Origin of the sequence: Amycolatopsis plumensis (assembly GCF_042652605.1) — a bacterium.
GTDB lineage: Bacteria > Actinomycetota > Actinomycetes > Mycobacteriales > Pseudonocardiaceae > Amycolatopsis > Amycolatopsis plumensis.
Map to the genome: position 1 here is coordinate 9441287 of NZ_JBHSJY010000001.1, position 221211 is coordinate 9662497.

General features: G+C 68.7%; 229 protein-coding genes, 1 tRNA gene and 9 pseudogenes (2 of these 239 only partly in view). 124 read left to right on the forward strand and 115 right to left on the reverse strand.

What is annotated here, in order from left to right; genetic code table 11:
• The 5 genes in view from ACFPLC_RS45545 to ACFPLC_RS45565 are tightly spaced (at most 12 nt apart) and all read left to right on the forward strand, a layout consistent with a single transcriptional unit that may run on beyond the window.
• Positions 1-483: the 3' portion of a CaiB/BaiF CoA transferase family protein gene (locus tag ACFPLC_RS45545; protein ID WP_378201737.1), read on the forward strand. Its footprint begins 654 nt before the window's first position; only the last 483 of its 1137 coding nucleotides appear in the window; the start codon falls outside the window, past its left edge; it ends in the stop codon at positions 481-483.
• Between the two features lie 12 nt (positions 484-495).
• Complete coding sequence (locus ACFPLC_RS45550) at positions 496-1239, forward strand: crotonase/enoyl-CoA hydratase family protein (protein ID WP_378201736.1); 744 nt, start codon at positions 496-498, stop codon at positions 1237-1239.
• Positions 1236-1982: an acetoacetate decarboxylase gene (locus ACFPLC_RS45555; RefSeq protein ID WP_378201733.1), complete on the forward strand. Its 747-nt coding sequence runs from the start codon at positions 1236-1238 to the stop codon at positions 1980-1982. Before ACFPLC_RS45550 ends, ACFPLC_RS45555 begins: the two co-directional genes overlap by 4 nt.
• A complete protein-coding gene (locus ACFPLC_RS45560) occupies positions 1979-2884 on the forward strand; it encodes a 3-hydroxyacyl-CoA dehydrogenase NAD-binding domain-containing protein (RefSeq protein ID WP_378201730.1) in 906 nt (301 codons plus the stop codon). Before ACFPLC_RS45555 ends, ACFPLC_RS45560 begins: the two co-directional genes overlap by 4 nt.
• Position 2885: 1 nt before the next feature.
• Positions 2886-4082, forward strand: a complete 1197-nt coding sequence (locus ACFPLC_RS45565; protein ID WP_378201727.1) for an acyl-CoA dehydrogenase family protein — start codon at positions 2886-2888, stop codon at positions 4080-4082.
• A 4-nt stretch (positions 4083-4086) separates the two neighbouring features.
• On the opposite strand, the gene ACFPLC_RS45570 is transcribed toward ACFPLC_RS45565, so the two are convergent.
• Together ACFPLC_RS45570 and ACFPLC_RS45575 are read right to left on the reverse strand one after the other, a co-directional pair.
• On the reverse strand, positions 4087-5310 hold the full coding sequence (locus ACFPLC_RS45570) for an LCP family protein (protein WP_378201724.1): 1224 nt from the start codon (positions 5308-5310) through the stop codon (positions 4087-4089).
• A gap of 208 nt (positions 5311-5518) precedes the next feature.
• On the reverse strand, positions 5519-6262 hold the full coding sequence (locus ACFPLC_RS45575; RefSeq protein ID WP_378201721.1) for an SDR family NAD(P)-dependent oxidoreductase: 744 nt from the start codon (positions 6260-6262) through the stop codon (positions 5519-5521).
• A 39-nt stretch (positions 6263-6301) separates the two neighbouring features.
• Between ACFPLC_RS45575 and ACFPLC_RS45580 the strand changes: the two genes are divergently transcribed.
• A complete protein-coding gene (locus tag ACFPLC_RS45580; RefSeq protein ID WP_378201718.1) occupies positions 6302-7306 on the forward strand; it encodes an RNA polymerase subunit sigma-70 in 1005 nt (334 codons plus the stop codon).
• Between the two features lie 138 nt (positions 7307-7444).
• Here the strand turns inward: ACFPLC_RS45580 and ACFPLC_RS45585 are convergent, their stop codons facing one another.
• Both ACFPLC_RS45585 and ACFPLC_RS45590 read right to left on the reverse strand, forming a co-directional pair.
• Positions 7445-7708 (reverse strand): WhiB family transcriptional regulator, encoded by a 264-nt coding sequence (locus ACFPLC_RS45585; RefSeq protein WP_310972536.1) that lies wholly within the window; start codon positions 7706-7708, stop codon positions 7445-7447.
• Positions 7709-7903: 195 nt separating this feature from the next.
• Complete coding sequence (locus ACFPLC_RS45590) at positions 7904-8122, reverse strand: hypothetical protein (RefSeq protein WP_378236212.1); 219 nt, start codon at positions 8120-8122, stop codon at positions 7904-7906.
• A gap of 91 nt (positions 8123-8213) precedes the next feature.
• On the opposite strand from ACFPLC_RS45590, the gene ACFPLC_RS45595 reads away from it, so the two are divergent.
• Both ACFPLC_RS45595 and shbA read left to right on the forward strand, forming a co-directional pair.
• Complete coding sequence (locus tag ACFPLC_RS45595) at positions 8214-8702, forward strand: RNA polymerase sigma factor (protein ID WP_378201715.1); 489 nt, start codon at positions 8214-8216, stop codon at positions 8700-8702.
• A 146-nt stretch (positions 8703-8848) separates the two neighbouring features.
• A complete protein-coding gene (shbA, locus tag ACFPLC_RS45600) occupies positions 8849-9445 on the forward strand; it encodes an RNA polymerase sigma factor ShbA (protein WP_378201751.1) in 597 nt (198 codons plus the stop codon).
• Here the strand turns inward: shbA and ACFPLC_RS45605 are convergent.
• On the reverse strand, positions 9442-10275 hold the full coding sequence (locus ACFPLC_RS45605) for a LysR family transcriptional regulator (RefSeq protein ID WP_378201712.1): 834 nt from the start codon (positions 10273-10275) through the stop codon (positions 9442-9444). The two genes, shbA and ACFPLC_RS45605, sit on opposite strands and share 4 nt — an antisense overlap.
• Positions 10276-10371: 96 nt before the next feature.
• On the opposite strand from ACFPLC_RS45605, the gene ACFPLC_RS45610 reads away from it, so the two are divergent.
• Entirely contained in the window at positions 10372-11346 is a 975-nt protein-coding gene (locus ACFPLC_RS45610) for a bile acid:sodium symporter family protein (protein WP_378201709.1), read from the forward strand.
• A 110-nt stretch (positions 11347-11456) separates the two neighbouring features.
• Here ACFPLC_RS45610 and ACFPLC_RS45615 read toward each other — a convergent pair whose 3' ends face one another.
• Complete coding sequence (locus ACFPLC_RS45615; protein ID WP_378201706.1) at positions 11457-11726, reverse strand: hypothetical protein; 270 nt, start codon at positions 11724-11726, stop codon at positions 11457-11459.
• 183 nt (positions 11727-11909) lie between these two features.
• Between ACFPLC_RS45615 and ACFPLC_RS45620 the strand changes: the two genes are divergently transcribed.
• Positions 11910-11983: transfer RNA gene (locus ACFPLC_RS45620), tRNA-Ile, on the forward strand.
• A 91-nt stretch (positions 11984-12074) separates the two neighbouring features.
• On the opposite strand, the gene ACFPLC_RS45625 is transcribed toward ACFPLC_RS45620, so the two are convergent.
• From ACFPLC_RS45625 to ACFPLC_RS45635, 3 genes are read right to left on the reverse strand one after another with little or no spacing between them, the layout of a single operon-like run.
• A complete protein-coding gene (locus ACFPLC_RS45625; RefSeq protein ID WP_378201703.1) occupies positions 12075-12674 on the reverse strand; it encodes a dihydrofolate reductase family protein in 600 nt (199 codons plus the stop codon).
• A 4-nt stretch (positions 12675-12678) separates the two neighbouring features.
• Complete coding sequence (locus ACFPLC_RS45630) at positions 12679-13470, reverse strand: metalloregulator ArsR/SmtB family transcription factor (protein ID WP_378201700.1); 792 nt, start codon at positions 13468-13470, stop codon at positions 12679-12681.
• 32 nt (positions 13471-13502) lie between these two features.
• Positions 13503-14471: a hypothetical protein gene (locus ACFPLC_RS45635; RefSeq protein WP_378201697.1), complete on the reverse strand. Its 969-nt coding sequence runs from the start codon at positions 14469-14471 to the stop codon at positions 13503-13505.
• A 184-nt stretch (positions 14472-14655) separates the two neighbouring features.
• Here ACFPLC_RS45635 and ACFPLC_RS45640 point away from each other — a divergent pair, with 184 nt between their 5' ends.
• Positions 14656-15615, forward strand: coding sequence for a hypothetical protein (locus tag ACFPLC_RS45640; RefSeq protein WP_378201694.1), 960 nt, complete (start codon positions 14656-14658; stop codon positions 15613-15615).
• A 22-nt stretch (positions 15616-15637) separates the two neighbouring features.
• Here ACFPLC_RS45640 and ACFPLC_RS45645 read toward each other — a convergent pair whose 3' ends face one another.
• Complete coding sequence (locus tag ACFPLC_RS45645; RefSeq protein WP_378236213.1) at positions 15638-18649, reverse strand: AfsR/SARP family transcriptional regulator; 3012 nt, start codon at positions 18647-18649, stop codon at positions 15638-15640.
• Positions 18650-18860: 211 nt separating this feature from the next.
• Here ACFPLC_RS45645 and ACFPLC_RS45650 point away from each other — a divergent pair, with 211 nt between their 5' ends.
• Complete coding sequence (locus tag ACFPLC_RS45650; protein WP_378201689.1) at positions 18861-19661, forward strand: SdrD B-like domain-containing protein; 801 nt, start codon at positions 18861-18863, stop codon at positions 19659-19661.
• An 84-nt stretch (positions 19662-19745) separates the two neighbouring features.
• On the opposite strand, the gene ACFPLC_RS45655 is transcribed toward ACFPLC_RS45650, so the two are convergent.
• The gene (locus tag ACFPLC_RS45655; protein ID WP_378201686.1) at positions 19746-19913 is read right to left on the reverse strand and encodes a hypothetical protein; all 168 of its coding nucleotides are present in this window, start codon (positions 19911-19913) and stop codon (positions 19746-19748) included.
• Between the two features lie 51 nt (positions 19914-19964).
• The gene (locus ACFPLC_RS45660; protein WP_378201684.1) at positions 19965-20480 is read right to left on the reverse strand and encodes a hypothetical protein; all 516 of its coding nucleotides are present in this window, start codon (positions 20478-20480) and stop codon (positions 19965-19967) included.
• A 205-nt stretch (positions 20481-20685) separates the two neighbouring features.
• Here ACFPLC_RS45660 and ACFPLC_RS45665 point away from each other — a divergent pair, with 205 nt between their 5' ends.
• On the forward strand, positions 20686-20967 hold the full coding sequence (locus ACFPLC_RS45665) for an early set domain-containing protein (protein ID WP_191314649.1): 282 nt from the start codon (positions 20686-20688) through the stop codon (positions 20965-20967).
• Positions 20968-20971: 4 nt separating this feature from the next.
• Here ACFPLC_RS45665 and ACFPLC_RS45670 read toward each other — a convergent pair whose 3' ends face one another.
• On the reverse strand, positions 20972-21664 hold the full coding sequence (locus ACFPLC_RS45670) for a LysR substrate-binding domain-containing protein (RefSeq protein ID WP_378201680.1): 693 nt from the start codon (positions 21662-21664) through the stop codon (positions 20972-20974).
• Positions 21665-21706: 42 nt separating this feature from the next.
• Here ACFPLC_RS45670 and ACFPLC_RS45675 point away from each other — a divergent pair, with 42 nt between their 5' ends.
• The 4 genes from ACFPLC_RS45675 (at position 21707) to ACFPLC_RS45690 (ending at position 24626) form a co-directional block, all read left to right on the forward strand.
• Entirely contained in the window at positions 21707-22078 is a 372-nt protein-coding gene (locus tag ACFPLC_RS45675) for a DUF5997 family protein (RefSeq protein WP_378201748.1), read from the forward strand.
• Positions 22075-23277 (forward strand): kynureninase, encoded by a 1203-nt coding sequence (locus ACFPLC_RS45680; protein ID WP_378201745.1) that lies wholly within the window; start codon positions 22075-22077, stop codon positions 23275-23277. Before ACFPLC_RS45675 ends, ACFPLC_RS45680 begins: the two co-directional genes overlap by 4 nt.
• A gap of 76 nt (positions 23278-23353) precedes the next feature.
• A complete protein-coding gene (locus tag ACFPLC_RS45685; protein WP_378201677.1) occupies positions 23354-23791 on the forward strand; it encodes a MarR family winged helix-turn-helix transcriptional regulator in 438 nt (145 codons plus the stop codon).
• Positions 23792-23795: 4 nt separating this feature from the next.
• Entirely contained in the window at positions 23796-24626 is an 831-nt protein-coding gene (locus ACFPLC_RS45690; protein ID WP_378201674.1) for a haloalkane dehalogenase, read from the forward strand.
• A gap of 132 nt (positions 24627-24758) precedes the next feature.
• Here ACFPLC_RS45690 and ACFPLC_RS45695 read toward each other — a convergent pair whose 3' ends face one another.
• The 3 genes from ACFPLC_RS45695 to ACFPLC_RS45705 form a co-directional block, all read right to left on the reverse strand.
• Positions 24759-25991, reverse strand: coding sequence for an HNH endonuclease signature motif containing protein (locus tag ACFPLC_RS45695; protein WP_378201671.1), 1233 nt, complete (start codon positions 25989-25991; stop codon positions 24759-24761).
• 111 nt (positions 25992-26102) lie between these two features.
• Positions 26103-26729, reverse strand: coding sequence for a TetR/AcrR family transcriptional regulator (locus ACFPLC_RS45700; protein WP_378201668.1), 627 nt, complete (start codon positions 26727-26729; stop codon positions 26103-26105).
• Position 26730: 1 nt separating this feature from the next.
• Positions 26731-28134 carry a fatty acid desaturase gene (locus ACFPLC_RS45705; protein WP_378201665.1) on the reverse strand — a complete coding sequence of 468 codons (1404 nt, stop codon included), beginning with the start codon at positions 28132-28134 and terminating at the stop codon, positions 26731-26733.
• A 512-nt stretch (positions 28135-28646) separates the two neighbouring features.
• Between ACFPLC_RS45705 and ACFPLC_RS45710 the strand changes: the two genes are divergently transcribed.
• The 7 genes from ACFPLC_RS45710 to ACFPLC_RS45740 all read left to right on the forward strand — a co-directional run bounded on the left by ACFPLC_RS45710 (position 28647) and on the right by ACFPLC_RS45740 (position 35178).
• A complete protein-coding gene (locus ACFPLC_RS45710) occupies positions 28647-31034 on the forward strand; it encodes a sensor histidine kinase (RefSeq protein WP_378201662.1) in 2388 nt (795 codons plus the stop codon).
• 53 nt (positions 31035-31087) lie between these two features.
• Entirely contained in the window at positions 31088-31513 is a 426-nt protein-coding gene (locus tag ACFPLC_RS45715; RefSeq protein WP_013228184.1) for a roadblock/LC7 domain-containing protein, read from the forward strand.
• Entirely contained in the window at positions 31510-31881 is a 372-nt protein-coding gene (locus ACFPLC_RS45720; RefSeq protein WP_191314658.1) for a DUF742 domain-containing protein, read from the forward strand. The genes ACFPLC_RS45715 and ACFPLC_RS45720 overlap by 4 nt, the downstream gene beginning before the upstream one ends.
• A gap of 16 nt (positions 31882-31897) precedes the next feature.
• Positions 31898-32452, forward strand: coding sequence for a GTP-binding protein (locus ACFPLC_RS45725; protein WP_103348102.1), 555 nt, complete (start codon positions 31898-31900; stop codon positions 32450-32452).
• A gap of 162 nt (positions 32453-32614) precedes the next feature.
• Complete coding sequence (locus ACFPLC_RS45730) at positions 32615-33715, forward strand: hypothetical protein (protein ID WP_378201657.1); 1101 nt, start codon at positions 32615-32617, stop codon at positions 33713-33715.
• A gap of 21 nt (positions 33716-33736) precedes the next feature.
• A complete protein-coding gene (locus tag ACFPLC_RS45735; protein ID WP_191314659.1) occupies positions 33737-34366 on the forward strand; it encodes a hypothetical protein in 630 nt (209 codons plus the stop codon).
• Positions 34363-35178: a hypothetical protein gene (locus tag ACFPLC_RS45740; RefSeq protein ID WP_378201654.1), complete on the forward strand. Its 816-nt coding sequence runs from the start codon at positions 34363-34365 to the stop codon at positions 35176-35178. Before ACFPLC_RS45735 ends, ACFPLC_RS45740 begins: the two co-directional genes overlap by 4 nt.
• Before the next feature lie 58 nt (positions 35179-35236).
• Here the strand turns inward: ACFPLC_RS45740 and ACFPLC_RS45745 are convergent, their stop codons facing one another.
• Both ACFPLC_RS45745 and ACFPLC_RS45750 read right to left on the reverse strand, forming a co-directional pair.
• On the reverse strand, positions 35237-36109 hold the full coding sequence (locus tag ACFPLC_RS45745; protein ID WP_191314661.1) for an RNA polymerase sigma-70 factor: 873 nt from the start codon (positions 36107-36109) through the stop codon (positions 35237-35239).
• A gap of 14 nt (positions 36110-36123) precedes the next feature.
• Complete coding sequence (locus ACFPLC_RS45750) at positions 36124-36492, reverse strand: DoxX family protein (protein WP_378201651.1); 369 nt, start codon at positions 36490-36492, stop codon at positions 36124-36126.
• A 99-nt stretch (positions 36493-36591) separates the two neighbouring features.
• Between ACFPLC_RS45750 and ACFPLC_RS45755 the strand changes: the two genes are divergently transcribed.
• The 5 genes from ACFPLC_RS45755 to ACFPLC_RS45775 all read left to right on the forward strand — a co-directional run bounded on the left by ACFPLC_RS45755 (position 36592) and on the right by ACFPLC_RS45775 (position 42583).
• Positions 36592-37149, forward strand: a complete 558-nt coding sequence (locus tag ACFPLC_RS45755; protein ID WP_378201648.1) for a TetR/AcrR family transcriptional regulator — start codon at positions 36592-36594, stop codon at positions 37147-37149.
• A gap of 16 nt (positions 37150-37165) precedes the next feature.
• Positions 37166-37894 (forward strand): cupin domain-containing protein, encoded by a 729-nt coding sequence (locus tag ACFPLC_RS45760; RefSeq protein ID WP_378201645.1) that lies wholly within the window; start codon positions 37166-37168, stop codon positions 37892-37894.
• A gap of 265 nt (positions 37895-38159) precedes the next feature.
• On the forward strand, positions 38160-39929 hold the full coding sequence (locus tag ACFPLC_RS45765) for a DUF1996 domain-containing protein (RefSeq protein ID WP_378201642.1): 1770 nt from the start codon (positions 38160-38162) through the stop codon (positions 39927-39929).
• Positions 39930-39981: 52 nt separating this feature from the next.
• Positions 39982-41433, forward strand: coding sequence for a glycoside hydrolase family 43 protein (locus tag ACFPLC_RS45770; RefSeq protein ID WP_378201639.1), 1452 nt, complete (start codon positions 39982-39984; stop codon positions 41431-41433).
• A 412-nt stretch (positions 41434-41845) separates the two neighbouring features.
• Complete coding sequence (locus tag ACFPLC_RS45775) at positions 41846-42583, forward strand: ANTAR domain-containing protein (protein ID WP_378201636.1); 738 nt, start codon at positions 41846-41848, stop codon at positions 42581-42583.
• On the opposite strand, the gene ACFPLC_RS45780 is transcribed toward ACFPLC_RS45775, so the two are convergent.
• Positions 42561-43508: an alpha/beta hydrolase family protein gene (locus ACFPLC_RS45780; protein ID WP_378201633.1), complete on the reverse strand. Its 948-nt coding sequence runs from the start codon at positions 43506-43508 to the stop codon at positions 42561-42563. The two genes, ACFPLC_RS45775 and ACFPLC_RS45780, sit on opposite strands and share 23 nt — an antisense overlap.
• A 72-nt stretch (positions 43509-43580) precedes the next feature.
• Between ACFPLC_RS45780 and ACFPLC_RS45785 the strand changes: the two genes are divergently transcribed.
• The 3 genes from ACFPLC_RS45785 to ACFPLC_RS45795 all read left to right on the forward strand — a co-directional run bounded on the left by ACFPLC_RS45785 (position 43581) and on the right by ACFPLC_RS45795 (position 45088).
• On the forward strand, positions 43581-43964 hold the full coding sequence (locus ACFPLC_RS45785) for a VOC family protein (RefSeq protein WP_378201630.1): 384 nt from the start codon (positions 43581-43583) through the stop codon (positions 43962-43964).
• Between the two features lie 50 nt (positions 43965-44014).
• Positions 44015-44488 (forward strand): hypothetical protein, encoded by a 474-nt coding sequence (locus tag ACFPLC_RS45790; protein WP_378201627.1) that lies wholly within the window; start codon positions 44015-44017, stop codon positions 44486-44488.
• 216 nt (positions 44489-44704) lie between these two features.
• Positions 44705-45088, forward strand: coding sequence for a DUF3885 domain-containing protein (locus tag ACFPLC_RS45795; RefSeq protein ID WP_446681649.1), 384 nt, complete (start codon positions 44705-44707; stop codon positions 45086-45088).
• A 19-nt stretch (positions 45089-45107) separates the two neighbouring features.
• Here the strand turns inward: ACFPLC_RS45795 and ACFPLC_RS45800 are convergent, their stop codons facing one another.
• On the reverse strand, positions 45108-45989 hold the full coding sequence (locus ACFPLC_RS45800; RefSeq protein WP_378201621.1) for an aldo/keto reductase family oxidoreductase: 882 nt from the start codon (positions 45987-45989) through the stop codon (positions 45108-45110).
• Between the two features lie 94 nt (positions 45990-46083).
• Here ACFPLC_RS45800 and ACFPLC_RS45805 point away from each other — a divergent pair, with 94 nt between their 5' ends.
• A complete protein-coding gene (locus ACFPLC_RS45805; protein WP_378201618.1) occupies positions 46084-46938 on the forward strand; it encodes a LysR family transcriptional regulator in 855 nt (284 codons plus the stop codon).
• A gap of 230 nt (positions 46939-47168) precedes the next feature.
• On the opposite strand, the gene ACFPLC_RS45810 is transcribed toward ACFPLC_RS45805, so the two are convergent.
• Complete coding sequence (locus ACFPLC_RS45810; protein ID WP_378201615.1) at positions 47169-47654, reverse strand: MerR family transcriptional regulator; 486 nt, start codon at positions 47652-47654, stop codon at positions 47169-47171.
• Between the two features lie 10 nt (positions 47655-47664).
• The gene (locus ACFPLC_RS45815) at positions 47665-48531 is read right to left on the reverse strand and encodes an SDR family NAD(P)-dependent oxidoreductase (protein WP_378201612.1); all 867 of its coding nucleotides are present in this window, start codon (positions 48529-48531) and stop codon (positions 47665-47667) included.
• A 187-nt stretch (positions 48532-48718) separates the two neighbouring features.
• On the opposite strand from ACFPLC_RS45815, the gene ACFPLC_RS45820 reads away from it, so the two are divergent.
• Complete coding sequence (locus tag ACFPLC_RS45820) at positions 48719-48970, forward strand: hypothetical protein (RefSeq protein WP_378201609.1); 252 nt, start codon at positions 48719-48721, stop codon at positions 48968-48970.
• Between the two features lie 39 nt (positions 48971-49009).
• Here the strand turns inward: ACFPLC_RS45820 and ACFPLC_RS45825 are convergent, their stop codons facing one another.
• The gene (locus ACFPLC_RS45825; protein WP_378201607.1) at positions 49010-49390 is read right to left on the reverse strand and encodes a DUF1304 family protein; all 381 of its coding nucleotides are present in this window, start codon (positions 49388-49390) and stop codon (positions 49010-49012) included.
• On the reverse strand, positions 49387-49872 hold the full coding sequence (locus tag ACFPLC_RS45830) for an SRPBCC family protein (protein ID WP_378201604.1): 486 nt from the start codon (positions 49870-49872) through the stop codon (positions 49387-49389). The genes ACFPLC_RS45825 and ACFPLC_RS45830 overlap by 4 nt, the downstream gene beginning before the upstream one ends.
• A 75-nt stretch (positions 49873-49947) precedes the next feature.
• Between ACFPLC_RS45830 and ACFPLC_RS45835 the strand changes: the two genes are divergently transcribed.
• Complete coding sequence (locus ACFPLC_RS45835; protein ID WP_378201601.1) at positions 49948-50628, forward strand: TetR family transcriptional regulator; 681 nt, start codon at positions 49948-49950, stop codon at positions 50626-50628.
• A 26-nt stretch (positions 50629-50654) separates the two neighbouring features.
• Here ACFPLC_RS45835 and ACFPLC_RS45840 read toward each other — a convergent pair whose 3' ends face one another.
• The gene (locus tag ACFPLC_RS45840) at positions 50655-51530 is read right to left on the reverse strand and encodes an amidohydrolase family protein (RefSeq protein WP_378201598.1); all 876 of its coding nucleotides are present in this window, start codon (positions 51528-51530) and stop codon (positions 50655-50657) included.
• Here ACFPLC_RS45840 and ACFPLC_RS45845 point away from each other — a divergent pair.
• Entirely contained in the window at positions 51449-51631 is a 183-nt protein-coding gene (locus ACFPLC_RS45845; protein ID WP_378201754.1) for a hypothetical protein, read from the forward strand. The two genes, ACFPLC_RS45840 and ACFPLC_RS45845, sit on opposite strands and share 82 nt — an antisense overlap.
• A 4-nt stretch (positions 51632-51635) precedes the next feature.
• Here the strand turns inward: ACFPLC_RS45845 and ACFPLC_RS45850 are convergent, their stop codons facing one another.
• Positions 51636-52187: an NADPH-dependent FMN reductase gene (locus tag ACFPLC_RS45850; protein WP_378201596.1), complete on the reverse strand. Its 552-nt coding sequence runs from the start codon at positions 52185-52187 to the stop codon at positions 51636-51638.
• 78 nt (positions 52188-52265) lie between these two features.
• Between ACFPLC_RS45850 and ACFPLC_RS45855 the strand changes: the two genes are divergently transcribed.
• A complete protein-coding gene (locus ACFPLC_RS45855) occupies positions 52266-52736 on the forward strand; it encodes a MarR family winged helix-turn-helix transcriptional regulator (RefSeq protein ID WP_378201593.1) in 471 nt (156 codons plus the stop codon).
• A gap of 57 nt (positions 52737-52793) precedes the next feature.
• On the opposite strand, the gene ACFPLC_RS45860 is transcribed toward ACFPLC_RS45855, so the two are convergent.
• Both ACFPLC_RS45860 and ACFPLC_RS45865 read right to left on the reverse strand, forming a co-directional pair.
• Positions 52794-53843, reverse strand: a complete 1050-nt coding sequence (locus tag ACFPLC_RS45860; protein WP_378201591.1) for a hypothetical protein — start codon at positions 53841-53843, stop codon at positions 52794-52796.
• The gene (locus ACFPLC_RS45865; RefSeq protein ID WP_378201589.1) at positions 53843-54340 is read right to left on the reverse strand and encodes a SigE family RNA polymerase sigma factor; all 498 of its coding nucleotides are present in this window, start codon (positions 54338-54340) and stop codon (positions 53843-53845) included. Before ACFPLC_RS45865 ends, ACFPLC_RS45860 begins: the two co-directional genes overlap by 1 nt.
• Positions 54341-54476: 136 nt before the next feature.
• Here ACFPLC_RS45865 and ACFPLC_RS45870 point away from each other — a divergent pair, with 136 nt between their 5' ends.
• Together ACFPLC_RS45870 and ACFPLC_RS45875 are read left to right on the forward strand one after the other, a co-directional pair.
• Positions 54477-54902, forward strand: a complete 426-nt coding sequence (locus ACFPLC_RS45870; protein ID WP_378201586.1) for a MerR family DNA-binding transcriptional regulator — start codon at positions 54477-54479, stop codon at positions 54900-54902.
• Between the two features lie 117 nt (positions 54903-55019).
• A complete protein-coding gene (locus ACFPLC_RS45875) occupies positions 55020-55307 on the forward strand; it encodes a hypothetical protein (protein WP_378201583.1) in 288 nt (95 codons plus the stop codon).
• 110 nt (positions 55308-55417) lie between these two features.
• Here ACFPLC_RS45875 and ACFPLC_RS45880 read toward each other — a convergent pair whose 3' ends face one another.
• Both ACFPLC_RS45880 and ACFPLC_RS45885 read right to left on the reverse strand, forming a co-directional pair.
• A complete protein-coding gene (locus tag ACFPLC_RS45880; RefSeq protein ID WP_378236214.1) occupies positions 55418-55717 on the reverse strand; it encodes a hypothetical protein in 300 nt (99 codons plus the stop codon).
• Positions 55714-61974 (reverse strand): PA14 domain-containing protein, encoded by a 6261-nt coding sequence (locus ACFPLC_RS45885; RefSeq protein WP_378201578.1) that lies wholly within the window; start codon positions 61972-61974, stop codon positions 55714-55716. Before ACFPLC_RS45885 ends, ACFPLC_RS45880 begins: the two co-directional genes overlap by 4 nt.
• 240 nt (positions 61975-62214) lie before the next feature.
• Between ACFPLC_RS45885 and ACFPLC_RS45890 the strand changes: the two genes are divergently transcribed.
• Positions 62215-62466, forward strand: coding sequence for a hypothetical protein (locus ACFPLC_RS45890; protein WP_378236215.1), 252 nt, complete (start codon positions 62215-62217; stop codon positions 62464-62466).
• Complete coding sequence (locus tag ACFPLC_RS45895; protein WP_378201575.1) at positions 62463-63455, forward strand: aldo/keto reductase; 993 nt, start codon at positions 62463-62465, stop codon at positions 63453-63455. The genes ACFPLC_RS45890 and ACFPLC_RS45895 overlap by 4 nt, the downstream gene beginning before the upstream one ends.
• A gap of 69 nt (positions 63456-63524) precedes the next feature.
• On the opposite strand, the gene ACFPLC_RS45900 is transcribed toward ACFPLC_RS45895, so the two are convergent.
• Positions 63525-64460: a LysR family transcriptional regulator gene (locus ACFPLC_RS45900; protein WP_378201572.1), complete on the reverse strand. Its 936-nt coding sequence runs from the start codon at positions 64458-64460 to the stop codon at positions 63525-63527.
• A gap of 82 nt (positions 64461-64542) precedes the next feature.
• Here ACFPLC_RS45900 and ACFPLC_RS45905 point away from each other — a divergent pair, with 82 nt between their 5' ends.
• Together ACFPLC_RS45905 and ACFPLC_RS45910 are read left to right on the forward strand one after the other, a co-directional pair.
• Positions 64543-65304 (forward strand): sulfite exporter TauE/SafE family protein, encoded by a 762-nt coding sequence (locus tag ACFPLC_RS45905; RefSeq protein WP_378201569.1) that lies wholly within the window; start codon positions 64543-64545, stop codon positions 65302-65304.
• 16 nt (positions 65305-65320) lie between these two features.
• A complete protein-coding gene (locus ACFPLC_RS45910) occupies positions 65321-65830 on the forward strand; it encodes a hypothetical protein (RefSeq protein ID WP_378201566.1) in 510 nt (169 codons plus the stop codon).
• A 116-nt stretch (positions 65831-65946) separates the two neighbouring features.
• On the opposite strand, the gene ACFPLC_RS45915 is transcribed toward ACFPLC_RS45910, so the two are convergent.
• Positions 65947-66897 (reverse strand): hypothetical protein, encoded by a 951-nt coding sequence (locus ACFPLC_RS45915; protein WP_378236216.1) that lies wholly within the window; start codon positions 66895-66897, stop codon positions 65947-65949.
• 354 nt (positions 66898-67251) lie between these two features.
• A complete protein-coding gene (locus tag ACFPLC_RS45920) occupies positions 67252-68217 on the reverse strand; it encodes a hypothetical protein (protein ID WP_378236217.1) in 966 nt (321 codons plus the stop codon).
• On the opposite strand from ACFPLC_RS45920, the gene ACFPLC_RS45925 reads away from it, so the two are divergent.
• Positions 68216-68515 carry a hypothetical protein gene (locus tag ACFPLC_RS45925; RefSeq protein ID WP_378236218.1) on the forward strand — a complete coding sequence of 100 codons (300 nt, stop codon included), beginning with the start codon at positions 68216-68218 and terminating at the stop codon, positions 68513-68515. The two genes, ACFPLC_RS45920 and ACFPLC_RS45925, sit on opposite strands and share 2 nt — an antisense overlap.
• Before the next feature lie 274 nt (positions 68516-68789).
• On the opposite strand, the gene ACFPLC_RS45930 is transcribed toward ACFPLC_RS45925, so the two are convergent.
• Positions 68790-69635: a hypothetical protein gene (locus tag ACFPLC_RS45930; protein WP_378201557.1), complete on the reverse strand. Its 846-nt coding sequence runs from the start codon at positions 69633-69635 to the stop codon at positions 68790-68792.
• Positions 69636-69707: 72 nt separating this feature from the next.
• Positions 69708-70586, reverse strand: a complete 879-nt coding sequence (locus tag ACFPLC_RS45935; protein WP_378201554.1) for an AraC family transcriptional regulator — start codon at positions 70584-70586, stop codon at positions 69708-69710.
• An 87-nt stretch (positions 70587-70673) separates the two neighbouring features.
• Between ACFPLC_RS45935 and ACFPLC_RS45940 the strand changes: the two genes are divergently transcribed.
• Positions 70674-71591: an MBL fold metallo-hydrolase gene (locus ACFPLC_RS45940; protein WP_378201551.1), complete on the forward strand. Its 918-nt coding sequence runs from the start codon at positions 70674-70676 to the stop codon at positions 71589-71591.
• Here the strand turns inward: ACFPLC_RS45940 and ACFPLC_RS45945 are convergent.
• The 3 genes from ACFPLC_RS45945 to ACFPLC_RS45955 all read right to left on the reverse strand — a co-directional run bounded on the left by ACFPLC_RS45945 (position 71585) and on the right by ACFPLC_RS45955 (position 73703).
• Positions 71585-72034 carry a hypothetical protein gene (locus tag ACFPLC_RS45945; protein ID WP_378236219.1) on the reverse strand — a complete coding sequence of 150 codons (450 nt, stop codon included), beginning with the start codon at positions 72032-72034 and terminating at the stop codon, positions 71585-71587. The genes ACFPLC_RS45940 and ACFPLC_RS45945 overlap by 7 nt on opposite strands.
• A 150-nt stretch (positions 72035-72184) precedes the next feature.
• Positions 72185-73174: a hypothetical protein gene (locus ACFPLC_RS45950; protein ID WP_378201545.1), complete on the reverse strand. Its 990-nt coding sequence runs from the start codon at positions 73172-73174 to the stop codon at positions 72185-72187.
• Between the two features lie 79 nt (positions 73175-73253).
• The gene (locus ACFPLC_RS45955) at positions 73254-73703 is read right to left on the reverse strand and encodes a MarR family winged helix-turn-helix transcriptional regulator (protein ID WP_378201542.1); all 450 of its coding nucleotides are present in this window, start codon (positions 73701-73703) and stop codon (positions 73254-73256) included.
• Between the two features lie 75 nt (positions 73704-73778).
• On the opposite strand from ACFPLC_RS45955, the gene ACFPLC_RS45960 reads away from it, so the two are divergent.
• Together ACFPLC_RS45960 and ACFPLC_RS45965 are read left to right on the forward strand one after the other, a co-directional pair.
• Positions 73779-74312 (forward strand): hypothetical protein, encoded by a 534-nt coding sequence (locus tag ACFPLC_RS45960; protein ID WP_378201539.1) that lies wholly within the window; start codon positions 73779-73781, stop codon positions 74310-74312.
• A 100-nt stretch (positions 74313-74412) separates the two neighbouring features.
• The gene (locus ACFPLC_RS45965) at positions 74413-75537 is read left to right on the forward strand and encodes a M48 family metalloprotease (protein ID WP_378201536.1); all 1125 of its coding nucleotides are present in this window, start codon (positions 74413-74415) and stop codon (positions 75535-75537) included.
• 72 nt (positions 75538-75609) lie between these two features.
• On the opposite strand, the gene ACFPLC_RS45970 is transcribed toward ACFPLC_RS45965, so the two are convergent.
• The 5 genes from ACFPLC_RS45970 to ACFPLC_RS45990 form a co-directional block, all read right to left on the reverse strand.
• On the reverse strand, positions 75610-76638 hold the full coding sequence (locus ACFPLC_RS45970; protein WP_378201533.1) for a hypothetical protein: 1029 nt from the start codon (positions 76636-76638) through the stop codon (positions 75610-75612).
• Positions 76639-76648: 10 nt separating this feature from the next.
• A complete protein-coding gene (locus ACFPLC_RS45975; RefSeq protein ID WP_378201530.1) occupies positions 76649-77203 on the reverse strand; it encodes an RNA polymerase sigma factor in 555 nt (184 codons plus the stop codon).
• Between the two features lie 96 nt (positions 77204-77299).
• On the reverse strand, positions 77300-78100 hold the full coding sequence (locus tag ACFPLC_RS45980; protein ID WP_378201527.1) for a hypothetical protein: 801 nt from the start codon (positions 78098-78100) through the stop codon (positions 77300-77302).
• Between the two features lie 126 nt (positions 78101-78226).
• Positions 78227-79090, reverse strand: coding sequence for a DUF1963 domain-containing protein (locus tag ACFPLC_RS45985; RefSeq protein ID WP_378201524.1), 864 nt, complete (start codon positions 79088-79090; stop codon positions 78227-78229).
• Between the two features lie 7 nt (positions 79091-79097).
• Positions 79098-80069, reverse strand: coding sequence for an Lrp/AsnC family transcriptional regulator (locus ACFPLC_RS45990; protein ID WP_378201521.1), 972 nt, complete (start codon positions 80067-80069; stop codon positions 79098-79100).
• A 114-nt stretch (positions 80070-80183) separates the two neighbouring features.
• Between ACFPLC_RS45990 and ACFPLC_RS45995 the strand changes: the two genes are divergently transcribed.
• Complete coding sequence (locus ACFPLC_RS45995) at positions 80184-81623, forward strand: FAD-dependent monooxygenase (RefSeq protein ID WP_378201518.1); 1440 nt, start codon at positions 80184-80186, stop codon at positions 81621-81623.
• Between the two features lie 53 nt (positions 81624-81676).
• Positions 81677-82378, forward strand: a complete 702-nt coding sequence (locus tag ACFPLC_RS46000) for a VOC family protein (protein WP_378201515.1) — start codon at positions 81677-81679, stop codon at positions 82376-82378.
• A gap of 91 nt (positions 82379-82469) precedes the next feature.
• On the opposite strand, the gene ACFPLC_RS46005 is transcribed toward ACFPLC_RS46000, so the two are convergent.
• The 4 genes from ACFPLC_RS46005 to ACFPLC_RS46020 form a co-directional block, all read right to left on the reverse strand.
• Positions 82470-83234 (reverse strand): SdrD B-like domain-containing protein, encoded by a 765-nt coding sequence (locus tag ACFPLC_RS46005; protein WP_378201512.1) that lies wholly within the window; start codon positions 83232-83234, stop codon positions 82470-82472.
• A 94-nt stretch (positions 83235-83328) separates the two neighbouring features.
• Positions 83329-84747: an alpha/beta hydrolase gene (locus ACFPLC_RS46010; protein WP_378201509.1), complete on the reverse strand. Its 1419-nt coding sequence runs from the start codon at positions 84745-84747 to the stop codon at positions 83329-83331.
• A 26-nt stretch (positions 84748-84773) separates the two neighbouring features.
• Positions 84774-85493 carry an ABC transporter permease gene (locus ACFPLC_RS46015; RefSeq protein WP_378201507.1) on the reverse strand — a complete coding sequence of 240 codons (720 nt, stop codon included), beginning with the start codon at positions 85491-85493 and terminating at the stop codon, positions 84774-84776.
• Between the two features lie 13 nt (positions 85494-85506).
• Complete coding sequence (locus ACFPLC_RS46020; protein WP_378201504.1) at positions 85507-86391, reverse strand: ABC transporter ATP-binding protein; 885 nt, start codon at positions 86389-86391, stop codon at positions 85507-85509.
• A gap of 155 nt (positions 86392-86546) precedes the next feature.
• Between ACFPLC_RS46020 and ACFPLC_RS46025 the strand changes: the two genes are divergently transcribed.
• From ACFPLC_RS46025 to ACFPLC_RS46040, 4 genes are all read left to right on the forward strand, one after another.
• Positions 86547-87662 (forward strand): sensor histidine kinase, encoded by a 1116-nt coding sequence (locus tag ACFPLC_RS46025; protein ID WP_378201501.1) that lies wholly within the window; start codon positions 86547-86549, stop codon positions 87660-87662.
• On the forward strand, positions 87659-88261 hold the full coding sequence (locus ACFPLC_RS46030; protein WP_378201498.1) for a response regulator: 603 nt from the start codon (positions 87659-87661) through the stop codon (positions 88259-88261). The genes ACFPLC_RS46025 and ACFPLC_RS46030 overlap by 4 nt, the downstream gene beginning before the upstream one ends.
• A gap of 144 nt (positions 88262-88405) precedes the next feature.
• Complete coding sequence (locus ACFPLC_RS46035) at positions 88406-90070, forward strand: glycoside hydrolase family 99 protein (protein ID WP_378201495.1); 1665 nt, start codon at positions 88406-88408, stop codon at positions 90068-90070.
• 559 nt (positions 90071-90629) lie between these two features.
• On the forward strand, positions 90630-90968 hold the full coding sequence (locus tag ACFPLC_RS46040; protein ID WP_378201492.1) for a DUF1801 domain-containing protein: 339 nt from the start codon (positions 90630-90632) through the stop codon (positions 90966-90968).
• Between the two features lie 119 nt (positions 90969-91087).
• On the opposite strand, the gene ACFPLC_RS46045 is transcribed toward ACFPLC_RS46040, so the two are convergent.
• The 6 genes from ACFPLC_RS46045 to ACFPLC_RS46070 form a co-directional block, all read right to left on the reverse strand.
• Positions 91088-91537 carry a hypothetical protein gene (locus ACFPLC_RS46045; protein ID WP_378236220.1) on the reverse strand — a complete coding sequence of 150 codons (450 nt, stop codon included), beginning with the start codon at positions 91535-91537 and terminating at the stop codon, positions 91088-91090.
• Positions 91538-91896: 359 nt separating this feature from the next.
• Positions 91897-92295, reverse strand: coding sequence for a hypothetical protein (locus tag ACFPLC_RS46050; protein WP_378236221.1), 399 nt, complete (start codon positions 92293-92295; stop codon positions 91897-91899).
• Positions 92296-92588: 293 nt separating this feature from the next.
• On the reverse strand, positions 92589-92741 hold the full coding sequence (locus tag ACFPLC_RS46055) for a hypothetical protein (protein ID WP_378236222.1): 153 nt from the start codon (positions 92739-92741) through the stop codon (positions 92589-92591).
• Between the two features lie 64 nt (positions 92742-92805).
• On the reverse strand, positions 92806-93054 hold the full coding sequence (locus ACFPLC_RS46060) for a hypothetical protein (RefSeq protein ID WP_378236223.1): 249 nt from the start codon (positions 93052-93054) through the stop codon (positions 92806-92808).
• Positions 93038-93499, reverse strand: coding sequence for a hypothetical protein (locus ACFPLC_RS46065; RefSeq protein ID WP_378201483.1), 462 nt, complete (start codon positions 93497-93499; stop codon positions 93038-93040). The genes ACFPLC_RS46060 and ACFPLC_RS46065 overlap by 17 nt, the downstream gene beginning before the upstream one ends.
• A gap of 366 nt (positions 93500-93865) precedes the next feature.
• Positions 93866-94282: a hypothetical protein gene (locus ACFPLC_RS46070; protein WP_378201480.1), complete on the reverse strand. Its 417-nt coding sequence runs from the start codon at positions 94280-94282 to the stop codon at positions 93866-93868.
• A 219-nt stretch (positions 94283-94501) separates the two neighbouring features.
• Between ACFPLC_RS46070 and ACFPLC_RS46075 the strand changes: the two genes are divergently transcribed.
• Entirely contained in the window at positions 94502-94786 is a 285-nt protein-coding gene (locus tag ACFPLC_RS46075) for a hypothetical protein (RefSeq protein WP_378201477.1), read from the forward strand.
• A 19-nt stretch (positions 94787-94805) separates the two neighbouring features.
• Here the strand turns inward: ACFPLC_RS46075 and ACFPLC_RS46080 are convergent, their stop codons facing one another.
• Positions 94806-95459, reverse strand: coding sequence for a type 1 periplasmic-binding domain-containing protein (locus ACFPLC_RS46080; RefSeq protein ID WP_378201474.1), 654 nt, complete (start codon positions 95457-95459; stop codon positions 94806-94808).
• A gap of 158 nt (positions 95460-95617) precedes the next feature.
• Between ACFPLC_RS46080 and ACFPLC_RS46085 the strand changes: the two genes are divergently transcribed.
• The 3 genes from ACFPLC_RS46085 (at position 95618) to ACFPLC_RS46095 (ending at position 99538) form a co-directional block, all read left to right on the forward strand.
• Positions 95618-96808: a HupE/UreJ family protein gene (locus tag ACFPLC_RS46085; protein ID WP_378201472.1), complete on the forward strand. Its 1191-nt coding sequence runs from the start codon at positions 95618-95620 to the stop codon at positions 96806-96808.
• 124 nt (positions 96809-96932) lie between these two features.
• Entirely contained in the window at positions 96933-98474 is a 1542-nt protein-coding gene (locus tag ACFPLC_RS46090; RefSeq protein ID WP_378201470.1) for a purple acid phosphatase family protein, read from the forward strand.
• Positions 98475-98533: 59 nt separating this feature from the next.
• On the forward strand, positions 98534-99538 hold the full coding sequence (locus tag ACFPLC_RS46095; protein ID WP_378201467.1) for a WxL protein peptidoglycan domain-containing protein: 1005 nt from the start codon (positions 98534-98536) through the stop codon (positions 99536-99538).
• A gap of 12 nt (positions 99539-99550) precedes the next feature.
• Here the strand turns inward: ACFPLC_RS46095 and ACFPLC_RS46100 are convergent, their stop codons facing one another.
• The gene (locus tag ACFPLC_RS46100) at positions 99551-99694 is read right to left on the reverse strand and encodes a hypothetical protein (RefSeq protein ID WP_378201464.1); all 144 of its coding nucleotides are present in this window, start codon (positions 99692-99694) and stop codon (positions 99551-99553) included.
• A 128-nt stretch (positions 99695-99822) separates the two neighbouring features.
• Entirely contained in the window at positions 99823-99954 is a 132-nt protein-coding gene (locus ACFPLC_RS46105) for a hypothetical protein (RefSeq protein ID WP_378236225.1), read from the reverse strand.
• Positions 99955-100008: 54 nt separating this feature from the next.
• Here ACFPLC_RS46105 and ACFPLC_RS46110 point away from each other — a divergent pair, with 54 nt between their 5' ends.
• Together ACFPLC_RS46110 and ACFPLC_RS46115 are read left to right on the forward strand one after the other, a co-directional pair.
• On the forward strand, positions 100009-100491 hold the full coding sequence (locus ACFPLC_RS46110; RefSeq protein WP_378201461.1) for a Chromate resistance protein ChrB: 483 nt from the start codon (positions 100009-100011) through the stop codon (positions 100489-100491).
• Entirely contained in the window at positions 100488-100910 is a 423-nt protein-coding gene (locus ACFPLC_RS46115; protein ID WP_378201458.1) for a chromate resistance protein ChrB domain-containing protein, read from the forward strand. Before ACFPLC_RS46110 ends, ACFPLC_RS46115 begins: the two co-directional genes overlap by 4 nt.
• Here the strand turns inward: ACFPLC_RS46115 and ACFPLC_RS46120 are convergent.
• Positions 100871-102079, reverse strand: a complete 1209-nt coding sequence (locus tag ACFPLC_RS46120) for an MFS transporter (protein WP_378201455.1) — start codon at positions 102077-102079, stop codon at positions 100871-100873. The genes ACFPLC_RS46115 and ACFPLC_RS46120 overlap by 40 nt on opposite strands.
• 106 nt (positions 102080-102185) lie before the next feature.
• On the opposite strand from ACFPLC_RS46120, the gene ACFPLC_RS46125 reads away from it, so the two are divergent.
• The 5 genes and pseudogenes from ACFPLC_RS46125 to ACFPLC_RS46145 form a co-directional block, all read left to right on the forward strand.
• A protein-coding gene (locus tag ACFPLC_RS46125; RefSeq protein ID WP_378235683.1) for an IS5 family transposase occupies positions 102186-103015 on the forward strand; the annotation gives its coding sequence in 2 pieces (ribosomal slippage) (positions 102186-102540 and positions 102540-103015; 831 coding nt in all).
• A gap of 209 nt (positions 103016-103224) precedes the next feature.
• Positions 103225-104547, forward strand: coding sequence for a hemolysin family protein (locus ACFPLC_RS46130; RefSeq protein WP_378236226.1), 1323 nt, complete (start codon positions 103225-103227; stop codon positions 104545-104547).
• A gap of 73 nt (positions 104548-104620) precedes the next feature.
• Entirely contained in the window at positions 104621-105631 is a 1011-nt protein-coding gene (locus ACFPLC_RS46135) for a hemolysin family protein (RefSeq protein ID WP_378207849.1), read from the forward strand.
• A 17-nt stretch (positions 105632-105648) separates the two neighbouring features.
• Entirely contained in the window at positions 105649-105819 is a 171-nt protein-coding gene (locus ACFPLC_RS46140) for a hypothetical protein (RefSeq protein WP_378207852.1), read from the forward strand.
• Between the two features lie 194 nt (positions 105820-106013).
• Positions 106014-106130: pseudogene (locus ACFPLC_RS46145) on the forward strand (cation diffusion facilitator family transporter); the annotation flags it as partial.
• Between the two features lie 239 nt (positions 106131-106369).
• Here the strand turns inward: ACFPLC_RS46145 and ACFPLC_RS46150 are convergent.
• Positions 106370-106642: a GlsB/YeaQ/YmgE family stress response membrane protein gene (locus ACFPLC_RS46150; protein ID WP_378207854.1), complete on the reverse strand. Its 273-nt coding sequence runs from the start codon at positions 106640-106642 to the stop codon at positions 106370-106372.
• Positions 106643-107007: 365 nt separating this feature from the next.
• On the opposite strand from ACFPLC_RS46150, the gene ACFPLC_RS46155 reads away from it, so the two are divergent.
• Positions 107008-107967 carry a sporulation protein gene (locus tag ACFPLC_RS46155; RefSeq protein WP_378207857.1) on the forward strand — a complete coding sequence of 320 codons (960 nt, stop codon included), beginning with the start codon at positions 107008-107010 and terminating at the stop codon, positions 107965-107967.
• Between the two features lie 264 nt (positions 107968-108231).
• Here ACFPLC_RS46155 and ACFPLC_RS46160 read toward each other — a convergent pair whose 3' ends face one another.
• From ACFPLC_RS46160 to ACFPLC_RS46175, 4 genes are all read right to left on the reverse strand, one after another.
• Positions 108232-109287 carry a HupE/UreJ family protein gene (locus ACFPLC_RS46160; protein WP_378207860.1) on the reverse strand — a complete coding sequence of 352 codons (1056 nt, stop codon included), beginning with the start codon at positions 109285-109287 and terminating at the stop codon, positions 108232-108234.
• 2 nt (positions 109288-109289) lie between these two features.
• Complete coding sequence (locus ACFPLC_RS46165; protein ID WP_378207863.1) at positions 109290-109877, reverse strand: copper resistance CopC family protein; 588 nt, start codon at positions 109875-109877, stop codon at positions 109290-109292.
• A gap of 305 nt (positions 109878-110182) precedes the next feature.
• Positions 110183-112597, reverse strand: a complete 2415-nt coding sequence (locus ACFPLC_RS46170) for a heavy metal translocating P-type ATPase (protein WP_465251645.1) — start codon at positions 112595-112597, stop codon at positions 110183-110185.
• Positions 112594-112800 (reverse strand): heavy-metal-associated domain-containing protein, encoded by a 207-nt coding sequence (locus ACFPLC_RS46175; protein ID WP_378207869.1) that lies wholly within the window; start codon positions 112798-112800, stop codon positions 112594-112596. Before ACFPLC_RS46175 ends, ACFPLC_RS46170 begins: the two co-directional genes overlap by 4 nt.
• A 145-nt stretch (positions 112801-112945) precedes the next feature.
• On the opposite strand from ACFPLC_RS46175, the gene ACFPLC_RS46180 reads away from it, so the two are divergent.
• Complete coding sequence (locus ACFPLC_RS46180; protein WP_378207872.1) at positions 112946-113521, forward strand: sigma-70 family RNA polymerase sigma factor; 576 nt, start codon at positions 112946-112948, stop codon at positions 113519-113521.
• Positions 113522-113548: 27 nt separating this feature from the next.
• Here ACFPLC_RS46180 and sigC read toward each other — a convergent pair whose 3' ends face one another.
• Positions 113549-114115: an RNA polymerase sigma factor SigC gene (gene sigC / locus ACFPLC_RS46185; RefSeq protein ID WP_378207875.1), complete on the reverse strand. Its 567-nt coding sequence runs from the start codon at positions 114113-114115 to the stop codon at positions 113549-113551.
• Between the two features lie 62 nt (positions 114116-114177).
• Here sigC and ACFPLC_RS46190 point away from each other — a divergent pair, with 62 nt between their 5' ends.
• The gene (locus ACFPLC_RS46190) at positions 114178-114909 is read left to right on the forward strand and encodes a zf-HC2 domain-containing protein (protein ID WP_378207878.1); all 732 of its coding nucleotides are present in this window, start codon (positions 114178-114180) and stop codon (positions 114907-114909) included.
• A 16-nt stretch (positions 114910-114925) separates the two neighbouring features.
• On the opposite strand, the gene ACFPLC_RS46195 is transcribed toward ACFPLC_RS46190, so the two are convergent.
• On the reverse strand, positions 114926-117205 hold the full coding sequence (locus ACFPLC_RS46195) for a heavy metal translocating P-type ATPase (RefSeq protein ID WP_378207881.1): 2280 nt from the start codon (positions 117203-117205) through the stop codon (positions 114926-114928).
• A 205-nt stretch (positions 117206-117410) separates the two neighbouring features.
• On the opposite strand from ACFPLC_RS46195, the gene ACFPLC_RS46200 reads away from it, so the two are divergent.
• A complete protein-coding gene (locus ACFPLC_RS46200) occupies positions 117411-117629 on the forward strand; it encodes a hypothetical protein (RefSeq protein WP_378207883.1) in 219 nt (72 codons plus the stop codon).
• 1 nt (position 117630) lies between these two features.
• Here ACFPLC_RS46200 and ACFPLC_RS46205 read toward each other — a convergent pair whose 3' ends face one another.
• The 5 genes from ACFPLC_RS46205 to ACFPLC_RS46225 form a co-directional block, all read right to left on the reverse strand.
• Positions 117631-118230 (reverse strand): DUF5134 domain-containing protein, encoded by a 600-nt coding sequence (locus ACFPLC_RS46205; protein WP_378207886.1) that lies wholly within the window; start codon positions 118228-118230, stop codon positions 117631-117633.
• Complete coding sequence (locus tag ACFPLC_RS46210; protein ID WP_378207889.1) at positions 118227-119555, reverse strand: PepSY-associated TM helix domain-containing protein; 1329 nt, start codon at positions 119553-119555, stop codon at positions 118227-118229. The genes ACFPLC_RS46205 and ACFPLC_RS46210 overlap by 4 nt, the downstream gene beginning before the upstream one ends.
• A 78-nt stretch (positions 119556-119633) precedes the next feature.
• Positions 119634-120431, reverse strand: coding sequence for an ABC transporter ATP-binding protein (locus tag ACFPLC_RS46215; protein WP_378207892.1), 798 nt, complete (start codon positions 120429-120431; stop codon positions 119634-119636).
• A complete protein-coding gene (locus tag ACFPLC_RS46220; protein WP_378207895.1) occupies positions 120422-121477 on the reverse strand; it encodes a FecCD family ABC transporter permease in 1056 nt (351 codons plus the stop codon). The genes ACFPLC_RS46215 and ACFPLC_RS46220 overlap by 10 nt, the downstream gene beginning before the upstream one ends.
• On the reverse strand, positions 121455-122546 hold the full coding sequence (locus ACFPLC_RS46225) for an ABC transporter substrate-binding protein (RefSeq protein ID WP_378207898.1): 1092 nt from the start codon (positions 122544-122546) through the stop codon (positions 121455-121457). Before ACFPLC_RS46225 ends, ACFPLC_RS46220 begins: the two co-directional genes overlap by 23 nt.
• 111 nt (positions 122547-122657) lie before the next feature.
• Here ACFPLC_RS46225 and ACFPLC_RS46230 point away from each other — a divergent pair, with 111 nt between their 5' ends.
• The gene (locus ACFPLC_RS46230) at positions 122658-123185 is read left to right on the forward strand and encodes a GNAT family N-acetyltransferase (protein WP_378207900.1); all 528 of its coding nucleotides are present in this window, start codon (positions 122658-122660) and stop codon (positions 123183-123185) included.
• A gap of 13 nt (positions 123186-123198) precedes the next feature.
• On the opposite strand, the gene ACFPLC_RS46235 is transcribed toward ACFPLC_RS46230, so the two are convergent.
• Positions 123199-123912: a TIGR03943 family putative permease subunit gene (locus tag ACFPLC_RS46235; protein WP_378208241.1), complete on the reverse strand. Its 714-nt coding sequence runs from the start codon at positions 123910-123912 to the stop codon at positions 123199-123201.
• Positions 123913-123933: 21 nt separating this feature from the next.
• Entirely contained in the window at positions 123934-125271 is a 1338-nt protein-coding gene (locus ACFPLC_RS46240) for an MFS transporter (protein ID WP_378236268.1), read from the reverse strand.
• 52 nt (positions 125272-125323) lie between these two features.
• On the opposite strand from ACFPLC_RS46240, the gene ACFPLC_RS46245 reads away from it, so the two are divergent.
• Complete coding sequence (locus ACFPLC_RS46245; protein ID WP_378208235.1) at positions 125324-125674, forward strand: ArsR/SmtB family transcription factor; 351 nt, start codon at positions 125324-125326, stop codon at positions 125672-125674.
• Positions 125675-125683: 9 nt separating this feature from the next.
• On the opposite strand, the gene ACFPLC_RS46250 is transcribed toward ACFPLC_RS46245, so the two are convergent.
• A complete protein-coding gene (locus ACFPLC_RS46250; RefSeq protein WP_378236227.1) occupies positions 125684-126331 on the reverse strand; it encodes a DUF305 domain-containing protein in 648 nt (215 codons plus the stop codon).
• A 179-nt stretch (positions 126332-126510) separates the two neighbouring features.
• On the opposite strand from ACFPLC_RS46250, the gene ACFPLC_RS46255 reads away from it, so the two are divergent.
• The 5 genes from ACFPLC_RS46255 to ACFPLC_RS46275 all read left to right on the forward strand — a co-directional run bounded on the left by ACFPLC_RS46255 (position 126511) and on the right by ACFPLC_RS46275 (position 131849).
• Positions 126511-127065: a hypothetical protein gene (locus ACFPLC_RS46255; protein ID WP_378208229.1), complete on the forward strand. Its 555-nt coding sequence runs from the start codon at positions 126511-126513 to the stop codon at positions 127063-127065.
• A 49-nt stretch (positions 127066-127114) separates the two neighbouring features.
• Complete coding sequence (locus tag ACFPLC_RS46260) at positions 127115-127939, forward strand: class I SAM-dependent methyltransferase (RefSeq protein ID WP_378208226.1); 825 nt, start codon at positions 127115-127117, stop codon at positions 127937-127939.
• Between the two features lie 238 nt (positions 127940-128177).
• Complete coding sequence (locus ACFPLC_RS46265; RefSeq protein ID WP_378208221.1) at positions 128178-129617, forward strand: DUF1996 domain-containing protein; 1440 nt, start codon at positions 128178-128180, stop codon at positions 129615-129617.
• Positions 129618-129985: 368 nt separating this feature from the next.
• Entirely contained in the window at positions 129986-130414 is a 429-nt protein-coding gene (locus ACFPLC_RS46270; protein WP_378208218.1) for an ArsR/SmtB family transcription factor, read from the forward strand.
• Between the two features lie 268 nt (positions 130415-130682).
• On the forward strand, positions 130683-131849 hold the full coding sequence (locus ACFPLC_RS46275) for a S8/S53 family peptidase (protein WP_378236228.1): 1167 nt from the start codon (positions 130683-130685) through the stop codon (positions 131847-131849).
• 56 nt (positions 131850-131905) lie between these two features.
• Here ACFPLC_RS46275 and ACFPLC_RS46280 read toward each other — a convergent pair.
• Positions 131906-132214: pseudogene (locus ACFPLC_RS46280) on the reverse strand (helix-turn-helix domain-containing protein); the annotation flags it as partial.
• 184 nt (positions 132215-132398) lie between these two features.
• Positions 132399-132545, reverse strand: coding sequence for a hypothetical protein (locus ACFPLC_RS46285; RefSeq protein ID WP_378236229.1), 147 nt, complete (start codon positions 132543-132545; stop codon positions 132399-132401).
• Between ACFPLC_RS46285 and ACFPLC_RS46290 the strand changes: the two genes are divergently transcribed.
• The 6 genes and pseudogenes from ACFPLC_RS46290 (at position 132544) to ACFPLC_RS46315 (ending at position 138050) form a co-directional block, all read left to right on the forward strand.
• Entirely contained in the window at positions 132544-133122 is a 579-nt protein-coding gene (locus ACFPLC_RS46290) for a hypothetical protein (protein WP_378236230.1), read from the forward strand. The two genes, ACFPLC_RS46285 and ACFPLC_RS46290, sit on opposite strands and share 2 nt — an antisense overlap.
• A complete protein-coding gene (locus tag ACFPLC_RS46295; protein ID WP_378236231.1) occupies positions 133088-134383 on the forward strand; it encodes an IS256 family transposase in 1296 nt (431 codons plus the stop codon). The genes ACFPLC_RS46290 and ACFPLC_RS46295 overlap by 35 nt, the downstream gene beginning before the upstream one ends.
• A gap of 174 nt (positions 134384-134557) precedes the next feature.
• The gene (locus ACFPLC_RS46300; protein ID WP_378236232.1) at positions 134558-135169 is read left to right on the forward strand and encodes a dTDP-4-dehydrorhamnose 3,5-epimerase family protein; all 612 of its coding nucleotides are present in this window, start codon (positions 134558-134560) and stop codon (positions 135167-135169) included.
• Between the two features lie 52 nt (positions 135170-135221).
• Positions 135222-136231, forward strand: a pseudogene (locus ACFPLC_RS46305) (dTDP-glucose 4,6-dehydratase).
• Entirely contained in the window at positions 136219-137406 is a 1188-nt protein-coding gene (locus ACFPLC_RS46310) for a DegT/DnrJ/EryC1/StrS family aminotransferase (protein WP_378208205.1), read from the forward strand. The pseudogene ACFPLC_RS46305 and the gene ACFPLC_RS46310 overlap by 13 nt, the downstream one beginning before the upstream one ends.
• Positions 137403-138050, forward strand: a complete 648-nt coding sequence (locus ACFPLC_RS46315) for a formyl transferase (RefSeq protein WP_378236233.1) — start codon at positions 137403-137405, stop codon at positions 138048-138050. Before ACFPLC_RS46310 ends, ACFPLC_RS46315 begins: the two co-directional genes overlap by 4 nt.
• Before the next feature lie 11 nt (positions 138051-138061).
• Here the strand turns inward: ACFPLC_RS46315 and ACFPLC_RS46320 are convergent, their stop codons facing one another.
• Positions 138062-139264 carry a UDP-N-acetylglucosamine--N-acetylmuramyl-(pentapeptide) pyrophosphoryl-undecaprenol N-acetylglucosamine transferase gene (locus tag ACFPLC_RS46320; protein WP_378208199.1) on the reverse strand — a complete coding sequence of 401 codons (1203 nt, stop codon included), beginning with the start codon at positions 139262-139264 and terminating at the stop codon, positions 138062-138064.
• A 260-nt stretch (positions 139265-139524) separates the two neighbouring features.
• Positions 139525-140004, reverse strand: a complete 480-nt coding sequence (locus ACFPLC_RS46325) for a helix-turn-helix domain-containing protein (protein ID WP_378208197.1) — start codon at positions 140002-140004, stop codon at positions 139525-139527.
• 392 nt (positions 140005-140396) lie between these two features.
• Here ACFPLC_RS46325 and ACFPLC_RS46330 point away from each other — a divergent pair.
• A protein-coding gene (locus tag ACFPLC_RS46330) for an IS3 family transposase (protein WP_378208302.1) occupies positions 140397-141556 on the forward strand; the annotation gives its coding sequence in 2 pieces (ribosomal slippage) (positions 140397-140675 and positions 140678-141556; 1158 coding nt in all).
• An 85-nt stretch (positions 141557-141641) separates the two neighbouring features.
• Here the strand turns inward: ACFPLC_RS46330 and ACFPLC_RS46335 are convergent.
• The 4 genes from ACFPLC_RS46335 to ACFPLC_RS46350 all read right to left on the reverse strand — a co-directional run bounded on the left by ACFPLC_RS46335 (position 141642) and on the right by ACFPLC_RS46350 (position 143486).
• A complete protein-coding gene (locus ACFPLC_RS46335; protein ID WP_378236234.1) occupies positions 141642-142109 on the reverse strand; it encodes a hypothetical protein in 468 nt (155 codons plus the stop codon).
• 91 nt (positions 142110-142200) lie between these two features.
• Positions 142201-142338 (reverse strand): hypothetical protein, encoded by a 138-nt coding sequence (locus tag ACFPLC_RS46340; protein WP_378207442.1) that lies wholly within the window; start codon positions 142336-142338, stop codon positions 142201-142203.
• A 167-nt stretch (positions 142339-142505) separates the two neighbouring features.
• Positions 142506-142916, reverse strand: coding sequence for a hypothetical protein (locus ACFPLC_RS46345; RefSeq protein ID WP_378207440.1), 411 nt, complete (start codon positions 142914-142916; stop codon positions 142506-142508).
• Positions 142917-142970: 54 nt separating this feature from the next.
• A complete protein-coding gene (locus ACFPLC_RS46350) occupies positions 142971-143486 on the reverse strand; it encodes a hypothetical protein (protein WP_378236235.1) in 516 nt (171 codons plus the stop codon).
• On the opposite strand from ACFPLC_RS46350, the gene ACFPLC_RS46355 reads away from it, so the two are divergent.
• From ACFPLC_RS46355 to ACFPLC_RS46390, 7 genes are all read left to right on the forward strand, one after another.
• Positions 143463-144383: a hypothetical protein gene (locus tag ACFPLC_RS46355; RefSeq protein WP_378207434.1), complete on the forward strand. Its 921-nt coding sequence runs from the start codon at positions 143463-143465 to the stop codon at positions 144381-144383. The genes ACFPLC_RS46350 and ACFPLC_RS46355 overlap by 24 nt on opposite strands.
• Positions 144380-144928 (forward strand): VUT family protein, encoded by a 549-nt coding sequence (locus ACFPLC_RS46360; RefSeq protein ID WP_378207431.1) that lies wholly within the window; start codon positions 144380-144382, stop codon positions 144926-144928. Before ACFPLC_RS46355 ends, ACFPLC_RS46360 begins: the two co-directional genes overlap by 4 nt.
• Positions 144925-145728, forward strand: coding sequence for a deazapurine DNA modification protein DpdA family protein (locus ACFPLC_RS46370; RefSeq protein ID WP_378207429.1), 804 nt, complete (start codon positions 144925-144927; stop codon positions 145726-145728). Before ACFPLC_RS46360 ends, ACFPLC_RS46370 begins: the two co-directional genes overlap by 4 nt.
• A gap of 121 nt (positions 145729-145849) precedes the next feature.
• Complete coding sequence (locus ACFPLC_RS46375) at positions 145850-146590, forward strand: recombinase family protein (RefSeq protein WP_378207426.1); 741 nt, start codon at positions 145850-145852, stop codon at positions 146588-146590.
• Positions 146590-146745 carry a hypothetical protein gene (locus tag ACFPLC_RS46380; RefSeq protein ID WP_378236238.1) on the forward strand — a complete coding sequence of 52 codons (156 nt, stop codon included), beginning with the start codon at positions 146590-146592 and terminating at the stop codon, positions 146743-146745. The genes ACFPLC_RS46375 and ACFPLC_RS46380 overlap by 1 nt, the downstream gene beginning before the upstream one ends.
• Positions 146746-146829: 84 nt before the next feature.
• On the forward strand, positions 146830-147204 hold the full coding sequence (locus ACFPLC_RS46385) for an excisionase family DNA-binding protein (protein WP_378236239.1): 375 nt from the start codon (positions 146830-146832) through the stop codon (positions 147202-147204).
• A 68-nt stretch (positions 147205-147272) separates the two neighbouring features.
• The gene (locus tag ACFPLC_RS46390) at positions 147273-148499 is read left to right on the forward strand and encodes a site-specific integrase (RefSeq protein ID WP_378207421.1); all 1227 of its coding nucleotides are present in this window, start codon (positions 147273-147275) and stop codon (positions 148497-148499) included.
• A gap of 365 nt (positions 148500-148864) precedes the next feature.
• On the opposite strand, the gene ACFPLC_RS46395 is transcribed toward ACFPLC_RS46390, so the two are convergent.
• Positions 148865-149206, reverse strand: coding sequence for an STAS domain-containing protein (locus ACFPLC_RS46395; protein WP_378207418.1), 342 nt, complete (start codon positions 149204-149206; stop codon positions 148865-148867).
• 206 nt (positions 149207-149412) lie between these two features.
• Positions 149413-149748 (reverse strand): Sua5 family C-terminal domain-containing protein, encoded by a 336-nt coding sequence (locus ACFPLC_RS46400; RefSeq protein WP_378207416.1) that lies wholly within the window; start codon positions 149746-149748, stop codon positions 149413-149415.
• Between the two features lie 274 nt (positions 149749-150022).
• Between ACFPLC_RS46400 and ACFPLC_RS46405 the strand changes: the two genes are divergently transcribed.
• A complete protein-coding gene (locus ACFPLC_RS46405; RefSeq protein ID WP_378236240.1) occupies positions 150023-150196 on the forward strand; it encodes a hypothetical protein in 174 nt (57 codons plus the stop codon).
• A 325-nt stretch (positions 150197-150521) separates the two neighbouring features.
• Here the strand turns inward: ACFPLC_RS46405 and ACFPLC_RS46410 are convergent, their stop codons facing one another.
• Positions 150522-151400: a LysR family transcriptional regulator gene (locus ACFPLC_RS46410; RefSeq protein ID WP_378207414.1), complete on the reverse strand. Its 879-nt coding sequence runs from the start codon at positions 151398-151400 to the stop codon at positions 150522-150524.
• 70 nt (positions 151401-151470) lie between these two features.
• Between ACFPLC_RS46410 and ACFPLC_RS46415 the strand changes: the two genes are divergently transcribed.
• Complete coding sequence (locus ACFPLC_RS46415) at positions 151471-152472, forward strand: DMT family transporter (protein ID WP_378207411.1); 1002 nt, start codon at positions 151471-151473, stop codon at positions 152470-152472.
• Positions 152473-152681: 209 nt separating this feature from the next.
• Positions 152682-153695, forward strand: a complete 1014-nt coding sequence (locus tag ACFPLC_RS46420) for a zinc-dependent alcohol dehydrogenase family protein (protein ID WP_378207408.1) — start codon at positions 152682-152684, stop codon at positions 153693-153695.
• Between the two features lie 819 nt (positions 153696-154514).
• On the opposite strand, the gene ACFPLC_RS46425 is transcribed toward ACFPLC_RS46420, so the two are convergent.
• The 3 genes from ACFPLC_RS46425 to ACFPLC_RS46435 form a co-directional block, all read right to left on the reverse strand.
• Positions 154515-154814, reverse strand: coding sequence for a hypothetical protein (locus tag ACFPLC_RS46425; protein ID WP_378207402.1), 300 nt, complete (start codon positions 154812-154814; stop codon positions 154515-154517).
• A 1343-nt stretch (positions 154815-156157) separates the two neighbouring features.
• The gene (locus tag ACFPLC_RS46430; RefSeq protein WP_378207399.1) at positions 156158-156664 is read right to left on the reverse strand and encodes a S8 family serine peptidase; all 507 of its coding nucleotides are present in this window, start codon (positions 156662-156664) and stop codon (positions 156158-156160) included.
• Between the two features lie 556 nt (positions 156665-157220).
• Positions 157221-159098 carry an ABC transporter ATP-binding protein gene (locus ACFPLC_RS46435; RefSeq protein ID WP_378207396.1) on the reverse strand — a complete coding sequence of 626 codons (1878 nt, stop codon included), beginning with the start codon at positions 159096-159098 and terminating at the stop codon, positions 157221-157223.
• A gap of 211 nt (positions 159099-159309) precedes the next feature.
• Here ACFPLC_RS46435 and ACFPLC_RS46440 point away from each other — a divergent pair, with 211 nt between their 5' ends.
• The 4 genes from ACFPLC_RS46440 (at position 159310) to ACFPLC_RS46455 (ending at position 165638) form a co-directional block, all read left to right on the forward strand.
• Positions 159310-162441, forward strand: coding sequence for a lantibiotic dehydratase (locus ACFPLC_RS46440; protein ID WP_378207393.1), 3132 nt, complete (start codon positions 159310-159312; stop codon positions 162439-162441).
• Positions 162438-163763 (forward strand): lanthionine synthetase C family protein, encoded by a 1326-nt coding sequence (locus ACFPLC_RS46445; RefSeq protein WP_378207390.1) that lies wholly within the window; start codon positions 162438-162440, stop codon positions 163761-163763. The genes ACFPLC_RS46440 and ACFPLC_RS46445 overlap by 4 nt, the downstream gene beginning before the upstream one ends.
• A gap of 141 nt (positions 163764-163904) precedes the next feature.
• Positions 163905-164108 (forward strand): hypothetical protein, encoded by a 204-nt coding sequence (locus ACFPLC_RS46450; protein WP_378207387.1) that lies wholly within the window; start codon positions 163905-163907, stop codon positions 164106-164108.
• A gap of 303 nt (positions 164109-164411) precedes the next feature.
• Positions 164412-165638, forward strand: coding sequence for a lanthionine synthetase LanC family protein (locus tag ACFPLC_RS46455; RefSeq protein WP_378207384.1), 1227 nt, complete (start codon positions 164412-164414; stop codon positions 165636-165638).
• Between the two features lie 399 nt (positions 165639-166037).
• Here ACFPLC_RS46455 and ACFPLC_RS46460 read toward each other — a convergent pair whose 3' ends face one another.
• The 3 genes from ACFPLC_RS46460 to ACFPLC_RS46470 form a co-directional block, all read right to left on the reverse strand.
• Positions 166038-167027 carry a GlxA family transcriptional regulator gene (locus ACFPLC_RS46460; RefSeq protein ID WP_378207381.1) on the reverse strand — a complete coding sequence of 330 codons (990 nt, stop codon included), beginning with the start codon at positions 167025-167027 and terminating at the stop codon, positions 166038-166040.
• Positions 167027-167158: a hypothetical protein gene (locus tag ACFPLC_RS46465; RefSeq protein ID WP_378235622.1), complete on the reverse strand. Its 132-nt coding sequence runs from the start codon at positions 167156-167158 to the stop codon at positions 167027-167029. Before ACFPLC_RS46465 ends, ACFPLC_RS46460 begins: the two co-directional genes overlap by 1 nt.
• Before the next feature lie 1129 nt (positions 167159-168287).
• Positions 168288-168623, reverse strand: coding sequence for an ArsR/SmtB family transcription factor (locus ACFPLC_RS46470; RefSeq protein WP_378207376.1), 336 nt, complete (start codon positions 168621-168623; stop codon positions 168288-168290).
• Between the two features lie 252 nt (positions 168624-168875).
• On the opposite strand from ACFPLC_RS46470, the gene ACFPLC_RS46475 reads away from it, so the two are divergent.
• The 4 genes from ACFPLC_RS46475 to ACFPLC_RS46490 all read left to right on the forward strand — a co-directional run bounded on the left by ACFPLC_RS46475 (position 168876) and on the right by ACFPLC_RS46490 (position 171806).
• Positions 168876-170252 carry an MFS transporter gene (locus tag ACFPLC_RS46475; RefSeq protein ID WP_378235623.1) on the forward strand — a complete coding sequence of 459 codons (1377 nt, stop codon included), beginning with the start codon at positions 168876-168878 and terminating at the stop codon, positions 170250-170252.
• 394 nt (positions 170253-170646) lie between these two features.
• Positions 170647-170865, forward strand: coding sequence for a hypothetical protein (locus ACFPLC_RS46480; RefSeq protein WP_378207370.1), 219 nt, complete (start codon positions 170647-170649; stop codon positions 170863-170865).
• Positions 170866-170874: 9 nt separating this feature from the next.
• Positions 170875-171090, forward strand: a complete 216-nt coding sequence (locus ACFPLC_RS46485; protein ID WP_378207367.1) for a hypothetical protein — start codon at positions 170875-170877, stop codon at positions 171088-171090.
• Positions 171091-171380: 290 nt separating this feature from the next.
• Positions 171381-171806 (forward strand): hypothetical protein, encoded by a 426-nt coding sequence (locus ACFPLC_RS46490; RefSeq protein WP_378207365.1) that lies wholly within the window; start codon positions 171381-171383, stop codon positions 171804-171806.
• A 124-nt stretch (positions 171807-171930) separates the two neighbouring features.
• Here ACFPLC_RS46490 and ACFPLC_RS46495 read toward each other — a convergent pair whose 3' ends face one another.
• On the reverse strand, positions 171931-172839 hold the full coding sequence (locus ACFPLC_RS46495) for a LysR family transcriptional regulator (protein WP_378236241.1): 909 nt from the start codon (positions 172837-172839) through the stop codon (positions 171931-171933).
• A 104-nt stretch (positions 172840-172943) separates the two neighbouring features.
• Between ACFPLC_RS46495 and ACFPLC_RS46500 the strand changes: the two genes are divergently transcribed.
• Entirely contained in the window at positions 172944-173447 is a 504-nt protein-coding gene (locus ACFPLC_RS46500; protein ID WP_378235624.1) for a nuclear transport factor 2 family protein, read from the forward strand.
• Positions 173448-174273: 826 nt separating this feature from the next.
• Here the strand turns inward: ACFPLC_RS46500 and ACFPLC_RS46505 are convergent.
• Together ACFPLC_RS46505 and ACFPLC_RS46510 are read right to left on the reverse strand one after the other, a co-directional pair.
• The gene (locus ACFPLC_RS46505; RefSeq protein ID WP_378207756.1) at positions 174274-175116 is read right to left on the reverse strand and encodes a DUF3592 domain-containing protein; all 843 of its coding nucleotides are present in this window, start codon (positions 175114-175116) and stop codon (positions 174274-174276) included.
• A 275-nt stretch (positions 175117-175391) separates the two neighbouring features.
• Positions 175392-175916: a hypothetical protein gene (locus ACFPLC_RS46510; RefSeq protein ID WP_378235626.1), complete on the reverse strand. Its 525-nt coding sequence runs from the start codon at positions 175914-175916 to the stop codon at positions 175392-175394.
• Between the two features lie 849 nt (positions 175917-176765).
• On the opposite strand from ACFPLC_RS46510, the gene ACFPLC_RS46515 reads away from it, so the two are divergent.
• Positions 176766-177149, forward strand: a complete 384-nt coding sequence (locus ACFPLC_RS46515) for a DUF6355 family natural product biosynthesis protein (protein WP_378235627.1) — start codon at positions 176766-176768, stop codon at positions 177147-177149.
• A gap of 160 nt (positions 177150-177309) precedes the next feature.
• Here ACFPLC_RS46515 and ACFPLC_RS46520 read toward each other — a convergent pair whose 3' ends face one another.
• From ACFPLC_RS46520 to pdxR, 9 genes are all read right to left on the reverse strand, one after another.
• A complete protein-coding gene (locus tag ACFPLC_RS46520; protein ID WP_378235628.1) occupies positions 177310-178269 on the reverse strand; it encodes an NADPH:quinone reductase in 960 nt (319 codons plus the stop codon).
• A 47-nt stretch (positions 178270-178316) separates the two neighbouring features.
• The gene (locus tag ACFPLC_RS46525; protein ID WP_378207764.1) at positions 178317-179294 is read right to left on the reverse strand and encodes a quinone oxidoreductase family protein; all 978 of its coding nucleotides are present in this window, start codon (positions 179292-179294) and stop codon (positions 178317-178319) included.
• Between the two features lie 55 nt (positions 179295-179349).
• Positions 179350-180198, reverse strand: coding sequence for an MBL fold metallo-hydrolase (locus ACFPLC_RS46530; RefSeq protein WP_378207766.1), 849 nt, complete (start codon positions 180196-180198; stop codon positions 179350-179352).
• A complete protein-coding gene (locus ACFPLC_RS46535) occupies positions 180199-180570 on the reverse strand; it encodes a DUF3870 domain-containing protein (RefSeq protein ID WP_378207769.1) in 372 nt (123 codons plus the stop codon). It abuts the gene before it with no gap.
• Entirely contained in the window at positions 180567-181802 is a 1236-nt protein-coding gene (locus ACFPLC_RS46540) for an MFS transporter (protein ID WP_378207772.1), read from the reverse strand. The genes ACFPLC_RS46535 and ACFPLC_RS46540 overlap by 4 nt, the downstream gene beginning before the upstream one ends.
• On the reverse strand, positions 181802-182269 hold the full coding sequence (locus tag ACFPLC_RS46545; RefSeq protein ID WP_378235629.1) for a cupin domain-containing protein: 468 nt from the start codon (positions 182267-182269) through the stop codon (positions 181802-181804). Before ACFPLC_RS46545 ends, ACFPLC_RS46540 begins: the two co-directional genes overlap by 1 nt.
• 325 nt (positions 182270-182594) lie before the next feature.
• On the reverse strand, positions 182595-184049 hold the full coding sequence (locus ACFPLC_RS46550) for a M1 family metallopeptidase (protein ID WP_378207778.1): 1455 nt from the start codon (positions 184047-184049) through the stop codon (positions 182595-182597).
• Between the two features lie 81 nt (positions 184050-184130).
• Positions 184131-185663: an alpha/beta hydrolase gene (locus ACFPLC_RS46555; protein ID WP_378235630.1), complete on the reverse strand. Its 1533-nt coding sequence runs from the start codon at positions 185661-185663 to the stop codon at positions 184131-184133.
• A gap of 172 nt (positions 185664-185835) precedes the next feature.
• Positions 185836-187206 carry a MocR-like pyridoxine biosynthesis transcription factor PdxR gene (gene pdxR / locus ACFPLC_RS46560; RefSeq protein ID WP_378207784.1) on the reverse strand — a complete coding sequence of 457 codons (1371 nt, stop codon included), beginning with the start codon at positions 187204-187206 and terminating at the stop codon, positions 185836-185838.
• A gap of 102 nt (positions 187207-187308) precedes the next feature.
• On the opposite strand from pdxR, the gene ACFPLC_RS46565 reads away from it, so the two are divergent.
• Positions 187309-188529 carry an MFS transporter gene (locus ACFPLC_RS46565; RefSeq protein ID WP_378207787.1) on the forward strand — a complete coding sequence of 407 codons (1221 nt, stop codon included), beginning with the start codon at positions 187309-187311 and terminating at the stop codon, positions 188527-188529.
• A 211-nt stretch (positions 188530-188740) separates the two neighbouring features.
• A complete protein-coding gene (locus tag ACFPLC_RS46570; protein WP_378207790.1) occupies positions 188741-189583 on the forward strand; it encodes an ArsR/SmtB family transcription factor in 843 nt (280 codons plus the stop codon).
• A gap of 302 nt (positions 189584-189885) precedes the next feature.
• Here ACFPLC_RS46570 and ACFPLC_RS46575 read toward each other — a convergent pair whose 3' ends face one another.
• Positions 189886-191043: an aminotransferase class V-fold PLP-dependent enzyme gene (locus tag ACFPLC_RS46575; protein ID WP_378207793.1), complete on the reverse strand. Its 1158-nt coding sequence runs from the start codon at positions 191041-191043 to the stop codon at positions 189886-189888.
• A gap of 318 nt (positions 191044-191361) precedes the next feature.
• Positions 191362-192231: an NmrA family NAD(P)-binding protein gene (locus ACFPLC_RS46580; RefSeq protein WP_378207796.1), complete on the reverse strand. Its 870-nt coding sequence runs from the start codon at positions 192229-192231 to the stop codon at positions 191362-191364.
• Between the two features lie 75 nt (positions 192232-192306).
• On the opposite strand from ACFPLC_RS46580, the gene ACFPLC_RS46585 reads away from it, so the two are divergent.
• Positions 192307-193227, forward strand: a complete 921-nt coding sequence (locus ACFPLC_RS46585; RefSeq protein WP_378207799.1) for an AraC family transcriptional regulator — start codon at positions 192307-192309, stop codon at positions 193225-193227.
• 26 nt (positions 193228-193253) lie between these two features.
• Here ACFPLC_RS46585 and ACFPLC_RS46590 read toward each other — a convergent pair whose 3' ends face one another.
• On the reverse strand, positions 193254-194414 hold the full coding sequence (locus ACFPLC_RS46590; protein ID WP_378235637.1) for an ROK family transcriptional regulator: 1161 nt from the start codon (positions 194412-194414) through the stop codon (positions 193254-193256).
• A gap of 373 nt (positions 194415-194787) precedes the next feature.
• Here ACFPLC_RS46590 and ACFPLC_RS46595 point away from each other — a divergent pair, with 373 nt between their 5' ends.
• From ACFPLC_RS46595 to ACFPLC_RS46605, 3 genes are all read left to right on the forward strand, one after another.
• The gene (locus tag ACFPLC_RS46595) at positions 194788-195828 is read left to right on the forward strand and encodes an ArsR/SmtB family transcription factor (RefSeq protein WP_378207805.1); all 1041 of its coding nucleotides are present in this window, start codon (positions 194788-194790) and stop codon (positions 195826-195828) included.
• A gap of 386 nt (positions 195829-196214) precedes the next feature.
• Complete coding sequence (locus ACFPLC_RS46600; RefSeq protein ID WP_378207810.1) at positions 196215-196931, forward strand: AfsR/SARP family transcriptional regulator; 717 nt, start codon at positions 196215-196217, stop codon at positions 196929-196931.
• A gap of 312 nt (positions 196932-197243) precedes the next feature.
• On the forward strand, positions 197244-198635 hold the full coding sequence (locus tag ACFPLC_RS46605; RefSeq protein WP_378235639.1) for an APC family permease: 1392 nt from the start codon (positions 197244-197246) through the stop codon (positions 198633-198635).
• Here ACFPLC_RS46605 and ACFPLC_RS46610 read toward each other — a convergent pair whose 3' ends face one another.
• Positions 198636-199523: an MBL fold metallo-hydrolase gene (locus tag ACFPLC_RS46610; RefSeq protein ID WP_378208259.1), complete on the reverse strand. Its 888-nt coding sequence runs from the start codon at positions 199521-199523 to the stop codon at positions 198636-198638. It abuts the gene before it with no gap.
• A 210-nt stretch (positions 199524-199733) separates the two neighbouring features.
• On the opposite strand from ACFPLC_RS46610, the gene ACFPLC_RS46615 reads away from it, so the two are divergent.
• Positions 199734-200081 (forward strand): winged helix-turn-helix transcriptional regulator, encoded by a 348-nt coding sequence (locus tag ACFPLC_RS46615; protein ID WP_378208265.1) that lies wholly within the window; start codon positions 199734-199736, stop codon positions 200079-200081.
• A 70-nt stretch (positions 200082-200151) separates the two neighbouring features.
• On the opposite strand, the gene ACFPLC_RS46620 is transcribed toward ACFPLC_RS46615, so the two are convergent.
• From ACFPLC_RS46620 to ACFPLC_RS46630, 3 genes and pseudogenes are all read right to left on the reverse strand, one after another.
• Positions 200152-202254 carry a DUF8189 domain-containing protein gene (locus ACFPLC_RS46620; protein WP_378208262.1) on the reverse strand — a complete coding sequence of 701 codons (2103 nt, stop codon included), beginning with the start codon at positions 202252-202254 and terminating at the stop codon, positions 200152-200154.
• 98 nt (positions 202255-202352) lie between these two features.
• The gene (locus tag ACFPLC_RS46625) at positions 202353-203396 is read right to left on the reverse strand and encodes a PLL family lectin (protein ID WP_378236304.1); all 1044 of its coding nucleotides are present in this window, start codon (positions 203394-203396) and stop codon (positions 202353-202355) included.
• A 78-nt stretch (positions 203397-203474) separates the two neighbouring features.
• Positions 203475-203921, reverse strand: a pseudogene (locus ACFPLC_RS46630) (CHAP domain-containing protein); the annotation flags it as partial.
• Positions 203922-204254: 333 nt separating this feature from the next.
• On the opposite strand from ACFPLC_RS46630, the gene ACFPLC_RS46635 reads away from it, so the two are divergent.
• The 6 genes and pseudogenes from ACFPLC_RS46635 to ACFPLC_RS46660 all read left to right on the forward strand — a co-directional run bounded on the left by ACFPLC_RS46635 (position 204255) and on the right by ACFPLC_RS46660 (position 210527).
• Complete coding sequence (locus tag ACFPLC_RS46635) at positions 204255-205580, forward strand: PLL family lectin (protein ID WP_378235640.1); 1326 nt, start codon at positions 204255-204257, stop codon at positions 205578-205580.
• A gap of 161 nt (positions 205581-205741) precedes the next feature.
• Positions 205742-205927, forward strand: a pseudogene (locus tag ACFPLC_RS46640) (IS701 family transposase); the annotation flags it as partial.
• A gap of 527 nt (positions 205928-206454) precedes the next feature.
• Positions 206455-206703 (forward strand): annotated as a pseudogene (locus tag ACFPLC_RS46645) (IS110 family transposase); the annotation flags it as partial.
• Between the two features lie 771 nt (positions 206704-207474).
• The gene (ltrA, locus tag ACFPLC_RS46650; RefSeq protein WP_378235641.1) at positions 207475-208737 is read left to right on the forward strand and encodes a group II intron reverse transcriptase/maturase; all 1263 of its coding nucleotides are present in this window, start codon (positions 207475-207477) and stop codon (positions 208735-208737) included.
• A 126-nt stretch (positions 208738-208863) separates the two neighbouring features.
• Positions 208864-208986 (forward strand): annotated as a pseudogene (locus ACFPLC_RS46655) (IS110 family transposase); the annotation flags it as partial.
• A gap of 1337 nt (positions 208987-210323) precedes the next feature.
• Entirely contained in the window at positions 210324-210527 is a 204-nt protein-coding gene (locus ACFPLC_RS46660) for a hypothetical protein (protein ID WP_378196496.1), read from the forward strand.
• An 88-nt stretch (positions 210528-210615) separates the two neighbouring features.
• On the opposite strand, the gene ACFPLC_RS46665 is transcribed toward ACFPLC_RS46660, so the two are convergent.
• The 3 genes from ACFPLC_RS46665 to ACFPLC_RS46675 are packed head-to-tail and all read right to left on the reverse strand — an operon-like array spanning position 210616 to position 212829.
• Positions 210616-211395, reverse strand: coding sequence for an MFS transporter (locus ACFPLC_RS46665; protein WP_378236242.1), 780 nt, complete (start codon positions 211393-211395; stop codon positions 210616-210618).
• Positions 211323-212054 (reverse strand): MFS transporter, encoded by a 732-nt coding sequence (locus tag ACFPLC_RS46670; protein ID WP_378236301.1) that lies wholly within the window; start codon positions 212052-212054, stop codon positions 211323-211325. The genes ACFPLC_RS46665 and ACFPLC_RS46670 overlap by 73 nt, the downstream gene beginning before the upstream one ends.
• A gap of 13 nt (positions 212055-212067) precedes the next feature.
• Positions 212068-212829, reverse strand: a complete 762-nt coding sequence (locus ACFPLC_RS46675; protein WP_378196499.1) for an SDR family NAD(P)-dependent oxidoreductase — start codon at positions 212827-212829, stop codon at positions 212068-212070.
• 71 nt (positions 212830-212900) lie between these two features.
• On the opposite strand from ACFPLC_RS46675, the gene ACFPLC_RS46680 reads away from it, so the two are divergent.
• Positions 212901-213422: a winged helix-turn-helix transcriptional regulator gene (locus ACFPLC_RS46680; RefSeq protein WP_378196979.1), complete on the forward strand. Its 522-nt coding sequence runs from the start codon at positions 212901-212903 to the stop codon at positions 213420-213422.
• A gap of 485 nt (positions 213423-213907) precedes the next feature.
• On the opposite strand, the gene ACFPLC_RS46685 is transcribed toward ACFPLC_RS46680, so the two are convergent.
• On the reverse strand, positions 213908-214387 hold the full coding sequence (locus ACFPLC_RS46685) for a cupin domain-containing protein (protein WP_378196501.1): 480 nt from the start codon (positions 214385-214387) through the stop codon (positions 213908-213910).
• Between the two features lie 77 nt (positions 214388-214464).
• On the opposite strand from ACFPLC_RS46685, the gene ACFPLC_RS46690 reads away from it, so the two are divergent.
• Together ACFPLC_RS46690 and ACFPLC_RS46695 are read left to right on the forward strand one after the other, a co-directional pair.
• Positions 214465-214911, forward strand: a complete 447-nt coding sequence (locus ACFPLC_RS46690; RefSeq protein ID WP_378196503.1) for a MarR family winged helix-turn-helix transcriptional regulator — start codon at positions 214465-214467, stop codon at positions 214909-214911.
• An 89-nt stretch (positions 214912-215000) separates the two neighbouring features.
• Positions 215001-215336, forward strand: a complete 336-nt coding sequence (locus ACFPLC_RS46695; protein ID WP_378196506.1) for a hypothetical protein — start codon at positions 215001-215003, stop codon at positions 215334-215336.
• Between the two features lie 81 nt (positions 215337-215417).
• Here the strand turns inward: ACFPLC_RS46695 and ACFPLC_RS46700 are convergent, their stop codons facing one another.
• A complete protein-coding gene (locus tag ACFPLC_RS46700; RefSeq protein WP_378236243.1) occupies positions 215418-215861 on the reverse strand; it encodes a MarR family winged helix-turn-helix transcriptional regulator in 444 nt (147 codons plus the stop codon).
• A gap of 171 nt (positions 215862-216032) precedes the next feature.
• On the opposite strand from ACFPLC_RS46700, the gene ACFPLC_RS46705 reads away from it, so the two are divergent.
• On the forward strand, positions 216033-216986 hold the full coding sequence (locus ACFPLC_RS46705; protein WP_378196512.1) for an NADP-dependent oxidoreductase: 954 nt from the start codon (positions 216033-216035) through the stop codon (positions 216984-216986).
• An 803-nt stretch (positions 216987-217789) separates the two neighbouring features.
• Here ACFPLC_RS46705 and ACFPLC_RS46710 read toward each other — a convergent pair.
• The gene (locus tag ACFPLC_RS46710) at positions 217790-218560 is read right to left on the reverse strand and encodes an IclR family transcriptional regulator (RefSeq protein ID WP_378196515.1); all 771 of its coding nucleotides are present in this window, start codon (positions 218558-218560) and stop codon (positions 217790-217792) included.
• Positions 218561-218743: 183 nt separating this feature from the next.
• A complete protein-coding gene (locus tag ACFPLC_RS46715) occupies positions 218744-218881 on the reverse strand; it encodes a hypothetical protein (protein ID WP_378235642.1) in 138 nt (45 codons plus the stop codon).
• 117 nt (positions 218882-218998) lie between these two features.
• Between ACFPLC_RS46715 and ACFPLC_RS46720 the strand changes: the two are divergent.
• The 5 genes and pseudogenes from ACFPLC_RS46720 to ACFPLC_RS46740 all read left to right on the forward strand — a co-directional run.
• Positions 218999-219721, forward strand: a pseudogene (locus ACFPLC_RS46720) (CoA transferase subunit A); the annotation flags it as partial.
• Between the two features lie 45 nt (positions 219722-219766).
• Positions 219767-220427, forward strand: a pseudogene (locus tag ACFPLC_RS46725) (3-oxoacid CoA-transferase subunit B).
• Positions 220428-220546: 119 nt separating this feature from the next.
• Entirely contained in the window at positions 220547-220702 is a 156-nt protein-coding gene (locus tag ACFPLC_RS46730; protein WP_378235643.1) for a hypothetical protein, read from the forward strand.
• On the forward strand, positions 220648-221097 hold the full coding sequence (locus ACFPLC_RS46735; protein WP_378236244.1) for an epoxide hydrolase N-terminal domain-containing protein: 450 nt from the start codon (positions 220648-220650) through the stop codon (positions 221095-221097). Before ACFPLC_RS46730 ends, ACFPLC_RS46735 begins: the two co-directional genes overlap by 55 nt.
• Positions 221098-221102: 5 nt before the next feature.
• On the forward strand, positions 221103-221211 hold the 5' end (the start) of the coding sequence (locus tag ACFPLC_RS46740; protein ID WP_378236245.1) for a hypothetical protein. The gene runs 140 nt beyond the window's last position; the window shows 109 of its 249 coding nt (coding positions 1-109); it begins with the start codon at positions 221103-221105; the stop codon falls past the right edge of the window.

The following is a 221211-nucleotide window of genomic DNA, read 5'->3' on the forward strand; positions in this document are numbered from 1 at the left end:
CCGGCCGAGAGCCCCACCGGCTTCGCGCTGTCGATGACGAAGGGCCACGCCGCGGTCCGCACCAAGGACGGCCTCGCCTGCGTCATCCCCTACAACCCGCAGAACTTCCGCGACTTCTTCGCCGCGGCCGAGCGCCCGGACCTCGCCGAGGACCCGCGCGTGAACGGCGACGCCATCAACCGCGCCGACAACGAGTGGCTGACCGAGCAGATCGCGGCCTGCGCCCCCGCGCTGACCACCGAGGAGTGGGCCGAGGTGTGCGCCAAGCACAGCATCCCGATGGCCCCGGTGCTGGAGCTGGACAACGCCCACGAAGACCCGTACGTCCGCGACGGCCACCTGCTGGACACCGTCGAGCACCCGAGCGAGGGCACCATCCGCACGGTCGGCATCCCGGTGAAGTTCTCCGCGACGCCCGGCTCGATCCGCCGCCTGGCCCCGCTGGCCGGCCAGGACACCGCCGAAGTCCTCGCCGAACTCTGAAAGAAGCAGATCATGACCGAAGTACGCACCGAACGGATCGGCAGCACCCTGCTGATCACGATCGACCGGCCCCAGGCCCGCAACGCGGTCAACGCCGCCGTCGCGGCCCAGCTGGCCGCCGCTCTCGACGAACTCGAGAGCGACCCCGCTCTCCGCGCCGGCGTCCTCACCGGCGCCGAGAACACCTTCAGCGCCGGCATGGACCTCAAGGCCGCGCTCCAGGGCGAGTCGCCGGAGATCCCGGGCCGCGGGTTCGGCGGCCTGACCGAAGCCGAGCTGTCCAAGCCGCTGATCGCCGCGGTCGAAGGGTTCGCCATGGGCGGCGGGTTCGAACTGGCCCTGGGCTGCGACCTGATCGTCGCCGCGGAAGACGCCCAGTTCGGCCTCCCCGAGGTCAAGCGCGGCCTGATCGCCGCGGGCGGCGGCGTGATCCGGCTGCCGAAGCGGATCCCCCACCACCTCGCGATGGAGTTCCTGTTCACCGGCGAGCCGGTCACCGGCCGCCGCGCGGGCGAGCTGGGCCTGGTCAACCGCGTGACCGCGCCCGGTGACGCCGCCGCCGTCGCGGTCGGCCTCGCCGAGAAGCTGGCGGAGAACGCGCCCCTGGCCCTCGCCGCCGTCAAGAAGATCGTGCGCGCCGCGGATCCGGCAGCCGCACAGCGCGAAGAAATCAAGAACCTCATGCAGTCCAAGGACGTCCGCGAGGGCATGACCGCCTTCGCCGAGCGCCGCGCTCCGAAGTGGACAGGCGAATGAAGATCGAAGAAGTCCGCCGTCACGTGACGACCCCGCTGACCGCCCCGGCGTTCGCGCCCGTCGTCCCGCGGTTCACGAACCGCGAGTACCTCAACATCGTCTACCGCACCGACGCCGACGCCCTGCGCGCGGTCGTCCCGGAGCCGCTGCGGGTCGAAGGACCGTTGGTGCGCTTCGAAGTCATGAAGATGGGCGACGTCTCCGGCTACGGCCCGTACACCGAGTCCGGTCAGGCGATCGAGGTCGGCTTCGACGGCGAGCGCGGCGAGTACCTGCACGCGATGTACCTCGACAACTTCCCGGCCACCGCGTCCGGGCGCGAGGTCAGCGCGTACCCGAAGACCGTCGGCAGCCCGGATCTCTATGTCGACAACGGCGTGCTCGTGGGCACGCTCGACTACGGGACACTGCGGGTGGCCACGGCGACCATGGGCTACAAGCACCACGAGCTGGACGCCCGCGAGGCCGAACGCCAGATCACGGTCCCGACGTTCATGCTCAAGACGATCCCCGGCTACGACGGTGCCCCGCGCGTGCAGGAGCTGGTCCGCACCGAGATCACCGACGTCGTGGTCAAGGAGGCCTACACCGGTCCCGCGCGGCTGCAGCTGTTCCAGCACGTCCTCGCCCCGCTGGCCGACCTGCCGGTGCTGGAGGTCGTCTCCGCGAGCCACATCCTCACCGACCTGACGCTCGCCCCGGTCAAGCCGGTCTTCGACTACCTGAAGGGAGACCGGGCATGAAGAACGCCGCAGTCATCGGCGCCGGCACCATCGGCCTGTCCTGGACGGCGCTGTTCGCCCACCACGGCCTGACCGTCCGGGTCACCGACCCCCGCCCCGACCTCGCCGAGGCCGTCTCGCAGGCGCTGGCCCAGTTCGCCCCGCACCTCGGCACCACCGCCGCCGAACTGGCGAGCCGCGTGCAGATCGCCGCCGACGTCACCGAAGCCGTGCGAGACGCGGATGTCGTGCAGGAGAACGGACCCGAGAACGTCGAGTTCAAGAAGGCCCTGTTCAAGCAGCTGTCCGAAGAAGCGCCGGAGCACGCGCTGCTGCTGAGCTCGTCGAGCGCCATCCCCTCGACGGCGTTCACCGAAGAGATCGACGGATCGCGTGTCCTCATCGGACACCCGTTCAACCCGCCGCACCTGATCCCGCTGGTCGAGGTCGTCCCCGGCGAGCGCACCAGCGACGAGTCCGTGCAGCAGGCCGTCGACTTCTACACCTTCCTCGGCCGCACGCCGGTCGTGGAACGCAAGGAAATCCCCGGGTTCGTCGGCAACCGGCTGCAGAACGCGCTGAGCCGCGAGGCGATCTACCTCGTCGAGCAGGGAGTCGTCACGCCCGAGGACCTCGACAAGGTGATCACGAACTCGCTCGGCATCCGCTGGGCCACGGTGGGGCCGTTCCTCGGCTCGCACCTGGGCGGTGGCCCCGGTGGCTACCGGCACATGGCCGAGCACATCGGCAAGTCCATGAAGAAGATGTGGGCCGGCCTGGGCAACCCCAGCCAGAGCCCCGAAGAGCAGGAACAGCTCATCGAAGCTGTCGAAAAGGCTTACGGCTCCTCCACGTACTCGGAACTCGCCGAGACGCGCGACCGCAAGCAGCTCGCTGTCCTGAAGGCATTGGAGGAGAACTGACATGACCATGGAAGCACTCGAAGGCCAGCTGACCGCCGACTTCTACAACTACGAGACGCTGCTGAGCGACGAAGAGCGCAAGCTGCTGGTGAAGGCCCGCGACTTCATGCGCACCGAGGTCAAGCCGCTGGTGAACGAGAACTGGGAAGCCGGCACCTTCCCGAAGGAACTCATCGGGATGTTCCGCGACAGCGGTCTCGCGGGCCTGCCCTACGAGGGCTACGGCGACCACAAGCCCGAGGTCAGCCACCTGCTCACCGGCATGATGGCGATGGAGATGAGCCGCACGGACGCGTCGGTGGCAACCTTCTTCGGTGTCCACAACGGACTCGCGATGTACTCGATCTACAGCGGCGGCAGCCAGGAGCAGCGTGATCGCTGGCTCCCGGAGATGGCCGCGATGGACAAGATCGGCGCGTTCGCGATGACCGAGCCGCTCGGCGGGTCCGACGTCGCGGGCGGCATGCGCACCACCGCGAAGCGTGATGGCGATTCTTGGGTCCTCAACGGCGCCAAGAAGTGGATCGGCAACGCGACCTTCGCCGACTACGTCGTGGTGTGGGCGCGGGACCTCGACGACAACCACGTCAAGGGCTTCGTCGTCGAGAAGGGCACCCCGGGCTTCGTGGCGGAGAAGATCCAGGGCAAGACGGCCTTCCGGATCGTCGAAAACGCCGAAATCACCCTGACCGACGTCCGGGTGCCGGAGCAGAACCGCCTGCAGGGCATCAACTCCTTCCGCGACGTCGCCGAGATCCTGCGCGCCACCCGCGGCGGCGTGGCCTGGCAGGCACTGGGCGTGATGATCGGCGCCTACGAGCTCGCGCTGGACTACGCCAAGGAGCGCAAGCAGTTCGGCCGTCCGATCGCCCGCTTCCAGCTGGTGCAGGACCTGCTGGTGAAGAGCCTCGGCAACATCACCGCCTCCTGGGGCATGCTGGTGCAGCTCGCCCGGCTGCAGGACGCGGGGATCTTCCAGGACGAGCACTCGTCGCTGGCCAAGGCGTTCGTCACCGCGCGGATGCGCGAGGTGGTCGCCTGGAGCCGGGAGATCTTCGGCGGCAACGGGATCGTGCTCGACTACGACGTCGCGCGGTTCTTCGCCGACGCCGAGGCGATCTACTCCTTCGAGGGCACGCGGGAGATGAACACCCTGATCGTCGGCAAGGCGATCACCGGGCAGAGCGCCTTCGTGTGATTCTCTAGTTCACGCAGCCGGCGGCCGCACTGGCCGCCGGCTGTTTCGTGTCCGAACTGCTCGAAGTGTCCGAAGCGCCCGGCGCCTTCGTGCCGGTGGCGGCCACCGGCTTCACGCCGCCGGGGGTGTCGTCGCCCGAAGCCTGGACCGCCGCGGTGCTGATCGCCGTGCGGACGAACTGCTGGACCTGCGCCGGGTCGACCTTGACCGCGTCGCCGTCGGACGGCGTGGCCAGCGAAAGGCTCTGCACCGGGATGGTGGCGAACGCGATCGCGCCCGAGGTCATCCCCCGCAGCTGCTGGGCGAAGCTCAGGATGTCCCACCCCCTGTCCAGCACCACGGAACCCTGCACCGCGCCGACCAGCGAGCCCAGCTTCGCCGGGTCGGTGAACGTGCCCGCGCTCAGCACCTTCTTCGCCATCCCCGACAGGAACGCCTGCTGCCGCGCGATGCGGTCGAGGTCGCCGTTGGCCAGCCCGTGGCGCTGGCGGACGAAGGCGAGCGCCTGCGACCCGGACAGCGTCTGGGGACCGGCCGGGAAATCCGCGCCGGAGTAGCTGTCGTGCACCGGCGCCTTGAGGCAGACCTCGACGCCGCCGACGGCCTGCGACAGCGCGTCGAAGCCCGCGAGGTTGATCGCCGCGTAGTGGTTGATCGTCAGTCCGGTGAACTTCTCGACGGTCTGGATCGCCGTCTTCGCGCCGGCCTCGTTCGCCGCCACCTCCAGCTGCGCGCCGGAGAGCCCCTGGGCGCGCAGACCGGACATCGCGGCGTTCTTGCCGCGGCTGTAGGCCGAGTTGATCTTGTGCTTGCCGTACCCGCCCGCGATGTCCACATAGGAATCGCGCGGGATCGAGATCGCGGTGGCCGCGGCACCGCCGGCCGGGATGTGGACGACGATCATCGTGTCGGTGGTGTCGCCGCCGTCGTCGCCGCCACCGGCGTGGAGCGCGTCGAGCACGTTCTGTGGCAACGGGTTGCCGTACGCGTCGGTCCGCGCGTCGATCCCGACGAGCAGGATGTTCTGGGCGACCTTCAGCGGCTCACCGGCCGGGGTGTCGTCGGTGTCGACCTGCGCGGCCGGCGGGATGACGTCGGCGGTGACGATGCCGGCGTCGAGGGTGCTCAGCTGCGTCCACAGGTAGCCGGTGGCGCCGAGCACCGCCGTCGAGACGACGCCGAGCGCGACCCGGCGGCCGATCCGGTGCCCCCGCGACGACAACAGCACGGCTTTCCCCTTGCTTCCCTGTGGTGGATCCCCTTCTTCGAGGATCACCGCGTTAGCTGGGAATCAGCTGAGAAAGTTGTCGGAAACCTGTGACGCTAGCCGATCGGCCGAGCGGAATCGCCGCGCCTGGCCCGATTTTGCACGCACGGTGAGGACACGCGCACGGGAAAGTGCTGTGGCGCCAGCCACAGTGGTCCGCGCAATCGCGTCACCGCGGCAGTTTGCGCCAGATCGCGCGCGGCAGGAGGCGCATGGCGAAGAAGACCGGACGGAGTATCCCCGGCACCCAGACGACCCCGCGGCCGCGGCGCAACGCGGCCACGGTCGCCTCGGCCACCTGATCCGGGGTGCTGGAGAACGGCGCCGGCGGCATGCCTTCGGTCATCCGGCCGATGACGAACCCGGGTCGGACGAGCAGCAGCCGGACACCGGAGCCGTGCAAGGCGTCGGCGAGGCCGCTCGCGAAGCCGTCGAGGCCGGCCTTCGCCGAGCCGTAGACGTAGTTCGCGCGGCGCACCCGCACCCCGGCCACCGAGGAGAACACCACGAGCCGGCCGTGCCCCTGCGCGCGCAGCAGGTTCGCCGCGTGGGTCAGCACGCCGACCTGGGCGACGTAGTCGGTGTGCACGATCGCGGCGGCGTGCGCGGCGTCGCGCTCCGCCCGCGCCTGGTCGCCGAGGATGCCGAAGGCGAGCACGACGGTCTCGAGCGGTCCGTGCTCGGCCGCCACCTTCTCCAGGAAGGACTCGTGCGCGGCGAGGTCGTCGGCGTCGAACTCGGCCGTTTCGACCGTCTCGGCACCGGCCTCGCGCAGCGCGGCGACCTCCGCGGTCAGGTCCGCACCCGGCCGCGCGGCCAGCACGAACCGCCGGACGTCCCCGCTGACCAGGCGTTTCGCCACGGCCAGGCCGATTTCGCTGCGTCCGCCGAGCACCAATACCGTTCCGCTCACCCGAGCAGTGTCCCAGCCCGGGTGCGCTAGCGTGCCGGGGTGGGTCAGGACTTCGAGACGCTCGTCGAACAGCACCGCCGCGAGATCCAGGTGCACTGCTACCGGATGCTCGGTTCCCTGGCCGACGCCGAAGACCTCACGCAGGAGACGTTCCTGCGCGCGTGGAAGGGCCGCGACGGGTTCGAGGGCCGGGCGAGCGTGCGCACCTGGCTCTACCGGATCGCGACGAACGCGTGTCTCGACGTGCTCGCCCGCCGTCCGCGGCGCGTGCTGCCCGACCAGCTCGGCCCGGCCGGGGAGCCGGTCGGCCCGATCGAGGCCGCCGACCTGCCGTGGCTCGAGCCGTACCCGGACCGGCTGCTCGAGAGCGCGGGCCCGGACGACGCCGTCGTCGAGCGGGAGACCATCGAGCTGGCCTACCTCGCCGCCGTCCAGTACCTGCCGCCGCGCCAGCGGGCGGCGTTGATCCTGCGGGACGTGCTCGGCTGGTCGGCGAAGGAGACGGCGGCGTCGCTGGAGACGAGCGTGGCGTCGGCCAACAGCGCGCTCCAGCGGGCTCGGGCGACGTTGCGTGAGCGGTTGCCCGCGCGGCGTGCCGAGTGGACGGTCGGCGACCCGACGGCTGAGGAAACGGCGCTGCTCAAGCGGTTCATCGCCGCGTACGAGGCCGGCGACGTGTCCGCGGTGGCCCAGCTGCTGCACGAAGACGCCGAGGCGATCATGCCGCCGTACACGTTGTGGTTCGGCAACCGCGCGTCGATCGCCCGAGCGCTCTCGTTCTCACTGGACCCGGCGTCGCCGGACTGCGTCGGGCGGTTCCGGATGCGGCCGGTGCGCGCCAATCGCCAGCCGGCGGTGGCCACTTACCTGCGGCGCCCGGGAGAGCACGATCACCGGTGGTTCGGGGTCACGCTGCTCACGATCGAGGACGGGCTGATCACGGCGATGGCCGCGTTCGAGTCGGCCACGGCGGCGGCGTGGGGCCTGCCGGAGACGTGGCCGGGAGAGCACGCGCCCGGGGAAAAGATGCAAAACCGCGCATAGATATCGCGCGCAGAAAAAGCCCGGGTGGGTGATTCACGCGGAATCACCCACCCGGGCGCGCACACGGCCGATTCGGATTTACTCCGTTTTCGGGGGGTTGTGCTCGAGGCCGCCGGGAAGAGGTCACCGGGGCGGCGGTCAGGCCACTCGGTGCCGCTCCGGCGCGGTGCGCACCAGCCTGCGGCGTTCGTCCGCGGTGGTGCCGCCGAAGACGCCGTGGTCAAGGCCGTTGTCGAGCGCGTAGCCGAGGCATTCGGCGCGCACGGGGCAGCGCGCGCACACGGCCTTCGCCTGCGCCGTCTGCCGGGCGCCGGGGCCGACCTCGGAGATCGGGAAGAACAGTTCCGGGTCCTCGTCCTTGCAGGCCGCGAGTTCCGCCCAGCCCGTCATCGTGGCTTCCATTTCCTTCGTTCACCTCCTTCTCTTACTGCTTCCCATTGTTGGGGCGCGTCAACCGACTTAACCGCGGCGGACGCGCGAGCGTATCCGCTTGGGTCAAGGGGGTTTTGGCTTCGGTCCCCGGCTCACCCTCCGGGCAACCAAGACTGCAACACATGAGAGTACGCCTTTCTTCCGGGGATCTCGATGTCGATCACGTCACCCGATCGGCGAGGTCTGCGGCCGCCGACGGGCTCCGGACCGGTCGTCACCGGTCCGCTTCCTTGTTGTCCGGGAGGGGTTTCCGGTCGGGAGTGATCGAAACGTGGCCGTCGGGAACGCGGTCCGCCGCGTGTCCGGAACCCGCCGTTCGCGGCCGGGAGCACGGACGTGCCCGCGCCCTTCGTCACCAGCCGTCACCGAAGCAACGCGGTGCATTACTCCTCCCGAGCAGTCTTGACCGGATCGTTACACGTGGCGGTCACCTCAGCGCACCTGTCCTTGTGAGGGCGAGGGGTGGTGGGGTGCCGTGTGCGGTCACGACGAGTTCGACGCGTTCTTCCGCGCCGACTTCCCGGCCCTCGTCGCGTTCCTCTGCAAGGCCGGGTTCGAGGTCGAGACGGCGCGGGACGTCGCCGCCGAGGCGATGCTGCACGCGCTGGAGGCGTGGCCGATCGTCGAGGACCCGCGGGCCTGGGTGCGCCGGGTCGCCGGGCGGCTCATCGACGCCCCCGGCGACGCGCGGACGGACTGGGCACTGGCGGGCGACCCGCGGGACGACGAGAAGCTCGCGGGGCTGGTCGAGCAGCACGCGGATCTCATCGAGCTGCTTTCCGCCCTCCCGGGCAAGCAGCGGATGGTCCTGGCGTGGTCGCTCGACGGGTTCACGCCGTCCCAGATCGCGGAGGCGCTCCGCGTCGCCCCCGCGACCGTCCGGTCCACCCTCCGCCACGTGCGGGAACGCCTCAGGCGACTCCGGGCCGCCCGGCCCGGTGACCAGCGGGACAGGAAAAGGTGAGCGAAATGCCGGCAACCGAGTACGGGGATCGGGCGATCACCGAGCAGCTGCGGGAGTCCAACGCCGCCCTGCACGACTCGCTGCGCGCCGGGCTCGACGTGGAGGGCACCCTGCTGCGGGTGCGCAGCCGGGCGCTGGTCCGGCAGATCGCGGCGACGCAGCCCGCCGAAGCGTTCCCGCCGCACTGGCGGCGCCACGACGAGCCGGTCGCCGCCGCGGCCGCCGGTGACGACGCCGCGACCGCGCGCCTGCTCGCCACCATCCGCCCCCTGGTGGTGCGCTACTGCCGTGCCCGCGTCGGACGGCACGAGCGGTCGTTCGCTTCGGCCGACGACGTCGCCCAGGAGGTCTGCCTCGCCGTGTTGACGGCGCTGCCGTCCTACCACGACCAGGGCCGCCCGTTCCTCGCGTTCGTCTACGGCATCGCCCAGCACAAGGTGGCCGACGCCCACCGCGCGGCGGCCCGCAACCGCGCCGACCCGGTGCCCGAAGTGCCGGACGGCGTCAGCGACACGGTCGGCCCGGAGCAGCGGGTGCTGCGCTTCGAGCTGAACGAGCGGCTCGGCCGGCTGCTGGACGTGCTGCCGCCGAAGCAGCGGGAGATCGTCGTGCTGCGGGTGGTGGTCGGGCTCTCGGCGGAGGAAACCGCCGCTGCGGTCGGGTCCACGCCGGGGGCCGTGCGGGTGGCGCAGCACCGTGCACTGGGTCGGTTGCGGCGGCTGCTCACGGGTGAAGAGAATTAACGCCCGACACGCTCCAAAATGAACTCCGCGAGCGCCGCCGCCGGGCCCTCCATCGACTCGCGCGCCAGCAGCACGAACTCGATGTCGCCCGGTTCGGGCAGGCCGTCGAGCTCGGTCAGGTCGGCCGGGACGAGGCTGCGCGCGTGCAGGGTGACGCCCAGCCCGGCCGCCGCCGCGGCGCGCAGGCCGGTCAAGCTCGACGTCTGGCACGCCGCGCGCCACTCCAGGCCCGCGCGTTCGAGCACCTCCACCGCCAGCTGCCGCGTGATCGACGGCATCGGGTACTGCACCAGCGGCACCGGACGGCCGGGTTCCAGCGCCGTGGCCGCCGACCCGATCCAGACCAGGGGCTCCCGCCAGAGCAGCCGGCCGTGGTGCGCGCCCGGACGGCGTTTGCCCAGCACCAGGTCGAGCTGCCCGGAGCGCAGCCGCTGCGCCAGGACGTCCGACAGCTCGACGGTCAGTTCGACGTCCACCAGCGGGTGACTGCGGCGCAGCCGGTGCAGGATCTCCGGCAGCTCGCCGAGCGCGAAGTCCTCCGAGACGCCGAACCGCACGCGACCGCGGAGTTCGGCGCCGCGGAAGTGCCGCTCCGCGCGTTCTTCGGTGTCGACGACGGTCTGCGCGAACCCGAGCATCGCCTGCCCGCGCGCGGTCAGCTCGACGGTGTGGGTGTCGCGGGCGAACAGCAGCCCGCCGGCGTCGCGCTCGAGCCGTCGCACGTGCTGGCTGACGGTCGGCTGCCCGACCCCGAGCCGCCGCGCGGCCGCGGTGAAGCTGCGCGTCTCGGCGACGGCGAGGAACGAACGGCACAGGCGGGGGTCTAGCACCGGGGCAGCTTATCGCGATTCACGATGACAGTCAGTCCGGTCATCGGGGTTCACAATGAGCGGGGCGTCGCCGAGAATGGCTGCGGAAGGAGATCCATGTCCCGCATCCGGCTCGACCCGTTCGTCCTCGCCATCCTCGCCACCGTCGGCGTCGCCACCCTGCTGCCCGCCTCGGGCGCGGTGGCCGACGGCTTCGGCGTCGCCACCACGATCGCCGTCGGCCTCCTGTTCTTCCTGTACGGCGCCCGGTTGTCGACGCAGGAAGCCCTCGAAGGGCTCCGGCACTGGCGGCTGCACGCGGTGGTGCTCGCGGCGACGTTCGTCCTGTTCCCGCCGCTCGGCCTGGCCCTGTTCCTGCTGCCGCCGTCGGTACTGCCCGCCCAGCTGGCGGCGGGGGTGCTGTTCCTGGCGGTGCTGCCCTCGACGGTGCAGTCGTCGATCGCGTTCACCTCGATCGCCCGCGGCAACGTGGCCGCGGCGATCTGCAGCGCGTCGCTGTCCAACCTGGCCGGCATCGTGCTGACGCCACTGCTGGTGGCGCTGCTGCTGGCCGGGAAGGGCGCGGGCGTCGACGGTTCGGCGGTGCTCGGCATCGTGCTGCAGCTGCTGGCGCCGTTCGTGGCCGGCCAGCTCGCCCGCCGGTGGATCGGCGGCTGGATCACGCGTCACGCGGCGCCGCTGAAGCTGGTCGACCGCGGCTCGATCCTCCTGGTGGTCTATACGGCGTTCAGCGCGGGCATGACCGAGGGCATCTGGCACCGGCTCGGCCCGGTGCACCTGCTGGTGCTGGTGGCGGTGTGCTGCGCGCTGCTCGCGGCAGTGCTGGCGGCGACGGGCCGGGGCGCCCGGCTGCTGGGCTTCGCCCGCGCGGACCGGATCACGATCGTGTTCTGCGGCTCGAAGAAGAGCTTGGCCAGCGGCCTGCCGATGGCGACGGTGCTGTTCGGGCACGCGCAGGTGGGGCTGATCGTGCTGCCGCTGATGCTGTTCCACCAGATCCAGCTGATCGTCTGCGCCACCCTGGCCCGGCGGTACGCGGCCGAGGAAGAGCGGGAGCCGGTGCCGGCCTGACGAGGTGCGTCGAGTCCTTTGTGGAGGATCATCGACGAAGGGAAGCGCTCTCCACCGGCGGCGTCACCGCCGGAATCCGCGGCTTTCGCCCGGCCCGCCAAGGCTTTTCGTCACCGCGGGCGGGGCGAAGGCTTCTTTTCCAGCTCTTCCGCGAAAATCCTGTCGACGCGCGACCCCGCGCGGCGCAACGCCCGCACGGCCGCGCGGATCATGTAGCCGGCCGCGAACACGAGCAGCAGCGTCAACCCGATGACCCCGGGATTCGCCACGACGACCTCCCGGTACTCGTGCGCGAGGTAACCCAGCCCGGCCCCCACGGCGAACGCGTCCAGCCACGCCAGCCAGGCCGCCCGGGAACGGGACGGAGTGGCAGAGACCATTGCTTCCTCCCGCCGTTCCGGTCAGCGGTGACGCCCTTGCAACCTAGACGAGCGTGCGCCGGTCGGCGGCCACTTCAACCTGTTTGGCCTACCGGATCTGCCCGGATGGCCGCTGTGATAACTTGAAGCGAACTGAGTGTTCTGTGCACATGCAAACCTCGTCCCGCTTGGGTGCGAGGTGAGGGGGCGGTAGCTCAGTTGGTTAGAGCAGGGGACTCATAATCCCTTGGCCGCGGGTTCGAGCCCCGCCCGCCCTACCGGATCGAGCTGGGTGAGGTCTGCACGCGAACCGCGCATGCCGTCCTCGCTCGCCGGTGTTCCCTCCTCAGTGGACAGTCAGAGCCGGGGTCAGCGCACCCGGTCGTAGACCACTGCCGTCTCCCCCAGGTCCCCGGCTTCGTGGTGGGTCAGCTGCCACTTCGAGGACGGCAGGCCGTCGTCGAACAGGCGGGGGCCGCCGCCCGCTATTTCCGGGCAGACCATCAGGTACAGGCGGTCGAGCAGGTCCGCCGCGAGCAACGGCTTGATGATGCTCGCGCTGCTGTTCACCAGGATGTCGCCCCCGGCCGTCGTCTTCAGCTTCGCCACGACGTCCGCGGCCGGCGCGTTCACCAGCCGCGTGCGCTCCCACGGGGCGTCGGACAGCGTGGTGGAGAAGACGACCTTTTCGGCGTCCACCAGCCATTGCGCATAGCCGCGGTCGCGCGGGTCGGCGTTCTCGTCGGCGGCGACCGTCGGCCAGAACCCCAGGAACCCCTCCGCGTTGCGGCGGCCGAGGACCGCCGTCGTCGCGCCCGCCCAGATCCGGCCCAGGTGCCGCCGGGCAACTTCCGTCGTCGCGTACGGGAGGATCGCGGCCATGTCGGCGGGCCCCGCGGGCCCGTGGTAGCGCCCGTCGAGGGTGAGACTCAGGTTCGCGGTCACCCGGCGGCCGGTCGGTTCGGTCATGGCTTCAGCCCTTTCGTCCGGAAAGCACGTCGGTGAGGCGGTCGAGCACCTGACCCCAGCCGGTTTCGATCCCGGCGACGAAGGGGACGGCCCCGACCGTGGTCGCGGAAATGCGCAGGCCCAGCCGCAGCCGGGTACCGGCCGGGTCCGGGCGGAGCTCGAGGTCGTAGTGGCCGGTGAACGAAGCAGGACCGGTCACCGCGAGCTCGAACCCGAGGTGAGCGGGCTCCTCCGCGACGCGCACCCGGCCTTCGGCGTGGTACTCGCCGTCGGCGTCGCGGTACCCGAGCACGACCCGGCCGGCCGGCCGCGGATCGAGGACGCAAGCGGTCACCGTCATCGACGGGGGAACCCACCAGGACGCCAGCAGCTCCGCGTCCGTCCAGTGCCGCCAGACCTCGGCGGACGGCGCGGGCAGCAGGCGGTCGAACGCGAACGTGCGCCCGTCCGCCCACCGGTCCCCGCCCGCGGCCGCCGCCTCCGCCTCGATGGCGGCCCGGTACCGCGCCACGGCGTCGCGCTCACCCGCGTGCGCCTCGGTGGCGTCGGCCAGCTCCCGCAGACGTCCCGCAAACGCTTTCAGCGGTCCGGCTTCGAGCGCGTGAACCCGCCGCTGCCCGAGCGGGAAAACGGTGACCAGGCCGGCGCGGGCGAGGGTCTGCAGGTGCTTGGTGGTCTGGGGCTGCCGGAGCCCGGTCAGCTCGGCCAGCTCCCCGACCGAGCGGGGACGCTCGGCGAGAAGCTCGACGATGCGCCACCGCGCGGCGTCCCCCAGAGCTGCGGCAATCCGATCCATACTTACAGTATTCACACGGAAGAATATTCACGTCAAGGAATATCTTCGCCGGGCAGCCAGCGCAGTCCGTACGCGTACCCGAGCTGAGGCGCGGTGAACTCCTGCGCGACCTCGTCCGCGCCGTCCAGCGGGAGCGGCTCGCCCGGCTGGGGCGGGTCGGCGAGCACCGAGGGCGGGACGCGGTCCAGCCGCCACACCACCCGCGGCGGCCGTCGCGGGTCGAACCGGACGCGCACCTCGAACGACTCGCACGTCACCAGCGGCACGAACACGTACGACGGCCGGATCGGCCGGCCGTCCCGGATGCGGAACACCAGCGAGTACGTGTGGTCGTCCCCGCGGGAAAGGGGCCGCGGCAGGTCGAGCAGCCAGCGGAAGTGCCGCTGGCCGTCCCGGGTGCCGTCGCTGATCCGCACGCCGTGCCGGGCGTCCGCGGCGACGTCGCGCTCGCCGTCGCTCCCGTCTTCGGTGCGGGGCACCGTGAATTGCGCCGAAATCCGGTCGAGGGCATCGCGGGTGGCCACGATCAACCGTTCTTCGGTCACCTCCGGCTCGCCGGTGTCGAGCCGGACGAGCACCTTGAGCTGCTTGACGAACCAGCCCTCGTCGGGGTCGGGCCGGCCGTCGCCCGGCCGCGCGCCGGCCTCGATCTCCGCCGCGAGCCGGGCGAACGACCGGTCGACGCGGCGCCGGGCCGTGCGCTCCGAGACGCGCAACCGATCCGCGAGCACCCCGATCCGGTCGCTCAGCAAGGCGTGCTGCGCGCCGGGCGCAATGCCCAGCGCGACGTTCACCGCCAACCGGTCGTCGGCCGGGAATTCCGCGATCGCGGCCGAAATCGCTTCGCGCAGAACCCGGCGGGCATCGCGGTCGCTCGTCGTCCGGTGGATTTCGCACCAGCCGGAAACGAGCGGGCCGAGCCTGCTGCGCAGCCGATCGGCCTCCAATCCCCAGCCACGCCGCAACGTGGTGAGTTCCCCGAGCACCCCGTCCTGTGCCATGGCCAGTTATTTTGACACGGGCACATCTGCGCGATCGGCGGCACCGGCTGGGCCGATCGGGTGTTCCGCGGTGGCCTGCCGTTGGCCAGTTTCCCGCGATTTCGGCCCGCGAGTGGCCTTTTCCGCATCGACGGCTGCCCGACCATTTCTCCCGTCGACTTTCCGTCGGCATCGGGGAGGATGGGTGCTCGACACTACCGGCCCGGCCGACGTCGCCGGGGTCCGGCGGCTGGCCCGCGACGGCCTGCTCGCCGACGCGGCGGCGGCCGCACGGCCCCGCGCACTGGCCCGGTTGCGCGGCGGGGTCTACACGGTGGCGTGGCCGCTGGTCTTCACGCGGATCACCAAGCCGCTGGAACACCGGCGCCGCCACGCGGACTGCGCCCGCGGGCTGGCATGGCTGCGGCCCGACTGCCTCGACCGCTTCCACGACGACGTCGAGGCCGTGGTGGACCACGCGCTGCGGCGCGCGACGGGCCCGATCGAGAACCTCGAGGGCTGGCTGGCGACCCGCCTCACCCCGGCCACGGTCGACGCGCACCGCCGTCGCCGCGGCGAAATCGGCGCGCTGCAGCGGCCGCGCCTGCCCGCGTGGCTGGGCGACGCACTCGGCGGCGACCCGTGGCTGTGCGACCTGGCGGTGCAGATCCTGGTCTGGGTGGGCGTGCCCGCCACGGCCGGTGCCGAGCTGTGGCCTTTGGACGGCTGGACGGCGCGGCGCACGGAGGTCACGGGCGAGCCGCCGGCCACCCGCGACACGCTCGACCGCGAGGTCGACCGGGTGCTGACCGCCATGCGCACCCGGCCGGCGTGGCACGCCGAACACGTCGAGCGCCCGCTGGGGCACAAGCAGGCCCCGGTCGCCCCCATGCCGGCCGAGCTCCCGGCGCTGGAACTGGTCGCCGGGCACGAGTTGGCGGACGCCCGGCTCGCGGACCTGGCCGAGCGGGCCCTGCGGGCGATCGAGACCCGGCTGAACCGGGGCGAAGCACCGGCGAAGGCGGTGACGACGGTGGTCCGCACGGTGTTCGGCGAGCACGCACCGGCCGGGCCGGCCCACGACGACTGGCTGACGGCGGCACTGGCGGACGACGAACGGCTGGCCGCGATCGTGGCCGAGGTCCTGGCGATCCTGGGCCGCTGAGGCCGGGCAGCCCCAGCGTGCCCTACCGCAGTCGCGCTTCCGGCGGTACCGGGCTCGGGAGCAGCAGCGGCTCGCCGGCCTCGCGGCAGCCGTACCGCTCGAACATCGCGCGTGCCTTGTCGCGCAGTTCGACGGCGCGCCGTTCGTTCCCGGACAACGCCGCCGCGATCGCCAGGTCGCGCAGGGTCCTGGCCTGCCAGACCGGCAGGTCGAGCGCCTGCCACCACTCCAGCGACCGCTGCAGGTGCGGCTTGGCGGCCGCCGGGTCGCCTGCCGCGAGCTCGAGTTCGCCGAGGGTGCGCAGGAGCAGCGCCTGTCCGAAACCGTCCTGGAGCTCGTTGCAGGTGTTCAGGGTCTCCTCGAGCGAAGCCCGCACCTCCTCGCCCCGGCCCTGCCGGATGCGCACCTTCGCGAGCGCCTGGTCGGCGTAGGCGACGACGAGCCTGCTGCCGACGATCCGCAGTTCGGCCGCCGCCCGGGCACAGCAGTCGGCGGCTTCGCCGAGCCGGCCCGCGGCGCGGTGGATGATGCCGATCGACCGCAGGGCCAGCGCCGCGCCACGGCGGTTGCCCGACGCGCGCCAGTATTCGAGTGCCTTGGTCACCGACGCCGCCGCGTGGTCGAGGTCGCCGGATTCGGTGAGGATCATGCCGAGGTTGTGCTCGGCCTGCGCGAGCTCCTCGTCGGTTCCTTCGCTCCGCAACACCGGGACCGCCTCGGTCAGCGCCCGCTCGGCGTCGGCGAACGAGCCGTGTTCGCGAAGCACGACGCTCATGCTCAACCAGGTCCTGGCCTGGGCGAGCCGGTCGCCGACTTCGGCGAACGCGGTGAGCGCCTGGTGGTAGTACGCCAGCGACTCGTCGAACCGGTCCTGTTCGAAGTACAGCGTCCCCATTCCGCTCAGCAGCAGGCCCTCGGCCGCGCGGTCGCCGGCCCGCCGGGCCGCGGCCAGCGCGGCGGTGTGGGTGCGCCGCCACTGGCGGAACTGGTTGCGGGCCGCGAAGCTCGACGACGACAGCGCGGAGGCCAGCGCGGCCGCGGTGGCCACCAGGTCCCGTTCGCTGGTCTGCTCGACCACACTGACCAGCAGCTCCTCTTCGGCCTCGAACCAGGCGTCCGGATTAGTGCGGATGCCTTCGACGGCGGCCTGGTCCAGCCGCCCGGAGCCGGACGGCTGGGGTGTCCGGCCGGACGCGCCGCGGACCAGCTCCAGTGCGTCCCGGCCCACCCGGTCCAGCGCCGCGCGGACGTCGGCGGCGGATTCCTCGGCGTCGCACAGCTCCTGGGCATACGCCCTGGTCAAGTCGTGGATGCGGTACCGGCTCAGCCCGGTGACGTCGGTGCCCGCCGGGTCGAGCAGCTGCGCGTCGACCAGCCTTTCGACCACGTCTTCGGCCTCGTCGACGGGGATGTCCAGCAGCGGGGCGGCGAGCCAGCCGGCGAAGTCCTGGACACCCGTCATGCCGAGGCGGCGCAGCAGCGTGCGCTCCGGCCCGCCGAGGCCGTCGTAGCTCACCGCGAGGCTGCCCCGGACCTCCAGATCGCCGAGCACGAGTTCGTTGAGCAGCCGCTGCTTGCGGCCCAGCCGCTGCGCCAGGCGGGCCACCGTCCAGTCCGGCCGGGCGGCCAGCCGGGCGCCCGCGATGCGGACCGCGAGCGGCAGGTGCCCGCACAGCCGCACGATCTCCAGCGCGGCCGCCGGTTCGGCCGCCAGCCTCGGCCCGACCAGCTTGGCCAGCAGTTCCAGGGTTTCCTCCTCGCGCAGCTCCTGCAGGTCGAGCAGCGCGGCACCCTCCAGCGCGGCCAGCCGGACCCGGCTGGTGAGCAGTACCGCGCAGCCGGCACCGGCGGGCAGCAGGGGCCGCACCTGCTTTTCGCCCGCCGCGTCGTCGAGCACCACGAGCACGCGCCGGTCGGCGAGCAGCGACCGGTACAGGCCGGCGCGCTCGGCGGTTCCGGCGGGGATCGCCGCGTCGGCCACCCCGAGCGCCCGCAGGAACCGGGCGAGCACCTCGGCCGGGTCGGCCGGGTCGGGGTGGTTGCCGTGGAGGTTGGCGTAGAGCTGCCCGTCGGGGTACTGGTCGCGGATCCGGTGGGCAGCGTGCACGGCGAGCGTGGTCTTGCCCGACCCCGGCTTGCCGGAGACGGCGCAGATCCGGGCGGCCGAGCCGGCCGGGCGCAATCCCTTCAGCACGTGGTCGACGTCTTCGCGCCGGCCGGTGAAGTCCGAGATGGTGGCGGGCAGCAGGCCCGGCGTGAGCGCCACGACCGGCGGCGGCTCATCCGGTGGCGCCGCTTCGGCCGCGGGTTCGGCGAGCACCGCTTGGAAGGCCGCCTGCAGCTGCGGTCCCGGTGCGACACCGAGTTCGTCGTCGAGCAGCCGGCGCGCTTCGTGGAAGGTGGCCAGCGCGTCGGCCTGGCGGCCGGCCTGGTGCAACGCCAGCACCAGCTTGGCCCGCAACGGTTCACGCAGGGGGTGCTCGGCGACCAGCCCGGTCAGCTCCCCGGCCAGCGCGCCGCCGCGGCCGAGCCGGAAGTCCGCCTCCAGCCGCGCTTCCACCGCGACGAGCCGGGCCTCCTCCAGCTTCGTCCGCTCCCGCTCCGCCCACTCCCCCTCGGCTCCGCCGAGCGGGGACCCGGTCCACAGCCCGAGCGCGTCGGCCAGCGTCTCCGAAGCCCCTGGGGCGTCACCGGCCGCGAGCGCTCGCCGTCCCGCGTCCACCGCCCGCTCGAACCGGACCAGGTCGATCGACTCCGGAGCCACGTCGAGCAGGTATCCCGGCGCCTGGCGGCGCACCACGTCGTCCCCCGCACCGAGCATCCGGCGCAGTGCGGAAACGTACGTGTGGACCACCGAACGAGCGCTGTTCGGCGGTTTCTCGCCCCACAGCGCGGTGATCAGCGTGTCGACCGGCACCACGCGGCCGGCGTTGAGCACCAGCGCCGCCAGCAGGGTGCGCGGCTTCGGGCCACCGAGCGAGACCTGTTCCCCCGCAACGAGGACCGCCATCGAGCCCAGCAGCCGGAATTCCACGTTCGCCCCCACAGTCCGAGAAACCCTCCCTACAGACGGAAACCGCACGGTGCCGTTGTCCCGATCATCCCCCTGTGACGATCCTGTGATCCTCCCGCACACGGCGGCCTCCAGAAAAGCTGAAAAGCCGCTTGGAGGTTTCGTGGAGGGCCGCCCGGCAGAGTTCTCGGTGTCGGAACCAGCCGACCAAGTCCCGAGGGGGAAACCGCACATGAAGAACCTCGCTCGCCTCGCCGCTCTCGCTCTCGCCGTCGCCGCACCGCTCGCCCTCGCCGGCCCGGCGCACGCCGCCGACACCGGCTCGATCTCCGGGGACGTGTGGCTCGACAGCAACAGCAACGGCCTGCGGGACGCCGGTGAGCCGGCCATCGCGGGGCACTGGATGGTGATCAACGGCACCAACCTCCAGACGAAGACGGACTCCCTGGGGCACTACGAGTTCAAGGACCTCCCGGCGGGCAGCTACTCGGTGAAGTCGACCGACCGGTCCCTCCTGGCCGGCCAGGGCTGGACGACGGTGGGTGGCGACTCGAAGTTCCGCGGCGACAACGGCACGCTCGGGAACCCGGTGGTGCTGACCGCCGGCCAGCGGGTGACGGGCCTGAACAGCGGTTTCGCCACCGCCAAAGTCGACTACCAGGCCGGGCAGATCATCATCAGCAACACGGCCCCGAAGGTCGGCGACGTGATCGACATCGTCGGTTCCGCGGTCCCGGTCGGCAACGTCTACGACCAGTTCGGCGGCCAGCTTTCCTTGCCGGACGGCCTGCGCGTCGTCGAGCGCCTCGGCGGCATGCCGCAGTACTACGCGACCGAGCCGGCCGGCAAGGTCACCGGGTTCTTCTACGACCGTCGTTACCCGGGTGCGTACGAGTTCGTCGGCGCGCGGGTGGTCGTCGAGAAGCCGCTGTCCGCCGCCGAGATCAAGCTCACCGCGTGGAAGGGCCTGTTCGGCAGCACCGACCCCAACACCGCCAACGACGTCATCGCCACGACCCTGACCACCAGCTGATCCACCGGCGAGGGGGGAAGGAAGGCCCGGTTCCCTGGGAGGGGGAACCGGGCCTTCTTCATGCGTCCGCTTGCGGTGCGCCGGTCAGCCGTCTTCGACCGCGCGGCGCCGAGCCTCGAACACCGCCGTCAGCGCCTCGGGCGAGCAGCCCGCGGCTCGCACGCGCCGTCCCGCCGCCGTCAGCTCGGCGAGCAGGAGCGCGCGCACGGCCGCGCGGGTTGCCTCCGGGAGTCTCGAGCAGGGGTCGGTCACCCTCGGCCTCCTCTCTCCCCTCGCACCAGATTTCCCCTGACGGACACGCGGTCAGCGCCACCACGGCGGTGGGGGCACCGGGAGCACCAGGGGGCAGCCGGTGTGGCGACCGGTCCAGCAGTCCGCCAGCCAGCGGGTCAGCGCCACCGGGCCGAGCAGGCTGTCCTCCCACACCGGCGTCAGTTCACCCGCCCGGCGCAGCATCGATTCCGCGGTGCCGCAGTAGGAAACCACCGCGGCGATCGCCGCATCGGCCCGCTCTCCGGGCCAGGCGACCGCGGCTCCGGGCAGCCGAGCCGGGATGGCCAGGCCGGTGCCGACGGTGCAGTTGCGCGCCAGCTGCACGGCGAGATCGAACTCGACCGCTTCGGCGTGACGCTGTCTGGCTCGCCAGCGGGGTGAAGAGGCCGCGGCGTACAGCCCGGCCAGGCGGGCGGCGACCAACCCGTCCCACACCGTCAAGAGCACCGCTCGCGTGTCGGCCGGAGGGGCGTCGGCGAGCTCGTGGGTAACGGCGCTGAGCCAGGCACACGGGTCCTTGACTTGACGATCAGCGGCGACGGTCACGGCAGTCAGTTTCCCACCGCCGCGCACGGGCAACCCCGAGATGATCATGGTTCACCCGAGGACCACCCGGTCGGTGGCGAACCGTTGAGCGGCGCCGTAACCCGATCGGGTACTCGGCGTGACCAAATCGTCACAGCTGTGCGACCATGTCGGCGCTCAGTGCCGAGCACGCCCTCCCGAAACCCCTTCCGCGAAAGGTCCCCGAGTGATCAAGATCAGCAAGAGCCGGGCCGGCACCCAGCGCGTCACCTTCAGCCTCCCGGTCGGCGCACCGCCCGGCCGGGTGAGCGTCGTGGGCTCGTTCAACGACTGGACCCCCGGCCGCCACCACCTCACGCCGCGGTCGAACGGCCGCCGGTCGGCTTCGGTCGACGTGGCGCCGGGCACCGTGCTGCAGTTCCGCTACCTCGGCGAGAACGGCCACTGGTTCGACGACCCCGACCTGCCCGACCGCGCCGACGGCAACTGCGTCTGCACGACCTCGTAGCGGCTCAGCCCCGCCGGCGCCGCTTCCCCGCGCCGCCGGTGCGCCGGGCCGGTTTCGCCGCGGCGGGCTTGCGTTGCGGGCGCTTGCGCTCCGCCGGCGCCTGCGGGCGCCCGCGCGTGCTGTTCACCGTCCGGCCGCGGACGATCCCGATGAACTGCTCCATCAGGTCCGTCGTCTCCTCCTCCAGCCACGACAGCGCGACGCTCGACTGCGGCGCGTCCTCGACCGGCCGGTAGGTGAGGTCACGGCGGTGGTGCAGCCGGGCCAGCGACTGCGGGACGACGAGCACCCCGACGCCGGCCGCGACCAGCTCGATGGCGTCCGCCGTCGTCTCGGGCCGCGAAACCGCCGGGCGCCCCGGCCGAGCGTCCCATTCCAGCGTGTCGTCGAGCGGGTGCAGCACGACCTCGTCCGCCAGGTCCACGGTGGACACTTCGTCGGCCGCCGCGATCAGGTGGTCCTTGGGCACCACGACGACCGTGGTCTCGGTGTAGAGCGGGATCGCGTGCAGGCCGTCGCGGTCGATCGGAGAGCGCAGCAGCGCCGCGTCGGCCTCCCGGCTGCGCAGCAGGGCCGCGGCGTCGGCCGGGGCGACCGGGACGAGGGTCAGCGGCACCTCCGGCACCCGCTCGCCCCAGGTCCGCACCCACTTGGCGGGGGTCGCTCCCGGGACGTACGCGAGCTTGAAAGAGGTCACCGGGTCAGGTTACCGGGAGTGACGCTGGCTACCCTGGACGGCATGACGTCGCACAAGACCACCCAGACGATGAAGCCCGCGACCGCGGCGAAGAAGCTGGGTGTGTACCTCGAAGCCACCCCCGCGGAGTTCCGGGAGGGCGTCGTGACGCGCGACGAGCTGAACGCGCTGCAGGCCGACCCGCCGGAGTGGCTGCGGGAGCTGCGCCGCACGGGCCCCCACCCGCGACCGGTGGTCGCGGCGAAGCTGGGCGTCTCGATCGGCGGCCTCACCCGCGGCGGCATCACCGAGCCGCTCACGACCGAGCAGATCGACGCGCTGAAGGCGGAAAGCCCCGACTGGCTGGTCCGGGAGCGCGCCACCCAGGCCGAGGTGCGCAAGGAAGCCGTGCGGGTGAAGGAACAGAACCGCTGACCGCCGCCGACCTCTCGCCCGAGGCCGCAGACCGCCTCGACGCCGAAGACGAGCTCGCCGGGTTTCGCGACCGGTTCGTGCCCATCACCGATCCCGGCGTCGTCGCCTACCTCGACGGGAACTCCCTGGGCCGTCCGCTGCGCGCCACCGCCGAGCGGCTGCAGGAGCTCGTCGCGCACGAGTGGGGCGCCCGGCTGATCCGGTCCTGGGACGAACGCTGGCTGAGCCTGCCCGAGGAGATCGGGGACGAGCTGGGCCGCGTCGCCCTCGGGGCCGCTCCGGGGCAGACCATCGTCGCCGACTCGACGTCCGTCTGCCTCTACAAGGCGTTGCGGGCGGCCGTCGCCCTCCGACCCGGCCGCGACGAGATCGTCACCGACGCCGCGAACTTCCCCACCGACCGGTTCCTCGTCGAGAGCGTGGCCGCCGAGCTCGGGCTGACCGTGCGGTGGGCCGGCAGCGAAGACGTCGGCGCCGCCGTCGGACCGCGGACCGCGGTCGTCACCCTGTCCCATGTGGACTACCGGACGGCCGCGATCACCGACCTGGCCGCCGTCACGCGGCTGGTGCACGAACGCGGCGGGCTCGTCGTCTGGGACCTCTGCCACAGCGTCGGCTCGATCCCGGTCGAGCTGGACGCCGCCGAGGCGGACTTCGCCGTCGGCTGCACGTACAAGTTCCTCAACGCCGGGCCCGGTGCGCCCGCGTTCCTCTACGTCAACGCGCGCCACCACGAGACGTTCGGCCAGCCCATCACCGGCTGGATGGGCGCCGCCGACACCTTCGGCATGGCCGCGGAGTACGTCCCCGCGCCCGGCATCCGGCGCGCGCTCTCCGGCACGCCGCCGGTGCTGGGCATGGTGGGCGTCCGGGAAGGCGTGGCGCTGCTGGCGGAGGCGGGCATCGACCGGATGCGGGCCAAGGCCGTGGCGCTGGGCCGGTGGGTGATCGCCCTGGCGGACGCGTGGCTCGCCCCGCTCGGGTTCACGGTCGCCTCGCCGCGCGAGGACGACCGTCGCGGCGGCCACGTCACCCTCCGCCACCCGGACGCCGAACGGCTTTCGCGGGTGCTGATCGAGCACGGCGTGCTCATCGACTTCCGGCGTCCCGACGGCATCCGCATCGGGCTGAGCCCGCTGACCACCGGCTTCGCCGAGGTGCGGCGGGCCATGGACCGCATCCGCGAGCTCGCCGGCTGAACCGCGTCGCACCGGCCGGCGCTCATGGCTCGCGAAATAGTAGCCATGTACTTAGTAGCCATGTACAGTATCTGCCATGAGCACTCCCGGACACCTGGTCTGGCGGCTTTCCACGAAGTGGCGGGTCGCGGTGGACCGCGCCCTCGCCCCCGTCGGGCTGACGCACGCGCAGTACGTCTTCCTGTCCTCGCTGTTCGGCCTGGAACGCGCCGGCGCGAACCCGAGCCAGCGGGAGCTGGCCGACCACACCGGACTGGAAGCGCTCTACGTCTCCAAACTCGCGCGCACGCTCGACGCCGAGGGGCTCGTCGAGCGCACCCGCGACCCGGCCGACACCCGGACCGTCCGGCTGCGCCTGACCACCCACGGCCGCGAGGTGACCGAGCCGGCGATCGCCACCGTGGCCGAGCTGCTCGACCGGCTCCTCGCCCCGCTCGGCGGCCGGCGCGGCGAGCGCACCGCGGCGCTGACGCGCGAGCTCACCCTCCTCCTCGACACCCCGTTGGAGTCCTGAAGTGATGCTGCACCACGAAGAAACCGGCACCGGCACCCCGATCGTGTTCCTGCACGGCAACCCGAGCTCGTCGCACAGCTGGCGCCACGTCCTCCCCCACATCGGCGGCGGACGGCTGCTGGCCCCCGACCTCATCGGCATGGGCCGCTCGCCCAAGCCGGACATCGCGTACACGTTCGCCGACCACGCCCGCCACCTCGGCACGTGGTTCGACGCGCTCGGCTTGGACGACGTCGTCCTCGTCGGCCACGACTGGGGTGGCGCGCTCGCCTTCGACTGGGCCGCGCGGAATCCCGGCCGGGTCCGCGGGCTCGCGTTCTTCGAAACCATCGTGAAGCCCATGGCGTGGGAGGATCTGTCGCCGCAGGCGGCCGAGCGGTCGCGGAAGATCCGCACCCCGGGCGTCGGCGAAGACATGGTGCTGACCCAGGACTTGTTCATCCGCCAGGCGTTCACCGGCGGCGTGCGCACCCCGGTGAGCGACGAGGACCTGGCCGCCTACCTCGCCCCGTTCCCGACCCCCGAAAGCCGCCGCCCGGTGCTGGCCTGGGCACGCCAGCTGCCGCTGGGCGGCGACCCGGCCGAGCTGGTCTCGCGCATCGAGGCCTACGACGAGTGGCTGGCCACCAGTGACGGCACGCCGAAGCTGCTCATGACGTTCGAGGGCTCACCGACGCTGTTGATCGGCGAGAAGATGGCGCAGTGGTGCGCGGAGAACATCGCCGGGCTCGAGGTGGTCGCGTGCGGGGAAGCCGGGCACCACGCGCAGGAGGACCGGCCGAAGGAGATCGCCGCGGAAATCGCGGCGTGGCTCGACCGGCACGGGCTGCGGTAGGGCGTCCGCACCGGTGCGCCGTGCCAACCGGGTACAGGGCGTGGACGGCGGTTTCTGAGGCTGTCCGGCGGCACGCCCCGAAGGCACGGGTTTGGGGCCCGCAGCCGTTGCGGCTGCGGGCCTGTCCCATGTTCACGCTGCGAAAGGCAGCGGTTCGTGCAGGTTGTTGCGCCGAGGTTTTCGGCGGCGGTCGATGAACTCTGGCGGAAGGAACTCCGGTAGGCCGTCGGCGGCGATGCGGACTTCCCACCCCGATCGGTGCAGCAAGCGGTGGTGGTGGGCGCACATCAACACCAAGTTGCTCAGGTCAGTGGGGCCGCCATCGGCCCAATGGCGGATGTGGTGCCCTTGACAGTGCCGGGGTGGCCGATGGCAGCCCGGGAACGCGCAACCCCGGTCCCGCAGGAACAACGCCCGCCGCAACCCAGCGGAAATCAGGCGGCGAAGGCGGCCGAGGTTCAGAGGTTCGCTCTTCCCGCCCAGGACCGCTGGGATGATCATGGCGTCGCAGGCGTGCACCCGCGCCTCAGCAGCCGAGATCGTGCCGGTGTCACCGAGGGTGGCGGTCCCGACCCCGGACTTCAGGTCATCGAGGGAGACCGCGACCATGACGTGGGCGCGTTCCCCGGCCTGCATCGGCAACTCCGGAGAGTTCAAAGCCAGGTCGACCGCGTCGGAGAAAGCATCCCCGTACCGCTGCGGCAGTGTCCGCAAGTCCGGGCCCTCATCACCGGTCCGGCGTTCGGCCAGAGCATCCAATAAGGCACTGGCGCGGGTGCCGGTCTCGTCATCGAACCTGCCGCTCAGCTCCCAGAACCCGGATCTCTTGCGCCGCAGGAACAATTCCCGGATCGGCGCCACCGGTTCGGTGTCGACGGGTTCCTGACCGTCGGGGTTCAGATGCCCGAGGATCCGGGCGCCGAGCGCGGCGACCTGCTTGTGCCCGGCCTCCTCGGCGAAAGTCAGCAGGTTGGCCTCGGCGCTCTCCCGGTGCTCGCAAGGAACCTCGGCGAGCACACCCGTGATCACATCGATCATCGGGTTGCTCAACTGCCCCGCGCGAGCAGCGGCTCCGGTAGCGGGTGCCAAAGCAGGAATCGGGCTGCCATCAAGGTTCCGGCCCGGATTCAGCAAGCGGGCACGCTTCACCAACCGTTCAGCAGCAGCCTTGGGAATATCGGCAAGATGCTCCAACAACCGAGCAACAGACCGATACCCGAACACCTCCATCACCCCACGCTGCTCAATCTCCACCAGCAACGCCCCAAGCCCCGCCTCAGCCGACCGCATACACGCGACGAACTCACCGATACGGTCGGCAAAAGCCACCGCCTCGGCGGAACACACAGTCGCGTCGCTGGTCATACCTCCAAGCTACCGAGATTCGAACACATGTCATCACTCGATCAGGTATGTCCACAAACGACTGTCCGGCAGCGGGGCATTGCGGCGGTGTCCCCCGAAGACCCGCAACACCTAGGTGTGCCGCAGCGGAGGATTCGCCGTCACCCCGAGAACCCGGGCGACCACCCACGCCACGCCGTCGGCCGTGCGGGCCGGGGTTTCCGATGGCTGCATGACGTGGCTCAGCACCGTCCGGACGACCAGGTCGATCACCACGTCCACCTGCTCGGCGGTCAGCGGCGGCCGGTAGCTCGCCACCCGCGCGGCCACCACGGCCTTCGCCCGGCCGAGCAGCTCTCCGGAATCCGTGGTCAGCAGCGGCAGGAGCTCGGGGGCCGTGCCGTGGGTCGCGGAGGCGATGGCGCGCAGCAGTGTGTTGTCGTCGGCGAGCTCGAGGACCCCGCGGACGGCGTCGTAGATCGCCTCGATCAGGTCGTCCGGGTGGCGGTCGAAGGCGGTGCCGACGACCGAGAGGAACCGGCCGAGCTCGTGCGCGACCATCGCTTCGGCCAGCGCGGCCTTGGAGCCGATCTCGTTGTACACGGTCTGGCGGCTGACGCCGGCCAGCTCGGCCAGCCGGCCCATCGTCACCGCCTGCCAGCCGGACCGCGCGGTCAGCTCGATCGCCGCGGCGATGATCGGCTGCCGGTGCTGACCACCTTCCGCCGGCACCGGAACCGCCCTGCTCATGATCCGCATTCTAGGCCGGGCCCACCCGCCCCGGTGCGACGAAGTCGACCTTCTCACGCACTCCGCAGTCCGGGCAGCACCAGGAATCCGGGATCGCCGTCCACGGCGTGCCGGCCGGGAAGCCCTCCCGCGGGTCGCCGCGCCGTTCGTCGTAGACGTACCCGCAGCCGGGGCACATGCCGCCTTCGGTGGCGTCGCCGCGGGTGTCGGCGGCCTCGGGGGCGGCCGCCGTGACGCGGGTTCCGTAGCGGGCCAGTACCTTCTCGCGCCGGGCGGGCTGGATGTTGGCGCGCGAGATGTCCCCGTCGTAGTGGGCGAGCACGCGCGGGTCCATCACCCGGCGCCACAGCGGCGGCACGAGCGCCAGCACGATCATCCCGGCGTACCCGGTGGGGAGCACCGGCGATTCGGCGAAGTCGCGCAGGGTCTGGTAGCGCCGCGTCGGGTTGGCGTGGTGGTCGCTGTGCCGCTGCAGGTGGTAGAGCAGGACGTTCGTGGCGATGTTGTTGGAGTTCCAGCTGTGGCTCGGGTCGACGCGCTCGTACCGGCGCCGCCCGGGAACGCCGACCCGCTGCCGCAGCATGCCGTAGTGCTCCATGTAGTTGACCACCTCCAGCAGCGAAAACCCGACGACGGCCTGGAGCACCAGGTAGGGCAGGATCGCCACGCCGAGCCAGGCGACCATCGCCGCCCACAGCACCGCGGACATCAGCCACGCGTTGAGCACGTCGTTGCCGAGCCGGTACGGGTGGCGGTCGCGCCGGGCGTAGCGCTTGCGCTCCAGCCGCCACGCCGACTTCAGCGATCCGAAGACCGTGCGCGGCCAGAAGCGGTAGAAGCTCTCGCCGACGCGGCTGCTCGCCGGGTCCTCCGGGGTCGCCACGCGGACGTGGTGGCCGCGGTTGTGCTCGATGTAGAAGTGGCCGTACCAGCTCTGCGCCAGCGCGATCTTCGACAGCCAGCGTTCGTGGCTCTCCTTCTTGTGGCCCAGTTCGTGCGCGGTGTTGATGCCGATCCCGCCGACGCACCCGATCGACACGGCGAGCCCGATCTTGTCGGCCACGGTGAGCTCGCCCCGCGCGATCAGCCAGAACGCCGCCGCGAAGCCGAGGTACTGGACGGGCAGGAAGGTGAAGGTGATCCAGCGGTAGTAGCGGTCGTTCTCCAGCCGCGCGATGACGTCGTCGGGCGGGTTGCTCCGGTCCAGCCCGGTGACCAGGTCGATGACCGGCACGATCACGAGGATCACCACCGGCCCGATCCAGAACCAGCCACCCCACCCGGTGGCGGCGTGCAACCCGATGGCCAGGAACGCCAGAGAGGGCACGACGAGGCCGATCAGCCAGAGGTAGCGCTTGCGGTCGCGCCAGAGCTCGGTGGAACCGGCGGGCAGGGTCCCGGTCGCTTCGCTCATCACACCCTCCTTGGCGGCTGAGTTGACAGGAGAGTAGCGGTTGTAAAGCTGAGTCGACAAGGAGGACTTCTCTGTCAAGGGCCTGTCTCAGAGGGACGCCGGGATCGCAGTGAATGACTCATTCCTGGCGCCGGATGCCAGGAATGAGTCATTCACTGCAACCGACGCTGGCCGCGCGCGGCGAACCGGCGGCCCCGACTTTCACCCGTTCGGCCCAGTGTGCAAGTCGTCAAAATGTGTCCCAGGCCTGCTACCAGAGCAAATGGCGGTAATCGCATCCGAACAGAAAGTAAACACCGTTCGCCGCACGGCGGACGAGTGTCCGGAAGCCGGGTCGCACCGACCGGGTGTCAGGGGTTCGTGGTAAAAAACGGACCCTGATCGATTCCGCGGCAACACGGAGGGTGAGGCGAAGACGGGTGACGGCGGCCGCTGTGTCCCATCGTCGTGTCCGCTTCCTCGTCCGGGTCCCCTTTCCTCGCCGACCGTCACTCAGGAGTTCGTGAACCGCCGTGCTGAACAAAGACCCCAGGGACGAGTCGGACAAGCCGTACGACAAGTCGATCCGCAAAAGGCTGACCAGGACCGTTCTCATTCCCAGCGTGACGCTGCTGGTGCTGTGGATCGCGGTCTCGTCCTACTTCCTCTTCAATGGCGTTTACGTCCGCCTCGTCGCCGCCTCCGTGCGCGAGGTCTCGATCCCCGCCGCCACCGCGCTGGCCGAGTTCCAGAAGGAACGCCAGACCGCGCTGCAGTACCTCGACGACCCGGCGCTCGGCCCGGCCCGGCTCCAGCAGCAGCAGAAGGCCACCGACGCCAAGCTTTCCGAGCTGAAGGACGCGTTCGCCGCGACCATCTCCAACGCGCCGGACGAGATCGCGTCCAAGGTGAACGCGCTGAAGTCGCAGTTCGACCAGCTGCCGGTGCTGCGCTCGCAGATCAGCTTCCGCAGCATCGATCGCGCCCAGGTCAACGCCTACTACAACGGCGTGATGGACACCGCGTCCAACCTCTTCGACACCCAGGCCCGGATCGTCCCCGACGCCGAGGCCGCGACCGGCGGCATCACGGCGACGTCGGTGTTCCGCGCGGGTGACATGATGTCGCGCGAGACGTCGCTGGTCTCGACCGCCTTCTCCGCCGGGACCTTCGCCCCCGACGACTTCGCCCAGTTCGCGCGGCTGTCCGGTCTCTACCGGACGCAGCTGGCGCAGATCGAGCCGTTCCTCGACCCGAGCGTCCGCCAGAAGTACCAGGCGCTGGCCACCGGGACGGCGTGGCGGCAGCTGGCGACGGCCGAGGAGGCGCTCGTCAAGCACGGCCCGTGGTCGACGGGCGAGCAGAAGTCCGTGCCGGTGTCCGAAACGGACTGGGAGCACGCGACGACCCAGGTCGCCCAGGGCCTGAACGACCTGGCGATCACCCAGGCCGACAAGGTTTCGGCCGCCGCGATCGACGCCGGTGACGCCCAGCTGCGCAACGTCATCATCGGCTCCATCGTCGCCCTGCTCGCCTCGCTGGCGGCGATCATCGTGGCGGTGCGGGTGTCCCGCTCGCTCGTCGACCGCGCCCTGATGACGCGCCTCGCGCGGCTGCGCAACGACTCCCTCGACCTCGCCCGCAACCGGCTGCCGGACATCGTGGAGCGGCTGAAGAGCGGCGAACCGGTCGACCTGAAGGACGAGCTCCCCCGGCTCGACCACGGCCGCGACGAGATCGGGCAGGTGGCCGAGGCGTTCAACGTCGCCCAGCTGACCGCGGTCAACGCCGCGGCGAGCGAGGCCAAGGCCCGCAGCGGCGTGCACAACGTGTTCCTCGGCATCGCGCACCGCAACCAGGTCCTCGTCCACCAGCAGCTGCAGATCCTCGACGAGATGGAAGCCCGCGAAGAGGATTCGACGCAGCTGGCGTCGCTGTTCCAGCTCGACCACCTCGCCGCCCGCGCCCGCCGCACCACCGAGAACCTGATCATCCTCGGCGGCAAGCAGCCCGGCCGCCGCTGGCGCAAGCCGGTGCCGCTGATGGAGGTCCTGCGCGCCGCGGTCTCGGAGACCGAGCAGTACGCGCGGGTCCAGGTCGAGCAGGTGCCCGACGTCTCGATCGTCGGCGCCGCGGTGGCCGACACGATCCACCTCGTCGCCGAGCTGGTCGACAACGCGACGTCGTTCTCGCCGCCCGGCTCGCCGGTCGAGGTGACCAGCCGGATGGTCGCGCGCGGTGTCGTCGTCGACGTGTCGGACCAGGGGCTCGGCATGAAGGACGGCGTCCGCGAGTGGGCGAACGCGATGATGGCCGAAGCTCCCGAGTTCGACGCGATGGCGCTGCGCGCGGACTCCAGCCTCGGCCTGTTCGTGGTCGCGCGGCTGGCGGCCCGGCTCGGCATCACCGTCACCTTCGACCCGTCCCGCTACGGCGGCCTGCGCGCCACCGTCCTGATCCCCACCCAGCACCTGGCCGGCGAGGACGGCGGCCCCGGGTCCACCCCCGCGGAGGACACCGCGGTCCTCGCTCCGGTGGGCGCGCCGGCGCCGCAGGCGGAAGAAAGCCAGCTCCGCACGATGGACACACCCAGCTCGTTCAGCGGTCAGATCCCGATGAAGCGAGAGACCAAACCGAGGCCGTACCCGGCACGCGCCCTCACCCCGCCCGACGCCCTCCCCTCCGTGCCGGCGGCGGCGCCGGAGCCGGCGGCCATCACCCCGGCAACGGACGTGCAGCCGACCGACAACCGGCCCCGGCTGCCCCGGCGGGAGCCGCAGCAGAACCTCGTCGCCCAGCTCGAGAACGAACCCGACGACAGCCAGGACGAGGTCGTGGCCCCGGGCGAAGGCACCGCGCGCACGCTCGCGGCGTTCCACAAGGGCACCCGCCGCGGGCGCGGCGGACCGGACGACGCGTAATCCCCGACCACACACCGGAAAGTCCACAAAGGAAAGTCAGGGTCTGAAGTCGAATGAACGAGTACGGGAGCCCCAAACCCGATCTCAACTGGCTGCTCGACGACATGGTGAACCGCGTGGTCGGCGCGCAGAACGCCATCGTGCTGTCCGCCGACGGGCTGCTGATCGGCAAGTCGGCCGGGATGAGCAAGGACGACTCGGACCAGCTTTCGGCCATCGCCTCCAGCCTGCAGAGCCTGGCCAAGGGGGTGAGCAAGCAGTTCAACCGCGGTCCGGTGCTGCAGAACATGATCGAGATGGAACGCGGTTACCTGTTCGTCTCCGCGGCCGGTCAGGGTGCCTGCCTCGCCGTGCTGGCGGCAGACAACGTCGACGTCGAAATGATCGCCTACGAGATGAGCCGGCTCGTCAAGCGCGTCGGTGACTACATGGCGTCCGCGCCGCGAGAAGCGGCGTCGGTGCTGCGGGAGGCCACATGAGTGCCGAAGACGGCTGGTACGACGAAGCCGCCGGGCCGCTGGTCCGGCCGTACACGATCACCAGCGGGCGGACCCCGGCCGGCGCCGCGCGGCTGGACCTGTCCACGCAGGTGATGACCCTGCGGTCGGAGCAGGAACCGGCCGGGCTGGGCCCGGAGCACGTGGCGATCGTGCAGCTGTGCCGCCACCCGGTGTCCGTCGCCGAGATCGCCGTCTACGTCAAGATCCCGCTCGGGGTCGTGCGGGTGCTCGTCGGCGACCTGATCGAACGCGGCCTCGTCATCACGCGGTCGCCCACCCATAACCCGGCGCAGTCGCCGGACCTCGAAACACTCCAGGCGGTTCTCGATGGCCTCATCAAGTACTGACGGCACGGGGGCGGACATGGTCCCCACGCCGGTCAAGATCATCGTCGCGGGCGGTTTCGGCGCGGGGAAGACCACGATGGTCGGTTCGGTCAGCGAGATCCCCCCGCTGACCACCGAAGAGGTGCTCACCGAGGCGAGCGCCGGCGTCGACGACCTGTCCGGCGTCGAGCGGAAGACGACCACGACGGTCGCGCTGGACTTCGGCCGGATCACCATCTCGCCGCGGCACGTGCTGTACCTGTTCGGGACGCCGGGCCAGGCGCGCTTCTGGTTCATGTGGGACGACCTGGCCCGCGGGGCGATCGGGACGGTCGTGCTGGTCGACACCCGGCGGCTGGAGACCAGCTTCGCCGCGATCGACTTCTTCGAGCGCCGGAAGATCCCGTTCGTCGTCGCGGTGAACTGCTTCGACAACGCACCCCGCTACACCGCCGACGAGATCCGCGAAGCGCTGGTGGTCCCGGACCGTGTGCCGATCGTCATGTGTGACGCACGCGACCGTGACTCCAGCAAGCTCGCGCTGATCCGGCTCGTCAAGCACGCGATGACCGTGGTGCCCGCGCGGGTCTGAGACCTGCGCGTTGTCCGGTCTTGTCCTGACAGGACAACGCCGGTGTCCGTTGTGGCCCTCCGTGGCCGCGGCGGGCACCGGCGTACCCACATGGCGCAATTGACTGGACCACCCGGGTGCAGCCTTTTAGTTGAGCAAGCATCCAACTGATAGCATCCGGTCGTGACGAGTCGCGCGCCGGAGTTTCCTGAATATATAAGGGAAAACTATCCGGCGCAGGGTCGTCTCTTCGGCGACTTCTTGTGCGGGTTGTGGTCCACCGCGTGCGAAGCGCTCGAGGTTCCGGTGGAGCAGTCCGTCCGGACCACCCGGATGTTGCGGTCGCTGCTGCCGCCGTGGGCGCACGAGCGGATCGGCCCGGCCCCCGTCCAGCCGTCCTATGTGGCGGACGACGGGTTCCCGGCCGAGATGTCGGTCAACTGGGCCGGCGACCGGCCGGAGCTGCGCGTGCTGTTCGACAGCCTCGGCCACGAGGTGGTTTGGCCTGGTGACAGCGTTTTCCGGACCCGGCGCCTCGACCACGTGCGCGAGACGTTCACCCCGCGCGCGGGCCGCCCGTCGCCGGCCCCGCTGTGGCATTCGATCGCCTGGCGGCCACCGTCCGGAGTGGTGCACAAGACGTACTTCGGCCTGTACTCGTGGCCCCATGCGCAACGCGAGGCCGCGGTGGCCGAAGCCATGGCCCAGCTCGGTCTCGGCGAAGCCTGGGCCGACACGCGCCGCCGTGTCGAAACTGTCGAAGGCGACCGCGAGATCGAGTTCTTCGCGGTCGACCTGAACGACGACGCCCAGGCCCGGGTCAAAATCTACTACCGCAACCACGACGCGGGCCTCGCCGAAGTCGAGCGGGTCGCCTCGGCGGCCCTGCACCACGACTCCCGCCGCGCGCAAAGCGCTTACCGGACGCTGGCCGGCGACCGCGACGGCGCCGGGGAGGCGGCGTTGAGCTGCCTGGCCTTCCGGTCCGGTGTGGACCGCGCCGCGGAGTCCACCACTTACCTGCGGCTGCCCGCCCTGGTGCCCGACGACCGCGAAGCCGTGGAGCGCACGGCCGCGTTGCTGCACGACCAGGGCGTGGACCCCGGGCGGTTCCGCGCGCTCGCCGCCGCGCTGGCGCCCGGGCCGCTGAGCGGCAGCCGGGGGGTGCTGGAACTGGTGAGCTTCCGCGCGGCGGGCCGGGCCGGCGACGTGACCACCTACTTCCGCTTCCCGGTCTTCGACCGGCCGCCGCCCTCCCCCCTTTCGCCCGTCGACCTCGGATAGACCGACCTTGAGGAGCAGATCGTGACCGAGCAGGACGTCGAGCGCGTGGCCCGCCACAACGAGCAGCGGCAGCGGGAGTACGAGGGGTCGGACCTGATCCGGCTGCTGACCGACGAGAGCACGCCGGCCGAGACGAAGAAGGCGGTGCTCACCTACCTCCAGCCGTGGTCGAACGCGTTCCAGCGGATGATCAGCGCCCGGGTGACCTTCGAGAGCGACCCGGAGCTGCGCGCGCTCGCGTGCGAGCACCAGGCCGAAGAGGTCGGGCACGACAAGATCCTGGCCCGCAGCCGCGCCGACGACCGCGAGCTCGTCTGGGACCCGGTGATCGAGATGGGCGCGTCCTGGTTCGTCGACCAGTTCGCGATCCTGCCCGGCGTGCAGCGCGCGGTCCTGGCCCACCTGGCCCTCGAGGCCGGCAGCCTGGTGTTCAGCCAGGCGGGCACGAAGGCGTTCCCCGACGACGAATACTTCGAGCTGCACGACGAAGCGGACGTCGAGCACCTCGAGATGGGTTACGAAGTGCTGCGGCGGCGCACCGACTGGACGCCGGAAGCGGCGATCACCGTGCTGGACCGGGCGTGGCAGGTGATCGGCGTGGTGTCCGACCGCATCGCGGAGTGCGCTCGCCGCGATACGGTAGCGGCGTGACGACCACCGAACCGGCCGACACCGCCCGGGAAATCGCTCTCGAGGCCGCCGGCGCGTACCGGGAAGCGTTGGGAGAGCGCCTGATCGGCGCCTACCTGCTGGGCAGTTTGGCCTACGGCGGTTACTCCGCGGCGGCGAGCGACATCGACCTGGCCCTGGTGTTCACCGAGAGCGACAGCGGCTCGCTGGTCGAGAACACGACGAAGGAGCTGCAGGAGCGAAGCCCGGTGCACCGCAAGCTTTCGGTGTTCTGGGCGTCCTTGCCGGCGTTGCGCGAAGGCCGCGACGACGGCCGCTTCCCGGCGCTGGACCGCCTGCAGCTGGCCGAAGACGGCCGGGTGCTGCTGGGTGACGACGTCCGCACGGAGGTCGCCCGCCCTTCGGCGGCGGAGCTGGTGCTGGAAAGCGCACGCTTCGCGATCGCGGTCCTGGCCACCGACGAGGTGACGGCCGAGTTCCGCACGCCGAAGCGGCTGCTGGTGGACAAGGTCTGGTTCACGAAGGCGGTGTTGTTCCCGGTCCGGTTCCGCTACTCGGGAACGACGCCGACGGGCCGCGCGGCGAACAACGACGAAGCGATCGAGTGGTACTTGAGCGCGGCCAACGCCCCGGCCGCGTCACTGGTCCGGCTGGCGCGGCAGGTGCGCGCGGGTCACCCGCTGGACCCGGCCGAGGCGGAGCCGGAGCTGGCGGCGGGGCTGGTGCCGTTGTACCGGTCCTACATCGAGGCGGAAGTCCGCCGCCTGCGGGACACCGGGGCGCCGGACGACCTGGTGAACGCGTTCGAGGACTGGGACAAGCGGCTGGGGTGAAGCGGAACCGGCGGTGTGCGGGGAAGCACGCCGCCGGCTCCCGTGCTCAGTGGATCCCTCAGCGCAGGGTCAACGGCGTCTCCGACGCCACCCGCGTCAGCTTCTCCGGGTTCCGGACGAAGTACAGCCCGCTGATCCGGCCGCCTTCGACGCGGACCGCCATGACGCCGTCGAACGCGCCGTCCACATGCAGGGCCAGGCCCGGGTTGCCGTTCACGGTCATCGGTACGCCGGTCACTTCGATCTCCGTCTTGCCGATTCCGCCCACGATGAAGCGGCCCACCTTGTCCGCTCCCGACACCGGGCGCAGAGCCGCCTGCTTCACGCCGCCGCCGTCGCTCAGCAGCACCACGTCCGGCGCCAGCAGGTCCAGCAACCCCTGCAGGTCGCGGCCCTCCAGCGCCCGCTGGAACGACTCCAGCACCGCCCGGGTCTCCTGGGCCGAAACCACCTCGCGCGGACGTCGCGCGTCCACGTGCTGCCGGGCGCGGTGAGCGATCTGGCGGACCGCCGCCGGGGTCTTCCCCACCGCCTCCGCGATCTCGGCGTAGCCGACGTCGAACACCTCACGCAGCACGAACACCGCGCGTTCGGTCGGCGAAAGCGTCTCCAGGACCAGCATCAACGCCATCGACACGCTTTCGGCGAGCTCGACGTCCTCGGCCACGTCCGGCGTCGTCAGCAGCGGCTCCGGCAGCCACGGCCCGACGTACGCCTCCTTGCGGCGCTGCATCGTGCGCAGCCGGTTGAGCGAAAGCCGGGTCGTGATCCGGACCAGGTACGCGCGCTCGTCACGCACCTCCGAGAGGTCGACCTCGGCCCAGCGCAGCCATGTCTCCTGGAGGACGTCCTCCGCGTCGGCCGCCGAGCCGAGCATCTCGTAGGCCACCGTGAACAACAGGTTCCGGTGGGCGACGAACGCCTCGGTCATCCCGTCTCCTCCCCTCATGCCGGAAACCGGCCCCAGGCCACGAACGCCGCCACGGCCAGGTAGGCCAGGTTCAGCACGGCGAACCCGGCACTGCCGTGGCGGACGTGGGTGATCATCGCACCCACCATCAGCAGTACCCAGCAGGCGGCGGTCACCGGCACCAGCACCGGCGCGATGCCGGTCACCGCGGGCAGGACGAGGCCGAGCGCGGCGAGCAGTTCCAGCGCGCCGAGGCCCTTGACGAAGCCGGGAGCGGCGTCGGCGGTCCACTCCCCGCCCGGCGCGGCCGCCAGTTTCTCCCTGCGCACCAACACCTTGCTGACCCCTCCGGTCAGCGCCACGACGGCCAGCAGGCCGGCCGCGATCCACAGGGCCAAGTCCACGACGTTCTCCTCTCGAGCGTGTCCGGCCTCAAGACACCGCCCGGCGGAAACGTGTGACAACGTTGATTCTGTACCTACTAGTATGTACAGTCAGGGCCCATGGGAACCCGGGACGAACTCGTCGAGAGCGCCCGCGAGCTGCTGTGGGAACGCGGCTACGTCGGCACCAGCCCCAAGGCCATCCAGCAGCGCGCGGGCGCCGGCCAGGGCAGCATGTACCACCACTTCGCCGGCAAGAAGGATCTCGCGCTGGCCGCCGTGCGGCGCAGCGCGGAAGAACTGCTGGCCGCCGCCGACGAGCAGCTGCGCACGCCCGGCACCGCCGTCGAGCGCATCAGCGCGTACCTGCGGCGCGAGCGCGAAGTGCTCAGGGGCTGCCCGATCGGCCGGCTCACCCAGGACCCCGACGTCATCGCCGACCCCCAGCTGCGCGCCCCGGTCGACGAGACGCTGACCCGCGTGCGCGCCCGGCTGGCCGAAGTCCTCGACGAAGGCCGGGAAGCGGGCGAGCTGTCCGCCTCCCTGGACACCGCGGCGCTGGCCGCCACGATCGTCGCCGTCCTGCAGGGCGGATATGTGCTCGCCCGCGCCGCCGGCTCCCCCGAGCCGTTCGACCAGGCCGTTTCCGGCGTGCTCGCATTGCTCGCCGCCCACTGATCCGAGGAGACCCGTCATGCACGTCCGCCGCGTTCCGGCCACCAGCACCGCCGCCCCCGCCGAGGCCGTCACCGGCAGCGCCTGGATCACCTCGCTCGCCGTCCCCGAAGGGCCGTCCCGCACCCGGGTCGACCGCGTCCAGTTCGCCCCCGGCGCCCGCACCCGCTGGCACCGGCACCCGCTCGGCCAGGTCCTCGTCGTCACCGAAGGCACCGGGTACGTCCAGCGCCGCGGCGGCCCGGCCCAGCTGATCCGGCCGGGCGACACGGTCCGCGTCGCCGCCGGTGAGTGGCACTGGCACGGCGCCACCGACACGACGCCGATGACCCACCTGGCGATCGAGGAGCTCCCCGCCGACGGCACCCCGACCGAACTGGGCGACCCGGCCGGCGAAGGCGAGCCCGCCGCCGTTCCGGCCTTCACCCGCACGCTGCTGGTCGACCAGCAGCTCGCGGCGCCCCGCGTGATCGATCACGTCGAAATCCGCCGGATCACCATCGCGCCGGGCGAACACCTCGGCCCGCACGTCCACAACGGACCGGTGTTCGGCAGCATCGAAACAGGCTCGGCCGTTTACCAGATCGAAGGGGAACCCGAAACCGTGCTCACGCCGGGCGACGTCTTCCACGAGCCCGAATCGGCGCGCATCGCCCGGTTCGACCCCGAAGGCGACGGCGTCACGTTCCTCGCCTACTTCCCCGTCGGACCAGGCGAGACGCCCACCCTGACCATGCTGGACAGCTGAGGCCCGCACTCCACGCTTCACCGGGGTACACGGCTGCGGGTTCACGGCGGTTCACCACATTTCCGAACTCTTTCCTCACGCGACAAAGCACTGGACAACGGGACGCGCACGGGTCACGATTACGCCGTGCCCGCCCCCCGTTGAGTCTCCCGGAAAGAATCCGTCGACTCTTCACGAGGTGGACATTGTTATCGCTAACAGAGAACCGCTCCACTGGTGTCGGGCCAGTGGAATCTCTTCCCTTTGAACCCCATGGAGTCCCTGCATGCCCGGAACCGCGGGAAAGCACCGCATCTCCCGACGAACCAAGATCGCCACCGGCGTCATGGCACTGGCCGTGGCCGCCGGCGGCATCACGGCGGCGACCACCTTCGGCGCGTCCGACCAGGCCAGCGCCGACGAAGCCGACCCGGCGCTCTACATCGACATCCTGAAGGTGAAGCCGAACAACTTCGAGCCCGCGAACTCGCGCGGCGCGTCCACCGGCACCTTCACCGTCGACTGCGGCCGCAACGAAAACCAGCACTTCAACCCGGACAACTTCGTCGCGCAGCCCGGCGTCCGCAACGGTGCCCAGCACCTGCACGACTACGTCGGCAACCTCTCGTCGAACGCGGACTCGAACAACAAGAGTCTCGAAGCCGCCGGAACCACCTGCAAAAACGGCGACAAATCCGCCTACTTCTGGCCGGTCGTCCGCATCGACACCGGTGACGAAGAGAAGAACCCGCCCGCGAAGTCCCCGGACGGCGACCGCGACCAGGCGGCCCAGGCCGGTGCCTCCCCGGTGATCACCTGCCCGGACGTCGCCAGCCGGCTCCCGGACGTCCCCGACTCGGCGATGGCCGAGGTCAACCGCAACCTCGACCTGCTCGACACCCAGCTCGACGAGGCCAACAAGCGGCTGATCAGCACGCGCGGCCAGGGCGGCCCGAACTTCGTCCAGAACGCCATCCTCGGCCCGCTCAAGGACAAGCGCGTGGCCACCATCGACCGGATGGCCATCGCGATCGGCCGCACCGCCGCCAAACCCCAGGGCCTCGACGCCCTCGCACCCTGCACGCTCAAGGAACAGGCCGGCACCGGCGGCAACCCCGCGAGCAACGGCGGCGGCGCCCCCGGCGGCGCGGCCCAGCAGATCACCTGCCCGGACGTCGCGAGCAAACTGCCCGCCGTCCCGGCGTCGGCCAAGGCCGAGGTGGACCGCAACCTCCAGCTGCTGAACACGCAGCTCCAGGAAGCGAACCAGCGGCTGGTCAGCACCCAGGGCCAAGGCGGCCCCAACTTCGTCCAGAACGCCATTCTCGGCCCGCTCAAGGACAAGCGCGTCGCCACCATCGACCGGATGGCCATCGCCATCGGGCGCACCGCCGCCAAACCTCAGGGCCTCGACGCCCTCGCCCCCTGCAGCCTCGGCCAGGGCGGCAACAACGGGAACAACGGCGGTGCGACGGCGACACCGCCGCTGCCCGGCCCGGACGCCAACAACGAGCTGCCGGACAACGACGGCCAGATCCAGCGCCCGGCCAAGGTTGGCATCACCTTCCGCGGCAGCGCGGCCGGCAAGGTCGTCGCGATGCCGAAGTTCCTGCGCGCGCTGTCCGGTGACGCCAAGCCGTCGATCAACGGCACCAAGAACACCCGGGCCGCGTGGACCTGCACCGGCTTCGAGAACCGGCTGACCGACAAGTACCCGATCTGCCCCGAAGGCAGCAAGGTGGAGCGGATCCACGACTTCCCGAGCTGCTGGGACGGCAAGAACACCGACAGCGCCAACCACCGCACCCACATCGTGTTCCCGGACAAGAACGGCCGCTGCGCCGCCGGGTTCACGGCGGTGCCGCAGCTGCGGACCACGCTGGTCTACGACATCCCGCACGACATCCAGGTCAAGAAGCAGTACAAAGTGGACTCGTTTCCGTCCGAAAAGCACAATCCCCTGTCCGACCACGACGACTTCGCGAACGTGATGTCCCAGAGCATCATGAACCAGGTCGTCAACTGCATTAACCGCAACAAGACCTGCACCGCCTGACCCCCGCGGGGTGCCCGCCGCGGACGGCGGCGGGCACCCGTGAGGAGACACGATGACGGTCCCGATCGTGCCGGGCTTCCACCCCGACCCGTCGATTTGCCGGGTCGGCGACACGTACTACCTGGCGAACTCCAGCTTCGAGTACGTGCCGGGTGTCCCGATCCGGCGCAGCACCGACCTCGTCTCGTGGGAGCTCATCGGCCACGCGCTGACCCGGCCCGGCCAGCTGCCGCCGAGCGAAGGCGCCGCGAACACCGGCATCTTCGCGCCGACGCTGCGGCACCACGACGGCCGGTTCCACCTCGTCACCACGAACGTCCTCGAAGGCCGCGGCCACCTGATCGTGACGGCGGCGGACCCGGCCGGCCCGTGGTCCGACCCGGTGCACGTGCCCGGCACCGACGGCATCGACCCCGACCTCTGCTGGGACGACGCCGGCGTCTGCCACCTCACGTGGGCGTCCTTCCGGCCGGACCTGCCGGGCATCGCGAGCGTCCCGATCGACCCCGAAACGGGTGCGATGCTCGGCGAGCCACGGCTGCTGTGGAACGGCACGGGCATGGCCGCGCCGGAAGGCCCGCACCTCTACCGCGTCGACGGCTGGTGGTACCTCCTGCTCGCCGAAGGCGGCACCGAACGCGGCCACGCCGTCACCGTCGCGCGCGCCCGCGCGCTGGAGGGCCCGTACGAACCGGCGCCCGCGAACCCGATCCTGACCCACCGCAGCAGCACCCACCCGGTGCAGAACACCGGGCACGCCGATCTGGTCGAGTGCCCCGACGGCAGCTGGGCGATGGTGTACCTGGGGGTCCGGCCGCGCGGGAAGACCCCGCAGTTCCACGTCAACGGCCGCGAAACCTTCCTGGCCGGGGTGGACTGGGTCGACGGCTGGCCGGTCGTGGCCGAAGACCGGTACCCGGTCCCGCCGTCGGACAACGGCTTCACGGACGACTTTGCCGAGCCGCACCCGCGCTGGGTGGCCCCGGGCGCCGGGCCCGAGACCTTCACCCGCCGGGTCCGCCCGGGCGAGCTGGTCCTCACGACGGGACGCCCCCTGCTGACCCGCGCCCTCGACGAGTACTGGACGGCGGTGGCTCACCTCGACGCATCCCGCGGCACGGCCGCGTTCGTCGTCCGCCTCGACGACCGCCACTGGTACGGCCTGATCGCCGACGGCGCCAAGGTGACGGCCACGCTGGCGATCGGCCCGGTCGTGCAGGCCGTCACCGAAGTGGCGGCGGGGCCGGTCGTGTCGCTGCGGATCCGGGCGCTCCGGCCGGATCCGTCCGGCCCGCTGCAGGAAGCCGACGAGCCGGACCTCCTCGAGCTGTCGGTGCTCGGCGAGGAAGACCGGGTCCTCGGCGCGTTCGACGGCCGCTACCTCTCCACCGAGGTCGCCGCCGGGTTCACCGGTCGCATGATCGGCGTCGAAGCCCTCGCCGGAATGGTCACCCTGCGCGAGTTCCGCTACCGCGGCGAGCATCGGCAGAACTTATCGAGTTGAGCAGTTTTCATTGCTTTCGCGATGAGCCCAGGCCCAGCGAGGAGTACGGCGCCCGCGTGCTCGACGAAGCCTGTCGTAGGTGTCAGCAGCAGCCGGAAGAGCATCGTTGCCGTCGGTGGCGCAGCCGGGTGACGCCGATCTTGCGCACATCCCGGCCGCCGGGCGAGCAGGCAAGCGACGATCAGCGCAACGGTCCGCGGCGACTTGGTCGCGTACCCGCCACGGCCGAAGGCGATCGGTCTCGCGCCCTGGGGTCCCTTCAGCCGCCATGACAGCACAGCCTGCTCCAGGCCTGCCAGGTCACCCGGCGACGCCTACTGTGTGATGCAGCAAGCAGGCCGCCACCATGCCTGCACCCTGGTGAACGCTCGATCGCCCGGGACGCTGCGCAGACCACCCCGAGGAGCGCCACATGGACGAAGACCTGCTCTACGAGCGGGACGCCGCGCGAAGAGTGGACGAGGTCACTGCCGCATTGGATCGGCTGGCCGACACCTTCGCGGAGGAAGAGGAACTGCCGGTGGTCCTGCAGCGGGTGTGCCAGCAGGTCATCCACGCCGTGCCGGACGCGGAGATCGCCAGCATCACGCTGCTGCGCGACGGTGCCCCCTACACCGCGACAGCGACCGGTGACAGCGCGTACCGCGTCGATCAGGCACAGTACGACGCCGGGCGAGGGCCCTGCCTGGAAGCCGCCCAAACCGGCGAAGTGCAACGAGTGAAGGTGACCGATGCGGCACAACGGTGGCCCGAGTTCGCCACCGCCGCGCAGGAGTCCGCGGTCGTCGCCTCCCTGTCCGCTCCGCTGTTCGTCGACCGCCAGTACCGCGGCTCGCTCAACCTGTACGACACCGGCGGCAACAGCTTCGGTGCGCTCGACGCAGCACTGCTGGACCTGTACACCGCCGCCGCCGAAGCCGCGCTGCGCAGCACCCGCCGGCACCAAGCCGCCCGCGAGACCATGGGCCAGCTGCGCGCCGCCCTGACCTCCCGCGCGGTGATCGATCAGGCGAAGGGCATCCTGATGGCCCTGCATTGCATCCCGCCCGACGAAGCTTTCAAGCTGCTCGTCAAGGCGTCACAAGAGCAGAACGTGAAGCTGCACGAGGTCGCCCACAACTTCGTGATCACGGCCACGAACCCACGGTGATCCACCGGACCAAGGTTTCGACGTAGCCGGGCACCAGGGTGGGCCCGCCGTGCACCTGAAGACGGTGGCCGGCGTGGGGAAACAGCTCGACGGTCAGGGTGGCTCGCGGATGCCGTCCGGCACGGCAGGCAGCCGCCGCGAACATGCCGATGCTCTCCGCGACCGGAACCAGTTCGTCGGCGCCGCCGAAGGTCGCCAGGTGCGGGCAGCGCAACCGAAGCACGTCCGGGATCGGATCGTGGTCTTGTTTGCGCTTGGTGAACTCCCAGAGGCGCTCATCGGTCTCTGACCAGTATTCGCCGAACAGCTCCTCGACGGAGGCGGGGATCGAGAAAGACTGAACCAACCGCGTCGCTTCGGCGAAGTCCGCGCCGCGACGACCGGCTTCGACGAGCTGGTCGTACACGGCCAAGGCGACGTCGGCGTCGTCGGCGGTGATGCCGTCAACCGCCTGAAGAGCGGTGGCGAGCGCGTAACGATCTTGAGCGGCGGGTGTCATGCCGGGGCAACCGTTGGTGATCACCCAGGGCACATCCCCACCCGCCGCGGCGCGCAGAACGACCCAGCCACCTTCGCTGTGCCCGAACAGACCGGTGGTCTCGGCATGCACCTCAGGCTGGGCGCGGAGGAAGCCCAGCGCTGCCACGGCGTCGACGGCGAAGTCGTCGATCGTGCCCGCGAGCCAGTCGCCGGACGACCCGCCGACACCGCGTTTGTCGTACGAAAGCACGGCGAACCCGGCCTCCACGAGTCCCCGCTGGATCGGCGGGAAGAAGTCGTCGTTGGTGCGGTCTGACGGCCCGGAGCCGCCGACCATGACCACTCCCGGCGCCGGGTCGCGGCTGTCGGGTACGGCCAACGTTCCCGCCAGCTTTGCGCCTGCGCTGGGGAAAGTCACGTCTCGAGCGCGCTCGCCGGTCACCATCTCCCCAGTATCCTGCTGGCCGCCGCGTCACGCGGCTTTGCAGGCTTCTGAATTGTGGATAGCGTCGAGACCATGCATCGCAGCCGACTGGTCGGGATCCTCATCGACACACCCGCTTCCCAGGCCGGCGCGGCAGCCGACTTCTGGTCCGCGGCGCTGGGCGTCCCGGCCCATCCCGCGCCGGGACAGGAACAGTTCACCGTCCTGGCCGGTGCCGTGCCCGACCTGTTCACCGTCGTCCAGGCCGTCGACGACGGTGCCCCGCGCTACCACGTCGACATCGAGACCGACGACCTGGCCGCGGAGGTTGCCCGCCTGACAGCGTTGGGTGCCGAGCCGGTATCCCGTTGGCTGGATGCCCACACGTTACGAGCGCCGGGCGGTCACCTGCTCTGCGTGGTGCCCGTGCACAGCAAGCCCGAGACGTTCGCCGCCTCGGCGCACACCTGGCCCTGACCGTGGTAATGGGATGACGGCGCGCTTCGGTTCCGGTCAGAATGCCGGACGTGCGACTCACCTGGACGATCAAGCACCACGGCTGGGCGCTCTGCTCCGTCGAGGACGAGCACACCAGCGCCGAGGCGTTCGCTTCCTACGTCACCGACGGTCCCGAGCAGCTGCTGAGAGCCGTAGCCAGCATCATGCTCCACAACACCCACACCCAGGCCGAGTTCGAGGCCGAACCCACCGTGTACCGCTGGTTCTTCCATCGTCGCGCGAACACGATCGCGATCCGCCTCATCGAAGCAGCCGACCGGACGACACCTGAACACGAGGGAAGTCTGCTCTGGCAGAGCGAGCAGCCAACGACCACGCTCGCCAGAACCGTACTCAGGGCATTCGACACCGTCGCCCATGACCTGGGCGACGCCGGCTACCAGACTCTCTGGGGCTGTCCGTTCCCCCGACACGAACTGGAAGTTCTCAGGACGGCCTGGCGCGGCGCGGTCCAGCCCTCACCACGACCGACCGCCGACTGAACCAACGACGTCCAGCCGCCCCGTCGTCCTCGGAGGAACACTAACCAAATCCGCGTCCCCTCATGCCCGCAGAGAAAGGTGATCCCGTGCCGGCCGAAGACCTGTCAACTCTGTGGCGGCGTCAGTGGCCGGCATGCCCCCCGCTGGCCGATCGCCTGAAGCAGGCCTACAACGACCGGTGGGTGCGATTCCACAGCCTGCCCGGCTCCAAGCGCTATCCGGGACACCGACTCCGAGTACGGCATCGTGCTCCACCGCTACAACACGGTTCTGGACGAGCTGTTCCACGGACAGGACGTCCGGATCGTCACCGCCGACTGGTCGGACGCTTCCGAACCCCCGGCGCCGTCCGCGCAGCACGCGCTCTGGAACCCGGGTGCTCGTCACCGCAAACCCTGGCGATCCGGTCTCGTGGACGACCTGCTCCGCGCCGCGGCCGATTACGCCGCCGTCGGGGTGATGATCGCCAGTTCGTCCTTCGACCGGATCCACCATCCCTACGACAGTGGCGCCGACGTCCTGCTGCCGACGATCGGCGAACGCGACACCATCAAGCACTCCCATGCCGACTGGCTTTCGGAACATCCTTCTGGATACTGAACGCCGACGCCGTTGAGCGTCACGGCCGGCCGATCCGGTCCAGCTCGGCCAGATCGTCGGCGGACAGGGCGGTTGCCGCGCCCGCGACGTTCTCGGTCAGGTGCTCGACCGACGAGGTACCCGGGATGAGCAGGATGTTCGGTGCCCGGTGCAGCAGCCACGCCAGGGCGACCGACATCGGCGTCGTGCCCGATCGCGTGGCGACGGCCGACAGCGTCGAGGACTGCAGCGGGCTGAAGCCGCCGAGTGGGAAGAACGGCACGTAGGCGATGCCGTCGCTCGCGAGGGCGTCGATCAGCTCGTCGTCATGCCGATGGGCGAGGTTGTAGGCGTTCTGCACGCAGACGATCGGCGCGATCGCCCGCGCTTCGGCGACCTGCTCCGGCGTGGCGTTGGAAACGCCGAGGTGCCGGATCACGCCGTCTTGCTGCAGCTCGACCAGCGTTTCGAACGCCTCGGCGAGCGAGCCGGGCTGCGGCCCCTGCGCGTTGCCGAGGCGCAGGTTGACCAGGTCGAGCCGCTCGACGCCGAGGGTCTCCAGGTCCTCGCGCACGGCCCGGCGCAGCTCGGCCGGCTGCCGCGCCGGGGGCCAGCCGCCCTGCTCGTCGCGGCGGGCGCCGACCTTGGTCACGATGTGCAGCTCTTCGGGGTAGGGGTGCAGCGCCTCGCGGATCAGCTCGTTGGTGACGCGAGGGCCGTAGACGCCGGAGGTGTCGATGTGGGTGATGCCGAGTTCGGCGGCCTTGCGCAGGACGGCGAGCGCGCCTTCGCGGTCGGCGGGCGGCCCCATGACCCCGGGGCCGGCCAGCTGCATGGCGCCGTAGCCGAACCGGGTCACGGTCAGCTCGCCCAGGGACCAGGTGCCACCGGGCAGGGAAAGTTCGAGTTGATCAGTGCTCATGCCGTCGATCCTCACCCCCCGGCGGGCGCGGCGGCCAACACCGATCCGGTGCACTGTGATACTCGCGAGGTATCACAGCCGGGTACGCTGTGGCATGGACACTTTGGAGACCCGCGAGCTGCGGTACTTCATCGCCGTCGCCGACGAGCTGCACTTCGGCCGGGCCGCCGAGCGCCTCGGCATCGCCCAGCCCCCGTTGTCCCGGGCGATCCAGCAGCTCGAGCGACGTCTCGGCGTCACGCTGCTGGAGCGCAACCGCCGCGGTGTCTCGCTGACCGGCGCCGGGGAAATCCTGCTGCAGGAGGGCCGGGTGGCGCTCGACGCGACGGCCGCCGCGGTCCGTCGCACCCGCCGCGCCGGCCACCAGGGCGGCTCCCGCGACCGGCTGGTGCTGGCGGTGAAGGCGGGCGCGTTCCACGAACTGCTGAACAAGCTCCTCGACGCCTACGCGGCCGAGCCCGGCGCCGCCGAGATCGAGGTCCTGCCGAGCGGAACGTGCGAGCAGGAGGAGATGCTGCGCGACGGCCGCGCCGACGTGGCGCTCATGCACACGCCGTTCAACTCCCTCACCGGGTTCGACAGCGTCGCGCTGATGACGGAGCCGCAGGTGGCGATCCTGCCCGCCAGACACCCCTTGGCCGAGCGGAAGACGTTGTCCCTGAACGACATCGCGGACGTGCCCGATCTTCCCCTCGCCCGCTGGGTCGGCAACGACACCCACGCGCTCGGCCCAGGACCCGAAATCCACGACCAGACCCAGCTGGCCCAGCTGATCGCCCTCGGCCGCACGGTGGCGGTTTTCCCCGAGTCCGCCCGCACGTGGCTGTGGGAGGAGCACGCGGCCGTCCCCTTGAGCGACGCTCCGCCGGTCACGACCCACATCGTCTGGCCGGCGCACAGCCGGTCCCGCGTCCTCGCCGAGCTGATCCGGACAGCCTCACGACTGTGACGGCACCGCCGGGGGCCGCGGACGTCCCGGAAGCGTGGCGAGGCCGATGTGAATGGGTCCCGGTGCCGGGTCACCGGGACTCACTCGGCCGCTGGGGTCAGCGGTCCATCAGCGCGAAGACACCCCAGCATCGTGCCGCCGGGCCGCAGGCTGCGCCGAAGCACTTCTTCGGACGGAAGGCCACACGGTTCGACGGAAGGCCAGGCGGCTCGCCCGTGCCGGTCCACCGGTTATCGCGCCGGGCCGGAGGTCGTCTCCGGCCCGGCCGAGCCGCCGTATGTGGCGATTTTGTACTCGGTCGCGGCGAGGGACAGCGTCAGCTCGCGGATGCGCCGCCGGATGGTGTCGCGGTGCTCGACGAGCATGTCGAGCCGCTCGGGCACGGTGTCCTCCCCCGCGTCCACGAGCTCGATGTAGTGCTGCAGGTCGCGCATCGGCATCCCGGACAGCCGCATCCGGGTCAGGAACACCAGGCGCCGCACCGCTTCTTCGTCGTAGACGCGGTATCCGCTGCTGTCGCGGCCGACCTCGACGAGCCCGGCGCGTTCGTAGTAGCGGAGCGTGTGCGGCGAGATGTCGAGCATGTCGGCGACCTCGGCGATCGTCATCGGCTCGGTCATCCCGCCCACGTCGGTGAGCCGATGGATGGCCTCCACCAACACGTCGTCGTCGCCCAGCATCGCCAGCGCCCTGGTCAGCAGTTCGTCCGTGGCCATGCCGTCCAGCCTAGATCGGCCGCGACGAGGGCGGAACGTCGGCGAAATCGGCGCTGCGAGCGGTCTCGGCCCACCGCTCGACGCCTTCGAGGTCGCGCCGGTAGGCGCGGGTGAGCCGCTCGACGGCCTCACTGCCCAGCGGCAGCCGCAGCGGCACGTCGTCGCCGTGCACCAGGGACACGATGATGTCCGCGGCGCGCACTGGATCGCCTTCCTGGCGGCCGTCCGCACCGGCCATGTCCGCGCGCACCCTGGCGAGCACGTCGCGGTAGGTCTCGGACGGCTCCGCGAACTCCAGCACGCCGTCCTCGTTGAACCCGGTGCGGAACCGGCTCGGCTCCACGAGCATCACCCGGATCCCGAACCCCGCGACCTCCCCCGCCAGGGACTCCGACCAGCCTTCGAGAGCGAACTTCGACGCCGAATACGCGGCCACGCCCGGGAACGACTGCCGCCCGCTCTGGCTGCTCATCTGCACGATCGTCCCGGTCCCGCGCTCGCGCATGACGGGCAGCGCCGCACGGACCAGGGCGGCCGGGCCGAACAGGTGCAGCTCCATCAGCTCACGCAGCTGCTCGTCACCGACCTCCTCGATCGCGCCGACCACGGCCCGGCCGGCGTTGTTGACGAGCACGTCGAGCTGCCCGAAACGGTCGATCGCCGTCTGTACCAAGGCAGCGGCCCCGCTGGTGTCGCGGGCGTCGAACCTCACGGCTTGAAAAGCGTTGGGGTACTTGGTTTCCAGGTCGGCCATGCGCTCCGGCCGACGCACCGCGGCCACCACGTTGTCACCCGCCGCGAGCGCCGATTCCGCCAGGGCGCGCCCGAGGCCGCGGGTCGCGCCAGTGATGATCCAGGTCTGTGTCTGTGTCGTCATGGCAGCGACGCTAAGGCTTCGAGCGCGCTCGAACGCAAGCTCGGCGATCGCGCTTCGCTGCTGAGCGGTTCGGCACCACCTTCGGTCTCATCCCCCGGCCCGGCGACGACAGGGACACTCGGCAGAGCATGATCCCTGCACGCATCGGGTAGCCGGCTGGATTTTCGAGGGAAACCTGACCAAGGTCGTGGAGTACGCCGCCGCGTTGGTCGGCTATGGCTGGGACGAGCTCGACGACGGCGCTCTGGAAGCCGGTGTCCCGAAGACGGACGCCGACCTTCCGCCCGACACGTGGTTTGCGTATCCGGTCGCCGGAACCCCGGAACTCACCCTCCGCATCGCGCGCGATCATGACGCCGGAATCCTGAGCGTGATCATCGACGGTGAGATGGACGACGTCCTTGCCGCTCGCCTCGAGACGCTGCTGGACCTCCACTGACAGACACAGCCCATGCCGAGGTTGCCGGGCCGGAATCACTCAGGCCATCAGCGCGATGAGGGTGGCCAGGGCAGGTGAGCCCTGGCCGATCAGGCCCTTGATCCGCCCTCTGCGTGGATCGAAGGCGATCAGCGCCACGCTCGCCGCGAGCATGGACGCACTGGCCGCCACAACGAGGGCTTGACCTGCCGCCGTCGCGCCCGAGCGGGCCGCGGTCAGCCCGGCGAGCACCTGCAGGGCCAGGAGTGCGTTGTAGCAGCCCTGGTGGAACGCCCACGGGCGGACCGCGGCGAGATCCGCCGCGCACACCTCGAACATGGCGTGCACCTCGGGGCGGCTGAAGCGAATGCTCTCCATCGTGAAGATCCACAGGTGCGTCAGCGCCGCGGCGAGCGCGAACAGCTGGGCCGGGACGTTCATCGGGAGCGAGCCAGCCGCGAGGGCGCGCCCGGGAGCAGCGCGCCGGTCTCGTCGAGTTCGGCCAACAGGGCGGGGACGCCGACGGTGAGCATCTTGGTCCGGACCGACCCCAGCAGCTTGGCCATGGCAAAACCGCCGATGCCGGTGAATCCGGTGTGGTGGTAGGTGAAGCGGGTTCCTTCGGCGGTGGGCTCGAGCCGGTAGCGGACGTGGCTGGGTGGCTCCCCCGGCGCGCCGATCCAGGTGTAGTGCAGCAGTTCGCGCTCGCGGACCTCCAGCACCTCGCAGTCGACGATGCCCCGCCAGCCGGGCATCGGCTTGGCGACGAACCGGAACCTGTTCCCCGCCACCGGCTCGAACCCCTCCGCGCGGGCTCCTTTCCCCGTCGAAGTCCAGTACGGGATCAGTTCCGGGTCGGTCATGGCCCGCCAGACCTTCACGGGCGAGTGCGGGTAGTCGCGAACGATGTGGATCTCGGACACTGCAGGCTCCTAACTTCAGTTGCTGTAAAAATACAGTAGCAGAACTTTTCGTGTGGCTGAAGTAGGATGACCACCATGACGACAACGGGCACCGGCCGGCCGGCCGCCGAAGGATTGCGCGAGCGCAAGAAGCGGGCGATGCGCCGGCAGCTGTCCGACACCGCCGCGCGGCTGTTCCTTGAACGCGGCTTCGACGCCGTCCGGGTGGCCGACGTCGGCGAGGCGTGCGGGGTGTCCGAGAAGACCGTCTTCAACTACTTCCCCAGCAAGGAAGCGCTGCTCCTGGACCGGCTCGAGGCCACGGCCGACGCGTTGCGCACCCACCTGCCGAACCCGGCGCTGACGCCGGTCAGCGCGATGCTGACGATCCTCGACGACGAACTGGACGGCCTCACCACGGCTCTCGCCGCCGACGGCGACCGCGCGCTGGCCCGGTACCGGAAGTTCGGCGACCTGATCCGCACCACTCCGTCCCTGCGCGCCTACCAGAGCGACATCGCCGACCGGTTCGTCGACATCGCCGCCGAAGCGCTCGCCACCCGGACCGCACTGCGCCCCGACGACCCCGAACCCCAGATCGCCGCGGCGACGCTCCTCGGCCTGTGGCGGGTTCAGTTCCGCGCCCTCCGGACCCACGTGCGCCCCGGCCACCCCCTGCCGGACGCGATCGACGCCGTGCGCCGGGAGGTCCGCCGCGCCGCCCGCCTGGCCGAAGCAGGACTGGCCGCATTTCCGGCACCCGCGGACCACGACTGACCCGCCGGCAGCCTCGCGCCCGACTCTCAGCGGCGCCGGATACCCGCGATCAGGTTTTCCCAGTTGCCGTAGGCGATCCGCGCCCGGTCGGCTTCGTCGATCGGCGCGGTCGCCACGAACCGCCGGGCGGAACCACCGTGCTCGCGGTTGAACGGGTGGTCCGAGGCGTACATGATCCGGTCCGCACCCACGGTTTCCACGCTCCACCGCAGGTACCGGTGGCTGGCGATGCCGCCCGGGGTGACGAAGACGTTCGTGCGGAAGTACTCCGCGATCGGCCGCTCCAGCCCGGTTACCGCGTCCAGCGCGGCCACGCGATCGAGGTAGAACAGCACGACCTCGCCCCAGTGCCCGAGGATCAGCTGCAGCCCCGGGAACCGGTCGAAGACCCCGGCGACGATCAGCCTGAGCGCGGTCAGCCCGGCGTCGTAGTGCCAGCCGAACGTCCCGGTGGCCAGCAGCTCGTCCACCGGGCCGCCGAAGCGCCGGTAGTAGGCGCCGGTGACCACCGGGACCGGCACGCTCGGGTGCAGGTACACCGGGGCGCGCAGGTCCTCGGCGGCCTCGAAGATGTCCCAGAAGCGGGACTCGTCGAGGGACCGGCCGCGGGAGTTCGCGTTCACCAGCGCCCCGTCGAACCCGAGGTCCGCGACGGCCCGCCGCAGCTCGTCGGCCGCCGCCGACGGTGTGGACGTCGCGAGCGCCGCGAACCCCCCGCAACCGCCCGGGAAACCGGCCGACGGCGTCGGCGAGGACGTCGTTGGTGGGACGCTGCAGGGCGACGGCTTCGGCGGGGTCGAGGTCCTGCAAGCCGGGCGTCGTGAGCGACAGCACGGCGGTGTCGATCCCGGCGTCGTCCATCGCGGCGACGCGGTTTTCGCCGAGGTCGAGCAGCGCGGCACTGGCGACGGCCCGGCTCATCATCGGCGCGGCGAGCGCGGGATCGTGCCGCCGCCACGCCGCGACCACGTCGCTCGTGGCGAAGTGCTCCTCGAGCCCGTAGAGCCTCACCGGACGGTCTTGAGCGCGCCGGCCCAGGATTCGAGCTGGTCGAACAGCACCGACGCCGCGTCGTCGTGCATCGGCGACGGGGCGAACTCGGCGAAGTTCTCGAAGTCGGTGAAGAGCGAGAACGACAACTGCTGACGCACATGGGCGATCTGCAGCTCACTGCAGATCGCCCGCAGGTGCTCGATGGCGCGAGCGCCGCCGAGCGCGCCGTAGGAGACGAAGGCGGCGGCCTTGTTGTTCCACTCGGCGTAGAGGTAGTCGATGGCGTTCTTCAGGACACCCGAGGTGGAGTGGTTGTACTCCGGGGTGACGAAGACGAAGCCGTCGAACTCGGCGATCTTGGCGGACCAGGCCTTGGTGTGCTCGTTGGCGTAGAAGCCCCGGCTGGCGGACACCGCTTCGTCCAAGTGCGGCAGCGGGTGGTCGAGCAGGTCGATCAGCTCGTAGTCGGTATCCGGGCGTTCCTCGGCCTTGGCCAGCACCCACCTCGCCACGGCTTCGCCCTTCCGGCCGGGACGGGTGCTGCCGAGGATGATCGCGATCTTCACGGGGATTCCTCTCACTTGAATCTTCAAGCGAGACGCTAGCACGCTGACGTGAATTTTCAAGTCAGCTAGACTGGGGCGATGACGGAACCCGGGACGCGCTGGCTCACCACCGACGAACTGTCGGCGTGGCGCGGCTTCATGCGGCTCGCCCAGCGCCTGCCGGCGTCGCTGGAAACGCAGCTGCAGCGCGACGCGCGGCTGAGCTTCCTCGAGTACTACGTGCTCGCTCACCTGTCGGAGCAGCCCGGGCGCCGGGCGCGGATGAGCGAGCTGGCGGCCTTGGCGAACACGGAGCTGTCGCGGCTGTCCCACCTGATCAGCCGTCTGGAGAAGCGCGGCTTCGCCTGCCGCGAAACGGATCCGGACAACGGCCGGTACACGCAGGCGATCCTGACGGACGCGGGCTTCGCGCACCTGGAGGCCGTGGCACCCGGACACGTCGAGCGGGTGCGGGACCTGTTCGCCGACGCCCTCACCGCAGCGGAGCTGCGCACGCTGCGCCGGATCGCGGACAAGGTGCTGGCCCGCGTCGACGACCGAGCCGGATGACGGAACCCGCGCCGACCGCGGGTCCTCTTCGGACTGTCCGAAGAGGACCCGCGGAACTCAGCGGGGCAGGACGAGGTGGTCGGCGATGGCGTACAGCTCCGCCTGCGTGCCGCCCGCAACGGCGATCGGCGCCTCGCCGAGGGCCTTGAGAATCCAGAGCGTGCGGTAACCCTTCTCGTCCGAATAGCGGGTGGCGTGTCCCTGGACCGGTTGTCCGGCCGTGCCACTCACCTGGACGGCCTCGCCGCTGTGCACGTTGATCGACGGCAGGGTGCTGCACGTGCCCACCGAGTAGCTCGTTCGCGTGCCGCCCGGCCCGCCCGGGCCGCCCTTCTCGACGTCGAACGCGCACATCCGCAGGCCGTCGGGCAGCTTGCCGAGGCCGAACGCCGGGGCGACGGTGGTCTTGCCGGGGAAGGCGACGTTCTCCGCGACGCGGCGTCCCGCGTCGATCAGCTGCTGCGCCGGCGCCGTGCTGCCCGGTTGCGCGGCCACGTTGACGTACAGCGAGCCGCCATCGGGATGGGTCAGGTACAGCTCGTAGCCGCCCGGGCCGCCGGAGTTCGAGCTCTCCACGCCGGCCCGCCCGCCGACAGTGACGGGCCGGCCCGGACCGGACTTGAAGGCGGCGTCCGCGACCGGCATCATCCGCAGTTCCGCCACGTCCACGGCCAGGACCTGCCGCCCGGACGTGACGTTCAGCATGTACTCGCCGCCGTACACCGGCTTGCCGGGGTTCGCCGCGCTGCCACCGGTGTTGATCCGGTGCACGAGGTAGTCGGCCTTGCCCGGCGGCAGCCAGCCGAGCGAGAAGGGCATGGGCAGCTCCGCGATGGCCGGCACGGCCGGTGCCTCGACGACGGCCGGACCGCCGGCCTGGCTGCTGGCCGCGGGTACCTGGTCGTCGTGCCCGGGCCGGTTCAGCGCGGCGACGGTCCCGGCGGCCAGGACGAGCAGGACCACCCCGGCCCCGGCCACGAGCGGACGGCTCACCGCGGCGCGCCTGCGGTCGAGGCGCTGACGGGCGGCCGCCAGCACCTGGTCGCTGTCGGGAGCGTCGGGCTCGTGGGCGGTGAAGGTGTCCTTGATCAGGTTTTCGATGTCCATCAGCTCTCCTTCGCCTGGGCCATCCGGTCGACGCTCAGGCCGTGTCGCAGGGTCGTCAGGGCTTTGCGGGCGTGGGCCCGCACGGTGGCCTGGGCGCAGCCGAGCAGGTCGGCGATGTCGGCGTCGGCGAGCTGCTCGTAGTACCGGAGCACCACGACCGCGCGCTGGCGCCGGGGCAGCCGCGCCAGGCGCTGCCACATGTCCTCACGCGCCGCGTGGTCCGACGCGAAGTCGTCCGGCCGCGCCGAGTCCGGCGGGTCGCCCACGGCGATCAGCCGCGCCGACCGGCGCCGCCAGGACAGGTAGTCGTTGGTCACCATCCGCAGGACGTAGCGGTCGGGGTGCTCGGCGTCGCTGACCCGCGACCACCGTCGATACGCCTTGACCAGCACGTCCTGCACCAGGTCAGCGGCCTGCTCCCGCTCCCCGGTCAGCATCGTCGCGTACCGCAGCAGCCGCGGCAGGTGCGCCCGGGCGAAGTCCTCGTAGTCAGCCATCACCTTGAAGACTGCTCAGGCGCACGATCCGTGTACCGCCACGCAGAACTTTTCGCGGCGATGGCGTTGACCTTCACCTTCGGGGAAGCCCCAGAGTGGTCGTGACCGGGCGCCACGCCCGGAACGAGGAGCCTCCATGAACATGGTCAGCATCGGCGAGTTCTCGCGGCTGTCGCGGCTGTCGGCCAAAGCGCTGCGGCTGTACGGCGAACTCGGCCTCCTGGTGCCGGCCCACGTCGACGCGGAAACCGGGTATCGCTGGTACGCGGTCACCCAGCTGGACCACGCACGCCTGGTGGCCTCGCTGCGCCGGGCCGAGGTCCCGCTGGCCCGGATCAGGACATCCTGGCCCTGGACCCGGCATCGGCCGCCGAGGCGATCAGGGAGCACTGGGCCGACGCCGAAGCCGAGCACGCCGCCCGGCGCGTTCTGGTGGGCCACCTCGTTGATCACCTTCGAGGAAGGAAGTCCGGTATGGACGAGGTCACGGTCCGCGACATCCCCGAACGCAGCCTGCTCAGCCGGATCGGCAGGGTGCAGCAGGACGAACTGGAACCCCTGACGCGGGAGCTGTTCATCCACCGGCTGCGCCGAGGCGGTGTGCCGCGCACCGAGGGCGTGGCCGGCGCGCCGTTCGTGATCTATCACGGGGAAGTGAGCGGCGACAGCGACGGCCCGGGTGGAATGGTGCTGGCCCGTCCCCGAGGACCGAGCCGCCGAGATCGCGGCCGGTTTCCCCGATCTGACCCTGCGCACGGAGCCCGCCCACCAGGAAGCGGTCGTCCGCCAGGAGACGCCCGGCTGGTGGGCCGCCGGATCTCAGGTCGAGGTCGCGGTGGGTGCCCTTTTCGCCTGGGCCGCCGAGCAGAAACGCCAGCCGTCCGGCGGCGTCCGCGGCGTGCTGGTCCCCGCCGCCGGTATCCGGGGGACCGGGCCGTACGTCGAATTCGCCCTGTCGCTGGGCTGAGCGCGCCGGGTGCGGTTCGCGGCAAGCTGGTGCGGGCGAACGTTTCGACGAACGCGCTCGGAAAGCCGCGGATCCGAGCCGGATCCGCGGCTTTCCCGACGGGTGAACGTCTAACTACGAGCCGAGCGGCCCAGAAGGTACCCGGGCACGCCGTCCGGCGCCACCTGGTCCTCGAACCGACCGTGCTCGTCCTCGAACACCACGGCGTCCAGCCCTTCCGCGACGATCGCCTCGATCGACAACTCACCGACGGAGAACGAAAGCCACCAGTTCCAGGATGTCCCCGGCGCGGGTTCCGCGGCCGGGTCGACCTCGATCGAGACCGGCCCGGCCGCGGCCAGCGCCGGAAGCCACTCGTCGCGCCACTCGAGCACGGTCGAGCGTTCGCGCCGCCACCTGCCCTCGCTCATCCCGTCCACTTCCCCTTGAAGCTCATGTGACCGTGGAAGAGATCGTAATGACGCTTCCCGATCCCGATCCGGAAGGTGCTGATCCCGGCCTTCTTGATCCCCAGCTGCTTCAGATGGGAGATGCTCCACCCGATCCGCACGCGCGAACCGTGCCGGTTCAGCCAGCCCTCCCTGCCGCCCGCGATCGTCTTGTTCCCGAACAGCCTGCTGCCGACCCCGACCCACTTGTTCCGGAAGAGTTGGGGCGCGAACTTCGTCTTGGCGACCGTGCGCACCGCGCGCACGGCGGAGGACACCCTGGGGAGTACCTTGGCCGCGACCCCCACCAGCGCCGCACCGGCGGCCACGTACTTCGAGACCCCGCCGGTGAGTGCGGACGCCGCGTACTGCGCCGCGGCTCCCCAGTTGCCCTGGACGGCGTTCCCGACCGCGGCCACCCCGCTGGCGACCGCGCCGATCGGCCCGGGTACCCAGGACACGACCTCCGCGACCTTGGTCACCGCCTTGACGATCGAGCTGAACCACGAATTCCCGTCGAGGTCGACCGAGTTGATCGGATCACCCGCGACGTAGTCGTAGTCGTTGGCCGAGCCGCCGTCGACCGGGTCGACCGAGAGGAACCTCCCCAGCAGGGGGCTGTAGGGGCGGGCTCCCATCTGCACCAGCGAAAGCGCACCGGCGTGCTCGTAGGGCCGCTGGTGCTGGCCCAGCCACCCGTAGTCCATCGAGCCGGGCGAGTTGTCCGGCACGTTCTGCGAGTCGACGGCACCTCCCGCCGTCAACGGCTGGCCGTACGGGTCGAAGGTGCGCAGATCGCTGGCCTGGTGACCGGCGGCGTCGGTGGACAGCACCAGGTCGCCGCGCACCGACGGGTGGTCGAACGACGGCGTGAACGCGCCGTCCGAGCCGGCCTTGCTCGTGTACAGCACCCCGCCGGGCAAGGTCAGCGTCAGCGAAGTCAGCCTGCCGCCGATGTCGAGCGTCAGGTCCGCGGAATCGCCCTCCCCGGTGTAGCCGTAACGGACCACGGTGTTGCCGTCACAGTTCCGCGGATCACGGCGCACGATCCGGCTGGTCGCGTCCCGGGTGTAGGCGATGTCCGCGTTGGCCGCCGCGTTCGGGCCCGTCGTGGTGGCCCCGGTGTTGCGGCCGGAACCGTCCCACGACAGTTTCGTCACCGACCCGTCCCCGGCCGTCCAGCCGGTGGTGTTGCCGTCACCGTCGTAGCCGAAGTTCCCCAGCGCGGTGGCGCCTTCGGTCGCGAGCAGCCGGTCGGCGGCGTCGTAGCAGTAACGGGTCTCGGCCGTGCCGCTCGCCATCTGGTCGAGCAGCCGCATCCGGTTGGTGTTCAGCCCGGCGTTGCCCTGGGTACCGGCCGGGCAGGTCGCGGACGCCGCCGACGTGAAGTCGTAGGTGTAGTGGTGCCCGGTGACGTAGGCCTCGGTCAGGCGGCCGAGTGCGTCGTAGACGTAGTTCGGTGCGTTCGGCCTGGCGTCGTAGCCACCGAGGGTCTCGTCGACGATGGTGCCCGCCGACGTCCGCCCGACCCGCGACACGATGCTCTTGCCGTCACTGGTCCGCCAGTCCAGCGAAAGCATGCGCGCGGCGTTGTCCTTGGTCACCGACGCTAGCGAAGCGCCATTGCCGTAGGTGACCGTGGCGAGCTCACCCGCGTTGTCGTAGGTGACCGTCGCCAGGGTCTGGCCGTTCAGCTGCTGCGTCAGCACCCGGCCGGCGTCGTCGTAGGTGGACGTCACCGTCCGCGGCTGGTCCGCTGCGTTCGGCGGCGTCACCGTCGCCGTGACAGCACGGCCGGCCTTGTCGTACCCGGTGGTGGTGCGTACGCCGTTGACGTCGGTGTAGGCGACCACCCGGCCGAGGAGATCGACGGTGGTGGTGACCGTGCCCTTGTCGTCGGTGACGGCCGTGGTCAGCGGATCCCCGCCCACGGCGTAGTCGCGCGTGATGGTCCTGGCGGGCGCGTCCGCGCTCGCCGGCACCTGTTCCCGCACCGTGCGGTCCCGGGCGTCGTAGCTGGTGCACGTCCAGTCCCCGCCGGTCGCTTCCGCGACCACCCGGCCCGACGCGTCGTACACCTGCTCGTCGACGCGGGCCTTGCCACTCGCCGGGATCGGCGCGGTGATCAGCTTTGCCAGGCCGCCCTGGTTGATCGCCGCGGTACCCGGCGCACAGGGATTGATGCGGGTTTCGGTGTCCCCGTAGTAGGCGTAGGTCGTCTTGGCACCGGTCGCCATGGTCTTGGCGGTCTTGCGCAGGTATCCCGTGCCGGGGGCCTCGCGCGAAACCGAGCCGCCGATGTTCAGCCCGCCCGTGCTGGCCTTGCCGGACGTCGCCAGGCCGTACACCGGGTCGAGGCCGTCGTCGCCGTACTTCGTGGTGCCGATCTTGTCCGCGAGGCCGTCGGACTCCGACGCGGTGGTCGAGGTCTTGAGGCCGTAGTGCGGCCGCAGCTGGGCGCCCGGTACCGGCTCCTGGGTGCCGGACGGGGTGGTCCAGTGCAGCTCGAGCTGCGCGGTGACTTCGCCTTCGTAGTACTCGATCCGGATCCGCTTCACCTGCCCGGCGGCGTCGGAGTGCACGACAGCCTGACGCCAGGTGGGGGACGAGGGACGCCAGTCGTCGACGACGATCTGGTCGTCGATCCACATCCGGACGCCGTCGTCGGCGAGCAGCCGCAGGGTGTAGTCGCCCGCGGCCGGGAAGACGACGTCGCCGGTGGCCCGCAGCGAGAAGTGATCCGCCGGAATGCCGGCGGTCGGCGCGTCGCTGTTCCAGTTCTTCGCGAACGAGCCGTCCGCGGTGCCGAGCCCGGTGGTGTAGGACTTCGGCACGCCGGAGAGCTGCTCGTTGTCGAACCAGGACACGGCCAGGCCGTTGATGCCCTCGTCGTAACCGTTGTGGCCATGGGACATCCCACAGCCACCGGTCGGCAGTTGCCCGGCAAAGCAGGACGCGGGCGCCGGGCCGTGGGAGTCCACCGGGCGGTCGGCGTAGTCGTAGACCGTCGTGGCCTTGCGACCGGCCGGATCCGTGGTGGAGAGCAGCAGGTCCTTCGGGCTCCACTCCTGGGTGGACGTCTTGCCGGCGCTGTCCGTCGTGGACAGCGTGCGGTCGGCGTCGTCGTAGGTGACCCGGCCGGCGAACCCGACGGCGGGGGAAAGGCCCGAGACGTCGGTGAAAGTCGTCCGGTGTGCCGGGTCGTACCGGTAGCTGTTGGCCTGCCGGGGCTGCCCGGGAACCGGCGCGGGCCCGGTCACCTTGGTGACCTTGGGCTTGCCCGAAGCGGAGTCGTAGGTGACCTCCGACCGGACGTCGCTCAGTCCGGCGCGGGCGGCCGGGTCCGCCGCGATCCAGTCGTTGACGAGTGGAGCCCGCTGCGAGATCAGGAGACCGGCGGCGTCGTAGCCGTAGTCGGCGATCTCGGAGCCCGGGTCCTCGATCCTGGACAGCCGGCCTTGGGCGTACCAGAGCCGGGTTTCGGTGCCGTCCCAGTAGGTGATCCGGCACAGCATCTGCGCGGGAGCGGCCGCGTCGGCGCCCGCCGGCGGGGTGGCACCGCCGTAGCAGTCGTCGCCCGCCCGGTTGTAGTGCAGCACGTGCGAGCGCTGCGCCACCGGGTCCTTGATCTCGCGCAGCCGGCTCGGCGTGCCGTCGTAGAGGTTCTGCAGCGCCGCGGGCTTGCGGGAATCGGTGCTGGACGACTGGGTCTCCAGCTTCCCGTCGGCGCGGAAGACGAAGACCTGGCCGCCGTCGGTCAGGGTGACCTTGCCCGCCGAGTCGAGACCGAGCACACCGTCCTCATCGGACGGTGCGGTGTAGCCGCCGGTGCTCTTCTTCGTCCAGGTGTGCTTGGCGCCGGTGGCGTCGGTGAGCACGATGTTCTGGTCGGTGACCTTGGCTTCGGTGTAGCTCGCGCCGTCGCCGTCGAGGTCGGCCGACAGGGTCCAGCCCTGGGGCAGGGTCGGCAGATCGCTGGTGTAGAGCCAGCCGGCCGGGACGATCTGAGGTGCCACTGTGGTGTTGTCGGTGGTGCGGACGAACAAGCGCATCTTCGCCGCGCCGGTCATCTCGGCGCTCTCGACCTTGATCGGCACCCGCTGTCCGGCGGTCAGCGCGACGCCGGTCGCCTGGGTCCAGTTCAGATCGCTCGCGTTGTTGACCTCGTACACCTTGGTGCCGTTGAGCCAGACCGTGCCGCCGTCGTCGTGCACGCCGGCGAACTGGTACGTCCCGGCGACGGGGGCCTGGAAGAAACCTTCCCAGCGGGCGACGAACCAGTCCGCCGGCAACGCCGGCGCAAAGGGCGAGTCCGTGCCCCAGTCGACGTTGACCTGCGGTTCGGTTCGTACCAGCACCGGCTGCTGAGCGTCGTTGATGATCCCGTTGTGCGACAGGTCCGCGAAGTAGGACGCCTTGAGGCCCTTGTTCTCGACCTGCTGCGAGTTGTAGGTGAAGCTGAGACCGGCGTTGCCGCCGACGGTGGTGAACGTCGGCGTCTGCTCCGAAGTGGACACGTTGCCGTTGGCCAGGTTCACCGTCACCGGGCCGGCGTCGTCGGTCGGCGACGGGCCGTGGTTGCCGATGCGCTGGTCGACCTTGAGGTGGCCGATCCACGGTGGCGGGGTCGTGGTGATGCCGCTGGAGGTGACGGCCTGCCAGGTGTAGGCGACGCCGTCCTGCAGCACACCCGCCGGGACCGTCCAGGTCGGCGTGCTCAGGCAGCCGGACTCGACGACCACACCGGACTTCGCGTCCGATCCGGTGGCGACCCGGAAGCAGTACTTGACCGGGTCGCCGTCCGGATCGGCGACCGGGTTGACCGACAGCGTCGGGGTCAGGGACGTCGACACCGTGCCGTCGGCGGGCCCGGCCAGGACGGCGGCGGGCGGAGCCGAACCGGTGTCCACGGTCAGCGTGGCGTTCAGGTACTTGTAGGTCCAGGCGCCCGGCGTCTCGCTGCCGACCATCATGAAGAAGACCTGCCCGTCCCGGGCGTTCACGCGGTCACGCAGGAATCCGGTCAGGCCCTCGCCGGCGAAGCTGCCGACGTCACCGACGAGCGCGCTGGCCATGTAGCCGCCCACGCCGTTGAAGTTGAACGCCGAGGCGTGGTACAGGCTCGCGTTGTGCGTGCGGACCGATCCGACGACGCCGGTGTCGCGGGCGACGTCCATCCGCGCGCCGACCACGGTCTTGCCGAACAGCGGCGAATAGTCCATGTGGAAGACGCTGCGGCTGTAGCTGTCCCCGCGGTTGAGGCTGTTGCCGATCTGGAGCCCGCAGTTGTCGCAGGTGTAGCCGTCGGTGCGGTAGACGTGCGCCTCGACGACGCCGTAAGTGAACGTCGGATCGACGTAGACCGGGTACACGCGCTTCGGATCACGCAGCCAATTCGCGTCGACCTCGACGGTGAGCCACCAGGCCTTACCGGCTTGTTCGAGCCGGTAGGTGCCGCCGGTGATGGCGGGCGCGGTGACGCCGCCGCCCGCGGAATCCCACGTCTGGATCGGCGGCAGGACGATCTTCGCCTCGCCGCGCGCGTCGAGGAGCCGGACGGCGCCGTCCTTTTCCAGCCGCGGGGTCAGCCCGCCGGTGTCGAGTTTGAAGCGCCACGAGGAGCGGCCGTCGGCGGGGAGGCGCTTGAGCTTGATCGTCTCCTTCACCGAGCCCGGAGTGACCTCGTAGTCCAGGTCGGTGCCCGGCGCGACCTCGGAATAGCGGACCGAGTCACCCTTCACGGCGGCCTTGGCCGGCGCGGCCGCGTCCAGCGCGAGGCTCGCGGTGTGCCCGGCGGACTCGACCTGCAGCACCGCGGGGTCGTCGGCCTTGGTGGCCAGCGACGGCGACAGCGGGTGGTGGTCGGCGTCCGCGCGCTTCGTCGTCGCGTCGGTGGCCAGGTTCGTGTCGACCGGTTGCCAGGCGCCCGCCTCGTCCTGGACGTTCAGCGGCGCGGTGGACTGGCGGACCGAGTGCGTGCCGTCCGGGTTCTCGTACTCGGTGACGAACATGGTCCGGTTCACCGGCTTCGACCGCTGAGGGTCGAAGTGGCTGCCGGCACCGCCGTCGAGCCGCGCTTGGGCGGTGAAGTCACCGGCAGCCGGGTCGGCGGGCCGCGGTGCCTGGGCCGGCGAAGACAGGACCGGGACCTCACGCGGGTCGACGGGCCGTGCCGCCGCGGCGGCGGGAGCAGCGACGACTTCCACGCCGCCGAGGGCGAGCGCCGCGGCCAAAACCACGGGGAGAGCGCGCGCCCGCCCCCGGTTTCGGGCAGCACGAAAGAGGCTGTGCAAGAAGTTCCCCCTGGTACAGGCCGTCGAGCGCAGTCTCGCGCGCGACCGGCGAACCCCGTCGCGGGAGGCGGGCGCCTCCCGTCAGCAGGGTCATCGGCGGAACTTCACATTGGCGTTACACCGGACGAAGTGATCAACGACACGCTGTCGGTCCGCCCGAATCGGGGCTATAAGCGCTGTTCAGCGGTGGATGCGGCCTTCGCCGCTCCCCCGGGTGGCTTCGGCACGCAACGCGAAACTCACGAACGCCGACCCCGTCGACGAGGCCGGCGCGTCGTCGCGGCCACGCTCGTGCGCGACTCCGACGAACCGGCGGCCAAGTCGGCGGTCCGGTCCTCCGGCTTGACGTGGAGCGCGCTCCAGGTCCTAGCGTCGGCGCGTTCACCGGCTCTCGAGGTACCGCCCGGCCCACCGGGCAGGAGGAGTATCCGCGCATGATCGCCCGAACCACGCTCGGCTCGCCCGGCCTCAACGTCAGCGCGATGGGCCTGGGCTGCATGGGAATGAGCGAAAGCTACGGCGCCGCCGACTGGGACGGCGGCCTGGCCACCATCGCCCGGGCCCTGGAGCTGGGCATCACGTTCCTGGACACCGCCGACGCCTACGGGACCGGGCACAACGAGGTGCTGGTGGGCCGGGCCGTCCACGGACGCCGGGACCAGGTGCAGCTGGCCACCAAGTTCGGCATCGACCGCAGCGGCGGCGACCGGGCCCGCCGCATCCGCGGTGCCCGCGACTTCGTACTGCGCTCGTGCGACGCGTCGCTGCTGCGGCTGGGCGTCGAGGTGATCGACCTGTACTACGCCCACCGCCCGCCCCAGGACGTGGAGATCGAGGAGACCGTCGCGGCGATGGCCGAGCTGGTCGAGGCGGGCAAGGTCCGCCATCTGGGCCTGTCCGAGGTCGACGGCGAGCTGCTGCGCCGGGCCCACGCGGTGCACCCGATCACCGCGGTGCAGAGCGAGTACTCGCTGTGGACCCGCGACGTCGAGGCAGTCACCCCGGTGATGGCCGAACTGGGGGTCGGGCTGGTGCCGTACTCACCGCTGGGGCGGGGGTTCCTGACCGGCACCCTCGACCGCTCCACGTTGAGCGACAGAGACTTCCGGCGCACCAACCCCCGATTCGCCGGCGAGGCGGGGGAGGCCAACGAGAAGATCGCGCGGACCGTGCGGGAGGTCGCCGGCCGGCTGGGTGCCGCCCCGGCCCAGGTGGCGTTGGCCTGGGTGTACGCCCAGGCCGGGCGGCTCGGGGTGGCGGTGGCGCCCATTCCGGGCACCCGCAACCCGGCTCGGCTGGAGCAGAACGCGGCCGCGCTGCAGCTCACCCTGGACGCCGAGGCGCTGGCCGCGCTGGACCCGCTGAGCGACCAGGTGACGGGCGAGCGCTATCTCCCCGCGCACACCGCGGAGGTTGTGCGGGGCTGAGGTCGTTCGAGGTGAGCGCGCGGGCTCGGCCGTGCGGATGTCCGCTCATGCCGCTGAGCGGACGCGTGGTCAGCTCGCCTCCGGGGTCTTCCCGTCTGCTTTGCGTGCGTACGGTTCGGACCGCGCTGCGTCGAGCAGGTGGTCGGCGAGCGCCGCCGTGGCCGTCGATGCCGTGCCGTCCTTGGCACCCCAGGCCAATAGATGGTGGCGGTGGGCCCAAGGTTCCTGCAGTTCGCAGATGTCGACGGGCTGGCGAGGGTCGATGGCGCGCCCCGGAACGACGGCGAGTCCGACGCCCGCCGCGGCGAGCGAAACCAGGACCCCCAGATTGGCGACCGTGGTGCGGTGGCGCACCAGCGGCGCGTGCGGTCCCGAATGCTTCTCGATCCAGCGGCGCAAGGAGGAGCCGGCGTCCAGGCCGACGAGAGGGTGCTCGGCGACCTCGCTGTAGGTCAGCGCGGTCCGGCCGGCGAGGACGCCGCCGGTCTGGCCGATCACGACGAGGGAGTCGTCGCCGAGGGACTCCATGCGCAGGCCGCTTCCGGCGGCCTCCCCGTCGAGGACGATCCCCAGGTCCGCCTCTCCGTCGGCGAGCATCTGCAGGGTCCGGGGAGTGCGGGACTCGGACACGGTGACGTCGATGTCGGGGTGGGAGCCGAGGAACGAGACCAACGCCTGAGGCACGAGCCGGTACATCGCGGAGCCGCCGCTCAACAGGGTCAGCGGAACGATCGGAGACCGGGCGTAGCTCGCAACGGCGTTGTCGAGCCGCGCGGTCTCGGTGAGTACTTCGCGTGCGTGGCGCGCCAACGTCGTCCCGGCCGGCGTGAGGCGCACGCCCCGCCGGCCGCGGATCAGCAGCGCCACGCCGGCGTGGTGTTCGAGCGCGCGCACTCTCGCACTGGCCGAGGGCAGGCTCAGGTGCATCCGGTGCGCCCCGGCCGTGATCGATCCCTCCGCGGCGATGTGGAGGAAGAGCCGCAAGTCGTCCAGGTCGTAACGCATCCCCGCAGCCTACGTCTCAGGCATAGGCTGACTGCGCCAATGGCGAATTGTGGAAGTGCTCGCCCCTGCCGATGCTGGGCAGGTGACCGAGTTTCTCCTCGTCGTGTTGTCCGGCGTCGCCGCCGGAGCCCTGAACGCCATCGGAGGCGGAGGAACCTTTGTGGCGCTGCCGGCTCTCGTCGCGTTCGGGACGCCCCCGGTGGTGGCCAACGCGATGGCGCGAGTCGCCTTGGTCCCCGGCGCCGTGGCCAGTGCGTGGGTGTACCGGCGCGACCTCGTCCCGGTCGGACCCACCACCACCAAGGCGCTGACCGCGACCAGCGTGCTCGGTGGCGGAGTCGGTGCAGGACTGGTGCTGCTCCTGCCCGCCTCGGCATTCACCGTCGCGGCGCCGTGGTTGCTCGCCTTCGCCACCCTGACCCTCGCCTTCGGCCGCCCCCTTTCCAGGGCACTGAGCAGTGCGACGGGCCGGCCGGTCGGCATGAGTTCGCGAGCTGTCCTCACGGCCCAGTTCTGTCTCGCCGTCTACGGTGGATACTTCGGCGGAGCCGTAGGCATCCTCATGGTGGCGCTCTGGAACGTCGGCCTCGGCCTCGACGCCGCGGTCAGCAACCCGATGCGGGTCGGTCAACTCGCGGCCATCTTCTTCAGCGCGAGCGTGCTGTTCCTCGTCGCCTCGGACGCGCTCCGCGCTCCGCTCGTCCTCACCGCCATGCTGGCCGGTGCCGTGGCCGGGGGTGTCGCGGGCGCTCACCTGGCCCGCCGTCTTCCCGCCTGGCTGCTGCGAAGCGTCGTCCTGGCCACCGCCGTGATCATGACCGTCCTGTACTTCCTGCGCGGCTGACCGGATGGGAACCGACATGATCGGAAGTGGCCCGGGAGCCACCACGCCCTACAGCAACGCGGCGCGAGCGCGGCTGGTGATGGCCTACGAAGCCTGCCTGCTGGCCGAACTCGCGCGTGCCGCCGTCCCGATCGGCGAGCACGAGCTGCGCCCCGACGGCACGATCCGCGCGCCAGGCACCGAGCTGGCCCACGCCGCCCGAGTGCTCGCCCTCGCCGAGCGGTTCTTCGAGGCCGCCGCCGTGTTCGAGCGAGTCGGCGGCGCCGGCTGGCCGGTCATCGGCGACGTCCTGGACGTGCCGCCCGAGACCGCTCGGATGCGATTCGCGGAGTCCGAGGCCACGTTCTGGCGACTGCTCCACCCCGTCACGGGCGAGCCGGGCGGCCTGCGCGCCCACATGGTCAGAGAACCGCTGGAGTTCGCCCTCGACCTCGACGACTGGGTGCTCCGCCACCGGGACGGCGACAGCGACCCCGGCCCCGCACCGGTCTCCGGTGGCTTGGTCCGCAGCGATCCGCGACGGTGACGCACCGGCAACCAGCCTGGTTCGACGAGAAGGGAACCACCGGACCCCGGCCGTCCGCTCCCTGCTCCCCACCTCCGCGCAGCCGAGTTCACCGACGCACCGAAACCACGGCAGGTTCAGCTAAGTTCCTTGGGCACCACCGCGGCCCGGATGAGCGGTACGGGTTGCTGGTGGCCGGGATTGGGCCCGATCCGGGCAAACAGGTCCGCGGGCAGCCAGCGGCTCAGTGGTTCCAGCTGGTCTCGTGGGAGGGGCTCCGGTGCGGACTCGAAGAACACCCCTTTCGACGTCGGCCTGACTCTGTCGCCGGGGAGCAGTTCGGCGACCGAGGCATATGGCGAACCGAACCATGACCACCACGGCGGAATGGGCGACAGACCCAGCCAGCCATCGAGATGCCGCAGGGTGCGCACCACGCGCTCGGTCCGGCCGTCGGACCACGCCGATCTCCCCGACCAGATGTTGTCGCGGATGACCTCGGCGGAGGCGTAGAACGTGCCGAGGGTGTCGGCGAGCGCGGTGAACAGGTCACGGACCACCTCTCGCCACTGCGCCTCCTTGAGCGGATCGGCGAGCAGCTGGAGGGACATCGACCAGTAGCGATCCGGGTACTGCTCGCCGGGCCCGCTGCCGAGGTACCCACCGATACACGGCCCGGAGCCGGAGAAGAATAGCGGGGACGTCGCAGCACGCCACGCCTGGCTGAAGCCTTCCCTGCCCGTTTCGGAGTACTTGCCTTGGAGCGGTTCGTATTCCCCGAAGCGGCGTGGCAGTGCTTCCGGCAGGTGACGTTCGGCAGCCGCGATGACCAACTCCGGCGCGTCGGCCGGGACCTGTTCACGCAGGCAGCACCACACGAGGTCGACCGTGGCGACCCGTGTTTTCCGTGACGGCCTCGCGATGGCCCGCGACCGGGAACGCGACCACATGCGACCGGTCTGCACGTCGAGCATCGCGCCGTCGAGCGCGACCGTGAGCTGCTTGGCGAAACGCAGGGCGTGCGGGATCTCCGATTCGGCGCTGCCCTCCACCACCACCGAGTACAGATGGCGAGCCCCGAGAACCATGCCGGTCACCTCGGCGGGCACGTCTTCAGCGGCAATCCGCTCAGGCCCGTCGATGGTGAACGAGTACCGCCGCCGAACGCCACGGACGACGGTCAAGGATCGCCGGTCGTCGACGCCATCGATCTCCAGGCCCGGGATCCCGCTTACCAGGTTTCGCAGCGCTCCGACGTCGAGCTGATCCGGAGCGTAGACCTGCAGGTCGTAGGACATGGCCGAATGCTGCCACAGCAAACTCCGGCCGGCGCCGGTGATTCCAGCGTGACATTCGCTCATGCGACGAGCGGGCCTTCGGCTCGAAAGGTGATCGATGCTGCATTGCCAACGGTCCGACCACCTCCGCCAAGCTGCCCCCGGCTAACGATCGGCCAGCCGGGCCGCGACCGCATTGGCGATGCCGCTGTACACGCGGATCGCGGTGGCGTCGTCCTTGAGGTTCCGCGCGTAGAACACGTTCAGCTCGACGGTGCTGCGGCCGGATTTGAACGCCAAGGGGGACTGGCGGCCACTGCCCATGTTGATCAGGCAGGTCAGCCCATCCCCGGAGGTGAACGGAACCGGTTTTGGTTCGCCGACCGGGTGCCGATAGCCCTTTCCGATCGCGCAGTCGTAGTCGTTGGCCTCGGCAGCCATCTGCGAAGTCAGGTAGTTCTCCATCGTGACCGTGATGCTCTGAGCCGGCGTCGGGCCGACGCCGGAGTTGGCCGCGGCTTGGTTTTCCTGCGTGCAGCCGGTGGTGACGTAGAAGTGCTCGGTATGCCCCGTGGTGCCGGACATCGCGTCCGCGGTGATGTGCTTCTTCGCCAAGTCGTATTGCTCGACGGTGCGGCCATCCGTGCTGGACCCGATCGCCTGCTGGAAGTCCGTGCTGGTGAACACCTCGCACGGCGGCGGGACGTGAGCGAATTCGCCATCGTAGGAGTAGGTCGCCGGACCCGTCGGTGCGGCGTGGAGGCGTTCAGCCGCACTCTCGACCAAGCGGACCAGACGCGGGTTCTCCGGCTGGGCAGGGTCCCGGGCGTTGAGGTGAAGGATGGCGTAGAAGTTGTCGGCGAAGATTCCCGTCGTCCACGTGTGCAGCTCGGTCGTCGTGGCGGACAAGGTCCGGAAGCCCGCTGCCTGACCCTCGCGGCCACCTTGGCGCAACGACTTCTCGTGTTCTTCCCGGCTGTTGGGCGAGTCGAACGGTGCCTGGTAGATGGTGAACGTGAGCGCCTCGCCATGCGAGCCCGGGTACTCGCACCGGCTGATGCCGGCGTCAGCCACCGAGCCGCGCGAGTTCGGGTCGTCCTGCCCGTCGGCGGTCATGTGAGCCGTCTTCATGAACGGTCCCGGACCTTCAGAGGTCTCCAGCTCGATCCCGCTCGCCCGGACGACATCGAACGGCAGCACGGTGCACGCGTCGAAGATCGCGGTGCCACCGAAGGTCTTCGCCGGCCCGGTACCTGGTTGCTGGCGCAAGACCATCCCGGGCGGCTCAGCAGCCGAGGTCCGACCGGCGTCCGGCGGAGCCGGCACGGCAGTGCCGCGCACCGACGTGCTGCACCCGGCAATCATCACTGTGAACACGGCAAGCAAGGCCGCTCGCCGGCGGCCCGGCGTGAGCGCGCAGCGCTGGTAAGGCATCGTTCAATCCCCTCATCCAGTACGGTCACGCAGCACACGTGGCGGTGACCGATCTGACCTTCCCCGCCGCGATCTTCGCACCCCGCTGTCCGGACAGACCGGTGCGACACCCGGAAGCGTCGTCCTCGGACGGGCGGCCGAGTGGCACGGGAGCGACCGACATCTCGGCACCCACCGCCGCCTATGCGGCTCATGGCCGTGTGCCGCATGACGGTGGTCTGCCGTTGGAAATCCGCCGAAAGGCCCGAGTGGCTCGGGACCGGGTTCGTTCACGCAGCGGAAGTGCTGGGCTCCGCCCGATGGGCGGCCGCGTAGTGCGCGGTGCCGATCGCCCCGGCGACGGCCAGGACGAACCCCGTCGCCGCCGCGGCGACGAAGCCCTCGCGCACGCGGTCGTTCAGCAGCACCACGCCGATCAGGGAGGAGACCGCCGTGTTGGTGGTGAACATGATGGCGGTGACCGCCGTCGCGCGGCCGCGTTGCAGGGCCATCGCGAACGCCGCCGCCGCGACCAGCCCGTTGGCGATCATCGCCCACACCGCCGGCTCCAGGGCGAGGCGCCAGACCGGTCCGGACGCGTCGAGCGTGCGCGCCGCGATCCCGACCGTGCTGAACCCCAGCCCGGCGCAGAACCCCAGCACGATCGGCGACCAGCGGCCGTCCCGGCGCTGCGCGGCGAACGCGATCGCCGCGATGACCACCGCGACGCCCACCAGCATCAGCTTCCACCCGGGCGGCAACAGACGCGCGGGGCCCGGATCCGCGGACAGGCCCAGCAGGATCAAGCCGGTCGCCCCCACCCCGAGCGCAGCCCACCCGGCACCGGCCAGCCGGACGCCGAGGATCGCCGAAATCGTCGCGGTCACGCCGACGCTGAACGCGAGCACCGACTGGACCAGGAACAGCGGCAGGCGGTGCAGGGCGGCGGCGGCGAAGACGAACCCGAGCAGATCGACTCCGACGCCGAGGAAGTAGAGCGGCTGCCGGCGCAGGGCGACCAGGTCCTGGGGCGAGCCGCCGAACGCGCCGGCCCGCCGGACCCCGGCCGATTCCAGGATGGAGCCGCTGCCCGAGGCAATGGCGGCCAGCACGGCGAGGACGTATCCGAGGATCACGGCCCGAGTGTGCCAGCCCGGCCACGGCCGACCGGGCCGGAGGTCCCGGACCGGGCTGCCGACCGGCGACGATCAGTCCCGGTGGACGTCCCGGAAACCGCCCGGCGCGGTGCCGAACCGGCGCTTGAACGCGTGCGAGAAGGCGAACGGCGAGGTGTACCCGACCTTCGCGGCGATCGACGGCAACGGGAGGTCGGTGTCCTGCAGCAGGCGCGCCGCGGTGGTGAGCCGCCACCAGGTCAGGTACGCCATCGGCGGCTGCCCGACCAGCGCCGTGAACCGGCGGGCCAGGGTGGCCCGGGAAAGGCCCACGCCGGCCGCCAGGTCCTCGATCCGCCACGGCGCTTCGGGGTGTTCGTGCAGCGCTTCCAGCGCGGCCGCGACTTCCGGGTCTCGCAACGCCTGCGGCCAGCCCGCGCCCGGGTGGTCGTCCAGCCAGGCGCGGATCAGGTAGACCAGCAGCAGGTCCAGCAGGCCGGTGAGGACGGTGGCCGTGCCCGGCCGCCGCTCGCTCACCTCGGCACCGAGCAGATCGATCGCCGCGCGCAGTTCGGGGTGCCGCCCGACCTCCGCCGGCAGGTGCACGACCTCCGGCAGGCTCGCGAGCAACGGGTGCCGCCGCGCGTGGGACAGCCGGTACTTGCCGCACAGGAACTCGGTGCGGCCCGCCGGCTCGGCCACCGCCGCTTCGAACGGCACCGCGCCGGCCGCGTCCGGCGTCGACGAGAGGACGTGCGCGCTGCCGTGCGGCACCAGGACCGCGTCGCCGGGGCCGAGCGCCACCGGCTCCCCGTCGTCCGGGAGCAGCCAGCCGCTGTCGCGCAGCAGCACGTGGAAGCCCGCGCCCTCGTACGGCGCGAAGCGGTAGCACCACTCCGGACCGGCCCGGAGCCGGTTCGACGTGGGCTGCCCGACCCGCACCGCGGCGATCGCGTCACTCAGCACGTCCACGCGGCCATCGTAACCCTGAGACGATCACGTATCAGTGCAAGCTGATCACGCATTGAGACGCTCGTATGGTCGTCCTAGCGTGGCGTCATGCACATTGGTGACGTGGAAGTGATCAAGGTCGTCGAGTGGCAGGGTGAGATCGCCCCGGCGCGGACGATCGTCCCCGGCAGCCCGCCGGAGCTCTGGACCGGCAACGCCGGCTGGCTCGCCCCCGACCACTGGAACCCGGAGACCGGCGGCTACCGCGGCGCCGTGCAGACCTGGGTGCTCCGCAGCGAAGGCCGGGTGATCCTGGTCGACACCGGGGTCGGCAACGACCGGGACCGGCCGCAGATCCCCCTGTTCGACCACCTCGCGACCCCGTTCCTCGAGCGGCTGGCCGCGGCCGGCGTCCGGCCGGAGGACGTCGACGTCGTCGTCAACACCCACATCCACTACGACCACGTCGGCTGGAACACCGAGCTCCGCAACGGCGACTGGGTGCCCACCTTCCCCCGCGCCACCTACCTGATTCCCCGCGTCGACCAGGTGTACTTCGCCCCGGGCAACGCCCATCGGAGGCCTGCGCCGCGCACCCCGCACGAGCAGCTGCGCCGCGAAGGCAGCCTGCTGGTGTACGCCGACAGCGTCACGCCCGTGCTCGGCCGGGCCGAACTGTGGGAAGGCCGTCACCGCCTCGACCGCAACCTGATCCTCGAAGCCGCTCCGGGGCACACCCCCGGCTCATCGGTCCTGCGGGTGTCCTCCGGCGCGGACCGGGCGGTGTTCGTCGGGGATCTCTTGCACAGCCCCATCCAGATCGTGGCGCCGGAGCACAGCAGTTGCTTCTGCGAGGACCCGCGGCAGGCCGCCACCACCCGGCGCGCGGTCCTCGAACGCGCCGCGGACACCGGCGAGCTGGTCGTCCCGGCCCACTTCGGCGGCCCGGGAGCGGCCGAAGTCCGCCGCGACGGCAGCCGGTTCGCGGTCAGCCGCTGGGCCGGCGACCCGTCGGCGGGCTATTGACCGAACGCGGCGTCGCCGAACCCCATTTCGCGCATCTTCTCGGGCGAAAAGACCACCATGATCTCGTCGCCGCCGACGAACACCCGCTGCCCATCCGGCGGATCCGGGATGGCAGCGACGAACCACACCGCTCCCGCGGCGAAGTCCAGGCGCACCGCCATCGGAACGTCCACGGCGTGCGCGGGCCCGGCACTGCCATCGGCTCGCCGGCCCGGCCCGAATTCCAGCCGCTCCCAATACGCGGCGGCCCCGCGAATCGGCGTGCGAAGGTAGCGGTCCCACCGGCTCGCGGGACCGGGCCCGATGCGCTCCGGACCCTCGTCACCCAAGGCGAGATGGCCTTCGATCGGGCCGTCGAAGACTTCGACCCCGTAGGTGTAGAAGGTGCCGGTCCAGGTGACCGCCGCCGGGCCCGCGTCGGTGACGAGCCCGACGCCCATCACAGCGTGGTGCCAGCTGCCGTAGTCCCACCGCGCGGGTTGCGCGCATCGTCGGCCGTCTGTTCCACACGACGATCCTCCTCGACGACCCCGGCCGGACGCACCGGGTTATGCAGCTCGGTTTCCCCGGTTGGTCCGTCCACCGGTCCCGGCTCAGCGCGGTGTCCCGCTGACGAACTCCGCGAGGTGCGCACCCAGAGCCTCGGAGTCAGGAAGGTCGTAATCCTTCCGCAGTTTCTCGTCGACCTTGTCCGGCCGCACGAAAAGCCGCTCCACGCAACCGCGGCCACGTCTCCCGCCCGCGATCGGGAACGATCCGAGCGCGCGGCCGGTCCGGGCCTCGACGACGTCGACGCGGTACGTCCCGCGGACGGCCTCGGTCCGGTAGCCGCGCTCGTAGTCGCAGTGCTCCACCACCACGCCGCCGGTGATGACGACGCAGCCGACCAGCTGCACCGCGGCCGGGTCGGCGTGGGGGTCGGAGGCGTAGCTCTCGGCCCCTTCGGCGAACACGACGACCGGGTGCGGCGCGGGGCCGGCGTAGGCGGCGGTCCGGCCGAACGGACGGCCGCCGTCGCACAGCCGGGCGAGCTGACCGGCCTTGGCCGGAAGGTCACCCACCAGGTAGTTCCGCGCGATCGGCACGGCGGTGAACCAGACGGCGGCCGCGCCGGACAGGGCGAGCAACGTCCAGCTCGTGACCCGCCGGCGCGTCCAGGCGCCGACCGGAGACCGCCGCAGGCGCGCGGCCGTGAGATCGCGGCCACCGCACACGGTGCCTTCGTCGAGCTGCGGCGCCTCGGCCCAGGTCGCGGCCCATCCGGCAGCGCGCTGCCAGACCACCACGCCACCCTCGGCCGCGGCGATCCAGTGCCGCCCGCCCGGCACCGGGAAGACGTGCGCCGCGAGGACGATCAGCCCGGCCAGCGCGCTCAACCCCAGCAACGGCCACTGCCAGACCGTGGAATCTTCGGAGCGGAGGACGATCGTCGCGATGACGGCGGCGATCGCGGCCGGGACGGCGAGAAACCCGAGCACGACAGCCGCGCCCACGCTGTGGCCGCGGTAAATCCGGACGACGTTGCCGAGCCCGGCGGCGCGGGCCGCGTCGCGCATGGCACGCCGTCGCTGCGCCGGCCCCATGACTGCCCTCCCGCAGGCCTCACGGCGACGCCCGCGGTGGAGTTGTAACCGGGTGGCCCGGGGACCGGTCCCGGTCGGATCAGGGAGCTCGTCGAGAAGAGGGCTCCCGCTTCGTGAGCACCTGGGTCTGTTCGCGCAGGACGCCGACCGTGTTCGTCACCCAGTCCGCAATCACCGCCTGCTCGGCCGGGGAATAGCGGGCCATCAACTTCGCCATCGCCGCGTCGAGGCCAGCGAACACCTTGCCGAACGCGCCGGGCACCGCCGTGATCACCAGCCTGCGGCGGTCGGCCGGGTCCGGGGCGCGACGGGCCAGCCCGGCGCGCTCGAGCCGGTCGACCACGCCGGTCACCGCGCCCGGGGTCAAGCCGATCTCCTTGGCCAGCTCCCCCGCCGACAGCGACCCGGCGCCCGCGATCAGCGCCAAGGCGCGCTGGTCGACCGCGGTCACGCCCAGGCTCTCGCCCACCGCTTCGTGGAACGCGACCACCGCGGTGCTCAGCTCGCGTCCCGCGTCCCGACCTTCCATGCCGTCACTTTACCCCGGTCGATATTTCAGTACACTGAACTAAATTACTCATCGACTGAAGTATGTGAGGGACTCGTGAGTGAGCTGAAACTGGCGCTCGAGGTGCCGAGATGGACCTGGCGGTGCTACACCGGGCACCTCGGGCTGGTGCTCGGCCTGTCGTCGGTCGCGTCGATCCAGCGGCTGGTCGTCGTCAACTGGACCGCGCGGATCCCCCACGGCGTCGCCCTCGCCTCCGAGGTCGTCGTACTAGGCGCCCGGATCGCGTTGGTCGTCGCGATTTGGCGGATCGCGACGCGCGGCCAGACCCTCCGGCTGAGCGCAGGCCGGGTGTTCGTGCGGAATCACTGGCGCAGCCTGCTGTGGCAGGGCGCATTCCTCGGCGCCGCATACCTCGTCTTCGAAATCCTCGCCGAAGACGTTTTGTCGAAACTTCTGCCCGCCTCCGCCCGGCAGACCTACCTGGCGATCTTGCTGTTCTTGAAGAACCCCACCGTCATCGCGTTGACGTTCCTGTGGTGGATCGGTGTCGTGCGCCAGGTGTTCCACTCGGATCCCCTAGTACTTTCGGCCGATGTCCGCAGCCCCGAAACCCTTCGAAAGGTGTGAGCCATTCCGGGGTTCTTGTCCCGGCGCCGGTTTCGCCGTCAACCACCGTCCTACTGTGGCGGTGCCCGGTGATCTTGAAACGGACAGAGGGGAACCGGCCTTGCCCAAACGGACAGCATTTCTCGGCAAGACGCTCGCGGCGGCGGGCACCGCGGCGGCGCTCGCGCTCGCCACGGCCGTTCCGGCCGCCGCGGCCGAACCGACCGCCGTCGAACAGGATGTCGCGCAGCTCTACCAATACGTCATCGACCTCTACAACGGCCTGCCCGCGGACGCGCTGCGCGGGGTCGACCGGCTCATCGAGTCGCCGATCCCGCGCATCGGCCCGCAGAGCCAGGCCGCGGACGGCCCGATCCCGGGCTGCACCCCCGGTTCGCTGCTGACGTACGCGAACAAGCTCGCCTCCCAGCTCACCCCGCTCGAAGGCAAGGCGCTCGACGCGCTGTCCGGGCTGAGCCAGCTCTACGTCCAGGGCGTCGCGTCCGACAAGACCCCGCAGGTCTTCGGCACCGACGGCCAGTACACCCCGCGCGCCACCACCACGATCGACAAACTGCGTGGTTTCTGGGACATCGAGAGCTGGAACATCCAGCTCGTCGCCTGGAAGGGCACCGATCTCGGCAGCCAGGCGAAAATGGTGCAGACCTTCAGCCTGGGTCTCGCGCCGGCGAAGGTGAAGACCGCCGCCGCGCTCGCCACCAAGGTGCTCTACGAAGTTCCGGCCATGCAGGGCGGCCGCAACCCGCTGCTCACCCTGAACGCGTTCTCCGCCCCGGCCGGCAGCCTCGGCGGCAAGCGCGTCGCGCTCGGCGACGGCCTGCTCGACACCGTCGACGTCCTCGGCTTCGACGACGTCTCGGTGGAGTCCGTGGTCGGGCACGAGTACGGCCACCAGGTCGACTTCGCCCACGACAACCACCCGCGCAACGAGTCCGCCGAGATGGGCCCCGACGCCTACGGCGGCTACTTCGTCGCGCACGCCAAGGGTTTCGCCTGGAACGCCCGCACCCAGCAGGAGGTCATCTACCTGGACGCCGCCATCGGCGACTGCTACCACAGCCACGGCACCCCGGACCAGCGCAAGGCCGCCGGCGCGTGGGGCGAGAAGCAGGCGACGAGCCAGGCGAACCCGAACCGGATCATCCCGTCCGCCACGATGATCGAGAAGTTCCAGAAGGAGTACCCGAAGCTGATGCCGCCGGCCACGGCCGCGGCTCGCGGCTGAATCCGGACACAGGGGACTGTCCTGGGAGGACAGAGATGACCTCCGTCCTCCCAGGACAGTCCGGTACGAGGATCAGATCCTGCCCGCGGCCACGTCGGCGACGGTGACGCGGAAGGCCTTGTAGTTCACCACATAGCGCTTGGACGACTCCGCCGAGGTGATCTCCTCACGGATCGGCAGGCCGTTGCCGGCGTTGATGGTGAGGACGTCCGCACCGCCGCCCAGGATGGCGGGGGGCGCGGTGAGGGTCAGCGCGGCCTGGCCGTCGACGCTGGCCTTGCCGACGACCAGGTCCGGGATGGTCGCGTACAGCTTCAGCACGCCCGCGCGGACCTGCGCGTCGGCGGCGTTGGCGAACAGCGCGTGCTGGGCGTTGCTCCACAGGTGGTTGTTGATCAGGTTTTCCAGGTCCTTGCCCGTCGGACGCGGTTTGGGGGCGGGAACCGGCTTGCCGTACTTGCGGAAAATCTCCGCGGTCTCCGCTTGGGCGTCCGCCCAGGCCTTTTCGGCCTCGGCGGGGCTGAGGCCGACTCCCAGAGCGTTGTTGGACGCGGTGATCATCGCGATCCGGGCCTTGTCGACGTCGCCGTTCGCGGCGAGCCGGGCCGCCGCCATCACCTTCCCGTCGTACGGCGTAGCGGGTTCGGCCTGGCCCTTGGCGACCGCGTCCGTCAGGGTCTTCGCCGAGTCGCCCGTGAACTGCCGGCCCTGGTCGGTGTAGAGGGTGTAGTTGAGGTCCGGTTTGTCGTCCAGCCCGAACTTCGTGTTGATGATCAGCGACGCGTCTCCCGGCTGGGTGCCGGCCGCCTGGACCGCGGAGGCCAGCTTCACCAGCGGCGTCTCGACCGCCTGCGGGGCGGCTTCGGACGGCCCGGCCGGGACGCTGCCGCCCGAGGTGACCACCACCACGGCCGCCGCGACGGCGGCCGCGCCCACGGCGGCGACGCCGGCCTTGGGCCAGGAGAACCAGCGCTTCGGTCGCACGACCGTGGCCACGGGTTCCCCCATCGCCGTCCGCAGTGCCGCACGGGCACGGTCATAGGCCTCGGGACCGGGGGACGGCACGTCACGCAACTTCTTCATGAGATCCATTTCGTCCATGGGCTGTCTTTCACGTTGTCGGGACTTGCAGCAGCGCAACCACTTCGGGGGCTTCACGCAACGCCTTGCGCGCCTGGTGCAGCAGGCGGCGGGCCGTGCCGGCCGGGATGTCGAGAACCCGCCCGGCCTCGGCGACGGTCAGGTCTTCCCAGGCGACCAGGCCCAGCACTTCCCGCTCTTCCGGTTTGAGCCGGGCCAGTGCCCTGCTCAGCAGGGCCTGCGTGTCCACGCGGGCATCCACCGCCGGCCAGGGATCCCAGTCACTCGCCACCCCGGTCAGGTCCGGCGCCGGCTCCTCGGCCGGCGCCGACCGCCAGTGCCGGCGCAGCCTGTTCAGCGCGACGCCGTACAACCAGGGCCTGGCTTCGGGATAGGAAAGGTCGTAGTTCGCACGGGACTCGTACGCCGCCACCCACACATCGCCGAGCACGTCTTCGGCGGCCTGCCGCCCCACTCTGCGCGCCAGGTAGCTGCCGAGCGCGGTCTCGTGCCGGCCGATCAGTTCCACGAAGGCATCGGTGTCCCCGCGCAGCGACCGACCGATCAGTTCCGCGTCTGACGACATGAAGCTCCTCGGGTTTCGCTTCGCCCTGACACCCCCTCTTTGCCGACGCGCGCCCAAAGCGTTCAGGCCAGGTCACCCCTGGGGGAACGTCGCTGGTCAGGCGACGGGTGCGGGCCGGCCGGTCACCGCCTCGGCGGGGACCAGGTAAGGCCGCTTCCCCTTGACCCCGGCCGGAAACAGCAGGGCCAGGTTCTCGCCGGTCCCCGCCACCCGGACGTCCCGGCGCGGCCGGTCGGCCAGCTCGGCGACGCCGTACGCGTGCGCGCCGCGGGCGTCGATGGTGGTTCCGTCGCGGTAGGTGATCCGCAGGTCCGGCGGGCGGTGGTCGGCGGCGGCCAGTCGCCGGTGCGGGACGATCGTGACCTCCGCCGGGTACCAGCCCGTGCGGCGCGCGGCGGCCAGTCGGCGGCTCCAGCGGATCCGGCGGAGCACCGCGACCGGGAACAGCACGACCCCGGCGATGAGCATCAAGATGCCGGCGCTGCCCGTGGCCCGGTCCTCGTTGGGTTCGTCGGCGGTGCGGACCCGGTCCGGCCGGACGGGATCGGTCAGGACCAGGACGTGGTCGCCGACCGCGTAACGGCGATCCGACGTCTTGTCGATCCATACCCGCTTCCGGACGCCGCCGAACACGTAACCGACCACGATGTACGTCCGGGTCCTCGGCTTCGGCCAGACGGTGACCACGGTGCCGTCACTGTGCACGCCCGTGCGCAGCAACAGTGCGGCGGCCCGGTCCTGCTCGTACTGCACCGCGAAGAACCCCCCGATCAGGGCGGCGGCGGCCAGCAGCGCGACCGTCCAGCGCCGTCCGCCGGCCCGCAGCCGCCGCAGTCCCGGCGCGGCGGCCGCCGGATCCGGAGGGCAGGCGGGCAACCCGTTGTCGCGCTCGGCCACCGCGGGCGAGGGTGGCGGCGAAGAAGGCTGCGGACGACTCCGAGTGGGTCTCCGAACGCGTGCGCCCCGGTCGCCATGGCGCCATGGTAAGCCGGTTTCCGGCGCGGACGCCGCCGGACCAGGCGCCTAGAAACCCTCGACCAGGGCGACGGCCTGCTCGTAGTCCCCGTCGCGGAACGCCTTCAGCGGCAGGACGAAGTGCACGTAGCCGCCGTCGCCGAGGTCGTGGTGCCCGATGGTGATGAGGTGGCGGTACGGCTTCTTCAGCTGGGGGAAGCTGTTCTCCAGGATCGGCCAGCCGAACGCCTGGTCGGGCGAGAAGGAGACGTCCTCGTACTTGTACAGGCCCTGCTCACGCTCACAGAACTCGAGCCAGGGATCGCCGAGGCGGTCCGAAGCCGGCCAGCCTGGCATCGACCGGTAGTGCAGGGAGTCTTCGGTCTCTCCGCCGTAGTCGACCGTGTCGAGGACCGGGTCGTAGGACACTCCCTGCATCGACGGCAACGTCACGACGGGAACCGCGGAGAACGGCTCCGGGGCGTGAAACGAGGCCGGTGCGGGTGCGGCCCGCTCGATCGCCCGTGCCGGGTCCGCCGGGATGATCCGGCAGCATCGCGGGTCGTCCAGGTCCAGGAGAGGAGCACCCTCGAGCACGTACCCGCGCCGGATGTCCGGATCGAAGAAGAAGATGTTCAGCAGTCCGTCGGGCGGGCGCTCGTCACCGAGCCAGGAACCGAGCGCGTCGACGTCCAGGACGGCGAACAGGCTGAGCGGAACGCCGTCGTGCTCGGGCCACGGCGTGCCGGGGTTCAGCAACGCCGGACCGCCCCACCTGCCGAGGCCGGCCGCGGTGCGGCCCGGCTGCACCGGCCGCAGCCCGAACCCCGGTTTCGCCAGTGCCGCGAACTGGGTGCCGACGTGCTCCCCCAGGTGCTCGACGCACAGCTCCCGCACCCTCGCGCAGGCTTCCGCAAAGCTCGCCCAGCTCATCGCGACATTATGCGGGCAGCCGGGTGGCGGCCCGTTTGACGGTCTTGATCACCGGGGCGGTCTCGATGTGGGTGATGGCGGGCAGCGCGGCCACCCGGGTGGTCAGGTAGCGGTACAGCTCCCGCTGATCCGCGCACGCCACGCTCGCGTACAGGTTCGTCGGCCCGGTCGTGGCGGCGGCGAACGCGATCTCCGGGTGGCCGGCCAGTGCCGTGCCGGCCTCCTCCAGGTGCGCGGGGGCGACCGAGAGCCAGAGCATGGTCCGGGGGCCGACACCGAACAGGGTTCCGTCGACGTCGATGTCCAGGTAGAGCACGCCGTGTTCGCGGAGCTCGGTCATCCGGCGCCGGACCGTCGTCGGCGACCAGCCGGTCGCTGCCGCGAGCTGCTCGAACTCGGCCCGGCCGTCGACGGCCAGCGCGGCGAGGAGCTTGCGGTCACCGTCGTCGAGGCGCACCGGCCCCGATCGGGGTGGCACCGGCGGCGGGCGCAGTCGCTCGACCGCCTCTTCGCTCAGCGAGCCGAGCTTGGCGATCAGGCTGTCCGGGCCGCCGTAGTACGCGTGCAGCACGGAGTGGGCGGTCACTCCCTCCACGCGCGGCGTGCGCGGGAGCTTGGTCAGCAGCAGCGCCTCGCTGTCGGCGTCGCTTTCGGTGCGGACCGTGCAGGTGATCTCCGTGCCCCCGGAGGTGATGCTCACCCAGGACGTGTCGGGGCGGCGGGCCAGCGCTTCGGCGACCGGGACCGACGCGGCGGGCGCGCACCGCACCCGCAGGAACCACAGCACCGCGCCCAGCGCCGCCGGGTCGACCCCACCGAGCACCCGCACCGCCCCCGCCGACCGCAACCGGGTATACCGGCGGGCGATGGTGCGATCCGACACGCCGAGCACGTCGGCGATCGTGCTGAACGGGGCCCGGCCATTGACCTGCAGGGCGTGCGCGAGCCGGCGATCCAGCTCATCGTAGTCGGATTCCACCGGCTCCAGCGTAGTTGATGTCGGATATCTCTGAGCTTGCGCTCGTTTCTGGCGGTGCGGCGTCGGCGGCCGGAGCGTTGCCCTCGTTCCGATCGACAGACCAGGGGAGAAACCATGGACACCGACGTGCTCGTCGTCGGCGCCGGGCCGACCGGCCTGACACTGGCCAACGAACTGCGGCTGGCGGGCGTGCCGGCCGTGCTCGTCGACAAGCTGCCGCGGCGCAGCACGTTGTCGAAGGCGGGCGGTGTGCAATCCCGCACCCAGGAGGCATTCGACCAGCGCGGGCTGCTGGCACCGTTGCTGGCCAACGGAAATTTCCCGGACGGCACCGCCCACTTCGCCGGCCTCACGCTCCCGCTCACCCGCGGCAGGCACCGGCACCCGTGGCGGTCCATCCCGCAGGTGGTGATCGAAGGATTCCTCGAGGAATACCTTGCCGCACAAGGCATCCGCGTCCGGCGCGACCACGCGCTGACCGGCCTCACCCAGGACGGGAACGGCGTCACCGCGACGTTCGCCGACGGCGGAGTGCTCCGTTCCCGGTACCTGGTCGCGGCCGACGGCGGCCGCAGCACGGTGCGGTCGCTGCTGGCGGCCGAGTTCCCCGGCAGGCCGGGCACGGTGACCACCGTCGCCGCCGACGTGCGGTTGGGCGGCGACGTCCCGGCGATGACGCACGCCCGCAGCGAGGACGGGCACTGGGCGGCGGTGTTCCCGCTCGGCACCGATCCGGCGGGCAGGCCGCTGCGCCGGCTCTCGCTGGGCGGCCCCGGCCGGTCGCTGCCCCGCGAGGTCCCCGTCACCGAAGGCGAAGTCCGCGAGGGGCTGCGTGCGGTCTTCGGCTCCCGGGTGGAACTGCTCGAACTGCGGTATGCCCGCCGCATCACCAACGCGGCCCGGCAGGCCGCCCGCTACCGGCACGGGCGGGTGTTCCTGGCCGGCGACGCCGCGCACGTCCACCTCCCGATCGGCGCGCAGGGCATGAACACCGGGATCCAGGACGCGCTCAACCTCGGGTGGAAGCTCGGTGCCGCCGTGCACGGCTGGGCTCCGGCGCACCTGCTCGACACCTACCACACCGAACGCCATCCCGTCGCGGCCGCGGTGCTGCGCAACGTCCAGGCGCAGAGCCTGCTGATGGACCAGGAAAGCACCGGCCACCCGGACCTCGCGGCCGTCAAGGACCTGTTCGCCGACCTGGTGCAGCTGCGTGCGGTGCAGGACCACCTCGACGACATGCTGTCCGGGATGGGCATCCGCTACCCCGTGCCGGGCGCCGAGGGGCAGCCGCTCGTCGGCCTGCCGGCGCCGGACCTGCAGCTCGGCCCGATCCGGTCGCACGAGCTGCTGCGGCGCGGGCGCGGCGTCCTGATCGACCCGGCCGGCCGGTTCGCCGAGGTCGCCGCCCGGTGGCCGGACCGCGTGGACCGCGCAGGTCAGGGCGCCGACGCCGAACCGATGCTCATCCGGCCCGACGGCTACGTGTGCTGGGCAGGCCACCCGGACGACCTCGAGCCGGCGCTCGGCCACTGGTTCGGCGCACCCCGGTGATCCGTGATTTTATCGGCTTGCCCCGCCACGACGGCGGTGTCTAGGTTCCGATGATGGGTTCGCGACTGCTGGCGGTGACCTTCGAGGCGGAAAACCCGGCTGAAGCGGCGCGCTTCTGGGCCGGCCTGCTCGGCCGGGAGGTCATCGATGACGCCGGCGGCGTGCTGCTCCCGGGTGGAGACACCCAGCTGGGCCTGCGGTTCGTGACGGGCCGCCCCGGCCGGCTCGGCGCGAACCGGATGCACCTGCACCTGACCAGCACCGACCTCGACGACCAGCGCCACACGGTGGCCACGGCGCTCCGGCTCGGTGGCCACCACCTCGACGTCGGGCAGCGGCCCGAGGAGACGCACGTGGTCCTGGCCGACCCGGCGGGCTACGAGTTCTGCGTGATCGAGCCGGACAACGACTACCTCGACGGCTGCGGCCCGCTGGGCGAGCTCACTTGCGCCGGCAGCCGGCAGGTCGGCGTGTTCTGGAGCAAGGCGCTGGGCTGGCCGCCGGTGTGGGACCGAGGAGAGCAAATCGCGATCCAGTCACCGGGCGGCGGCACGAAACTCGCCTGGGACACTTGGGAAGGCCAGCCCGACCAGCCGAACCGGCAGCGCTTCGAGCTGCTCGCCTCAGACGGCGACCAGCGCGCGGCGGTCGACACGCTGATCTCCCTCGGCGCCACCCACCTCGAGGATCGCAGCGACGGCACCACCGTCCTGGCGGACCCGGACGGCAACGAGTTCTGCGTGCGACCCGAGTAGCGGTGATGTTCGGTGGTGTCCGCCGCCGATGGCCGGACGCCGCGGCGGGTCAGCGGTCGTCTCCCCCGGACCGAGGGAGACGACCGCTTCTTCACGGCTGCGGCTCGACCTCCAGAATGAGCCTCCCGTACTCAGTGGACCGGACCTCGGCGGTTCCGACGTCCGACCCGTAGGTCAGCCACCAGCCGGCCGGAGGTGTCACGCGGACCTCGTATTCGCCGACCGGCAGCCCGGTGAACCGGAAGTCGCCGTTGCGGTCGGTGCGGGTGGTGGCCCGGCGGTCGATGTCGACCAGGCCGACCACGGTGATCTTGACACCCTTCAGGCCCTCGCCCGGGTCCTTGCGGTTGTTGCCGTTCTGGTCGTAGTAGCTGACGCCGACCATCTCGCCGGTCAGGCCCGGTACGGACGCCCGCGCGCTCCCGACGTTGTCCTGCGGGTCGGAGTCGCCGTTCTGCGCGGTGAAACCGTAGGCGATGGTCACGCGGCCGACGTTCGCGGCCGCGGCCGGCACGGTGCCGCGCAGGACGACGGTGACCGTCTGGCCCGCGGGGATGGTGATCCCCTCCTGGTCGTACCCGACGCCGGCCCAGTCGGTGATCTCCAGCTCCCACGGGTCCCCGTTGCCGCCGCTGTCGTTGACGACCTTCACGGCGTCGACCGAGCCCCAGTTCGCGAACTTGTAGGTGACCGTGGCGGCGTCACCGGGTTGGTAGCTGAGCTTGTCGAACCGCGTGGAAACGACGTGCACGTTCGGTTGCCCGTCCGCGGCCACGGCGGGCAGCGCCCCGGCGAGCAGAGCGGCCGAGCACGCCGCCGCGGTGAGCAGCGGCCGTCCAACCTCGGTAAACGTCAACACTGGCTCCCCCTTCGTCCGGGCGGGCCGATCCCGCCCCCGGCCTACACGCCGCCGGGGCCCGAAGGGTTTAGGCGAGCCGCCCCTTCGCTGATCACGGGCAGTGCACGTCGTGCGCGGGCCGCTTCCCCGTCGCCAGGTAGTCCGTCACCGCCGTGTTGGCGCACTGGTCGGGACCCAGGTACACGCCGTGGCCGCCCTGGTCGACGGTCACCATCCGGGCGCGCTCGCCGAACGCCGAGCGCAGCTTGCGGGCGTTCACCAGCGGCGTTCCCGGGTCGCGTTCGTTCTGCACCATCAGCACGTTCGCCGGCCCGCGGCCGGTGATCCGCACCGGCGGCTCCTTCGGGGGCGCCCAGTAGGCACACGCCGAGATGTTCGCCGTTGCCGCGCCGAGCAGCGGGTAGCGGACGCGGTCGACGGCCACGTTCACCTGGTACACCGCCACGGGACGCGGCCACGCCGAATCCCCGCAGATGACCGCGAACCGGGACGCGAACAGGTTCTCCGCCGAGCCGAACTCCACCGGTTGCTGCGGCGCGCGGCCGTTGTCGAGCGCCTGCCAATCGGCCGCCAGCGGGGCCAGGTCGGTCGCGTACAGGCCGCCGAAGGTCAAGCCGCGGAGGATCGAGCCCGTCACTTCCCCCACCGGGGCCCGGTCCAGGCGCGCCGCCAGCTCGTGGAACTTGGCCGTCACCTCGGCCGGCGTGCGGCCGAGGCCGTACTCCGGGTGCGCCGCGGCGAACTTCGCGAAGTCCGGAAAGCGGTCCTCCATGCCCCGCGCGAAGGCACGCATCGCCGTGAGGTCGTAGCCGCCCGGGCCGAGATTGCTGTCCAGCACGATGCGGTCGCTGCGGTCCGGGAACATCGTCGTGTACACCGCGCCCAAGTACGTGCCGTAGGAAGCACCGAGGTAGGACAAGGTGGACTCACCGAGCGCCGCCCGGATGCGGTCCATGTCCCGCGCGGTGTTGGCCGTGGTGACGTGGGGCAGCATCGGGCCGGTGGCCGCGTCCCGGCACTGCCGGGCCTCGGTTTTCGCCAGCCCGGCCTGCTTGACGACGTCGGCCGGGCCGTTGGCGTAGGGCAGGTTGCCGATCGCCAGCTGCGCCGGCGTCAGATTGCACGTCACCGGCGTGCTGCGGCCGACACCCCGCGGGTCGAACCCGATGACGTCGTAGGCGTCCAGCACGCTTTGCGGCAGCTTCAGGTACTTCAGCACCTGCGGGTAGTCCAGGCCTTCGCCGCCGGGGCCCCCGGGGTTGGTGAAGAGCACGCCCCGCCGCTTCTCCGGGTGCCGGCTCGGCAGGCGCGACACGGCGATGTCGATCGCGCGTCCGTCCGGGTCGCCGTAGTCCAGCGGCACCTTCATCGTCGTGCACTGCAGGTCCGGAACCGGGAAGGCACCGGCCGGGCACGGTCCCCAGTCGAGGCCGGTCGCGGCCGACGCCGGAGACGCGGCCGTCGCGCCGAGCACGGCGGCTACGGCGGTGAGCAAAGCTTTGCGCAGCATCGAATTTCCTTTCGTCCGGCCGCGGGTCAGCGGCGCGGTTCCCAGCGGAAGAGGCGCGCGGCCAGCGCGACGGCGACGACGACCCACGCCAGGGTGGGCGCGAACAGAACGAGCGAGTCGGCCAGTGGGACGCCGCCGTTCCAGGCGTTCAGCACCAGTTCGGTCGCCGAACCGCCGGGCAGCAGGCGCTTGAGCAGCGTCAGGTCACCGGTGCCGGTGAGGCCGACCCAGCCGGACACCCCGATGACGCCGAGGCTGACCGGCAGCGTCGTCACCTGCGCGTGCTCGGGTGAGTTCGTCAGCCCCGCCGTGGCCAGCCCCAGCGCGAGCAGCATGACCACAGTGGACACCACGGCGGCGATCAGCAGCAGCGGGTTCGCCGGGCCTCCGGCCACCGCGGCCAGCACGCCGAGGATGACGGCGATCTGGACCACCGACAGCACGGTGATCGGCAGCAGCAGCCCGCCGAGGATGCCGGCGTCGCCCGCCGCGGTGGAGCGCAGGCGCTTGAGGAACAGGTTCTGGCGGCGGGCGGCCAGCGTGGTGACCGACGTCGTGTACAGGCCGATTCCGGCGACGAAGAACAGGGCCAGCGTCGCGATGTAGCCGAGGGTGCTCCCTTCGGTGAACAGGTCGCGTTTGGCGATGAAGAACGCGCTGAGCGCGGCCGGCAGCACCAGGGCGGTGACCAGGACCAGGCGGTTGCGGAAGATCTGGATCAGCTCGCCGCGAGCGATCGTGAGCATGGGATGCCTTCTCTCAGGAGGATTCGATGGCGCGAAAGACGTCGTCGAGCCGCGTCGGCCCGGCCTGCAGGTCAATCAGCTCGACGGCGTGGTCGGCCGCCCAGCCGAGCAGCGTGTGCAGGTCCTTCTGCAGCTCGAAGGTTTCGACGAGGAACCGCCCGTCACCCCGGCGCGCGGCGTGCAGCGGCGGCGCCGGTGCGCGCGCCGGCAGTCCGAAGTGGATGGTGGCGGGCAGCGTGCGGGTCAGCTCGGCGACGGTGCCCTCGCGGTGGAAGACGCCCTGGTGCATCAGCCCGATGCGGTCGGCGCGCTGCTGAGCCTCTTCGAGGTAGTGGGTGGTGAGCACGATCGTCGAGCCGTCCTCGCGCAGCCGGTCGACGGCGTCCCACAGCGCGTCGCGGGACTGGATGTCCAGGCCGGTGGTGGGTTCGTCGAGGAAGACCAGCTCGGGCGTGCCGTAGACGGCGGTGGCGAAGTCCAGCCGCCGCTTCTCGCCGCCGGACAGCTGCCCCACCTTCGTCCCGGCCTTGCGGGCCAGGTCGACGACGCCGAGCACGCGCCCGGCGTCGTCGGTGCGTTCGGTGAGCCGCCCGATCAGCCGGACGGTCTCGGCGACGGTCAGATCGGGCGAGAACCCGCTCTCCTGCAGCATGATCCCCATCCGCGGGCGGACGGCGGCGCGGTCGCGGGGGTCCTTTCCGAACACCCGCACGGCGCCCGAGGTCGGCGCGCGGTGACCTTCGACCGTTTCCAGAGTCGAGGTCTTCCCCGCGCCGTTGGTGCCGAGCAGGGCGTAGAGCTCTCCGCGTTCCACTTGGAACGAAAGGTCCTTCACGGCGGCGAACCCGCCGTAGGTGAGGGTCAGGCGATCGACGTCGATGACTGGTGTCGTGGACATGCCGCGAATTCCAGCGCCGATCACCGCCGGGCGGCAGTGCGCCCGCGTCACCACCGCACCGTGACGTTCCTGCCCCGGAAGCATGACGTGGCGTCACTGGTGGGGCCGCGACCGGTGCGGCAAGCTGGCGGGGACCGCGCCGACCCCGGAGGACCATGACCGAGACCCGCCGGAGGTGGTCCGGCGGAGCCGTGCAGGACCGGCTGCGCCGGCTCAACCTCATCACGACGGTGCCGCCGCTGGCGTTCGTCGGCGTGCTGCTCCTGGCGCTCAACGCCAGGACCTGGTGGCAGGTCGGCCTGCAGGTCGTCGCGCTCGTCGCAGCGCTGGCGACGGCCGAACGCTGGACGGCGGGCGACTACCTCCGCGTCGCGCGGCCGAGCCTGGCCATCACCGCGGTGGTCTGGCTGGCCGGCGCGCTGACGAACGACACCGTCGCGTTCTACGGCGTGTCCATCGTCGGGTCGTTCCTCGTCCCGCCGCTGCGACGCCACCGGCTGGCGGCCCTGTTCGGGCTCGCCGCGCTGGTCGGGGTCCTGGGCCTGCCGAACGTGCTCGTGCACCCCGATCACACCGGGGCGCGACTGGTGCAGTACGTCGCCGTCCCGGCGGTCGCCGTGCTGATCTCGACCGCGTTCATGTTCGCCACCCAGCGGCTGTTCGACCTGGTCGCCGAGCTGGAGCAGTCGCGCGAGCGGGAAGCGGAGCTGGCGGTCGCCCGGGAGCGCGTCCGCTTCGCGAGCGACCTGCACGACATCCAGGGCCACACGCTGCACGTGGTGAAGCTGAAGGTGGCGCTGGCGGAGAAGCTCCTGGACGCCGATCCCGGCCGCGCGCGGGAGGAGCTGCGGGAGGTGCACACGCTCGTCGGCGACACGATCGTCCAGACCAGGGAACTCGCCTACGCCCAGCGGCGGCTCAACCTGGCCGCGGAGCTGGAGAACGCGAAGAACCTGTTCGAGGCCGCGGGCATCCACGTGCGCCTCGAACGGGAAGCCGAGCCGGACGCTCGCGTCGGCGAGCTGCTCGGCCAGGTTCTGCGCGAGACGACGACGAACATCCTGCGCCACGCCGAGGCCCGCCACGTGCGGATCACGCTCGGCCGCCGGGGCATCGCGATCGTCAACGACGGCGCGGGCGAGCCGGGCCCGCCCGGCGGGCTTTCGGCGTTGCGGCACCGGCTGGCGGAGAACGGAGGAGAACTCGAGGTGTCGTACGAGGACGGCCGGTTCCTGACGGCGGTGGCGTTCCCCGCAGGGGCCGCCCGATGACGACCGTGGTGCTCGCCGACGACGAAGCCCTGCTGCGCAAGGCCTTGGCGGCGCTGCTGCCGCTGGAGGGCGGGATCACCGTGCTCGCCGAGGCCGAAGACGGCGAGCAGGCGGTGGCGGCCACCCTGCGGCACCGGCCCGACGTGCTCGTCATCGACCTCGAAATGCCCGTCCTGGACGGGATCGGCGCGGTCGCGCGCATCCGGCGGGAGCGGCCCGGGCAGGTCATCCTCATGCTGACCCGGCACGCCCGCCCCGGCGTGCTGCGGCAGGCGCTGAAGCTGGGCGTCCAGGGGTTCGTCAGCAAGGCGGCGGAGCCCGCGCACATCACCGCGGTGATCCAGACCCTGCACGCGGGCAAGCGCTGGATCGACCCGGACGTCTCGGCCCTCGCCGTCGTCGACGACTGCCCGCTGACCGAACGCGAGCTCGACGTTCTGCGCGCGACCCGCGAGGGGTATTCGGTGGCCGAGATCGCGGGCCGGCTGCACCTGGCCGAGGGCACGGTGCGCAACTACCTGTCGAACGCGATGCAGAAAACCCAGACCCGCACCCGCCACGAAGCGGCCCGCTACGCCCACGAGCACGACTGGCTGTAACCGCCTCCGCCGCAGACGAACGAACGCAATTTTCCAAGGTTCGTCACGCAAGTTTCAGAAATCTGTACGTCTATTGCAGCGATCTGCTCGGCGGCCTACAGTCACCCGGACGAGGTATGGAGCGGCTCAGCGGGAGGAACTTGCATGGCGATCTCGCGCAGGACCTTCATCGGCTCGGCCGCGGCGGCATCGGCTTGGGGCGCGCTGACCCTCGCCGGAGCGCGAGAGGCCACCGCCGCGGCCAGCCCGCCGGGAGACGTGGTCGGCAAGATCACCGTCGGGTACCAGGGCTGGTTCGCCTGCGCCGGCGATGGCGCGCCGATCAACGGCTGGTGGCACTGGAGCCAGGACTGGAGCCGCACGCCATCGCCGTCGAACAACGTCATCAAGGCGTGGCCGGACATGCGGGAGTACACGCGCACGTATCCGACCGCCTACGGCAACCTCGGCGACGGCTGGCCCGCCACGCTCTTCTCGTCCTACGACCAGCAGACCGTGGACACGCACTTCCGGTGGATGCAGCAGAACGGCTGCGACACCGCCGCCCTGCAGCGCTTCAACCCCAACAGCAGCGAAGGCCCCACGCGCGACGCGATGGCCGCGAAGGTCCGCAGTGCCGCCGAGGCACACGGGCGGAAGTTCTACATCATGTACGACGCCACCGGCTGGGCGAACATGCAGACGGAGATGAAGGCCGACTGGTCGGCGAAGATGTCCGCGCACACCGCGTCGCCCGCCTACGCCCGCCAGAACGGCAAACCGGTGGTCTGCATCTGGGGTTTCGGCTACAACGACGCCAACCACCCGTGGGACGCCGCCGCCTGCCTCGACGTCGTCGACTGGTTCAAAGCGCAGGGCTGCTACGTCATCGGTGGCGTGCCGCGGGAATGGCGCACCGGCGACGGCGGTTCGCGCCCTGGCTTCAGCGGCGTCTACCACGCGTTCGACATGATCTCGCCGTGGATGGTCGGCGCCATCGGCGACGTGGCCGGCTCCGACTGGACGTACCAGAACCTCACCGTGCCCGACCAAGCCGACTGCACCGCCCACGGCATCGACTACCAGCCGTGCGTGCTGCCCGGTGACGTTTCCGCGCGCCAGCGGGCCCACGGCGACTTCATGTGGCGCCAGTTCTACAACATGGTGCGCGCCGGCGTGCAGGGCATCTACATCTCGATGTTCGACGAGTACGGCGAAGGCAACCAGATCGCCAAGACCGCGGAGAACGCCGCGATGACCCCCGCCGGTTCCGGCTTGCTGGCCCTCGACGAAGACGGGACGGCGTGCTCGTCGGACTACTACCTGCGGCTGACCGCCGACGGCGGCCGCATGCTCAAGGGCCAGCTGCCCCTCACGGCGATCCGCCCGACCGCTCCCCTGCCGACCACCGGCGGCGGCCCGGCCGACCTGGCCCGCGGCCGCACGACCACCGAAAGCAGTCACACCCAGAACTACGCGGCGGCGAACGCCGTCGACGGAAACCCCGACACGTACTGGGAAAGCGCGAACAACACGTTTCCCCAGTGGCTGCAGGTGGACCTGGGCGCGGCGGTCCCGGTGACGCGGATCGTGGCAGCGGTCCCCCCGTCGTGGGGCGCCCGGACGCAGACGCTGACCCTGTCCGGCTCCGTCGACGGCACGGCGTTTGACACGCTCGTTCCCGCATCCGGATACACGTTCGACCCCGGGCGAGGCAACACCGTCACGATCACCATTCCGGCCGGCAGCCACCGCTTCCTGCGCCTGACCTGCAGCGGCAACACCGGATGGCCCGCCGGCCAGATCGCCCGCTTCGAGGTCTACGCCTGAGGCGCTGTCAGCCCCTCAGCCGGGGGAACAGGGCCTCGGAGTTCCTTCGGTCGATCGCGCTTTCGACCAGTTCGTGACGGTCACCGCGGAAGCGGGCTCCGGAGTCTTGGAAATCGTCGCTTCCTCTGCTCACAGGCAGCAAAAAAGCCCAGGTCAGCGACCTGGGCTTTGCTCCCCCGCTTGGACTCGAACCAAGAACCCTCCGGTTAACTGGAGGTTCTAGACCTGGGTCGACGTCAGTCGATCTAGCTGGGATGTTTGCATTCGCTCATGCCCTGATTCGGTTCCAGTCGACGTCAGTCGACGCCATTTATGGAGCATAAATGCTCCCCCGTTCCTGCCGCCTCGAGTGGCACCTATGCCGGGTGCCACTCGATCTGGGCCGCGTGGGTCGCGTCGACATCTCCTAACTCAGGCGGCTTGATCGATGCAGACCAGATCCCATCCTCGACTAGTCCGTCGGCTCAACCCGATCAGGAATCGAGAAGCACCGAGCACGAAGCCGGAACTAACGTCAACGCCGTGACTTGCATCGAACCCCTCAAGGAGGCCTGATCACATGTTCACGAAGAAGGGTGACGCAGCTGTCCTCGCCAAGCTCGGTGACGCCCCTGCCCAGTATCGAGAGATCGGCGAGCGCCTGCACAGCCTCATCCGGGAGAGCGCGCCGTCGCTGGAGCCGATCGTGCGGTGGGGGCTTCCGTTTTACGTGAAGGACGGCAAGGACGTCTGCTACATCAAGGTGGACAAGGACTTCATCGCGTTCGGCTTCGGCGAGGTCGTGAACCCCGCCCGCGAGGAGGGCGCCCACATGCACCCCGTCGCGTGGACACTCACCGCGCTGGACACCGCGACGGAAGCCAGGATTCGCGCACTGATCAAGAAGGCAGTGGCCTGACATCGACGGCTCACGGCGCGAGCCTGCCGCAATGGCCACACCTGCTCGCTCCGGAGCCAGGCTTCGTCACCAGGGGCTCCGGGACCTGCGCGCCGATCGAGACAGCAGTGCGGCTTCGCTCAGGACAACACGGTGTACACGCCGGCGCACACCAGATAGATCGAGGTCGGCAGGACCATCACGACCATCAGCACGGAGCCCACGACCGCCTGCCGGATCTCGGCGTACCCCGGGCGGCCGCCGGCTTCAGCGGCAAGGATCGTCGGAATCGCTGGATCGTAGCGAATCCGGACCCGAGCATCGGCGACCAGGCCCGACGAGCCTTTCCGGTCGAGGTAGGTCGTACCCACCACCTCCCGGTCCGGCTCCACCTGGAAGCGGACGACCGCCTGCAGGGTGCTGCACTCCGGGTCGAGGTCGGCCAGGGACACTATCCTCGCGATAGCAGTCCGTCCCCGCCTGCGCAGCACCCGGCCGCGTCGCACCTGTTCGACTCCGGTCGCGAGAGCGCGTAACGCACCGCAGGAGACGAACGTTCCGAGGACGAAGGCGAGCAGACCATTCAGCACATCGCCCATCCCGCACCTCCGCACCATCGACCGCACTCGACCTCTTTCCGCATGGTAGGCGGGCAAGTCGCTCCGCTGAACCGGGCTGCGACAACCAGGTGACGAGCTCGATGCCCAGAGCCGATCGAAGTGCTCGACGTGGCCATCAGCCGTCCGCGAACCGGCCGATGATCTCCCGGTATTGCCGCGCGGACGGTTGCGCGTAGACCGCGTCAGTGTCCGACCGCGGTGGGGACTACTGCACGCGCCGTGACCCGAAGCCGCCATGCGCCGCATCGTCCGCCAGGCCGTCCAGCTCGCCCCAAGCCAGGGAGCGGCCTGAACCCGACTCAAATGATCACCACACCGTAATTACCGGGTCAGTGCACAAGGTCAGGCCGCATGTTCTTCATCAGGTTGGCCAGTTCCTGCATTGTCGGTACTCCGGACGCTGCGGGGAAGGGGACGAGGTGGCCGAACGAGTCGTCGGTTACCCAGATGCAGGACGGCTGCACCGCGCCCGTGGAGTTCGGTCCCTGCGCGCAGGCTCCCCGGCTACCATTCGGCCCCAGGTCCACGTTCATGCTCTGCCAGCCCTGCGGCAGATTTCCCGGACGGCCGCTGATCTCGGCCAGCAGCGGAGCGGGGTCACGGACCGCGCCGCCCATGAACACGATGTCGCCGTCCGGTGCGGTGAACCCCGGCCGATGGTAGACCGCCGACATGACACTGTCCGCCACGACGGCGTCCGGCCGGAACTGCGCCCGGGTCCGAGCCAACTGGTCGGCGTACTTCGTTTCGGTGTCATGGGAACGAGACAGCCCGCCGGCAACTTCCGGCGTGACAATCCTTGACGGGACCGCCGGGCTCTCCTGGTGCCGCACGTCCGTCGGCTCCGGGACATCCGATTGCCCGGAGTCCACTCCGATGCCGACGCTGACGCTGCACGCGGACATCAGCACAGCCAGGAGGCCCAGACCAACCGGCTTTTTCATCGCCCACCAGCATTCCGCGGGTGGCCCGACCGTCATACCGCCACTGTGGTGAGCCACCTCCGGGGAGTCTGAGGTTGTCAACCCGCCAGGCAGCGCAACACCGGCAACGCGATCGTCACCGCCCGCCAGACCGCGGCGGCGTCCGGGCCGTTCGGGAGCTGGCAGGTCCAGGCACAGCCACTGCCGGACTCACCGCACCTGCTTCCCGGCGACACGTGGCAGGTGACCACGCTGGTCCACGGCGTGACGCTCGCGCTGTACCTGGCAGCGAAAGGTCACCCCTGGTCCCGCTGCTCACCGACGCGGCAGGCTCGACCGCTCCCCTAGCCGCCGCAGACACCACGATGTCGCCGAACGGCCCGCGCTCCCGGCTCGGGCAAGTTCCCGTCGACCTCGGCGCTCGACGCCAGATCGCGGGTGCACACGCACCGGCACCGTGGTGGTCGGTCGCCAGGACGGCACCGAGCGGACGCCGGGGTTGCCCATGAACGTCCGCCGCCGGCCCAGCCCGGTCAACGGCCGGACATCATGAAGCCGCGACATGCCCCTGATAGGCGGTGCTGCCATCGGTGAGCGCGGTGACCAGCTCGCGTACGGCGAGGATGCCGCCCTCCACTGCCTGCTGGACGGCTCCGGGAACCCGCGCCTGGTAGTGACGCGCCTTCGCCTCCCCCGCCGCGAGCAGCGGCAGCATCGCGGTGAAGGGCGGGTCCGGGATGCCCAGCGCGGCAGCGTCCTTGCCGTGATAACGGCCGGCCAGAGCGTTCAGCAGGTCCCGCCAGCCTGACGCGTCCATCGGCGACTCCGGTACCAGCGCGAGGTCCGCCGTCGCGGCATCGAACAGGGCACCGACCAGAACACGGCTGTTCTCGTCCGGCGGGCCCGTGGCCAAGTCCAGCAGGCCGAGCAGCTCGCCGGCCCTCGCGTGGTCCTCGATGTCGAGGAAGCACTCCTCGTCGAGGCCCAGCAAGCCAGGTGCGCGCGACATCGGCTCGGTTGATCGGCACTCCCCACCGATCGGCGTCCCATCCGTGCGCCATGGCCGAGGCACGCACGCGTGCGTGCAACAGCCGGACCTGAACGGTCTGCACGTAGCCGGGCCCGCCGCGCCGCAGGCCGCCGGGAAGGATCCACCGTCACGGTCAGCTGCGGAGACGGCGCGAACATCGCCACTCGGCCCTCTGCCATGACCGACTGGTACCCGTTTTGCCCGATTACATCCGACTTCGATGAGAACTACCTGGATAGGCTTCGGGCCAACTGGCACGTCGCCATGCCCAGGAGAGCTTCCGAGGCGAACATCGTGGACGCAGAGCGGCTCGATGCACGACGAGGAACCCGGCGGCCACCCGCCTCAACGGCCGGCTGACGCCGCTCGGTACGCGGCGATCCGGATCCGCAATCCCCGTAGGTGGACCAGGTCGACGACGAACGCCGAGGCTGGCCGGTACCCCGGCGCGGGCTCGTCGGTCCGGCAGGGACCGGTGATGTAGACGAACTCGTCCTCCGGGTCATACCGAGGCTCCGACCAGACCGCCGCGTCCCCGGCGCCGCTGTCTTCCCGCCGAGCGCGCGCCAGCCAGTAGACGGGCAGCTTCAGCACCTCACCGAGTGCATTTTCGAGGTCGGCGAGGTCTGCGCCGGCGATCGCGAGCCCACGCCCGCTCCACACCCGCGGCGCCCAGTAGCCGCCCGCGGACGCGTGCGCAAATCTTGCGGTGTCGCCGGACGCGGTGATCGTCCAGTCGGCCACGGTGGTGAGGGTCGGCATGACGGCTCCCTGCGGGCGCGGCCCCCAGGTTCGACGCACCGTAGTGGATCATGTCCACACTGAGGTGCCACCGGCGGCACGCAGGGTGTTGCGCCAACCGGCCCGGCACGTGTCGAACACCGAGGCCAACGACGCGCAGCCGAACAAAGCCTACGATAAATTCACTCATCGTTCACTTGCAGATCACCCCAACACGGGGGTTGTGGAAGTCTGACGTGCGTGCACGACAAACACGCTGAAGCGCCGCGGTCAGTGGCGGAGCTCGCCGCGGACCCGGGCTGGGTGGTCACCACCACCGAGACGACCGGGCAGTGGCTCACCGCCGAACGTGTCGTCGAACGGAACGGGCAGCGGCGGCTCATCGGGCTGACTCCCGTCCAGCCCGGAACCGTCGCACTGATGCTGTGGTCCGGCAGCGACGTCGTCGGACACCGCCGTGGCCCCGAAGCCGACGCCTGCGCGACGGCATACCGGTGGGTGACCGAACTCGACGCGGGCAACTGATCGCACCCGCGGCGAGCCGCTAGCCGAGCCGGATCACGATGCCGGTCAAGCCGCTGAGCACGCTCGCGACGCCGGCCCGGACCGCGGCCGCCGCGCGGGCCGGGGTGAACGACGCCGGGTCGTAGCCCGTCGACGTGCCGAGGCCTTCGCCGCGGAAGGACGCTCCCGGCCAGTTGGCCGCCGTGACGTTCGCCGTCGGTTCGGCCAGCTCGGCGCCGAGCACGAGGAACTGCCGGTCGAGGTGGCTGGCCGTGACCAGGGCGAGCGCGTCGACGAGGTCCTTGCCGGTGCAGATGATCAAGTCCGGCGCCAGCTTCACGGCTTCGCTGATGCTCTCGGTGTACCGGTCGGGGTCCTTCGCCTCGACGGTCTTGACGCTGACGTCCTCCTGCCGGGCCCAGTCGGTCACCGCGGCCACGAGGGTCCGGGTCGGCGCGTCGTCCTCCGCAGTGAGCAGCACCACGCGGTAGCCCGGCGACGGCCGGACGCCGTCCCAGGAGCCCGGGCTCGGCGTGATCGTCGCTTCGGGCGTGGGCGAGGCGGTGACGAACCCGGGGCCGAGGGCGCCGACCGGGCCGGGCTTCGGGTGCGGCGCGGACCAGTCGTCGGCGGAGCCACACCCGCCGGCCAGGACGGCGAGCGCGGCCAGCGTGCCGGCGATGCGAGTGCGCAAGCTGATCGTCCTCTCGGGAAGGGAAAGCCGCCCCCTTCCTACCCGACGACCGGCGTCGTGCGACGTCTGTCGGCATCCGGTCTCCCGGTGTTCGCCTGGCGGCTGCCGGGCGTTCGCCTGCCGCCAGCAGTCTGCGGGACGACCGGAAAGAGGAACGCATGCGCCGCCGTCTCGTCCAGGCCTTCGCCGTCGCCGTGTTCGCGGCCGTCGCCGTGGTGCTGAGCGGCGTACCCGCTCTCGCGCACGGCTTTTCGTCCACCGTCTACGCCGACCTGACGTCTCCCGGGCGGGGACACGTGCGTGCCACGCTGGGCCTCGAGTACGACCTGCTCATCGTGTCGGCCGCCGACTACGAACACGACGACCCGCTGTTCCGGCAGGGCGACGCCGCGTTCCAGGCACGGGACACGGCCGCGCAGGCCGTCGCGCTGCACTCCCACGCCCCTTCGGTGGTCAGGTATGTGACCGACCGGTTCCGCGTCACCGCCGAGGGGCAGGCCTGCACCCCGGCCCAGGACGGCGGCTTCGCCATCGAGCAACGCGAAGGCGTGCCCTACGCCCGGCTGGTCCTCGACTACGCGTGCCCGGCCGCCGAAAGCCACGAAGCGTCGAGCACGCTCTTCGCGGACTCCGAAGGCTACGTCCGCGACACCAAGACGATCGTCACCTACGCCCTCGACCTGACCTCGGGCAGCGCCGCGCTCGACACGCAGCAGCCGTCGGTCTCCACCCAGCAGGCCTGGACCACGAGGTTCTGGGACTTCTTCCGGCTCGGCGCGGAACACCTGCTCACCGGGCTCGACCACATCCTGTTCCTGGTGGCCCTCATCGCGGGCTCCCGCCGGCTGCGCGAAATCGTGCTCGCGGCGACGACGTTCACGCTCGCCCACTCGGTCACGTTCGTCCTGGCCGCGCTCGGCCTGGTGCACGTCCCGGCCGAAATCATCGAGCCGCTCATCGCGCTCTCGATCGCGGTCGTCGCCGCCTGGCCGCTGTGGCGGCTCTGGCGCGGATCACCCGAGCTCACCGACGACGGCCACTTCAGCCTGGACCGAGCCGGCTGGACCCGCCTCGGCGTGGTGTTCTGCTTCGGCCTGGCCCACGGGCTGGGGTTCGCCTCCGCGCTGGGCATCGACGCCGCATGGTCGTGGACGTTGCTCTGGTCGCTGCTCGTGTTCAACCTCGGGATCGAGGTCGTGCAGCTGGCGATCATCGCGCTGATCTTCCCGCTGCTGGCCCTCCTGCGGCGCCGGTCCGCGGTCGCGCCGCGCTGGGCGACCGGGGCGATCGCCGCCGGCGTGTCCGTGGCCGGCCTGACCTGGTTCGTCCAGCGCGTGGCCGGTGGGTGACCGGCCAGGTCTTCGGGCGTGCGCAACCTGGCGGCCCCTCCTCGTTCACGTGCGCCACACCGGCGGCGTCAACGCTCTGAGCCGGTCAATCCTCTCTCCTCTGACCCGAAACGGAACCAACCCGATGAAGTACTCCAGATCGATCGCCCGCGGCTTCACCGCGGCGGCACTGGGCGTCGCCGTGGCGTTCGGCACCGGCCCGGTCACCGCGGCCGCCGCCGACGTGCCCGGCACGCTGTCCGGCATCGTCCTCGGTGTCGGCGCCAAGGAGTCCCAGCGCGTCGTGAGCTGGTACTCCTCCTCGAACGCGGCGCAGGTCGTGCAGGTCGCCCCGGCCGACCACGTCAAGCACGGCCAGTTCCCGAAGAACGCCCAGACCTTCCCGGCCACCGTCACCGCGAACAGCGTCAACGGCGGCTTCAACGCCCACGCCACCCTCGACGGACTCCGCCAGCACACCGCCTACTCCTACCGGGTCGGCTCCGGCGGCACCTGGTCGCCGGTCTACACCTTCAAGACCCAGGACTTCCGCGGCGACTTCGACTTCCTGTTCTTCGGCGACCCGCAGATCGGCTCGTCGGGCAACGTGGCCAAGGACGCGGCCGGCTGGGCCGACACCCTGAACGTCGCGCTCGGCGCGAACCCGAACGCCGAGCTGCTCGTCTCCGGCGGCGACCAGGTCGAAACCGCGAACACCGAGACACAGTGGGACGCCTTCCTCTCGCCCGACAAGCTGCGCCAGTACCCGTGGGCCGCCACCATCGGCAACCACGACGTCGGCGGAAAGGCCTACGAGCAGCACTTCTGGACGCCGAACACCGACCGCTCGTCGGCGTACTACAACGGTGACCCGAGCACCCGTTCCGGCGGCGACTACTGGTACATGTACAAGGGCGTGCTGTTCATCGACCTCAACAGCAACGCCTACGCCACCGGTGCCGACGAAGCCCACATCGGCTACGTCACCGACGTCGTCAAGAAGGAAGGCCGCAAGGCGAAGTACACCGTGCTGGTCTACCACCACTCGATCTACTCGCCCGCCGACCACGCCAACGACGCCGACAACCAGAAGCGCCGCCAGGACTTCCCGACCGCGTTCTCGAACCTCGGCGTCGACCTGGTCCTGCAGGGCCACGACCACAGCTACTCCCGCAGCTACGTGATCAAGAACGGCAAGAAGGCCAACCCGGCCGAGCAGCCCGGCGCCACCCAGGTCACCCAGGGCCCCGGCGGCGTCATCTACGTGACGGCGAACTCCGCGTCCGGCTCCAAGTACTACGACCTCACCGACCCGGACACCAGCCAGGACCCGAACTACGGTCCGGACCCGCTGAACCCGGACAACCACTGGGCCAACTCGGTCGAGAACCAGGAGCACGTCCGCACCTACGTCAAGGTCGGCGTCCGGGACGACAAGCTCGTCGTCCAGAACCTCCGCAGCGGCACCTGCGCCGCGCCGAACGCGGCGGTCGAGCTCGGCAAGGTCTCCTGGTGCGGTCCGAACAGCGGCGCCACCCCCGCCCAGCCCGTCGGCTCCACGGTCGACAAGGTCGTCATCCACCCCTACCGCGGCCACGGCGGCGGCGGGTCCCCCGAGCCGGGCAAGCCGTGCTGGCTCGAGCAGCCCGCCACCGGCCCCGGGCGCACCATCACCACGCTGAACTGATCCGCTCACGGTCCGCGGGGCGGCCTCGCCCCGCGGACCACTCCCCACTTGGACAACCCATGCACCCCATCGCCCGTGCCGTCGCGAGCCTCCTGGCCGCGGCCGCCTTCGCCGGAGTCACCGCCGGACCCGTGGCCGCCCAGGACGGGGTGCCGTGGACGGTCACCACGGCGGCCAACGACTTCGGCGCCGATCGCGAGAACTTCAGCTACACCGCCGACGCGGGCGAACAAATCACCGACGGCTTGACGATCGCCAACCACGGCACGAGCCCGCTCGAGCTGGCCGTCTACGGCGCGGACGCCTTCACCACCGGAACCGGGCAGCTCGACCTCCTCGCGAAGACCAAGCCGTCGACCGACGTCGGCGCCTGGGTCCACCCGAGCACGGACCACGTCACAGTTCAATCCGGACAGGCGACCGAAGTCCCGTTCACCGTAATGGTTCCCGCCGACGCGAAGGCCGGTGACCACCTGGGCGGCATCCTGACCTCGCTGACCCAAGGCGACGTCGAGCGCCGCGTCGGCCTCCGGATCCGGTTGCGCGTCGGCGGCGACCTGCGCCCGGGCCTGTCGGTCGAAAACCTGGACGCGCGCTACTCCGGGACCGCGAACCCGCTCGGAACCGGCGACGCCACGCTCACCTACACGATCCGCAACACCGGCAACGCCATCGTCACCGCCCGCCAGACCGCTGCGGTGTCCGGGCCGTTCGGGAGCTGGCGGGTCCAGGCACAGCCCCTGCCGGACTCACCACAGCTGCTTCCCGGCGAAACGTGGCAGGTGACCACGCCAGTCCACGGCGTGACGCCCGCGCTGTACATGGCCGCGACGGTCACCCTGATCCCGCTGCTCACCGACGCGGCGGGTTCGATCGCGCCCCTGGCCACCGCCGACACCACGACACACTCGTGGGCAGTCCCGTGGACACTGCTGACCGTCATCCTCATTGGTCTGGTCGTCGTGGCCCTCGTGATCCGGCGTCGCCGTCGCCGGGCCGGCCGCCATACCGGCACTGAAAACCGAGAAGCCGGCACCCGGGAAACCGCCAATACGTCCAGGTAATCACTCGAGAGATCAACTCTTGCTGTCGCTGAAGAGGCTGGTCCATACCTGAATCTCACCGTCGGGTGAGGTGTTGTTGCCATTGGCTTGGGCAGGGCTTGACGTCAGGGCGGCGCGGTCCACTTTGCCGTTGGCGGTGAGCGGAAACTGCTCCATCGCACTGGTCCTGATGAGTGACGACTGGATCCCCCGGTCACCTTGCCCGACCGCATCCGTCGACTGTCCATACCGGACACCACGCTGATCGGGATGGGCGGCGCCACCGAGGCGTCCATCTGGTCGAGCTACTCCGGCCGGCCGTCACCGCCGCGCGTGGTCACCAGCAGCGCGACCATGGCAGAGACCACAGCCGCCAGCAGCCAACGCGACCGCGTGGACAGGCTCACCGGCACCGCCTTCCCGCCAGCTCGAAGCAACCGAGGTTACAGTGCGCAGGTGGCGTACCGATGTGCTGCTCGGAGGCGGCGATCATGAGGGCCCAGCCGGGCGAGTGGGTCCTGCTGTCCTACCGGATACCTCGAGAGCCCTCGACTCCGCGGATCGCGGTCTGGCGCAAGCTCAAGCGCCTCGGGGTCGCCCAGCTCGGCGACGGCCTGGTCGCCCTCCCCGCCGACGCCCGCACCCGCGAGCACCTGGACTGGATCGCCGAGGACATCGTCGACGCCGGCGGATCCGCCATGGTGTGGCTCGCCCACCCGGCCGCCGTGGGCCAGGAACGCGAGGTCGTCCAGGCGATGGCCGACGCCCGCACCGCGGAATACACCGCCGTGCTCGCCGAAGCCGAACAGGCCACGGCAGCAGCCGAACCGGAACGGCTTCGGATCATGCGCAAGCTGCGCGCCGAACTCCGCCGCATCCACCGCCGCGACTACTTCCCCCCACCGCAACGCGCAGCGGCCGAGCGAGCCGTCACCGCCCTGCACCCCGACCACGCATCCGAGGAGACCGCATGAAGTGGGCCACCCGCGCCGGCATCCACATCGACCGAGCCGCCTGCGCCTGGCTGATCCGCCGCACCCTCGACCCGGACGCCGAATTCGTCTTCGTCACCGACCCCGCCGACGTCCCCTCGGACGCCACGCCGTTCGATATGCGCGGCGTCGAACTCGGCCACCACGGCGGCGACTGCAGCTTCGAAACCATCCTCCGCCGCCACGACCTCACCGACCCGGTCCTGTGGCGCATCGCCGAAATCATCCACGAAGCCGACATCGACGACGAACGCTACGACGCTCCCGGCCTCGACGTCATCCTCCGCGGCCTCTCCATGATCGGCGACGACGAACACACCCTCGCCGTCACGAAACCTCTCTTCGACGGGCTCTACGAGTACTACCACCGCGCCGGGTTCCTCGGCCGCGAACCGGCCTGACTGCGACGCACCGCCGTGAACACCGTGGCGGCCACCAGCAGGTATCCCGCCGTCGCCGCCACCACCACGGAACCCGGGCCGAGGCCCGCGCTCAGCGTCCCCGCCGCCGCGCTTCCGGCCGGGAACCCGAGGGCCGAGATCGCTGCCCGGGCGCCCATCACGCTGCCGCGGACCGCTTGCGGGGTGAGGCGCTGCACCAGGGTGCGCTCGATCGCGAAGTACGGTGCCCAACACGCGCCGGCCGCCGCGACCAGCACGAGCGCCGGCGCCAGCGCGCCCGTGATCGACAACAAGGCGAAGGGCACCGCACCGGCGATGACGACGGCCGGGATGCGCCGGCTCGGCGGCAGCCGCGTCACGAGCGGCGTACCGAAGACGACCCCGGCCAGGCCGCCGGCACCCGCCGCACCGACCAGCAGCCCATAGCCGACCGGACCGGTGTGCAGGACTTCCCTGCTCAGCACTGGGTACAAGACCTCGGTCATCCCGCCGAGGAAGAGGAACCCGCAGGTCGCCACCGAAGTCCAGAGCACGGCCGGCAGGCGCAGGATGGCACCGAGACCCGGCCGTACGCGGTCGGCCGGCGCCCGCTCTATGTCCGGCAGCGCGAAGCACAACGCACTCATCACGAAGAAGCTCACGACGTCGACGACCAGCGCTACGGGCGCCGTAGCCGCCGCGACGAGCGCGCCGGCCAGCGGCGGTCCGAGGACCGCGGCGGCCTCCCAGTTGGTGGCCAGCGCTGTGTTCGCGGCGTCCAGTTCGGACGCCGGGACCAGCCGGGGCACGACAGCGCTCTCGGCGACCTCCGTCAGCGTCGACGTCGTTGCGGCACCGGCAGAAAGGACACAGAGGACCACGACGCTGAGCCCGTCGAGCAACCACAGCACCGGGACGAGTCCGATGAGGACACCGCGGACAGCGTTGTCCCAGCCCAGCAGCAACCGCGGCGGCATCCGGTCCAGCAAGCGACCGGCGATCGGCCCGGCCACCACCCGGGGAAGCCCCTGGCACACCAAGACCAGCCCGAGTTCCGCGGGCCCCGCCATCTCCAGCACCAGCCAGGAAATCGCGACCACGGTCACGACGTCGCCGGTGCGCGAGATCAGCATGCCAAGCCAGAACCGGCGGAACGCCGGATGTTGTTTCACCACAACGAAAGCGCGCACGACAAACTCCCCCACGGTTGCCGGATTCCCTCGTGACTAAACGATAGCAAGCCGAACCCGGTTGATTAAGAGCGTGTCTTACGTGGTGATCGGTCGCTGGTGAGCGATGATCTTTGCTGTGGTTGATCGGTTGTCGTTGCGGTTGGTGCCGGATGAGCTGTGGGCGTTGGTGGAGCCGTTGATTCCGGTGTTCGCGCCGCGTCCGCAGGGTGGTGGCACGGCGCCGGTGGATGCTCGTGCGGTGTTCACGGCGATCGTGTACGTGCTGACCAGCGGTTGTGCGTGGCGGGATCTGCCGCCGTCGTTCGGGGTGCCGTTTCAGACCGCGCACCGCCGCTTCAGTCAGTGGACGAAAGCCGGGCTGTGGCGGCGCTTGCATCACGCGCTGCTGGACGAGCTCGGCAGCCAGGGCCTCATCGACTGGAGCCGGGCGATCGTGGACGGTGCCTGCGTGCGGGCCAAAAGGGGGGATCTTTGACCGGTCCGAGCCCGGTGGATCGCGGCAAGCCCGGTTCGAAGATTCACGCCCTGTCCGACCGCGCCGGACTGCCGCTGGCCGTCGCGGTCTCCGCCGCGAACACGCACGACTCGGCCGCGCTCAAACCGCTGGTGATGGCGATCCCGGCGATCAAATCACGCCGTGGCCCGCGCCGGCGCAAGCCGGCCAAGCTCCACGCCGACAAGGCCTACGACCAGCCCGGCCTGCGCCGCTGGGTCCGCGACCGCGGCATCAAGGTCCGCATCGCCCGCAAAGGCATCGAAGCCAAGGACAAACTCGGCCGGCACCGCTGGGTGATCGAACGAACCGTGGCCTGGCTCACCGGATACCGCCGCCTCACGTTGCGCTACGAACGCAAAGCCGAACACTTCCTCGCCTTCCTCCTCCTCGGAGCCAGCCTCATCTGTTACAAGAAACTCCGCAAACTCACCACATGAGACAAGTTCTAAAGCTCCGATTTCCGTGAATCGTCGGAGCGTTTTAATATGACCACCGCAGCCGCCAGGGAACTCGCGACCGCTCCGGCGCGTTCCCGGCATAACGGACCACCCCGAGCCGACGAGAGGATCATGGACCCGTCCCGAGATACCGGCCCTGCCGGTCACGCCCGTCCGACGCACGCACGACCGAGGGCGGTGAACCGGCGATGACGGTGCTCAACATCCTGCTCGGCGTGGCCGTCGTGCTCGCCCTCACCGCCGCGACCGGCTACTTCGTCGCCCAGGAATTCGCCTACATGGCCATCGACCGGTCCCGGCTCCAAGCCGGCGCGGCGGCCGGAGACGCCGGCGCGAAACGAGCCCTCGACATCACCCGCCGCACCTCCTTCATGCTGTCCGGCGCCCAGCTCGGCATCACCGTCACCGGCCTGCTCGTCGGTTACGTCGCCGAGCCGCTCATCGGCGGCGGCATCGGGGAGCTGCTGGCCGGGATTGGTCTGGCCCCGGCGGCCGGCCTCGCCGTCGGCACGGTGATCGCCCTGGGGTTCTCCACGATCGTGCAGATGGTGTTCGGCGAGCTGTTCCCGAAGAACCTCGCCATCGCCCGCCCGGAACCGCTGGCCCGCCGCCTCGCGTGGTCGACGCGGCTCTACCTCGGCGCGCTGGGCTGGCTGATCACACTGTTCGACAAGGCGTCCAACGTCCTGCTGCGATGGCTGAAGATCGAGCCGGTGCACGACGTCGAACACGCCGCCACGGCCCGGGACCTCGAGCACATCGTCGCGGAGTCCCGCGAGACCGGGCACCTGCCCGCCGAGCTGTCGACTCTGCTCGACCGGGCGCTCGACCTGCACGAGCGCACCGCCGAACACGCCATGATCCCGCGACCGCGAGTCGCGACCGTCTCGGGCGGGCTGCCCTTGGCCGACGTCGTGACCATGATGGCGACCGGGCACAGCCGCTACCCCGTCGTCGGCGAGGACGTCGACGACGTCCTCGGCGTGATCGACCTGCGGGACGTCCTGCGGCTCGACGAGCCGGAGCGACGTTCGAAGACCGCGGCCGACCTCGCCAAGCCCGCCGTGCTCGTTCCCGCGTCGCTGCCCCTTCCGGCAGTGCTGACGCAGCTGCGCGACGCCGACGAGCAGCTCGCCTGCGTCGTCGACGAATACGGCGGCCTGGCCGGCGTCGTCACCGTCGAGGACATCGGGGAAGAGCTGATCGGCGAGATCGGCGACGAACACGACCTGGTCGTCGCCGACGAACCGCACCCGGCGGCCGACGGCAGCTGGACCGTGCCGGGCGAACTGCACATCGACGAGGCCGAGCGCCTGCTGGAGCTCGACCTGCCCCGCGGGGACTACGAGACGATCGCCGGGCTGGTCATCACCGAGCTCGGCCGGCTGCCCGACCGCGGGGACACCGTCTCCGTGTCCACACCGGACGGTGACCGGCTGGTGGTGACCGTGACCGAGGTCGAGCGGCACGTGCCCGCGACCGTCCGGATCGTCCGCGAGGTGACCGCATGAGCGAGCCTGCGAGCGAATCATTCAACACTGCGCGTCCCGCTCAGGGCGCACCGAGCGTCAGCGAGGTGTGCGCATGAGCGTGACCTCCGCCCTCCTGATCTCCCTCGGCATCGTCGCGCTGAGCGCGTTCTTCGTCGCCATCGAGTTCGCCCTCGTCGCCGCCCGCCGCTACCGGCTCGAAGAAGCCGAAGCCACCAGCGCGGCGGCCCGGGCCGCGGTGAAGAGCACCCGCGAGCTTTCGCTGCTGCTCGCCGGCTCCCAGCTCGGGATCACGTTGTGCACCCTCGCGCTGGGTGCGATCGCCAAACCGACCGTCCACGACCTGCTGACGCCGCTGCTGCACGGCTGGGGGTTGCCGCTGGGCACCGCGGACGTGCTCGCGTTCGTCCTGGCGCTGGCCGTGGTGACGTTCGTGCACCTCGTGGTCGGCGAGATGGCGCCGAAGTCGTGGGCGATCGCGCACCCGGAACGGTCGGCGACCCTGCTCGCCCTGCCCATGCGCGGCTTCCTGTGGCTGACCCGGCCCGCGCTGGTCGTCCTCAACAACATGGCGAACTGGTGCCTGCGCAAGGTCGGCGTCGAGCCGGTCGACGAGATGGCCACCGGGCGCACGCCCGAAGACCTCCGCCAGCTGGTGGACCACTCCGCCGAGGCCGGTGCACTCGACGCCGGTCGCCGAGGCCACCTCGCGACGGCGCTTGAACTCCACACGCAGACGTTGAGCGAGGTCGCACGGCCGATCGGCGAGGTCGTCGGTGTCCCGGCGGACGCCGACGTCGAGCGGGTCCAGGCGACAGCGCGCGACAGCGGGCACCTGCGCCTGGTCGTGTGGGACGGAACCGACGCCGTCGGCGTGGTCCACGTGCGCGACACCCTCGCCCGGCCGCCGGGAACGCCGGTCACCGAGGTCGTCCGCCCGGCGTTGTTCCTCGCCGGGGAGACCCCGGTCTACAGCGCGCTGAACGCGATGCGGGAGAGCCGAGGCCATTTCGCCCTGGTCCGGGACGAAGGCCGGGTGACCGGCCTGGTCACCATGCAGGACCTGCTCGAACGGGTTCTGCCGGGAACGGGCAGCCCCAGATGACCCGTAACCTCGGTTCCATGAGGGGTGTCGTATGGGCCGTTCTCTGCGTTGTCGGCATCACGAGCGGGCTGGCCCCGGTCGCCGGCTGGCTGGGACTTGTCCTGCTGGCCGCGGCCGTGGGCGGTACGAGCCGCCCGCTCCGGCCGAAGCCGCAGGAGCGGAAGGATGAACGGCTGATCCGGATCTGACTTCTACCGGGCGGCTCCCGCGAGCGCGGCCGGTGCGCCTGGGCGTGGTCGCCGGCTTGGCCTTCTGCGAACGACGTGGTCGGCGTGGTGCAGTGCCTGCGCGAGCGGGACGTGGTCGTCCGTAGCGGAGTATGCCTTCGCGGCGGACCTTGGCCAGCTGGCCAACCTCAGCTTCGCCAGACGTGCCACCGACGATTCTGTTCGCCCTGCGCGACGCCGCCAAGGAAGTCTTCCGGCGCCTGATGGACGCCGTCGGCCCGGTCACCGTCGACCTTACCGAACGTACCGCACGGGCGATCCCCGGCGTCCTACCCGCTGCTGGGTGACGGATGAGACGGTCCGCCGGGCCGAACCCGGCAAAGCCCGTCCCGTGAGCGATCTTGAACGGCGCCGGCGGACCGCTGTCCATTTCCCTTGCCAGGACCTCGATTTCCCAGCGTTCTCAGCCTACCTGGCCGGCATCGCTCTTTTCACCGGCTGAACGGCCAATCCCGACTTTCGTTGTATGACCAGCGAATCAGATGAACAGGCGCCCTGGAGTCTTCGAAGGTCAGGCGCGCGGGCGGGTCTTGCGTCCGGTCACCTTGTTGTAGATGACCAGGACGATGACCGCACCGATGACCGATCCGATCCACCCGGCCGGCTGGAAGCCACGGATGCCCACGGTGAGCAGGCCGAACAGGAAGCCGCCCACGACCGAGCCGACGATGCCCAGCACGATCGTCCGCAGCAGGCCGATGTCGTCCTTGCCCGGCACCAGGGCTCGCGCGATGAAACCGGCGATCAGGCCGAACAGGATCCAGCCGAGGATGGTCCAGAGCATCGCTTCCCCTTGTGGTCGATCGGGCGTACAGACTCACGATACGAAGAGCAGCGCACGGGCGCCAACCGGCAGCGATCAGTGACGCGGGCTACTACAAGCCGGACGACACCTAGCGACCAGCTGTTCCGCGCAGTGAGAGATTTAGGTTTTTTGTCCGGAACCATGGACCGCGCAGGCGCGTTGCGATGGATGTGAACGACGCCCCTGGCCCAGCGGCCGCTCCGAATCTGCGGGTGCTGATCGGCACCTGACCCCTGCGCCTTTCGGTGATGCGTCGCAGCAAGCGGCTCGCGCCAACCTTTCCATGTCACCACATCAACACTGTCAGTAGCCAAGCGATTACAGAACAAGGAGAAGAACTTCGGATGGTGTTCAAGAAGATGCTGCAGAAGATCGGCGTCGGCGGTGTTTCGGTCGACACGGTGCTGACCGGCCCACGATGCCGGCCGGGTGCCCCGCTGACCGGCGAGGTGCGGCTGATCGGCGGCGAAGCCGACGCCGAGATCGAGCACATCGCACTGTCGCTGGCCACTCAGGTCCACAACGACCGGGGCGGCCGGTCGCAGACGGAGTTCCACCGCGTCGTCGTCGCTGGTGCGACCCGGTTGGCCGCGAAGGAACAGCGCACCATCCCCTTCACCATCCCGCTGCCTTGGGAAGCCCCGGTGACCGAGGTGTCCGGTCAGCGGCTGCCCGGCATGGAACTGGGGCTGCGGACCGAGGTGTCGATCGCCAAGGCGGTGGACAAAGGTGACCTGGACCCGGTGATCGTCGAACCGCTACAGTCGCAGGATGCCGTGCTGGACGGGTTCGGACAGCTCGGCTTCACCTTCAAGTCCACCACGGTGCAGCAGGGGCAGGCCTACGGAGTCCGGCAGGAACTGCCGTTCTTCCAGCAGCTCGACTTCTACCCCTCCGCCCAGTTCGCCGGCCGGATCCAGATGGTCACCCTGACGCTGGTCACCACGCCCGCCGAGGTCACGGTGCTGCTGGACGCGGACCGGCACGCAGGTGCGTTCGGCGCCGGTGGGCAGGGGCGCTTCCAGGCCGGGCACGAGGAGTCGGCGGAGCAGGACTGGGCCGCCCGCATCCACGACTGGCTCGCCCAGGTCGTGGAGGCCCGGCAGGCCCAGATGATGCACTCCGGCTACGGCCACCCGGGCTACGGCCAGCCTGGTTATGGAGAACACGGGTACGGGCACCGGGAACGGCGCGGGCCCGGGATGGGGGCCGTGGTAGCGGGGGTCGCCGGCGGTGTCGTGGGCGGCATGCTGCTGGGCGAGATGCTCGACGGCGACGACGGAGACGGCGGGGACGAAGGCTGAGCAGCCGGAAACGCACGACGGGGTGAGACCAGAACCCGGTCTCACCCCGCCTGTCGTGCTGCGTCGGGTGGTGATCCCGCGAGGTGCGGCCGGACCGAACCCTGATGTCCGATAACCCCTACGAAAGTCGTGTTGGCGCCCCGAGCGGGAGCTACCCTCGAAGAGCGGGCAAGGGACGGCCCGTGGGATTTACCGGATGCAGGGCGGCGGTCCGGCGCCGGTGCTGATGGGTCACACCGGCACCGGACCGTCGATCACCCGGGTTCAGCCGGCCGGTCGTGACTGCGGGTCGGCGAACCAGCGGCTCTTGAACTCCTTCAGCGCGGCGATGTCGAGCCGGTCGCAGGTCAGCGTGGTACGAGCGTTGATGGCCTTGATCTTCTCCGTCTGCTGCGGCATGACACCGCCGATCACGCGCTGGCCGTCCGGGCCGGTGACGAACGCGCGCAACTCGGTGAGCTCCTGCGGGGTGATCGTCGGCTGGTAGTGGACCAGCACGAAACCGTCACCGAGCACGTGCCCGAAGTCCGTCGCCGGAAACGCTTCGGTGGGTTCGTAGAAATCCCGGTCGGGATGCCCGCCTTCGCCGCCCGGGTAGGTCTCGGTGCGCGGGCGGACCGAGCAGCTGCCGATCGCGTCGGCCGGGGCCGCGGTCACCGCGACGACGCTCAGCACGACTGCGGCGACCAGGCCTGCGGCGACGAGGCCGCCGTGGGCGGCCTTGTGGGCGCGCGACCAGGTGATCACGCGGGCAGCGAGCTTGCCGAGGACGATCATGACCGCGATCGCCAGCAGCTGTCCGATCTCGACGCCGACGTTGAACGCGATCACCCGGCCGAACAGGCCGTCCTCGGGCAGGCCGAGGTCCTGCAGTCGCGTCGAGAGGCCGAGGCCGTGGACGAGCCCGAAGGCGAACACGCCGAGGCCGAACCAGCGCCACCGGGTGGGCCGGCCGAACCAGCCGACCACGCCGACGAACACGAGGCTGAGCGCGATGACGATGTCCACGACGGTGGCGTCGACGCGCCAGCCGGCCAGGGTCGCCGCGATCAGGGTCGTGCTGTGCCCGAGCACGAACACCGAGATCAGCTTCGCCGCGCGGCGAAGCTCCCCGGCGAGCAGGACGATGCCGGCGATGAACAGGAGGTGGTCCCAGCCCAGCAGCATGTGCTCGATACCGAGCGGGATGAACTCGAGGGTGCTCTTGTCGGCGGCCGATCCGGAAATCCCGTGCGCCGACGCCGCCGGGGCGAACACGACCACGGAGACGAGCACGGCGATCCCGACAGCCAGCCGGGGCATGACACGCGAAGCGAACACGGTTACTCCCCGTTCGGCGTCGAGGGACCGCGTCGGCGGGCGACGAGCACGCCGCCGACCACCGCGAGAACCACGATCACGACGAGGATCCAGCCCCAGGCCGGGAACCCACCACCGGAGTCGCTCTGCGCCTGCGGTTGCGGCGTGGCGCTCGTAGCGGGTGCGCTGCTGCTCGGTGCGGCGGCCGAGGAGGACGTCGTCGGAGCCGCCGACGTGCTGGGCGCGACCGCGGCGGTCAAGGTGAAGTTCACCGTGCCGGCAACCGGGTCGCCGTCCGCGGAGGTGACCTTGTAGGCGATGACGTACTTGCCGGCCGGTCCGGCCGGAGTCACCGGCAAGGTGACGACGGCGTCGACGACGGTCGGCGCGCCGGTTTCCCACTTCGTGCCGTCCGCGCCGGTCACCGTGATCGTGTCCGGTTTCACCGCTTCCCCGAAGGTCAGCTCGATCTTCGACGGCGCAGTAGCCAGCGAAGCGCCTTCAGCCGGGTTGCTGCTCTTGAGTCCGGCGTGGGCGGCGGCCGGGGCCGCTGTGGCCAGCAGTGCCGTGGCGGCGACCAGCATGGCCGCGGCGACGTGCCTGAACTTCATCGGTGCGTCCCTTCGGGGGCGGAACAGTCCGTGCGGTGCAGTAGTCGTCGGAAACGTACCTTTAGTTCCCGAGGTGTTGGTCTACACGTCCCCGGCTTCGGCCGCATCTTCGATGTGGTCGTGTTCACCGAGGTCATCGTGGGTGCGCCGGGGATGGGAACTTTCGTGTCGGGTGACGCGACTGATCAACCGTACAGTCGTCGCGCGGCGATTCGGGGTCGCGTACTCGCCGGCGACCGTGCGCACGACGCCGGCGGCGGGCCGGGGACCTCTGCTCCTGAGGGTCTCCCGGCCCGCCGCTGGTGTCATGCCCGTGGTTCGAGCTGGGGTGGCTGTGCGGCGGTGCCGCGGAAGCGGGCCAGCCGCAGGCTGTTGGAGACGACCAGGCAACTCGATGCGGCCATGGCGGCGCCCGCGATCATCGGGTTGAGCAGACCGGCGGCCGCCAGCGGCAATGCCGCCACGTTGTAGGCCAGCGCCCAGAACAGGTTGGCCTTGATGGTGGCCAGGGTCCGGCGGGAGAGCCGGATCGCGTCGACGGCGGCCATCAGGTCACCGCGGACCAGGGTGAGGTCCGCGGCTTCGATGGCCGCGTCGGTGCCGGTGCCGATGGCCACGCCGAGATCGGCGGTCGCGAGGGCGGCGGCGTCGTTGACGCCGTCGCCGATCATCGCGACGACCCGGCCCTGCGCCTTGAGGTCGGCGATCACTTCGACCTTCTGCTCCGGCGTGACACCGGCGATCACCTCGGTGATGCCGGCTTCCTTCCCGATCGCCTGGGCGACGGCCTCGTTGTCGCCGGTGAGCAGCACCGGCGACAGACCGAGCCGGCGCAGCTGGAACACCGCGGGCGCCGAGGTCGGCTTGACCGTATCCGCGACCACGAGGACGGCGTGGGCATAGCCGTCCCAGGCGAGGATCACCGCGGTGTTCCCGGCCCGTTCGGCCTGCTGCTTCACCTTGATCAGGGTCGAGGGCACCCGGACCGAGAGCCGTTGCAGGAGTTCGGGCCGCCCGACGACGACGCGGTGGCCGTCAACCCGGCCGAGCACGCCGTACCCGGCGACGGCCCGGAATTCGCGGACTTGCCCGACGTCGCCGAACCGGCGACGCGCCGCGTCGGTGACCGCGACGGCGATCGGGTGCTCGGAGGCGCTTTCCAGGGCTCCGGCGAGCTGCAAAGCGAGGTCGGGCGGAACGTTGTCGGCGGTCTTGATCCCGGCCAGCGTCATCTTCCCGGTGGTCACGGTGCCGGTTTTGTCGAGCACGACGGTGTCGACCCGCCGTGTCGACTCGAGCATCTCCGGGCCCTTGACCAGCACGCCGAGCTGGGCGCCGCGACCGGTACCCACGAGCAGGGCGGTCGGCGTGGCCAGGCCGAGCGCACACGGGCACGCGATGATCAGCACGGCCACCGCGGCGGTGAACGCCACGCCGCTCCCGGCGCCGGAGACGAGCCAGAACCCCAGCGTCGCCACCGAAAGCGCGATGACGATGGGCACGAACACGGCGGACACCCGGTCGGCAAGCCGCTGGACGTCGGCCTTGCCGCTCTGGGCCCGTTCGACCATGGCGGCGATGCGCGCGAGCCGCGTCTCGGCGCCGACGCGGGTCGCCCGCACGACGAGCCGTCCGCTCATGCTGACCGTCGCACCGACCACCTCAGCGCCGGCCGCGACCTCGACCGGCACGGCCTCCCCGGTGACCAGGGTGAGGTCGACGGCGGAGGCGCCGTCGACAACCACGCCGTCGGTGGCGATTTTCTCGCCGGGCCGGACGACGAACAGGTCGCCGACGCGCAGCCGGTCGATCGGGACGCGCTCTTCGCGGCCGTCGCGGAGGACGGCGACGGACTTGGCGCCGAGGTCGAGCAGTGCTCGCAGCGCTGCGCCGGCGCGGCGGCGGGACCGGGCCTCGAAGAACCGGCCTGCCAGGATGAACAGCGTGACGCCGGTGGCGACCTCGAAGTAAATACCGTCGACGTCGTGGCCGGCGAAGAGCGTGAACTCGTGCCGCATGCCGATGACGCCGGCCCCGCCTAAGAACAGTGCGTAGAGCGACCAGAGGTAGGCCGCGGTCACGCCCATCGAGACCAGAGTGTCCATGGTCGCGGTGGCGTGGCGGAGGTTGGTCCAGGCTGCGCGATGCAGCGGCCACGAACCCCACACAACCACGGGAGTGGCCAGGGCGAGGGAAACCCACTGCCAGGCGGGGAACTGCAGCACCGGCACCATCGCCAGCAGAATGACCGGCGTCCCGAGCAGCACCGACAACTGGAGACGACGGCGCGGGGCATCGGCCGGTTCGGAAGCGTTTTCTTCGGGCTCGGGTGGCGCCGGCGGCGCGGCGGTGTATCCGGCCGCCTCGATCGTGCTGACGACGTCGTCGACGGTCATCGTCGGCGGCATCCGCACGAGGGCCTTCTCCGTCGCGTAGTTGACGTTGGCCGACACGCCGTCGAGCCGGTTGAGCTTGCGCTCGATGCGGGCGGCGCACGACCCGCAGGTCATGCCGCCGATCGCCAGCTCGATCCCCGGACCGGCGGGCGCCGGCGCGGCGACCGCATCCCGGACATCGAGCCGGCCGGGGTCGACGGCCCGGATCGGGGCGGTGACGGGATCGGGCCGACGCGGCTGTGGGCTGGCCAGACCAGGCCGAACACCAGTCCCAGTACCGCCGCGACCTTGCGTGAAGCCGGCATGACGGCCACCGGTGGTCATCGGACGAGCTGGTAACCGGCGACCCGGATCGCCTGCTCGACCTGGGCGTGTTCGAGGGCGGCCTCGCTGGTGACCAGGACGCTGCCGGTGCCGAGGTCGACGTCGACCTCGCGGACGCCGGGCAGCTCGCCGAGCTCCTCACGGACCGAACTGGCGCAGTGCCCGCAGGTCATCCCGGTCACCCCGTAGGTCGTCTGGGTCATCGTCGTCCACCTTCCCGGCCTGAGGCCGTGTCATGACAAATCAGGAGCCTGGCGATGACAAAGGTCGGCCGCGCGGGCCGGCTGGTTCCCGCGGGTTTCCAAGATCGTTTTCAACCGGATCGGCGCAGGCGACGTAGTAGCGGGTGTGAGCCCCGAACGCGCGGACGATGCCGAGATCACGCGATGGGCGCTGCTTGCCGGGCGCGGCGACTCCGCGGCCCTCGAGCGGTTCCTCCGTGCCACCCAGCCGTACCTCTGGCGGTTCGTCGCCGGGCTCAGCGATCCGCAGTCCGCCGACGACCTGAGCCAGGAGACGTATCTGCGTGCGTTGCGCAGCCTGCCGCGGTTCAAGGGTGACTCCTCGGCCCGGACCTGGCTGCTGTCGATCGCCCGGCGCGCGGTCGCCGACCACATCCGCGCTCTCCAGGTCCGCCCGCGGCGGGCCTCGGTGACCGACTGGGAGGCCGCCGCGGACCGCGCCGAGCCCGGCGGTGCGGAGCGGATCGATGAGCAGGTCGTCCTCGACCAGCTGGTCCGCGCTCTCGACCCGGACCGGCGCGACGCGTTCGTGCTCACCCAGACGCTGGGACTGTCCTATGCGGACGCCGCGCAGGTCTGCGGCTGCCCGGTCGGCACGATCCGCTCCCGGGTGGCCCGTGCGCGGGAGGACCTCCTCACCGCGATGGCCGGTGCCCGACCGGGATATCCGGCCGTCGGCTGATCAGCAGAGTGTCCAGTTTGGACGATGTCAGATCGCGTTGCCGTGCTGGTCGCGGGCGGCCAGCAGATCCTCGCGGGCGCGCGCTACGCGCGAGCGCACGGTGCCGTGCGGGCAACCGCAGACTTCGGCGGCCTCGGCGTAGGTGTAGCCCAGCACCTGGGTCAGCACGAGCGCTTCCCTCCGGTCGTCGTCGAGACCGCTCAACAGCAGGTTGACCTCGACAACGTCCTCGAACCCGGCCGTGTGACCGCGGACCGCATGGTTCTCGATGGCCGTTTCCCAGTCCTGCCTGGAAAGCTGCGGCCGGGCCGCGCGGGCCCGGAAGTGGTCGACGACGACGCGCCGTGCGATCGCCAGCAGCCAGGTCCGCGACGTCGAGCGCCCGGCGAACCGGGTGAGCGCGGTCACCGCGCGGGCGTAGGTCTCCTGGGTGAGGTCGTCGGCGAGCCCCGTGTCGGCCAGGTGGGCGACGAACCGCCAGACGTCGGCCTGGGTCGCGCGGACCCATTCCTCGAACGCCCGGTGGTCGCCGCGCGCGGCGGCGAGGGCGAGCGCGGTGATCCGCTCGTCGTCACGATCCCGGCTGGAGTTCACGAGACGACACCGTAACCCACACCGGCGGGAACTCGACGCGGCAACCGCGCGACTATGTAGGGGTGAACTGCTCCGACTTCCGTGAAGCGCTCTCGGCGAGGATCGACGGCGAGGCTGGTCCGCTGCCGGATCCGGTCGTCGACCGCCACCTCGGCGGCTGCCCGGACTGCCTGGCCTGGCAGGACAACGCGGTCCGGCTCCGGCGTCTGATGATGGTGCGCCAAGCACCCGCAGTGCCGGACCTGACCGAGCGCATTCTCACCGAGGTCCCGGCGCCGTCGGGGCAGCGCTGGGGCCTGCGGATCGCCCTCGCGCTGGTCGCGCTCGTCCAGTGCGGCCTCGGGCTCGCCGAACTGTTGGGCACCGACGTGGGCCACGCCGGGCACGGCGGCATGATGGCCATGGCCGTGCACCTGGGCAACGAGAGCGCGGCCTGGAACTTCGCCATCGGGCTCGGCCTGCTGTGGGCGGCGGCGCGGCCCGCGACCGCCACCGGCTTGCTGCCGGCGCTGACCGGCTTCATCGTGGTCCTCGGCGTGACGTCGGGCATCGATCTCGCAGACGGCCGCGTGACCGTGGGCCGGGTGCTCTCGCACGGGCTGGTGGTGGCCGGGGTCGGGTTGCTGTACGCCGTCCGGCAGCAGCACCGCCGGACACCGGTACCGGGTCCGAGCACGCACGGGGAAACCACCACCCACGACGACGTCCGGCTGCCCGGCCCGGCCCCGGTCCGAGGCGAACGCGGCCCGCGGCGCCGGTTCCCGCATCTCCCGGCGAGCCGCCGCGCAGCCTGACCCGCCACGGCACGGGTCAGTGATCGGGATCGGTGTCCTCGCCGACGGCGGGATCGATACTGGCGAAGCCGCGCAGCCGCAGGCTGTTCGAGACGACCAGCACGGATGACAGCGACATCGCCGCACCCGCGATGAGCGGGTTGAGCAGTCCGAACGCGGCGACGGGGATTGCGGCGAGGTTGTAGCCGAACGCCCAGGCGAGGTTCCCGCGGATCGTGCCGAGTGTCCGGTGCGCCAGCCGCAGCGCGTCCGGCACGACCCGCAGGTCGTCGCGCACGAGGATGAGGTCGGCCGCGCGCAGCGCGATGTCGGTGCCGGTGGCGATGCCCAGCCCCAGGTCCGCGGTCGCGAGGGCGGGTGCGTCGTTGATGCCGTCACCGACCATCGCCACCCGGTGCCCGCCGGCCCGCAGCCGCTCGATCACGGATGCCTTCTCCGTCGGCAGCACTCCGGCTCGCACGTCGCCGATCCCGACCTCGGCCGCCACGGCCCTCGCCGTCACGTCGTTGTCGCCGGTGAGCAGCACGGTACGCAGCCCCATCTCGTGCAACGCGCGCACGGCTTCGGCCGCCGACGGCTTGACCTCGTCGCGCACCACCAGCAGCCCGGCCACCTCGGCGGCGCACGCGGCCAGGACGACCGTGCTGCCGAGAGCTTCCGCGGCGGCGACCTCCGCCGCGACCGCGGGCGGCACGTCGACGCCGTTCTCCACCAGCAGCCGCGCACGGCCCACGAGCACGGGCACGCCGTCGACGACCCCGGACGCCCCCAGACCCGGCAGGGCCACGAAGTCGGTGACCTCGGGCGGAGCATCGAGCGCCGCCCGGGCGACCACCGCGGCGGCGATGGGGTGCTCCGACGCGGCCTCCACGGCCGCGGCCACCCGGAGCACCTCGTGCTCGGTTCGGCTGGCCAGCGGGCGGACCTCAGTCACGGTCATCCGCCCGCTGGTGACGGTGCCGGTCTTGTCGAGGACCACCGTGTCGACGCGGCGACTGGCCTCGAGGGCGTCCGGGCCCTTCACGAGGATCCCCAGCTGCGCGCCGCGCCCGACGCCCACCATCAGCGCGGTCGGCGTGGCCAGCCCGAGCGCGCACGGGCAGGCGATGATCAGGACCGACACCGCCGCGCCGAACCCGGCCCTGGCCGGCTGACCGGCCAGCAACCACGCGGACAGGGTCGCAGCGGCAATCCCCAGCACGACCGGCACGAACACCGCGCAAATCAGGTCGACCAGCCGCTGCACGGCGGCCTTGCGTTCCTGCGCCCGCTCGGCCAGCGCGCTCATCTGCGCCAGCTGGGTGTTCGCCCCGACCTCGTTGGCACGCACGACGAGCCGGCCGCTGCGGTTGATGCTGCCGCCGATCACCCGCGTTCCGGGGGCGACCTCGATCGGGACCGGCTCACCGGTCACCGCCGCGACATCCACAGTCGACATGCCGAGGACGACCTCGCCGTCAGCGGCGATCTTCTCCCCCGGCCGGGCCACGAACTCGTCACCCCGCGCCAGGTGGGCCACCGCCACGGTGACCTCCGCACCATCGCGGAGCACCCGGACGTCCTTGGCCGCCAACGCGTCCAGGGCGCGCAGCAGGTCACCCGCGGCGCGCCGCGCGCGGGTTTCGAAGTAGCGCCCGGCGAGCAGGAAGGTCGTCACACCGGCAGCGACGTCCAGGTACACCGAGTCCGCCCCGGCCGCCGTCGTCCCGAACCCCAGCCAGTACCCGGCCGCGCCCGAACCACCGAAGAGCACCGACCACGCCGACCAGCCGTAGCTGGCGAACACCCCGAGCGACACCAGACTGTCCATACTGGACGAGCCGTGCCGCAGGTTCCGCCACGCCGCCCGGTGGAACGGTGCCGCCGCCCAGAACACGACCGGTGTCGCCAGCACGAGACACAGCAGCTCCCAGAACGGGAACCGCAGCGACGGCACCAAAGCCAGGGCGATCGAGAGGTTGCCGAGCGGAATCGAGAGCAGCATCGCCACCCCGAGCCGGCGGCGCAGGTCGCGGACGCGCGCGGCGTGTGCGTCCTGCTGCCGCGCATCGTGGGCGGCACCTCGGCGGATCTCGGCGGTGTACCCGGCGGCGGCGACAGCGGAGGTCAGCGCTTCGGGGTCGAACTCGGGTGGGCAGCGGACGGTGGCGCGTTCGGTCGCGTAGTTCACCGTCGCGCGAACGCCGTCCAGCTTGTTGAGCTTGCGCTCCACTCGCGCCGCGCAGGCGGCGCACGTCATGCCGCCCACCGCGAGTTCGACGCTCTGCGCGGTGGGGGCGATCGTCTCGGACGACATGGTTCTCCGGGGTCTGCGGCTGCTGTCGGAAGTCGGTGGCAGCGACAGCGCGTGACCGCGACCGAGAATACGCACGTCCGTCGCCTGGTCATCCTCGCGGGGGCTGTCACCACTTCGGAGGACGCGGGAACCAGTCCGAACCCGCGTCCGACTACTGGACCGGTGGCAGTGACCGACGTGCCCTCACGAGCCGAGGAGAACGACCATGACCGAGAATTCCTCCTTACGTCACATCGCGACGTTCTGCGGGCAGTGCAACTGCGGCTGTCCCGAGCTGTACGTGGCCGAGGACGCTCCCGCCGAGCGCGGGATCGTCATCACCGACGACTTCGGCCAGAAGATCGAAATGAGCGTCGAGCAGCTGGAAGTCCTGGTCGCCGACATCAAGACCGGTGTGCTCGACACGCTCCTGTCCCCGGCCTGAGTCACAGCATCGCCAGCAGCATCAGGGTGGTGCCGAGGCCCATCAGGCCGTCGGCACCCCACCCGGCCGTCCGCACGGACGGCCGGGCGACGCGCACGCCGTCGATCGCCCTGGCCAGGAACGCGATCCCGGCCAGGCCGAACACCGCCGCGAGAACCAGTGCGACGATCAGCACGTCGGCCGGCGTACTACCGGCTGTCGACGTCATGGCCGTGGAACCGCCGTGGTGCCCGGACATGTCCATCGTCCCCGAGCCGCTCGCCATGGCGCTGGGCATGGCGAACACCATCCACGCCATCGCGGCCATCATCACGGCGTGGTAGCCGGACTGCCACCGGCTGCAGTGCACCGCCGCGCCCCGCACGGTGACCACGGCGAACCACATCGCGGCGCAGGCGAACAGGACCAGCTGCGGCACCCGGGCGACGCTCATCGTCGCCGGCCAGGCCATGGCGATCATCGCCGCGCACATCGCCGCGTGCAGCACGTCGGCGATCCGGCTCATCAGCGGTCCCTGCCGGACACAGCGGTAGAGGCAGAACGCGCCGGCCGCCGCGAACACGGCCGTGAGAATCCAGCGCAGTCCGGTCGGTTCGATCACGCCTGGACCTCCTGACGGCGGATGCCGACGATCAGGTCTGCGACGAGGAAAGCCAGCAGGGACAACCCGAACACCGGCAGGTAGTAGCCCACCACGGCGGTGACCACCAGGACCGGGGCGAGCACCCGGCCGGGAATCCGCCGCCACGCTCCACGTGCCGGTGGCCGTCCGACGCGGCCCCCGCCACGGGTGGGCCGGCGCAGCCACCACATCCGGTAACCCCACACGATCACGCACACCAGCGCGACCGCCAGCGCAGTGAGCACGATCTGGTTCGCGACACCGAACAACAGGCCCATGTGCGCGTCGATGCCCCATCGGCTCAGCTTCGCCGCCAGGGAGTAGTCGGCGAACCGGAGCGTGTCGGTGATCTGCGCCGTGGCCGGATCGACGGCCATCGAGTCCGCCTTCGTCGGCCAGCTCCGGCCGATCTGCGCCACCACATAAGCCTTGCCGGGCTTGGCGGGCGGGCGGATCTCCACCGGGCCGGACAGGCCGGCCTGCCGCGTCGCCGCCCGGACCGCGTCCAGCCCGGCTTCGCCCTGAGGTGCCGCGGCCGGCAACGCGGTCGACACCGACGGTGTCGTCCAGTCCAGCTCCGCCCGCAGCTCACTGACGCTTGCGCCCGCGTGCTCGGACCACGTGAGCCCGGTCGCGGACAGGAACAGCAGTCCCGCCGCGATCACCAGCCCGGTCGTGCGATGCCATGACAACAGCCGGCCACGCGCACTGCGGGACGCGTTCCGCTTCCGGCTGCCGATCCACAGCGCGATCCCGGCCAATACGACGATCCACAGCCAGCTCGCCGCGAGTTCGCTGTACAAACGACCGAAATCGCCGAGCTGCAGGCTGCTGTGCAGGGTGTCGATCCACCCGCGCACCGGCATCGCCTGGCTCGAGCCGTAAGTCTCCAGCTGCCCGCGGATCTCCCCGGTGTGCGGATCGACGAACACGGTGTGGTGATAGCTGGGTTCGAGGCCAGGCCGATCGAAGATGACCTGCGTCGTGTCGGTCGCGCTCGGCCCCGGTCGGACGCCTGTGACGGTTCCGTCCGGGACCGCAGCCTTCGCGATCGCGGTCTGCTCGTCCAGCGAGACGACCCCGGGCGCGGCCGGGACGTGCAGTTCACGGTCGTAGACCGCCTGCTCGAGCTGTGGGGTCCAGATGTAGGCCAGCCCGGTCACGGCGGCGGCGAGGAGGAACGGGCCGACGAACACCCCGGCGTAGAAATGCAGGCGCACCAGCAACGGGCGCACCGCGGCCCAGGTGAATCGGGGCTGCGCCGGTGCCTCGGCCGCGTGCTCTTCATTCTGGTCGACGGACATCGAGCTCCTTTCGCCTGCCTCGCCAGCAAGAGTCGGGCACCGGCCACTTCGAGTTCCCGGCGATTTCGGTGGCGCGGCTCACCCTGCGCGATGCGTCGTCGTGTCCTGGAGGGACGCCGTGACGAAATGGGGACGTCCCGTCAACGGGTGCGGGACCACCGCGCTGAGAACTCCGAAGACTTCCGCGACCCGCTCGGCCACCAGCACCTCCTCCGCCGGCCCCGACGCGACCACCGCGCCGCCGTGCACCAGCACCAGCCGGTCGCAGTACGTCGTCGCGTGGTCGAGGTCGTGCAGCGCCGCGACCGTCGTGAGCCCCAGTTCCCGCACGAGGTCCAGCAATTCGTGCTGGGCGCCGATGTCGAGGTGGTTGCTCGGCTCGTCCAGCAGCAGCACCGGCGCCTCCTGCGTCAGCGCTCTCGCCACCAGGACGCGCTGGCGCTCGCCGCCGGACAGCGTGGCGAAGACCCGCTCGGCCGCCCAGCCCATCCGGACCCGGGCCAGCGCGTTCTCCACGATCGCCCGGTCGGCCTCGGTTTCCCGTTCCAGCAAGCGTTTGTGCGGGCTCCGGCCCATCGCGACGATCTCCAGGACCGAATAGTCGTTGTCGAGATCGTGGTCCTGCGCGACCACCGCCGTCCGCCGCCCCGCCTCACGCGCGCTCGACCGCCACACATCATCCTGTCCTATGTAGACGGCTCCCGCGGTCGGCTTCAGCGCCCGGTAGACACACCGCAGCAGGGTGCTCTTGCCCGAGCCGTTGGGTCCGATGACACCGGTGATCGTGCCCGGCTCCGCGACCAGGCCGACCCGGTCCAGGATGGTGGTGTCGTCGATCCGCACCGACACGCCGTCGACCAGCACCCTCATCGCCATGCCCGCTTTCGGTTGCGTAGCAGTACCAGGAAGAACGGTGCACCCAAGGCGGCGGTGAAGATGCCGATCGGCATCTCGTTCGGCCGGTCGATCGTGCGGGTGACCAGGTCGACGAGCACCAGGAACACCGCACCTGCCAGGAGCGACACCGGGAAGACCTTGCGGTGGTCGGGCCCGACCACCAGCCGCACGGCGTGCGGCACGATCAGCCCGACGAACCCGATCCCGCCCGCGACGCCGACCACGGTCGCGGTCAGCAGGGACGCGGCGACCAGCAGCAGGATCCGCAGCCGGTGCACGTCGACCCCCAGCCCGGCCGCGGTGTCGTCGCCAACCGACAACGCGTTCATCGACCGCCCCTGCGTCAGCAGCCAGCACACGACGAGTGCGATCGCCGCGGCCGGGACACCGAGATCAGCCCAGGTGCCGCCGGACACCGAGCCCAGCAGCCAGAACATCACCTGTCGCAGCTCGGTGGGCGTGGCCTGCAGCTGGACGTAGCTGGTCGCCGCCGACGCCAGGGAGGCGATCGCCACCCCGGCCAGCACCAGGCTGCTGCCGAGCAGCCGCCCGCCGCGCTGGGCCATCGCGAACACGACCGCGAGGCTGATCAGTGACCCGGCGAACGCCGCGCCCGTCACCCCCAGCCCGGCCACCAGCGCGCCGCCGGTCGTCATGGCGATGACCGCGCCCAGCGACGCCCCCGCCGACACCCCGAACAGGTACGGGTCGGCCAGCGGGTTGCGCACCAGCGTCTGCAGGCAGACCCCGGCCAGGCTCAGCCCGCTGCCCGCGAGCGCGGCCAGCAGCACCCGCGGCGTCCGGAACTGCCAGACGATCTGATCCCTCAGCGAGTCCAATCCCACCGTGTCGCCGGCGACATGCGCCCAGACCACGGAGACGACCTGCCCCACCGGCACGTCCACCGTGCCGATGCCGATCGCGAACGCCACCGAGGCAAGCAACGCCACTGCCAATCCGGCTGTCAGCAGCACGAATCCCGGCCCGGAGACCAGGTGCGGGCTACGCGCGGCCGTGCGCTGCATCAGCGATCTTCTCCACGGCGAACGTGTTGAGCGGTCCCAGGTAGAAGCCGTCGGAGACCGACGTGTACGTCTTCGTCTTCGACGCCGCCCACTGCGGGAACTTCTTGAACAGGTCGGCGGCGAGCACGTCGGCGTTCTCCGTCGGCTGGAACAGCCCGACCACCAGCACATCGACCTCGGCTGAGGCCAGCGCTTCGGCGTTGATCTCCGCCAGCTCCGCGTTGGTCTTGCCGGCGAACGCGTTCTTGCCGCCCGCTCTCGCGACGAGGTCGTCGGAGAGGCCGCCGCCGAAGACCGCGGGTAGCCCGTTGCTGTTCATCATCGACATGCCCGGATAGACGACCAGCACGTTCTTCGCCGGCTTGCCCGCGACCCGCTGCTGGATTGCCTGGATCTTCGCCCGCGCCTGGTTCACGAAGTCCGCGGCACGCTGCTGGACGTCGAAGATCTTCCCGAGTTGCAGCATCAGCTCGAACGACGACTCGACCGACTGCTCCTTGTACCGCTGCTGATCCGGCGGGCTCGCCGACGGATCACCGAAAGCGCAGTTGACCGGTGTGACAAAACTCCTGATGCCGGCCTGGGCGAGCTGGTCGCGAGTGACCGAGCCGATCTTCTCGTCGAACCCGCCTGCCCACGTCGAGATCACCAGATCCGGCTGCAACGCCAGCACCTGTTCCCGCGGGACTTCGAAGTTCTGGTTGAGCGTCAGCCCGCCGCGCGGTACGGCCTGCACCTTCGCCACCATCGCCGGGTCGTCGGACACCCCGTAGGACTGGCTGTTGGCCAGGATCCGGTCCTGGATTCCGAGCGCGATGAAGCCTTCCACCTCGGCGACCGACGTGCCGTTGAGCAGCACCACCCGGCTCGGCGGCTTGTCGAACCTCACTTCGCGGCCGCAGTTTTCGACGGTCAGTGGGTAAGTGGTCGGCGCGGCGGTCGCCGATTGGCCGATCGTGGCCGACGAGGCGGGCGTCGCGGCGGAGCCGGCCTGGCCGCACGCGGACAGTGTCCCGGCAAGCACCGCAGCGATGAGGGCGACCCGGCGGGGAGAGGGGTAGTTGCTCACTGCCCAGTAGTCGAATCAAAACGGCCGCCGGTTCCCGGTGGACCGTACTCGGCCAAAACCTCCGGTGGCTCAAACGTCTTGCCAGGGACCGCACACGTGGGGAATGGTCGGATGGTGCACGGACTTCGCCCCCGCCTGGTCGTCCCCGGCGAGAGCTACCACGAGTCGTTCTTCGCCGCCTTGCGCGAGTACCACGAGGAGGGCCTGTACCCCGAGCTCCGGCCGGCCGATATCGCCGAACCGCAGGCGTTCCGGCGCTGGCTCGAGCACCTGCGCTGGGCCGGCCTTCTGGGGGCGGCAGACGATCCGCGCAACCGGACGCCCCACCGCGTCTACTGGTGGGTCGAGGGAACCCGCTTCCTCGGACGAGCCCGGCTCAGTCTCCGGCTCACCGAAGAACTGACCCAGTTCGGCGGCCACATCGGGTACGACATCCGGCCGACCGCGCGAGGTCAGGGACATGCGACCGCGCTGCTGCAAGCCGTCCTGGGTACCGCCCGGGAGGCGGGCGTGGACCGCGCCCTGCTGACCTGCGCGCCGGACAACCACGCCTCGCGGCGCGTGATCGAACGCAACGGGGGCGCGCTCACGGACACCAGCCCCGCCGGACGGCTGCGCTACTGGTGCCCGACCGGGTAGCTACCCGGCGCAGTCAATACTCGTAGACGTCCGGCGGCGCTGGTACTTCCCGGACGGAACGGATCCGCAGCGCCGGGGTGTACCCGTTCGCCTTGGTCGCGGTGTTCGGGACCACGGTGCCGGTGACCGTGAGCCATTGGTCGTCGCGCCAGGCGGGCAGCCGGTCACCGGCGAGCAGTGCGTGGACCGGGAACGTGTCGGCCGCGCAGCAGCCCATGACGATCCTGGTCAGGTAGGGCTTCCTGCTGGCGCTGTGGACGACGAACCCGGTCAGCTCGACGACCCGGCCGTCCAGCGTGCCGGCGCTGTCCCAGCCCGCCCGGGTGACCACCTCGTCGAGCTTCAGCCGGACCGGGTCCCCGGGCGGCAGCGGCGCGAACGGCACCTTGGCGGTGCCGTCGGCGACCGGTCCCGCGACCGTCCGGGGGCCGCTGCGGTTCACCGCGTCCGCCCCCAACGCAGGCGGCGCGACCAAGAAGATCGCCAAGACCGGCAGGAGCAGCAGCCACGTGCTGCGCGTGCGGTGGTCGTGGTCCGTGGTTGCGCCGCGGCCCCTGATGTCCGTGACGATCGCCACGGCCGCCAGCACCACTGCGACAGCACCCGCGCCGATCAGCCACGGTGCCATGCCCGGCTTCACGTAGCGGAGGTAGGTGCCGTCGAACGTGATCTTGAGCAGGGCGCCGCCGACCAGGAGCAGCAGGATGTTCTGCGCTTCACGCCGCACGCAACGACCTCTCCGCCGGCGTCACCGTGTCGCCGTGGGCCAGCGGTCGTGTTCGCGGTCGATGACGTACTCGTGCCGATGCTGCCACAGGCCGTCGTCGACCTGGATGGCGTCGGTCAGGTGTGCCGGGTCGGTGGTGTCGTCGTGGGTGTGCTCGAGGACGTCGTGGTCGGCTCGCGGCCAGGCTCGGACGGCGACGACGGCGCCGAGGAGCCCGAGCCCGGCGAGCACGATCCACGTCGTGCTGAAGCCCGCCTCGGTGGCGAGCCAGCCGGCGATCGGGTACGCCAGCAGCCAGCACGCGTGCGATAGGGAGAACTGGGCGGCGAACACCGCCGGCCGGTCCGCTGAGGCACTCGAGCGCCGCAGCACCCGGCCCACCGGCGTCAGGACAAGGCCGGTGCCGAGCCCGACGGTGGCCCACACCGCCAGCGCGGCGAACCAGCTACCGCCGTCCACTGTGGACAGTCCGATGGCTCCGGCGATCCCGGCCAGCAGCACGGCCGCCCCGGTGAGCGTCACCGTGCGTTCGCGGACCCGGTCGAGCACGCGCGGGAGCAGCAGAGCGACCAGCATCGTGCCGACGCCGTTGGCCGCGAGCAGCAGCGCGACGTCCGCCTGGCCACGGCCGAGCGCGTCACGGACGTAGTTCACGGTGTTGACCATGACCACCGAACCGACCGCGGCGACCACGAGATTGAGGCCCATGACCCCACGCAGCCGCGGCGTCGCCGCGTAGATCCGCGCCCCGGCCAGGGTGCGGTCCCACACCCCGCCGCGGTGGCTGCGGACCGCGTCCGGGATCCGGGTCGTCAGCACCAGCGCAGCCGAAGTGAGGAAGCCCACCGAGGTGCCGGTGAACAGCCAGTGGAAGCTGACGAGGGTGAGCACCGCGGCCGCGAGGACGGGGCTCAGCAGGCTCTCCATCGTCGAGGCGAGCTGCGAGGCCGACAGCGCGCGGGTGTAGTCCCGTTCGTCGGGCAGGATGTCGGGCAGTACCGCCTGGAAGGTCGGGGTGAACGCGGCGGACGCCGACTGGAGCACGACGATCAGGGCGTAGATCTGCCAGACCTGGTCCACGAACGGCAACGCCAGCACGACCAGTGCCCGCACGAGATCCAGGCAGACCAGCATCACTCGGCGCGGCACGCGGTCGGCGTAGGCACCGGCAAGGGGGGCCACCGTCACGTAGGTGACCATTTTGATCGCCAACGCGGTCCCCAGCACCGCACCGGCGTCGGCCCCGGCGAGGTCGTAGGCCAGCAGGCCGAGCGCGACCGTGGTCAGCCCGGTGCCGAACAGCGCCACGAGCTGGGCGGTGAACAGGTGCCGGTAGTCCCGATGACGGAACAAGGACAAGACCACGCGAAACTCCTGACTGACGACGAGTACCCCTCCATGATAGGTGCACATGTACGCACACGACGAGTCTGGTGAGCAATGGGCTCAGCTTCCGCCCGCTGACCAGCTCGAAACCGCCGCCACCGCTCTTCGGATGCTGGCGGAACCGGGCCGGCTGCGGATGCTCTGGCTGCTCAGCGGCGACGAGTACGACGTCGCGTCCCTGGCCGCCGCCGTCGGGATCGCCCGTCCGGCGGTCTCGCAGCACTTGGCCAAGCTCCGGCTCGCCGGGTTGGTGAGCTTGCGGCGCGACGGCCGTCACACCTTCTACCGGGCCCGCGGCGGCCACGTCCGCCGCCTGCTGGCCGAGGTCATGAACGCCGCGGACCACCACATCCACGGCATCCCGGACCACGATTGAGCCCGTGGCTCACCAGGCCTTGGCCCCACGGAGGAACAGCATGTGCTCGATGACGCCCACCTCGTCGGTTTGCGAGGCGACGATGCTGCGGGCGAGCGCGCGCACAGCGGGGACGCCCGTCCGGTCGAACGCATATTGCGCCATCGGGAGGCCACCCTGGTGGTGCCGGCGCATCAGCTGGAGGAAGTAGACGTCCATCTCGCGCCCGGACAGCGAACGCAGCCGCGCGAGCTCCTGCTCGGTCGCCATCCCGGGCATGGTCGCGACGCCGTCGAAGCCGGCGGCACCGCCGTGGTTGTGGCCGTCGTCCGGCATCCAGGTCATGTACCGGCCCGCCGGTTGCGACGGCCGGTCCCACGCGGCCAGCCAGCCCTGCATCCGGCCGATTTGCTCGGTCTGTCCCCGCTCCACGTCGAAGGCGAGCTGCCGGACCGCCCCATCGGTGGTGCGGTCGCGTGCCCAGCTGCCCATCGTGACGGCTTGCCGGTGATGCACCGTCATGTCCTGCGCGAACCCGACCTCGATGCCGCCCGGCTCGGCCACCGCGTCCGGCGCGGACACCGAGGACTGCAGCAGCACCCCGATGGCGGCGCCGAGCAGCAGCACGACGACGACCGCAGCCGCCTTGACCGCGGCGGGAACTCGCCGCAAATCCATCACCGTGCTCCGTCCGGAAGTCCGCGTTGCACTCCTCGTGTTCGCGGCCGTGGCGCGTGACCGTACCGGAAGCGTGACTGCGAGCGGGAAACACACCAGGTGAAGCGCTGGTTGGTGGACAATGCGTACGCGTCCGGACACTGGACAGCCGGACACGCTTTGTGGTTACGCTGGATTCCGTGAAGCGTCCTGCACGCCGCCTGCCGGCCACGGTCCGCGTCGTCCGCGGCGTGGTGCTCGGCGGGGCGACCGCCGCGCTCGGGGTGTCCGCGCACGTGCTGGGTGGCGGCGAGCTTCCCGACACTGAGCTCACGTTCCTGGTCGCCGGCTTGGTCAGCTGGGCCGGCACGGCCTACGCCGATCGCCGTCGCGGCGCCGTCACCACGATCGCCGCCCTGGCACTGGGCCAGCTTCTGCTCCACATCGTGCTTGTCCTGCCACGGGGCCTGCTCGCCCCGCACACCGCCGACGACCTCGTCGGCGGCAACGCCGGACTGATGATTGGCGGCCACATCGGCGCGGTCCTGATCGTCGGGCTGCTGCTCGCGCACGCCGACGCCGCGGTCCTGGCAGTCTGCAACGTCGTCATCACCACGCTCCGCCGGGTACTGCTGCCCTCGCCGGTGCGAGCGCCACTGTGGGTCGCCGTGCCGAGCCCTCGGGCCTCGGACACCGCGACCGAGGTGCTCCTGCGGCGCACCCGGGCTCGTCGCGGCCCGCCGCTCGCGGTCTGAGCTCCCCGCCCACCCGCTCGCCTCGACGACAGCGAAGAGGTTCCTTGTCATGCCCGAAAATCTCACCCTGCACGCGGCCGTGCGAAGAGCCAAGAAGCTTGCGCGCGGCGCCGAGGACTTCACACAGCGCGCGCTCGCGACGATCGGCGCCAAACAGCCGGAGACGCGGATCTCCGCCGACGCCCAGGCCTACTGGCGTCAACCCTCCGGAGACCGGTGGCAGGGCAACTCCCACTGGAAGGACGCAGCGGTCTTCGACGGCGGAGACCTGTGGTCGCGCATCGGCGCCGAGCACCTGGACCTGTTCGACGCCGGAGCCCGCATGGCCGGATTCACCCGGCCGTGGAAGCGGGTTCTCGAATGGGGCTGCGGCGGCGGCGCGAACGCCGTGCACTTCGCGCCGCGCGCGGACGAGTTCATCGGAGTCGACATCTCGCCGGAGACCCTTCGGGAGTGCGAAAAGCAGGTTCGCGCCGCCTGCGACACGCCGTTTCGCGCGATCGAGATCGACGTCGCCGAGCCCGAGGCCGCGATCCCTCAGGTCGAAGGCCGGTGCGACGTCTTCGTGTCCTTCTACGTCTTCGAGCTGATCCCCTCGCCGGAGTACGGCGAGCGGCTGCTGCGGATCGCGAGCGAAGTTCTTGCCCCGGGCGGCCTGGCGCTGATCCAGATCAAGTACGACGCCGGCCACTGGCGGACCAAGCCACGGCGCCGCGCCTACCGCTCCGGGCTCGCCGAAATGACCACCTACCCCATCGACGAGTTCTGGCAGCTCGCCGAACGGTGCGGCCTCACCCCACGGGCGATCCACCTCGTCCCGAAGAACGAACTCGACGAACGTTACGCCTACTTCTTCCTCAGCAAGCCCGAGTGACGACGTGCGCTCGCGCTTGCGGCCCACCTTGGTAACGAAAAGATAACGGCCGGATCGCGTTTTGAACCGTTCGTGACGGCTGTCCGTTTCAGCCTACGTCGGGACCAGCGACCGGAGATCCGGACCTCCGGCCGCTCCCCCGGGTCCCGCGCGTCCGGACCGGACGTGTCAATGGTTGCTACCCGGGCCGCGCTTAACCTTGCTGCGCCCGGGAAGACCGAACGAGGTGAACAACTTTATGCCCCGAAACCCCGCCACGGGCCGACACCGCATCACCCGCCGCACCAAGATCGCGACGGCCGGCATCAGCCTCGCCCTCGCAGCAGGCGCCCTGGTTGTCGCGACGACGACCGGCGGCACCGACACCGCCAGAGCGTCCGAAGTGGACAAGTCGTTCTTCATCGACATCACCAAGGTGCCCCGAGGCACGAACGTCAACCAAGCACTGCAGCGTCAAGGCGCCCGCGGAACCTTCACGGTGGACTGCGGCCGCAACGAGAACCAGCACTTCAACCCGGACAACTTCATCGCCCAGCCCGGCGTCCGCAACGGCGCCGAGCACCTGCACGACTACGTCGGCAACCTCTCCACCAACGCCGACTCGAACAACAAGAGCCTCGCCAAGGCCGGCACCACCTGCAAGAACGGCGACAAGTCGGCCTACTTCTGGCCGGTCGTCCGCATCGACACCGAGGAGGACGAGGAGAACCCGCCCGCCAAGGACGTTTCGGCCGATCGCGAGCAGGCCAAGCAGGACAAGGCGGCCGCGCAGGTCGACTGCCCGGACGTCGCCAGCAAGCTCGCCGATGTCCCCGACCAGGCGGCCAACGAGGTCGAGCGCAACCTCGACCTCCTCGACAACCAGGTCAAGGAAGCCAACACGCGGATCGCCGGCGGCGATCTGAAATCCGACCAGGACATCCAGAACGCCGTCGTCGGCCCACTCAAGGACAAGCGCAAAGCCACCCTCGACCGCATCGCCATCGCCATCGGCCGGACCGGAGCGAAGCCGGCCGACCTCGGCGGCCTCGCGGCCTGCGCCCTGAAGAAGAACGGCCAGGGCGGCGTCGACAACGGCGGCGGCAACAGTAACGGCAAGCCTGCCGAACTGCCCGGCGTCAACGACAAGAACGAGATCGGCGACAACGAAGGCGAAATCCAGCGCGTCGAACGCGCCGACCTGACCTTCACCAGCGGCGGCGCACGGCAGGTCGTGGCCATGCCGCAGTTCCTCCGGATCCTCTACGGCGACGCCAAGCAGAGCACCAACGGCCCGGCCAACGCCCGGCCGAGCTGGACGTGCAGCGGCTTCGAAGACCGGCTCACCGACAAGTACCCCATCTGCCCCGAAGGCAGCAAGGTCAAGCGCATCCACGCCTTCCCGAACTGCTGGGACGGCAAGAACATCGACAGCGCCAACCACCGCACCCACATCGTGTTCTCCGACCAGCAAGGCCGCTGCCCGCAGGGCTTCAAGAACGTCCCCCAGCTGCGGATCACGCTCACCTACAACATCCCACGGGACGTCCAGGTCAACGGCCAGTACAAAGTGGACGCATTCGCTCAGGAGAAGCACAACCCGCGCTCGGACCACGACGACTTCGCCAACGTCATGGGCCAGCGCCTGATGAACCAGGTCGTCAAGTGCATCAACAGCGGCAAACGCTGCTCGCAGTGACACCCTCGCGTGGGCCCGCGAAACCGCGGGCCCACGCGACTTGTCAGGTTCGCTCGAGACGCCCCCAAACCCGAACGCTCGACCAGAACCGGCAAGAAGCCGGAGGACAGGTACAGCGGCCTCGCCCGAAGCAGGAACCGCAGCGGCGTCCCAGGTGACCGCCCTGGGCTTGCGGACCCAATAGTCCGCCATCACGTACTCGGCATCGCCGCCCAGGCCGGGTAAGGACGCGGCGACTTCGTCACCCGGCGCGACATCGGTCACCTGTCGTCGATATCGGGATCAGTCAGGTCCATGCCGGTATCAGACGGTCCTTGTTGTAGAGAACCCCGGCGCCGGGACTCGTACCCGACGCTAGGGTGTCCATCATGGAGTCCGGCGCCGAAAGCACACGCCGTCAGCCGACCGCCCGGTTCGATGTCGAAACCGTCGCCACCGTCGCCGCGACACTGAGTGCGCTCGCCAGTCCGAGCCGTCTGCTGATCCTCGCTCAACTGCGGCACGGGCCACTGACGGTGACGACCTTGGCCCAGACGATCGGAAAACCTCAACCGTCCACGTCCCAGCACCTGGGCCTCCTGCGAGCTGCCGGGCTGGTGTCCAGCACCCGGCGCGGCCGCGCCGTGATCTACAGTCTCGTCGGTGACCATGTGATCGAACTCCTCGACGAAGTCGTTCATTACAGCGAACGCGTCCGAGCAAGCATGCCCCCGGGGCAGGACCTGTCCGACCGTCCGATTCACCGGAACCGGCTTGATGACTCGCAGCCGGTCCGCCGAGTCCTGCGACGAAAGTAGGAGGGGGTCACCGCGCTCGGCCCGACGAAAGTCGGAGGCGGTTCACGACGAAAGTCGGGCGCGGTCATCAACCGTTTTGTCCTGTTCGTGAGCGAACAGGACAACATAACCGATTGATCCGCGGGCCATTCGGCGGAACAACCACCGGGGCGAACGGCATCGATTACGTCACCGGCGTCAGTACGGGGCCGCCGGGAGCCCGGGGACTGTATAAACAGGACACCCATGGGGATCCCTGTCCACCGCAACACCTCTCCAGGAGTGATCCATGCGTCGTTCACCCCGAAGAGTCCTCGCCATAGCCGGTTTCGCGGCCCTGGCCTTGACCACCCCCGCATTCCCCGCCACCGCGGCCGCAGTCCATCCGACCGCGCGCGTCTGCGCACAGACCGCGAAACCCGGCATGGCAACGTGTTTCGCCGAACGACAGACCGACACCATGCGAGCCGCGCTCGCCCCGAACGCCCTCCCGAGCGGGTTCGGGCCCTCCGGACTGCGCTCCGCGTACAACCTGACCGCGAGTGGCAGCGCCTCGGCGACGGTGGCCATTGTGGACGCCTACGACGACCCGAACGCCGAGTCGGACCTCGCCACCTACCGGTCGACCTACGGCCTGCCGGCCTGCACCACCGCCAACGGGTGCTTCAAGAAGGTCAACCAAAACGGTCAGACCAGCCCGCTCCCGACGGCCGACAGCGGCTGGGCCGGAGAGATCTCCCTCGACGTCGACATGGTCTCGGCCATCTGCCCCAGCTGCCACATTCTGCTCGTCGAGGCGAGCCAGCCGAGCATGGCCGACCTCGGCACCGCGGTGAACACCGCCGTTTCGCTGGGCGCCAAGTACGTCTCCAACAGCTACGGCGGCGGGGAAGACGGCAGCGAACCGAGCTACGACTCCAGCTACTTCCACCACCCCGGCGTCGCCATCACCGCCAGCACTGGCGATTCCGGTTACGGCATCAGGCTACCCGGCCTCCTCGCAATACGTCACCGCCGTCGGCGGGACCTCGCTCACCCAGGGCGGCGGCACCCGCGGCTGGACCGAAACCGCGTGGAGCGGCGCGGGCAGCGGCTGCTCGACCAGTGTGGCGAAGCCGGCGTTCCAGAACGTTACGACGGGATGCAGCAAGCGCGCCAACGCCGACGTCTCCGCGGTCGCCGACCCGCAGACCGGCGTCGCGGTCTACAAGACCTACGGCGGCAGCGGCTGGGCCGTCTACGGCGGCACCAGCGCCTCCGCCCCGATCATCGCCTCGGTCTACGCACTGGCCGGCACCCCTGGCTCCTCCGACACGCCCGGCGGGTATCCCTACTCCCACAGCGGAAACCTCTACGACGTGACCTCCGGCAGCAACGGCAGCTGCTCGGTGACCGTGCAGTGCAAGGCGGGCGCGGGCTGGGACGGCCCGACCGGGCTCGGCACCCCCAAGGGTAGTCGACCAGTTTGGCCAGGCTCCAGGTCGTGAACGGCAACCCCAGCTCGGCGGGTTTGCAGGCGGCGATGCGGCAGATCTGTTCACGGGCGGCCGGCCCGAACTTAGCTGGTCGGCCGCCCCTCCATTTTGGGGACAACGCCGCGAATCCGGAGTCGTTGAACGCGTGGATCACATCCCGCACATACCCCTCGCTCGCGGCGAACATCGCGGCGATCTCGCCCGCGGACCGGCCTTGGGTTGAGGCCAGCACGATCCCGGACCGCCGCAGCCGCACCCGATCATGGGTCGACCTCGTGATCTTGACCAGCCGCTGGGCCTCTTCGGGCTCCAACGACCGCGCGAACACCTCCGGCGCACGTGCCATGACTCACCTCCACCGGCCAGCCTCGCGCTCACCAGCCCGGATGTCCACGCGACACGGTTACCACGTCAACGTTCCTTGATGAGGCACTAGGTTCCGCCGCCACGTTCATCGCTACCACCACGACCGAGCGGATCCGTTGGCGGCGCACCCAGTCCGCGCGATGGGACGACAAACGCCTGACCGCCTACACCGAGTACGCAAACGCCGTGAAACGCTCGGTCCGGCTGTGCCGACGCATCGCCGAGACCAGGAATCTGCTCGACACCGGCTGGCCTGTCGACCTGGACACCGCGTCCGCCGAGCTGGCCGAGGCAGAGACAGAGCGGGCCATGAAATGGGAAACCGTTCTCCTGCTCGGGGATCCCGCCACGATCGCCGCTGCCCGGGCATGGCATGAGCAGGCATGGCAGCTCGAACGCACCCTGGACGAAGACAGCCCCGACAAAGCAGCATTCATCGACGCCTACAAGAACACCATGCGGCTCCGCAACGAGTTCTACGCCCGTGCCCGGGCCGACCTCGACGTTGCCAGCGGCACGCTGCCCGAACTCACCTGGAGCTCGCTGGAGCGGTGGAGCACGGGCCCTGACGGTGCCGAGCTATCGGCCGACCATCCTCGACGCCTGCGGTCCCGCGCAAGTACGCGCCCGGCTCGCCGCCGGTCGAGCACACGGGACGAACTCACGCGCAGCCACGGCCGGCCTCCCGAGTGCACCGGGCCGGCGAGGCGACGCGGCCCGCACGCACCGGGTGGGGCGTGGACGGCGCCGCCCCACCCGTCGGTCCACGGGGTCAGCGGGGGGACTGTCTCAGGATCGGTGTTTCCGGCCCGACACGCCGGGCTGAGGTCCGGCGGGATGGGCACTGTGAGTGATGACATCGGACCTTGTGAGTCCACGCAAGAGTGAGTCCAAGCCGACGCGGGAGCTGTCGCCGGAGCAGGCCGCCGCGGCGGCGATGGTGGCCGAGGCGAAGGCCCGCGGGCTGGCGCTGACCGGGCCGGACGGGTTGCTGAAGCTGTTCACCAAGAACGTGCTGGAAACCGCCCTCAACGAGGAGATGACCGAGCACCTCGGGCACGAGAAGAACCAGGCCGACCCGGACCGGGAGTCGACGAACGTGCGCAACGGCACACGCCCGAAAACGGTGATCTCGGACGCTGCGGGTGAGGTCGGCATCAACGTACCACGGGACCGGGAGAGCACGTTCGAACCGCAGATCGTGAAGAAACGGCAGCGGCGGCTCACCGAAGTGGATGAGATCGTGCTGTCGCTGTATGCGAAGGGAATGACGAGCGGGGATATCTCGGCGCATTTCGCCGAGATCTACGGATCCTCGGTCAGCAAGGAAACGATCTCACGGATCACCGACAAGGTCGTCGCCGAGATGCAGGAATGGTCCAACCGTCCCCTCGACGCGGTGTACGTGGCGGTGTTCATCGACGCTATCTATGTCAAGGTCCGCGACGGCCAGGTCGCCAACCGGCCCGTCTATGCCGCCATCGGCGTCACCATCGACGGTCACAAGGACGTCCTGGGCCTGTGGATGGGCACCGGCGGCGAGGGCGCGAAGTTCTGGATGAGCGTGCTGATCGACCTGAAGAACCGCGGCATCCGGGACGTGTTCTTCCTCGTCTGCGACGGCCTCAAAGGCCTGCCCGAGGTGGTGACGAACGTGTGGCCGCAAACTATTGTGCAGACCTGCATCGTCCACCTCATTCGCAACACGTTCCGGCTCGTGTCCCGCCGGGACTGGGAGGCGGTGAAACGCGACATCAAACCCATCTACACCGCACCCAGCCCGGACGCCGCCGCGGTCGCTCTCGACGAATTTGAGGAGAAATGGGGGGCGAAGCATGGAGCGGTGATTCGTTTGTGGCGCAACGCTTGGAATGAGTTCACGCCGTTCCTTGACTATGACGTCGAGATCCGGACGATGATCTGCTCCACGAACGCGATCGAATCATTGAACGCCCGTTACCGGCGGGCAGTCCGTGCACGAGGGCACTTCCCGACCGAGCAGGCCGCGATGAAGTGCCTGTACCTTGTGACCCGCAGCCTGGACCCGACCGGGACAGGCCGCGCCCGGTGGACGATGCGTTGGAAGCCAGTGATCAACGCGTTCGCCATCACGTTCGGTGACCGCTGGCCGGGAGCCGAAACCTACTGATCAACAACGCCGGAAACACCGATCACGGGATAGACCCCTCGCAGAACACGTCCGCGCGACTCTGGTCTGGTCGAACCGGCTCGCCGTCGCATCGCGAGTCATGAACTGCGCGACCAGACCCGCTGCCCCGTTGTGCTGATGTCACAGCTTGGCGCGGAATTCGGAGGGGACGGCATGGAATCCCGTATCGAGCGGCTGCCGATCAGCGGGTCATGGAAGGTCTCGCCGTCGGCGTTCACCGACGAGCGCGGCAGTGTGCACGAGTACTTCCATAGTGGACAGTTCGCGGCCGCCGCCAGCGTGAGCCTCGCTGTGCGGCAAGCCACCTGTTCGGTGTCGCATCGTTCGGTGCTCCGCGGGATCCGCGTCACCGCGGCGGGAGGGCCGGCGAAGTACGTGACCTGCCTGCGCGGGGCGGTACTGGACGTCATCGTGGACCTGCGTGTCGGGTCGCCGACCTTCGGCCGCTCGCATGCCGAGCGGCTCGACGAGGGCAACCGGAATGCGGTCTACCTCGCACCCGGGCTGGGACACGCATTCCTGGCGCTGTCGGACGACGCGACGCTGCTGTATCTGCTGTCGCAGCCGCACAGCGACGCGCACGAGCGCGCCGTGAACCCGCTTGATCCGGACCTCGCGATCGCCTGGCCGTCCGACATCACTCCCCGGCTCGCGGCCAAGGACGCCAACGCACCCGGGATGTCTGAGGCACGTCAAGCCGGGATTCTTCCCAGCTACCTCTCGTGCCTGCCCCTGCACGGCGCGACCGCTCCGCAGGCCAGCTGACCTCTCCGTTCGCCTTGTTCCGTTCCTGCCCGATTCAAGAGAGGAGATCATCATGCACACAGTTTTCGTCACCGGTGGCGCCGGGTTCATCGGGTCGCATCTGGTCGACCGGCTCGTCGCCTGCGACGACGTGGAGCGGGTCACCGTGCTCGACGCGCTGACCTACGCCGGTGACCGCCGCAACCTCGCCGATGCCGAGACCTCGGGGAAGCTGCGGTTCATTCACGGCGACATCCGCGACCATGATGTTGTGTCCGCGGTCCTGCCCGGGCACGGCTGGGTCGTGCATCTGGCGGCGGAATCGCACGTCGACCGGTCGCTGCGCGACGTCGGCCAATCGGTGCGCACGAACGTCATGGGCACCCAAGCTCTGCTGGACGTAGCGATGCGAACCGGCGTCACCAAGCTGGTGCACGTATCCACCGACGAGGTGTACGGGCCGCTGCCGACCGGATCCGCAGCCGAGGACGCGCCGCTGCTCCCGACCGTGCCGTACGCGGCCAGCAAGGCCTGCAGCGACATCCTCGCGAACTCCTACCACGTCTCCCGCGGTGTCCCGGTGTGCATCACCCGCAGCTCCAACAACTTCGGCCACGCCAGCACCCGGAAAAGCTGATTCCACGCTTCCTCGGCCTGCTCCTGGCCGGAGAGCCGGTGACTGTCCACGGCCGCGGCCGGCACACCCGAAACTGGCTGCACGTCGAGGACAACTGCCGAGCGATCGAACTCGTCCTCCGCCACGGCGTCCCCGGGCAGACCTACAACATCGGCGGCGGCACCGACCTCACCACCCTCGAGCTGACCAAGCTCCTGCTGCACGCCACCGGCCACGGCGCCGACGCGATCACCTACGTGCCCGACCGGCCCGCCAACGACATCCGCTACAGCATGACCTGGGACAAGGTCGCGGCCATCGGCTTCACCCCGCACCGCGACTTCCCGGCCGCGCTGGCGGACACGATCGCGTGGTATCGCGCTCACCCCGAGCGGCTGGACCCGCACGACAGCGCTGCCGCCTCGCGCGCGGGCGCACTGCTGGAGACGACCGCATGGCCGTCGTGACCAGCCCCAGCGGGCCGGCGGCCAATGCGCGCCCGTTCCTGCACGGCAGCGAACTGGCCGCCATCGGACGCGTGCTGGCAGCCGGCCAATACGGTCATGGGGCGGAGACCGAAGCGTTCGAAGCTGAACTTGCCGCGTATCTCGGCGTCGATGACGTCGTAGCGGTCGCCACCGGCACCGCCGCGCTGCACCTGGCCCTCCTGGTCGCTGGGGTCGGGCCCGGCGACGACGTCGTCGTACCGTCGCTGACCTTCTGCGCCAGCGTGCAGGCCATCCTCGCCACCGGCGCTCACCCCCGCTTCGCCGACGTCGACCCCGACACCCTCTGCGCCACCGCCGACCACATCGAGGCCGCCCTGTCACCAGCGACCCGCGTGGTTATGCCCGTGCTCTACGGCGGCCGCGCCGTCGACCTCACCACCATCACGGCACGGCTGGCCGACCGGGACATCGCAGTCGTCGAGGACGCCGCGCACGCCTTCGGCTCCCAGCACCGCGGACACCGGGTGGGGGCGACCGGGGCGCTGACATGCTTCAGTTTCGACGCGATCAAGGCTCTGACCTGCGGCGACGGCGGCGCCATCGTGCCCCGCACGCCCACGGAAGCCGGCTGGTTGCGGCGCGCACGGCTGCTCGGGATCGGCAGTCCTCGCGAAAGGCGGGTCGCAACCGTGTCCTACGCCGTGCATGAGCCGGGATTTCGTTACCACCTCTCGACGCTGCACGCCGCGATCGGACGCGTCCAGCTCGCCCGCTTCGCCGACATCGCCGCCCGCCGCAAGCAGCTGTGGCACCAGTACGCCACCGCCCTGACCGACATCCCGATTGCCGCTTTGGTTGACCTGGACGTGGTGAACACCGTGCCGTTCAACTGCGTCGTCCGCGTCCCCGCTCCAGCGCGGGACGCCGTCCATGCACAGCTCCACGCCGCGGGGATCCAGGCTGGGGTGCACTACCCACCCAACCACCTCCAACCGGCCTTCACCCGCTGGTCACGGCCCCTTCCCAACACCGAAGACATCGCCGGTGAGATCCTGAGCCTGCCGTTTCACCCCGACCTGACCGACGACGACATCAGCCACGTGACCGCCACGCTCGCGGCGGCACTGGAGAACGAACTCGCAGCGCCCGACGGCACCACGCCCGTGTCGGCCGGCGAACGCGGAGGGCGATGATGCGCCGCGCCGCCGTGCTGGGCAAGGGCGCCCTCGCCGTCCACACGTGCGAAACCATCGCCCAGCTGCCGGACACCGTGCTCGACACGGTCATCCCGACCACCCCCGAACCCGCCTGGGACGTCAGCCTCACCGCGGTCGTCACGGCACGCTGGCCGGACGTACGCATTGTCGGCTCCGGTGACTTGCGCGAGCTCGAGCCCGGTCGGTGCGATCTGGTCGTCAGCGTCCTCTACGACAAGATCATCGGCCCCGAGCTGATCCAGGCGACACCGCAGATCATCAACTGCCACCCGGGGCGCCTGCCCCAGTACCGCGGAGTACGGCCCGTCAACTGGGCACTGCGCAACGGCGACGACCTCGCCGGCATCACCCTGCACGTCATCGACGAAGGCGTCGACTCCGGCCCCATCCTCGCCGAAGCGCTGTTCTCCATCTGGCCGGACCTCGACGAAGTCCGCGACGTCTGGTGGCGGGCCATCGCCCACGGCCGCCAGCTCATCACCGACACCCTGCCCCTCCTCGGCCGGATCAGACCTCAACCGCAAAACCCCACCCTGGCGGTGACGCACCATAGCCGGGACAACCACCTGCTGGGCGAGCGCTCCGACTGGACCCGCGCACTGTCCGGACTCCCCCATTGACCGCGGCGGGATCAGCGATGGTCGGCCCCGGCCGCATCCAGCACCACATCGACGAGCCGATCCCCGGCGTCGGGACGGCCATGCTGGCGGGCGAGCTCGGCCATCGAGCTCCGGCGCGCCGGGTCGGTCAGCAACGGTTCCAGCGCCTCCTGCAAAGCGGTCGGCGTAGCCTCGTCCAGCAGCGCACTGGCCGCGCCCGCCTCCGCGAGGTGACGCGCGTTGTGCGTCTGCTCCCCACCGGCCGAAGACGCCAGCGGGATCAGAACCGACGGCAGCCCCAGCGCGGTAAGCTCGGCGATCGTGCCGGCGCCACTGCGCGAGATCACCACGTCCGCCAGCGCGAACACGTCCGGTAACTCGGCCCCGACGAACCCGACCGGCAAATACCGGCTCGCCACGTCCGCCGGCAGGCTGGCTGGCGCGGCCTGCATCCCGTCCACCGCGGCCGGACCACACTGATGGATCACGTTCGCCCGATCCAACAACCACGGCAACACCTCGCCGACCAGCTGATTGATCTGCACAGCGCCCTGCGCACCCCCGGTCACATACACCGTCGGCCGGGCCGCGTCGAAGCCCTCCAAACCCAGCGCCTCAAGAGCCTTCCCCGCATGCCCGGCCAGCACTTCCGGACGCACCGGGTTCCCCGTGACCACCGCACGTTCCCGGACCCGTCCCGGAAGCAACGACAGCGTCGACGCCGACGACACCGCCATCGTCGTCGCGATCCGGGCCAAAAGCCGGTTGGCCAGCCCCAGCCGGACCGTCTGCTCGTGCACCACCAGCGACCGCCGACACACCCACGCCGCCAGACTCACCGGCACCGACACGTAACCACCCGTCGCCAGCACCACATCCGGTCCGAACGCAGCGACCGCCCGGATCGCCTGCACCACACCAAGCGGGACCCTGCCCATGTCCTTGACGTTCGCCCACGACAGCATCTTCAGCGGATTCCGCGCACGCCGGATCTTGCCCGCGGCAACCGCGACAAACCGTATGCCCTCACGCTCGGCTACCCGGGCTTCCAGCCCCCCGGCCGTCCCGATCCACAGAACCTCCACCGCCGCTCCACCGGCACCGATCCGAGCGCCGGCCGCGCGAACGGCCGTCAACGCCGGATACGTGTGACCGCCCGTACCACCACCCGTGACAAGGAGCCGCAACGCGCGGTCCCCGCGACGACGATCGTCGCCGAGGCCATCGGTGCTCACAGGGTGCCTCTTTTCTGCTTACGCTGCCGGATCTCGTCCGCTGGCAGCTTGCCACGCCTCACGGTCTCGGCAGACGGCAGGTACTCACGTTACGTACCCAAAATGTTGACAACCTGCGACCGCTGCTCTGGGCGTTGAGCACAACGACCGCGACAAGCACCCAGCCGCCGCGCGTGAATTAGTCCGCACGTGCGGCGGTATTACCGGGTACCTGCAGCGCGAGCGCGTCGGGCTGGCGGCACCGGCATAGGACTGAGGTTTCAGCCGCGGAGATCTCGCAGAAAGGCGACCAGCTCGACGGGTTGAAGGTCGCACAGTTCGGCCATGCGACACAGCGCCGCCAGATCCAGCTGAACGTCTTCGCACGCGCCGGGCTGGCGGAGCCGATCCTCAGCCCAGCGGCGCAGCGGTACAAAGTGAGGTTCGACGAGGGTCACATGGCAGCGCAGGTTCACCCGGACGTGGCCGGGTCCATCCACAACGACACGCTGATGCACTCTCGCGATCAAGTGCTGCGGAAGTTCGCCCATCGCAAGACACAGCTCGGCCAAGCGCACCACTGAGCATTGCCGGGAACCCAGCTCGTACGTTGCGAGAGTCTGCACGGAAATGCCACTTGGCAACTGCCGCTGCAGCTCCTTCCGCGTCCAGCCACGCCGACGTCGTAGCATCCGGAGCTCGTCGCCGAGGATTCGCTGATAGACATCCGCATCAAGGGCGCCGACCTCGGCCCCTGGCACCAGAGCAGTCGATACGTCACCGCCACTGGCCATTGTGTCCCAACGCGTCGCCTCGTCCGATGAAGTGGCCACTCTCGTCGCAGGAGCGTCCGGCAGCAGATCCGGCTCCCCCTGCGCTCTGGGCGCGTGCAGGTTCTCAGTACCGAGAGCGGCGAAGCCGCAGAGTGGAGCATCCGGCAGGCGAACTCGCTCAGCCAGGACTGGAGTCACACTCCCGCCCACGCCTCCGGTACGCAGTCCCCCATTCATGATGTCGGCCGCTCGACACCCCCTGAGCCTGCAAGATGTCCCAGATCTGCTGCTCGGACATACCGTGACGTTGTACGGGTCTGCCCAGGGTCTGGTTGACACCTCACCTGTGAGGCTTCAGCCTCACCTGGAAGGATGTCACCGTGCCCAAGCCCTACCCCCGCGAGTTCCGTGACGACGTCATCGCCGTGGCCCGTCGCGGCGAGGCCCCGTTGAAGCAGGTCGCCAAAGACTTCGGGATCTCCGAATCGTGCCTGGCCAACTGGCTGCGCTCGGCCGACGTCGAGGACGGCGCGCGGCCCGGCGTAACCCGGGACGAGTCCGCCGAGCTGCGGGAACTGCGGAAGCGGAACCGGCTGCTGGAGCAGGAGAACGAGGTCCTGCGCAAGGCCGCAGCCTATCTCGCGCAGGGCAACCTGCCGGGAAAATAGCGTTCCCGCTCGTCCGTGAACTGGCCGCGGCCGGCGCCCCCGTGCGGGTGCCGGTCGCGGTGACGTGCAGGGTGCTGGGGTTCTCCCGGCAGGCCTACTACCAGTGGTGTTCGTCCCCGGTCTCGCAGCGCGACTTCGACGACGCGCATCTGATCAACGCCGCCCTGAAGATCCATGCCGATGACCCGGCGGACGGGTACCGGTTCATCGCCGACGAGCTCGCCCGACAGGGCTTCGCCGCGTCGGAGAACCGGGTGTGGCGGATCTGCTCGATGCAGCAGATCTTCTCGCTGCACGCCAAGAAGAAAGGCCGTACACGTCAGGCGGGGCCGCCGGTGCACGACGACCTCGTCCGCCGCGACTTCACCGCCGCCGCACCGAACACCAAGTGGCTGACCGACATCACCGAGCATCCCACCGGCGAGGGCAAGCTGTATCTCTGCGCGGTCAAGGACTGCTACTCCAACAAGATCGTCGGGTACTCCATCGCCGACCACATGCGAGCCTCACTCGCCGTTGGCGCGCTGCGCAACGCCATCGCACTGCGCGAGCCACACGGCGTCGTGGTCCACTCCGACCGCGGAGCCCAATTCCGATCAGCGGCCTACCGGCGCCTGCTGCACGCTCATGGGCTGACCGGGTCGATGGGGCGGGTCGGTGCGTGCGGTGACAATGCCGCGATGGAATCGTTCTTTTCATTGCTGCAAAAGAACGTTCTCGATACCCGGCGGTGGCGCACCCGGGAGGAGCTCCGGTTGGCGATCGTGTCCTGGATCGAGACGAAATACCACCGCAAACGCCGGCAACGCGCCCTGGGCAAGCTCACCCCAGTCGAGTTTGAGACCATCTACACAGCCGCAGCAGCGGCCTGAAAATAGTCAGCTCCGGTGTCAACCGAAGTCTGGGCAGCCCCTTCTGCGGGTGCCACAAGTGATGCCTTCCACTTCAATGTCGTGACTAGAAACCTTCGATGCCATGAAGAATGCGCTCCATAGCTTCGACGGTTGGGTCGCTGGCCGCCGGACGCCGCGGATACGGCGTCGGATTGCGTGGACGTTTCGGCAAGCCACGCTCAGTACGTTCGAATACCGGGAGTTGCGCCCAAACCGTCCGGCCTCGACCATCCGGGACCTCACCCCAGCGTGCGGCGGTCACATGCAATGCTTCGACCAGGGAGCAGCTGTCCTCACTGGTCTTCAGCAACGCCTCTGACGTGACAGGGGCCGAGTCCCACACTTCCAGCCTAATGCTCCGGCGCAGGCAGACGAGGCGGATTGTCAGCAACTCCAGAGTCGGCAGCGCCCACCAGTTGACGATCGATTCGTCGGGCCCGGTCATCGCGACCGAGCGGCCGACCATCTCCTCCGCGAGCAGCACAGCATCTCCGATCGCAGCCGGTGTCCGCCAGTGCTCCAAGGTGGACACGACAAAGGCTCGAGCCGAGCCCACGGCCGTAGGAAGAGCCGCCAACGTCAAGGATTCGACGTGAACGGGCCACTCTGGCATCGCGGTGTCTTCAGATTTCGCCGATCGGAGTGCCGGTGGTCGCACCTGCGCCAACGTCGTCATCGACGACACCTCCTTCCACTACTCGACCGGACGCACTGAGCGCCCGCTGCGGATGGAGCAAGATCGCCTCGGCGGTGTCCTCCATCAGGGAATCTCCTCGAGCGTGAAGACCTCTGCAGCAGCGTCGAACTCGAGCCGAGCGAGCATCATGTTCTGCAACAGAAGTTCTGGGGGTCGGGGATGGCGTGCAGCAACGGCCGGAACAGGCCCGGAAGCCACAGCACGCCATCCGCTGACACCCGCGTGTCCGGTTCAGGCGGCTTCGTCGTCCCCGGCAGGGGTCGCCGCGTCCAGGTTGAACCACACCAGCCGAGCCCGGATCTGGCTGCCGACCCTGAACAGGCGCAGCGCGTTTTCCGGTGCTTGCAAACACATCTGCCGCGTCCGACCGGCCGAGACGACTTCGGTGTGATCGTCGAAAGCCAGGCCCCACGCGGCGATTCGACCGTCAACGCGCTCGCCGTACTCCTGCACGACGCCGAACAGCCGGGGCGCTTCGTCGGCGACCATCTCTTCCAAGATCGCCGCGAACTCCAGCTCGTCACACACCGCCGGCAGCCCGGCAGGATCGGGCACCAATGCATCCAGCGGATGGGTGCGCCTTCGCTGATGATCGTCGTCGAGCTGGTGGGGTTGCTGGCCGCGTGTGAGTGCCGCGGTCATCGGGTTGCCTCTCCAATCGTGAAGGTTCTTTGCGGAGTTCGTGGGCGACGGACGTCAGCCGTCGGTTTGCCAACGCTGCTCGTCGGGGATGTGAGCGCCGTAGAGCACGAGGCAGGCGGGGCAGAACACGCGCGGCGCGGTGCGCTCGGCATGGCGAGCTGGGACCGAGTGGTCGCACAGCGCCTGGTAGAACGTGCGTGCCGGGTCACCGACCTGAGCGGCGGGAAAGGCGTGCCAAGTCGAGTCGTAGGCCGACATCAGCCAATCCACTACGGGCAGAAGGGGATTCATCCGCCACCTCCCGGCTCGTCGGATGCGTCGGGCGCGGCGTTCGGGCGCGGCAGGTCGTTCAGTGCTGGTGCGCAGCCAGTTCAGGGCGTTGACGGCGTGATCGGAGCGGTGCTTGGTCACCGGGCCGTGCTCGGTAGGACGGCGTCGTCCCGCAGCAGGCCACGTACGCCGCGGGTTGCTGCTCGCTGACCTCGCCGCGCTCCTCGGCGCCGGTTCCACCGAGCCCTCCGGATACGCGCAGGAGGTGAACGCGGCATGACCACACCAGCCTCCATTCACGACGCCGGTCCGGTCTTGCGATGCCTCTCGCTGGGTGCCGGGGTCCAGAGCAGCGCCGTGCTCCTGCTGGCATGCGAGGGCGTGATCCCGCGCTTCGATGTCGCGCTGTTCGCCGATACCGGCTGGGAACCACGCGCGGTGTACGCGAACCTCGCCCGGCTGCGTGCGCACGCCGCAAAGTTCGGCATTCCGGTGCGCACGGTGTCGGCGGGCAACATCCGCGACGACGCGCTGGACCCGGCCCACCGGTTCGTGTCGATGCCGCTGCACGTGCTCAACCCAGACGGCAGCCGCGGCTTGGCACGCAGGCAATGTACTAGCGAGTACAAGATTTCGCCGCTGAAGAAGGCAGCGCGCGAACTGCTCGGCTACCCGCATCCACGACGGGTGCCGCACGGGGTGTACGTCGAGCAGGCCATCGGGGTCAGCACCGACGAGTTCACCCGCGCCAAGGACTCCGGCGTCAAATACCTGCGCAACGTTTTCCCGCTGATCGACCTCGGCTGGGACCGCGCGCGGTGCGCCAACTATCTCGCCGAGCGCGGGTTCGGCGAAACGGTGAAAAGCGCCTGCGTCGGGTGCCCCTTCCACGGCAATGCGGGCTGGCGCTGGCTGCGCGACAACGACCCCGACGGCTGGGCCGAGGCGGTCGAGTTCGACCGCGCCATCCGTGACGGCTACCCGCACGCCACCAAGCAGGGCCAGGAGTTGCGCGGGCAGTACTTCCTGCACCGGTCGTGCCGGCCGCCCGACGAAGTCGACCTCGACCTGCCCGCTCCCGGAAAGCGGCACCTGAGGATGGTCTCCGCCAAGGCGGCGGAGGAGTACGATCCTGATGGCTGCTCGCCGTGGTCGTGCCGGTCCGGTGCCGCAGTCACCGAGGAGCGCGCGGCATGACCGGGCTGGCGCGCTCCCGCCCGGAGGCGGGGCATGGGCTCGTCTGGTCGGGTCTGGCGGTGTCGGCCGCCTATGTCGGCTCGGTGGTGATGGCGAACTGGGCCTCCACCCATTGGTCGGCTCTGCTCGTCGGCTCGCTGATCGTGCCCGCCGGCACGCTGTGGGCCGGGGTGACGCTGACGTTGCGAGATCTGCTGCATGAGGCCCTGGGCACGGCAGGCGTCCTCGCCGCGATCGCGGTGGGCGCATGGCTGTCCTGGTCGCTGGCCTCACCGCAGATCCCCGTCGCGAGCGTCGTCGCGTTCGCCGTGTCCGAGACCTTCGACTCGCTCGTCTACGGCCGGATTCGGGACCGGTCACGGCTCGGCGCGGTCGTCGGCTCGAACGTCGCCGGGCTGGTGAGCGACAGCGTGCTGTTCGTGCCGCTGGCGTTCGGGTCCTTCGCCGCGGTACCTGGTCAGCTCCTCGGCAAGACGGCCGCGACCACGCTCACGGTCGCGGCGCTGCTGCTGGCGAAGGTCGCTCGGCGGGCGGTGTCGCGATGAGGTTCTTCCTTGGCACCCATCAGCCGTCCTGGCTCGCCCACGATCTCGGCGTCCCGTTGTTGGTCTCCCACCGCAGGCTGGCTGACCGGCGCAGCCTGCCGCGCGCGACCGGGCCGTGGGCGTGCGACTCAGGAGGCTTCACGGAGTTGTCGATGCACGGCCGGTGGCGCATCGACGAACGCAGCTACGTCGCGGCGCTTCGCCGCTACGCCACCGAGATCAGCCACCTCGAATGGGCCGCACCAATGGACCACATGACGGAAGCCCATGTCTTGGCACGCACCGGTGCGACGGTGCGCGTCCACCAGAACCGCACGGTTGCCAATTACCTGCGGCTGCGGGACCTTGCGCCCGAGCTGCCGATCATCCCTGTGCTGCAGAGCCAGTCCATTGCGGACTACAACCGGTGCGCGGATCTCTACGAAAGACACGACATCGATCTCTCCGCGCTGCCGCTGGTCGGGGTGGGCAGTGTGTGCCGTCGTCAGCACACTGCGGAAGTCGAGCAGATCATGCGGTCGCTGTCGGCTCGTGGATACCGTTTGCACGCGTTCGGCGCGAAGGTGCTCGGCCTGGGGCGCTATGCCGACGCAATCTCCAGCAGTGACTCAGCAGCCTGGAGTTTCCGCGGCCGGTATGTCCCCGGCTGCACGCCCAGCCATCGCAGCGAATCCAACTGCCTGCGCTTCGCGTTGGGTTGGCATACCCGGCTTTTGACCTCCTTGCGCACTGAAGAACCTGGCTACCGGCCCGACCGCGGGGCCGACTTCCGCGCGCGGCAAGAGACCGCGAGCAAGTAGCCAAAGGATTGGGCGCACCCGGCCTGGCTCGCAGCGCCCGCGCCAGGCCGGCGCGCGTACCGGCCGCTCGCACGCAGATCTTCCGCGCCTCATAGGCCCTTCACGGAATTGGAGAACCGCCATGCCTCCGAATAACACCGCACGGGGAGAGTCCGGCGACCGGATTTCGCACTGGGCTGCGACCGCCGGCCGCCAGACCTTCGGACAGCGCCTCGCCGCGATGGGCGTCCGACTGTTCGGTTCGGCCACAGAGCCGGACAACGGCGAGGCCACACCGTCGTGGCGCGTGCGGCAGCACGTCTTGCGCGACTACCACGCAGCGAACCTCGCAGCAGCGCGCTCCGCGTCCGAGGACTTAGTGCGCGTCGGTTTCAACAGCGGAGACGTGCCCTACGGCTACCACACCCGGCGCGTCCGGGTCAATCCGGAAGGCCGAAGGCCGCGCTGGCGCACCCGGCTGCTGATCGAACCGGTCGAAGCCTCCACGGCACGGATGATCTTCGTGTGGAGGGGCGAAGAACGATTGTCCACTTTAGAGATCCGTCGCCGACTCACCGCGTCCCGCTACCCCGCGCCGTTGGATCCCGAGACGGGCGAGCCCGGCGCATGGACGGTGGCGATGGTGCGGGCCTTTCTCCGCAACCCGAAGTACCTCGGCCGACAGGTCTGGGGACGCACCCACCGCGCAAAACCGACTCGACGAACTGCCTGGATCTGTTCAGAGGCGTGGGTGCACCCGCCGCTCGTAACCGCCGAAGAGTTCGCCTTCGCCGACCGGCGCTCGTGGCCTGTCCCGTCCTCGGTCAAAACCAAAGACGACTCGGCGAATGCGCTGCCATCCGATCACCGGCAGGCGGCGTGATGGCCGCGAACCACCATCCGGACGGATTGACGATCGACGTCATCACTGCCCTGCAGCGTGAAATCAACGACGAACTCCGACGGGAGGGCTATCCCGTTCAGCAGCCAGAGCCTCGTGGCAGTCCAGCCAAGCCCGGCCCGCAGGCGCCGGGATGACAACTCCTCACCAACCGGTGACTTGCCATGGCCGGTGCTGCATCACGGCCGCCCCGGGGTGCGATCCCATCGGAGGCAGGACCGGTGTCGGTACTGCGCCACGACCGGTCCACAGACGGGGTTCTGCGCACCGCAGGCGACCGTCAGCGCGCCGATCGCGACCAGGCAGGACCTGCGACCCGCCGCAACCAGGCAACGCCGAGAGGGGCGGCCCAAGAGCGCGCCAGGAACCCAACAGCGAAGCTCCATTTCAACCCCGTAGGGACAACGAAGATGACCGAGTCACTGCCACGACGAGCATGGACGCCCAAGGAAGTAGCCGCGCAGCTGGGAATTCCCTACGAGACCGTGCTTGACCTGATCCACAAGAAGAAGCTCGGCGCCGTCACAGCCGGACGCTACTACCTGATTCCCGATTTTGAAATAGAAAATTTTCTGCGCACACAGAAGTTGCCCTAACATCGATTGCGCAAATCGAATGCGAAATAACCGCAATCACCTCATCTTTCCAGCAACGGAGTGGCATCATGGGGCGACCAGCAACACCGGTAGGCACATACGGCGTCATCAACGTCGAGCAGTTGCCTCCGACCCGAGCTGGCAAGGTGCGTCATCGCGCGAGCGCGTACTTCAGGATGGCAGACGGATCACTTCGCCTCGTTCGCCGGCAGGCACCGACGAAAGGGCAGGCAACGACCCGCCTGAAAGAAGCGCTACGCGAACTGGCAACCGAAACCCAGGACGGCGACATCGACAAAGGCACACGTTTTTACCACGTGGTTGAACTGTGGCTCGAAGAGATCGCCCAGGAGGCAGAATTGGGCAACCTGTCCCCCACCACCGTCAGCCTGTACCGGCGAGCCCTGAAGAACTGGGCCCTCCCCTCACTCGGCCAACTGCGATGCCGCGAAGTCCTCGTCACCCGATGCGACAAGGTAGTCAAAAAGGCACGCGCCAAGGCGAGCTATGACACCGCCAAGACCGTCAAGGCGGCCCTCTCGGGCGCCTGCGACTATGCCGTGCGCCATGGCGGCATGGATGCGAACCCCATTCGCTCGGTCGGGCGCATGTCGCGGGGCAAGCAGAAGGAAGTAGTGACGTTGTCTGCCCCGCAGCGTGCCGACCTTCTGGCGAAGCTGCGCGCCTACGCGCCGACGCGGCAAGTCGACGCCCGCGGACGGTCGCTGGGGACACGCGGCCGGATCTGGCTCGATCTGCCGAATCTCATGGAGGCCATGCTGTCGAGCGGAGCGCGGATCGGAGAGGTACTCGCCATCCTCGGACCTGACGTCGAGCCGACGGCTCCCACCGTCGCGGTGACTCACCACGTCGTCCGCGTATCCGGTGTCGGGCTCGAGAGGCGCGAGCTTCGTAAGGGGAACGTCGGCGGCCTGCTGCTTGCGGTGCCGCAGTGGTCGGTGCCCATGTGGCAGCGTCGTAAGAATGCCGCTGGCGACGGCGCCCTGTTCGCCTCGTTTACCGGCGAACTCCTCGACCCCTCGAACGTGATCAACCGCCTGACCGAGGCAGTGACCGCGGTCGGCTACGAGTGGGTGACCAGCCACGTGTTCAGGAAGACGGTCGGCACCGTGCTCGACGAAGCCGACCTCCCGATCACGGCCATCGCCGACCAGCTCGGCAACACCCCAGCAGTCGCGGAGCGCCACTACCGGAAACAGCGCGTAGCTAATGCGGGGAACGCCGAAGCGTTGGAGGCGATGATGCCCGTACCGACGAGTCGTGATGGATCTTAGTCGCAAAATCCTGCCTCCACGGTCACCGCCCCCACCACACAAAAAGCCCCCGCCAGCCACCGAAGACCTCGCGATCTTGCGCCTGGGCGCCACTTCGGCGACGACCTCCCGCGCGAGATCCTCGAATCGGATCACGAGCCGGGGCGACGCTACCGCCTTTTCATGGCCAACGCCCTCCGGGTGGGTCATCTCGGTCATCCGGTCACCCGATTCATGTGTCCACTCAACTGAACCAGCACGGGCAGTCAGTCGCCGTCCACACGCCGAGAGTTACAACAGCGGCTCAACTCCGCAGTGGCGTTGGATGGCGCGCCGGGCGGAAGGTCATCAGCGACCGGCCGAGGCCGTGGGCGCTCAGGACAGACCTAAACGGAGGGTGATTCCAGTGCGAAGGTGGACTCCAGGCCCAGGCTCGTCAGCTTGCGCCGAGCCGGCTCCGAAACCACGACACGCAGCGAAGTCCCCCCTGCGGCGCAGCGATGGGCCAGGGTGACGAACGGGATGACAGCTTCTATGGTCAGGTAGGTCACCGCGGTCAGGTCCAGGACGAGGGTGGTGGCGGGTTCAGCCGCGTACGCCGGGGCGACGATCTTCTCGGCGACCTGAGTGTCGATGAGTTCCCCAGCAGCGCGCAGGATCAGCACGTCGGTCGCCGGGAGCGCTCGGGAAGAGGTGGGATCCTCCGGAGGATCCGCCACAGTGCTCACGTGCCCGTCCTGTTCCGCCGAGCATCCTCGATGCCTCTCCTACCGAGAAGCACAGGGTCGCGAGCTGCGCAGCTGTCCTACTGGGGTATCTCGTCGGGGATTCGTCGTGCGTTACCGCCCGGATGGGTGGATCCGAGCGCGCATCACCGGTCCGCCACCGCGGTGACCGCCCCCTCGCGGGCCGTACCGTGGGTCCGGTCGCCCGGTCAACGGGGCCCGGCGGCGCGGCGAAGCCGGTTGGCGATCGCGAGGCCCAGCCCCTGCTCCACCGGCAGCGACGCGACGATGAGGTCACAGCCCAGCCGGTCAAGTTCGCGCAGGAACCCGTACAGCCCGCGCGCGTATTCGGCCATCGACTCCGGGATCGCCACGACGGCGTGCGCCTTCACCGGCGCGTCGGCGAAGGCGGGCGGCAGGAAGATACCCACTCGGTGTCCCTGTTCCTGCGCGGCCCGGGCTTCGGTGGCGATCTCCGACGGGTCGACCAGGACGACGCGCGCGCGGGGTTCGCCGAGCCCGGCGGTGACCGGACGCCCGAGCACCGCCCCGCTCGGCTGGGTAGGTCTTCAGTACTCGGGACGGGGTCTCGGGGACGGACGGCGGCCTACCGGGATGACCGCCTCACACCGTCGGGGCGGTGTTGGGCTACGACGGTCATCGCAGCAGCCGCCGTCATCACACTCACCCCCCCCCAGCAGCAGGAAATCCGCCAGGCCCGCGAACACAATCTTCTCCGGGCCACCGGGGAGGGAAGCACCCACAGCGGCACGTCGGCGAGACGGCACGCCCGGGCGAGGATGACCAGCTACCGAACGCTTGCATCGCCAGATACCTGACCGCCGTCAGGTCGACGACCACGCAGCCAGCGTCATCGGCTGCGCGCTGCAGAGCAGTGTCGGTCGCGGCCACGAGACGGTCGACGACGCCCTCCTCGAGGGGCCCGCGGGCAATCAGGGTCGCGACCGCGGCGAGCGGGCCCGTGGCGGTTAATTTCGCTGCCGGTTCCCCGGCTGTGCCGCGCCCGGCGACGTCGGCCTGCGTCGTGCTCGTCCAGTGCACGCCGTTCTCGCCGACGTCGTCTGCTGACCACAGCGTCGCCGAGCTCGTTGTCGTTACCGAGTCCCTGCCCGGCTACCGCGAGCCGCCAGAGGAAATCGATCCACGAGGTCAGCCAGTTACGGGATGCTCTGGCGACACAGCCGGTCATCGAGCAGACCAAAGGGATGGTGATGCTGGTGCGCGGCTGCTCGGTTGCAGCACGTTCGGTAGCACTGTCAGCGCACAGCTGAGGGCCCTGACAGCGTTGACTCCACCCCTACATCTTGCCAGCCTGCTCGCCCCTCCGGAGTATTTCTTGGAACGTCTGGAGTGCAGCAGGGGGCGGCGTCCCCGCCGGGATGTCGAGCAGGACCCGGCGACGGGACGCCGGGCGGAGCGGCAATGCCGTGATGCCCTGGCGTGAGGCGAGGCTCAGCTCGGGCACGACGGTGACGCCGAGGCCGGCTCGCACCATCGCCAGCAAAGTGGCCATCTCCCGCACCCGCTGTGCTACGCGCAGCGGGAGACCAGCCGCGGCGTGCAGCTCGTCGAGCAGCGGCTCGCAGCCGCCGTCGGAGACCAGCAGCGGATCATCCTGAAGGTCCGCCAGGGCTACATCGGGCTCGGCGGCCAGCGGGTGCCGCTTGTCGACGACAGCCACCATCAGGTCTGCGGCCAACACCAGATCGCAGGCGGCCGGCGGCGCAAGGCTCGCGCGCATTCCGAGGTCTATCAGCCCCTCCGCAAGCCACCGCGCTACCTCCTGATCAGTCCCCTCCCACAGCGCGACCTCGATGCCGGGGTGGATCCGGCGCAGTTCGGCGATCAGCGGCGGGAGCAGCTGGCAGGCCGAGGGAAAGCCGCCGACGCGCAGCCGTCCGCGGCGCAGGCCGCGAATGGCGGCCGCCTCCTCCTCAATCAGTTCCACCTGGCGCAGCGCGGTCCGGGCGTGCACCAGAACCCGCTCGCCCGGGCCGGTCAGCCGAACGCCCTCACGCCCCCGGCTGATGAGGGCCGTCCCGATCTCTCGTTCCAAGGCGGCCACGGCGTGACTGATGGCCGACTGCGTAAGCCCGATTTCATCGGACGCCAGTGTGAAGCCGCCAGTGTCCACGACGGCGACGAAGGCACGCAGCTGTTGGAGCCCGAGCGGCATGAAATCACCTCATCTAGATATGAATTTCATCTGTTTGCCTCATGGTCGCATCCGGCCCGACGCTGCTGCCATGAACCTGCGCAGTCTCGTGTCGCTGACCGCCCTGGGAGCCCTGTGGGGCGCGTCGTTCCTCTTCATCAGAGTCGCCGTACCCCAGTGGGGCCCCCTCGCGCTGATCGAGGCCCGGTGCTTGCTCGCGGGCGCCGCGCTGTGGCTGGTACTGCGGGCACTGCACCACGAGCGCCCCACCTGGCGGCAACAGGGGAGCGTGAGGCATTACCTGACGCTGGGGGCACTGTCAGGAGCACTGCCATTCACGCTCATCGCCGCCGCCGAGCTGCGCCTGCCTGCCTCTCTGGCGGCCACCCTCAACGCGACCACTCCGCTGTTCGCCCTGCTCATCGGCGCGTCACGGGGACAGGAACGGCTGACGGCGCGGCGCGGCGTCGGCGTGTTCCTCGGCGTGGGCGGTGTCGCGGTCCTCGTCGGGCTGAGCCCCGTCAGGCCGGACGCGCCCCTGCTGCTCGCCGTAGCCGCCAGCCTGCTGGCCGCGCTGTGCTACGGCCTGGGGGGGGTCTACGCGGCCCGGCACTTCTCCACGGTCCCCCCGACTGCCGTGGCCGCCGGCCAGCAACTGGCAGCCGCCGCCCTACTACTCCCGCTCCTGCCGTTCGCGCCACCCCCGGAGCTGCCCGGCGCACGCAGTACCTGGTCCGTCCTGGCGCTGGCCCTGCCCTGCACTGCGCTCGGCTTCGCCCTCTTCTACCGCATCGTCGCAGCGCACGGACCGGCCACGGCACTGACCGTGACCTTCCTGGTCCCGGCATTCGGCGTGCTGTGGGGCGCGCTGCTGCTGGACGAGCTGCTGACCCCCAGCATGCTGGTCGGCCTGGCCGCCGTGCTGGCCAGCGTCGTTCTCGTCACACGTCGGCCGGGCACTACCGTCACCGATATGACGAGCGAAGCCGAAGGACCGTCGGCCGTCGCCTCCAACCCGGTGGCGATCCCAACGGCCCGCGACGTCCCGTTCCGCTCCACCCGCATCCCGCGCTCGACACACCGCAAGAGGTGAGCCCTACGGGGTATCCCACTGGAACAACAGTCAAGACCTTGGTGGCGCAATGATCGAAGAGCTGGTCATTCCCTCTGGGGAATTGCCGTGGCAGTCGTCGCGCGCCAGGCTCGAATCGCGCCCTGCGGTGAGCTGTTCTCGGTCCGGACCAACGGGCACACCTCTGACACACCTCCGTAAAAATTAACTACTATACTCGAAGGATCTTGATGAAGAGTTTTCGCCTTGTTCCAGGGCAAGGTCTCGCCGGCTTAACCGTCGAGAGTCACGACGAGCCAGAACCACGGCGTGGCCAAGTGATGGTCAGGATGCACGCGAATTCGCTCGGTTTTCGTGACCTGATGGTGCTGGCGAACAACTACCCACTGCCGATCATTCCGGGCGTGGTTCCAGGTTGCGAAGGCGTGGGCGAGGTGACTGCCGTCGGCGAGGACGTAACCCGGGTGAAAATTGGTGATCGCGTCGCAGCCACCGTCTTCCCGCGCTGGCTCGACGGTCCATTTCGACGCGAGAACGCGGCGCAGCTGGGGACCATGATCGATGGCGTGTGGACCGAGTACGCAGTGTTGAGCGAGGATGGCGTCGTCACCATTCCAGATCACCTGTCATACGAAGAGGCAGCCTCGCTCCCCCTGGCAGCGGTGACCGCATGGAACGCCCTGACCGCGGGGACAGCGCCGCGTCCTGGCTCTACGTTGCTCACCCTCGGGTCCGGCGCAGTGTCACTGTTCGCAGCGCAGTTCGCAAAGCTGGCCGGGGCCCACGTGATCGCGACCACGTCGAGCACAGCCAAGGCTGAACGACTAAAAGCCCTAGGAGTCGACGAGGTAATCAACTACAGGCAAAAACCTGACTGGTGGGAAGACGTCCGGACTCTCACCGACGGCGCCGGGGTCGACCTCGTGGTAGATGCAGCTGGCCCTTTGGAGCAGTCACTGAAGTCCGTCGCCTCAGGCGGCGACGTCGCCTTGGTCGGCTACTGGCTGTCTGGCCTCGATGGGGCCAAGCCAGTCGACCCTGCCCTTATTTTCGCGGCAGGCGCCACACTGCACCGTACCGCGGCAGGCAGTCGAACTCACTTCGTCGAAGTGAACCGCTCGATCACCATGCACAGGATGCGCCCCGCCATTGATCGGGTGTTTCCGTTCGCGGAGATTCCCGAAGCAATCAGATACTGCGAGTCAGGTCGCAGATTCGGCAAAGTGATCATCAGTCATGATTGATAGCGGATCTTGGCCAACGATCCAGGCAGGGCAGCGCCTAGAACTGCTGAGGACGGACGCCCCCCGTTGAAGACCCGAGACCTAGGTTCACCAGGATCAACACCCGTGGGAGGTCGTGCTCACCTTCAGCCAACGGCATCCCAGCCCTGAAGGACTTCGCGCGCGACCTGCCGAATCATGCGGTGTCCCAGGTTACGAAGGTCGGAACTTAGGTCGATGATGAAGTCTTAGGACAGGCACGGTCTTGTCGCTGTCTTGGACGGCCGCGGCGCTCGCGGGCAGCTTCGGTTGCTGCGGGCGAGAGGCCCCGCACCACGCGGTGACCTCGGCCTTGGCGTGCGGTCCGTAGTTGCCACAGAACAGGTCGTGCATCCCGGCCAAGAAGCGCCGGCGGAGTGCTTGCAGAAATCGAGAAATTGCGGTCAGCGTTTGCGGTCACGGAACCGGTAGAACATCTGCCCGGTGGCGAGGTCGAGCGCGGCGACATGTGCCGGACCCCGCCAGTGCGCGTGCAAGTCGCGCGCAATTGTACCCGGGCGCCCGACGGGAAACCAGCTCCGGCCGGGGCCGCGGCTGCACGTCAGCGGCCCGAACTTATAGCCGCAGATCCCCCGCTTGTCGACGTTCGGGTGATCGTAGAGGTCGAGGATGCGACCGGCCTGCACCGAGGCCAACACGATCCCAGACCGCCGCAGCCGCACCCGATCGGGCCGATCTCCTGATCTTGACCAGCCACTGGGTCTCCTCCGGTTGGCGAGCCATGGCTCACTTCCACCGGTCAGCCTCGCGATCACCAGCCCGAACGTCCACACGACATGGTCACCACGTCAACGCTACTTGCCGAGGCAGCATAAGGCGGGCGGTGCCGGTGCAGGTCACGCCCTGGGCCCCGGTTGATGGTGGCGGGTAGGCGAGCTTGACGTGCGCTTGGACGTACCCGACCGGTAATGTGATCGCGACCTTGTGCACCCGGTGCTGCACGGTCATCTTGCCGCTCGCGCGGATAGCGGTGACGGTCCAGACGTCGCCGTTCTTGACGAAGTCGCGCCGCCGAACAGCGATAGCAATCGATGACTGTGTGCCGGGTGACCACCAGCCCGACCCCGGCAGTCGTGGCATCGTGCAGATCCACCTCGCAGCCACAATCGACCGCACCACGAGCCAGGCGCCGTTTGCGGGCTTCGATGTTCAGCGCGGCGGCGTGCCTCGTTGGTCGGCACGATCAACAACGACTGCACCCCGGCATCGAGATCAGTCCGCCAACGCGAGCGCGCCACGTCGCGCATCGCCGATCCGCCCGAACCGGCACACCGCCAGCGCGATCAACTATGTCAGCACGTCCAGTCTCATCTGCCCCTTGCAGCTCAGCCTCGGAGAAAGACGTGTTGCTAGAGTACGCGGACTTCAATCCTAAGTGAAGTGCCACCATGGTCGCCAGTTTCTGACTTAAGCTGACGGAGACATGCGTAACGCTTCATGATTAAGGAGATAGCCTTGAGGAATATCAAAACTGCGGCGACAGGGGCTGCTGCTGCCGTTTTAGCGGCACTGGGTACCGTAACACTTAATGCGACACCTGCCCGCGCTGACGTGTGGGACTGCGCCGGCTATGTCAATAAATCCGAAAATATCGGCGAGCCGTTCTGTGCGCAGGGGTTCGGGAGTTACTTTGTGCGCGCTACATGCGCCTCGGCACATTGGCCTTATTCGAAGACCATAGATGGCCCGCTGGTTTATAGGTCAAGCAATCAACCGGTCCCTCCCCCGTTTTCAGTAGTTCATGGCGATGCAAATGGTTGTCAAGTCGTGAGCGCCTGGCCTGTAGTCGTCTAGCCTGGCGGGACCGGGGACGGGTCGTGAGAGTTCGAGACGCCGGTTGCCGAGCAGCCGCGATGTGGACGCAGGCTCCCGAGACCTCGACGGGTCCTGGCCGGTATGAGTGGGCTGATTGGTCGCGGTTTTCCAGGGACGGCGCGTCTCGCCCGTGATTTCATAGGTGAGACGCAGCTGGCTTTAGGCGGTCAACAGCAGTCAAGTGCAGCGGTCGGCCGCATCGCGGCGAGCCTCGTTTCGGGTTGGTCCAGCCGAGTGTTTGCTCACTGGCACGAGGATGTCTCGACATCGATCGGCGGCGCACCGCAGTGGGGGTCTCGCCGCCGCGCGATCCTTAATCTTGGAGCTGTCTTTGTGCTGATTGTCGGACACCCCGACTCCCATGCAGCCAACGAGTCGGCGCTCTCAGGCAGCTCGACACAGGGCGGCGCAACGCGCACATAGTCCAGCACCTCGAGCCCGGGCAAACCTGCTGACTCAATCACCGGCGGGGCCGCTTCATTGGAGCGGCCCCGCGCCGACCACAGGAGCAGCAAATGAACCACGACGTGCACCGGCCGATACGACTGGCACGCGCCGTGCTGCAGGCAGCCGACGACGGGACCTGTCGTCGCACATTGCAGCTTAGTTTAGCGCGCGTCCGGCGGCCTTACGCCGGCCCGGGTTGGCTTCGATGAAGCACGACAGCGTGCCCCGCAGGCAGACCTGTGCCTCTCCCAGCTCGACGAGCCCGTCGGCGGGCCAAGGCAGATCGTGGTAGCGGAGCTCGTATGGTTTCGGCGGCGAAGAGGTGGATGGTGTCCTGCGCAATGAGGGTCAACGCGTGGGTGGCGCTGCGGGTAGCCCGCGCGAAATCTGGGACGCCCCATGCCGCAACGGCGGCGCAGGCGCGACGCGGGCGTGCCTTCTTCGTTCCAGCCTGGAATCGGGCCTTCACCGCGCGTGTCCCACTCGGCGGAGTGCACGATCAGCGCGCGTACTGCCTCCGGCCACAACGCCGGGTACTCCGCCATCACCGACACCGACAACGCCGCAGCCTGCGCGGTGGCGGCGTGGTTCCCAGGGCGCGTTTGGTGGTCAGCAGTTGCAGTTACGTCGGGGGCGAACAATTCGCCGCCACGGGGACACGTACCCATTGCTCCCGACGCGCTGAGCCACACACTTCAACACCGCCCACTAACACCGCACGGCCGAGTTGGCGAATCAGGACGGCTTCGACATGATCATAGGCGCGCGATAGTTTCACTGGCACATAATCGTCATTATGCATGAAACCGCGTCTAACGCCCTTGATTGTTGCACGCCGCTCTGAATCCGCCGAGATCGCGTGACGCAACGCTGGACGCAGTTCCTCGTCTTCTTAAAACAAATCCCTGCCCACCGGTTGCGAAGAGGTCCTGCGCTATCGGCAGCAACTGGCTCGCCGAATGCCTGCATCTGCTCAACCACGGCAACAATTTGCTGCGCCTGTTCAAAGCCCTAGTCGCCTAAGGCGCCAAACAGGACATTTGGGTGTGGGTGGACGAGCACCGGGCTACCGGCGCCGACCAGCTGACAGTCCAGATTCTCACCGGCGACAACAGGACACGGTCCCGCGAAGAGCGGCGCCGCCACCACCTGGCATGGCCGACCCGCCTGCCCGCCCCAATACGGCGGGCAGGCGGGAGCGCCGCTCGCTCAAGGAGCCGCTGATCAGCTGGCCCCGCGGACCACCGGCTCGACGTGGTGCTCGGCGTACGGCGCGGACTGCAGGTCGTACAGGTCGTGGTACCGGCCGCGAAGGCTCATGAGCTCCTCATGGGTGCCCCGCTCGACGATCTTCCCCTGATGCAGCACGATGATTTGGTCCGCTTGCCGCACGTTCGCCAGCCGATGGGTGATGAGCAGGCATGTCCGCCCATCGCGTAAGGCGCGGAACGCCTCATAGACACCGGCCTCGGCGCGGGCGTCCAGGGCGGCGCTCGGCTCGTCGGCGACCAGGATGGGGGAGTCACGGAAAAGCGCCCGGGCGATGCCGAAACGCTGCCACTCGCCGCCTGACAGGTCTCTGCCGTGTTCGAACTCCCGGGAAAGGACGGTGTCCCAACCGGCGGGCAGGCGCTCAATGACAGGACGCACACCGGCGATCTCGACAGCGCTGGTGAACACGGCCTCGCCGCCGCCGGCCAGGTGACCGGCGCGGCCGAGCCGGACCGCCGCGGCAGCCTTCACCGGCCAGCGCGCCAGCTGCTGGGCCACCACGGCAACAGCGGCCGCGACAGACTCCTCGCTGCACTCGGAGAGGTCGGCGCCGTCCCAATGGATCGTCCCCGAATCAGGCGCGTAGAGACCCGTGACGAGCTTGGCGAGAGTCGTCTTGCCCGAGCCGTTCTCCCCCACCAGGGCGACGACCTGTCCCCGGCGGATCTCGAGGTCGATGTCGTGCAGGGCCGGCCGTACCTGGCCGGGATAGGTGAACGTTACCTTGGCCAGCCGAATCCGCTCCGGGTTCGCAGGGGCGCGGCACGGTCTTGTGGGCCGGGTGCGGGTACGGCATTCGAGCCGCAGCTTCTCGTAGAGGGCCACGTAGAAGCTGCTCTCGTAGAACTGGTTGACCGTATGAACACCGGCCGACAACGCCGCCGACGAGGTGCGCATGGCCAGGACTGCAGCGCCTGCCAGGGCCAGAGGCATCTGCCCCGTGTAGAGCAGGAGGCCCAGCGCGGCGTAGGCCGCGCCGGTGCCGATGCCCGTCAGAGCGCGTCCCATGAGGTGGACGGCAGTGGTGCGGAGCTCCGTCGTGGTGGACTCGGCGGCGAGCGCGGCACTTGCGGTCCGGTAGTCGGCGAGCACGGTCTCCGCCAGTGTGAAGGCCCTTAGCTCCGCGGCGGTATCGCGGCCGGTCAGCAGCCGGCCGGCGATCGCCTGCCGCCGCTGGGTGGCCACCATGCGGAGGAAACTCGCGTAGCCGAGCCGGGCGGCCTTCGCTGCTGCCCAGGCCGCCGGAAGCATGGCAAGGAGCGTCACCGGAACGAGCCATGGGTTCAGTGACATGACTGCTACTAGGGCCGCCAGCACTTGCACGCTGGCGGACAGCAGCGCTCCGGCATGCCTGAGGCTCGCCTCAATCGCTCTGATGCCTGCCCCGGAACCCTGCTCCACCAGTTCGCCGAAGCCCGCGTCTTCAAAGGCGATGAGCCGGACCTGGGAGACCAGTTCGTGGAGTTCGACCTGGGCCGCCTCGCGTACGCGGGGGATCGTGGCGCCGAGCGCGGCGGCGGCTGCCGCGTCGAGCAGGGCGCGGAGCGAGTACGAGACTGCGACCAGCGCGATCGCGGACAAAGCGGCGACGACCCTGTCGGCCGTCGGCCCGCCGGTGATCAGCTCGTCGATGACGCGGGCGCCTGCGACGATTCCAGAGACCGTCGCCAGGCCGCCGACCAGGTTCAGGAGGACGGCGAGGATCATGGTGCGCGGGGCCACGCGCCAGACGATCGCGAGAATGACCCGTGCCGCCGCGGGTATCGCGGCCAGACCGGCCCACAGGCTGGAGCCCGCGACCTCGCGGTCGATCCGGGTCCAGGGCGGCATGACGGGCTCGTCTCCACCGATGAGAGTCGTGACCGGTTCACGTGCAGGTTTCACACGTACAGCCTGTGAATTCGCGGGGAGGACGACAAGCCTGGGCGGCGCACATTGGCAGGAACGACGCTAAGTTTGGCAGGCACTCGCGTTGCTCGCCCACGGCGTCGCCAACAAAGATGATCGGCATGCGTCTGCATCTTGAAGGCGGGGAAGGCCATTGAAGAAATCAATACATGCCCGTGAACCGGTCTTCGACCCGGCATCCTTCGGGCTTCTGCGACTGCCTGTCTTTCGCGTCGAAACGGCTGCCTCCACACTGACCGATCTCGATCCCGAGGACCGCGAACAGGCCGGCCGGATGGCCACCTACCTGCGATCCGCCATCAAAGACGACGCCGTGCTCGAGGCACTCACGGTCTCGAATCCCGCCTTCGTTCGCGAGCTGAGAAAGCTCGGGGATAGCGACAACAATGACGGAGGGCGGCCGATCCCTTTCACGCGTCTGCGTCGCATGGTGTACACTCTCACGAAATACCTGATCCGGATGTCGCATCGGCCGACCCCTTTCGGGCTGCTGGCCGGAGTGGCTCTCATGACCGTAGGCGACGATCCCTGTTTCGAGTACCGTGGCCTGGGCGAGAAACTCGTCCAGGCCGATACTGAATGGCTACTCGGCGCCGTGTCGCGGTGGGAGAGCCAGCCTGCGGTACTAGCCCATCTGCGCCTGGTCAGGAACGATCTTGCTGTCCTGCGGGGAGAGCGCCTCGTGTTGCCTTACGTGCGGGATGTCGACAGTAAGGACATCATTTCCCGCACGCAGGAGGTGTCTGTCCGCTACACCGCCGCCCTGAGGCGCGTCTGGGAGCTCACCGAGCGCCCGATGGCGTTCGCCACGCTGGCGGATACACTGGCCGAGTCCTTCGGGGCGCCCGCGGAAGCGGTTGGCGGCATGCTTGTGCAGCTCGTCGAGCAGGAGTTCCTGCTGACCGACCTGCGACCGCCCGCTGACGCGCCGGACGCCCTCGGCCACGTGGCGAGCAAGCTGACCCCGGTCGCCGGACTGCGGGACCTCGGTGACCTATCCGCTGCATTCAGCACCTACGCCCGCCTTCCGATCGGCGCCGGGACGGTCCGGCTGAACGAGCTGACGACATCGATGAGCCGAATCCAAGTCAGCGAGCACCCGCTGCAGATCGACCTCGCCGTCGACGTGGACGCCCGCCTGCCGCCGATCGTGACGCAGCAGATGAGCGAGGCCGCCACGGTGCTGTGGCGCATGTCTCCCGACCCAATGCCCGAACACCTGCGCGGCTACCACAACGAGTTCGTGGAGCGGTATGGATATGGGCGTGCGGTGCCACTGAAAGAGATGCTCGATCCGGAACGCGGGCTCGGCGCTCCGGCGACGTATCTGCGCCCGCCGAGCACACGCCCGTTCGACAACCGGCAACGGCCCCGGCAGGAGCGCCAGGAACTGCTGACCGAGCTGCTTCAGGACGCGCAGCGCGCGCGGACCGCCGAGGTGGTCCTGACCGACGCGCTCGTAACCGAGCTTGCCGAGGAAGGCCTGGCGGCCAGGCCCCCGGCTGCCTTCGACATGGCCGTGACGCTGCTCGCGTCCTCACTGGAGGCGGTCGCGGTGGGCGACTTCCGACTGGTGGTCGCCAACGGGCTGGGCGGACCCGCGCCGGGCTCCTACTTCGGCCGCTTCCTGCCCCTCCTGAACGACACGACGGACCGCATCAAGGAACTGTACGGCCGGCCCGAGATGACTCCGCCGGACGCGCTCCTCGCGCAAGTCCGCTTTCAGCCCAACAGCTCGCGATCGGGGAACGTCAGCCGCGTCCCAGCGATGACCCCGCACCAGGTGGTCATGGGGGCTTTCGCGGAACGGGGCGACGAGCGGGTGCACGGCATCGACGACGTCGCGGTGGTGGCGGACCGCGACCGTTTTCATATCGTCATGGCCGCTTCGGGACGGGAGCTGGTCCCGATGGTGGCGCACATGTTGAACCCGTATATCGCGCAGCCGAACGCAGTCCGCTTCCTCAGCGAGGCGACGCAGGTGCGCCGGTGGAGCATCCGCCCATGGGAGTGGACGGGACTGGACCGCTTCCCCCATCAGCCGCGCGTCCGGTACAACCGCACGATCCTCGCTTCGGCACGCTGGCGGCTCAACCGGACCCTGCGTGACCCGTCGCTGCCGTGGCCGCACTGGCGTGCCGAACTCGGCCGGTGGCGCGAGCGGTGGTCGGTGCCCGAGCAGATCGAGATGACGAGCGACGACCAGCGCGTCGCCCTCGACCTCACCGTGCCGCTGCATCTGCGGCTGCTGTGGCGGGAGGCGCGCCGGGAGGTCCCGCCGATCATCACTGAGCGTCCCGCGGGCGGCGAGTATGGCACGCAGTGGTCTGGCGGCGTCGCCAACGAGATCGTAGTGCCGATGGTGCCACGGGCCGGCAGCCCCGCACCGACCCGTCCGCCGTCGATCGTCACCGTGTCCGAGCAGCAACGGCACGTCCCGGGTGGTGACTGGGTCTTCGCCAAGCTCTACGTCGCGGAAGACCGCCAAGACGAGTTGCTGACCGAACAGTTGCCGAACCTGCTGGAGTCCGTCGGCGCGGACGCCGAACTCATGTTCTTCATCCGTTACCGCGATCCTGACGCGCACCTACGCGTGCGTTTCCATGGCAAGCGATCCGTGCTCAACGCAAAGCTGCTTTCTCGGCTCCACGACTGGGCCGCGCGATGCTGCGCAACGGGGGTGATCCGGCGGCTGGCGCTCGACACCTACGAGCCGGAGGTCGCCCGTTACGGCGGGGAGAAGGTGCTGGAGCAGGCCGAGCGGGCCTTCGGAGCCGACAGCGGAGCAGTGCTACGGCAGCTCAAAGCCATCGGTTGCGGGACGGTGGAACTCGATCCGGTACTGCTGGCCGCAGCCAACTGCATCGACATCTGCCGCGGCTTCGCTGCGGAGCCGGGCTGGATGGGCCGGTTCCTCGAGGCCTACCCCAAAGGCGGCCATCATCCGGCCTTCCAGGCTCGCCGGGACGTGGCGCGACGTCTGCTCGACGTGCACGGGGAGTGGAACGCACTGGCGGCGGAACCGGGCGGGCCGGAGATCCTGGCCGCCTGGCAGGAACGAGCGCCGGCTCTGAACGAGTACGGCCGCGCCCTGCGCGCGCAGATCGGGGACGACGGTCCCCGCGAGACCCAGGTCGTCACAAGTCTGCTGCACATGCACTGTAACCGCCTGTTAGGCATCGATTCAGAGGCGGAGCAGTCCGCCTACGCCGTCGCCCGCGGTGCCGTCGCGGCGCACCTTGACCGAACGAGGTTCGTACGATGACCGACCTTCGAGACAGGGCCGGTGAGATCGCCGGATTCGTCGCAGGGCGTCTTCGCGATCTTGACCGGCTGCGGCGTTCGATCGACGACAGCGCGGCGCTCGCCCCCGGAAAGCCCGAGGAGCGCGCTTACCAGGAGCTGTCGCTGGCCATGGGATACCCCGGCGTTGTGCTGCTGTTCGCCGAGCTCGGGCGGACCGATAAGGCGCACCGTGAGACTGCGCACCGGCTGCTCGCCGAGGCCGCCACCAAGCCGCACCCTGCGACCGGCGGCTCACTGTATATCGGGCTTCCGGCACTGGCCTTCGCTGCCAGGACAGCCGTGATGCGGCCTGGCGAGTACCGGTCACTGCTAGAACCGCTGGACCGTTACATCATGGACCTCGCCGAGCAGCGCACCCGCGTCTGGCGCGAACGTCTGGACGACCCGGCGCATGTCGCGGGTTCAATGGGCCTGTACGACGTGATCAGCGGTATGAGCGGGCTCGGCCGCTATCTGCTCTTGAAGGCAAACGAGGATGACCGGGTGCTGCGGGACGTGCTCGGCTACCTAGTCGCCATGACTGGAAACGGCGAGGTTGCCGGGCATAGCGTGCCGCGCTGGTGGGCCGCCGGTGGGCCGCGCCTGGACATCCCGCCCGGCCCCGAGTACCGCCACGGCCACGCCAACGTCGGTGTTGCGCACGGCATAGCGGGACCGCTAGCGCTGCTGGCCCTGGCGTGGCGGTCGGGAGTGCGAGTGCCCGGCCAGCGGGAGGCGATGGAGCGCGCCGTCGCGTGGTTGCTGCACTGGCGCTGCCCGGACGGCGCCGGCGTGTGCTGGCCCGACACGATCACGCTTGAACAGCATCTCGGGGGTGAGCGGCCGACACCGGCGTGCGTGCCCACCTGGTGTTACGGGATTCCCGGCATCGCCCGCGCGATCCAGCTCGCCGGCCTGGCCCTGCAACGGCGCGACTGGCGGGCCGCCGCACTCGGCGCGATGCACTCGCTGCTCGACCGGCCGGCCGCTGAGTGGGAACCGGCCTCGCCCTCGTTGTGCCACGGTTCGGCAGGGGTGCTGCAGATCGCGTTGCGTATGTCCGCCGACAGCGACGGAGACTCGACCGCGGCCGACATCGCGGAGCTGGCCGCCGGGCGCACCGTCGAGCTATTCGACCCAGACCTCAATCTGGGATTTCGCTACCGGATACCGCCGCCGAGGCGATATCTAGAGGGCCCGGGGATGCTCGACGGGGCGGCGGGCACCGCGCTCGCGCTGCACGGCTACGCCACTGGACGGGTGGCAGACAGCGACTGGGACGCGGCGCTGCTCATTCACTAGAGCGCTGCTGTGAACGTACGGCGCCGCCGGGAGGCGCGCTGCGGGCGCGCACGGACGATGATCCGGCCATGCGTGCCACGAAGACCGGCAGAACCGGACCTCTGCGGAGATCGCGGAGTGCGTTACGGAAGGAAATAGTATATGGAACGACCCGACAATGTTCTCGGCGCATTCGACTTGCAGATGCGCAGCATTCCCGCGCGTGTTCAGGACGAGGCCGTGACGCGGATGACCATCTGCTCGGCCAATACTCAGTACCAATGCACGCTGAGCCCCATCCAGTCCACCTGCACACAGCCGACGTGCACCGACACCTGCTGTTACCAGCACTCGCGCGTCTGCTGACCTCGAGGGACGGCCGCCGTGGGCGGCCGTGTCCCCACATCCGCCACCACCTTGATGAGAGGCGCCATGCTGACCAATATCTCACACGATCTCGACGGACTGTTCGACCTGGAGATGCGGAGCGTCCCCGTCCGCGCGCAGATCGCGCAGTCGCTGCCGTTCCAGCCGGCGTCGCAGACGACGCCTTACATTTGCACGTATAGCCCTCACATGTCGAGCTGTACCCTCCCGACGTGCACGGACACGTGCTGTGAATTGGGATCCCGGGTCTGCTGACTCTCGACCAACACAACGGACGACACCATGTCGGCTTCCACGGCGCGTGAAGTCGCGCGACGCGTGCTGGATCCGGCGATCCGGTCGCAGGCGCTGAGGCGGCTGGCTCGCGCCACGCTCAAGCCGCAGGTGAACATCTGGTCGCCAGCCGGCGTCTCCCTCGGAGGCGCCGGCCTGGCGATCCTGTGCGCGGAGCTCGACGGCCGGTTCAGCGATGAGGGCTGGGACGTCGCCGCGCACGCGCTCCTCGCGTCGGGGCTCGCCGAGGCGAGCGACCCGGCCCGTCCCCTGGCACTGTTCTCCGGCGCGGCCGGATACGCCGCGGCGGTCTGGCTGGCCAGCCGTGACGGGACTCGCTACACGGGGCTGCTGGCTCAGCTCGACGCCGTCTTGCTGCCGCGGATGCGCGACTTCGCGTCCGCGCCGCCGTCCGGCCCGGCCGCCTACGACACGGTCAACGGTATGGCGGGCTGGGTGGGGTACCTGCTCATGCGGCTGCGTTCGCCAGAGATCGAGCAGGTCGTCGCGCTTCTGGCCGAGGCGCTCGCGAATGTGCTGCTCTTCCCCGGCCGCATGGCCTATCGCCAGGACGGCGCTTTGCGGCTCGACTACGGGTTGGCGCACGGCGTCGCAGGCCCGCTAGCGGCTCTCGCGCTGATCGAAATCCACGGCGGGACGGTGCATCCAGCGACGTCGCGAGCTCTCCGTGAGGCCGGTCTGTGGCTGGCCCGTCAGGCGACATGGCGCTCGGGATGTCTGCTGTGGCCGGCGGGCGCGGAGCCGGACGTCCGCGGCGCTCCGCTCGCCCATGTGCCGGTGAAGAATGCCGGCTCCTGGTGTCACGGCAGCGCGGGCATTGCGCGAGCCGTGTATCTCGCCGGCGTCGCGACCGGCACGCCGGAGCTGACCGACGTGGGGCTGACCGCGATAAGGACGCTCTGTGTCCAGCCGCCGCTCCTGCACTCGCCCAACCTCTGTCACGGTCTGGCCGGACAGGCGGCGTTGCTGCAGTGCTTCGCCCGGGACACCGGCGACCCCGTGGTCGAGACAGCGGCGGCACGTGCGGCAGCCAAGCTTGCGCAGGACTTCGCACCCGGGTCTCTGCTCGGCTATCTCGACACGGAGCAGCCGGGAGTGCGAGCGGAAAATCCGGGATTGTTGCGCGGAGCCGCGGGCGTGGCGGCCGTCCTGCTGGCCGCCGAGCACGTGACGGCTCCCGAGCCGGGCTGGTCCCGGCTGCTTCTCCTGGCTTGAGGACACGATGTGGCAGAACACGCCGCTCGAGGCGGCGCCGACGCCTGTGTGGCCGGGGGAACCGCGGTGGCACACCAGCATCATCACGAGCTACTAAATACGTACGCTCCGTGTGAGACTGGTGCGGGCTGGGAATGGCAGAGAGCGACGAACATCGGCGGTTACGTCCCGTCGGAAAACCGGTTCTTCTGGCAGTTTTGGCGAACCACCGGCGACCGGCCGCCGCGACCACCTCCATCCCGTGCCCGGCAAGCAGTGTGCAGTTGAGCGTCAATGTGTCAGCCCGCATCGGTTCGCGCCTGCGCCAACGGCTGAACAGCGTGCCCGCAGACAAAGCATCCACACGACCAGACCAAGAGGTCCGTCAGCTAGCTGATGAACTCTTACGAAATAACGAGGTCAGTATTGTGTTCCCACGTTGTCTTCATTTGCGGACGGGCCGCCGAAGACCTGGCGATACGCGCGCGGTGAAACGCCGCGTCGTTTGAGGAACCTTTCACGCAGCACGGTGGCGCTGGCGTATCCGACCCGTTGGGCTACTTCCTCAATGGACAGCGTGGTGCGCTCGAGTAGCTCTTCGGCGCGCGTCAGGCGCCGGTGCAGCAGCCAGGCGTGCGGCGTCGCTCCGGTCGCCGCTTTGAACCGCCGGGCGAAGGTGCGGGGGCTCATCAGAGCCCGCGCGGCGAGCTCGTCGACCGGGATGGGGCGGTGCAGGTTGCTCGCGGCCCAGTCAAGGACAGCGGTCAATCGCTTGTCGTCGTTGTCGGCCAGCACGGGTGTCTCAATGTATTGGGCTTGCCCGCCATCGCGGTGCGGCGGAACGACCATGTCGCGGGCGATGGTGTTGGCGACGAACACGCCGTGTTCGCGCCGTAGTAGGTGTAGGTAGAGGTCGATGCTGGCGGCCGCGCCTGCCCCGGTGATCACCTGCCCCTCGTCGATGTACAACGCTTCCGGTCGCAGGGTGACAGCTGGGAAGCGGGCCGCGAAGTCGGCCGCGAACCGCCAGTGTGTGGTGGCTTGGGCGCCGTCGAGGAGGCCGGTGGCTGCGAGATGGTACGAACCGACACAGTGGGTAGCGATGATGGCCCCACTCTCGTGGGCGGCGCGGACTGCGTCCACAGCCGCGGCGGACGGCGGGGATCGGAACGTGTTTCCGGGTAGTAGCAGGACAAGGTCGCCCTTGTCGAGCTCCTCCAAGCCGTGGTCGACGGTGAAGCTGAGACCGATGTCGGTCGTCACCGGTCCGGGCCGGTCCGTGCAGAGCACGACGTCGAAACGGGGTACGCCCAGGTGCACACGGTTATTGAACATCTCTGCAACCAGACCGAGGGACAGCATGGTGGCCTGCTTCGGCACGTACGCCGTGATCGTCGCGAAGCCCGCCATCAGAGCTCCGCGGGCGGCGTCAACGGCTGAGCAGACGCGTCTAGTACGGCGGTGTAGTAGCTGTCGATGCACGACACGGTCGCCTCGCACGGGCGAAGTAGCCACGCGTAGCTGCTGTAGAACGCGGCCAACTGCGCCTCACGCTGAGCGCACGGCTTGAAGCCGCGGATCGGATGTGCATCTCCGCCGACCAGCGATGGTTCGCCGTCGACGACTTGGATGCCGTGCTCGGTTACCACTGCCTCCCCTAACGCGACGCCGGCAGGGCGGCCGGCAGCGGTTGCATGATGGTGGCTGGCGCCGCCGACCGTTCGGTCAATCGCAGGACGCCTTCGGGTGACGACACCGGCCGCGCAAGGCGCTCGACCTGGCGTCGACGTCCTGGTCGATAACCCCGCGCCCGTCCCGGCTGGCCGGAACGTCGCCTCTTCCCGTGGCATGACCCCTCAAACGACCGAACCACCCGTCGTCCGACCCACTTTCCAGCGCGCTCACGATATTGCCCCGCAGTCGCGACCGAAAGGGAATTGTAATCGCGGGGCCGTCGGGGCACCGGAGCATGAAGGCCACCTTCGACCAGAAGACTCTCGAATCCACCTGCCTCGATGGGGAATCGGAGACGTTCCGCCGGCCACGTTGTTACTGCGGACACCAACGGTCACACCGTGTACCACAGTTCCCACGGGGTGTAGATGCCGCGACTCTGATTATACTTGCATTCGAAGCTACGCCAGTGACCGCTAAGCACACCACCCCAGCCATCGTCTGTACAGTCCGCGTAGCTCCCGTAGTCGGCATACTTGATAGGCAACGCGACGCCCGCGTCTGCCGTTTCCGTCAATGTAAACGTCGCCACAAGGATCCCAACTGCAGCGATACCAGCGCGAAGCGTTTTACTCATCACGGGGCCTCACTTCTATCAGCAACTTGATCGATACTGGTGACATGTATATTCGAATAGTGACAACCCTGACGGACGGTGAGCGCCCACGACGCCGCTCTGCCCCCAGGAGCGGCGACGTTCCCGGAGGAGCCACTGCCCGCAGCGCTGACGTCGCTCTTCATGTGGTGGAAGCTAGCGCGCGGACAGGCCTTGCGATCCCCGTTTTCACTATTGCCGAAACCGGATGGCCTTCATCCAGAACAGCTGCGGTAATCGGCGGACAACACGAGAGAGCGGGCATCGCGGTGGCCGGGGAAGGTGGCGTCTGCTCGCCACCTACTGTCTCCCCGTAAGACGGAGCACTCGGTCACACATGGTCACCGAAGAGCGGGAGATGAATCCTCCTGCGCACCCACCAGGATGGCGTCAAGCAAACCGGGATAGCGCGCGTCCAGATCGTCGCGCCGCAATGACAGAAGGTTCTCCCGACCCGCCGGACGCTGCCAGATGACGCCGCTGTCGCGCAGAACGCGCCAGTGATGCGTGAGCGTCGACTTCGAGATCGACGTTCCGAGCTGGAGCCCGACTGTCCCGCAGGCGTGCTCGCCACCCTCGGCGAGGATTCGGGTGATCGCCATCCGAATCGGATTTCCCAACGCCGAGAGCACGTTTTCCATCCGGATCTGCCCAGTGGGCGGGTGCTGGCCGATCATCCGGTCAGTATAGGTGACAGTTCGACTCAACGCACACAGTCGTACCTTCCACGAGCCACCCCCCTTTCCCATTGATCGATTGTACGTTAACTTACGTACAGTCGTACTGACTGTCCGCTCGTCCGATCCGAAGGGTGTTCCTCCCCCATGTCCATTCCGCCCACCACGCCTGCTGGACCACGCCGAAGGTTGGGCCTGAGCCTCGGCTTGCTCGCCTTCGCGCAGCTAATCTTTTCCCTCGACTTGAACATCGTGTTCGTCGCCCTTCCCGACATCGGGTCGGACCTGGGCTTCTCCGGGCAGACCCAGCAGTGGGTCGTCAGCGCCTACGTAGTGTTCGCCGGTGGTTTCCTGCTCCTCGGCGGACGCGCAGCCGACTTGCTCGGGCGTCGCCGGATGTTCGCCCTCGCCTTGACGCTCTACGCCTCGTCATCCCTGGCCGGTGGCCTCGCGTGGAGCCCGCTGGTCATCGTGATCGCCCGAGCGATCCAGGGCATCGGCGGGGCGTTGCTGTTGCCCTCGACGTTGTCGCTGATCAACACACTGTTCGAGGAGGGCCCTCGCCGCAACCGCGCTCTGGCCGTGTGGGGTGGCGCGGGTGCCAGCGGCCTCACCGTCGGCGCGCTGCTCGGTGGCGTGCTGACCCAGACGTTCGGCTGGCAGGCGGTGTTCTTCGTCAACGTACCTCTCGCCGGCATCGCTGCCCTGGCCGCCCTCTTCGTGATTCCGGCCGACGTCCGGGAACGCACCCGTCGCCCGTTTGATCTGCCCGGCGCGCTGACCGTCACCGGCGGCGCAACCCTCGCCGTGTTCGTCTTGGTCCAGGGCCCGGAGTCCGGCTGGACCGCACCCGGCGTGCTGATGGCGGCGGTGCTCGCGATCGTGTTGCTGATCGCGTTCGTGATCATCGAGTCCCGCAGCGCTGACCCGCTCATGCCGTTGCGGCTGCTGGGCAACCGCAACCTGACCACAGGGGTGCTGGTCACTTTCGTCTACATGGCCACCTTTGGCACGCTGCCCTACTTCCTCACTGTCCTGTTGCAGAGCGTCCACAGCCTGACGGCCCTGCAGACCGGGCTCGCGTTCCTCGTCCCGTCGGTGGCCATCGCCTCCGGCACTCAGCTCGGGGAGCGGCTTACCACCCGCCTCGGGACCCGGTTCACGCTGATCACCGGGTTCGGCATCGCCATTGTCGGAACCGCCGCGCTGGCGTACGGGTTCAGCGCCGATCGCGGCTACCTCGCGCTGATACCGGGGCTGGTAATCTCCGGAGTCGGGCAGGGCATCGTGTGGACGGCGATGTGGATCGCCGCAGGCACCGGCGTCGAGGTCGCCGAACAGGGCGTAGCAAACGGAATGGCGTCGACCACCCTGAACCTCGGCAACGCCATCGGACTGGCTGTGTTGATTGCCGTCTCCAACTCTGATATCGCGGGCCACAGCGGTCCAGCACTTCAAGCCGCGCTCGCCCAAGGCGGCTCCATCGCGGTCCTCATCGCCAGCGCCGGGATGGTGGTCGGCCTGCTCCTCGCCCTCACTCTTCCGCGCACCGCGTCGACCGGTGAGACAGCTTCGGTCCAGCGCAGAAGCGAGTCCGCACCCAAGACCGGTAGGTGGCGGCGCGAGTGATGCCCGACCGCCACCCGCCCCGACGTGCTTCACCTGGTCACTCGTCGAAATCCTAACCCCGTCGACGCGCACCAGGGCATCGTTAGCCGCGGGGTAGGTGTAGGCCGGCGGCGTGGCGTAACCGGCGATCAGCGACGCCGCATACCGACCGTGATCGCTGCGGAGGTAGGAGCCCAGCGTATGAAGGGTGTGCACGCCGGCCTCGATTCCCCGCACGTGGTTGCCCGCAAGCGGGTGTGCTCGTTCTACGTGGCGGGATATGTGGCCGGGCTCGGCTTCTTCGCCGCCGCATCGAAACTGGAAAGCTTTCTAGGTCCCCTGCTGCGGCCTGCGCACGTTGCGGTCGCGCTGGCTTTCTTGAACATTGCTGTGGCATGGTCAGCGGGATCGACCAATGGAAACCGTGCAGCGAACCCGCTGTACGCAGAAACCTCGCCCGCACGTGGACGGACTGCCAATCAGCATCCTCAGCGATCGTCATGGCAGCCAGCAGAAACTAGTCGTGGTCTGCCTAGCCGGGATGTTCGCGTTCCTCTTGGTTTCCTTTGGCACCAGTTATCCGGTCATGGTCGTTTCTCAAGTCGTCTACGCCATGTTTGCCGCCGGTTTCTAGAGCGTCGGCATGGTGCTTCTCGGGGAAGCTCTGCGATCGGGCATCGGTGGCGGCGCCGCCCTCTATACCGCATTGGTGCAGGTAGGATCCACGGTCGGCATCCTCTCACCGCTCGTCGTGCCCGGCTACAGTCCGTCGGCATTCCTGATCGCGATGGCCTTCTGTGCCGTGACAGGAGCGCTGCTACTCGTCGATCGGGTGTTCATCCATCGTCCCGTGCGATGATAGCTACCCGCTGTGCGCGCAGGGCAGCCACCGTCCGAAGTCAAAGGTCCGCGATCGCACCGAAGAGTGATGGGCATCGGATCCTGCCCAATGTCGACGGCACGGTGCGCAACGACGCCGTTCACCCTCGCGGTCCAAGCAGCTGATACCTCAGGGGGAGGTCCGCCCGGCGTGCTCCAGCCAGACTCTCAGCATGAAACCCACGCTCACCTCTCACCCCGAGGTACGCGACGCACGCCGCCCGCCCCGTTGGGGCAGTCGTCTCCGCCCACCTGATTCCGCTGACAACCTTGCCGTCGGGGATCTGGCGCCTGTTCCTGGCGGGCGGCGCTGATCTCGGGCTGCGTCCCTACGACGTCATTGACGGATGGGAAGCGTTCTCCACCGCCGGGCTGAGCGTCGTCTGCGAAGGCCTCGCCCTGCTGACCCTCGGGCTCGTACGGCCGTGGGGCGAGCGCGTCACGAGTTGGCTCCCCCTGATTGGCGGTCGTTGGGTGGCGCCTCGCGCTGCGGTCCTTCCAGCCGCGTTCGGGGCCGTCGCTCTGGCTGCCATCTGGACGTACACCTTCAGGGACTTCCCAGATGTGGAAGGAACGACATTCGCCAGCACGGGCTGGCAGGTTCTGCTCATAGCCTGTTACCTGCCGCTCTCGCTCTGGGCACCTCTGCTGGCTGTGGTCACCTGGGCGTATTACCGACGCCGCTGCCGCAACTGATCGGAGGAGATCCGCGGCACCTGTGCTTCACCTGATCCGGCAGTAGTTGTCGCCTTTCGATGCCTGCACTCGTTCCCACCTCGCGCGAGTCCGGCACTGCCGTGAGCTCCGGATGAGGACGAAGTCAGCGGTGTGCGGAGACGAGGTCGTGGGCGGCGGCGCCGAAGGCGTGGACGCGGGCGGTGGCGTTGTCGGTGCGCCAGAGCAGGCCCCACTGCAGGGGTGGTGCGTCGTGGAGGTGGACGTAGGCGACGTCGGGGCGGGCGTAGTAGCGCCGGACGTTGGCGCCGACCGGGAAGACGCCGTGTCCGGCGCCGACGAGGGTGAGCATTTCCTGGAACGTGGCGGCCGTGCGGCCGGTGCGGATCAGGTGTCCGGCCGGGGTGGTCACGGGGGTGCGGTCGGCGCGCAGGGATTCGGGCAGGGTGTCCGGCAGCTGCAGCATGGTGACCGTGGCCAGGTCTTCGACGGAGAGGGAGTCAAGCCCGGCGAAGGCGTGACCGGCCGGGACGGCGAGGAAGCGGGCTTCGGACACCAGCACGGGTCCGCTGTCGATGCCGGGCTCGTGCACGGGGAAGGTCGCCAGCGCGAGGTCGACTTCGCCGTCGCGCAGCCAGGGCATCAGTTCGGCCAGCTGGGCTTCGCGGATGCGGACGTCGCAGTCGGGGTGGCGTTCCCGGAACAGGTCGGTGGCGCCGACCAGCAGCTGGCCGGCGGCCGCGCCGGTGAAGCACACCTGCAGGGTTCCGGTGAACCCGCGGCCGGTCTCGATCGCGTGCGCCACCGCGGCGTTGATCGCGGCCCAGGCGGGCCGTAGGTCGTCGCGGAGCCGGCGGCCCACGGGGGACAGTTCGACCCGGCGGCTGGTGCGGGTGAACAGCGAGACCCCGACCCGGCGTTCCAGTTTGCGGATCGTCTGGCTGATCCGGGCGGTGGACACGTGCAGCCGCTCCGCTGTGCGGCCGAAGTGCAGTTCCTCGGCCAGGGTCAGGAACGCCTCCAGCTCGTGCCGCTCGAGCATGTCCGTCCTCACTTCGTTAAGCGTGGCTTCACGATCATGGCACACATCGGCGTTGTTCCGGGGTTCTGCGCGCCGGAGAGTGGAGGCAGCGGAAACCAGTCCACAAAGGAGCAAGGATGTACGTCACCGATGACCACGCGCTGGCCGCCGGAAGCGGCGCGGCAGTCGTGGCGGAGCTGCGGGACCGGGTCGAGATCGTCGACGCGCTCCACCGGTTCGCCCTCGGCCAGGATCTGAAGGACAGGGCGCTGTTCGCGTCGGCCTTCACCGCGGACGCCGAGCTCGACTTCCGGCCGGCCGCCGCGAAGTGGGGCGCGCGGCCGCCGCTGATGGCAGGCCGGGACACGATCGTCACCACCATCCTCGGCCTGTTCACCGGCCGGGTGGACACCACGCACCAAGTCACCAACACGCGTGTCGCCGTCGAGGACGACACCGCGCGGCTGACCGCACTCGTCGAGGCCCAGCACCTGCTGACCGCCGACCGCGAGGTGTTCGCGTTGTTGAAGAACCCTTATGACGTCGACCTGGTCCGGGACGGCGGGCGCTGGCTGATCCACCGCATGCGGATCGACAACACGTGGTTCACCGGCGACCCGAGCGCGATCTTCACTGCGTGACCCCTCCCCGGACCCGCACACGGAGGGAAGAACACCAGCATTCACAAGCCGGGAGTCCGGAAAAACCCGCGTGCAGGTCCGAGCCGTCGCCGCCCCTTCGTCCTTCCACCGTGGAGTACGACGACTTGGGTCCCGGCCAGCGGTGGCACGTCCTTCAGCAGGCTCAACCGAGCGTGCGCGGACCGAGCGCCCAAGCCGGCACCACGTAGGGCTGCTGGTCTAGGTGAACGGGCGGGAACAGCACGGCCATCGCCCGGTCTTCGCCGCCGACCCAGACCTCCTGAGGCTTTCGCCGGCAGCGAACACACCCACCCCGCCACCGCCTCCCTCCTCGGCGACAACCGCAGCGACCGGACCTCGCCCGCCTCGTTGTCGATCGCACAAGCCACCACCGACCGGGCGTGAACATCCAACCCGACACACGTACGCTCGATAAACACCGGCGCCTCCCGTAAATCGCGGCACTACCACCAAGCGTGGCGGCAACCCGCGCCAACTTACGAGCGAGGCGCCAGCCCTCCATACGGGCTAGGCTAGGCCAGGCCAGGCCAGGCCGGGGCCTAGGCCAGGCCGGGATCTGGCCGGCAACCTCAGCCCGGGTGGGCGGACCTGCCGCCGAGGCACAAGAGACGGGAGCCGGTGAGGTCCTGGGCGCGGCGGGCGAGGTGGAGCATGACCTGTTCAGTGCGTTCCTGCAGGGCGGCGGCCAGGTCACGGTGGACCTGCTCGATCGCCCGGCTGACCGGTCACCGGCGCCTGGCAATCCGCTGCGAACGCAAACCCAGCCATTCCTGGCATTTCTCCCTCTTGGCGCTACCATTACGTGCTAGCGTTTACGCGACCGCTTAACCGTGCGCGTTGTCCGGGCGAACGCCGGCACCACATATGGCAACTTTCGCCAACGTCCGTGCGGAAAAAGGACTACCATGTCCTTGCATGTACCGCCCACCCAGGCGGGCCGATCGGGTTGGTTCCGCAACGGGGTGGATCCATGGCATGACGTTGACGCCCTCAGCGTAATATGACTGCCGTCATTGTAACTGACGTAAATATCCGGCATATGCCTAAGCCTGCGGATTGGATAGTCCGGCGCGACGGTCACTGACGCGGCGCGCCAACCCGTGCGACACACCGCCTTATAACGACGCCACCACCGAACAACTGCAACCACGCTGAACACGAAGAACAGCATTGCCACGAAGATTACAATCCAACAGAAGTCAGCCATATCGTCGTCGACGTTACTTTCGTACATCGTGCGCACGTGGTCCGGGTTTTCTCGCTCATATATGACCGTGATCTTGTCGCCCGCGTTGTACTGCTTCGATGATTGCTTGATAATCTCAGCAAATCGAAGTTTTCCAAATATCTTGTATTCTACATATAGAATGTCCGCACCATTGCTGCGATGGGAATAATTCAACACCCTGCCCTGCACGCGGTCCCCGGTTCGCAGTAGCACGTCGGCGGGGTGATAGAGTGCCACCATACCCCCGATCGCCACACCGATGATTACTAGCCAGAGTGCCGCGATACCCGCCGCGCGTATATACAACACGTGCAGCTTCGACTTCTTGGCAGCCAACGCCACCGTATCCTCGTTTGCCGCATGCTCAAACGGCGGCAGCCACGCCGTGTCGGTGTCATTTTCAGGCAAAGCTGTCGCCAATCTTGCATGGACGTCGCGAGCCTGAACTAGCGCCACGTTGAGGTTGAAGCCAGACCAATCGGTTGCGAGTTTGCGGACTTATACAACCGTCTCCCGCGTGCGTACCTTTCCAGCACTGACTCCAGCATTACAACGCTCGACGATGTCCGCCGTCAAGGCATTCAGCCTAGACTGAAACTACTCGGTAGCCGATCGCAGTGGCCGCGCGGCTCAGGAGCTGCTTGAGCAGCCGCCTCCCGAGTGGCCAAGCCCAAACTCGCAACCCGCAGAGTCGCCTAACTGACGTCGTCGAGGACGCGCACGCCGGGGATGACTGCCAGCCGGTCACAGAACCTGGTCGCGAGCCCGGGCGCGCGGAGGGAAATCGGCTCCAGGCCGCCCCGGAGCGCGTAGCGTACAGCCGCCGCGTAGCCGAGGACGTTGGCGTACGGGAACTTCCACTCCTCGAACCGTGTCGCGTCCGCAGCCGGCCGGTCCTCGCCGGGCTCAACCCACCGTGCAAGTCCAGGCTGCCGTAGGCGCGGTAAACGTACACCGCCCCGGCCGGCACCCAAATCGCCCGGGTGGTCGGCGCAACCCAAGTGCCCGCGCCGGCGGTCGCGTAGGCGATCGACCGGAATGCGACCGTTGCGCACAGCCTTACAAACGAGGCCGTGTCGTTCTGCCTGATCGGGGTGCTCGACGCGGTCGACGGCGCATGCTTGGCGCAGCACACGCAACACCAGCACGGGGAGCACCGCGCGCGCCAGGGCCGGCACTATCAGCACGGGTGTCCACCGTAGCCCACCGGTGGCGATCACAGCGGTCACCGTGCTGGGACAGGACTACCTGCCCACGCGGGTGGGGGACGGCCAGCGGCGTGACCCTCGGGTTGACGGTCAGCATCGGCAGCCTCGCCAGCCCGGTGATCGGCAGCGTGGCGGACGCACATCCTGTTGGCACTCATAGACGTAAAACGATTCATTCGGAGCCGGTCGCCCAGCAGTGGCGCGAGATGTCGTAGAGGCTGGCACGAATCCAGAGCAGCTTTAGTGCTTCGACCCGGTTCCAGTCCCGGCTTGCTCTGGCAACAATGACGAGTTCGTCGATTCTACGACTGCACATTCGAGCGCATCTACGCAACCTACTGTAACGGAGTGTGGCGTCGCAGCGTCCAGATGCAACGGTTCTCACCCGCCCGCGAGCGTACTCCCTGGCGCGTACGCCCAGGCAATCGACTGTGCAACGATTCGTCGCACGCCAGCGAGCTTCGACCGGCACGGTGCACAGCGCCTCCCGGACGAGCGCGTCGGTTCGGACACCAGTTGCGCCGAACGAGCTCAACATCTGCAGCCCCGCCTCTACGCCACTCCTCGCAGTCACCTCGTGCCCAGCTCTGACCACCAAGGCACCAGCCTGTGCCGAGCACCAGCATCGCCGGCGAGAAGTACGCGCATGGATTCAATTACTCCCCAGACTTCACCGGACAGCAAGCCATGCGCATGCTAACCCGCGTCGACGTCACTGGACTGGGCCAATCGAGGTTGGATAATGTGACCAGTTGGGCTAGCTGTCGCATCGAGTCTGCCGCGCCCCGGCACCATCAGGCTAGACACTGACCCCGACGGATCACATTCGAAAATACTTGAACCGGTCCCACCATGCCCTTGATGACAGTCAGGATGATCTCGCTGGTTGCAGTTCAGAAAGGGAATCAAGTGCTCCGTAAACTTACGCAGGTAGCGGTCGCCACCGCCATGGTGACCGGAGGGATTTTGACCTCCGCCACTGGCACGACCGCGCTCGCCTCCGAGCACAGGGTCGACACGGCCAGTACGTCATCTGTCACAGCCTCGAGTGATCCTTGCGGCTACTGGCGCGCCGGCGACTGGCTCAGCGGCTATACATACTGGTACCGCCACTGCGGCAACAGTACTGTCAGAGTTCACATCGATTACTACGACGGTTACACCGAGTCTAGTTGTTTCGGCCCATGGGAGAAGCGCCAGCTGTCCTGGCGGACCACCAACGCGTACTACGTGGGCCTCTGCTGATTGACTGTATCGGGGCATCGTCAGAAATCGTCTGACGATGCCCCGATACCTACGCACCGGGAGCTGTCGCTGGTCGCCTAGAACTCCGGATCGACACAAGGAAGTCGGAGACACTCGGCAGCCCCTTCGTTCACCGAGGCAGGCGTCAGCCTACGTCCCCTTAGCACTCACCCTCTCGAGGTGCCTGCAGATCGACCAGAATTTTGCCGATGACGGCCCGTCTCTCCAAGCAGACGTGCGCTTCAGCACAGTCTTCTAGCCGGAACCTTGCCGCGATAGGGTGCGTGAGCGAGCCTTGTTCGAGAAGGCCCGTGATCTCACCGCAGGCGCGTTCCATTGCTTCTTGGGGCATGGCGAACACGAACACGGTACGAATGGCGATCCCGCAGCGCATGAGCCGATAAAAAGGTATATTCGGCCAAGGTTCGGCGTCGGATGCATAGGTGGCGATGACAGCATTCTGCGCAACCACCTCAGTGGTGAGCGGCAAATTGGCCCCGAACGCTACATCGACGACTCGGTCGACCCCTCGGCCACCGGTCGCTGCGCGGATCAGCTCGGCCGCGTCCGACCGGCGGTAGTCCACGACGTGGTGGGCGCCCGCGGCGCGGGCGGCCTGGCGCTTCGCCGGCGAACTCGCGGTGGCGATCACCGTGGCACCGCCGAGACGGGCGAACTCGATCGCGTAATGGCCCACCGCGCCAGCACCGCCGGTGACGAGCACGGTCAGGCCGGTCACCGGACCGTCGGCGAAGACAGCCCGATGTGCGGTCAGTGCAGGTACGCCGAGACAGGCACCGATCTCGAAACCGGCATTCGCCGGCAGCGGCACCGCATGGTGCGCGGGCACGACGACGTAGTCAGCCGAAGTACCGAAGGCCCCGGTGAAAGTCGCGGAATGGACCCACACCCGCTCCCCCACCCGCGATGGCGACACGCCGGCACCGACCCTGTCGATCACTCCCGCGCCGTCGTCCCCGGGAATCACCCTCGGATCGACCATCACACGGTCGCCCACCCCGCCCCGTCGCTTCACGTCGCGCGGGTTGACGCCGGCGACCGCGACGCGAACCCGGACTTCACCGGCCGCCGGTTCGGGGTCCGGCAGTTCGCCGACCACCAGGACCTCGCGAGCGGGTCCGGTCCGGTCGTACCAGACTGCTCGCATCAGCGGGTCAACTTGACGACGTACTTGCCGTTGCCCACGCCGGCGGCGAGCAAGTCGTGGACTGCAGCCACGGATTCCAGAGATTCCACCACGGTGACCTCCGGGCGGACCGTTCCGTCGGCGATCATGTCCAGTCCGGTCGAAAGCGCGCGGGCGACCAGGGCTGGAACCGTCGCATTGAGCCGGCTCATGCTGAACCCGAGAAGCCCGACATTGCCTCCGATCAACCGTCCCAGCGGCGGCAACGGTTCCGGGGTACCACCGCGGGGATTGCCGAACAGGATGATCCGTGCGCCCGGGGCAGCGATCATCAGGTCGAGGTCGAGCAGCGCGGTGCCGGTCGGGTCGAGGATCACGTCGACGCCATCGGGTGCGATCTTCGAAACGGCGTCTGGCAGATCGGTGTCTCGCGAGAACACCTCATCCCATCCTGTCGCCCGAGCCACTGCCACCTTTTCAGGTCGTCCCACGGTGCCGATCCGGACGCCGCTGCCCAACGCTGCCGCCACCTGAGCGACCACCGAGCCGATGCCGCCGCTCGCCGAATGCATGAGGACCGTCTCGCCGGGACGAATGCGCGCTTTCTCGGTGAGCAGGAGGACAGCGGTCGACAACGCCAGCGGCGCCGCCGCGGCGATCTCTAACGGCACTCCGCCCGGCACGCCGACAGTGACGTCTGCGGCCGCCACCGCCACCTGCGCGAGTCCGCCCCCGGAGGTGAAAGCCGCGACTCGCTGGCCGAGGTGCAAGTCCCGCACTCCCTCCCCCAGCGCGCGGACGGTTCCGGCGACTTCCAGCCCCGGGACGTACGGCCAACCGGACGCATAACCGGGATCACCGCGCCGGGCCATGACATCGATGAAGTTGATACCTGCATAGGCGACATCGATCGCGACTTGGCCGGCTTCGGGCTTCGGGTCGTCGAGCTCCGCCACTTTCGACGTGCTCCCGTCGGAAGCCGGGCCGGAAATGCTCAACGCGTACATGGTACTCCTGTTGAATATTTGTCGGATTTTCGGTGACAGAAGCTTCTTACGGTGTCGGCGTGATCTGACCAGGAATGATGTCGCCCAGGATCCGGCCGACGTAACGGCCGTGCTCGAGCACACCGGGATCGTCGTGAGCGGGGAGCACGAAGCGATATCGCCGCGCCGCCTTGACCGCGGCCATTTCCTGCCGGACGGAGGTCGTGAAGTTGTTGCTCAGCGCGGGATCGTCCGGAACGAGGTAGGTCGGCTGCACGCCTGCGACGAAGCCGTCTCGGGGCTGACTGCGCAGCGCCCCTTCGGCATCGTAGAAGAGGTCTCCGCACAGGTACGCCTGGCCTTCAGCGGTGTCGACGACCACGGCGATCGAACCCGGAGTGTGCCCACCCGAGAGCCGGCAAGTGATACCGGGCCACAGATCTTCGTCGGTGGCGCCGTACTCCAAGTCGAGGAATCGCAAAGCTCCCGGCGTGTACAGCCGATCGATCAGGTGGTGCAGGTCGTCCTTGGCGTACGCGCGGCCTTGAATCCCAGTGCAGGCACCGCCGAGTTCACTCCGGTTGAGCACCACGGGGACCGTCATCGGGACGCGGTGCAGGTGGCCGGCGTGGTCGCGGTGCAGGTGGGTCATGATCACGCACGTCAAATCGGCGGGCGTGATCCCATGCGCCGCCAGTTGTTCCTCGAAGCCCTGCCCGGGCCCGATTTCTCCGCCGGCACCCAGCACCGACGGATCCCGGTACCCCGCGTCGACGAGGATCGGCCCGTGGGGGCCTACGAGCAGGAACCCCTGAGCTGGGACGGCGATCCGGTTTCCCGGCTGAATTCCACGAAGGCGCATGGACTCGTCGATGAAAACGGATCCGAAGTTCAACCGGTGAATCGTATAGGTCATTCATTCCTCCCGGTGCCGAGCATAACGACGCCAAGCATCCGTGATCGCCTGTCGGATCGCGCCCGCGCCTTGACCGAGATAGTTGCGCTCGACGGTGGCGAGCAAGGGAGCGGGGTCCGCTGTGAGGTCGGCGCCGAGCAGCAAGTCGGCGACCCAGCGCCTGACCACTGTGGTCTCGGCAGTCGCGTCGGCTGCGAGCACTCTCCCAGTACCGGGATCGACCAGCAGGCAAAGGGAGAACAGCCGATGAGTATTGTGGGCTGCTGACGCCGCAGATACCTTGGCGTAGCCGACGACGATCAGGCCTTCGGGCAGATTCATCGCCGAAGTATGCCAGTGAGCAGAAGCCGTGTGCGCGATCCGCGTCGTCATCGGGACGCCCTCACCCGATCGGCGACACGGTCAGCCGCCGGACGACTCGACTTCGCCCGGAACAGGCAGCCCGCGCCGAGCACCATGGCGGTGACCATCGCCGCGAAGACGAGGGTGAAGGAGCCGCTGCTCTGCACCAGCCAGCCGATCAGAACGGGGCCCAGCAAGCCGGCGAGCTGGGTGCCCATGTTGATGAATCCGAGCCAGGTCCCCACCTCGTGCGGCCGGACGACGTCCATCGGCACCGACCAGAACGGGCCGAGCCCCGAGTACAAGAATAACCCGGCAACCGTCAGGAAGATCCCGGACACGGTGGCGTTCGGAGCGATGACGGTGAGCGTGATGCACACGGCGGTGAGCAAGTAGGTGACGGCGACGAACTGGCGTCGCACCTTGTTGAACCGTCGCTCGCACAGCCACGCGCCGAGGAGCATGCCCACGGTTCCGGCCAGGAACGGCAACGTCGAGAACACCCCGGTCCGGGCGAGGTTCAGCCCGCGGTAGGTGAGCAGGTAGGTCGGCAGCCAGGTCATCAGACCGTAGAGCACGAATCCGAAGCAGAAGAAGGCGGCAAAGGTCAGCCAGATGTGTGGCAGCCACCAATTGCGCCGCTCTCGGACGGCTGCGGGTTCCGGCCTAACGACAAGGTTCTTGTGGCCGGGGGCGTCACGGAGGAACAGCACCACGACGACCACGCACAGCAAACCCGGCACCAGCGTCGCGTAGAAGACCGAGCGCCAGCCCCACGCGGTGATCAGCGGAAAGGCGATCGACGGAGCCACTGCCGGACCGAGGGTCAGCGCGCTCAACATGAGCGCGAGGGGCAGGGACCTTCGCCCTGGCGTGAACCAGTTGGACAGTACGCGCCACAGCGGCGGTGCGTGGAACCCTTCACCCGCTCCCATGAGGAACCGGACGACCAGCAGGGCGGCGATGCTCCCGGCGACCACACCCGTGAGAACGCTGAACACGGTCCACCAAGCGATGGCTATGGCAATGACACGCCGCTGGCCGAAGCGATCGGACAGCGCCCCGGCCGGCACCTGAACCAGCGTGTAGCTAAGGAACAACGCACCGGATACGACGCCTGCCATTGACGGCGAGAGCCCCAGGTCGCGGGAGATGAACGGCAAGGCCGAACCGAGGATGACCCGATCGAGGTAGGACACGAGCAGAGTCAGCCACAGTACGCACACGACGACCCAGCGATACCGGCCTGTGGTGGCGGCCATCAGCCGGCCCGCCGTTCGGCGATCGATGCGTCGAACGGATCGTCCGGGGCCAGGAACTCGTTGACCGGCGATCCCAGGAACTCCGGCGTTTCGCCGGGGTCGTGCAAGCCCACGGCGAACCGCTTGATCAACGGGTCGTCCTGGAGCCCCGGTGTGTGGACCTCCAGCAGCGTGCACGGCAGGTCCGCCTTGTTCCAAGACCAGTGGATCCGCCCGGCCGGGATGCGCAAGAAGTCACCGGCGCGCAGGTGGAAGGCACGGTCCTCCACGAACACCCAAAGTTCGCCGTCGCGGAGCCAGTTGAGCTGTTCACAATCGTGTCGATGCGGACGGGAGTGGTAACCGGCGGGCCGGGTGGCGATCATCAAGGACGAAGAGTTCCCGAACACAGCCTTCGTCGTGAATGTGGCGTCGCCCATGTCGGCGATCTCTTCGGGGACGGAATCGCCACGCACGTGGATGGACACAGCATCTCCCTTGACGCTTGCGCGCGGCGGCGCTGACGCGACGCCTGTCAAGGGAGACGACCGGATTGGAGGACGGCGTGAGCGAGTTCGAACTCGGCAACGACCGCGCGGTCCGCGTCGTCTGTTGACCCGATGAGCGTAAACGACGATGCGACGCCGGGCAAGGTAGTCGCCAGAGTGATCTCGAACCGGCTTGAGCAGCGTCGATGACCGGTGCTGGTCTGGACAGACGGATACCGGCGAAAGTGGGAGGCCGTCTGCTGAGCGGCCCCCGGCCCGGCTCGGTTCGGGGGACCGGCGGCTTTCCGGACCCCCGAACTTGCCGCTATCGCGACTGCGCCGCCAGGCGGCTGTGCAGCTTGCTCAGCTCAGCGACCTCGGACAGCGCCGAGCCGTTGGCTGCCACCGTCCCATTGGGCCCGACCGGCGGCTTGGCGGGGTCGACCAGCCACGTCTTGAAGAGAGAGTCCAGCTGCCGTCCGGAAATCTGCTCGGCGAACTCGAGGAAACCCGCCGTCGTGGTCTGACCGCCCTGGAACTTCTGGTGATATCCCTTCAAGATCCGGAAGAAGGCCAAGTCTCCCACCTCGGTGCGCAGAGCCTGGAGAGTCATGGCACCACGCTCGTACACGGCGGGCTGAAACAGTCGGGTGCCCGGCCAGAGCACGAGATCCCAGAAGGTGTCCTCCTCGGAATATCTCGCGTAGAACGCGTCGGCAAGCTCCGCAACGGTGGCACCGCCTTCGCGCTCGGTCCACAGCCATTCCGCGTAGGTCGCGAAGCCTTCGTTGAGCCACATGTTCGTCCAGTCCTGAAGCGACACCGAGTCGCCGAACCACTGGTGCGCGACCTCGTGCGCAACCACCACCGACGGATCCTTGTCCTGCCAGAACTGATTGCCGTAGACCGGGCGCGTCTGGTGCTCGATCGCCGACCCCCACGCATTGGTGGCGACCCCGCCGATCGAGCTGAATGGATACGGCCCGAACTGCGTGGACAAGAAATCGGCAATTTCGGGCGTGCGCTCAATGGTGGATTTCGCGGTCGGCAACGACGTACCCAATGCCGGGTCGTAGGCGTTGTAGTACTGCAAGCCCCGCTGGGTAACGCCCGCGTCCAGCTCGAACCGCCCGAGCGCGATGAACGCCAGGTAACTGACCATCGGCTCCTCGGCCTTCCACCGCCACGTCGTCCAGCCGGGCACCGGCTGCGTGCGGCTGACGAGAGCGCCGTTGGAGACCACGGTGTTGCCGTTCGGCACGGTGGCCGACACAGCGTAGGTTGCCTTGTCCGAGGGATGATCATTGCACGGGTACCACGCCCTGCACAGCCGCGGTTGTCCCGTTGCGATGGCTCCTGTCTCAGTGTGGTACCAGACCTGAACACCGTCCAACCGCACCTGGGACGGAACGTCGGCGTACTCGACGACGACGACCATCTGCTGGTGGGCCGCGACGGGCGTACTCGGAGTGACGACGAGCTCCGTCTGGTTTTCCGGGTGGGGTCCGAATGTCGCCGGGGCGCCGTTGACCTGGACCGAAGTGACCTTCAGGGCGAAGTCCAGGTCGAACTGCGAGAGATCCTGCGTCGTGCTGGCCCGGATCGTCGTCCGCCCGGTCAGTTCGTCGGTGGCCGGCTGGTAACGGAGGTCGATGTCGTAGTGGTCGACGGTGTAGCCGCCGTTGCCTGCCCATTTGTAGAGCGGGTCGCCAACCCCGGGGGCACCGGGGGTGGCCTCGGCATTCGCCGTTCCGGTGAACAACGCGCTCAGCAGACTCACGATCGCTAGGCCCGCACCGGCCCGCGTACTCTTCCGAATGATGTCGTTCTCCTTTGTCCAGGTTGTCGGCTGCCGCGTCGCTCAGGTTCCGGCCGGGAGCGCCTCGTCGGCACACACCGAATTGGGCGGGGGAAGTGTGCCGTCGACCAGATACCGGGTGATGTACGCCTTCGAACACTCGCTGTAGAACCAGGTTGTGTGCGTTTCGCCCTGGAACGTGAGCAAGCGGGCGTTCTGCAGCGTCCGTGAAAGCTTCACTGCGTGCTGGTACGGCACGTCCGGATCGTTGGTCGTGCCCACCACCAGAACCGGGGCGACGCCCGGGGCCGACCATGGGCCACTGTAGCTGGACAGACGTTCGGCCGGCCATTGCGCGCAGGACTGGGCGTTGCCCTGGTCATAGCTCGGCGGCCCGTAGGCGAGCGCCGGTCCCAGAAGTGGAGCGGCCGCCACTGCGATCGACACGTTCGACCGCAGCAAAGCCGTATCCCGCGGGAACCGGCGGTCACCGCATTCGATGACCGCGTTGTTGTTCATATAGGTGGTGTAGCCCGGAGAGATTTCGCGCACCAGCCAGCCGCTGCGTTTGGTGGCTACCTCCTGTAAGTAGCCCGCCAGCATCGGCCAATTCGCGCGGCCGCCGCCGAGTTCCTGGGAAACCCAGAAACTGAACAGAGCCCCGGTGGCGATCACCCGTCCGTCCGAGGCACGGACCGGATCGGCGTCCAGGCTCGCTTGCAGGACACGGAAGGCTTCCACGGGGTGACCACCGCCGAACGCGCACTGCGTCGGCGACTTCAAGCACCAGGTGAGGAACCGGGTGAGTGACGCATCCGCAGCGACATATTGGTCGTAGTTGTTCCGATAGGGATCATTGGTGTAGGAGTCGGGTTCGATGCCACCGTCCAGAGCAAGTACCCTGACCCGCTCGGGAAACAGATTCGCGTAGACCGTACCGAGATAGGTGCCGTAGGAGAAGCCGAAGAAATTCAGTCTTTCATCGCCCATCGCGGCTCGCAGGAGATCCATGTCCCGCGCGGCGAACTCAGTTCCCATGTACGGGAGGAGTTCCGCATCGCTGAGGACGCAACCGTCGTTGAACTGCTTGCCGAACGCGATGGCTCGCTCGAACCCGCCGGACGACGGCCGTCCGGTGGACGCGGCCCACTGCTTGGAATACACCGGCTGCGAAACGCAAGTCACCCGCGCGCTCCCGCCTACACCGCGCGGGTCAAAGCCGACGATGTCGTACCGCTCCCGCAGTACCTGCGGCGCGCTGCTTCCCAGGTCGCGGACGGAATAGAACGCCTCCAGGCCGGGCCCACCGGGACTGGTGAACAGTGATCCGATCCGGTGTGCGGGATCGGTCGCCGGCTTGCGGATCACGGAAAGCGCGATTTTCCGGCCGCCGGGGTTCCGGTAGTCCAATGGCACCTGCGCGATCGCGCACTCGTAGCCGTCACCACTGGTGTCGCAGGGAGCCCAAGCCAGTGCCGGTATCGGAACTCCACGAAGACCGGACGGCGGCCTGGATGCCGCCGAGGCGGCCGGTGGAAACAATGTGAGGCAGGTCAAGACGACCACCCCCACGAACGTCAACACGCGTTTGAGCATGCGTCCTCAATCCGTGCTCGGTTCTTGTCCGCGGACGACCGATTGCTGCAGCCCGTCGCCGCGTGGCCGTGTCACGACAAGGACTGGAAGGTATTTGCTCGAACAGCATGATCAGGCCATCGTCGGTGCGTCAACAGATTCACTGTCCGCTGAAGCCGGTCTTCGAGGGCGGTCACTGCCGCGGCAAGCCACCGACTACGCGCACCAACGCGTCAATCGCCGCGGCGTACGCGTGGGCCGGCGGCGCCGCGTAGCCGACGACCAAAGAAGCCGCGTGCCGGCCGTCGTCGCTGCGAAGGTAAGAGCTGAGTGTATGAACACCCACGGAGGCCTTCCGCAAGGCGACCCTGGCCGTGTCCTCGGCAACGCCCGGAGGCAACTGCACGAGCGCGTGCAGCCCTGCCTCGATGCCCCGGACCTCGGTCCCCGTCAGGCGCGAGCGCATAGCCTCGACGAGGACGTCACGCCTTTCCCGGTAGCCGCGGCGCACTTTACGAAGGTGACGGTCGTAGTCGCCGACCTCGATCATCCTGGCCAGCGCCAACTGGTCGAGCGGGCTCGTGGGCCGGGCGCGGCGTTTGGCTTCGACCAACGACTCGAGCAATGGCGCCGGACAGGCGATCCAGCCCAGTCGCACTGCCGGACCGAGGGTCTTGCTGGTCGAGCCGACGTAGATGACGCGCCCCGGGCGACGGCTTTGCAGCGCGGCGATGGGCTGGCGGTCGTATCGGAACTCGCCATCGTAGTCGTCCTCCACGATCCAGCCGAGGTTGCGGTCGGCCCACGCCAGCAGTTCGTGTCGGCGTCGTGCCGACATGTGCGTACCGAGCGGGAACTGATGGGTGGGAGTGCACACCGCCACTTCCGCGTCCACAGCGTCGAGGACGTCCACCCGCAAGCCATCGTCGTCAAGAGGAACATCGACCACATTCACATGCGTGTCGAGCTGGCGGACGTGGTCTGGGACAGCGGGGTCTTCCATTCCAGCCGTCCGGACACCGACTTCGGCGAACGTTTCGCCGAGCAGTCCGAGCGCTTGGGTGTATCCCGAGCAGATGACCAACTGGGCCGGGTCGATCCGGATGCCTCGTGCCCGGCCGAGGCAGGCCGCCAGCGTGGTGCGCAGCTCGATGCGGCCACGCGGATCGCCGAAACCGAAGGCCTCCTCCGGCGCCTCGCGCAGAGTGTGGCGGACGGCGCGTGCCCACAGCTCGCGCGGGAAGGCGCGCGGATCGGGACGTCCCGGCCTGAGGTCGTGTTCGGGTTCGCCGGGCCACGCGTGCACCCGGAAGCCCGCAGCCGACCGTGCCATGGTTCCGTCGGCTACGCGGGTGGCGGAGCCTTGCCGACTGGCGAGCCATCCCTCGGCGATTAGCTGTTCGTAGGCAGCGGTCACCGTGCCCCGGGACACGCCGAGCTGGGCAGCCAAGTCGCGGCTGGACGGCAGCCGCATTCCGGCCGGGAGCCGGCCGTCTCGGACCGCTGACCGCAACGCTTCTTCCAGTGCGCGGCGGCGGCTCCCCCAACCGGGCAGGTCGAGCAAGAGCTCCAAGCTCGGGGCGTCAGCGGTTGACATGGAAGTGGTCCATCTTCTGCACGGGTAACTGGTCCAAACTTTTGGACAGGCCGTCTCTAGCGTAGCGACATGGACGCCGAACCGCGAACGAGCGCGCCCGGCCTTCCCCGTGGCCTGACCTCGGTGCTGGCAGTAGCCTGCGGCTTGATCGTCGCCGATCTCTACTATGGCCAGCCCCTGCTGCCCGAACTGGCGGCTTCATTCCGCATACCGGCAGGAGTCGCCGGACTCTCGGTCGTATTCCCCCAGCTGGGTTACGCGATCGGCCTCGTCTTCGTGGTGCCGCTGGGAGACTTGCGAGCAACACGGCCGTTGATCGTCGGCCTGCTCGTCCTCAACGCCACGGCACTCCTGGTGGCAGCGCTGGCTCCTGCGGTGTGGCTGCTGCTGGCCGCGCTGACTGCCGCCGGCTTGGCCGCTTCCGCCATCAGTATGATCATCGTCCTCGCGACCGCGCTCGCGCGCCACGACCAAGCCGGCGCGGTGGTCGGCAAGCTCATGACCGGACTCCTCACCGGCATCCTGCTGGCTCGCACCATCGCAGGCGCAGTCGAGGAGGTGGCTGGCTGGCGAGCCGTCTACGGCGGCTCCGCGGTGCTGATCGCCGGTCTGGCGACGGTGCTGCACAGGCGGCTTCCACTGCACCCGACCTCCGCCACGACGACCTACTTACCGTTGCTCGGCTCGATCGCCGGGCTGATCCGACGTGAGCCGTTCCTCCGGTGGCGGATGGCGCTCGGCCTCGTCGCGTTCGCCTCCATCCAACTGCTGTGGTCCGCTCTGCCGTTGCTGCTGTACGCGAAACCGTACGAATACTCGACGGGGACGATCGGGCTGCACGGTCTGCTGGGTGCCGTCGGCGCCCTCATGGCGCACCAACTAGGGCGGCTCCACGACCGGGGGCACACCCACCGCGCGACCGGCATCCTCCTCGCACTGGCGGCAACAGCTTTGGCCCTGACAACCGACGGCACGCACCTGATACCGCTCCTCGTCGGGGTCGCGCTCTGCAGCGCGGCAACGCAGGGAATTCACATTCTCAACCAGGCGAGCCTGCTCACCTACACCCCGGCGGCCCGATCCAGGGCATCCACCGCCTACATGACCGCCAGTTTCTTCGGTGGAACAGTTGGCGGCGGCCTTGCCGCCCCCATCCACAGCGCCGGCAGCTGGCCCGCCGTCGTGGCAGCCGAGCTCGCAATCTGCGCGATCGGAGGCTTGATCTGGGTCATCAGCCGTCGACGCGGCCGTACCGCCGCAGCTTCCAAGTCCATTGGATCAGATCCATGATGACCGGCCCTTGCCGATCAGATCACACGGAACCAGAATCAACATGTTGCGTATCAGCTTCAGCGCCCGAGACTTCGCGCGTATACGAGTACTGCAAGAGCCGCAGCCGCTGTGGGAGGTTCTCCTGAGCCTGCACATGCTGCAGACCCAAGATGCGGCCTCCTCCTTCGGAGAATGGCGTCGAGCAACAAGGACGCGACTCTCACCTTCGGTGAAGATGTTGACAACGTTGGCTCGCCCGACAGGATATTCCCCGGATTTTCTGACACCGCCCACAACGACACCCGACCTGCACTCCGCACTGGATGCGCTCGCACACACAGATCCTGTCGAAATCCGCGCGGACATCGACCGGCTCGCGACCGAAGCGGCGCTTCCTCCCTGGGCACACGCAATATCGGACGAAAATTCTAACGTGCTCGAGCTGCTGGTTGACAATATTCTTCAGTACTACTCAGTCGCACTGCAGCCATATTGGCCCGTGATCCGGACACAAGTCCAGGCAAGTTGGATGCAGGTCGCCGAGACGATTTTACTGGGCGGCACCGAAAAAGCCATTGGTAGCCTTTTTCCTGATTCATTGTGGCGCGATCAGATTCTGCACGTATCTTACCCAGAAGAACACGAGATTGGACTCGATGGCCGTGGGTTAATATTGATTCCCTCGTTCTTCTGCTGGCGCACACCCATCACGTTGGCGAACCCGCGGTCCACTCCCGTCCTGGTGTATCCCGTGGCACACGACCCGAGCTGGTTGAGTACGGGTGCCCGGCAGCCGATGACGCCTTCATATCTAGAGAAGCTCATCGGGCGCACCAGGGCAATCATCCTCTCCACAATCGGAGCGCACGCCGGAATGAACACCACCGAGGTCGCAGCAGCCGTTTACACCTCGCTCGCGAGCGCTTCGCAACATACCACCGTCTTGCGCGAAGCGGGGCTCATCACCACGGCGCGCGAGCCCGCCGGAGCCATCCACAGGCTGACAAGGCTGGGCGCAAGCCTGCTGACAGAAGAAAAGGCACGCTTCCAACAAGACGCTCGAACTGCTTAGGGAATAGGTGAAAGTCAAGGCACTGCGACATCTGCGCCGACTATCTTCTCTTCAACGGGCACTCGGCGAACCACTAAGGGATCGGCGCGCGCAAATAGCCGTTTGAGAGAAGGAGTAAACATGCGTAATCGTGATGCGTAGCCGTATAGGCTACATGTAGCTTCATTCCCGATAGTCGGGACAGTCGATGTCTCCGGCTTGATCCTGATCAGGCCGGAGACATCGACAGCAGCGCATCGAGCCATCGCGGACAAGCGGATGGGAACTCGAGCCCGCGTGTCGCACTGCCCGAGCCAGCACCCTTACTGGCTTGCCGCTTTCAGACAGCTGGCAACGTGCTCAAGATCGTCCAAAGTCACATCAATGTGCGGGCTGAAGCGCAGCAATGGCCTTGTCATGTGGTGCGGCGCCCGCTCCCGGCCCGCTACCGAGCAGACCACCTTCTGACGAAGCAGTTTCGCGCGAACGACGGCGAGGTCGACATAGTCCGAGGCGACCTCTAGCGAGATGATTGCTCCGGGAGCTCCAACGGGATCGCAAGCCGACCATCCGGGTACGTTCCCGAGCACGCGACGGCCGGCGCGGCCGATGGCATCGAGACGCGCACGTATCCGGCCTGCCCCCATCTCGTGGAACTCCCCAAGAGCCACCGCGAGGCCTGCTCGTCCTCCAATGAAAGCCTCGCGGCTCTCCAAGCGGCGAACCAGACGATCTTCACCCGGCCAAGCTTCCACGACAAGCGCCGGAGCCCGGGGATGCAGTGCGGGTTGCCACACCTTCGACACCGCCAGGTAACCAACCCCTCGAGGTCCACACAGGAACTTCCGTCCGGTTCCGTAGACCGCCGCGACCCCCTCCGGCACAGCGAACTGTCCAGCCGCTTGTGCCACATCCAAGATCACCGGAACCTCCCGGCTCGAGCACGCCACCAGGCACTCGGTGATCGGCTGCAGAACAGCGCGGTGAGACAACGCCGCTGTCATGTGAAGCAGTGCCGGCCTGCTGTGGCGTAGCCGACGTTCGAGAGCATCGACGTCGAGGACACCGCGAGAGTCGACATCGAGCAACTCAACCCGTAGGCCGCGGTCGATCAGAGCCGCCAGACTCGGCCCCCAGTCCGAGCGCAACGCCCAAACCGTGTCGCCCTTTTCGAGCGGCCAGGATGCCAACAGTTGAACGAACGCAGTCGATGCGCTCTCAGTGAACGCCACGTCTTCCGCGGTGAAGCCGATGAGGGCACCAAGACCTGCCCGGCCGTTCTTGAAGACAGAGGCCATCGAAGCCTCGGCGACATACCCTCCCACCTCCGCTTCATGAGCCAGGTATGTGGCAACCCGAGCTTGGACAGCATGACTGGTACGGCCGCAGGCAGCGGTGTCCAGGTGCAACACCTCCTCCTTCTGGAAGCGGAGGCTCGCCCATTCGCTTCCCAGCTCAGGGTAAGGCAATTCGTCAGTCATGAAACCACCCGCGAATGCAAAAAGGTCGCCGGGAAGCATTGAGCCGAGAAGGAATCACTTGATCACTTTCTACAGTATGACATGAGGTCGCCTGAGGCCTGGCAAGATGAATATTTCAAGCCTTTGCCGAGCATGGATGAGCGACTGTCGCGCCTGCCCTCGCGATCAGCAGCCCGGCGAGAGTTCAACTCGGGGCGTCGCCTCGATGCTAAGCCCGACCGCAGCTCCACTGTAGACCAGTCACGCGCCCTGCATTTGGACCACTTGGTCACTGAGCTCGCTCCGGCGACTGAGCCCGTCGCGCGATCGACCTGTTCCTTACAGAGTGTTGCCGTGAGTGACCGCGACCGGTGACCCGGCGCCGGCAGGGCCCGACTCCCGCGCGAACTCACGCAGACTGCGCGGCGCAACGCCGGTCACCGCGGCGACGGAGTCGGTCGGCCGAGCGCCGTGTCCAGCGGCAATGGTCTCGAAAAGGCTCGTCAACATTTGGGCGACCGGTCGGGGTGCGCCGGCCTTGAGAAGCTGTGAGAGGAAGGTGTCGGCTGTCACTGGCCGGTAAACCACCGTATGACCGGTCGTCGCGCTGAACGTCGCCATCGCTTCGGCGTACGAGAGGAATTCCGGCCCAGTCAGATCGTACGCACAGCCTCGGTGGCGTTCCGGGTCGTGCGCCGTCCTGGCCGCGACAACAGCGACATCGCGCGTGTCGACGAACGCTTCGCGGCCGTTACCCGCCGGCAGCTCCAAGGACCCGGCTTGCACTTGAGTAGCCAGCGGACCCGAAGTGAAGTTCTGCATGAAGTGCGCCGGCCGCAGTACCGACCAGCCCAGGTCTGCGCGACCTGCGAGGTCCCGTTCCACTGCGCTCAAAGCGACGTCTCCCGGAGCGCGATCGATGCCGAAAGCGCTCAACAGCGTCACGTGAGCCACACCGAGGGAGATGGCTGTATCCACCCAGCCGGCGACGATGTCGGCGAAGGCCACGTCCTGCGCGGGCGGAACGAGGTAGACGCGCTTGACGTTCTGCAATGCACCGGCGTAGGTGGCGGGGTCGTACCAGTCGAACGCGACGTCCGCGCCCGAGCGAGCCGCGGTCCGCACGGACTCGCCGAGCTGCCGCAGCTCCGCAGCGACGAGGCGACCGGTCTTTCCGGTGCCTCCCAGGATCAACACTGTGTCGTTCATGACTTGAGCCAATCTCACCTGCGGAATGCGAGCAATGCGAGATCGTCGGTGATTGCTGTGAGATAGTCTTGCCGGGTGGACGTCCTGACCGACCTGCTGGAGCGCGCAGGCGCCCGGAGGGCCTTGTTCGGCAAAGCGGAGTTCGCCGGTCCTTGGGCCCTGGACTTCGACGAAGCGCCCGGCTTGGCAATCCACGTCATCGACGACGGCGCCGCGACGTTGGATTCACCGGAAGGGTCCTGTCACCTGCGCAGTGGCGACGTTGTCCTGGTGCGCGCAGATGTGCCGCACCAACTTTCCGGGGGAAACAAGGCAGTCCCGGTCAAGGCATCGACGTTCTTTCCCGCAGCCACCATGCCGCACCAAGCAGCTCACACCCCCACCGAGGAGCAACCTCGAACCCGGCTGTTGTGCGGCGCCTACCGGTGGACAGGCGATCTGATGAAGTCGATCAACCACCAGCTCCCGCCGGTTCTCGTCGTCCACGCGAGTTCGGCCACGTCGTTGAACAACGCATTGGCGTTGTTGCGGAGTCAACTTGAGCAAGACGACGCGGGCCGGCAGGCCATCCTCGACCGGCTCCTCGACGTAGTCCTCATCGAGCTGCTCCGCGAGCACCTGAGGAACAAGCCCACCCACCCACCTGGGTGGTTTCGCGCTCTCGACGAGCCTGCCATATCGACTGCACTCGAGGTGATGCACTCCCGCGCCGGCGATCCATGGACCGTGGCAACCCTCGCCAAGGTCGTCGGGCTTTCGCGTGCGGCCTTCTCCGCCTTATTTACCCGGACGATCGGTTCGCCGCCGATGGCGTACCTGCACAGCTGGCGAATGGCTCTCGCCCGAGACCACCTGCTCACCTCGACTACGACGATCTCCGAAGTCGGTCGCGCCATCGGCTATACGTCGGAGTTCGCGTTCTCCGCAGCGTTCAAGAAAGCCCATGGGTTGCCACCGGGAACCTGGCGCAAGGAAGCCGGACAGATCATGAGCTGAACGACCTCCGAGCGGTTGCGGCGCGATCAGCCAGCTGTCGCCCGCCGCCGCAACTCACCGTGCGCCAGTTCCAAAGCCAGCTCCGCCGCGCCGACGACGCTGGCCTCGGCGCCGAGTGTCGTTATCCGCATTTCCGGCGGGTAAGGCAGCAACAGCTCGACCGACTCCTCGACGGCGGTCAGCAGGAGCGGGTTGGAGCCGACGCCGCCTCCCAGGACCACCAAGTCCGGATCGATTACCGTGCAGACACTGGAAATCGCCATGGCCAGGAGTTTTGCTTCACGAGCGACTATCGCTCGCGCAGCAGGTACCCCTGATGCAGCAAGATCGAACAGGCGCTCGACGGTCTGAGGACAGCCGTCCGGCCAACCCGTACGACGCGCCGCCGCATCCAGCATGCCGGCCGCGGACGCTTCGTCCTCGAGCGCGCCACGGCGACGATGTTCGGGCGCGAACGGGTCGGTCGCCAGAGGCATGTAAGCGATCTCGCCCGCAGCGCCGTGCCGGCCGCGCAACAACCTGCCCTCGCACACGACCCCCATGCCGATGCCGGCACCGGCGGAGAGGAAAGCGAAAGTCGGCGCCGGCCCCGTCCCGCCGTGCCTCAGCTCGGCCTGAGCTGCGCAGTTGACGTTGTTGTCCAGCGCCAGAAGGCTCACACCGCGCCGTCGAAGTAGCGATTCAAGGTCGAACTCGTCGTCCTGGCCGAGGTTGTAGCTCAAGGAGACTCGGTGTGACGACGGACTCACCGCCCCTGGAGTGGAAACTCCGAGGGCCAGGAGCGGGAGCTGCTCGAACCCGTTCTCCCTCTTGACCCGGTCCACGAGCGCGATCGCCTGATCGACGACTTCTGCCGCCCCCACCGGCCTCGTCGCCTCGACTGCGCCGACGAGGCGCTCGCCGCAGAGGCCGACCAGCAGGATACGAATGTTCATCCCGCCGAGATCGACACCGGCGACGCAGCCCGTCTCCGGCTGCAGTTCGTACGCGATCGCGGACCGCCCCCGCCCGGCGCTCGGGCGGACGCCGGCGGGCCGGACGAGGCTGGCCTGCTCGAGCCTGCGGATCGCCTGCGATACGGCCGGCTTCGAAAGACTGGTCGCCACGGCGATCTCCGGCCGCGTGGCCGACCGCTGTTCCAGCAGGGCGTCGAGCACCCGGATCTCACTCGTCATGAAGCCGACCATCCATAAGCAAGCGAGTTTACCAGTAAAGTCGCGCAGGCACACCCGCTACAGCAGGCCTACCCCCCTGACCTGCAAGTTTGCCAACTTGACCTTGTCTTTTTTCGTTAAGCCGCTTAACTTGAACAGGTTGGAGACAGGAGGCAGCCATGGACGCACACACCTGCTACGCGGGATCGCTCCAGACTGGTCTCGGACGGGCCATACCGTTGAGCTCGAGGCGGTTGCGCACCTCGGCCGCGCGCCTAGTCGGGAGTGACAGCACCTCCTTAGCGAGCAGGCGCACGCGTCGCTTGAGCTTGAGGTAAGCCTGAACCAGCATCGGACCGCAGGGTGGCCAACTCAACTGAATATCAACAAACTGGGGGTAGCACAATTGCTGCGCATTCACTTCACCGCAAACGATCTCGGTCGCATACAGGTGCCGCCGGAGCCGCACCCGCTGTGGGAAGTCCTACTGAGTCTACACCAACTGCAAACTAGAGGAGGAAGCCCACTTTTCGAGTCTTGGCGTCGCGAAGTTGCAGTCAAACTGCCGCCGTCGACGGCCATGCTGACAACGCTCGCGCGACCTCACGGCTACTCACCCGATTTCCTTACGCCAACGACAGCCTCCCATGACCTTGGAGCGGCACTTACTGAAATTGTGAACACGGATGCCGACCACCTTCGAGCCGACATCAGCAAACTCGCCGAAGAAACGAGTCTTCCGTCCTGGACCCAAGCGGTCGCCCGCGGCGACAAAGACATGCTGACACTTCTCACCAACAACATCCACAATTACTACGTGACCGCACTCAAACCATATTGGCATGCCGTTCGGGCGCACACGCAAGCAAGTAGGGCATACGTCGCCGACCTCCTGCTCACGGAAGGAGTCGAAGGAGCGTTAGGCAGGATGTTTCCCAATTCGACTTGGAGGAACTGGACGCTTCACGTTCCATACCCTGTCGATCAAGACCTTCACCTGCAAGGACGCGGACTGATCCTCATACCGGCCTTTTTTTGCTGGCGTCTACCTGTTACCCTGGTCCGCTCGCGCTCGACACCTATGCTTGTTTACCCGGTTCAGCATAAGTTCGACACGCTCTCCACCGACCCTTCCGTCGGCACTCCATCACCGTCGCTGGAGAAATTGATTGGACGCACCAGAGCGACAATCTTGTCGACTATAAGTATGAATTATGGGATGAATACCACCGAATTGGCCAACGCAGTTCACACATCACTTGCCAGCGCATCACAACATGCGAGCGCGCTGCGCGATGCCGGGCTCATCACCACAGTCCGCCGGACTGCGGGGGCCGTCCACAGAGTATCGAAGCTCGGCGCGAACCTCTTGGCGAGCTCGTCACCGCGGATGGAACCCGCACATATCAAGAACCCAGGTACGCGGCAGGCTCGCTCACTCAGCTGAATTATGCCAATTGACGCCACGACACGACAATAAACCGAATATCGCCGAAGACTTCGTCAAGAGTCAGACGGATTCATCATTGCTGCTGGGGGTCCGAACAACATCGAATGCCGGGGCACCCGCAGGCAGAGTCTGCCCCGGCAAGGCGGCCAGGAACGCGAGCGGCGCCGCCGGCGCCGCCGCAATCAACGCCTCCCTCAGTTGATCTTTGCCGCCTGAAGCCGCTATCGGGTAACAAAATAGTCAGAATTCAAGAATATCCAAATGCGTGCCGTCGCCACTGTTCTCAAGCCGCCTGCAATGTGTTAAAAACTACCCAGAGACACCTGCAGACCGATACCACCGAGGACTTCATGCAATTTAGAATGCTTGGACCCGTGGCAGTCATGCATCAAGGCGTATCATTGCCACTCAGGGGACCAAAGCCGACAACACTGCTTGCTGCACTTCTACTGGCCAATGGAAATGTCGTGTCGACCGAGCGATTGATCCACATACTGTGGCCCTACCATGCTCCGAACACGGCTACCGCACTTATACATACTTATATTTCAACTTTACGAAAGATACTGCGAGCGAACACGGGCCGCAACGGTCCCAACATCTTCACCCAGGCACCTGGGTACCGACTCGAAACAGGAGATTCGCAGGTCGATCTGCTCGAATTTAACACAGTTTCGAACAAGGCCAGAAAAGCTTACGATGCGAATCAGACGGCCGACGCCGCCGTTCTGGCCGAACACGCACTGAAGCTACGCCGGGGACCAGTTCTGGGCGGCGCAGTCGGCGAGTACATGGCAATCGAGGTCGCCAGGATTGACGAGTTAATCTTGTCGATCGAAGAACTGCGTGCAGCTGCCCACATCTCACAAGGAAACGCGGCAGCAATCGTGCCTACATTGATGTCGCTTGTTGATGAAAACCCGCTCCGGGAGACGTTCCGGGGCCAGTTGATGGTTGCACTTTCGCAGGTTGGCAATATTCCTGGAGCGCTGCGCGCTTATCGCCAGGGGTACACAATGATGGTCGATGAACTAGGTATTCAACCTGGGGCTCAACTCAGGGCAATACACGAGTCACTATTGCGCACCAGCGCCCTGTAGCCCCTAAGCAACACCGGCTTACAACCGGCGAACCTACCCCACTCCTGAACTGGGGGCCGACGCTGACGCCGACAGTCCAGTTGGATAGTTTGCGTGCATACCACCAGGACCGACAAGCCGTTTTGGTTATATCTGAACCCCGTTGTCGATCTTTCTGGATCAGAAGCCTTGCCGAGTAAATCGCGTATTGTCGCCCGACATGGCACTGACCAAACCGTCACCCGTCCGGCGACGTCATGGAACGACTTCGCAGTCTGAACATGCCTGGACAAAGGGCCTTGTTGGAGCTTCCTCGCCACAGGGAGGCACGTCGTGAGTTCACCCACTCGATCCGGGGAACCGCCCGCGCTGGAGCGCAAGATCGGTCCGCTGCAGGCCACCGCGATCAACATGACCCAGATGTGCGGGATCGGCCCGTTCGTCACGATCCCCGCCATGGTCGCCACCATGGGCGGCCCGCAGGCGATGTTCGGCTGGATCATCGGGGCGATCGTCGCGCTGGCCGACGGGCTCATCTGGGCCGAACTCGGCGCCGCCATGCCGGGCGCCGGCGGCACGTACCTCTACCTGCGCGAAGCGTTCCAGTACCGCACCGGACGGCTGATGCCGTTCCTGTTCGTCTGGAGCGCGGTGCTGTTCATCCCGCTGATCATGTCGACCGGCATCATCGGGCTCGTCCAGTACCTCGGCTACCTGATCCCCGGCGTCACCGACGACGCGGGCACGACCCCGCTGGGCAAGATCATCGGTGTCGGCATCACGCTGGTGATCATCCTGGCGCTGTTCCGCAAGATCGGCCAGATCTCGAAGCTCACCACGGTCCTGTTCGTCATCATGCTCGCCGCGGTGCTGACGACGATCGTCGCGGCGTTCTCCCACTTCAGCGCGGCCCAGGCGTTCGCCTTCACCCCGGGCGCGTTCAGCTCCTCCGGCGACGGGACGTTCTGGGGCGGCCTCGGCGCCGGCCTGATCATCGCCATCTACGACTACCTCGGCTACAACACCTCCGCCTACCTCGGCGGCGAAGTGCGCAGCCCGGGTCGCACGCTGCCCCGCTCGATCATCTTCTCCATCCTCGGCATCATGGGCCTGTACTTCCTGCTGCAGGTCGGCGTGCTCGGCTCGATCCCCCTCGACCAACTGAAGGACGCGAAGTCGGTCGCGTCGTCGGTGCTGGAACAGGTGTGGGGCACCGGGGTCGCCAAGACCATCACCGTGCTGATCGTCATCGCCGCCATCGGGTCGGTGTTCGCCGGCCTGCTCGGCGGCTCCCGTGTGCCGTTCGAAGCCGCGCGCGACAAGGTGTTCCTCCCGGTGTTCGGCAAGCTGCACCCGAAGCTGCACCTGCCGACCGCGGGCGTGCTCACCATGGGCGCCATCACGATCCTCGGCTCGCTGTTCACCCTGACCACGGTGATCAACGCGGCGGTCGCGACCCTGGTCATCATCCAGTCGCTGGCCCAGGTCGCCGCGATCGTCGTGCTCCGCCGCCGTCAGCCGAACCTGAAACGGCCGTACCGGCAGTGGCTCTACCCGGTGCCGACGATCATCGCGCTCATCGGCTGGGTCTACATCTACGTCTCCGCCGACTGGCTGTCCATCGGCTTGTCGCTGGGCTGGATCGTCATCGGCGCGGTCGCCTACCTCGTCTACGCCAAGACCGAGCGCACCTGGCCGTTCGGACCCAGCCCGGCACCCGCTTGATCAGAGCTTCGCGAGGGTCGCCCAGCGATGTTGCTTCCTCGGCGGCAGGAAGCGACCAAACACTGTGCCGGCGAAGTGCCCCCCAGCGACGACAGTGCGGTCGTCGTGATACTGCTCGAGCAGCGCCACCCGGGCGTACGTGCCTCGCTCGGCATCGACATCGAGCAGGAAGTTCCAGTGGGTTTCACTGACCTGAGCCTGGGTGTGCATGACGTCACCCAGGATGAGAACACGCTCGTCACTCCCGGGGTCGGTCACGAGCAGGCTGGTGTGGCCCGGCGTATGCCCGGCGGTCGGCAGGGCGGAGATGCCTGGGACCACATCCTCAGCGCGGTCGAAGAACTGAATCACGGAGCTCAGCGGCTTCTGCACGGCGTCCGGGTCCGGCCCGGTCACCTCGGCTTGTCCGTTCCAGTAGTTCCATTCGTCTCGGTCCACCAGATGCCGAGCCCGTCCAAAGGTCAGAGCGTTCGCCGGGCTGGTGTGGACGACGCCCGGTGCCGGAGCGAGATCACTCGTCCATCCCACGTGGTCGTGGTGGAGGTGCGTGAAGATCACGGTGTCGATTTCGGCGGGGTCAACACCTTCGTCCGCAAGGCTGTCGAGGAGCGCCCCACCGGTGAACGAGCCCATCCCCGGCACCTCGAAGTCGACCGCTCCGAGGCCGAGATCGACCAGGACTCGATGGGTCGGCGTGGTGACGAGGAACGAACCGACGCTCACTGGGAGCCGACCGTCCGGATCGAGGTAGGGCGCATATGCGGCCCACCCGTCCGAACCGGAAGAAGGGAAGAGCGTCGAGGGCTCGAGGTGAACTTCGCCGTCGGGCAGGTAGGTGATCGTCGTCGATCCGATGGTGACTTGGCTCCGCGGTGCCGCACTAAGCATTTCTCATCCTTCCTGAGGGGATATCGCTTACCATCGGTTAGTGTCATCGCTCCCGCAAGTACGCACTTGCAAGTCCGTACTCGGCTGGATCGCGTGGTCGACGAGCTTTCCTCGGGTTAGCATCGAGCCATGCGCGCAACGCATCCTCGGCCGCGTCCTGGCAGCCGCCGACCTGCCCGCGCCCGCTTGGCGGATGGCCATTTGGCCAACGTGTACAGTGCCGCGTGCCCGTCCCGCCAGGCACTGGACCGGCTCGCCGACAAGTGGAGCGTTCTGCTGGTCGGGGCCCTGTCGTCAGGCCCGCACCGGTTCGGGCAGCTGCGGGATCAGATCGACGGCATCAGCGAGAAGATGCTCACACGGACGTTGCGCAGCTTGGAGCGAGACGGCCTCGTCAGCCGGGAGTCCTTCGCCGACCGGACGGTCAGCTATCGTCTGACACCACTCGGCCGAACTCTGCAAGAACCGATGGCCGCCATCCGCCAGTGGGCCGAGCAGCACATCAACGAGATCGAGGAGGCCCGGCTGCTCTCCGACTCCGCAGACGATGGTGACTGACTCACCCATCGATGGTTCGGTAAGGCGCGGGACCGCCGGGCCGCCGCTCGCCGCACACCTGACAGCAGGCCTACGGAGACAGAAGCACCTCAGCTTCCGACAACTCGTGGGCTCCGCCGGGTTCCGATTGGTGTCGCACAAGGACCCGGCCGTCGTCGGTCAAGGCGAACACGAAGATCCGGCCGTCACCGTCGACCACCGATGACGGCTGCCCCACCACCACTGCTCCGAGGTCGGACCACTCATCGTCGAACCTCGAGTCCGGCCCGATCTGCTTCGTGGTGCTCAGGCCGCTACCACCGTTGGTCTCGAAGAGCACGATGCGACGATCGGAACCCACTTGTTGCGTAGCGTCAACGGACGCGATCGCATCAACACCGCCATGTCCGCCGACCAGGTCGGTCGACGAGTTCCACGATCCATCGGGTCGCTGCCAAGTGCGTCCCACCAGGCTCGCACGGTCCACCTGCGCGTTTCGTGCGAGCCGGTAGTAAACCTCCACGTGGCCGTCGTTGCTCGACGCCGCACGCGGCGGCCCGGCCGGCTCCATCCCGGGCAGATCCGGCTGAAGCTCGAAGACCTGAGCGCCTGTCTCGACGTCGGCGCGCCGCGCTCGCCAATACTTGATGCGGCCAACTCCGCTCTGGACAGCATAGGCGAACAGCGACACCATGCCAGTGTTCCCCACGGTCACCGCGAGCCCATCCTGAACACCTGAGCCCCCACCCAAATCCACCCAGTTCGTCCGGAAACCAGCGTTGGGGTAGGATTGGACCTTCGAACTGACGCCTCCGCCGGCATTTTTGATGAAGACTTGCAAGCGACCGCCGGGCATGAGCGACACGATCGGCAGGCCGACTTGCGCCGGATCGCCGGCATCTGCGTTGGGATTCCCCAATGACGTCCATTGCGCGTTGAATTCGCCGTTGGCCGACACCTGCCAGGTGGTGACCACCTCGTTCGTGTCGGTCCGAAGAGCAAAGCACTGAAGACGTCCGTCTTCGTTTCGCGCAACAGAAATACCCGGGGCCAGCGGACCGGGCGACGTCAGCACGGTCGGAGCCGCGAACGATCCGTCAGAGTTCTGCCACCAGGTAACAAGCTGCCCACCCTCCACAGCAAAAGCCTGCACCGTGCCGTCTTCATTTCGCGATGCCCAAGTTGTACCCGTTGATGCACGGTAATACATTCGTTGGGGCCAACCGGCGTAGTCGCCGGTGGGGGGCGCGTCGATCTCCGCGTCGAATTTCAAATACTCACCGAAGACTGCTCTCTTCAGACCGTACGCCTCCGCATCCAAGTTGACTTGGCTATCATCGATGTTGTAATTCCGATACGGAACAACACGTACGGTCGCGCCGCTGGCCGATCTACTGAAGTTCTGCACCGCATCTTGGGCAAACTTCGCACCGACGATGTGATCACTATGATCGTTACCCCAGCTGGGGTTGAACCGGTAGCGTGAATCAGGTTCATAGTCCTGGATACGCACCAAGGTCGCATGAAACTTCTGATACAACGCCGCCAGCACACTGACGACTTGAACACCGCTTTGATATACCGTGCGATTCGCCGACGTAAGGGCACTTCCGTCAGGTATCACCGTACCCGCGCCGCGTTCGTCGGCCCAAAGGTGGTAAAGGCTCGCACCGCGGAGGCGGTAATCGTTCCCATTGACATCGACGTCCACATCTGCCCAGTCCGGCAGGTTGAGGAAGACGAGCTGGATATCTCTCCTGGCCTTCAGAGTGTGAATCTCCACCCATGCGCCGGAGATGAGAAGGGCGTTCTGTTCCCAATCGTCGGCGACACCCGCCATCCGTGCATATGCCGCATGAGCGCCGAGCTGGCGGCAACGTGCGTAGAGCTCACGATCCAGAAATGAAGGCTGGCGGCACACCGTGGGACTCGGTTCGGCACTGACACCCGGGGTCGACGTATATCCGCCTTCTCCGGCGGTGATGTAAACCGTCTTCACAGCTCTCCCGGAACGGATGGAGTTGTACACGTCCGGATTCATGAAGAGCAGGTCGTCATCTTGGTGGGCCACCACGTCAACCACAACGGCAGCTGCCGGCTCGACAGCAGCAGCAGATCCTGGGAAGGGCGACATCGCGACGAGCAAGGGTGTTACAGAAAGGCACCGAATCCAGCTCGGCAGGGAATCCCACATCTAACTCTCCATATTCAGGCGCCAGAGAAGCACTCGGCTGGTTGTTGGTGGTTGGAGGGTGGTCGAGCCGGGGTGGTGTCCCGGCTCGACCGTGGGGGTTAGGGGGTGGGTGGGCCGCCGAAGGGGTTCCAGCCGGTCCAGTCTCCGTTGGTTTTCTGCTGGTGGCGGTTCCAGATTTGGTCGTCGCCGGCAAGGTGGATTTCGAGGCGTCCGTCGGCGTTGGTGGCGATGTTGATGTCGCGGCCGTGGCCGTTCATGTCGGCCCAGCCTGCCAGGCCGAGGTTGGGTCCGATCTGCCAGTTCTGTTCGGCGGCGTTGCCGTTGGTGGTGACAATCTCGAGGTGGCCGTCGGCGTTGCGGCTTGCGGCGATCTGCGCTTCGGGAAGCCCTCCGGTGGCTGCCCAGCCGGTCCAGTCGCCGTCGATGGTCTTCGCGTAGCGGTGCCAGACCTGGTCGTGCCCGGCCAGGAACACTTCCAGACGCCCGTCGGCGGAAGGGGCCACGGCGATGTCGGTGCCGCCGCCGGCTTCTTCCTGCCAGTCCGACCAGCCGCCGTTGGGGTCTTTCTGCCAGCGGTGCAGGGTTTTGTCGGTGTTGACCGCGAAAAGCTCGAGTCGGCCATTGCCGCTGCGGCCGGCGCCGAAGTGGGCCATGCCGAGGCCGCCGATACCGGTCCAGCCGGTCCAGTTGCCGTCGGTGGACTTTTCGTAGCGGTGCCAGACCTGGTCGTGCCCGGCCAGGAACAGCTCCAACCGGCCGTCCGCGTCGGGCACCACCGCGATGTCGGTGCCGCCGCCGGCTTCCTCCTGCCAATTCGACCAGCCACCATCGGCTTGTGTCTGCCAGCGGTGCAAAGTCTTGTCGTTGTTCACCGCGAACAGCTCCAAACGCCCGTCCGCGCTACGCCCGATACCCAGCCGGGCACCCGGCAAACCACCCAGCTGCTCCCAACCCGACCAGGCACCATTCAGCTCCGTCTGCCACCGATGCCACACCCCATCAGCACCACCGGCAAACATCTCCAACCTGCCACTCAACGACGGCGCGGCAACCACCCGCCCCGTGGACTGAAACCGAGGCAAATCATTGTCGATGTAACTGGGCGAATCCGCCTCGGGCGGCGACACGTAGCCTGAAATCAAGACGTTTCCTCCGCCACCTCGACTGGCCAGAGGGTCCACGGTCCTGCGAACCACCGCTTCGTTCCAGTTGCCATCGACAGTGACGATATTTCCGTCCGCAAGTACGTCGACTACGACAGATATGTGACCATCGAAGAAGTCAGGCTCACCATAGATCGCTACGTCTCCTGGACGTGGATTGCCACCCTTCGTACCCGGAGGCCGACGCTTGTACAGCCCTCGAGGCTCGCCCCACTGCGCCCACTGCGTAGCTACCCACGAACTCGGGATGTACTTGACCCCAGCCGTCCGCCATACCCACTGGGTGAAGATTGCGCACCATTCGTACTCCGTACACGGACCGTACTTCAGGCACCTCGCGTTCGCCTCCGAAGCACCGACTTCAGCGTTCGCGATCGCGGCGATGTTCTCGCGTAGGCTCGCTGCTTGCGCAGACGGCGCCGCGACGGAGCCAGCCACGAGGAATGCGGCAGCCATAAGTATGCCGAAGACTGTTTTCAGGTAAGCGTATCTTTTCTGTTTCATACCGTCCTCGTTTCGCTATAGATTGCTGTGGCAGATTAGCCGGTGCCAATGTAGAAACGCTGCAATTGTAAACGCGCGAGATTGCAGTGCATTTATAGGACCAAGTGTTAGCTTGATCGCCTAGCAATGAGCTTCGAAAACCTAAGGAGTGCAAGTACTGTGCCGAGATTTCTTTTGGCGACCCTTGCGGCAGCCTTCGCAATGGGCGCGGCAGCGACGCCGGCCGGCGCTGCCATCGATCCACCGGTGAGCGTCGAGAGCTGCTCCTATATACCGCCAGAGCGGGACTTGTCGGTGACAAAGATTGTGTACGAAGTAGGAAAAAGCCGCGGCGTGTCTGAGAAGGTCATGCTAGCCGCTTTCGAAGCCGGCTGGATCGAATCGAACATGAACAACCTCAACTGCGGCGACCTGGATTCCCTTGGCGTGTTCCAGCAGAGACCAAGTCAAAACTGGGGTACGCCTGAGCAAATCAGAGACGTTCGTTACGCGGCAACAAAATTCTTCGAACGTGCGCAAACTTTGGAACCACTTTTTCCGGGACTATCCGCAGGCTTGCTTGCAGACGAAGTTCAAAATTCGTGCTGTCCATATAAATATGATCAGGCTGAGACCAAGGCGCGGAGCTTGCTGGATGAGGTTAAGCGCCTGCTGCCGAACCTGATCGACAATGATTTGCCTCGGTTTCAGTCCACGGGGCGGGTGGTTGCCGCGCCGTCGTTGAGTGGCAGGTTGGAGATGTTTGCCGGTGGTGCTGATGGGGTGTGGCATCGGTGGCAGACGGAGCTGAATGGTGCCTGGTCGGGTTGGGAGCAGCTGGGTGGTTTGCCGGGTGCCCGGCTGGGTATCGGGCGTAGCGCGGACGGGCGTTTGGAGCTGTTCGCGGTGAACAACGACAAGACTTTGCACCGCTGGCAGACACAAGCCGATGGTGGCTGGTCGAATTGGCAGGAGGAAGCCGGCGGCGGCACCGACATCGCGGTGGTGCCCGACGCGGACGGCCGGTTGGAGCTGTTCCTGGCCGGGCACGACCAGGTCTGGCACCGCTACGAAAAGTCCACCGACGGCAACTGGACCGGCTGGACCGGTATCGGCGGCCTCGGCATGGCCCACTTCGGCGCCGGCCGCAGCGGCAATGGCCGACTCGAGCTTTTCGCGGTCAACACCGACAAAACCCTGCACCGCTGGCAGAAAGACCCCAACGGCGGCTGGTCGGACTGGCAGGAAGAAGCCGGCGGCGGCACCGACATCGCCGTGGCCCCTTCCGCCGACGGGCGTCTGGAAGTGTTCCTGGCCGGGCACGACCAGGTCTGGCACCGCTACGCGAAGACCATCGACGGCGACTGGACCGGCTGGGCAGCCACCGGAGGGCTTCCCGAAGCGCAGATCGCCGCAAGCCGCAACGCCGACGGCCACCTCGAGATTGTCACCACCAACGGCAACGCCGCCGAACAGAACTGGCAGATCGGACCCAACCTCGGCCTGGCAGGCTGGGCCGACATGAACGGCCACGGCCGCGACATCAACATCGCCACCAACGCCGACGGACGCCTCGAAATCCACCTTGCCGGCGACGACCAAATCTGGAACCGCCACCAGCAGAAAACCAACGGAGACTGGACCGGCTGGAACCCCTTCGGCGGCCCACCCACCCCCTAACCCCCACGGTCGAGCCGGGACACCACCCCGGCTCGACCACTGCTTCCGGATCCCGTCGGCGTTGAACACGTCGTTCGGAGTGGCGGGCTTGCGGACAACGAGCTCGTCGGGCGGTGCGGGTGGAAAGCAATGACGCAAGGTGTGCGTGGTTGGGGTAGACCGCGAAAACTGACGTGGGCCTGGACCAGTACCAGGTCCGCCGCTACGACGCCTGGTACCGGCACATCACCCTGGCCATGCTTGCCCACACCTACCTGGCCGTCGCCGCCGCGATAGCCCCGAAAGCCCTGGCAGCGGCCGCATCCCAATCACGCTTGGCGAGGTCAAGCGTCTCCTGGCACACCTGATCACCACCCGCTCGACCGCCTCGCAACCTGGGCCTGGTCACACTGGCGCCGACGCCACCAGCATCGAGCCCGACAAGCTCACTACCAGCGAAGACAAGCTATTGATCACAAGCCGTGTGTTCGGCGTCGGCCTGGGTAGAGGTCACCCGGATGGCAGACTGTGACGAGTCACGCCGCGTGCGGCGGACGAGCTGCTATCAAGCCAATCAGGTAGGCCAGACCGACGCCGACGCTCCAGCAGACATCTCGGGGGCACGGCAAACCATCACTATCGCCAGGTCAACGCAACCGGCTTCCTGTGGGCCTTCGGCGCCATTTCCCGACCTGGACCTGCCAAGGACCACTACGACCGACGACGCGCCCGCGGCGACCGCCACGCCGCCACCCTGCGGCACCTGTTCAACCGCATGCTCGGCCAGCTCGTTCACTGCCTGCACACCGGCCAGACCTACGACCCGATCAAGGCCTTCGGCGAACCAGTGCACCCTGCCGAAGCCACCGCAGCTTGACAGTTAGCGAGATCGGAGGTCTCGATGCCCGGCATCGGAGTCAGGACCGCCGCCCGCATCCTCCTCGAAGTCGGCGACGCCTCCCACTTCGCCACCTCCGGGCACCTGACCGCTTACGCCGGCATCGCTCCTGTCACCCGCAGCTCCGGAACATCGATCAAGGGCGAGCACCCTGCCCGGACCGGCAACCGCCAGCTCAAACGAGCGTTCTTCTCCGTCTTCGCCGTCCTGGCCGACCCGACCAGCCGGGCCTACTACGACCGCAAAGTGCGCCACGAGGCGCTTGATGTTCGAGTGGAGGTGAGAGACCTTCGCCGCCCGGCCGTCGCAGCGGCCGGGTTGAAGCTGGGAGCAGCCCGATCCGGGGAACGCCGGGGAGGGTGGGAAGCAGCTCCGACAACGTCGGGACGCGCCAGCACTGCCAGATGGTGCGGGTCCGGCTAGCGAGGCCAGAGGGTACAGCGCAAGCAAACCAGTGGTTGACGCCCCGTAAGCGTCGTACCGGCTCCAACCTGGCGGATGCGGGCCGGGATGCAGTGCGCGGTTCCTGTTTTGCGAGGGAATCGACTCCGAAGCCATGTTTCCCAAGTGGCGAGGAGGCCACGCTGACAGTCTGCGGCGTAGGCGTGGCGATGCTGCCGGGGTAGAGCTGGGTGCCTGCCTGGCCGATCGAACACCGAGTGAACGTGGGAACCGCCCTCGCTCGCCCTCCCCGCTGGGCAGCCAGCCCGGCGGCGGGCAGGTCCGTTGCCGACCGATGGGCGTGGGGCGGGACGGAGGTCTCGTAGTACTCCGAGCCGGGGAAAGCCCGGCACATGGGGAAGGAGACCAGCAAGTCAGCAAGGAGGATGCTGGAATGCCGGGAGGCCACGGGTGAACACCCGCGATCCGGAATCGGTCCTGTATTGGGCTGAGCGCCGGGTACTGGAGATCCAGACCAAACTGCACCGATGGGCGACCGACGATCCTCAGCGTCGGTTCGACGATCTGTTCAACCTCGTCACCGACCCTGCTTTCCTTTTGGTGGCATGGGATCGAGTGCGGAGCAACAAGGGGTCGCGCACGGCCGGAGTGGACGGCAAGACCGTCCACTACATCGAAGCCGTTACTGGGGTCGAGGAGTTCCTCGACCAGCTTCGCTGCCAGCTCAAGCAGCGCAGCTTCCGCCCGGTTCCGGTCCGGGAACGGATGATCCCGAAGGCGAACGGCAAGATGCGCCGCCTGGGCATCCCGACCACGGCCGACAGGGTGGTCCAAGCGGCCCTGAAGCTGGTGTTGGAACCGATTTTCGAGGCGGATTTCCACCCGTGTTCCTACGGGTTCCGCCCCGGACGAGGGGCGCAGGACGCGATCGCCGAGACATGGTTCCTGGCCAAACACTCCTACGAGTGGGTGGTCGAGGGCGATATCGAGGCATGCTTCGACATGATCGACCACACGGCCCTGATGGACCGGGTGCGCCGTCGTGTCGGAGACAAACGCGTGCTGGGCCTGGTGAAGGCGTTCCTGAAGGCTGGCATCTTCAATCAAGACCGGCAGTTCAGGAACACCGAGACCGGCACTCCGCAGGGAGGCATCCTCTCGCCGCTGCTGGCCAACATCGCCCTGTCGGTCCTGGACGAGTACTTCGCCCAGGTCGAGGGCGGCCCGGCCACCCGCGAGTGGGAACGCCAGAAACGACGGCGGCGGGGCCAGGCCAACTACCGGCTGATCCGGTATGCGGATGACTTCCTGGTCATGGTGTCCGGCGACCGCGAGCACGCCGAACAAGCGCGTGACGTGGTGGCGGCGGTCCTGGCGCCGATGGGCCTGCGTCTGTCGGAAGCCAAGACGATGATCACCCACATCGACGAGGGCCTCGACTTCCTCGGCTGGCGCATCCAGCGCCACCGCAAGCGAGGCACTGACAGGCAGTACATCTACACCTATCCGGCCAAGAAAGCCCTCAAGGCCGTCATGGCCAAGGTCAAGATGATCTGCCGGCAGAACAACAACGAGCCCTTGGCGGCCCTGCTGCGCCGGCTCAACCCGGTGCTGCGGGGCTGGGCCACTTACTTCCGGGCCGGGGTGTCCGCCTCGACATTTCAGTACCTGTCCAAGTACGCCTGGGAACGGGTAATGGGATGGATCAGGCGCAAACACCGCAAGATCACCTGGAAGGAACTTCGACGCCGCTTCTGCGGCGGCGAATGGTGGCCCACCGACGGTCAGTCCTACCTCTTCGACCCCGGCCGGATGCGGATCATCCGCTACCGCTACCGGGGCACGAAGATCCCGACACCGTGGACCGCCACGAGCTGAGGACCACCGGCTACCCGGCCGGGACTTGTGGAGAGCCCGGTGCTCAGCAATGGGCACGCCGGGTTCGGCGGGCGGCCCGAGGAAACGGACCAGTCGAAAGACCGGCACCGCGCCTCGGGCCGACCCAACCGAGCGGAAGGCAAGAAACACAACGCCGCCCTCATCTGCCTGGCCCGCCGACGCTACGACGTCCTTCACGCCATGCTCCGCAACCGCACCCACTACCGCCACCCCGAACCAACACCGGCCCCGGTGCGGCTCGACAAACCCCAAGGTACTCCCCGCAGACGCCGTCGCTCGGCCGAAATCCATGCTGCGAACCGTCCTGTACGATCACCCGATCAGCAGCAGCCGGCATACTGGAGACGTTCGCGCGGAAAACATCACCACGGTGAACACCTCCGGTGTCGGGATACGGCGTGCGCGGCGCGAGAGTCATCGACACTGAAATTATTGCGGGCGAATTGGTTACGATTTGTCCGCACACGGACAACGAAAGTCCGCCCGTCGTGGCTGAAGCCACGACGGGCGGACTTTCTTGCCCAGAAACCGCAGAACGTGGGGGGAACGTCACGGTAACCGAGCCGCATCGGCAGCAATCTGCTGCTGCCGTAATGGCACTGTCGGAAACCTGCCCGTGAAGGGCAATCGACAGCTTTGTCTTTGGCGTTTACCGGACGGTGGCGTCCAGGCTATCCCTACGAACCGAACGTCACGCTGAGCGCTTGGACCCACACCTTCGAACCAGGAGCGATTCGCGTCACAGACCCGGCACAAGCTTCCTGAGTGTAGGCCCACGCATAGGAGTCAGTCTGGTTGTCGGCCCACGTTTGTCCCACGGTGCCGGAGAAGAGAGCATGACAAGGCGCCGGAGCCGGGTTCTGGAGCACTGTCTGTCCATACTTGAAGTAGTCGGTGGCAGCGACGTCGTCGGAACCGGCAGCCGCCGCAAGAGCCGACTCAGGCGACAGTAGTGTCGCAGCAAAACCGACGGTCACGATAGCCACTGTCTTTGACACACGCGCAGATAGGCTAATCATCAAATCTCCCCAGAGCGGAGTCAAAATAGAGTGTAGCGCTTGATACAAACCGAGACCGTTGGGCGTGCAGAACGACGTAGCAATCCGTCATGCAAGCCTTCCATCACTGTGCGACAGGGCCCCACTCCGACAGTGTTAGCGCCAGCTGCGGTAGCCGTTCCTTCAGCATGCTACTGATACCCCTATCGGCTCACTGGCGGAGCACAAGTCCCGGATTGTCGATCGACGACAACCTATCGTTGCCCGGGTCGATTAGACAACTGCCTTCAGTCAATATTGAACTTTGCGTGAGGCTCGTCGACGATCTGGGTCGTCAAGGTCTCCCGAGACCGCGGCGCGCAGCCACCCTGAAGGTTCTCCCTCCGGAGCCGCGACCTGCGTCAACCCCGACGACGCACCAGGTCCGGCTAAACCTCCCGTGGGCCGGACAAGAGGACCCACCCTCGGCCGCGGCCTCTGTCGGTCGACAGCCCGACACAAACAGATGGGAGCACCACACGTGTGTCGGCACGTCTAGACCTAAACGGCTCCGAAGTACACGTCGATATGAACTACCTGGCAACCATCAATCACGAGATGTTCGACATTGCAAAATTGTTTCCCGTCATGCCTCCTCGCATGGTACCGGACAAGAGCATGGCTGCCATCCAACGCCAATTGATCAATCTCAAAAGCGAGCAACTGCTCATGAAACGGCCAACACCTTTTCAGGAACACATTTCGATCTATGCAATCATCGTGCGGGCTTGAGAAGGTGAAATCGCTGGCTATAATCTTTTCGACAAGCGATCGATTACTTGTCTCGTATGCTCGATAGTAGCTTCGAATCAGCTCCGACTTACTGGCTTCCACTTAGTTTCCTTTTGGACTTGGTGGCCGGCAACGCCAGCGCGGCAATCAATCCTGCGGCGGCAAGCAAGGCTGCCGCACTGAACGCTGCCCGGTATCCAGTCGTCAATGCACCGAGTTCGCGTACCGGTCCGAGGCATGCACTTGCCACCGTAGAAAGAAAAGCCACGCCGAGGGCGTTACCCACGGTGAACGAGGTCGTTTGCAGTCCGGATGCCGCTCCGCTGTCGTCCTCGCTTGCTCCGCTCAGCGACGCAATCGAACCGGCCACGTAGGACGCCCCCATCCCCAGCCCGAAAAGCACCAACGCAGGCAGCAAGTCTTCCAGGAAAGTGCCGTTCACCCGGACCGTGCTCAAAAGAATGCATGCGGCCCCGATGAGCACCATCCCGGCACAGGCGACCCTTCGAACCCCGATCCGGCCGATGAAGTGCTGAGCGGCGTAGGACGCGGCGATCGACGCCACCGTCATGACCGCCAGCGCGAGGCCGTACTCGATCGCAGTGTAGTTCAACACCTCCTGAGCGTAGAGCGTAAGGACAAGTAACAGCCCGTCGACGGCCGCTCCCGCCACCAGCATGATTACATTCCCTGCGGCGAGCGCCCGCTGCCGCAGCATCACCAAAGGCACCAAGGGAGTGACCGCTCGGATTTCCACGATAATGAAGGCAGCAAAAAGAACAACGGCTAATGCAGTCAGTCCGAAAGTCTCGGTGCTCGCCCAGCCGACCTGAGGCCCTTCAGTGACCACATAGACAAGCGACAACAAAGCGCCCGTGATGGTAACCGCCCGGCGAAGTCGAGACGGCTACCTGGCACCGAAGACTCGGAACGTCGATCAGCACTGATAACCAGAGGCGCTACCACAAGCGTCCCGATACCGATGGGAACGTTGAGGAAGAAAATTGATCTCCACCCCAGTGCCTCGCTTGCCACGCCACCGACCAGCAGTCCGACGGTGGCGCCAACGCCACCAATCATCGACCAGATCCCGAGCGCCTTGTTACGTTTCTGTTCGGATGTGAAGACAGTACTGACCAGTGCGAGCGCTGCCGGCGTCAAGAGAGCCACTGACGAGCCTTGGAGGATCCGTGCCGCGATCAATGCAATGTCCGACCACGCGAAACCCGCCATTGTCGATGAAACGGTGAACAGCAACGTTCCCGTCATGAACATCCGGCGGCGGCCCAGTATGTCGGCCAGTCGGCCACCCAGGATCAGGAGTCCTCCTGCGGGAAGCGCCGCCGCAGCGAAGATCCATTGGATCGTGTCGTCGGCGAAACCGAGCTCTGCTGCCATCATGGGCGCGGCCGCGAACACAATGGTGGAGCCAAGCACCACGACCAGGAAAGCAGAACAGAGCAAGGCGAGAGCAAACCAATCGCGTCGCGTGGCGTCGCGTCCGGTCGGTGTCAGGTTCCCAGACATGCCGAGCACGCCGCTATGCAGCCGGCCCCAGCCACTGGCCGCCGCTTACATCCACCGTGACCCCGGTAACCCATCGTGCTTCGTCGGACGCGAGAAAGCCGACGACGTCGGCGACATCGACAGGGGTTCCGAGGCGACCGAGCGCAATTGTGGAGGTCACGGCCGCCTCGATCTCGGGACTGCCATGGACCCAAGAGCCCAACGCAGTGTCGACGATGCCCGGCGAGATCGTGTTGACTGTGATGCCGCGCGGACCGAGGTTTTGGGCAAGGGTGTGACCCATCACCTCCAATGCCCCTTTCGCCATGGCGTAGTGCAGGAACGGAGACGCGATTCGGGTCACAGCCGATGAGATCGTGATGATGCGACCACCGTCGGCAATTAGGGGCAGCACGCCCTGCACAAGGAAAAAGGGTGCCCGCACGTTGACGGCGAAGCTGTGGTCGAACTCTTCCCGGGTGACTGTGTCCAACGGGCTTCCCGCCAGCATCCCGGCGTTGTTGACGAGTATGTCCAAGCAACTTTCGCCAAGGGCAGCCTTGAGCTCGACGAGCACCTTCTCCACGTCGCCGTCGACTCCGAACTCTGCCTGCACGAGGAAACCCTGACCGCCACGGGCTTCGATGGCGGCAAGGGTCTCTTTCGCGCCGGCTTCATCATGCCCGTAGTGGACGCCGACCAGGGCTCCAGCCTCTCCCAATCGCTCGGCCGAAGCCCTGCCGATACCGCGCGATGCGCCCGTGACCAGCGCGGTCTTCCCGTCAAGTGATGTCATCTCACACTCCACTTCTGATTTGCAACTAGTACGACTGTAGTAGTGGTAGTAGTATTGCGCAAGTGAGGAAGATGCAGGAACGTCACGCGCGACGGTCGGGTTGCCCGATCAACCTGTCGCTCGAGGTCGTAGGAGACGCGTGGTCGCTGTTGATCGTGCGCGACCTCGCTTTCGGCGGGGTACGCCACTTCAACGAGTTGCTCCGCTCGGAGGAGGGGATATCGCCGAGCGTGCTGGCCGATCGCCTCCGGAGGCTCACCGACGCCGGAATGATCAGCGTCGGCGAGGACCACTCACACAAGCAGAAGTCGATCTACAGTCTCACGGAGATGGGGATCGAGCTGGTGCCAGTGCTCGTGCGCCTCGGTCATTGGGGGCGCCGGTACCTCAACGCGACGGACGAGTTGAGCGTCCGGATCGAGGTCCTAGAGCGCGGTGGGCCGGCCATGCAGGAACAGTTCTTGGATGAGCTGCGATGCAGCCACCTCGGGCAAGCCCTTGAGAAGCGATCAGGTCCGACCGTGAGTGAGCAGTTAGAAGATGCCTATCGAACACTGGTCGCCGAAAAAGCAAATCCGCCTGAAGCAGGCTAGCGACTGAGCAGGGTGGGCAGTCGGGCTCAAGCCGCGCTCCGCTGAAGCCAGTCACCGCAATCCGGTTGGATGCGCCCGGCGCACGGGGGAACGCCCGGCTGCATGGCGCCTGATCGATCCCTCAGGGGAATGGTCGGGCGATTGTGCACGAGCAGAACGACGCAGGGCGCTCAAATACTTGCTGTCCCTCGGGCCCGGTTGCGAGAGGCAGGTCTTCATGCTTCACACCACGCGGCTGGGACACATGGGCAAGATGGTCCTCACCCAATCCCCAGGAGCAAGCAGCTCCCAGCGAGCCTGCCAGGGTAGCCGTGTCTTGCAGACGTCGCGCCCCCGCCGGGACGTCGCCAGCCTCCGTCGTTCTGTTCAGTCCCGGCGGCGGGACGCCCTGACCTACTACACCGGTTCCCGAGCAGTGCCCAAGCAAGTGCGCTGAGTCGTCTTCTCCACACCTTCAGCAGCGCATCCTGGCAGCGCACTGCAAGTCAACGCGAGCCGCTTTCCGTGTTCCACTCTGGAGCATCCACGAAGTGGACATCGTACTCTTCGTGGATTCGTGCCACTCCATCCTCCGGCAGCTCTCCGCTGAGGATCTTCGGCAGCAACCGGAAGTAGCCGAATCGCTCAACACCCGGCACCAACGTAATGAAGACGTCAGCGAAAGTCTCCTCCGGGGCAGCGAACGCGTGCCGCACCCCCGCGGGTACGACAGCAAGGCCACCCTCGTGCAAGGTGACCAACTCGGTTCCCACCAGCATCAGCAGCTCGCCGCCGAGCACGTAGAACGCTTCCGCCGACTTCCGGTGGTAGTGCGGTTTGGTGCCCGGCTCACCGGCTCGAAGGAAGAGCCGATTGGCGCCGAGCAATCCTCCCGTATCGCTGCTGTCAGCCAATAGCCACAGAGCGGGGTTCTCGATGGTTTCCGCGTCCTTCGCCTGCACGACCCAGGCTTCGTCCAGCTTCATATCGCCTCGCAAACTAGTTGACAGGTTCAACCGAAGTACGGTGGATAGTTGAAGCCGTCAACTGCTAGGCTTCGTGGGTGACCAGATGGCTCAACTCCGAGCAGCAACGGAACTGGCGAGCGTTCATCGAGGGATCCATCCGGTTCATCGACAAGCTCGACCAGGCCCTGCAGGCCGCACACGGACTGTCCTTGGCGGAGTACGAATTACTGGTCCGACTGTCCGAAGCGGACGAGGGATCGATGCGGATGGCAGATCTCGCCGCGTCGGCCTACTACTCCCGCAGCCGGCTGTCTCATCGCATCCGGGGGCTGGAGAACCGCGGTCTGATTCATCGGGAGCGGAACTCCGGCGACAAGCGTGGAGTGATTGCGCAGCTCACCGAGACAGGATATGAGACTGTGCGCAGCGCAGCGCCGGACAACCTGCGTACTGTCCGGGAGCACTTCATCGACGTGGTCGATCCGGAAGACCTCCGCGCCGTCGGCCGAGCCCTGCGAGCCGTCACAGACCGGCTCGACTGAGACCGATCCGCGTCCGCCATGGACACCGAGCGCACTCCAGTGCGTGGAATTCGGGTCCCCGGCCACGTCGGGCGAAGTACGGTTCGAGGATGGAAAAAGTGCCAGAAGGCAGCTCTGTTACCCGCATCCGGTGGCTCAACACGCCCGACAAGTACGACAGTCCACTCCGGTTCGCCGACTTGGCACTTGCTCGCGCTTACGCAACGTCGGGCGTGATCACCGCCGAGCTCGAACTGGCCACGCCTGATGGCCGGATGATCGCCATCGCCGGCGGGGTGGCCACCGCCGACTCCATCTGGCGCGAGTCGCCGCGGCAAGACCCTGGTGTTCTGCCGGCATGGGGCGCGCAACTCGTTACGATCGAGGTCAGGGACCACGTGTTCGCCAACCCCGACGGCGGCCAGTGGGTCCTGATCGCCGATTGAACGACGAAGACACGCGGCCATGATGCCGTGTTGCCACACTTCCGACCTCGGGTCGGTTCCCTTCGTCCTCGACTTTCCCAGTCAGTGTTCGACGTCGCCGGAGAGGGGAGATTGCCGCAGCATCGCCCGGATGAGCAGGTCGAATGCCTGGGTGATGGTGCGGCGCTCGCCTTCCGTGAGATCCGACAGCAACCTGTTCTCGGTGGCGAGGCGGCGGGGGAAGACCTCGTCGACAAGGGCGATGCCTTCAGGGGAAAGCCGGATCAGGCTGGCGCGGCGGTCGGCCGGATTCGGATCGCGGTTGATGAGCTCCCGCCTCTCGAGCTTGGCCAAGATGTTGCTCATCGCTGCCCGGGAGCAGCCGCGAAGCATGGCGAGGCCGCGGGCGATCATCGGTTCCTCCGCGTGCCGCATGATCACCAGGACGTCCAGTTCAGCGGCGCTGAGTGGGCCGCCGCCGTGCAGTGAGTCCATCTCCAGGTCGTAGAGAGCTTGCAGTCGCCGGAGCCGTCCGAAGACCTCCATGCCTTCCAGATCGAGGCCCGCCGGGCGGCCCGCCAGAGCGACGCCACCTCGCCCGACGGTGTGACAGGGATCAATATGCACCTCAAACTGTTAACCCATGAACTAATGTCTGACTATCTTAACCTTGTGCCGCGGCACCGCACGGGTTGACCTCGATCGAAAGGCGTAGCCATGGAGCAGACAGTGGTCGGTATCAGCGAGTTCGGTGGTCCGGAGGTGCTTCGGCTCATGACGGCGCCCACGCCTCGGGTGCTGCCGGGAGACATCCTCGTCCGCGTCCACGCGGCCGGAATCAACCCGGTCGACTGGAAGACGCGGGCAGGCGCTCCCACCCCGGCCGCCGCGGCATTGGGAAAGTCCCCGTACATCCTGGGCTGGGACGTGTCGGGCGTGGTCGAGGAGGTGGGGAAGGGTGTACATCTGTTTCGGGAAGGCGACGAGGTCTTCGGCATGCCGTGGTTCCCCCGCCCCGCCGGGGCCTATGCCCAGTTCGTCGCCGCACCGGCGAGCCATTTCGCGCTCAAGCCGCGGAGTCTGGACCACGTCCATGCCGCAGCGATTCCGCTCGCCGGCCTGACCGCGTTGCAGGCCCTCACCGAAGCCGCCGACGTCCGGCCGGGTGACAGAGTCCTCGTCCAGGCTGCGGCGGGCGGGGTCGGACACCTGGCAGTGCAGCTCGCTAAGCACATCGGTGCGCACGTGATCGGCACAGCACGGGCCCGTCACCACGAGTGGCTGCGCAGCCTGGGTGCCGACGAGCTCGTGGATTACAGCGCTGTTCAGTTCGAGGAAGTGGTCGCGGACGTCGACCTGGTCATCGATCTTGTCGGCAGCACCGCTGTCCGATCGCTTTCAGTGCTCCGCCGGGGCGGTGTGCTCGTGCGCGTGGCACCGGGATCCCCGCTGGAACTGCTCGAGCAGGCGGCGCAGCGTGGGGTCCGGGTCAGCCCGGAGATTCTCGTCGCCCCGGATGGGCCTGGGTTGCGCCGGCTCGCCGGGCTGGTCGATGAGGGGAAGCTGTCTGTCGAGGTGGAGAAGACCTTTCCCTTGACCGAAGCAGCTGCGGCGCACCGTCTGGGCGAGGAAAACCACGTCGCCGGGAAGCTAGTGCTCAGGGTCGGATAGGCGTCCGGAGGTCACCCAGCCCAGCGAAACCCTATCCCGCCGACGGCGCATGCCTACGCTGCCGGCGACAACCCGAGCCGCCTCGGCCAGCCACTCCCGCGCCGGCTGTCGCCGCTGAGGGATGACCGACGCGATCATTAGGCAGTCGTCGAACCTCAGCTGTTTTATGTCCAGTTGAAACATCTACTGGCGCCAGCACGGCGAATGGTACGCTGAGTATATCCCTATGACATTAACACTTTTATCGAACTCAGCCTCTCTGACGCGAGCCTGACCCGTCATCTACTCGGCCAGAAATCCGGAAGTATCATCGATGCAATTCATGGTCCTCAGCCTCCGCAAAACCGAAGAATTTACAAGTGCCGACTTCGACGAAGTAATCCCACACGAGACCGATCAGGTTCGTCAACTTTACGCCGATGGTGTGGTACGCCAAATTTGGCTGCGCGGAGACTTGGCAGGCGCTTGCTTGTTGATCGAAGCTCCCGACGAAAACACTGCGAACTCCGTGGTTGACGCGCTTCCCATGGCCCAGTCAGGTCTTTCGGAGTTCTCGGTCATACCACTGCATCCGTACCGTGGATTCGGGCCACTCTGAGCACTCGGCAAGCGGCAGTTGATCGATCGGATCCGGTGGCGGGTGCGCACCGATGCGTCGTGCCAGGACATGCCGGCGGGATACGGGTTCCCGGGTTACACGCTTTGGGCTTTCGACCATGTGCTTCAGGTGGTCAGGGCGTGAAGCACGGCAGCGGCGCGGTATGCCACGATCAGCCTGATGACCTCGTCCGGTTGACCGGGGGTTACCGGTGTCGCACTTGTAGTGTCTTGGTCAGCTGGTGGGCTTCCTCGAGCAGAAGGGCACCGAGCTCAGGACGGCGCTGTTCATGGAAGCGGGACTCGATGCCCGTGAGGGTCAGAGCCCATGCGGGTTCGCCAGCATGGTCGAACACGGCGGCAGCCATGCCCCAGCTGCCTTCGACGACCAGTCCTGGGTTGACGGCGTATCCAAGCTCGCGGGTGCGGGCGATCCGCTCGCGGACTGCGTCCGCCGTGTACTGCGGGCCCCAGTGGATCGTGAGATCCGTTCGGCGGAGGTAGGCGTCGATTTCGCGGTCTTGCAGCATTGCCAGCACGACCTGGCCAGCCGAGACGACGCCGAGGGGGAACCGGGCGCCTTCGAAGAGCACGAACGTGCGAATCGGGAAGGAGCCGTCCTCGCGGAGCAGGCACACCGTTTCCTCGCCGCGGCGGGCGGAGAAGAAGGCGCTCTCGCCGGTCGCGGCGGCGAGCCGGTGCACGCTGTCGCGAGCGTGCTGGGTGACGTCGTAGCGGGATGCGGCAACTCCACCCAGCAGGTATAGCTCCGGTCCGAGGTACCACTGCCCGGTTCGGTGGTTCCTGTCCACGTAGCCTTCGTCCGCCAGCGCCACGAGCAGCCGGTGGGTGGTGGGGCGGGCCAGCGCGCTCGCGCGCGCGATCTCGGAGGTCGACGCGCCGCTGCGCTGTGCGGCCGACAGCGCGCGCAAGACTGCGGCGATCCGGCCGATCACGCTTGGAGAAGGAGCAGCCATGTCTTCGATCCTACGTTCACTCAGTGAACGCACTGCTCGCCCCTGTTCATCTGTCGAGAACTTCAAGTCGCACCTTCTGCCACTCTTGACCGGTGGTCGTGGCCCGAAGTTGACTACTGAGGCGTTCACTGAACAGACCAACAGGAGGTTGATGCCTTCTCAGGTCAGCTTCGTGCGTCCGAATTAGGCGCCGTAGCCGGCCGGTACCGACTCGCTGCTCGGCGTGATCACCATCGCGTTGACCGTGCGCGACCCGCCACGCAGTACTACGACGCCGCCGACCAGTCGCCGGCAACACCCGACTGCGCTGCGCGAAGGCATCAACCTCGTACAGACGCTCACCGCGGTTTGGCAGCTACCCGTTTCCAGCGCACAACCGGCAGCTTCGCCACTGATCGCTGCGCTCGCTGGCTTACCGCAATCCCTAGGAGAAGAGGCATGGACAAGGTTGTCACAGCCGAACAAGCATTGGCCGGAATCGCCAACGGCGCGACTCTCGCTGTCGGCGGATTCGGTCTCTGCGGCATCCCCACCACCCTGATCGAGATCCTCCACAAGCTGGAAGTCCACGACCTGCGTGTGGTCTCGAACAACTGCGGGATCGACGACTGGGGGCTCGGAATCCTGCTGGCCGATCGGCGGATCAGCCGCGTCACGGGTCCTACGTCGGGAGAACAAGGAGTTCGCACGTCAGTACCTCGGCGGCGAACTCGAGGTCGAACTCTGCCCCCAGGGCACACTCGCCGAACGTTTGCGCGCCGGTGGATCCGGCATTCCGGCGTTCTTCACCCCGGCGGGTGTGGGGAGCCAACTCGCCGACGGCGGACTGCCATGGCGGTACGCGCCCGACGGCTCGGTCGCTGTTGCGTCGCCTGCCAAGGAGACCCGTGAGTTCGGCGGCATCACGCACGTTCTTGAGGAGGCCATTGTCACGGACTTCGCGCTCGTCTGCGCCGCCAAGGAGACCGGCACGGCAACCTCGTGTTCGAAAAGTCCGCGCAGAACTTCAACCCGCTGTGCGCGATGGCGGGCCGAGTCACCGTCGTCGAGGTCCAAGAGCTGGTCGAACCCGGTGAGCTCGACCCAGCCGAGGTTCACCTGCCCGGCGTGTTCGTCCAGCGCGTCGTGCACACCTCACCTCTCGAAAAGCGCATCGAAAAAAATCACCGTGACGGAGGTGGACCGATGAGTCTCACCCGCGCCCAGATGGCCGCCCGTGCGGCCGCCGAGTTGCGTGACGGCGAGTACGTCAACCTCGGCATCGGGCTGCCGACACTGATACCCAACTTCCTGCCCGAAGATGTGCACGTCGTGCTGCACAGTGAGAACGGCATCCTGGGCACCGGGCCCTACCCGGCGCCCGACGCGATCGACCCGGACCTGATCAACGCCGGCAAGGAAACGGTGACGGTCCGCCCGGTGCGTCGTACTTCGACTCCGTCTCATCTCTTCGGCATCATCCGCGGCGGCCACCTCGACGTCGCCGTCCTGGGCGCGATGCAGGTTTCTGAACGCGGTGATCTGTCGAACTGGCCGTGCCGGCAAGATGGTGAAGGGCATGGGTGGGGCGATGGACCTCGTCCACGGAGCCAGGCGAGTTATCGTGCTGATGGAGCACACCGCCAAAGACGGCTCGCCGAAGATCCTCCGCGAAAACACCTTGCCCTACACCGGGCTCCGTGTGGTGAATCGGATCATCACCGACCTCGCCGTCATTGACGTGGCAAGCGACGGGCTGGTTCTGGTCGAGACAGCGCCCGGTGTCACCGAGGACGAAGTTCGCAGCCCACGGACGCTCCGTTGCGCTAAGGATGACGCCGTAGCCATGCGCCGCATCTTTGGGGAGCCGGTACGGCCGCACGAGTAGCCTCCAGGGAGCCGCGCGCCGCTAACCCCGATCGCCCAGTCGTCGAGGGCAGAGCCGCCTCGACGTGATCGCACCTATTGCGGAAGCCGCTCTTCCGCAATAGCTCCTAACCTCGTTGCATGACCTCACGCCAGCAGATTCATTCCTTCCGCATCGAGATCCCGCAGACCGCCGTCGAAGACCTCCAAGCCGCCTCGGCGCCGGCCGTTTCGCCGCCGAGGTGCCGGGCGACGCCGCTGCCGACTGGGGTCGAGGTGTCCCTGCCGACTACCTGAAGGAGCTGGCTGACTACTGGCGCTCCGAGTTCGACTGGCGGGCGCAGGAAGCGGCCCTCAACGCCTTCCCGCAGTTCCACACCGAGATCGACGGGCAACGAATCCACTTCTTGCACGTCCGCTCCCCTGAACCGGGCGCCGTGCCCCTGCTGGTCACGCACGGCTATCCGAGCTCGATCGCCGAGTTCACGCACATCCTTGGTTTCCCTGACCGATCCCCGAGCCCATGGAGGCGACCCTGCCGACGCGTTCCACGTGGTGGTGCCCTCCTTGCCCGGCTTCGGCTTCTCGACCCCCCTCGCGTCAGGAGGCTGGGAGCTGGGCCGCACCACGGAAGCGTTCGCCGAACTGATGAACCGGCTCGAGTACGACCGGTACGGGGTGCAGGGCGGTGACATCGGTGCCGGCATCACGGGCCGGCTGGCCGCAACCCGGGCCGGGGAACGTCATCGGAGCCCACGTCAACAGCGACCGCGGTGCGCTGGGGATGGTGGGCGAACAGCTTCCGC

Excerpts from the sequence above, each read along its gene's own strand:
- ACFPLC_RS46390 (WP_378207421.1), top strand. The coding sequence starts at position 147,273 with ATGGGGCGACCAGCAACACCGGTAGGCACATACGGCGTCATCAACGTC.
- ACFPLC_RS46085 (WP_378201472.1), top strand. The coding sequence starts at position 95,618 with ATGCGCCGCCGTCTCGTCCAGGCCTTCGCCGTCGCCGTGTTCGCGGCC.
- ACFPLC_RS45815 (WP_378201612.1), bottom strand. The coding sequence starts at position 48,531 with ATGACGACACAGACACAGACCTGGATCATCACTGGCGCGACCCGCGGC.
- ACFPLC_RS46420 (WP_378207408.1), top strand. The coding sequence starts at position 152,682 with ATGAAGAGTTTTCGCCTTGTTCCAGGGCAAGGTCTCGCCGGCTTAACC.
- ACFPLC_RS45895 (WP_378201575.1), top strand. The coding sequence starts at position 62,463 with ATGATCGCCCGAACCACGCTCGGCTCGCCCGGCCTCAACGTCAGCGCG.
- ACFPLC_RS45915 (WP_378236216.1), bottom strand. The coding sequence starts at position 66,897 with ATGGTTCTCGGGGCTCGCCATCTGTACTCGGTGGTGGTGGAGGGCAGC.
- ACFPLC_RS46410 (WP_378207414.1), bottom strand. The coding sequence starts at position 151,400 with ATGCCGCTCGGGCTCCAACAGCTGCGTGCCTTCGTCGCCGTCGTGGAC.
- ACFPLC_RS46140 (WP_378207852.1), top strand. The coding sequence starts at position 105,649 with ATGAGGGGTGTCGTATGGGCCGTTCTCTGCGTTGTCGGCATCACGAGC.
- ACFPLC_RS46285 (WP_378236229.1), bottom strand. The coding sequence starts at position 132,545 with ATGGCCCGCTCTGTCTCTGCCTCGGCCAGCTCGGCGGACGCGGTGTCC.
- ACFPLC_RS46730 (WP_378235643.1), top strand. The coding sequence starts at position 220,547 with ATGACCTCACGCCAGCAGATTCATTCCTTCCGCATCGAGATCCCGCAG.
- ACFPLC_RS46360 (WP_378207431.1), top strand. The coding sequence starts at position 144,380 with ATGACCGGGCTGGCGCGCTCCCGCCCGGAGGCGGGGCATGGGCTCGTC.
- ACFPLC_RS46345 (WP_378207440.1), bottom strand. The coding sequence starts at position 142,916 with ATGACCGCGGCACTCACACGCGGCCAGCAACCCCACCAGCTCGACGAC.
- ACFPLC_RS45615 (WP_378201706.1), bottom strand. The coding sequence starts at position 11,726 with ATGGTCTCTGCCACTCCGTCCCGTTCCCGGGCGGCCTGGCTGGCGTGG.
- ACFPLC_RS45590 (WP_378236212.1), bottom strand. The coding sequence starts at position 8,122 with ATGCACCGCGTTGCTTCGGTGACGGCTGGTGACGAAGGGCGCGGGCAC.
- ACFPLC_RS46090 (WP_378201470.1), top strand. The coding sequence starts at position 96,933 with ATGAAGTACTCCAGATCGATCGCCCGCGGCTTCACCGCGGCGGCACTG.
- ACFPLC_RS46620 (WP_378208262.1), bottom strand. The coding sequence starts at position 202,254 with ATGTGGGATTCCCTGCCGAGCTGGATTCGGTGCCTTTCTGTAACACCC.
- ACFPLC_RS46675 (WP_378196499.1), bottom strand. The coding sequence starts at position 212,829 with ATGACATCACTTGACGGGAAGACCGCGCTGGTCACGGGCGCATCGCGC.
- ACFPLC_RS46265 (WP_378208221.1), top strand. The coding sequence starts at position 128,178 with ATGCCCCGAAACCCCGCCACGGGCCGACACCGCATCACCCGCCGCACC.
- ACFPLC_RS46070 (WP_378201480.1), bottom strand. The coding sequence starts at position 94,282 with ATGCCGACCCTCACCACCGTGGCCGACTGGACGATCACCGCGTCCGGC.
- ACFPLC_RS46500 (WP_378235624.1), top strand. The coding sequence starts at position 172,944 with ATGTACGTCACCGATGACCACGCGCTGGCCGCCGGAAGCGGCGCGGCA.
- ACFPLC_RS46715 (WP_378235642.1), bottom strand. The coding sequence starts at position 218,881 with ATGCCTTCGCGCAGCGCAGTCGGGTGTTGCCGGCGACTGGTCGGCGGC.
- ACFPLC_RS46060 (WP_378236223.1), bottom strand. The coding sequence starts at position 93,054 with ATGTCGCGGCTTCATGATGTCCGGCCGTTGACCGGGCTGGGCCGGCGG.
- ACFPLC_RS46220 (WP_378207895.1), bottom strand. The coding sequence starts at position 121,477 with ATGCAGCGCACGGCCGCGCGTAGCCCGCACCTGGTCTCCGGGCCGGGA.
- ACFPLC_RS46480 (WP_378207370.1), top strand. The coding sequence starts at position 170,647 with ATGGAAACCGTGCAGCGAACCCGCTGTACGCAGAAACCTCGCCCGCAC.
- ACFPLC_RS45565 (WP_378201727.1), top strand. The coding sequence starts at position 2,886 with ATGACCATGGAAGCACTCGAAGGCCAGCTGACCGCCGACTTCTACAAC.
- ACFPLC_RS45810 (WP_378201615.1), bottom strand. The coding sequence starts at position 47,654 with ATGGCCACGGACGAACTGCTGACCAGGGCGCTGGCGATGCTGGGCGAC.
- ACFPLC_RS45925 (WP_378236218.1), top strand. The coding sequence starts at position 68,216 with ATGAACGGTCCCGGACCTTCAGAGGTCTCCAGCTCGATCCCGCTCGCC.
- ACFPLC_RS45835 (WP_378201601.1), top strand. The coding sequence starts at position 49,948 with ATGACGACAACGGGCACCGGCCGGCCGGCCGCCGAAGGATTGCGCGAG.
- ACFPLC_RS46455 (WP_378207384.1), top strand. The coding sequence starts at position 164,412 with ATGTCGGCTTCCACGGCGCGTGAAGTCGCGCGACGCGTGCTGGATCCG.
- ACFPLC_RS46000 (WP_378201515.1), top strand. The coding sequence starts at position 81,677 with ATGGGTTCGCGACTGCTGGCGGTGACCTTCGAGGCGGAAAACCCGGCT.
- ACFPLC_RS46695 (WP_378196506.1), top strand. The coding sequence starts at position 215,001 with ATGGAAAAAGTGCCAGAAGGCAGCTCTGTTACCCGCATCCGGTGGCTC.
- ACFPLC_RS45725 (WP_103348102.1), top strand. The coding sequence starts at position 31,898 with ATGGTCCCCACGCCGGTCAAGATCATCGTCGCGGGCGGTTTCGGCGCG.
- ACFPLC_RS46415 (WP_378207411.1), top strand. The coding sequence starts at position 151,471 with ATGAACCTGCGCAGTCTCGTGTCGCTGACCGCCCTGGGAGCCCTGTGG.
- ACFPLC_RS46485 (WP_378207367.1), top strand. The coding sequence starts at position 170,875 with ATGGTGCTTCTCGGGGAAGCTCTGCGATCGGGCATCGGTGGCGGCGCC.
- ACFPLC_RS46035 (WP_378201495.1), top strand. The coding sequence starts at position 88,406 with ATGGCGATCTCGCGCAGGACCTTCATCGGCTCGGCCGCGGCGGCATCG.
- ACFPLC_RS45690 (WP_378201674.1), top strand. The coding sequence starts at position 23,796 with ATGCTGCACCACGAAGAAACCGGCACCGGCACCCCGATCGTGTTCCTG.
- ACFPLC_RS46300 (WP_378236232.1), top strand. The coding sequence starts at position 134,558 with ATGGAATCCCGTATCGAGCGGCTGCCGATCAGCGGGTCATGGAAGGTC.
- ACFPLC_RS45975 (WP_378201530.1), bottom strand. The coding sequence starts at position 77,203 with ATGTCGTCAGACGCGGAACTGATCGGTCGGTCGCTGCGCGGGGACACC.
- ACFPLC_RS46065 (WP_378201483.1), bottom strand. The coding sequence starts at position 93,499 with ATGTCGCGCGCACCTGGCTTGCTGGGCCTCGACGAGGAGTGCTTCCTC.
- ACFPLC_RS45635 (WP_378201697.1), bottom strand. The coding sequence starts at position 14,471 with ATGGCACAGGACGGGGTGCTCGGGGAACTCACCACGTTGCGGCGTGGC.
- ACFPLC_RS46165 (WP_378207863.1), bottom strand. The coding sequence starts at position 109,877 with ATGAAGTTCAGGCACGTCGCCGCGGCCATGCTGGTCGCCGCCACGGCA.
- ACFPLC_RS45760 (WP_378201645.1), top strand. The coding sequence starts at position 37,166 with ATGCACGTCCGCCGCGTTCCGGCCACCAGCACCGCCGCCCCCGCCGAG.
- ACFPLC_RS45855 (WP_378201593.1), top strand. The coding sequence starts at position 52,266 with ATGACGGAACCCGGGACGCGCTGGCTCACCACCGACGAACTGTCGGCG.
- ACFPLC_RS46445 (WP_378207390.1), top strand. The coding sequence starts at position 162,438 with ATGACCGACCTTCGAGACAGGGCCGGTGAGATCGCCGGATTCGTCGCA.
- ACFPLC_RS46110 (WP_378201461.1), top strand. The coding sequence starts at position 100,009 with ATGAGGGCCCAGCCGGGCGAGTGGGTCCTGCTGTCCTACCGGATACCT.
- ACFPLC_RS46170 (WP_465251645.1), bottom strand. The coding sequence starts at position 112,597 with ATGACCACCGGTGGCCGTCATGCCGGCTTCACGCAAGGTCGCGGCGGT.
- ACFPLC_RS45585 (WP_310972536.1), bottom strand. The coding sequence starts at position 7,708 with ATGGAAGCCACGATGACGGGCTGGGCGGAACTCGCGGCCTGCAAGGAC.
- ACFPLC_RS45940 (WP_378201551.1), top strand. The coding sequence starts at position 70,674 with ATGCACATTGGTGACGTGGAAGTGATCAAGGTCGTCGAGTGGCAGGGT.
- ACFPLC_RS46310 (WP_378208205.1), top strand. The coding sequence starts at position 136,219 with ATGGCCGTCGTGACCAGCCCCAGCGGGCCGGCGGCCAATGCGCGCCCG.
- ACFPLC_RS46430 (WP_378207399.1), bottom strand. The coding sequence starts at position 156,664 with ATGGGTACGTGTCCCCGTGGCGGCGAATTGTTCGCCCCCGACGTAACT.
- ACFPLC_RS46685 (WP_378196501.1), bottom strand. The coding sequence starts at position 214,387 with ATGAAGCTGGACGAAGCCTGGGTCGTGCAGGCGAAGGACGCGGAAACC.
- ACFPLC_RS46230 (WP_378207900.1), top strand. The coding sequence starts at position 122,658 with ATGGTGCACGGACTTCGCCCCCGCCTGGTCGTCCCCGGCGAGAGCTAC.
- ACFPLC_RS46555 (WP_378235630.1), bottom strand. The coding sequence starts at position 185,663 with ATGCTCAAACGCGTGTTGACGTTCGTGGGGGTGGTCGTCTTGACCTGC.
- ACFPLC_RS45865 (WP_378201589.1), bottom strand. The coding sequence starts at position 54,340 with ATGGCTGACTACGAGGACTTCGCCCGGGCGCACCTGCCGCGGCTGCTG.
- ACFPLC_RS46450 (WP_378207387.1), top strand. The coding sequence starts at position 163,905 with ATGGAACGACCCGACAATGTTCTCGGCGCATTCGACTTGCAGATGCGC.
- ACFPLC_RS45715 (WP_013228184.1), top strand. The coding sequence starts at position 31,088 with ATGAACGAGTACGGGAGCCCCAAACCCGATCTCAACTGGCTGCTCGAC.
- ACFPLC_RS46155 (WP_378207857.1), top strand. The coding sequence starts at position 107,008 with ATGGTGTTCAAGAAGATGCTGCAGAAGATCGGCGTCGGCGGTGTTTCG.
- ACFPLC_RS46575 (WP_378207793.1), bottom strand. The coding sequence starts at position 191,043 with ATGACTGACGAATTGCCTTACCCTGAGCTGGGAAGCGAATGGGCGAGC.
- ACFPLC_RS45800 (WP_378201621.1), bottom strand. The coding sequence starts at position 45,989 with ATGAGCACTGATCAACTCGAACTTTCCCTGCCCGGTGGCACCTGGTCC.
- ACFPLC_RS45685 (WP_378201677.1), top strand. The coding sequence starts at position 23,354 with ATGAGCACTCCCGGACACCTGGTCTGGCGGCTTTCCACGAAGTGGCGG.
- ACFPLC_RS46290 (WP_378236230.1), top strand. The coding sequence starts at position 132,544 with ATGAAATGGGAAACCGTTCTCCTGCTCGGGGATCCCGCCACGATCGCC.
- ACFPLC_RS45550 (WP_378201736.1), top strand. The coding sequence starts at position 496 with ATGACCGAAGTACGCACCGAACGGATCGGCAGCACCCTGCTGATCACG.
- ACFPLC_RS46195 (WP_378207881.1), bottom strand. The coding sequence starts at position 117,205 with ATGTCGTCCGAGACGATCGCCCCCACCGCGCAGAGCGTCGAACTCGCG.
- ACFPLC_RS45650 (WP_378201689.1), top strand. The coding sequence starts at position 18,861 with ATGAAGAACCTCGCTCGCCTCGCCGCTCTCGCTCTCGCCGTCGCCGCA.
- ACFPLC_RS45950 (WP_378201545.1), bottom strand. The coding sequence starts at position 73,174 with ATGGGGCCGGCGCAGCGACGGCGTGCCATGCGCGACGCGGCCCGCGCC.
- ACFPLC_RS45825 (WP_378201607.1), bottom strand. The coding sequence starts at position 49,390 with ATGAACGTCCCGGCCCAGCTGTTCGCGCTCGCCGCGGCGCTGACGCAC.
- ACFPLC_RS45900 (WP_378201572.1), bottom strand. The coding sequence starts at position 64,460 with ATGCGTTACGACCTGGACGACTTGCGGCTCTTCCTCCACATCGCCGCG.
- ACFPLC_RS45695 (WP_378201671.1), bottom strand. The coding sequence starts at position 25,991 with ATGACCAGCGACGCGACTGTGTGTTCCGCCGAGGCGGTGGCTTTTGCC.
- ACFPLC_RS46515 (WP_378235627.1), top strand. The coding sequence starts at position 176,766 with ATGACAGTCAGGATGATCTCGCTGGTTGCAGTTCAGAAAGGGAATCAA.
- ACFPLC_RS46010 (WP_378201509.1), bottom strand. The coding sequence starts at position 84,747 with ATGCTGCGCAAAGCTTTGCTCACCGCCGTAGCCGCCGTGCTCGGCGCG.
- ACFPLC_RS46375 (WP_378207426.1), top strand. The coding sequence starts at position 145,850 with ATGCCTCCGAATAACACCGCACGGGGAGAGTCCGGCGACCGGATTTCG.
- ACFPLC_RS46315 (WP_378236233.1), top strand. The coding sequence starts at position 137,403 with ATGATGCGCCGCGCCGCCGTGCTGGGCAAGGGCGCCCTCGCCGTCCAC.
- ACFPLC_RS46710 (WP_378196515.1), bottom strand. The coding sequence starts at position 218,560 with ATGGCTGCTCCTTCTCCAAGCGTGATCGGCCGGATCGCCGCAGTCTTG.
- ACFPLC_RS45955 (WP_378201542.1), bottom strand. The coding sequence starts at position 73,703 with ATGGAAGGTCGGGACGCGGGACGCGAGCTGAGCACCGCGGTGGTCGCG.
- ACFPLC_RS46355 (WP_378207434.1), top strand. The coding sequence starts at position 143,463 with ATGACCACACCAGCCTCCATTCACGACGCCGGTCCGGTCTTGCGATGC.
- ACFPLC_RS46020 (WP_378201504.1), bottom strand. The coding sequence starts at position 86,391 with ATGTCCACGACACCAGTCATCGACGTCGATCGCCTGACCCTCACCTAC.
- ACFPLC_RS46030 (WP_378201498.1), top strand. The coding sequence starts at position 87,659 with ATGACGACCGTGGTGCTCGCCGACGACGAAGCCCTGCTGCGCAAGGCC.
- ACFPLC_RS45610 (WP_378201709.1), top strand. The coding sequence starts at position 10,372 with ATGTCCCGCATCCGGCTCGACCCGTTCGTCCTCGCCATCCTCGCCACC.
- ACFPLC_RS46040 (WP_378201492.1), top strand. The coding sequence starts at position 90,630 with ATGTTCACGAAGAAGGGTGACGCAGCTGTCCTCGCCAAGCTCGGTGAC.
- ACFPLC_RS45985 (WP_378201524.1), bottom strand. The coding sequence starts at position 79,090 with ATGAGCTGGGCGAGCTTTGCGGAAGCCTGCGCGAGGGTGCGGGAGCTG.
- ACFPLC_RS46175 (WP_378207869.1), bottom strand. The coding sequence starts at position 112,800 with ATGACCCAGACGACCTACGGGGTGACCGGGATGACCTGCGGGCACTGC.
- ACFPLC_RS45560 (WP_378201730.1), top strand. The coding sequence starts at position 1,979 with ATGAAGAACGCCGCAGTCATCGGCGCCGGCACCATCGGCCTGTCCTGG.
- ACFPLC_RS46705 (WP_378196512.1), top strand. The coding sequence starts at position 216,033 with ATGGAGCAGACAGTGGTCGGTATCAGCGAGTTCGGTGGTCCGGAGGTG.
- ACFPLC_RS46260 (WP_378208226.1), top strand. The coding sequence starts at position 127,115 with ATGCCCGAAAATCTCACCCTGCACGCGGCCGTGCGAAGAGCCAAGAAG.
- ACFPLC_RS45805 (WP_378201618.1), top strand. The coding sequence starts at position 46,084 with ATGGACACTTTGGAGACCCGCGAGCTGCGGTACTTCATCGCCGTCGCC.
- ACFPLC_RS46435 (WP_378207396.1), bottom strand. The coding sequence starts at position 159,098 with ATGCCGCCCTGGACCCGGATCGACCGCGAGGTCGCGGGCTCCAGCCTG.
- ACFPLC_RS46530 (WP_378207766.1), bottom strand. The coding sequence starts at position 180,198 with ATGACCTATACGATTCACCGGTTGAACTTCGGATCCGTTTTCATCGAC.
- ACFPLC_RS46470 (WP_378207376.1), bottom strand. The coding sequence starts at position 168,623 with ATGATCGGCCAGCACCCGCCCACTGGGCAGATCCGGATGGAAAACGTG.
- ACFPLC_RS46600 (WP_378207810.1), top strand. The coding sequence starts at position 196,215 with ATGCATCAAGGCGTATCATTGCCACTCAGGGGACCAAAGCCGACAACA.
- ACFPLC_RS46460 (WP_378207381.1), bottom strand. The coding sequence starts at position 167,027 with ATGGCGGGCTTCGCGACGATCACGGCGTACGTGCCGAAGCAGGCCACC.
- ACFPLC_RS45765 (WP_378201642.1), top strand. The coding sequence starts at position 38,160 with ATGCCCGGAACCGCGGGAAAGCACCGCATCTCCCGACGAACCAAGATC.
- ACFPLC_RS46700 (WP_378236243.1), bottom strand. The coding sequence starts at position 215,861 with ATGGAGGTCTTCGGACGGCTCCGGCGACTGCAAGCTCTCTACGACCTG.
- ACFPLC_RS46095 (WP_378201467.1), top strand. The coding sequence starts at position 98,534 with ATGCACCCCATCGCCCGTGCCGTCGCGAGCCTCCTGGCCGCGGCCGCC.
- ACFPLC_RS46130 (WP_378236226.1), top strand. The coding sequence starts at position 103,225 with ATGACGGTGCTCAACATCCTGCTCGGCGTGGCCGTCGTGCTCGCCCTC.
- ACFPLC_RS45995 (WP_378201518.1), top strand. The coding sequence starts at position 80,184 with ATGGACACCGACGTGCTCGTCGTCGGCGCCGGGCCGACCGGCCTGACA.
- ACFPLC_RS46115 (WP_378201458.1), top strand. The coding sequence starts at position 100,488 with ATGAAGTGGGCCACCCGCGCCGGCATCCACATCGACCGAGCCGCCTGC.
- ACFPLC_RS46100 (WP_378201464.1), bottom strand. The coding sequence starts at position 99,694 with ATGGAGCAGTTTCCGCTCACCGCCAACGGCAAAGTGGACCGCGCCGCC.
- ACFPLC_RS46680 (WP_378196979.1), top strand. The coding sequence starts at position 212,901 with ATGCAGGAACGTCACGCGCGACGGTCGGGTTGCCCGATCAACCTGTCG.
- ACFPLC_RS46210 (WP_378207889.1), bottom strand. The coding sequence starts at position 119,555 with ATGTCCGTCGACCAGAATGAAGAGCACGCGGCCGAGGCACCGGCGCAG.
- ACFPLC_RS46535 (WP_378207769.1), bottom strand. The coding sequence starts at position 180,570 with ATGACGACGCGGATCGCGCACACGGCTTCTGCTCACTGGCATACTTCG.
- ACFPLC_RS45910 (WP_378201566.1), top strand. The coding sequence starts at position 65,321 with ATGATCGGAAGTGGCCCGGGAGCCACCACGCCCTACAGCAACGCGGCG.
- ACFPLC_RS45785 (WP_378201630.1), top strand. The coding sequence starts at position 43,581 with ATGCATCGCAGCCGACTGGTCGGGATCCTCATCGACACACCCGCTTCC.
- ACFPLC_RS46275 (WP_378236228.1), top strand. The coding sequence starts at position 130,683 with ATGCGTCGTTCACCCCGAAGAGTCCTCGCCATAGCCGGTTTCGCGGCC.
- ACFPLC_RS45775 (WP_378201636.1), top strand. The coding sequence starts at position 41,846 with ATGGACGAAGACCTGCTCTACGAGCGGGACGCCGCGCGAAGAGTGGAC.
- ACFPLC_RS46270 (WP_378208218.1), top strand. The coding sequence starts at position 129,986 with ATGGAGTCCGGCGCCGAAAGCACACGCCGTCAGCCGACCGCCCGGTTC.
- ACFPLC_RS45720 (WP_191314658.1), top strand. The coding sequence starts at position 31,510 with ATGAGTGCCGAAGACGGCTGGTACGACGAAGCCGCCGGGCCGCTGGTC.
- ACFPLC_RS45870 (WP_378201586.1), top strand. The coding sequence starts at position 54,477 with ATGAACATGGTCAGCATCGGCGAGTTCTCGCGGCTGTCGCGGCTGTCG.
- ACFPLC_RS46580 (WP_378207796.1), bottom strand. The coding sequence starts at position 192,231 with ATGAACGACACAGTGTTGATCCTGGGAGGCACCGGAAAGACCGGTCGC.
- ACFPLC_RS46200 (WP_378207883.1), top strand. The coding sequence starts at position 117,411 with ATGACCGAGAATTCCTCCTTACGTCACATCGCGACGTTCTGCGGGCAG.
- ACFPLC_RS45920 (WP_378236217.1), bottom strand. The coding sequence starts at position 68,217 with ATGAAGACGGCTCACATGACCGCCGACGGGCAGGACGACCCGAACTCG.
- ACFPLC_RS46370 (WP_378207429.1), top strand. The coding sequence starts at position 144,925 with ATGAGGTTCTTCCTTGGCACCCATCAGCCGTCCTGGCTCGCCCACGAT.
- ACFPLC_RS45700 (WP_378201668.1), bottom strand. The coding sequence starts at position 26,729 with ATGCGGATCATGAGCAGGGCGGTTCCGGTGCCGGCGGAAGGTGGTCAG.
- ACFPLC_RS45675 (WP_378201748.1), top strand. The coding sequence starts at position 21,707 with ATGACGTCGCACAAGACCACCCAGACGATGAAGCCCGCGACCGCGGCG.
- ACFPLC_RS45745 (WP_191314661.1), bottom strand. The coding sequence starts at position 36,109 with ATGACCGAGGCGTTCGTCGCCCACCGGAACCTGTTGTTCACGGTGGCC.
- ACFPLC_RS45970 (WP_378201533.1), bottom strand. The coding sequence starts at position 76,638 with ATGGACGAAATGGATCTCATGAAGAAGTTGCGTGACGTGCCGTCCCCC.
- ACFPLC_RS45555 (WP_378201733.1), top strand. The coding sequence starts at position 1,236 with ATGAAGATCGAAGAAGTCCGCCGTCACGTGACGACCCCGCTGACCGCC.
- ACFPLC_RS46565 (WP_378207787.1), top strand. The coding sequence starts at position 187,309 with ATGGACGCCGAACCGCGAACGAGCGCGCCCGGCCTTCCCCGTGGCCTG.
- ACFPLC_RS45780 (WP_378201633.1), bottom strand. The coding sequence starts at position 43,508 with ATGGTGACCGGCGAGCGCGCTCGAGACGTGACTTTCCCCAGCGCAGGC.
- ACFPLC_RS46425 (WP_378207402.1), bottom strand. The coding sequence starts at position 154,814 with ATGCCACGACTGCCGGGGTCGGGCTGGTGGTCACCCGGCACACAGTCA.
- ACFPLC_RS46660 (WP_378196496.1), top strand. The coding sequence starts at position 210,324 with ATGAACTACCTGGCAACCATCAATCACGAGATGTTCGACATTGCAAAA.
- ACFPLC_RS46540 (WP_378207772.1), bottom strand. The coding sequence starts at position 181,802 with ATGGCCGCCACCACAGGCCGGTATCGCTGGGTCGTCGTGTGCGTACTG.
- ACFPLC_RS45860 (WP_378201591.1), bottom strand. The coding sequence starts at position 53,843 with ATGGACATCGAAAACCTGATCAAGGACACCTTCACCGCCCACGAGCCC.
- ACFPLC_RS46150 (WP_378207854.1), bottom strand. The coding sequence starts at position 106,642 with ATGCTCTGGACCATCCTCGGCTGGATCCTGTTCGGCCTGATCGCCGGT.
- ACFPLC_RS46340 (WP_378207442.1), bottom strand. The coding sequence starts at position 142,338 with ATGGAGGACACCGCCGAGGCGATCTTGCTCCATCCGCAGCGGGCGCTC.
- ACFPLC_RS45705 (WP_378201665.1), bottom strand. The coding sequence starts at position 28,134 with ATGAGCGAAGCGACCGGGACCCTGCCCGCCGGTTCCACCGAGCTCTGG.
- ACFPLC_RS45755 (WP_378201648.1), top strand. The coding sequence starts at position 36,592 with ATGGGAACCCGGGACGAACTCGTCGAGAGCGCCCGCGAGCTGCTGTGG.
- ACFPLC_RS46135 (WP_378207849.1), top strand. The coding sequence starts at position 104,621 with ATGAGCGTGACCTCCGCCCTCCTGATCTCCCTCGGCATCGTCGCGCTG.
- ACFPLC_RS46245 (WP_378208235.1), top strand. The coding sequence starts at position 125,324 with ATGTACGCACACGACGAGTCTGGTGAGCAATGGGCTCAGCTTCCGCCC.
- ACFPLC_RS46025 (WP_378201501.1), top strand. The coding sequence starts at position 86,547 with ATGACCGAGACCCGCCGGAGGTGGTCCGGCGGAGCCGTGCAGGACCGG.
- ACFPLC_RS45625 (WP_378201703.1), bottom strand. The coding sequence starts at position 12,674 with ATGACCGAACCGACCGGCCGCCGGGTGACCGCGAACCTGAGTCTCACC.
- ACFPLC_RS46380 (WP_378236238.1), top strand. The coding sequence starts at position 146,590 with ATGGCCGCGAACCACCATCCGGACGGATTGACGATCGACGTCATCACT.
- ACFPLC_RS45630 (WP_378201700.1), bottom strand. The coding sequence starts at position 13,470 with ATGGATCGGATTGCCGCAGCTCTGGGGGACGCCGCGCGGTGGCGCATC.
- ACFPLC_RS46215 (WP_378207892.1), bottom strand. The coding sequence starts at position 120,431 with ATGGCGATGAGGGTGCTGGTCGACGGCGTGTCGGTGCGGATCGACGAC.
- ACFPLC_RS45770 (WP_378201639.1), top strand. The coding sequence starts at position 39,982 with ATGACGGTCCCGATCGTGCCGGGCTTCCACCCCGACCCGTCGATTTGC.
- ACFPLC_RS46250 (WP_378236227.1), bottom strand. The coding sequence starts at position 126,331 with ATGGATTTGCGGCGAGTTCCCGCCGCGGTCAAGGCGGCTGCGGTCGTC.
- ACFPLC_RS45880 (WP_378236214.1), bottom strand. The coding sequence starts at position 55,717 with ATGAGCGAGGGCAGGTGGCGGCGCGAACGCTCGACCGTGCTCGAGTGG.
- ACFPLC_RS46015 (WP_378201507.1), bottom strand. The coding sequence starts at position 85,493 with ATGCTCACGATCGCTCGCGGCGAGCTGATCCAGATCTTCCGCAACCGC.
- ACFPLC_RS46610 (WP_378208259.1), bottom strand. The coding sequence starts at position 199,523 with ATGCTTAGTGCGGCACCGCGGAGCCAAGTCACCATCGGATCGACGACG.
- ACFPLC_RS46590 (WP_378235637.1), bottom strand. The coding sequence starts at position 194,414 with ATGGTCGGCTTCATGACGAGTGAGATCCGGGTGCTCGACGCCCTGCTG.
- ACFPLC_RS46295 (WP_378236231.1), top strand. The coding sequence starts at position 133,088 with ATGACATCGGACCTTGTGAGTCCACGCAAGAGTGAGTCCAAGCCGACG.
- ACFPLC_RS46670 (WP_378236301.1), bottom strand. The coding sequence starts at position 212,054 with ATGTCTGGGAACCTGACACCGACCGGACGCGACGCCACGCGACGCGAT.